We start from the raw sequence: 188,925 nt of genomic DNA on the forward strand, positions 1-188,925 counted from the left end.
CCGCGCCAGCCGGCGGCCACGGCCGCCCCCGTCGCCGCCCCGCCCGCCGCCAGCACGGTGAGCCTGGACTGGCCGGTGCGCGGCGACATCCTGCGCCGGTTCGGGCCGGTCGGCCTGGGCGAGCGTAACAACGGCGTCAACATCGGCGCTCCGGCGGGGGCCGAGGTGCGCGCCGCCGCCGCCGGCCGCGTCGGCTATGTCGGCGACGACCTGGCCGGGCAGGGGCTGACCGTGCTGATCGTGCACCGCGACGGCTGGCGCTCGGTCTATGGCCACCTCGGTTCGGCCGTGGTGCGCGACGGCGACGACATCCGCGCCGGCCAGCAGATCGGCACGGTCGGAAACACCGCCGGGGACGGCCGGCCCTCGATCCATTTCGAGACCTGGCGCATGCGCGGCGACGAGCCGACGGCCGTCGATCCGCTGACCGTGTTGCCGCGATAACGCAAATCGGCGCCGCCGCGACGGCTCGCGTTGCAAAGCGCGGCGGCGCGCCCTAGTTTCCGCGCCTCATTTTCAAGGGCCGCGTCGCGCGGCTCCAGACGTTCGCGGAGACCATCGTGCAGGAACTTATGGCGGGGCCGTTCGGCACCCTGATCTTCTTCGTCCCCGTGATCATCCTGTTCTATTTCATGATGATCCGTCCGCAGCAGAAGGCGATGAAGGCCCACCAGGCGCTGGTCTCCGGCCTGAAGCGCGGCGACACCGTGGTGCTGTCGAACGGCATGATCGGCAAGGTCACCCGCGTCGAGAACGACGAGGCCATGGTCGAGATCGCCCAGGGCGTGAACGTCCGGGTGGTCAAGCAGATGATCACCCAGGTCCGCGACCGCACCGCCGTGGCCGCGAACGACGCCAAGTCGATCGCCAAGTCCTGACGCCGTTCTGAAAGGTCGGGGACGCCCGCATGGTTCATCTGTCGCGCTGGAAGGTCGTCCTTCTCGCCCTGTCGCTCGTCCTCGGGCTGCTGTTCTCCTACGGCAACGCCCTGTCCCCGGCGCAGCGCGAGGCCCTGCCGGCCTGGCTGCCCAAACCGACCCTGAACCTGGGCCTTGACCTTCAGGGCGGGTCCTACCTGCTGCTGCAGGTCGACGTCGACGCCATGCGCGAGAAGCGGGTCGCCAACCTCAGCGAGGACGCGCGCCAGACCCTGTCGGAGGCGCGCATCGCCGTCAGCGGCATCGCGCGCGACGGAAACGGCGTGCTGGTGACCCTGAGCAATCCGGCCCAGATGGATCCCGCCGTCACGGCCCTGCGCAATCTGCTGGGCGCCGGCGGCGTCGGGTTGGCCTCGGATCGCACGGTCGCCCGCCAGGGCGCCGTCGGCATCCGCTACGCCTTCACCGACGCGGCCATCACGGCCATGGGGCCGACCGCGGTCGACCAGTCGATCGAGGTGGTGCGCCGCCGTATCGACAGCCTGGGCACCCGCGAACCCTCGATCACCCGCCAGGGCGCCGAACGGATCGTGGTCCAGGCCCCCGGCGAGAGCGATCCCACCCAGCTGGAGCGGGTCATCGGCCAGACGGCCCAGCTGACCTTCCAGATGGTGGACGTCGAGAATTCGATCCAGGAGGCCCTCGCCGGCGCCGTCCCGCCCGACGCCGAGGTGCTGCTGGGCCAGGACGGCACCCCCTACCTCGTGAAGCGCCGGATCATCGTCTCGGGCGAGAATCTGGTCGACGCCAACGTCACCACCGACCAGAGCAACCGCCCGGCCATCGGCTTCCGCTTCGACGGACAGGGCGCGCGCCGCTTCGGCGACACCACGGCGGCCAACATCGGCAAGCCCTTCGCCATCATCCTCGACGGCAAGGTGATCTCGGCCCCGACGATCAACAGCGCCATCACCGGCGGCAGCGGCATCATCGAGGGCAGTTTCACCATCGCCTCGGCCTCGGAGCTGGTGAACCTGCTGAACGGCGGCTCGCTGCCGGCGCCGCTGACGGTCGAGGAACGCCGCAGCGTGACGGCCTCGCTGGGCGCCGACGCGGTGCGGGCGGGCCAGCTGGCCACCCTGATCGCCTTCGCCGGCGTGCTGGTCTTCATGGTCCTGTCGTACGGGTTCCTGTTCGGCGGCATCTCGGTCGTGGCCCTGCTGATGAACGGCATCCTGATCATCGCCGCCATGTCGATGACAGGGGCCACCCTGACCCTGCCGGGCATCGCCGGCCTGATCCTGACCCTGGCCATGGCCGTGGACGCCAACGTCCTGATCTATGAGCGGATGCGCGACGAGGCCAACGCCGGGCGCTCGCCCATCGCGGCCATGGACGCCGGCTTCAACCGGGCCATGGTGACCATCGTCGACGCCAACCTGACCACCATTCTCGCCGCCCTGATCATGTTCTGGTTCGGGGCCGGGCCGGTGCGCGGCTTCGCCTGGACCCTGTCGATCGGGGTGGTGACCTCGGTCTTCACCGCCGTGCTGGTCACCCAGGTGCTGCTCGCCTTCTGGCTCCGCCTGCGGCGGCCCAAAAAACTGCCGATCGCGTCGTGAGGTCGCCCATGTCCAAATTCTGGCCCCTCATCAAACTCCTGCCGATCAAGACGAACCTGCAATTCGTCAAATACGCCAAGCTGTTCGGCTCGCTGTCGATTCTGCTGGTGCTCGGGTCGATCTTCTTCACCGTCTGGCCGGCCGACAACAAATGCGGCGGCCTGACCTGCGGCGTGGACTTCCTCGGCGGCAATCTGATCGAGATGTCGACCCGGCCCGATCCCGTTGACCTCGCCGAGATCCGCGCGAGCCTGAACGGGCTGGGTGTGCCCGACGCCCAGGTGCAGAGCTATTCCGTGCCCGGCTCGGACCCGACCGGGCGCTATCACGCCATGGCCAAATTCGGCAACATCGAGGGCGCCACGGCCACCGAGACGATCAACCGGGTCAAGGCGGGCCTGAGCCAGGACCTCGGTCCCCAGGTCGAGTTCACGCGCACCGAGGCCGTCGGCGCGGCGGTCTCCGGCGAGCTGCTGACCAACGGCGTCATGGCCCTGATCGTCGCGATCCTGCTGATGATGGTCTACATCTGGTTCCGCTTCGAATGGCAGTTCGGCCTCGGGGCGGTGATCGGCCTGTTCCACGATGTGATCCTGACCTTCGGCCTGTTCGCGATCACCGGCATGGAGTTCAGCCTGACCGCGGTGGCCTCCGTGCTGACGGTGATCGGCTATTCGATGAACGACACCGTCGTGGTCTATGACCGGATCCGCGAGAACCTGCGCAAGTACAAGAAGATGCCGCTGGGCGAGCTGATCGACCTGTCGATCAACGAGACCCTGTCCCGCACCATCATGACCGGCGTCACCGCCCTGTTCGCCCTCGGCGTGCTGGCGGTGCTGGGCGGCGGGCCGCTGCAGCCCTTCGCCATCGCCCTGATCTTCGGCATCGTGGTCGGCACCTATTCCTCGGTCTATGTCGCCGCCCCCGTCCTCCTGCTCTGGGGCGTCAAGCGCGGCGCCAAGGACGAGGAGGCCAAGCCGATCAAGCTGGGCATGGCCAGCCGGCCGTAGGGACGGCGAAAGACCCCACAGTCTTTCGGTTTTTGTCGCAGGCCGGCGGCGCTATGGTGCCGGTTCAATGAGTCGCGCCGCCCCGCCGGGCGCGCGGCGTTCCTGAAGCGCCCGGGGAGGGGCGGACCATGGGCAAGCTGCTGTCGAACTTCCGCACCACCATCCTGCTGAGCCTCGTGCTCGCCGGCGTGATGATCCTCTCGTTCGGGCGGATCGCGCCCGGCGGTTTCGACCAGGGCTTCTGGCAGGCGACGCTGCGCTGGGCGCACGTCGTGGCCGGCATCCTGTGGATCGGCCTGCTGTACTATTTCAACTTCGTCCAGATCCGGGTGATGCCCAACATCCCCGCCGAGCTGAAGCCGGCCATCGGCAAGCATATCGCGCCCGAGGCCCTGTTCTGGTTCCGCTGGTCGGCGCTGGCGACGGTGCTGGCGGGGCTCGGCGTCATGCTGATGCGCGGCCACGCCTACGCCGCCGAGGTCCTGAGCTTCGGCTTCGCCGGCGGCCTGGTCGAGGGCGACCAGCAGTATGCGCTGATGGGAATCGGCGTCTGGCTGGCCATCGTCATGTTCCTCAATGTCTGGGGGATCATCTGGCCGAACCAGAAGCGGGCCCTGGGCATCGTCCCGGCCGAGGACGACGTGAAGGCGAAGTCCGCGCGGATCGCTATGCTGGCCAGCCGCACCAATCTGCTGCTGTCGCTGCCGATGCTGACCTCGATGGCGATGTATCAGACCCTGTTTGGCTGATCCGGCGGATACCCTCGACGCCCAGGTCCGCGCCGCCGACATCGACCGGTGGCTGTCCAGCCGGTTCGTGGCCGAAGAACGGCCGCGCGCGGACCTGATCGTCCTCTACGCTTTTGAGGCAGAGCTGATGGCGATCCCGACGCGGGTCACCCAGCCGCTGCTGGCCGAGATGCGCTACGTCTGGTGGCGCGAGCAGATGGACGGGGTCTTCGCGGCCGCGCCGCGCAAGGGTCATCCGGTGCTGGAGGCCCTGGCCGGGGTGGTCGCGCGTTACGGGCTGGAGCGGGCGCCGTTCGACGCCCTGATCGAGGCCCACATCGGCCGGGCGCACGGCGAGCCGCACGATCTGGACGCCTTCTACGTCGGGCCGATGCAGACGGCGGTTCAGGTGCTGGCCGGGCCGGGGTTCGCGGCGGCCGTCGTCGAGGCCGGTCGGGTGCGGGGGCTGGCGCAGACGGGTCAACGGGATCGGGCGGAGGCCCTGAAGGCCGCCGCCAACCGGGCGCTCTCCGACCTGCCGGTGCAGGCCTTTCCGGCCGTGGCCGCCGCTGCGCTGACGCGACCGGAGGCGCCCGAATTCGTCAAGCGGCTGGCGCTGGTCGTCGCCTCGCTGCGTGGCCGCATCTGACGCCGCAAGGTCATCGACCTGCGCCGGGAAACCGTGCAGGCTCCACGGATCGTTGATCGGCCAAGCCGGGGGTTCCATGACCGTTCGCACTATCCTGATCGCGGCCCTGACGGCCGTCGGCGCCCTGGGTATTCCGATGGCCGCCGCGGCGCAGGAGCCCGACGCCACGACGACCGCCGATCTCGCGGGCGACGCGGCCAACATGGCCGTGCTTGACCGGTTTTATCGCGCCTTGAGTGCGAACGACGGCGCTGCTGTCGCCGAGCTGCTGAACGGCGCCCGGATCTGGGGCGGGGGAAGCGACGGCGCGCTGTTCGTCGACGGCGGTCCCTATGACACCGACGCCGCGCTGCTCGCGGGCGTCTTCGGCCGCATCGACCCGCGGTTCGAGTTCCTTTCGGGGTATGCGGGCTCCTATCTGCCCAGCGGCGACCGGGTCGTGGCGCTTGGCAGCTTTCTGTGGGCCGACCGGTCGACCGGGCGGGCGGTCGAGATTCCGTTCGCCCATGTCTTCACCTTCCGGGACGGCGAGATCACCCGTCTGGAGCATTACACTGACACCAGCGGGGCGCTGGATGTGGCGACGCCCGGCTGATCGACCTCAGTCGCGCGGCCACACGGTCACATCCGCCGGCCAGACTTCGTGGTTGGGCGAGCCCTCGTAGGCCCAGCCCAGGGCGCCGGCCAGGGCGCGGGCCCCGGCCCGGACGGCAGGCTTCGGCGGGGTTCTCAGGCCCTGCATCGCCCGGGCCCAGTCCGGCAGCAGATCGACCCCCGCCTGCATGATCACGGCCGAGGCAGCGTCTGTGAGCGCCGCGCCGACCGACTGGTTCAGCACCAGCTGCGCCACCTCGCGCGTGCGGGCGTCAGCCCGCAGGGCCGGGCGCATCGACCGGATGAGGGTTTCGGCCGAGGCGCGGTCGCGGGGAACGGGGTCGGCGCCGAGCCGCCCGGCGACCACGGCCATCTCGGCGAAATAGCGGTCCTGGTCGGCCATCGACATGCCGGGCTCGGCGTAGCGGATCCAGGCGGTCAGGAAGCTGATCGCCTCGGTGACGTGCACCCAAGCCAGCAGGGCGGGATCGCTGACCCGATAGGGCGTTCCATCCGGCAGGACGCCTCCGATCCGGTCGTGGATGCCGCGCACCCGGTCGATGGCGGCGAGGCCATGCTCCGCATGGTCGTAGGTGGTGACGGCGATGAATTTGGCCGTGCGCCGCAGCCGGCCGTGCATGTCGGAGCGGAAGTCGGAATGGTCCCAGACCCCGGCCAGCACCGCCGGATGCAGCATCTGCAGCAACAGGCCCGAGACGCCGCCGATCATCATGGTGACGATGTCGCCATTGACCCGCCAGGCCACGGAGTCCGTCGCAAACAGGGCGTCGGCCCGCCGCAGGATGGGGCGTTCGCCCCTCGAGGCGTCGTTGAACAACTCGGTGATGCGCCGGCGGATGGCGGCCCTGGCGGGTTCGAGGGAGGCGGGCATTCGGGTCCGGGCGTGCGGTCGCGGGAGACCGGGCGATACCATGAACGAACCCGCGGCGGCATCGCCCCGGTGCATCCGGAAGACGGTTTGCGCTGGATCAACGATCTTCACCGGGCGACCGCGCAGCCTGATCCGGATTTGAGGAGTCGGACCATGAGTCTCGCCGAACCCAAGCTTTCGTCTCCGGCCTACAGCCGCCTGTCGGTCGCCCTGCACTGGCTGACGCTGCTGCTGCTGGCGGCGGTCTATGCGACGATCCTGCTGCGCGAGGGGTATCCGCGCGGCAGCGAAATCCGCGCGGCCTTGAAGGCGTGGCATTTCAGCCTGGGGCTGACGGTGTTCGCCCTGGTCTGGGTGCGGTTGATCGCCCGCCGGCTCGGCGGAATCCGACACCGGCCGGGCGGCGCCGCGGCCTGGGCCGCCGCCCTGATGCATCTGGCGCTGTACGGCTTCATGATCGCCATGCCCCTGCTGGGCTGGCTCACCCTCAGCGCCGAGGGCGATCCGGTGCAGCTGTTCGGCCTCGGCCTGCCGCCGCTGACCGGACCGAACGAGGCGCTGGCCGAACAGGCCGAGGAGATTCACGAGACGCTGGGTACGATCGGTTACTGGCTGGTCGGCCTGCACGCGGCGGCGGCCCTGTTCCACCATTATGTGCTCAGGGACGGGACTCTGCGGCGGATGACCGCCTGGTGATCAGGCCGCGTCATCGCGCCAGGCTTTCAGGGCCTCCAGCGCCCGGACGCTCATCAGCCGTTTCTTCGCCCGGCCGCGCTCCTTGAGCGGAATCCTGACGCCGGCTTCGTCGACCTTCGGCGCCTCGAGCGGCGGCAGAAGGCCGTAGTTGATGTTCATCGGCTGGAATTTGGAGATGCCGCCGGGGCCGTCGAGGTGGCCGCCGGTGATGTGTTCGACCAGGGCGCCGATGGCGGTGTGGACCGGCGGCGCCTCAAGCGGCTTGCCCAGCCGTTCGGCGGCGGCGAGGCGGCCCGTCAGAAGGCCCATGGCGGCGCTCTCGACATAGCCCTCGACGCCCGTGACCTGACCGGCGAAGCGCAGGCGCGGCATGGCCTTGAGGCGGAGCTGGCGGTCCAGCAGCTTGGGCGAGTTGAGAAAGGTGTTGCGGTGCAGGCCGCCGAGGCGGGCGAACTGCGCCTCGTGCAGGCCGGGGATCATGCGGAAGACCTCGGCCTGGGCGCCGTGCTTCAGCTTGGTCTGGAAGCCGACCATGTTGAACAGGGTGCCGAGCGCATTGTCCTGGCGCAGCTGGACGATGGCGTATGCTTTCACTTGCGGGTCGCGCGGGTTGGTCAGGCCGACGGGCTTCATCGGGCCGTGGCGCAGGGTTTCGCGGCCGCGCTCGGCCATGACCTCGATGGGCAGGCAGCCGTCGAAATAGGGGACGTTCTCCCACTCCTTGAACTCCGCCTTGGGGCCGGCCAGCAGGGCGTCGATGAAGGCCTCGTACTGTTCCTTGTTCATGGGGCAGTTGACGTAGGCCGCGGCGTCGCCGCCCGGGCCTTCCTTGTCGTAGCGCGACTGGCGCCAGGCGATGTCGAAGTCGATCGAGTCCGCGTGGACGATGGGGGCGATGGCGTCGAAGAAGCTGAGCGCGTCCTCGCCGGTCAGGTCAAGGATGGCGGCGGCCAGGGCCGGGGAGGTCAGCGGGCCGGTGGCGACGATGACATTGTCCCAGTCCGCGGGCGGCAGGCCGGCGATCTCCTCGCGGACGATGGTCACCAGCGGGTGGGCCTCGAGCTTCGCGGTGACGGCCCCGGAGAAGCCGTCGCGGTCGACGGCGAGGGCGCCGCCGGCCGGGACCTGATGGGCGTCGCCGCAGGCCATGATAATCGAGTCGAGCGCCCGCATCTCGGCGTGCAGCAGGCCGACGGCGTTGTGCTCCCAGTCGTCCGAGCGGAAGGAGTTGGAGCAGACCAGCTCCGCCAGGCCGTCGGTGTGGTGGGCGTCGGTCCGGACGCCGGGCACGCCGCGCATCTCGTGCAGGACCACGGGGACACCCGCGTTGGCGATCTGCCAGGCGGCTTCCGAGCCGGCGAGGCCGCCGCCGACGACGTGGATGGGCTGGATGGTTTCCGTCATGCGCGGCTTCTAGCGGCGGCGATCCCGCTGGGATAGGCTCGCCAGACTTCAGGGGGAGGATTCCATGGCGTTTTCAGCGACGGACGCGGCGTTCGAAGGGTTCAGGGTGGTGCGACGACACCCCATGGCCCTGGTGTTCTGGTCCCTGTTCTACGGGATCGTCATGGCCGCGGCCTTCGCCGTGATGGGCCCCAGCCTGATCGAATTCGTTACCGCGTCGGAACAGCTCGAGCAGTCCGGCGCGACGCCGACGCTGGAGGATTTCGCGCCCCTCTTCCAGATGATGGGCGTCATCTTCGCCATCCTGTTGCCGCTCAGCCTGATCGCGAGCGCCATGATCTACGCCGCGGTGTCGCGCTCCGTGCTGCGACCCGCCGAGAGCAGTTTCGGCTATCTGCGGCTGGGCATGGACGAGGTCCGGGTGCTGGTCGTCTCCGTCGTGCTGTTCATCGTCTTCACGCTCCTGATGGGCCTCGTCTTCGGGATCGTCGGCGCGGTCGGCGGCATGGCCGTCGCGGGCGAGGCGCCGGCGCTGTGGCTGGTGGTGGTCCTGCTGGTCTGCGCCGCCATCGCCCTGTTCGTCTGGCTGGCCGTGCGGCTCAGCCTCGCCATCCCGATCACCATGGCGGAGCGGCGGATCGCCATCTTCGACTCCTTCGGCGTCACCAAGGGCCGGTTCTGGCCGCTGCTGGGCATGGCCCTGCTGGCCGGGGTGATGAGTCTCGTGGTCAGCTTCCTGGGATCCCTGGTGTCGCTGCCGTTGCGGCTGGCGACGGGCGGCCTGGAAGATCTGGGCGCGCTGGATGGCGAAAGCCTGCCCGCCATCCTCCAGGCCGCCTGGCCGGCCATCGCCGCCTGGGTGGTGATCAACGCCATCCTGTCCGCGCTGCAGGTGGCGGTCGTCTATGCGCCGTTCTCGGCCGCCTATCGCGACATCAAGGGCGCCCAGCCCAACGCGGCGGTGTTCGACTAGGTCGCCGCGCGGGCAATCCGCTGGCCGGCGCATCCATTCCGCGGCGCCGCGGCCTCATGCCAGGACGGATCACTGTCACGGGGAGCGCCGCATGGCCGGCATCGAACTTTACGCCGGGCGCAAGCGGAGGCATCGCCGGACATGGACGATCGCCGCGGTCGTTCTGGGCGCGGTCTTCATGGTCGGCGGCGAAGTGGGGGCGCTTCTGCCGGCGATAAGGGCGGGTTTCGTCACCCCCGGAGGCGGCTCCGACGGCTGGCCGCAACTGGCCTATGAACTCGGCGCGGCCTTCGGTCTGGCCACCCTCCTGGTGCTGCTCTGGGCCCGGCTGTTCGAACGGCGCGGCCCGGCCGCCCTCGGCCTGAACGCCCGGGGGCCGATCCGCTTCCTGCGCGGCTACGGGCTGGGCCTGGCCTTCCTGTCCGCCGTGGTCGGGGTGATCTGGATATCCGGCGGCTATGGGGTCGAGGGAGCGGGGGCGTTCGGCTCCGCCGCCGTCGGCGCCGCCCTGCTGCCCATCGGCGTCCTGATGCTGGGTTTCATGATCCAGGGCTCGGCGGAAGAGATCCTGTTCCGCGGCTGGCTGATGCAGCTGATCGCCTCGCGGCACGGGCTGTGGATCGCCGTCATCGCCAATTCGGTCCTGTTCGCCCTGGCTCATGCCGGCAACATCCAGCCATCGAGTGAGCTGGCTGTCGGCCTGGCCAACATCGTCCTGTTCGGCCTGTTCATCAGCCTCTACGCCGCGCGCGAGGGCTCGCTATGGGGGGCGTGCGGCTGGCACGCGGCGTGGAACTGGCTGTTGGGCCTCGGCTTCGGCCTCGAGGTGTCGGGGATGAAGATCGAGACCCTGCCGCTGATCACAGACCTGACGGCCGCGCCGGGCGCGGCCTGGTGGCTGACCGGCGGGGCCTTCGGACCGGAGGCCAGCCTGGTCGCCACGGCGGTGCTGCTGACCGGCACGGTCGTGCTGGCGCTGCGCGGCCCGACGCGGGACCACGGCGTGGAGGCGGCGCCCGCCGCGGCCTGAGCCGTCAGGCGCTCTTTCTGAGCGCCGCGACCCGGGCCTTGCGGCGGGTTTCGTGGCGGTCGAGGATCTCCTTGAGGTATTTGCCGGTCCAGCTCTTCGGATTGGCGGCGACCTGTTCGGGGGTGCCGACCGCGACGATCTCGCCGCCGCCGTCGCCGCCCTCGGGGCCGAAGTCTAGCAGCCAGTCGGCGACCTTGATGACGTCGAGATTGTGCTCGATCACCACGATGGTGTTGCCGTTCTCGACCAGCTCCTGGAGCACCTCCAGCAGTTTGCGCGTATCCTCGAAATGCAGGCCCGTGGTGGGCTCATCGAGGATGTAGAGGGTCTTGCCGGTGGCCCGCTTTGACAACTCCTTCGATAGCTTGACCCGCTGGGCCTCGCCGCCCGAGAGGGTGGTGGCGGACTGACCGACCTTGACGTAGCCGAGGCCGACGCGGTTCAGGGTCAGCATCTTGTCGCGGATCGAGGGCACGGCCTTGAAGAAGCTGGCGGCCTCTTCAACCGTCATGTCCAGAACGTCGGATATGCTCTTGCCCTTGAAGACGATTTCCAGCGTTTCGCGATTGTAGCGCCTGCCCTTGCAGACGTCGCAGGTGACGTAGACGTCGGGCAGGAAATGCATCTCGATCTTGATCAGGCCGTCGCCCTGACAGGCCTCGCAGCGGCCGCCCTTGACGTTGAAGCTGAAGCGGCCCGGCCCGTAACCACGGGCCTTGGACTCCGGCAGGCCGGCGTACCAGTCGCGGATCGGACCGAAGGCGCCGGTATATGTGGCCGGGTTCGAACGCGGGGTGCGGCCGATGGGCGACTGGTCGATGTCGATGACCTTGTCGAACATCTCCAGCCCCTCGATGCGGTCGAAGGGGGCCGGGGCGTCCGAGGCGTTGTGCAGCCGGCGGGCGGCGGCCTTGTAGAGGGTCTCGATGGTGAAGGTCGACTTGCCGCCCCCGGACACGCCGGTGACGCAGGTGAACAGGCCGGCGGGGATCTCGCCGGTGACGCTCTTGAGGTTGTTGCCGGTGGCGCCGCTGATCCTGAGCATCTTCTTGCGGTCGATCGGGCGACGGCCGTCGGCCGGCAGTTCGATCTCGCGCTCTCCGGTCAGGTATTTGGCGGTCAGGGAATTGGAATTGGCCATGACCTCGGCCGGCGTGCCCTGGGCGCAGACCTCGCCGCCGTGGACGCCGGCGGCGGGGCCCATGTCGATGACGTAGTCGGCGGTCAGGATCGCTTCCTCGTCGTGCTCGACGACGAGGACGGAGTTGCCGAGGTCGCGGAGACCCCGAAGGGACTCCAGCAGTCGACTGTTGTCGCGCTGGTGCAGGCCGATGGACGGCTCGTCGAGGACGTAGAGCACGCCGGTCAGGCCCGAGCCGATCTGGGAGGCGAGGCGGATGCGCTGGCTCTCGCCGCCGGACAGGGTGCCCGAGGCGCGCGACAGGCTCAGGTAGTCGAGGCCGACGTTGTTCAGGAAGCGCAGCCGGTCGGTGATCTCCTTCAGGACGCGGCGGCCGATCTCCATCTGCTTGTCGGTCAGCTTGTCGTTCAGGGCCGTGAACCACTCGTGGGCGTGTTTGATCGACAGCCACGACACCTCGGCGATGTCCGTGGCCGCGACCTTGACCGCCAGGGCCTCGGGCTTGAGGCGTTTGCCGAGACAGACCTCGCACGGGGTCTCGGACTGGAACCGGCCCAGCTCCTCGCGCACCCATGAGGAATCGGTCTCGCGCCAGCGACGTTCGAGGTTGGGCAGCACGCCCTCGAAGGCCTTGGAGACCTCGTATTTGCGGGCGTTGTCGTCGTAGGTGAATTTGATCTTGTCGCCGCCCGAGCCGCGCAGGATGACGTCCTGGGCCTGCTGAGGCAGGTCGCGCCACGCCACATCCATCGAGAAGCCGTAGTGGCGGCTCAGCGACTGCAGCGTCTGGGTGTAGAGGGGCGAGGGGCCGCGCGACCACGGCGCGACGGCGCCCTTGTGCAGGGTCTTGTCGCGGTCGGGGATGACCAGGTCGGCGTCGAAGGCCAGTTTGACGCCGAGGCCGTCGCAGGCCGGGCAGGCGCCGAAGGGGTTGTTGAACGAGAACAGCCGCGGCTCGATCTCGGAGATGGTGAAGCCGGAGACGGGGCAGGCGAATTTCTCGGAGAAGGTCAGGCGGCGCGGCGCGGTCTCGCCCTCGGCGACATTGGCCCACTCGGCCACGGCGATGCCGTCGGCCAGACCCAGGGCGGTCTGCAGGCTGTCGGCGTAGCGGCTCTCAAGCCCCTGTTTGGTGACGATGCGGTCCACGACGATGTCGATGTCGTGCTTGAACTTCTTGTCGAGCGTCGGGGCGTCCTCGATGGCGTAGTACTCGCCGTCGATCTTGACGCGCTGGAAGCCCGCGCGCTGCCACTCGGCCATTTCCTTGCGGTATTCGCCCTTGCGGCCGCGGACGACCGGGGCCAGCAGCATCAGCCGCTCGCCCTCGGGCAGGGCGGTCAGCTTGTCGACCATCATCGAGATGGTCTGGCTCTCGATCGGCAGGCCGGTCGCGGGAGAGTAGGGCACGCCGACACGCGCCCACAGCAGGCGCATGTAGTCGTGGATCTCGGTCACCGTGCCGACGGTCGAGCGGGGGTTCTTCGAGGTGGTCTTCTGCTCGATGGAGATGGCCGGCGACAGGCCCTCGATCAGGTCGACGTCGGGCTTGCCCATCAGCTCCAGGAACTGGCGGGCGTAGGCGCTCAGGCTCTCGACATAGCGGCGCTGGCCCTCGGCGTAGATGGTGTCGAAGGCGAGCGAGCTTTTGCCCGATCCCGACAGGCCGGTCATGACCACGAGCTGCTCGCGCGGGATGTCGAGATCGACGCCCTTGAGATTGTGCTCGCGGGCGCCGCGCACGCGGATGAAGTTGTGCTTTTCGGTCATGAGGCCTGAAGGCTTGGGAATCCGGGAACGCGGCGGGGCCGCGGAGGGTCCGGCGCGACGCCGCTATATGGGGACCAATTCGCGGATTTCAGCAAGAACAATGTGAGAACATTGCGGCGAACGCAGCGCCTGCTGACAGCATATGGCAGCAGGCCCGGGCCGGGCGGGGCGCCCGAGGCATTGCCGTTCCATTGACCGCCGACTAGCGTCGGATTGCAGGGGAGAAGATCATGCAACGCAGACGGGTCCTGGGGTTGATGGCGGCGTGCGGCCTCGCGGCGTGTTCCATGCCGAGCCTGGAGGCGGACCCGCAGCGGGCGGCGGAAGCCCATGCATTGTACGGCGATCTGGTCGAGGGGCGGGACGACGCCCTGCTGGCGCGCATGTCGTCCGGCAACGACCCGGCGACGGTGCGGGCCCAACTGCCGATGATCCGCACCTTCGCGCCCGCCGGACCGGCGCCCGAGCCGAAGCCGCTCGGCTGGAACGCCAACGCCAGCACCAATGGCCAGCGCTATTCCGTGGCCCAGGAATACGAATACCCGGACCGGATCGTCCGGGCCGACACCACCTTCCTCAAGGAGGGAGAGGCGTGGAAGGTCGAGAGCTTCAACGTCAACGCCCGTATGAAGCCGGGCCTCGCTGCTCCGGCGGCCGAGCCCGCCCCGCCCGCCTAGGTCCCCGGCGGCGACCACGCCTGGGTGGGCCGCAGATACCGTTCGCCCTTGCGCAGCAGGACGCCTCCGGCCCCGGCGATTCCCAGCTCGAGGCTCTCTGCGATGCGGCGGGCGCGTTCGGTGAAATGGGCGGCGGCGACGGGCGGACAGACCTCGGCGGCGGTGGCCTCGAACAGCTCAAGCCAGCGGTCGAAATGGCGGGCGTCGACGGGCAGGGGCAGATGTTTGGGCATCGGCCGGCCGTGATAGACGCCGCTCATCAGCGCCACCGAGGACCAGAACAGCCGCATCTGTTCCAGATGGGGCCCCCAGTCCGCGATCCGTTCGGCGAAGACCGGACCGAGCAGCGGGTCGGCGCGCGCGCGATCGTAAAAGGCGTCGACGAGGCGGGCGATCATGGGTTCGTCGATGCCGGTCTCGGCCCGGATCTGTTCGACGATCCCCTCGCGACGGCTCGCGGGGGACCCGGTTTCGGACGGCGGCTGCATCACGCGAACCTAGGCGTTCGGACCGGCCTTCGCCATTCCGGACGATCCCGTAGCTGTGCCGGGCGTCTCCGCGGCGGAAAAACGCTTGCGCCGCCGCCGCTTCGCCCCCATCCTTGGATTTCGAGCGAGTATCACTGGAGTTCGACGATGATGATCAGCGCCCTGGAAATCGGTTTCGCCCTTTCCGCTCCGCTGCTCGTGCTCGCCTATGTCGTCTTCCAGCCCCGCCCCAGGCCCGTCCCCATCCGCATTCGTGACGCCCGGTCGCGTCGCGGCCCGCACGCCTGACGGCCACACCCTCTTTTCCGACCTGAGCCTCGCCTTCGGGCGTGAGCGCATCGGCGTCGTCGGCCGGACGCCCGGTCGCGCCTGGTCGCCAGGGCGTTGACGCCCACGACAGCGCCGTATCGACCTCAGGCCTGGCGGTTGAAGGCCACGGCGCGGCCGTCGCCGGCGTTGGCCTTGCCCGAGGCGCCATAGGCCGACGGGCTGCCGCGCTGACCGGCGACCTCGGCGGCGATGGTGCGGACAAGGCCTTCGGAGATGACGCGCGCCGCCTCGACGGCCCGGGCGTGGCGAGAGAGCACGGCCTCGAAGGCCTCGGTGGCGCGGATCAGCGCCTTGCGGTCGGCGACCGGAGCCGCGGCGACCGAGGCGGGGTTGGCCTTCAGCTGGGCCGACTCCCGGCGATAGAGATTGGCCAGATCCTGAGTTTCGGCCAGGGCGGCGGCGGCGTCGTGCGGCCGGTGGGCCTCGAAGGCCCTGGACTCCTGGTCGAGGCGCGCGGTCAGCCGGGTGGTCAGGTCGGTCAGCTGGCGGACCCGGGCGGTGGCGTTGATGACGGCGGTCCCGGTCATGCGGCGGGCTCCTGGGCTTCCTGCATCTTCAGCATCTGGGCGACGACCTGATCGGCCAGGCCGATGCCGCCGGCGCGAACGGTCTGTTTGGCCATGGCCTCGACGAGGAAGCCGCGCCAGGTGCCCTCGGCCTCGCCGCCGCCGAACGGGGCCTCGGTCGACAGGCCCTCGAACATGGGCTTCAGCATCTGGGCCAGGAAGGAGGCCTCGAAGGCCTCGGCGGTCTCGCGCATGCGGGCGGTTGGGGCGGCCGGCGCCGCGGGGACCAGGGCGGCCGGGGAGACGATCGGATCGCTCATGCTCACATCACCTCGATGTCGGCCTGGAGGGCGCCGGCGGCCTTGATGGCCTGCAGGATGCTGATCATGTCGCGCGGGCTGACGCCGAGGGCGTTGAGGCCGTTGACCAGGGTGGACAGGGAGGTTCCGCCGCCGACGATGCGCATCTGGCGGCCCAGTTCCTCCTCGACGGCCACGTCGGACTGGGGGACAACGACGGTTTCACCGCCGCGGCTGAAGGGTTCGGGCTGGCTGACCCGGGGGCTCTCCTGCACCGATATGGTCAGATTGCCCTGGGCGATGGCGACGGTGGAGACGCGAACCGCGTCGCCCATGACGATGACGCCGTTGACCTCGTCGATGATGACCCGGGCCGGGGAATCGACCTGGACCTCGAGGTTCTCGACCCGGCTGATGAAGCCGGCCATGCCCATCTGGCCCGGCGCGCGCAGGGCGACGACCGTGCCGTTCTCGGCCAGGGCGGTGTTGGGATAGACCTGGTTGATGGCGGCGGCCATGCGCTGGGCCGTGGTGAAGTCCGGATTGCGCAGGGTCAGCCGGACCTCGCTCATATTGGCCAGATGGAAGCCGGTCTCGCGCTCGACCGTGGCGCCCGAGGCGATGCGTCCGGCGGTGGGCACGCCGCGCGTGACCGAGGAACCGGAGGCGCCGCCGCCCGAGACCGCGCCGGTCTGCACCGACCCCTGGGCCACCGCATAGACCTCGCCGTCGGCGCCCTGCAGGCTGGTGACCAGCAGGGTGCCGCCCAGCAGGCTCTTGGCGTCGCACATCGAGGCGACGTTGACGTCGATCCGGGCGCCGGGGGTAGAGAAGGGCGGCAGTTCGGCCGTCACCATGATGGCGGCCATGTTCTTGGAGTTGGCGTTGGCGCCGCGAATGTTGACGCCGAGCCGCTCGGTCATGCCCTCGAGCGACTGGCGGGTGAACGGGCAGTTGCGCAGGGAGTCGCCCGTGCCGTTCAGGCCGACCACCAGGCCGTAGCCGACCAGCTGGTTGGAGCGGACGCCCTCGACCGCGGCGATGTCCTTGATCCGCGACTGGGCTTCCGCCCCCGAAGCGAATCCGGCCACGGCGGCGGCGGTCAGGAAGGCGGCGAGCAGTTTCTGCATAGGCGGGGCGTCCACGAACTGTTGCCCGCCGCCTCATGCGAGGGATGTGCCAGATGGAAAATGTAATGAAAACAGCGCAAGGCGATCCTGCGGGGCGGGGCTGAGCGGCAGAAACTGCCGGGCCGTTAACCAAACGGTGACGGGGCGCCCGCGATGGTCGGCCATGTGCTGGAGTCGCTTTCCATGAAGGTCACAGGCCCGTCCGGTCCATCCCCGGCCCAGGGGCCGCGCGCGGCCCGCCCCGGCGGCGGGTTTTCGGTGCCGTCAGCCGGCGCCGGCGCCGCGACCGGCGCGGCGGCGTCGGCCTCGGCCGTGTCGGGGGTGAACACGGTCTCGGCCCTGATGGCCCTGCAGGGGGTCGAGGACGCCACGGAGCGGCGCCGGCGCGCGATCCGCCGCGGCGGCGGCCTGCTGGACCGGCTGGAGGAGTTGAAACTGGCCCTGCTGCAGGGCGAGGCGGGGGAAGGGGCCGTCGAGCAACTGTCCCGGACCCTGCGCGAGGAGCGTCCGAGCGACGCCGACGAGGGTCTGAACGGCCTTCTGGACCAGATCGACCTGCGGGCCGCGGTGGAACTGGCCAAGGCCGAACTTCGCCGCAGTGCAGCATAAGTCTTGGAAAACCCTTGTAAAACATAGCCGGCGCGCGGCGGGTGATGAAGAAATGTCACGCTCGCAGGCGGACTGTCAGCTTCACCGGTCACGCTCGCGCGAGCGTTGTTGCCGCGACTCTTCGTCGTCCCTATAGGCAGGGCTGCGCCACAGGGGGGCGCTGTTTACGAGCGTGAGTGCGACCATGAACGCATTGGCCTCTGAGATCGTCCTGCCGGCCGCGTACAGGCCGTCCGACGACGAGCCGTTCATGAACGAACGGCAGCTGGCCTACTTCAAGGGCAAGCTGATGGACTGGAAGGACGACATCCTTCGCGAGTCCAAGGGGACCGTCGTCAACCTGAAGGCCGAGACGGAGAATCATCCGGATCTGGTCGACCGGGCGTCGTCGGAGTCCGACCGGGCGCTGGAGCTGCGCACCCGCGACCGCCAGCGCAAGCTGATCTCCAAGATCGACGAGGCGCTGCGCCGCATCGAGGACGGCTCCTACGGCTATTGCGAGGAGACCGGCGAGCCGATCAGCCTCGGACGGCTGGAAGCCCGCCCGACGGCCACGCTGTCGGTGGAGGCCCAGGAGCGGCACGAGCGCCGCGAGCGGGTGCACCGGGACGACTGATCGCCCGCGAGCCTTGACTTGAAGGGTGCGGAGCGCGACCTACGCGCCTCGCGTTTCAAGGTCTCCTCATGTCCGTCAAGGTCCGTTTCGCCCCGTCGCCGACGGGTAAGCTGCACGTCGGCAACGTCCGCACCGCCCTGGTGAACTGGATGTTCGCGAAAGGGCAGGGCGGGTCGTTCGTGCTGCGCATCGACGATACCGACCTGGCGCGGTCCACCCCCGAGTTCGAACAGGGCATCGAGGACGACCTGGCCTGGCTGGGCCTGGTCTGGGACGAACGCTACAACCAGTCGAAGCGGTTCGACCGCTACGAGGAGGCCGCGGCCCGGCTGAAGGCTGCGGGCCGGCTGTACGCCTGCTACGACACCGCCGAGGAGCTGGACCGCCGCCGCAAGGTGCAGCTGTCGCGCGGCCTGCCGCCAGTCTACGACCGCGCCGGCCTCAACCTGACCGAGGCCGAAAAGGCCGCCTATGAGGCCGAGGGCCGCCGTCCGCACTGGCGCTTCCGGCTGGACGGCCGCCGGGTGGCCTGGGAGGATCTGGCGCGCGGCCACGCCGAGGTCGACACGACCTCGATGTCGGACCCGGTGCTGATCCGCGAGGACGGGCTGTTCCTCTACACCCTGCCGTCGGTCGTCGACGACATCGACATGGCCATCACCCATGTGATCCGCGGCGAGGACCACGTCACCAACACCGGGGCGCAGATCGAGATCTTCGAGGCGCTCGGGGGACCGACGCCGGCCTTCGCCCACATGCCGCTGCTGGTCGGCGCCGACGGCCAGGCCCTGTCCAAGCGGCTGGGCTCGCTGTCGATCGCCGAGATGCGCGACCAGGGTTATGAGCCGATCGCCATCACCAGCCATCTGGGCCGTATCGGGACGTCGGACCCGCTGGAGGTCGGCGCCTCGGTCGAGGCCTTGGGCGCCAGCTTCGCCTTCGCCAAGATGGGCCGGTCCCCGGCCCGCTATGACACGGCTGATCTGGACCGGCTGAACGCCCAGGCGCTGCACGTCATGGACTACGCCACGGCCCGGCCGCGTCTGGCCGATCTGGACGCGGATCTGGGCGAGGCTTTCTGGAACGGGGTGCGCGGCAACCTTCAGAAATTCGCCGATGTCGTTGAAATGGCGACGATCGTTCGGGGCCCTGTCACGCCGATGATCGAGGATGCGGCCTTCGCGGCGGCGGCTTTGGCAGCTCTGCCGGAGGTGATCGACGAGACCCTGTGGCCGACGTGGACGGCGGCGGTCAAGGAAGCCACGGGGGCCAAGGGCAAGGCCCTGTTCATGCCGCTGCGGCTGATGATCACCGGTCAGGCGCATGGTCCGGACATGGCGACGCTCGCGCCGATGATCGGTCGCGAGCGGATCGTCAAGCGGCTGAGCGGCGAGACGGCCTGAGGGCGGCCTGGGCCGACCTCAGGCTCATCTTGTTGGGGCCGCGGTCAGAAGGCTCCGCCTTCTCGACCCGACGCGGCCTAGGCGTTGCAGGCCGCGAGCTGTTCGGCCGTCAGGGCGACGCCCTTGTAGCTGAACGACGACACCGCGCCGAAGCGGGCCACGACGCGGCGGCAGGCGCGGGTCGCCGGCTGGTTGGCGCCGCCGTTGGCAGTGCAGGACGCCCCGTCGCAGTTCCATGACGCGCCATCGATGATGGTGCGGGCGGCGGGGGCGCGGGCGGCGTCGGCGAGGACGGCGCTGGTGGCGGCGGCCGTGTTGGGGGCCTGGGCGAAGGCGGGGGCGGCGGCGAACAGGGCCGCGGCGATGAGCAGAGCACGCATGGGGGAGGTCTCCGGAATGGCGAGGCGGCGATCCGCCCCGGGACGCCACTGTCCGTTTTCATACGAAACTGTCAAGGCGCGTCCTTAAAGGAAACGCACGAACGGTGGCTAACTGACCAGTGATTACTTATCGGCGATCATGTTGCAAGCGCGGCATGTCGTCCGCCTCCTGCATGGCCGCGATCGCTCCTTCGACCGTGTCCCGGACGACCCAGGCCTGACGGAAGCTGGCCGGGGTCATGCCCTCGGCGATGCTGTGCTCCATCACGGCCAGCAACGGCTCCCAGAAGCCGTTCAGATTCAGGAAGATGACCGGTTTGGAATGCAGGTCCAGCCGCTTCCACGACAGCACCTCTATGGCTTCTTCCAGGGTGCCGACGCCGCCCGGAGCGACCACGAAGGCGTCCGACTGGTCGTACATGATGGTCTTGCGCTCGTGCATCGAGGGCACGATCAGGGTCTCGACGTCGTCGAACAGCCGTTCGCGGCTGCGCAGGAAGCCGGGCATGACCCCCAGCACCCGTCCGCCCGCGGCGTGGGCTGCGCGCGCCGAGGCGCCCATCAGGCCGACGCCGCCGCCGCCGTAGACCAGCCGCCAGCCGGCGGCGGCCGTCTGTTCGCCGAACGCCCGCGCGGCGGCGGTGTAGGCGGGATCGGAAAGGTCAGACGATCCGCAGAACAGGCAGACGGACTTGCCGTCGAAGGGCTGGATGGCGACAGGCGAAGACATGGGGCCTCGGCAACGGATGGGAGACAGCGGCCGTCCCGGCGCGCTATCTGGGGAGATACTCCTAGCGGTCGGATGGACGCGATGAAACGGGCCATGTTGGGCAAGACGGCGATGGCGATTCCGGCGTGCCTCGCGCTGGCGGCCTGCTCCCCGTCCGCCACGCCGCAAACGGACCGGGTCCAGACCGAGGCCCCCGCCGGATGGACTCGGCCGCCGGCGATCGCGGCGGTGCAAGGAACCCGGGGGAGCCTGGTCTTCACGGGCCAGGCCGAGCCGGGCGCCCGGGTCGTGCTGCGCGCCGATTCGGGCGCGGCCTATGCGGCGGCGGCCGACGACGGGGGCCGGTTCGAGATCCGCATGGCGGCGCCGGCCGGCGACCTGCTGTTGCGCCCCGAGACCCAGGTCGGCCAGGACGCCGCGCACTCGCCGGACCGGTTGCTGATCGTGGCGGGCGGTCGCGGCCCGATCGTCATTCTTCGCCCGGGCGGCCCGACGCGACGGCTGGACCGGGCCCCGGCGCTCGGAGCGATCGACAGCGACGGCCGGATGCGCCTGGCTTCGGGAACCAGCTCCTCCGCGGTCGAATTGCAGGCCGGCGGCGAGTCCGGACGCGTGGCTCCCGATTCGTCGGGACGCTGGAGCCTGGCGCTGGGGCCATCGGCCGGACCCGACGAGATTCGCGTGGGCGCCCGGACCTTCGCCTGGCCGGGAGAGGGCGCGCCCGGGACGGCCCTGCGGGTCGAGCGGGCGGGCGAAGGCTGGCGCGTCGTCTGGACCGGTCCGGCCGGCGCGCGGCAATCGACCTGGCTGCCGGACGCCGCCTGACAGGGTTTACGCGCAGTTAACCAATTCGCGCCATCCCAAGGATGTCTTCCTTCTTCGAGGACACCCACCATCACCGAACTTTTTCAGCCCGGCGCGCGCGTCGGGCTTTTTTTCGATCGGCGATGAGGGGGGAAAGAGTGGCTCCGCGGGTAGGATTCGAACCTACGACCAGCCGATTAACAGTCGGCTGCTCTACCACTGAGCTACCGCGGAACACTTCCTCTCGGGAAGGCGGGCGCTATAGCAGCGCGAGTCAGACCGACGCAACGGGAAATATCCGATCTTGGCCGTGATCCGCATCGACCAGCCCGACGATCCGCGCATCGCCGGCTTCCGCGACATCCGCGAGCGGGACCTGACAGGCAGGCAGGGCCTGTTCGTGGCCGAGGGGGAGGTAGTGCTGAACGTACTGACGTCGGACCGGTCCCTGTGCCGTCCGGTCGCGCTTTTGCTGGACCGCAAGCGGGTCGGGGGGCTGGCCGGGCTTATCGCGCGGGTGGCGGACGACACGCCGGTCTATGTCGCCGACCAGCCGGTTCTGGATGCGATCGCGGGTTTTCACCTGCACCGGGGGATACTGGCGCTGGGCGAAAAGCCGCCGGCCCGGACCCTGGAGACCTGTCTGGCCGCGGCCGGGGCGGACGCCGTGGCGGTCGCGGCCTGCGGGATCGGCAATCACGACAACATGGGCGGCCTGTTCCGCAACGCCGCGGCCTTCGGCGCCGCGGCCGTGCTGCTGGACACGCACTGCTGCGACCCCTTCTACCGCAAGGCCGTCCGGGTTTCGGTCGGGGCCGTGCTGCGGACGCCGATGGCGGCCGGCCTGGAGGCGGCGGCCATGATCGACGGCCTCGAGGCGGCGGGCTTCGAGGCCCTGGCGTTGACCCCCGGGGCGGCCGAGCCGCTGGACCGGGTGGCGCGCGGCGGGCGGATCGCCGTCGTCCTGGGACCGGAGGGGCCCGGCCTGTCGCCGGCGATCCTTCGGCGGTGCCGGCCGGTCGGAATTCCGATGTCCGGCGGCTTCGATTCGCTGAACGTGGCGGTCGCCAGTGGAATCGCCCTGCATCATTTCACCCGGGAGGCGTGAAACGATCACCAAATCGCGATTAACGCTTTGTACACCTTGATGAACCGGCGAAGCTGTGCCGGAGTAGGGCGTCCGGGGGAGTTCAGTCATGTTCGGTGGGGTTTTCGTCTTCATTCATCGCAATGCGCGCATCGCGCTGGCGGTCGGCATCGTCGCCGCTGGCGTCGGCGCGGCCAGCGTCATCGGCTGGATCACCGCGCCGATCGGTTGACCTGTCAGGAGGCGGACGTCGCGCTGCGTTTGCGCCAGAGGACGCCCGCGAGAAGGGCCAGCATGACCGCGTCGCCCCAGACGTAATAGGCTGACACATAGGCCCACTGCTCCAGTTCGCGGAAGCGGACGAAGGTCAGATGGTTCGCCATCAGCAGGAACTGGAAGGCCGCCGCCCATATGGTCCACCGACGTCCGGAGAACAGGGCCAGGTAAAACAGGAACAGCATCGTGCCGCCGTCGAGCCCGATGGCGATCCATGGCGGCTCAATATGGTCAAAAGGCGCGAGAGCCGTCCCGATCCAGTTCAGGATCAGCACGGCCGCCGTCGCGCGCTCCCACCACCCTCCGCGCCAGAGAGCGAGAAGGGCGACGGCGGCGAGAAGCGCCAGGGAGACCGCGTAGATGGGCGACATTCCCTGGCATCGCGAAATCAGGAAACCAGCGCAAGCCCCGTGGGGCGGGGCGCCGTATCGCCCAACTTCTCCAGGCCGCCCATTTCCACACCCCGATAGGAGGTGTTCCGCTTCACTTCGGCCAGGGCCTCGTGAAGCGCGACCATCGCCCGCTGGGCGCCGACCTGGGCCGAAACCGCATCGGCCAGGGCGTCGAAGGCCGCCTGGCCCACCGTGGACGAAAGGCCGGCCTCGCGGCGGCTTCGGGTCAGGGACTGGGCCAGCCGGCCGAGCTGGCTGACGGCTTCGTCCTGGCTGGCCTCGGCCTGGAGCAGGTCCGTCGCCAGGCGCGCGACAACGGTCGCCGCATGTTCGCTGCGTTTCATTGGCTTACCTATTTTCAAGAAACGGCGCGGATCAGCCGCCGTACCGGATGCCTTGCAGGAGGAAGGCGAACCGTTCCGCGCCCATGACGCTCGTCAGGACCAGGGCGACTATTGCCGCGATGGCGAAGACGAACAGGATGCGGCCGAGGTGCTCATGTCCGACTCCGCCGGCTGAAAGCCCGAGTCCAGCAAGGCCGCTCCGATGTGGAGAATCTCCTTGAACGTGGCTTCGGGCGAAAGGAACGCCGCCTGTTTGCGCGTTCCCTCGACCAGGTGCTGAACCATCATCCGCTTCATCGGCGTATCCGCCAGGGCGAGAAGCACCGTCTGCAGTTGCGGCCAGCTGATGTCTGGCACCCGTCCTTCGGTATCGGTCATGGATCACCTCTTTCGCGCCGTCAGGAAAGGCGGACGGGGCGTTGAAGGCGATTGGGGGCGGTTCGGATACCGAGTCATTCGGAACAGGCTGGTCGGCGACCAGGAGCAGGGCCGCGTCCACCCGGCCGGCGGCGTTCAGCTTGCGGGCGGCGTTCTCGCAATGCCGGTCGACGGTCGACGGCTTGATGCCGAGGCGGCGCGCGATCTGCTTGGAGTTCAGGTGCGCGTGAACCAGGCGGAGACACTCGCGCTCCCGGTCTGTCAGTCGATCAGTTCGGCTCGGCATCGGCGGCCCCCCGGCTCTCTCCCCACCTTAACCACGTGAAGGGAATCACCGAAACGGGGAATTCGTCGACCGCGCAATCAGCGCTTGTCAGCGCCGGCGCGGATGATGACCGAAATCGCGATGGAGGCCTGACCGAGAATCGAACTCGGGTGCAAGGATTTGCAGTCCTCTGCGTAACCACTCCGCCATCAGGCCCTGGGCCGCCCGGGAAACGACCCCGTGGACGACCTCGCCATCGCGAGGGGCGTTCGCTATCAGATCGGATTGTCGCCCGCAACGCACAGACCTATAAGCGCGCCAGATTTCCGGCGCTTCGCCGGTCCCCAGCCGCAGGAACGTGTCTCCATGGATTTCGCCGCCGCCCGCAAGGTCATGGTCGACAGCCAGGTCCGCGTCAACGACGTCACCGACCGCGCCCTGCAGGCCGCCCTGCTGGCCGTGGAGCGCGAACGCTTCCTGCCGCAGGAGCGGGCCTGGGCCGCCTATGCGGAGATCGAGCCGGAGATCGCCGGCGAGCGCCGGCTGATGATGGCCAGGGACCTGTCGAAACTGCTGATGGCGCTGGACGCCCGCCCGGGCGAGACGGCCCTGGCGATGGCGGGGCCCTACGCCGCGGCGGTTCTGGCGCGGCTGGGCCTGACGGTCACGGCCCAGGAGGGCGACGCCGCCGTCTTCGACGTGGTCGGCCCCGTGCTGGCCGACGAGGGCGTGCGGCCGGTCGTCGCGCCGCTGAGCGCGCCCGAGGGTCAGGGCTACGACGTCATCGTCTCGGAAGCGGCGGTTCCGGCGCGGCCCGGAGCCTGGCTGAACGCGCTCAAGGTCGGGGGACGACTCGCGGTCGTCGAACGGTCGGGGCCGGTCGGCAAGGCGGTGCTGTATGTCCGGGGCGAGCAAGGCGTCTCGCGCCGCGAATTGTTCAACGCGGCGCCGCCCGTCCTGACCGAACTTTCGCCGGAACCGGCCTTCGCCCTGTAGGATGCGGAGGCCGACGGACAGCCGGCCCGGTCGCGTGAAAAAAACTTAACTGGCGCGAGCGCAAAGCGTCCCGCATCAGGCCTATGGGATACGAAGGGCGCGCTCTCCCGCGCCAGGCAGGAACAGACATGCTGAAACGTTCGCGCGCGCTCGCCTCGGTCGCCGTCATCGCCGTGCTCACCGGCATGGGCGGGCCCGCCTGGGCCGAGACGCTGCAGGAAGCGCTGGCCCTGGCCTACCGGACCAATCCGTCGCTGCTGGCCCAGCGGGCCAGCCAGCGGGCGCTGGACGAGTCGATCGTCCAGGCCCGGGCCGGCCTGCGGCCGCAGCTGGATGTGACGGTGAGCGCCAATTACAGCCGCTCGGACGACCCCGTGCTGGGCGTGACCGAGAACGACAGCGGCGGGGCCAGCATCGGCCTGTCGCAGACCCTGTGGTCCGGCGGCCGCATCGGTCACGGCATCAGCGCGGCCGAGGCCGAGATCCTGGCCGGACGCGAGAACCTGCGCGACATCGAACAGACGGTGCTGGCGTCCGTCATCCAGGCCTATGCCGACGTCATCCGGGACATCGACATCCTGCGCATCCGCCAGTCCAACCTCGGGGTGCTGCAACGCCAGCTCGAGGAGGCCTCGGCCCGGTTCGAGGTCGGCGAGATCACCCGCACCGACGTGGCCCAGTCCGAAGCCCGCCTGGCCCAGTCCGAGGCCGATCTGGCCAACGCCCAGGCCCAGCTGTCGGTCTCCCGCGCGGCCTATGCCGCCGTGGTCGGCCAGGCCCCGGGCGATCTGGCGCCCATGCCGGTGTTGCCGGGCCTGCCGACCGATTTCGACAGCGCGCTTGACGTGGCCCTGCTCGACAACCCGGGAATCCGGGCGGCCGGCTACAGCCTGCGCGCGGCCGAGGCCAATGTCGCGGCGGCCCGGGCGGAATACATGCCTTCGGCGCGGCTGACGGCGTCGTACGGCGGTTCGACCAACGACCTGGGCCGCCCGGGCGACATCGCCGACAACACCGCCTTCCTGGCCGGTGCGACCGTCTCTGTGCCGCTGTTCACCGGCGGGCTGAACAGCTCGCGCGTGGCCCAGGCGCTGGAGCGCGCCAACGTCGCCCAGATCAATGTCGAGGGCGAGCGCCGCGCCACCCTGCAGACGGTCAGCTCGGCCTACGCCCAGTCGCTGTCGGCCCGGTCGACGCTCCAGGCCGGCGAGGAGGCCGTCCGCGCCGCCACCGTCGCCGCCGAGGGCGTGCGGCAGGAGGCCCAGGTGGGCCTGCGCACCACCCTGGACGTGCTGAACCAGGAACTGGAGCTGCGCAACGCCGAGGTCACCCTGGCCAGCGCCCGCCGCAACGAATACGTCGCCCAGGCCAATCTGCTGGCCGCCATGGGCCGGCTGGAAGGCCAGGATCTCGACGCGGCCATGACCGTCTACGATCCCGCCGCAAACTACAATCGCGTCCGCAACCGCGGCGGCCTGCCGTGGGACGGGGTGATCGAGGCGATCGACCGCATCGCCGCCCCGCCGGTGACCCCGGCCAACGACGCCGCCGACGCGCCGATCGATACGCAGCTCAAGTCCGAGATCGTGCAGACGGCGCCCCGCGACTGACGTCCGGCGGGTCGCCCGCCGCGCGACTCCCGGCGACGTCCGTTAACCTGTGACGCGAAAAACGCCCGTTGATTCCAGCGGGCTGAGATGCGACGACAAGGCGTGGGAGGGGGCTCCTCTCCCCAACCGCCAATCGACTTTATCGGCGCTCCGCGCGCGCCCGGGGTTTCGCCATGACCGACCAGACCGCCCAGGAACCGACGATGGAGGAAATCCTGGCGTCGATCCGCCGGATCATCTCCGAAGACGATGCGCCGGCCGAGACCGCCCCGGCCGCCGCCGCGCCCGCGCCCGAACCCGCGCCGGAACCCGAACCCGAGCCCGTCGTGTCCGCCGCCCTGATGGACGAGACGCCCTCGGTGCAGGAGCCGGAGCCGGAGGCGGCCGAGGAGGACGTGCTGGAGCTTACCGAGGCCTGGGAGGCCCCGGCGGCGGAGAGCATCGGCGACCTGGACGTCAGCCCGGCCGAAGCCGAGCCCTTCCCGGCCAGCGAATCGGTCTTCACCGAGGAGCCGATCGAGGTCCACACGCCCGAACATCCGTCCGTGCCGACCGCACCCTACGACAGCCTGGTCGGCGACAGCGCCGCGGCCAGCGCCGCCTCGGCCTTCGCCGGATTCGCCTCCACGCTCAGGAAGCCCGAACCCATGGAACCCACGACCGGCTCCGGCCCGACCGTCGACGAACTGGCCCGCGCCCTGCTGCGGCCGATGCTGAAGGAATGGCTGGACGCCAATCTGCCGGCCATCGTCGAGGCCCAGGTACGCAAGGAAGTCGAACGCATCGCCCGCACGGCCGGCTGACTTCACCCGCGACCCGATCAAGGCTAGATCATTCCGGGGCGGCTCCAGTCGGGGCCGCCCTTTCTCTTTTTGCCGCAAGACATCCCTCAAGCAGCGACGCACCACGTGCGGCGCGATAGGGAACAAAGATGACCATGCTCGACAAGACCTTCGACCCGACCGCCGCCGAACCGCGCCTCTATGCGATGTGGGAGGACAGCGGCCTGTTCGCCCCGAAGACCGACGGCGCGGCCGAGGCCTATTCGATCGTCATTCCGCCGCCGAACGTCACCGGCTCGCTGCACATCGGCCATGCGCTGAACAACACCCTGCAGGACATCCTGGCCCGCTATCACCGGATGCGCGGCAAGGCGGTGCTGTGGCTGCCGGGCACGGACCACGCCGGCATCGCCACCCAGATGGTGGTCGAGCGCCAGCTGGCGGCCGCGGGCAACATCGGACGCCGCGACATGGGCCGCGACGCCTTCGTCTCGAAGGTCTGGGAATGGAAGGCCGAGAGCGGCGGGACCATCGTCCAGCAGCTGCGCCGGCTGGGCGCGTCGTGCGACTGGAGCCGCGAGCGCTTCACCCTCGATGAGGGGCTGAACGCGGCCGTGCGCAAGGTTTTCGTCCGGCTGCACAAGGACGGGCTGATCTATCGCGACAAGCGGCTGGTGAACTGGGATCCGCATTTCCAGACGGCGATCTCGGACCTCGAGGTCGAGCAGCGCGAGATGGACGGATCCTACTGGCATTTCGCCTATCCGCTGGCGGACGGCGTGACCTATGAGCATCCGGTCGCATACGATGGCGACGGTCAGCCGACCGAATACGAGACGCGCGACTACATCGTCGTCGCGACGACCCGGCCGGAGACCATGCTGGGCGACACTGGGGTGGCCGTGCATCCGGACGACGCGCGCTATGCGGGGCTGGTCGGGAAATTCGTGACCCTGCCCATCGTCGGCCGCCGCATCCCGATCGTCGCCGACGACTACGCCGATCCGACCAAGGGCTCCGGGGCGGTGAAGATCACGCCCGCGCATGACTTCAACGACTTCCAGGTCGGCAAGCGGGCCGGGCTGGCGGCCCTGAACGTCATGGACGCCTTCGGCCGCATCACCGCCGCCGACACGCCGGACGTGCCCGCCGAATACGAGGGCATGGATCGCTTCGCCGCGCGCAAGGCCATCGTCGCCCGCGCGGAGGAAGAGGGCTGGCTCAAGGCGATCGAGAAGACACGCCACGTCATCCCGCACGGCGACCGCTCGGGCGTGGTCATCGAGCCGTGGCTGACGGACCAGTGGTACGTCGACGCCCACACCCTGGCCCAGCCGGCCATCAAGGCGGTGGAGCGGGGCGACACGGTGTTCGAGCCGAAGTCCTACGAGAAGATCTATTTCGAATGGCTGCGCAACATCGAGCCGTGGTGCATTTCGCGCCAGCTGTGGTGGGGCCATCGCATTCCGGCCTGGTACGGGCCGGACGGGACCATCTTCGTCGAGGAGAACGAGGACGACGCCCGCGCCGCCGCGCGCCATCACTACGGCGCGGAGACGCCGCTGACCCAGGACGAGGACGTGCTGGACACCTGGTTCAGCTCGGCCCTGTGGCCGTTCTCCACCATGGGCTGGCCTGAAGACACCGAGGACCTGCGGCGCTTCTATCCGACCTCGGATCTGGTGACGGCCGCGGACATCATCTTCTTCTGGGTCGCCCGGATGATGATGATGGGACTTCACTTCATGGACGAGGTTCCGTTCAGGCGGGTCATCATCAACGGCCTAGTCCGCGACGAGAAGGGCCAGAAGATGAGCAAGTCGAAGGGGAACGTCATCGACCCCCTCGGCATCATCGACGAACTGGGCGCCGACCCCCTGCGCTTCACCATGGCCATCCTGTCCGGCACGCGCGACATCAAGTTGTCGCGCCAACGCATTGAAGGTTATCGCAACTTCGGCACCAAGCTGTGGAACGCCGCGCGCTTCGCCCAGATGAACGAGGCGCGCCGGGTCGAGGGGTTCGATCCGGCGGCCGTCGACCAGACCATCAACCGCTGGATTCGCGGCGAGCTGACGAAGGCCGGGCGCGCGGTCGGCGAGGCCATCGAGGGCGGCCGTTTCGACGACGCGGCCTCGGCCCTCTACCGCTTCGTCTGGAACGTGTTCTGCGACTGGTATCTGGAGCTGGCCAAGCCGGTGTTCATGGGTTCAGACGAAGCCGCCCGGGCCGAGACCCGGGCCATGACCGCCTGGACGCTGGACCAGACCCTGAAGCTGATGCACCCGGTCATGCCCTTCATCACCGAGGAGCTGTGGGACAAGCTGGCCGGGGAGGGCGCGGCGCGGAGCGAGGCGACCCTGATCGGGGCGGCCTGGCCGGCGCTGCCGGACGCCTTCATTGACGCGGACGCCGAGGCCGAGATCGGCTGGCTGGTCGACCTGGTCACCGAAATCCGCCAGCTGAAGGCCGAGATGAACGTGCCCCAGGGCGCCAAACCCGGCCTGTCCTTCATCGCGCCGGACGCTGCGACGGCGGACCGGATCGCGCGCCATCGCGACCTGATCCTGACCCTCGGGCGGGTGTCGGCCCTGTCGACCGTGGAGGCGGCGGCTTCGGGGGCCGTGACCTTCGTCTCGGGCGGCGCCACGGCGGCCCTGTCTCTGGCGGGCATCATCGATGTCTCGGCTGAGCGCGCGCGGCTGACGAAGGAGATCGCCGTCTTCGACAGCGACATCGGCCATGTGAACAAGAAGCTGGCCAATCCCAATTTCGTGGATCGCGCGGCGCCCGAAATCGTCGACGAACAGCGTCAGAAACTGGCCGAGGCCGAGGCCGGCAAGGCCAAGCTGCAGGCGGCGCTGGCGCGGCTGGACGCGGTGGGGTGAAAGCCCGGCTCGACCAGCTGCTGGTCGCGCGCGGTCTGGCGGAGAGCCGGTCGCGGGCGAAGGCGGCGATCGAGGCGGGCGGGGTGACCGTAGACGGCGAACCCGCGAAGGCCGCGTCGCAGACCGTGGCCGAAGACGTCGTGGTCACCTACGCCGACGTCCACCGCTGGGTCGGACGCGGGGCGCTCAAGCTGGATCACGCCCTGACCCTGTGGCCGGTGGAGGTCGAGGGACGGACGGTGCTGGACGTCGGCGCCTCGACCGGCGGCTTCACGGAGGTCTGCCTGTCGCGCGGCGCGGCGCGGGTGTTCGCGGTCGACGTCGGCTCGGGCCAGATGCATGTGCGGGTCGCGGCCGACCCCCGGGTGGTCAATCTCGAGCGGATGGACGCACGCGACCTGACGACCGACCTGATCCCCGAGCCGCCGTCGCTGATCGTCTGCGACGCCAGCTTCATCGGCCTGGCCAAGGTGCTGCCGGCGGCTCTCGATCTGGCCGCGCCCGGCGCGGATCTGGTCACCCTGGTCAAGCCGCAGTTCGAGGCGTCCGGGCCCGGCGGCGCGAAGAAGGGCGTGGTCAGGGATCCGGCGGCGCGCCAGGCGGCGCTGGCGTCGGTTTCGGCCTGGCTGGAGGCCCAGGGCTGGCCGGTCCTGGCGACCGCCGAAAGCCCGATCACCGGCGGCGACGGCAATGTGGAGTTTCTGCTCTGGGCGAGGCGGCGGTAGCGCTGCTTCGCTTCTTTTGGTTGGCCGCGGTCACAAGGCTCCGCCTTGTCGACCCGACGCGGCCCGGCGCTTCGCGCATGCCCTGCGCTCAGGCAGCGAGCCGCCGCGCGGCGAGCGATAGCGCACCACCCCTGGCGCAATGGAAAAACCCCCGGTGGATTGCTCCACCGGGGGTCTCCGTCACGTCGCCGATCGACAGGGGGGCTGAAAAATAATCGGCGACGCAATTCCGTGATCAGTACCGGTCCGGGCAGGACTGCTCGTAGCGGGTGACGGTGCGGCCGTAGTGGTCGCGGGTGCGGACGGCGACGCTCCGGCAGCCATAGGATTCGGAGCCTTGATACTGGCGGTAGCGGTCGTCGTAACGGTCGTCATAGCGATCGTCGTACCGGTCCCGATCGTCATAGCGGTCGTAGCCGCTGCTCCGGTCGTCGTAGCCGTTCGAGGAATAGCCATAGCCGCCCTGGTCGTAGCGGTAGCCGTAACCGTTGGAGCCGCAATCGCGAGTCGAATAGCCGTCCCGGGTGGACGAGCCGCTGACCCCGGCGCCGATCACCGCGCCGAGCACGCCGCCGAGGATGCTGCCCTCGGTGCGCCGGCCGCGGGCCGCCACCTGCGAACCGGCCACGGCGCCGAGAGTGGCGCCGATGGCGGCGCCGGCGGCCTGGCGGCCGCCCCGGTCGGTGCGGCAGCGGTTGTCGGCGTAGCCGCGATCCCGATAGTCGTAGCGCGACTGGTCGTTGTAGCGGTCGTCGTAGGACTGGCCGTAGCCGTAGGGTTGGGGCTGGCTGTAGCCATAGGCCTGGGCGGAAGCCGAGGCGGGCGCCAGCAGCATGCCGGCGGCGGCGAGGGCGGCGCCGGCGGCGGCGGTCTTCATGGAAAGACGGGCGAACATTGCGGTGATCCTGTCCCGGTTGCTGAGATGGGAGCCGAACATTCGGCGCCCCTGCCTGTTGCCTCGAGACATAGGCCCGCGAAACTGAACGGCCTTTGAGCGGGCCGTTCATCTTCGTTCAGGTTTCGCCGGGCGGCGCGAGCCTCTAGAAGCGGCCGATGATGGAGACGCTGACCATAGGCCGCGTGGGCGGGCAGGGCGACGGGATCGCCGAGACCCCCGCCGGGCCGGTGTTCGCCCCCCTGACCCTGCCGGGCGAGACGGTGCGCGGCGAGGTGCGCGACGGCCGCCTGGAGGCGGTCGAGATCCTCGTCGCCAGCCCCGACCGCATCGCGCCCGTTTCGCCCCACTATGGCGACTGCGGCGGCTGTTCGCTGCAGCACTGGGCGGCCGGCCCGTATCTGGACTGGAAGCGCGGACAGGTGCGACTGGCCCTGGCGCGCGAGGGGATCGAGACGGAGATCGAGGCCACGGTCGCCGTGCCGCCCGGGACGCGGCGGCGGCTGGCCCTGCACGCGCGGCGCGGCGGGGACGGGCGGGTCGCGCTGGGGTTCAAGGCGCGCAGGAGCTGGCGGCTGGTCGAGGTGACCGCCTGCCCGGTGGCCGACCCGCAGCTGGTGGCGGCCTTTCCGGCCCTGGCGCGGGTGGCCTGGGCCTTTCTGGAGCATCCGAAATCGGCCCCCACCCTCCATGTCACGGCGACCCTGACGGGCCTGGATGTCGATGTGACGGGGGTCGAACGCCGCTCTGGCGGTCTGTCGGGGGATGCCCGGATGCGGGCCGTCGAGGCCGCCGCCGCCGCCGGGCTGGCCCGGCTGAGCCTGGCCGGCGAGACCCTGGTGATGGAGCGCCAGCCGAGAGTGGCCTTCGGCCCCGCGACCGTGCCCTTGCCGCCCGGCGGCTTCCTGCAGGCCGTGCCGGAGGCCGAGTTCGCCATGGTCGGGCGGGCGGTCGAGGCGGTGAAGGGGGCGAGGAAGATCGCCGACCTGTTCTGCGGCGCGGGAACCTTCACCTTTCCGCTGGCGACGGTCGCGCCGGTGCTGGCCGCGGACGCCTCGGCGGCGGGGATCGCGGCGCTGAAGGCCGGCATTGGGACCGGGCCCGGCATGAAACCGGTCACGGCCGAGGTCCGCGACCTGTTCCGCCGCCCGATGGCCCCGTACGACCTGCGCGGCTGCGACGCCGTGGTGCTGGACCCGCCGCGCGCCGGGGCGCTGGAGCAGACGCGGCAGATCGCGGGGTCGAAGGCGGCCGTCGCCGTCTATGTCTCGTGCAACCCGGTGACCTTCGCCCGCGACGCCCGGGTGCTGATCGACGCCGGCTTCCGGCTGGAACGGGTCACCCCGGTGGACCAGTTCCTGTGGTCGGCGCATGTCGAGCTGGTCGGGGTGTTCCGGCGATGACGATGAACGACAACCTGCCCGACGAGGACGGGAACGATGAGGGTGGGGGCGGCTTCGACGCCGAGGACTGGACCCGGCTGACGCCCTTCGCCGGGGCGGTGGCGACGCTGGACGACGTCCAGGCGCGCCGGGCGGTGTTCGCCCTCGGCGACACCGACGACCCGCGCCCGATCGCCATGGACCTGCCGCAGCCGGTGATCTGGTGGGACGACGACGGCGAGCAGGCGGCGGTGGCGGTGCAGGCCGAGAGCCACCTCGGGCCCGACGGCGAGGAGATGGAGGTCCTGGGCCTGATCCTGCCCGACGGCGGCGGCGCGGTCGCCCTGATGGAGGATGTCGATCTGGTCGACGCCACCGATCCGACCTGGCGGGAGCTGGTCACCAACGCCATCGATCCGTCCGCGGCGGACGACTAGAAACCGATCCCTTCCCCCGAAACGGGGGAAGGAAGATCAAAGAGATCGCCCTGGAGTTTGGCGTCCGCCGGCACGCGGAACCGCGTCTCGTCCAGCGGTCGGCGCGGGGCGTCCAGCCCGTAGCGCTTCACCGCCGCCCTGAAGCGCGTGGCGATCAGCTCGGCCACCGGGCCGGTTCCCTTCATCCGCTGGGACCAGTCGGGGTCGTAGTCGCGGCCGCCGCGGGTCTGGCGGATCAGGGACATGACGCGGGCGGCGCGATCCGGGCGGGCGTCGGCCAGCCATTCGGCGAAGAGGGATTTGATCTCGAGCGGCAGACGCAGGGTCACATACATGGCCGAGGTCGCGCCCGCCTTCGACGCCGCCTCGAGCACCGATTCCAGCTCGTGATCGTTGAGGCCGGGGATCACGGGGGCGAAGCCGACGCCGACCGGACAGCCCGCGTCGGCCAGACGGCGGATCGCCTCCAGCCTTTTGGCCGGCGTCGAGGCGCGCGGCTCCATCGCCCGGGCGAGGCCCCGGTCCAGGGTGGTGATGGAGACCATGGCCGAGGCCAGACCGGCCCGGCCCATCGGCCCGAGGATATCGGCGTCGCGGGCGATCAGCACCGACTTGGTGATGATGCTGAACGGGTGTCTGAATCTCTGCATGACCTCGAGGATCGAGCGCGTCGAGTTCAGCTCGCGTTCGACCGGCTGATAGGGGTCGGTGTTGCCGCCTATGTGGATGCGCTTGCAGACGTAGCGGGGCCTTGCGAGCGCCTGCTCCAGCAGACGCGCGGCCTCGGGCTTGAAGAAGAGGCGGCTCTCGAAATCCAGGCCCGGGGATAGGCCCATGAAGGCATGGGACGGACGGGCGTAGCAGTAGATGCAGCCATGTTCGCAGCCCTTGTAGGGGTTGATGGACCGGTCGAAACCGATGTCCGGACTGGTGTTCTTCGCGATGATGGTCCGGGCGTGCTCGGGCGTCAGGGTCGTGCGCAGGGGCGCGGCCTCGGCGTCGTCGGTCGTCCAGCCGTCGTCGAAGGCCTCCACGGTTTCCGGCTCGAACCGGCCCGTCGCATTCGACCGGGCCCCTCGTCCTTTCGCCGCTTCAGCCATAAGGGGAGGATAGCAAGCAAACGGAACAAATCAAGAACATTATCGACAATGAAAAGGCCCGCTTCTCGGGGCGGGCCGTTCCTGGCCTCATGCCGCGAGCGACCGCGTCGCGAGCATAGGCCCAACAGGATGGTGCGGATGAGAGGACTCGAACCTCCACGCCTCGCGGCGCTGGAACCTAAATCCAGTGCGTCTACCAGTTCCGCCACATCCGCAAAGGTTCCGCCCAAGCCTCTAGGGGAGGGCGGCCCAAAGGAAAAGGCCCGGGATCGCTCCCGGGCCTTCTGTCTTTCGATCTGATCCCGGGATCAGTCGTCCCGCTTGGGATCCACGCCGCGGACGAAGGCGTCCGTCGCGGTTTCCAGCTTGGTGTCCTCGGTGATGTCGATCCCCTTGGCCAGCTTGGAGTGCCAGAAGCCGTAGAGGATGTAGATCACCGCGCCGACGGCGGCGTAGCCGCCGAGGATGGTCAGCGGCAGCGGATTGCCGTCCATGGCGTGCTGGATCATCGGCCAGAAGTTGAAGCCGGCCAGCGCCAGGCAGGACAGGATGCCCAGCACGGCGGTGACGATGCCGCCCGGCACCTTGAACGGACGCTCCATCTCCGGATGCTTGATGCGCAGGAAGATCACGCTCAGGCACACGATCGAGAAGGCCACGGCCGTACCCAGGGACACCAGGTCGCCGAGGATCGAGATGGGCAGGAAGGACGCCGCGACGGCGATCAGTATGCCCAGCAGGATGGTGCCGATCCACGGGGTGCGGAACTTCGGATGGATGACGGCGAAGGCGCGCGGCAGCAGGCCGTCGCGGGCCATGGTGTAGAAGATCCGCGTCTGGCCGTAGCACAGCACCAGCATGACCGAGGACAGGCCGGTGATGGCGCCGACCTTGATCAGGAAGCTGATCAGGTTCAGCGGAGTGCCGTCCGGCGTGATGAACGGCGTGTCGGCCCATTCCAGACCCATGCGGTCGATGGCGACGGCCACCGGCGCCGGGCTGGCCAGTTCGAGGTAGGGCACCACGCCCGTCATGACCGCCGCGACGGCCATGTAGATCAGGGTGCAGACGATCAGGGCGCCGAGGATGCCGACCGGGACGTCCTTGGACGGGTTCTTGGCCTCGGCCGCCGCGGTCGAGACCGCCTCGAAGCCGACGTAGGCGAAGAAGATGATCGAGGCGCCGCGCAGGATGCCCGTGGCCCCGTACTCGCCGAACTTGCCGGTCGTGTTCTCGGGGATGAAGGGCGTCCAGTTGGCGGGGTTGATGTACTGCACCCCCACCGCGATGAAGGTCAGCAGGACGACGATCTTGATCATCACGATGATGTTGTTGATCGAGGCCGACTCGCTGACGCCGAGGACCAGCAGGCTGCAGACCGCGGCGATGCCGATGGCGGCCACCAGGTTGAAGGTGCCGGTCAGCGGGAAGCTGGCGACGCCGCCGTCGGAGGTGACGGCCTGGATCAGCGGCGTGGCCCAGGAGGGCCCTTCGCCGCCGGCGTACTGGATCATCGGGAACAGACCGTCCGCGACGCCGAAATCACGCAGGATCGAGACGACATAGCCCGACCAGCCGACCGCGACGGTCGAGGCGGCGACGCCGTACTCAAGAACCAGAAGCCAGCCCATGATCCAGGCGAAAATCTCGCCCAGGGTGCCATAGGCATAGGTGTAGGCCGAGCCGGACACCGGCATGGTCGAGGCCAGTTCGGCGTAGCACAGGCCCGCCAGGCCGCAGGCGATGCCGGCGACGATGAAGCTGAGCATGATCGCCGGACCCGCATGGGCGGCGGCGACCTGACCGGTCAGAACGAAGATGCCGGCGCCGATGATGGCGCCGATGCCCAGGCTCATCAGATTGATGGGGCCCAGCGAGCGCTTCAGTTCGCTCCTGGCCGCTTCCTTCTGGATCTGGGCTACGGATTTCTTGAGGAACAGGCGGTTCCCCTTGGGCCTAAGGCCTTCTGCGGACATCGAGTCTCGCCCCCTGATACACGGCTGACCCTCCCCGGGCCGCCTTCAATGGCGCGGACGCTAGCGGCGCAAGCCCGCGCTGGCAACGCGGTTTCCGAAGGGTGAAGGGCGGACGACGCTTTCGTGACGGGCGGCGTTGCGGCTAGACCCCACTCCATGTTGCCCATCCACGCAGTTCTCGAGCCGCTGAAGGCCGCGCTGGTCGCGGGCCATGCCGCCGTGCTGGTCGCCCCGCCGGGAGCGGGCAAGACCACGGTCGTGCCGCTGGCGCTGCTGGAGGAACCCTGGCTGGAAGGGGGCAAGGTCCTGGTGCTGGAGCCGCGCAGGCTTGCGGCCCGGGCGGCGGCGGAGCGGATGGCCGCCTCGCTGGGCGAACAGGCCGGCGACACGGTCGGCTACCGCACCCGCCTGCAGAGCCGGATCGGGCCGCGCACCCGGATCGAGGTGATCACCGAGGGCGTGTTCACACGGATGATTCTCGACGATCCCGGTCTGGAAGGCGTCGGCGCAGTGCTGTTCGACGAATTCCACGAGCGGTCCCTGGACGCGGACCTGGGACTGGCGCTGGCACGGGAGAGCCAGGGGCTGCTGCGCGAGGACCTGAGGCTGCTGGTCATGTCGGCGACGCTGGACATCGCCGGCGTGTCGCGACTGCTCGACGGGGCTCCCGTGATCGAGGCCGACGGACGGATGTTCCCGGTCGAGACCCGCTACCTCGGGCGCAACCCGGTCGAGCGGATCGAGGACGCCGCGGCGCGGGCGATCCTGCAGGCCCTGGGCGAGGAGGGCGGCTCGGTGCTGGTCTTCCTTCCGGGGCAGGGCGAGATCCATCGCGTCGCCCGGCGCCTGGGCGAGCGGCTGCGCGATCCGGCCGTGGACGTGGTTCCGTTGTACGGGGCGCTGGATCGCGAAACCCAGGACCGGGCCATCCAGCCGGCCGCGCCCGGGCGGCGCAAGGTGGTGCTGGCGACCTCGGTGGCCGAGACCAGCCTGACCATCGAGGGCGTGCGGGTGGTGATCGACGGCGGTCTGTCGCGCGTGCCCCGGTTCGAGCCGGCCAGCGGCCTGACCCGGCTGGCGACGGTGCGGGTCAGCCGCTCGTCGGCCGAGCAGCGGCGCGGCCGGGCAGGTCGCACGGAGCCGGGCGTCTGCTACCGGCTCTGGGACGAGGCGGCGACGCGCGGACTGGTCGCGCACCAGCGACCCGAGATTCTGGAGGCGGACCTGACCGGCTTCGCCCTCGACCTGGCGCGCTGGGGCGCGCGGACGACCGAAGGGCTGGCCCTGCTGGACCAGCCACCGGCGGGCGCCTTCGCCGAGGCGCGCAAGGTGCTGGAGCGGCTGGGCGCGCTGGACGCCGCCGGCGCCCTGACGGCGCACGGGCGGCGGCTGACGCGCATTCCCCTGCCGCCGCGGCTGGCGCACATGGCGGCTACCGCCAGCGACGCCGGCGACGCGTTGCTGGGCGCGCGCATGGCGGCGGTGCTGAGCGAGCCCGGGCTGGGAGGCTCGGGCGTCGATCTGCGCGACCGGCTGCGCGACCTGGACCGCGACCGGTCGCCGAGGGGCCGGGATGCGGTGAAGCTGGCCGACCGCTGGGCGCGCGCCGCCGGCGGCGGGCAGGGCGGCGAGGCCGATCCCGGCGCCCTGCTGGCCGAGGCCTTTCCGGAGCGGGTGGCCAAAGCCCGCGGCAAGGCGGGCGAGGTGCTGCTGGCCTCGGGGCGGGGCGCCTTCCTGGACCCGACCGACGCCCTGGCGCGCGAATCGTGGCTGGCCGTGGCTGAGCTGGGCGGCGGCCCAATAAACGAGAGTGGCGCGCGCGATCGCATCCGGCTGGCCGCGCCGATCGACACGGCGGCGCTGGAAGGGCGGATCGAGGTCGAGGACCGGCTGGGCCGCGAGCCTTCGGGGCGGATGAGTCTGCGCCGCATCCGTCGCATCGGCGCGATCGTGGTGGACGAAAGGATCGTCGGCGCGCCGGATCGGGCGGCGGTCGCCGCGGCGCTGCGGGGCGAGGTGGAGCGTTCGGGACTGGCGGGTCTGCGTTGGGGCGAGCGGGCCTCGGGGCTGAGGGCGCGCCTGGCCTTCCTCGGCGGGCTGGAGGCCGGCTGGCCGGACGTGTCCGACGACGGGCTTCTGGCCGCGCGCGAAACCTGGCTGTGGCCGTTGCTGGAGACGGTGCAGGGACTGGGAGCGATCGAGGACGGGGCGCTGGAGGCAGGTCTGAGGACGCTGGTCCCGTGGGACCGGCAGAGGGCGCTGGACGAACTGGCCCCGGCGCGGCTGGCGACGCCGCTGGGGTCGGCGGCCATCGACTATGCGGCCGGGGGCGGACCCCGCGTCGACATCCGGGTGCAGGAATTGTTCGGCGTGACGACCCATCCAACCATCGGCGGCGGACGGGTCGCGCTGACCCTGGCCCTGCTGTCGCCGGCGCGGCGCCCGGTGCAGGTGACGAAGGATCTGCCCGGCTTCTGGGCCGGCAGCTGGGCCGCCGTCCGCGCCGAGATGCGCGGCCGCTATCCCCGCCATCCCTGGCCCGAGGACCCGACGAAGGCGGAGGCGACCACCCGCGCCAAGCCGCGCGGAACCTGACCCGTCAGGCCGCCCCGTTCAGGAGGCGGTCGTAGCTGTCCACCAGGCTGGCGTAGGTCGGGACGAAATTGACGCTGGCCGGGCTCCCGCCGATCGAGACCGGCGCCTTGATCTCGAAATGCAGGTGGATGGTGGTGGCGTTGCCGCCGAAGTCGGCCGAGACCTTGCCGATGTGCTGGCTCCGCTCGACGTTGCGCGAGGCCATCGTCGGGAACAGGGCGTTCACCCCGGCCATGTCCATGTGCAGATAGCGGTAGATGCGGCCGGAATCGCCCAGCAGGGTGACGGTGTAGCTGCCGATCGAGGTGATGCGGCCGCTCTCCGCCGCGACGATCCAGTGGACCTTCTTCTCGCAGGTGGCCGGCCGGATGTCCTGACCCTGGTGGCCGCGGCCGGCCGGGCACATGCCGTTGGTCCAGGAGCGGGTTTCGCAGAAATTGTCGCGCCACGGATAGCTGTAGTTGCGGGGATCGCACTGGCCCGTTCCCGGACCCGGCGGGGCGTAGCCGCCGTAGCCGTAGACCTGGGAGTTGGCGTAGGCGGGCCCGGCCTCCATCGGGAAGCGCATGCCGGCGGCCCAGACGGTGGCGTCGGTCGCCCCGCTGCCGGAGCCGGGATACAGATCGCCGCCGTCGGCATGTGGCCAGCCGGCCGGCTCGGGCGCGGGCGGAGCCTCCGGCTCGGCCGGCGGGACGACGGGCGCGGGATCCTCGCCCGGTTCCGCGACGGGCGGGGCCGGATCCCCGGGCGCGGGAGCCGGAGCATCGGCCTTGCCCGCCGGCGGTACGGCATCCTGGCAGCCGGCCGGCGAGCAGGCGGTGAGCAGCAGCAGGGCGGCGAGGGGCAGACGCTTCACGACGCGCCTCCGCCGATCAGTTGCAGGGTCGAGGCGAAGGCGATGGCCTCGGGCTCCGTGCAGCCGGCCGCGCCCGGCCCCTCGCAGATGAAGCTGACGTTATAGGCGGCGCCGAACCGGCTGAAGGTGACGTCGACCCCGTATTCGGTCCGCTCCGTCCGGACATTGGTCAGGCCGCGCGTCTGCGCCTGGGCGGCGGCCCGGGCGGCGCTGGCCGGCAGGCGCGCGGCGAGGATGCGCGGTCCGCCCGCGGCCGTCGCGCGCGGGGTCGCCGTCGCGGGCGCGCCGGTTCCGGCCGTCGGCCCCGTCGTCGGGGGGCGTGTCGGAGGCTGTTGCGGCGCCGGCTGGGCGAGGGGCGACCGGAAGGCCTTGGTCGCGCCGTAGATCTCGATGATCTGGTCGCCGCGCTGAACCACCAGCATATAGTGGCGGTCGCCGGTGAAGATGCGGGCGGTCCGGAGCAGATCGGGATCGGCGGGCGCCAGCACCGGCACGGGCGAGGCGTCGGCGACGGCGAGGACGCGGGCCGAGGCGGGGTCCTGGCCGAGGACGCCGCGCAGCCGGGCGGCGAGCGGATCCTGTCGCGCCTGGCCCAGGGCGGCGCTGTCGGTCCGGGATCGGGGCAGGTCCACCTGGGTGGCCGCGACGGGGGAGGGCGGCGCCTGCTGCGAGGTGGCGACGCCCGCGAGCGCGGCGGCCAGAATGACGCTGCCAACAAGGACTCCGGTCCGGATGTTCATGTGATCGACCCTCCCGGAAATCGATCATAGCGCCGTTATGCGACGCTTGCGAGCCCGCGCCCCGACGCGAGCCGGCGCCCCCGCGTCGACCTTTGCCGGACTCCTGCCCCGTGGTAGCGTGCCGCCGATGCGCAGGCCCCCGCGAAAGCCGCACCGCCGATTCCGACCATGGAGTGACCTTTGGCCGTCGTAATCATTGGCGGCGGCGGGCACGCGAGCGACGTCCTGTCCGTATTCGAGGCGGCCTCGGTCCCGGTCGCGGGATTCCAGGACGACGGCGAGCCGGACATGCGCCGGTTCGAGGGCCGGGCCGTCCATCTGGGTCGGATCGGCTCCGACTGTCCGGCCAGCGGCTTCGCCTGGGGAATCGGCTGGCCCCAGGGCCGCCGCACCGTCCTGCCGCTCCTGGGTCTCCCGCCGATCTCGATCGTCCATCCCGGCGCAACCGTTCATCCGAACGCCCGGATCGGCCGGGGGACCGTGATCATGGCTGGAGCCGTCGTCTCGGCGGGGGCCGTGATCGGCGATCACGTCCTGATCCACCACAACGCCGTGATCGGCCATGATTGCCGCATGGGCGATTTCGTCTCCGTGATGCCGGGCGCGGCGGTCTCCGGCGACACCCGGCTCGAGGAAGGCTGCCTGATCGGCGCCAACGCCACGGTGATCCAGGGGGTCGCGGTCGGCGCCTGGTCCCGGCTGGGAGCCGGGTCGGTGGCGACGAGGAATATCCCGCCCGGCGTGACCGCGGTAGGCGCGCCCGCCGTCGAGCTGGAAAAGCGGCCCGCCGGGATCCGGTAGCGTCCCGGCCGCGGCGCTTGCCTTTTGCGCCCATCCCGCCTAGAAGCCGCCCGCACTTCGCACGCGGGCGTGGCGCGGTCAGGGGAGACATCCCTTTCCGCTCCGTTCCGAGGGACCGCCGGTCCTTTTACTCGTCCGCGCAACGTCTATCGGAAAAAGGACACGTCCCCTCATGGCTCTGCCTGAATTCTCCATGCGTTCGCTGCTCGAAGCCGGCGCGCACTTCGGCCACCAGACGCACCGGTGGAACCCGAAGATGGAGCGCTACATCTTCGGCTCGCGCTCGAACATCCACATCATCGACCTGTCGCAGTCGATCCCGCTGCTGCACCAGGCCCTGGTCGCTGTGCGCGACGTCGCCGCCAAGGGCGGCCGCGTCCTGTTCGTCGGCACCAAGCGCCAGGCCGCCGATCCGGTGGCCGAGGCCGCCCAGCGCTGCGCCCAGTACTATATGAACAACCGCTGGCTCGGCGGCACCCTGACCAACTGGCGCACCGTGTCGGGCTCGATCGCCCGCCTGCGCGAGCTGGAAGGCCTGCTGGAGTCGGGCGGCGAGGGCCGGGTCAAGAAGGAGCTGCTGAACCTGCAGCGCGAGCGCGACAAGCTCGAGCTCAGCCTGGGCGGCATCAAGAACATGGGCGGCGTGCCCGACATCATGTTCGTGATCGACACCAACAAGGAGGCCATCGCCATCCTTGAGGCCCGCAAGCTGAACATCCCGATCATCGCCATCCTCGACACCAACTCGGACCCGGACGGCATCACCTATCCGATCCCGGGCAACGACGACGCCGCCCGCGCCATCCAGACCTACTGCGACCTGATCGCCGACGCGGTCCTGGACGGTCTGGCCGCCGGCCAGTCGGCCGCGGGCGTGGACCTGGGCGCCGCGGTCAACCCGGACGAGCCGATGCTGCGCGAAGCCAAGGCTCCGAAGGCCGCCAAGGCTGTTGAAGCCGAAGTCGCCCCGGCCGAGGCGGAAGCCGTCGCCGAGGAAATGATCGCCGCCGCCGAACCGGCCGCCGAAGAGCCGGCCGTGGCCGACGAAGCCGCCCAGGCCGCGACCTCGGAAGCCAACGACGCCGTCGAAAGCGAGCCGGCCCAGGTCTGACCGACCTGGTTCCGCTCATCCCGGCGAAAGCCGGGACCCAGTCCTTTCCAGCTTGACGCTGGCGCTCCGGGACTGGTGATCGAGGGTGGACCGGATGCACCGGTCGCCCAAAGCACTAGGTTCCGGCTTTCGCCGGAATGAGCGGAGCGAACCTGATATGCGGCCGGACCCGGAACAGGGTCCGGCCGTTCCCGCATACGCATACCCAAGGAGACTACCCATGGCCGAGATCACCGCCGCCCTCGTGATGGAACTGCGCGCCAAGTCCGGCGTCGGCATGATGGACTGCAAGAAGGCGCTCCAGGAGACCGGCGGCGACATCAACGCCGCGATCGACTGGCTGCGCGCCAAGGGCCTGTCCAAGGCCGCCAAGAAGGCTGACCGCGTCGCCGCCGAAGGCCTGGTCGCCGTGGCCTCGAAGGAAGTCGGAGCCGGCGAAGTCGGCGCCGCCATCGAGTTCAACGCCGAGACCGACTTCGTCGCCCGCAACGACCTGTTCCAGAACGCCGCCAAGTCGTTCGCCCAGCTGGGTCTCGAGCACGCCACGCTCGAGGGCCTGCACGGCGCCGAACTGGAAACCGGCAAGACGGTCCAGGACGAGGTCACCCAGCTGATCGCCACCGTCGGCGAGAACATGCAGCTGCGCCGCGCCGCCCGCCTTTCGGTCGACGAGGGCGTCGTCGCCTCCTACGTCCACAACGCCGTCTCGCCGGGCCTCGGCCGCATCGGCGTGCTGGTCGCCCTGCACGGTGGCGGCGACAAGACCGCCCTGCGCGAACTGGGCCGCAAGATCGCCATGCACGTGGCCGCGACCGCCCCGCTGTCGCTGAACACCGACGATCTGGACCCGGCCGCGATCGAGAAGGAGCGTCAGGTCCTGACCGAGAAGGCCAAGGAAGAAGGCAAGCCGGAAGCCATGATCGACAAGATCGTCGCCGGCCAGATCGCCAAATTCCAGAAGGACGTGGTGCTGACCAAGCAGCCGTTCGTGATGAACCCGGACGTGACCATCGAACAGCTGGTCGCCGACACGGGCAAGGAACTGGGCCACCCCGGCCTGCACCTCGCCGGCTTCGTCCGCCTCGCCCTCGGCGAAGGCGTCGAAAAGGTCGAGGGCCCGGACTTCGCGACGGAAGTCGCGCAGATGACGGGCGGCCAGTAAAAGCGGTCTTCCCCTTCAGGGGCAATCGGATGGAGGGGCTGGCGGCCATGGGTCGCCAGCCCTTTTTTCTGTCCGACGCCTCCGGGGAAGTCCGGATTTGACGCCCCCGGGGCGGGAGCGTCTGATGCCGGTCGCAGGCGCCGCCTGGGAGGTCTAGCGTGGGCGAGCGGACGGGACGCGATCACGGCAGCCTGATCAGACAGGCGCTGGACGACGGGGCCGGACCGGCGCGCTCGGCGCTGGCGGCGTCGTGGCGGCGGTCGATGGCGCTGCATGGGCTGGACCCCGAAGATCGCGGTCGGGCCGAGACCTTGACGGAGTCGCAACTGCGCGAGGCGCGCGAGGCGGCGGAACCGATGGTGCGAGCAGCCGGGGCCGTGCTGGATCGACTGTTCCTCGCGGTCGGGGACACCGGATGCTGCATCCTCCTGACCAATGCGGACGGCGTGCTGATCGAGCGCCGCGGGGCGGCCCCGGACGACGAAACCTTTCGTCGCTGGGGGCTGTGGCCGGGCGCCCTGTGGTCGGAGGCGGTGGAGGGCACCAACGGGATCGGCACCGCCCTGGCGGAGCATCGGCCGCTGACCATCCACCGCGATCAGCATTTTCACACCAGGAACACGGCGCTGAGTTGCACCAGCCATCCCGTTCACGATCATCTGGGCCGGCTCGTGGGCTTGCTGGACGTGTCGTCGTGCCGGGCCGACGCGACGGCGGGCGTGCTGGGGCTGATCGCGGCGGCGGTTGAGGACGCGGCGCGGGCGATCGAGGCCCAGACCTTCCGCCAGGCCTTCGCCGGCGCGCGGATTGTGCTGGCGGGCGAGGCGGCCGAACGGAACGCCGCGGCCCTTCTGGCCGTGGATCGCGACGATCTGGTGATCGGAGCGACCCGGGCCGCGCGGCTGGCGCTGTCCATCACCGACGAGCGCATGGCGGGCCAGCTGGCGGCCTCGGAGGTACTCGGCGCCGGATCGGCGGAAGCCGGCCTGACGGAGGCCGAACGTGGGGCGGTGCGCCGCGCCCTCGCCCTGAACGGCGGCAATGTCTCCGCCTCGGCGCGCGCGCTTGGGGTCAGTCGCGCGACCTTGCACCGCAAGCTGCGTCGCCTCGGGGTCGGCGGCGAACTGCCCTGAGCGCACCTGTCGCAATCCTGCGACAGGTTTGCGACGCACCATGAAGCCGCCTGATGGCGCCAGGGCCCTTCCGGGCCGAGCCTGCCGTCCAACGACGTCGACAACCGACGCCCGAGGAAACCAGGAGGCTTTCATGACCAGGCCGCAATTCGTTCGCGCCGCCATGCCGAAATTCAAGGCGCGCTATGACAACTTCATCGGCGGGCGGTGGGTCCCGCCGGTCAACGGCTGCTATTTCGAGAACACCTCGCCGGTGAACGGGCGGGTGCTCTGCGAGGTGGCCCGGTCCGACGCCGCCGACGTGGAGCTGGCGCTCGACGCCGCCCATGCCGCCCGGGACGCCTGGGGCCGCACCAGCGTCGCCGAGCGCGCCGTCATCCTGAACCGGATCGCCGACCGCATCGAAGCCAATCTCCAGGCCGTGGCCGAGGCCGAAACCTGGGACAACGGCAAGCCGGTGCGCGAGACCCTGGCGGCGGACATCCCGCTGGCCATCGACCATTTCCGCTATTTCGCCGGCTGCATCCGCGCCCAGGAGGGCGGGATTTCCCAGCTCGACAACGACACGGTCGCCTATCATTTCCACGAGCCGCTGGGGGTGGTCGGGCAGATCATCCCGTGGAATTTCCCGATCCTGATGGCGGCCTGGAAGATCGCGCCGGCCCTGGCCGCCGGCAACTGCATCGTGCTCAAGCCGGCCGAGCAGACGCCGGCCTCGATCCTGGTGGTGATGGAGCTGATCCAGGACCTGCTCCCCGCCGGCGTCCTGAACATCGTGTCGGGCACGGGCGCCGCGGTCGGCGAGCCGCTGGCCACCAGTCCCCGCATCGCCAAGATCGCCTTCACCGGCTCGACCGTCGTCGGTCGGAAGATCATGGAATATGCGACGCAGAACATCATCCCGGTGACCCTGGAACTGGGCGGCAAGTCGCCCAACATCTTCTTCAGGGACGTGATGGACGCCGACGACGCCTTTCTCGACAAGGCGCTGGAAGGGTTCGCCATGTTCGCCCTGAACCAGGGCGAGGTCTGCACCTGCCCCAGCCGCGCCCTGATCCATGAGGACATCTACGACGCCTTCATCGCCCGGGCGATCCAGCGCGTCGAAGCCATCGTCCAGGGCGACCCCCTGGATCCGGCGACCCAGATCGGGGCCCAGGCGTCCGCCCAGCAGCTGAGGAAGATCCTCGGCTATCTTAAGCTCGGCAAGGAAGAGGGGGCTGAGGTCCTGACGGGGGGCGACGAGGCCGTGCTGCACGACGATCTGGCGGGCGGCTACTACGTCAGGCCGACGATCTTCAGGGGCACGAACGACATGCGGATCTTCCAGGAGGAGATCTTCGGCCCGGTCCTGGCCGTGACCACCTTCAGGACGTTCGACGAGGCCATCGCGATCGCCAATGACACGGACTACGGCCTCGGCGCCGGTGTCTGGACCCGCGACATGAACACCGCCTACCGGGCCGGGCGCGCGATCCAGGCCGGGCGGGTCTGGACCAACTGCTACCACCAGTATCCGGCGCACGCAGCCTTCGGCGGCTACAAGAAGTCCGGCATCGGCCGTGAAAACCACCTGATGATGCTGGATCACTACCAGCAGACCAAGAATCTGCTGGTCAGCTACAGCCCCGACAAGCTGGGCTTCTTCTGATCTGGATCAAGGCGGGGCGATCAGAGACCGCCTTTCCTGCACCGGCTCCCGGCCGTTCGGGAGCAAGCCGAGGGCGCGGGGTGCTGACCTGCTGGCATCCCGCGCCTTTTCGTCCCGCGCCCGGGACGGCATCGGCACTGCTGTAGCCGGGGTTCGCTTCTCCCTCGCAGGCCTCGGCCTCAGCCGGCGCGCGGCGGGAGAGGCGGCATCGGCTGGCAACCGGTGCGGACCGGGAACGGCGACCCCTCGCCGGGATAGACGACATCGATCCGGCCCTCGAAATCCTGCTCCACCCGCCACTGTCCGCCGGCTCCGGGCTCCGCGCTTGTGACCCTTATCCGGTAGCCCAGCGACGGCCCGGTCTCGCGGGACGGCTCGCCGGGGGCGGTGAAGACGAAGCCGGCCGCCTCGCCGTCGGCGGCCGCCCCGATCCCGGCGACCACGCCGCCATCGGCGTCGATCACCTGCATCAGCGGCGCGAATTCCCGGGAACTCACGTTCAGGCCGACGCTCTGGCCGGGCCGCAGGGACAAGGCATGGTCGTTGAACCACCGGCCGTCCTCGTCGCGCCTGTCATCGCAGGCGGAGCCCAGCACCCCGCCGAAGGCGAAACCGCTCGCTATCGGCGGCGGACGGCCGGGCATGACCGGATAGGGCGGCGGCGGTTCCTGCAGTCCGAGCAATCCGGCCAGGCTCAGCGCGGCGACCAGCATGGGTTCCTCCCGACCTGTGACGCCCTCTCGCGCCGTCCCGACCCTTGGTAGCCGACGGCGGGCCGCCTGGCGACCGGGCGGAACCTGACGTCGCATGGACCAAGACCCGCCTTCTCCACGGGCGCGACACCGGCTAAGGCATCCGCATGATCGGAAGACTGAACCACGTCGGCGTCGCCACCCCCTCGATCGAGGCCAGCGTGGGGATGTATCGCGACCTGCTCGGCGCCACGAAGGCCCGCGAACCCTTCGACCTGCCGGCCCAGGGCGTGCGCGTCTGTTTCATCGACCTGCCCAACGCCCAGATCGAGCTGATCGAGCCGTTGGGCGACGACAGCCCGATCCACGGCTTCCTCGCGAAGAATCCGAAGGGCGGCCAGCACCACGTCTGTTTCGAGGTCGAGGATATTCTGGTGGCGCGTGACGCGCTCCGGGCGAAGGGCGCGACCATCCTCGGCACGGGCGAGCCCCGCATCGGCGCCCATGGCACGCCGATCATCTTCGTCCATCCGAAGGACATGGGCGGGGTGCTGGTGGAACTGATGGAAACGCCGAAAGCCGGAGATCACTGAATGCCCATCGGACCGTTCACCATCATCGCCATCTACATCGTCTGCTGGTGGGTCGTCCTGTTCGCCGTACTGCCGCTGGGGACGTCGAAGGAGCGGCACGATCCGCCGACCGACGGGGCCCAATGGGGGGCGCCGGACACGCCCGATCTGAAGCGAAAATTCATCACCACCACCTGGGTCGCGGCCCTGCTGTGGCTGCTGGTGATGGGGCTGGTCTGGATCGGCTGGATGCCGCTTCCCGACCTGGCCCCGCCGACCGCGTGACGCCATGACCGACCGGCTGCTGCTGCTCAATCCCGGCTGGACCGACGACGAGGGCGGGCCCTGGTACTGCCCCGCCGGGGCGGTCATCGAGGGCGTTCTGGCCTTCCATCCGGCGCTGCGGGACCAGCTGGAGATCCGTTATCTCGACCATCCGCGCCCGCGCCCGGCGGTGATCGACCTGGTCGGCGAGGACCACCAGGGCTGCCCGATCCTGGTGCTGGACGGGACCTTCGACTGGCCCGACGCCCGGACCTCGGAGACGACCGGCCGCCGCTTCCTCCAGGACGAGGCCATCATCCCCTATCTGGCGGCCCGATACGGCATCGCGCGGCCGCATCCCTGAACCCTTTCCGCGCGTTTGTGACGACCGCCTAGCTTTCGCCCCGTCCGAGCGGCTAAAGCGGGGCTTCACCTCTGTCCCCGGATTCCGCCCATGCGCCTGTCGCGCTATTTCCTGCCCACGCTCAAAGAAGCGCCTTCGGACGCCCAGATCGTTTCGCACCAGCTGATGCTGCGCGCCGGCCTGATCAAACAGGAGGCCGCCGGCATCTACGCCTGGCTGCCGCTGGGCCTGCGGGTGCTGAACCGGATCGAGCAGATCGTGCGCGAGGAGCAGGAGCGGGCAGGGGCCGTCGAGCTGCTGATGCCCACCCTCCAGCTCGCCGACCTGTGGCGCGAGAGCGGCCGCTACGACGCCTACGGCCCCGAGATGCTGCGTATCACCGACCGGCACGAGCGCGAACTGCTCTACGGACCCACCAACGAGGAGATGATCACCGACATCTTCCGCGGCTTCGTGAAGAGCTACAAGGCGCTGCCCCTGAACCTCTTCCACATCCAGTGGAAATTCCGCGACGAGCGCCGCCCGCGCTTCGGCGTCATGCGCGGACGCGAATTCCTGATGAAGGACGCCTATTCCTTCGACATCGACGAGGCCTCGGCCCGCAAGGCCTACAACCGCATGTTCGTGGCCTACCTCAACACCTTCGCCCGTATGGGGCTGAAGGCCGTGCCGATGCGCGCCGACACTGGCCCGATCGGCGGCGACCTGAGCCACGAGTTCATCGTCCTGGCCGACACCGGCGAAAGCCAGGTGTTCTGCGACCGCAAGCTGGTCGAGATGCCGGCGCCCGGCGCCGGCGTCGACTGGGACGACCTGCAGGCCCTCGTCGACGAGCGCACCGGCCTGTACGCCGCCACCGAGGAAATGCACGACGCGGCCCGCTTCGAAAGCGAGACGGCCGAGGCCGACCGACTGACCGCGCGCGGCATCGAGGTCGGGCACATCTTCTATTTCGGCACCAAATATTCGGCCCCGATGAAGGCCCATGTCGCCGGGCCCGACGGCAAGGACACGCCCGTGCACATGGGCAGCTACGGCGTCGGCGTGTCGCGCCTGCTGGGCGCCATCATCGAGGCCAGCCACGACGCGAACGGCATCATCTGGCCGGACGCCGTGGCCCCGTTCGACGTGGTGGTCATCAACCTGCGCGCCAACGACGAGGCGGTCTGCGCCGCTTGCGAGGAGGCCGTCGCCAGGCTCGAAGCCCTCGGCAAGACGGTGCTCTACGACGACACCGACGAACGGCCGGGCGGGAAATTCGCCACCGCCGACCTGATCGGCATCCCGTGGCAGTTGACCATCGGACCCAAGGGCGTGGCCGAGGGCGTGGTCGAGCTGAAGCGCCGGGCGACCGGCGACAAGGTCTCCGTCCCGCTGGACGAGGCGCTGGCGAAGGTGGGCGGATGACGGACGTCGCGGCGGTTCCGAAGCCGGCCAAACCCGCCGGCCCCTTCTCGGCCTGGGAGTTCGAGCTGGCGCTGCGCTATCTGCGCGCCCGGCGGAAGGAGGGCGGCATCGCCCTGATCGCCATTATCTCCTATGTCGCCATCGCCCTGGCGGTGATGGCCCTGATCGTGGTGATGAGCATCATGGCCGGGTTCCGCAGCGAATTGCTGGACCGGATGCTGTCCTTCAACGGCCATATGTACGTCCAGGGGCAGGTGCTGGTCAGTCCCGACCGCGAGGCGGCCGTGACGCGCATCGCCGCCGTGCCGGGGGTGGCCAGCGTCTCTCCCCTGACCGAGAACCAGAGCCTGGTGCGCGCGGCCGGCCAGACCACCGGCGCGATCGTGCGCGGCATCCGCCCGCAGGACCTGGACTCGATGTCCTATGTCTATGACAGCCTGACGCCCGAGGCCCGCCGCGGCTTCGGCCGGGGCGCGTACGGCGGGGACGACATCATCATCGGCAAGGCCCTGGCCGACGGGCTGGGCCTGCGGGTCGGCGACCCGGTCACCCTCTATTCCCCCACCGGCGCCGACAGCGCCTTCGGCAATCTGGGCGGGCTGGAGAAGACCTATCGCGTCGGCGGGGTGTTCACCTCGGGCGCCGCCGATTTCGACCGCGCCTATATGTTCATGCCGCTCGAACAGGCCCAGCTGTTCTTCGGCAAGGAGGGCGTCTGGGACGTCATCGAGCTCAAGGTCGACGCGCCCGACCGGGTCGCCGAGCTGATCCAGCCGGTGCGCGAGGCCGCGGGCCCCAGCGCCCTGGTCAGCGACTGGCGCGACAAGCTGGCTGCCTTCTGGGGCGCGCTGAAGGTCGAGCGGGTGGCGATGAGCATCATCCTCGGCCTGGTCGTGGCCATCGCCGCCCTCAACATCATCTCCGGCATCGTCATGCTGGTGAAGAACAAGACCCGCGACATCGCCATCCTCAGGACCGTCGGGGCCAGCCAGTCGTCGATGCTGCGCATCTTCTTCATCGCCGGCGCGGCCATCGGCGTGGCCGGCACCATCACCGGCCTGGTGGTGGGGCTGGTGTTCTGCCTCAACATCGCGGCCATCCAGCATTTCCTTGAGGCCCTGCTGGGCGTCCAGCTGTTCAACGCCGACGTCTACATGCTGGACTCCATCCCGGCCGAGGTCGACGCCATGGACGTGATCTGGGTCACCCTGTGGTCCGTCTTCATGTCGTGCGTGGCCTCGCTGCTGCCGTCCTGGCGGGCGGCGAAAATGGATCCGGTCGAGGCCCTGCGCTATGAGTAAGCCCGTCCTCTCCATGCGCCCCGTCCTTTCCGTAAGGAATGTGACCCGCACCTATGACTCCGCAGCCGGTCCCCTGACCGTGCTCAAGGGCGTCGATCTCGACGTCATGCCGGGCGAGGTGGTCGGCCTGATCGGGCCGTCCGGCTCGGGCAAGTCCAGCCTGCTGCACGCCGCCGGCCTGCTGGAGCGGCCGACCTCGGGCGAGATCCGTATCGACGGCCAGGACGTCGGCGGCCTCGACGAGCGGGCGCGGACCCATATCCGCCTCGCCAGCATCGGCTTCGTCTACCAGTTCCACCACCTGCTGGCCGAGTTCGACGCGCGCGACAACGTCGCCCTGCCGCTGCGCATCGCCGGCGTCGGTCAGGCCCAGGCCCGCGAGCGGGCCTCGGAGGTGCTGACCGCCCTGGGCCTCGGCGAGCGCCTGACCCACCAGCCGGCCCAGATGTCGGGCGGCGAACAGCAGCGCGTCGCCGTGGCCCGCGCCCTGGCCAATCGCCCGCGCCTGCTGCTGGCCGACGAGCCGACCGGCAACCTCGACCCCGCCACCAGCCAGACGGTGTTCGAGGCCCTGCACAGCCTGGTGAAGAAGACCGGCGTCGCCGCCCTGATCGCGACCCACAACATGGAGCTGGCCGGCCATATGGACCGCGTCTTCGCCCTCAAGGACGGCCATCTCGAAGAGCGTCCCGCCGAGAGCCACGCCTACTGACGTCGTCGTGCTAGGGTCGCCCATGACCGACGCCATCCAGGCCCATCTGACGGCGGCGCGCGAAGCCCTGGCCGAAGGCCGCGCGGTCGACGCCCGCAACAGCTACGCCCGCGCCGCCGCCCTCAGCCGCGAGAGCGGCGCGCCCCTGCTGCAGGCCCACGCCCTGCGCCATCTGTCCGACATCGACCGCGAGGCGGATCACCTCGAACAGGCGCTGGCCCACGCCGAACAGGCGGCGGCCCTGTATCGCGCCAACGGGCAGGGCGCCTCGCTCGACATGGCCAACGCCCTGCGGCTGAAGGCGCTGGCGCTCGACGGTCTGCGCCGCCCCGGTCCGGCGACAGCGGTCTGGCGCGAGGCCCGGGACCTGTACGCCGCCGCGGAGGTCGCGGCCGGGGTCGCCGAATGCGAACGCCGACTCAAGGGGGCCGTCGAGGACTAAGCCCCTTTCGCCAACGGCGGTTACATATTGGCGTCCCCCCGCCGCCGGGGTTAGGCTCATCCCTTCCCGAACGGAGTCCGCGCCATGTCCCGTCGTCTCGCATTCCTCGCTGTTGCCACCGGTGTCATCGCTCTCGCGGCCTGCGATCCGGCCCAGCCCCCCGAACCCGCCGACGCCCCGCCGGAAGCGCCCGCCACCGCCATCACCCCGACCGCCGCCGCCGACATCCCCGAGGCGGTCCGGGCCGTCGTCCTGGCCGCGCGCCCGGGCATGGTCATCGCCGAGGGCGAGCTGAAGGAGCGGGAAGGGCGGCGCTACTACGACGTCGAGGGAACCTTGGACGGCGCCGAGCTCGAGCTGGACCTGCTGGAGACCCCCGCGGGCTGGCAGGTGGTGGAGATCCAGCGCGACCTGCCGTGGACGGCGGTTCCGGCGCCCGTCCGCGCCGCCGCCGGCGCCGCGCGCGCCGGCTTCGTCCCGGTGCGGATCATCGAGAGCGTCCAGACCGGGGACGGCGCGGTCATCTACGAACTGTTCGCCGACGGCCAGCCCGCGACCCCGGCGCTGGAGGTGCGTTCGGCCGGGGGACGGGTCGAGGTGCTGACCGAGACCTGGCCGCACTGATGGCCGGGCGGCGCGCGACCGTCATCCTCGGGCTTGACCCGAGGATGACGGCGAAGGAGGAGGGTCGGGTCCCGGCTTTCGCCGGGATGAGCGGTATCTGTGGGCCTACTTCTTCCCGGGCGGCGTCGTGAACGGCGAGCTGCTCCCGACCGACACGGACGGCTTGGGCTTCTCGGCCTTGGGTTTGCGGACTTCCTTGTTGCTCTTCACTTGACCCTTGGCCATGGCCGTTCTCCTGCGACGCCGCCGCCGGGAGGGCGGATGGTGGCGTTCGCCCTATCCTACAGACGCGGGCGTGTCGTGTTCACCTGAAATGCTCTTGGGCAATAGTATACTTGACAAAGCAACGTTGAATCCGTAGGGTTTTCCTACTGGAGCCCGACGATGAACCTGACCGATCCGATCTTCACCGACGCCGACAAAGCCCGCGCCCATCTGGAGCAAACCCGCTGGCCCCATGGCCCGGTCTGCCCTCACTGTGGCGTGGTCAACGAAGCGACCGCGATCAAGGGCCGTAGCGCCCGCGCTGGCCTCTACCAGTGCAACGCCTGCCGCGACCAGTTCACCATCACGGTCGGGACCGTCTTCGAGCGCTCTAAGGTGCCGCTGAACAAGTGGCTGCTGGCCACCTACCTGATGGCCTCCAGCAAGAAGGGCATCAGCGCCCACCAGATCGGCCGCACCCTTGGCGTGACCTACAAGACCGCGTGGTTCATGTGCCACCGCATCCGCGAAGCCATGACCGAACAGAACCCCGGCCCCATGGGCGGCCCTGACAAGACCATTGAAGTCGATGAAACTTACGTCGGCGGCAAAGAGGCCAACAAGCACGTCAGCAAGCGCAAGTATCACTGCGGGTCGGGAGCCAAACAGGCCGTCGTCACCCTCGTTGAGCGCGACGGTCGCGCCCGCTCGTTCCATGTCGCCAACGTCAACGCCAAGACGCTGCGCCCGCTGATCGTCACTCAGGTTCACCGCTCCAGCTACCTGATGACGGACGGCGCGACCTTCTACCGCAAGACCGGTAAGGAGTACGCCAGCCACGGCGCGGTGGATCACAATCGCGGTGAGTACGTCCGCGAGGGCAAGACCCACTCCAACACCGCCGAAAACTTCTTCTCCATCCTCAAGCGCGGCATCATCGGGACGTTCCACCACGTCTCCGAAGCCCACCTGAAGCGCTATCTGGCGGAGTTCGATTTCCGCTACTCCAACCGCGTTGGCCTTGGCGTCAACGACACCATGCGCACCGACGAAGCCCTCCGTGGCATCGGCGGCAAGCGCCTGATGTATCGGCGGGCTGGTGAAGCCGCGTACGCTTAAGCAGAAGGTTAGGCGTATCCTCAAGCTTCGCGCTAACCTTCGCCGAACGGAGGAACGCGATGCCTGATCCGATTACCGTGATGACCGGCCTGGGCGCGATAAGGACCGCGCTCGACATAACCAAGACGCTGTCGGATGCGCGCGATTCCACCAAGCTGCTGGCGGTGAAGCTCGAACTGCAAGGCCTCCTGCTGGAGGCCCAAGAGGCGCAGTCGGCGTTGGCCAGCCAGAAACGCGAGCTTGAAGAACGCATCCGACAGTTTGAAACATGGGAAGGCGAGAAGGAGCGCTACCAGCTTCAACAGATCGGGCGCGGAACCTTCGCCTACACGCTGAAGGCGGAGGCCCAAGGCTCCGAACCTCCGCATATGATTTGTCCAACCTGCTACGAGCATGGGCGAAAATCCATTCTTCAGGCGGGGGAGATTTTCTCGGGCCAGCGCTCTCACGGGTGCCCGGTATGCCAGACTGTAGTGGCAGGGACTATTCAGCCGCTGGAGCCGCTACCGGCCCGAGATATCCCCGGCATCGTCTGACGGCTTCTTCCTCTCATGCGGCTTGTGCGGCGTGTTCACGAGGTTCCGCAGAACCCGCTCAAACTCGGCATCGTCTTCTGGCGATTCAGGCTTAGGGTCGCTTTTTTCCGGAACAGGGGCCGTCATGTCCGATGATTTTCCATACAAAAGTGCGGACGATCTCAACAAACGTATTAGCGAATCTGTTTCTGCCTTGGAGATGCCGGGCACTGGCGAGTTCGCTAAGCAGATAGGGGTGATTATCGGCTGGTTTGCCTTGATTGAACCCCTCTTACCAAAAGCACTCGCTCACGTTGGAACAATGAGGCCCGAAGTCGCCGAACGCATGATGACCCACTTGCGGGCGCCATCATTGCGGATTGGTCTGCTCGAAGCTGCCATCAAGGGAGTACCCGCGGGGATCGAAAAAGAAGTTGCCTCTTATATCAAAGGACATATCAAACCGCGCCAACGACACTCGCAATCTGTACGCGCACGCAAAATATGTCTTTTTAGGCGAGTTTATTATAGTGCCGTTCCACAAAATTGAGGATCAACGACCGGTTCTTCTGTCTGCGATCAAGGCTCATGCGCAGGAAATGAAGACCATATACTACGAGCTTCTATCAATACTGGACGATGGCCTCCTGCCGCCAAAACTGCACAAGCGATTGTCTCGACAATTCGGCTAGCGGTCGCGTCTCCCAACCCACAATACGCATCGACCCCCGCCTCGATCATAGCGGGGGTCACTTCGATAGCACCGGCCTGTCCCGAGGAATCATCGTGGCTGGCGGGCTGCTTTGTCAAGTATATCATTACCTGCTCTTGACGAGAACGCAACGGGAACATAGAACATAGCCGGAACACGCAATCTGGGGACAAGGTCATGGCGCGTTGGATGAGGGATATGCTGTCGCTTGCGTCGTGCGGCGGTTTCGTCTGGATGTGCTGGCAGGTCGCGCTCGCGGTGCCGGCCGCCTGACGGCGGGCCTTTCGGGCGAAGTGTCCGAAAGTGTCCCACGAATTTTCGCGGACCCGGACACTTTGAGCCGCTCGCGAGTCGGGGTCTGATCGAACCATGAGCGGAGGCGTCGGACGGTGAGCGGGGCAGGGGATCAGGGCTTCATCCACCTGCGCGTCCGTTCGGCCTATTCGCTGCTGGAAGGCGCGATCAAGGCGGGCAAGGTTCCGACCCTGGCGGCCGACGCGGGCATGCCGGCCGTGGGCGTCGCCGACCGGGCCAATCTGTTCGGGGCCCTGGAGTTCAGCGAGGCGGCGAAGGGGGCGGGGGTCCAGCCGATCGTGGCCTGCGCGCTCCCGGTCACCGGCATCGGCGGCAGGATCGCCGAACGCTGGGCGAAGGTCCCTACCGTGGTCCTTCTGGTTCAGAACGAGGCCGGCTGGCTGAACCTGTGCGCCCTGTCGTCCTCGGCCTACCTCGACGCCGGAGCGATGGACGAGCCCAGCGTGCCCTGGACCATGGTGGCGGAACGCTCCGAAGGCCTGATCCTGCTGTCGGGCGGTCCTGACGGCCCCGTCGACCCCCTGTTCGTCCAGGGCAAGGCCGCCGAGGCTGATGGGGCCCTCGCCGAAATGGCCCGCGTCTTCGGCGACCGCTTCTATGTCGAACTGCAGCGCCACGGCCTCGCCAGCGAGGGCCAGGCCGAGCGCGGCCTGGTCGAATGGGCTTACGCCCACGACGCGCCGCTCGTCGCCACCAACGACGTTCACTATGCGAAGGCGGCCCAGGCGCGCTCCCACGACGCCCTGCTGTGCATCGCCGACGGCGCCTTCACCGGCCAGGAAGACCGCCGCCGCATCACCGGCGAGCACTGGTTCAAGACGGCGGCGGCCATGCGCCAGCTGTTCGCCGACCTGCCCGAGGCCTGCGACAGCACCGTAGAGATCGCCCGACGCTGCGCCTTTCTGGCCCCGACGCGCGCACCCATCCTGCCGCGCTTCGACGCCGGCGCCGGCCGCTCCGAGCCCGACGAACTGATGCACCAGGCCCGCGAGGGACTGAAGGCGCGGCTGCAGGCCGTGACCCCGGTGGCGCCCGAGGCCGACTACTGGGCCCGCCTCGAATGGGAGGTCGGCATCATCCAGCAGATGGGCTTCCCCGGCTATTTCCTGATCGTGTCGGACTTCATCAAATGGGCCAAGAACCACGGCATCCCCGTGGGTCCGGGCCGGGGTTCGGGCGCCGGCTCCCTGGTCGCCTGGGCCCTGACCATCACCGATCTGGACCCGCTGCGGTTCGGCCTGCTGTTCGAGCGCTTCCTGAACCCCGAACGCGTCTCCATGCCCGACTTCGACATCGACTTCTGCCAGGAGCGGCGGGAAGAGGTGATCGACTACGTCCAGGCCCGCTACGGCAAGGACCGGGTGGCCCAGATCATCACCTTCGGCACCCTGCAGGCGCGGGCCGTGCTGCGCGACGTCGGCCGGGTGCTGCAGATGCCGCTCGGCCAGGTCGACCGGCTGGCCAAGATGGTGCCGGCCAACCCTGCCAACCCGGTGACCCTGGCCCAGGCCATCGAGATCGAGCCGCGCCTGCGCGAGGCCCGCGACAGCGACAGGGCCGTGGCGACCCTGCTGGAGACGGCGCTGGAGCTGGAGGGGCTGTACCGCAACGCCTCGACCCACGCCGCCGGCATCGTCATCGGCGACCGCCCCCTGATCGAGCTGGCGCCCCTCTACCAGGACCCGCGCTCCACCATCCCGGCCAGCCAGTTCAACATGAAATGGGTCGAGGCCGCCGGTCTGGTGAAGTTCGACTTCCTCGGCCTCAAGACCCTGACCGTTCTGGACCGCGCCCGCCAGTATCTGGAACGGCGCGGCGCCGCCCCCGACTGGAACGGCCTGCCGCTGGACGATCCGAAGACCTATGAGCTGATGGCCTCGGGCCAGACCGTCGGGGTGTTCCAGCTGGAATCCCAGGGCATGCGCGACACCCTGCGCAAGATGCGCTGCGGCTCCATTGAGGAGATCACCGCCCTGATCTCCCTCTACCGGCCCGGGCCGATGGAGATGATCGACACCTATATCGACCGTAAATTCGGCCGGCAGCAGGTGGACTATCTGCACCCCTCCCTGACCGAGGTCCTGACCGAGACCTATGGCGTCATCATCTACCAGGAGCAGGTGATGAAGATCGCCCAGATCCTGGCGGGATACTCCCTCGGCGAGGCCGACCTTCTGCGCCGCGCCATGGGCAAGAAGAAGAAGGAGGAGATGGATTTCCAGCGCGCGCGCTTCATCGCGGGCGCGTCGGAAAAGGGCGTTCCGGAGGAACAGTCAGGCGGCATCTTCGATCTGGTGGCCAAGTTCGCCGGCTACGGCTTCAACAAGTCCCACGCCGCCGCCTACGCCCTGATCAGTTTCCAGACCGGCTGGCTGAAGGCGACCCACCCGGTCGAATTCATGGCCGCGTCCATGTCGCTCGATCTCAGCAATACCGACAAACTGGCTGTCTTCTATCAGGATTGCCGCCGCTTCGAGGTGCCGGTGAGGTCACCGGACGTGAACCGCTCCTCGGCCGATTTCGACGTGGCCTGGGACGACGGTGTCGGGGCGGTGCTCTACGCCCTGGGCGCCATCCGCAACGTCGGCCTGGAGGCGATGAAGCATCTGGTCGAGGTGCGCGAGACCGGCGGCCGGTTCACCGACATCTTCGACTTCCTGGAACGGGTCGATCCGCGCTGCGTCAACAAGCGGGCGCTGGAGAACCTCGCCCGCGCCGGCGCCTTCGACAGCTTCCACCCGAACCGCCGCCAGCTGTTCGAACAGGCCGACACCCTGATGGCCTATTGCCAGAGCGTGGCCGCCGAACGCGCCTCGTCCCAGGTCTCCCTGTTCGGCGGCGACCAGGCCGGCGCCGCCCGCCCGCGCCTGAAGCCGGTCGAACCCTGGGTCGGGCCCGAGAAGCTGGATCAGGAACTGGCCGCGGTCGGCTTCTACCTGTCCGGCCACCCGCTGGAGGACATGGCGCCGGCGCTGAAGCGCAAGCGCGTCACCTTCGTCGCCGAAGCCACGGCCCTGGCCGAAAGCGGCCACGAGGCCTTCCTGATGGCCGGCGTCGTGCGCCGCCGTCAGGAGCGGGCCAGCGCCAAGTCCGGCGAGAAATTCGCCTTCGTCACCTTCTCCGACCCGACCGGAGAGTTCGAATGCCTGTTCCCGCCGGAACAGCTGCGCAAATGCCGCGAGGTGCTGGAGGTCGGGGCATCCATCATGGTGCGGGTGCGGGCCAAGTCGGCCGACGGCGAGGTGCGCTTCTTCGGCGACGACGCCTCGCGGCTGGACGCCCTGCTGGACGACGGCGCCATGGGCCTGCGCATTCACGTCTCGGCCAGATCCGCCGACGCCGAGGCCCTGCGGACGCGGCTCGAGAAGGCGAAATCGCCGGGCAAGGGCGGCGAGGTGTCCCTGATCGCCTCCCTGGACGGCCGTCGCGAGGTCGAGCTGAAACTGCCGGGCCGCTACCGGCTGGACGGCGCCCTGCGGGGCGCGCTCAAATCGGCGCCCGGGGTGGTGCTGCTGGAGGATGCGTGATGGCTGAGATGCAGACCCACACCGGTTCCTGCGCCTGCGGGGCCGTGGCCTATGAGGTCGACACCGATCTCGAGGGACTGATGGAGTGCAACTGCTCGCACTGCTACCGCAAGGGCTTCGTCCTGGCCTTCGTCTCGCCCGACGCCTTCCGGGTGACGCAGGAAGGGCCGCAGACCGAATACACCTTCAACACCCACAAGATCCGCCACCGGTTCTGCGACACCTGCGGCGTCCAGTCCTTCGCCCGCGGCGAGAAACGGGACGGCTCGCCCATGGTCGCCGTCAACATCCGCACCCTGACCGACATCGAACCCTTCAGCTGGACGGCGCAGAGGGTGGATGGAAGGAGCTTCTGAGGGACGCCGCCTACATGCAGGCGTTCAGATAGTCGCCGCTGATCTCGGTGACCCTCCCGGACTCGGCCGACCATGTGGCGGTGAGCGTATAGACGCAGGGAAATCCGCTGCCCCACTCATACCGGGCGGAGCGGTTCGTCGGTGCGATTTCAAAACCTTCCTCCCGAAGGCGCGCCGTCACGGTCGCCTCCGGCGTGCCGACTGGAAATGTCTCCGCCAAATGACGGCTCCAGTTCTCATTGCGAACGCCGAAATCGTGCAGGGCGCCGTCCGCTAGCTGAGGCGGCGCACCTTCGGCCTGCTCGAACCAGAGCCCCAAGGCGACGAAACTGGCCCCCGGCAACAGGACGAGGCCCAGGATCAGGGCGAGCGCGGTCTTGAGGATTGGACGACGGCTAAGGGTCGAGGTCATCGGGACATGAGCCATACGGACCCAAGCAAGTCTACGGATGAATGGCTTCGCGGGCGCCTCAAACCGCGTCGATCGCCGCATAGACCATGATCCCCGTCGCCACGGCCAGGTTCAGGCTGTCCGCCCGGCCGCGCATGGGGATCTTGACGTTGACGTCGCAGGCGGCGGCAAGGGCGTCGGTCAGGCCGGCCTGTTCGTTGCCCATCAGGATCAGGGCCGGATGCTGGATCGCCGCGTCGCGATAGCCATGGACCGCGTCCAGCCGGGTGCCGATGACGCTGCCCGGCCATGTCTGCCGCCAGGCCAGGAACTCGGCGGGGGTGGCCCGGGCGATGGCGACGGCAAAGACCGAGCCCATGGTCGCCCGCACCGCCTCGACCGAATAGGGATCGACGCAGTCGCCGATCAGGATCACCCCGCCGCAGCCGGCGGAATCCGCCGTCCGGATGATGGTGCCCAGATTGCCCGGGTCCCGCACCTGCTCCAGCGCCACCCAGGCCGGCGCCGAGGCCGGCTGGATCGCCGACAGGGGCGTATAGACCTGGTCGAACACGCCCAGCACGGTCTGCGGATTGTCCCGGCGGCTGATCTTTTCGAGGATGGCGTGGGTCACCGCCACCACCTCGCCGCCGCCCGCCCGCGTCGCCTCGCGGGCGCGGTCCAGGATCGGATGCGGCCGGGCGTCCTCGCCGACCAGCAGCAGGCGGGGGGCGCGGCTCTGGTCCAGCGCCTCGCCGATGAATTTCAGCCCCTCGGCCAGGAACCGCCCCGTCGCCTCGCGCTCCTTGCGCATGTGCAGGGCGCGCACGGCCTTGACCGTATCGTTGGTCAGGGAGGTGATCAGGCGATCCGTCACGCCGACCACCGCGCGAAGAAGCTGAGGCCGATGGCCCGACCGTCCGGTCCATCCTCGGCCAGGGCCAGCTCGCCCCAGTCGATGACGCCGCCCCGGTTCGCGGTCGCCTCGGCCATCAGATGCGACAGCGACAGGCCGGAAATGCGCGCGGCGTAGGCGTTCAGCAGCAGGAAGGAGGCGTCGTCCGACAACAGGGCGGCGCAGTCCCTGAGCAGGCCCGGCAGGTCCTCGAACAGCCGCCACACCTCGCCGGTCGGCCCCCGCCCGTATTTGGGCGGGTCGAGGATGATCCCGTCGTATTTCGACCCGCGGCGCACCTCGCGGGCGGCGTATTTGCGGGCGTCCTCGACGATCCAGCGGATCGGCCTGTCGGCCATGCCGGACAGCTCGGCGTTCTCGCGCGCCCAGGCCACCGACTTCTTCGAGGCGTCGACGTGGGTGACCTCGGCCCCGGCGGCGGCGCAGGCCAGGCTGGCCACCCCGGTGTAGCCGAACAGGTTGAGGACCTTCGGCGCATTCTTGTTTGCGCTACCGCCCTTCGCGCTACTTGAGCGCAGTCGCCGGATGCGCCCGTCCAGCCACTCCCAGTTGGCGGCCTGCTCCGGAAAGAAGGCCAGGTGGCGGAACGGCGTGAACCGGCTGGTGAAACGCACGTCGCGCCAGGCCAGGGGAAAGGTGTCGACCGGATTTCCCGCGAACCGCCAGCGGCCGGACTCGTCCTCGTCGGTCGGATCGAACACGGCGTCGGCGGCGTCGAAGGCGGCCGGGTCGCGCGGCGACCAGAAGCACTGGGGCTCCGGCCGGACCACGGTGTGGCGGCCATAGCGCTCCAGCTTGCGGCCGTCGCCGCTGTCCAGCAGGGCGTAGTCGACCCAGGCGCGGGTGACGAGGGTTTCAGGCGACGGGTTCAGACGCGGCGGCATGGCCCGCTGATAGGCGGAGAGGCGCGGTCGCGTCCAGCGCGTCGTATGTTTCGGCCCCGGTCGAGGCTGGCTGGACCGCCTCCGGCCCCGCGTCGCGACGGTGGGGCGTCTTGTCCCATGCGAAGGGGTCGCGAACCAGTCGCCAGGCGGCGTGGGCGAAGGCCAGGCTGAGCAGGGACCAGTAGGCCGGGGCCGCGATCATGTCGGCGGGGCCGTAGGGAACGCCGGCGCGGCGGGCTCCGATGGCCGAGGACAGCCATGCCGAGGCGGCCCCGAGGATCATGACGCTCAGCGCCAGCGCGGGCGTTTCCGGCGGCAGGCCCGCCATGGCCGCGACCAGGACGGCGGCCGCGACCCAGGCCAGGGTGAGGCCGTGGATGGCCGCCGAAACGAGACCGGCGCCGACGGTCATGACCAGGGCGAGGAGGCCGCGCCAGCCCAGTCGCCACGGCTGACGGGTGTGGACGCCCCAGGTCTGGAGGTACCCTTTGAGCCAGCGTGTTCTCTGTGGCAGCCAGTGGTCGAGGCTGTGAGGCGGCGTCTCCCAGGTCGGGCGGGTGATCACGCCCAGCCTCCAGCCGTTCGCCCACAACCGGAACCCCAGATCGGCGTCCTCGGTGACGTTCCAGGCGTCCCAGCCGCCCACGGCGCGGAGAACATCGACGCGGAAGTGATTGCTGGTGCCGCCCAGGGGGAAGGGCAGGCCGACGCGGGTCATGCCGGGCAGGGCCACGTCGAACAGCCCGGCGTATTCGGCGGCGAACTGGCGCTGGAGGAACCCCGCTCCCGCGCGAATGCGCAGCGGAGCCTGGAGACAGGCGAGACGGCCCGAGGGATCGGCGGCGAACCGGGCGGCGGCCTCGCGCAACTGGAGGGGATGGGGTGCGTCCTCCGCGTCATAGACGGTCAGGAGCTCGCCGGTCGCATGGGTCAGGGCGTGGTTCAGGGCCCGGGGCTTGGTCCCGGGACGGCCCGGCGGCGCGACGAGGATTCCGAGCCAGTCCGGGCGCGGGGCGGCCCGGGCCGCCGCGATCGTCTCGTGATCGTGCGCCTCCAGCACCAGCAGCCCTTGCAGGCGATCCGACGGATAGTCGAGGCGCGACAGGCGCTCGATCAACTGACCCACGATCTCCGCCTCGTCATGGAGGGCGGCCAGCACCGTGTAGCGGGGCCAGCGGGGCGGGGCGACCGGCTGCGGCGCCGGGCGGGCTCCCAGAAGGATCAGGCTGGTGCGCCAGATCGCCAGCGCCAGGAAGGCGACGGCCGCGGCGAGGACGAGCCCCTCGCCCGCCCGTCCGGGACCAAGCCATATCAGAAGCGCGCCGAGGCCCGCGAGCGCGGCGGCGAAAACAATCTGGGCGGGCGCGAAACCTCGCATGGCCGCGCTCTGCCCGAGCGGAGGGCCGTATCGCGCGGCGTCGCGCCGGCGATCTTCCAGATCGCTGTTCCCAACCCACTCCACCACCAAGGGTTACCTCGCTGATTCGCGCATCGCAACCGGTTGGCGCGGGGAGGGGAATGCCGCTATTCAGGGCCCGGACGTCCGGAGTTACCGCGTGACACTCGCCCCGCTCAACCTGCGTTCACAACGCAAGCCCAAGGGCGAAGGCCATGCCCGTCGCGCGGAGATCCTGGCCGCCGCCGAACGCATCTTCGTCGAACACGGCTACGAAGGCGCGACGATCCGCAAGATCGCCGACGAGGTCGGCCTGTCCTCGACCGCGCTCTACATGCATTTCGCCGAGAAGGGCGAAATCCTTCAGGAAATCTGCCGGCAGGCCTTCGCGGCCCTGCTGGAGATGAACGAGGCCATCGTAGCCGAGCCCGGCGGGCCGGAGGAACGGCTGCGGCGGATGCTGCGGGCCTATATCGACTTCGGCTTCGCCAATCCGAACGCCTATCGGCTGATCTACATGACCCGACCGGTCGAGCTTCAGCACGGTGCTCTCTCGGCGGCGCAGGAACTGGGCGGGGGCCTCTACCGATCGTTCGAGGTGGTGGTCGAGGACGCCGAGGCGGCCGGACTGCTGCGTGGCGACGCACGGACGACGGCCCAGGCGCTGTGGGCCGGATGCCATGGCGTGGTGTCGCTGGTGATCACCAAACCGTATTTCGACTGGGTCGAACGTGAGACGCTGGTGACGACTCTGGTGGAGGGGTTGTTCGCGGGCCTGCTGAAACCGTGAGGCGGCTGGCGTGGGCGCTGGCCGCCGGGTCGGCGCTCGGCGCTGGCGGAGCGGAAGCCCGGCCCTTGCGGGTCATGGCCCTGGACCAGTGCGCCGACCAGTATGTCCTGGCCCTCGCGCCCGACGCCGACCTGGCCCTGTCGCCGCGCGCCGACGATCCGGACGCCTGGATGCGGGAAGCCGCCGCGGGGCGCCGACGAGTGCGGCCGACGCTTGAGGCCGCCATCGCCTTCCGGCCCGACGTGGTGGTGCGCTACTGGGGCGGGGAGCCCCGGCTGCTGGCTCGGCTCGAGGCGTCCGGCGTTCGTGTTGTCACGATCGAAGACGCGACGGATTTCGACGGGGTGCGGGCGGACATTCGCGCCGTGGCGGAGGGTCTGGGCGTCCCGGGGCGAGGCGAGGCCCTGACGGCGCGGATGAACGGGACCCTGCGCAGGGCCGCGCCCCGCGCCCGCGCGCCGGAGCGGTCGGCCCTGTATCTGACGGCCGGCGGATTCACGGCCGGCAAGGGTACGCTGGTGGACGCCATCCTGAGGGCGGCCGGTTTCAGCAATGCGGCGGAGGAGCCGTTCTTCGCCCCGATCAGCGTCGAACGGATCGCCCTGTTTCCGCCGGCGCGGTTCGTGCTGGGCTTCTTCGACCAGGCGCGCGGCGACTGGCGCGGGCCGGGCCGGCACCCCGTCGTGCAGCGAACGGCCCGGGGCAGGGTGGCGGCGCGACTGCCGGCGGCCGTCCTGACCTGCCCGGCGTGGTTCGCGGCCGACGCGGCGGCGATGCTGAAGGCCGGAGCATGAAGGCCGGTCCTTCGCGGCTGACGCTCGTGCTGGCGGGACTGATCGCGGCAGCGGCGGTCCTGGGAATCCTGCTGGGCGAGACCGTTTTCAACATGGCGCAGATGACGCAGGCCTTCGCCGATTCCGCCTCGGGACCGGCGGAGGTGCTGTGGCAGGTTCGCGCGCCGCGCGTGGCGACGGCCCTGATGGTCGGGGCGGCCCTGGGCCTGTCCGGGGCCGTGATGCAGGGTCTGTTGCGCAATCCGCTGGCCGATCCGGGCGTGCTGGGCGTGTCGTCGTCGGCGGCGCTGGCGGCGGCGACGGCCATCGTGCTGGGCGGGGCGGCCATGCCGGGGGCGGTGGAGACGTCGGCCTTGGCGGGCGCCGGCCTGGCCGGAGGCTTGCTGATCCTGTTCGCGGCGCGGGTGCGCTCCCCCGAGGCCCTGATCCTGTTCGGGGTGGCGCTATCGAGTTTTGCGGGAGCGGCCACGGCCCTGATCTTCAACCTGTCGCCGTCTCCCATCGCCTCGGCCGAGGTGATGAGCTGGCTGTTGGGGTCGGTGCAGAACCGCAGCTGGATTGACGTGGCCTGGGTCACGCCGGCGGTGCTGGTCGCGGCGGCCCTGGCGGTGCTCGCGGCGCCGGGTCTGCGGATGCTGGGCCTCGGCGAGGAGACGGCGCGGACTTCGGGCCTGCCCATGGCGCGTCTGCGGCTGCTGGCCCTGCTGGCCACGGCCCTGGCGGCCGGGGCGGCGGTGGCGGTGGCCGGCGTGATCGGCTTCGTCGGCCTGGCGGCGCCGCATCTGGTGCGTGGCGCGGTGCGGGGCGATCCCGGGCGTCTGCTGCTGCCCTCGGCGCTGGCGGGCGGGCTGATGCTGGTGGTCGCCGACCTGCTGGCGCGGATGACGCCGACCGATCAGGAGCTGAAGCTGGGCGTGTTCACGGCCCTGGTCGGGGCGCCCCTGTTCGCCCTGATCGCCTGGCGGGCGGCGCGGGAGTGGCGGCTGTGAGCGCGCTGGAACTGCGGGGAGCCACGGCCGTCCTGGGCGGACGGACGGTTCTGGATCGGGTCGGCCTGTCGGTGGCGGCGGGCGAACTGGTCGCCGTGGTGGGCCCGAACGGAGCGGGCAAGTCGAGCGCGATCCGGGCCCTGGCGGGGCTGCTGCCTTTGAACGGCGGGCAGGCGATGCTGGGCGGCGGCGACGTGACGGGCCTGTCGGCACGGGCGCGGGCGGAACGCGCCGCCTATCTGCCGCAGGAGCGGCGCATCGCCTGGAACCTGCCGGCGGTCGAGGTGGCGGCGCTGGGCGCGCCCTTTCTGACGACGGCCGATGCGCTGGCCCGGGCGCGGTCGGCGCTGGACGAGGTCGAGGCCGGGCATCTGGCCGACCGGGGCGTGGCCGAGATGTCGGGCGGCGAGCGGGCCCGGGTGCTGCTGGCGCGGGCGTTGGCGACGGGCGCGGCGGCCCTGCTGGTCGACGAGCCGATCGCCGGGCTGGATCCGGAGGCGCAGCTGATGGTGCTGGAACGGCTGAAGGCGCGGGCGGCGGCGGGGCAGGCGGTGCTGGTCAGCCTGCACGACCTGGCCCTGGCGGCGCGGTTCGCGGACCGGGTGGTGGTGCTGGACGGGGGCCGGGTCGGCGCCGACGCCCCGCCGATGGCGGCTCTGACGCCGGAGACCATGGCGAGGACATTCGGCCTGGCGGCGCGCTGGGTCGAGGGGCCGGACGGGCCGCTTCTGTCCAGCGGGCGCTATTCCGAAGCTTCGGGCTCCGGCGCGCGCAGGGCTTCCTCCCCGGCGTAGGCGGCATAGGGCCGGGACCCCGCGGGGGCGCCGCGTCTCAGATCCGCCGACAGGGTCAGCGGCGCCGAACCGCCGTTCAGGCGCGCGCGATAAACCTGCATGTTTTCCATGACTCGCATCATGTAGTTACGAGTCTCGGTGAAGGGCGCACACTCGATGAAGTCGACCGGATCGACCGCGCCGCCGCGCGGATCGCCGCAGCGCGCCACCCATTGCGGGGGCCGGGCGGGCCCCGCGTTGTAGCCGATGGTGGTCAGCAGCATGGAGCCGCCGAAATCGTTGGTCAGGTCGCCGAGGTGATAGCTGCCCAGCGTCATGTTGAAGTCGCCGTCGTACAGCCGCTCGTCGGAATAGGGCAGGCCCAGCTGGCGGGCGACGCTGCGGCCCGTGGCGGGCAGGAATTGCATCATGCCGCGGGCGTTGGCGTGCGATCGGGCGCGGGGATCGAAGCTCGATTCCTGCCGGGTGATGGCGAGGGTGAACTCCAGCGGCGCGGCGCCCGGCACGGCCGGGGGGATGCGGATGGGGTACTGGCGCTCGGGCATCAGATAGCCGCGCTGGCTGGCGGCGCGGCCGACCATCATGGCGGTGAAGCCTTCGCCATAGTTGCGCGACAGGTCCATGAGCAGGGCCAGTTGGGCGGAGTCTGGCAGGTCGTCGTCCAGCTGGTAGGCGAAGACGCGGAACAGGCTGGTCTCGCCGGTCTCGCCGAGGATGCGCAGGGCGCGAACCACCTCATTGGCCTCGAACGCGGCGACGTCGGCCGCGGTCGGAACCGGATCGGCGGGCAGGGTGATCGTGGTCAGGCCGGCCTTCTCGGCGGCCAACTGGCCGTAGAAGGTCTGGATGTGGCGCGACCCGGCCTGGTAGAACTGGATCGCGGCCGGGGTATTGCCCTGGGCCTCGGCGGCGCGGCCCAGCCAGTAGAGGGCCCGGCCCTGGGTGATCGGCGTCGAGGACGACTGGCGCAGGGTCTCGAAATGGCGGGCCGCCCGGGCCGGATCGTTCAGCTTCACCAGCGCCGTCCAGCCAGCGAAGAATTCGGCGTCGACCTTGCGCTCGCCGGACGGGAAGCCGTGGCCGGCCATGGCGTCATAGGCGGCCTGGCCGTTGCGGCGCTCCAGGGCGTCGAGGAAATAGTTGCGGCGTTCGCTCCACAGGGTGTTCTGACCCTCGGTGTGTGACGGGGCGGCGGGCAGGGCAGCCAGCAGGGCGAAGCCCTCGGACTGTCGGTTCTGCGAGCGCAGGATGCGGACCCGCTCCAGCACCACGGCGGGGTCCATCGCCTGCGCGGGGCTGAGACCGGCGACCACGGCGTCAGGGCTGTAGGCGGTGCGCAGGGCCATGGCCGCCTCGGCCACGGCGCGGCGTTCCGGGGAGACCATCTGCACCATGCTCCGCGTGGCCGGTCCGTGGGGCCCGGGCAGCAGCATGTTCAGCCGCGCCTCGTGGTCGGCCTGGGTCAGGCTGGAGCCCCAGCGGGCGAGAATGCGGCCCTGCGTCGCCTCGTCGAACGAGCGGGTCCGCCACCAGTCGCCGATCAGCCGCCGCGCCTCATCCGACCTCCCGCCCTGCTCCAGGGCCTCGGCCAGGGCGATGGCCCCCTCGACGGTCGTCGGCTCATTCCGGGCGAACAGCGCCAGGGCGGCGGCGGCGCCGGCGTAGGAGCGATCGAGAACCCGTTCGGCTGCGATGCGGCGGCTCTCGGCGCGTGGCCAGCCTGCGAAACGGGTCTGGGCGTCGGCGAGATCGCTGTACGGCAGCTGTTCGGCCGCGGTGTCCAGCAGGGCCCATTCGACCAGTTTCCGCGCGGTCGGGTCGCCGATCTGCGACGCGGCGTTGCGGGCGCCCGTCACATCGCGGGCCCGCGCGGCCGCCAGGCCCTGGCGGAAGAGCGCCGTGTCCTGATCGTTCAGCAGGCGCGGCTGGTTGCTGACCGGGCCGGAGGCCACGGCGCTGTAGGGCGTTTCCTGGGGGATCAGGGTCTCGGGCGCGGGGGCGAGAAGGGCCAGGGCGGCCGCGAGGCTGGCAGCGATCATTGCGTGTCCGATCTCCATGCGTCGCGGTTGCGGTCAGTCCACCGGCAACCTACCCTCCAGCGCTTCTCCCGGCGAACGCCGCCTCTTTCCACGCAGGACCATCTGTCTCAATGACCGCCCCCTTGTTCAAGGGCGTGATCACCGCCCTGATCACACCACTTCGTGACGGAAAGGTGGACGAAGCCGCCTTCACCCGGTTGCTGGAACGCCAGATCGCCGCCGGGATCCACGGCGTCGTGCCGATGGGCACGACGGGCGAGAGCGCGTCCCTGCACCTGGACGAGCACAAGCGCGTGGTCGAACTGTGCGTGCAGGTCGCGGCCGGCCGCGTGCGGGTGATCGCCGGCGCCGGATCGTCGGCGACGGACAAGGCGACCGAACTGGTGCGCTTCGCCAAGACCGTCGGTGCGGACGGCGCCCTGGTCGTCACCCCCTATTACAACCGTCCCTCGCAGGAGGGTCTGGCCCGCCATTTCGAGGCCATCGCCGAGGCGGTCCAGCTGCCGGTGCTGCTGTACAACGTGCCCGGCCGGACCGGCGTGGACCTGTCGAACGACACCGTTGCCCGGCTGGCGGCGCATCCGAACATCGTCGGCATCAAGGACGCGACCGGCGACCTGTCGCGGGTCAGCTGGATGCGGGCCCATATCGGCAGCCAGTTCGATCTGATCTCGGGGGACGACCCCAGCTACCTCGGCTACCATGCCCACGGCGGGGTCGGGGTAATCTCGGTGACGTCCAATGTCGCGCCCGAGGCCATGGTCGCCCTGCACGAGGCGGCGGCCGCCGGCGACTACGCGGCGGCGCGCAACTGGCAGGACCGGCTGATCGGCCTGCACAAGGCGCTGTTTCTCGACAACTCCCCGTCGCCGACGAAATACGCCCTGTCGCGGCTGCAACTGTGCGGCGAGGAAGTCCGTCTGCCCCTGTCCCTGACCTCCGATGCGGTGAAGCCCGCCATCGAGGGGGCGATGGCCGCCGCCGGGATTTAACCCGGCCAAAACGAAAATCGCCGTCCAATGCGTCCGATGAGTCCGCCCGGTGCGCTTCCGGACGGGATTTAACCCGGGAAAAAAGACCCCTGCCGTCCGATGCGTCCGAAGCGTGCGTTCGGTTCGCTTCTGAAGCGGGATGTTTCGGCTGTGGCGGACGCTTCGCGACATGGCCGGAGCATTGCATGCGGATACGTCCGAATCGGACGTAGGGCCGAAGAGCGCCTTCGCGTCAGCGAACGGAAGGTGTAGGAGCCGGGCATGGCCTCCACCGCTCCCAAGATGAAGATCATCGCCGAGAACCGGCGGGCGAAATTCGACTATTTCCTCGAGGACTATATCGAGGCCGGGATCATGCTGCTCGGCACCGAGATCAAGGCCCTGCGCGACGGCCGGGCCAATATCGCCGAGAGCTATGCGGCGGTGGAGGGGCGAGAGATCGTGCTCGTGAACGCCGACATCCCGCCCTACAAACAGGCCAACCGCTTCAACCACGAGCCGCGCCGGCACCGGAAGCTGCTGCTGCACCGCAAGCAGATCGACAAGCTGATCGGCGCCGTCCAGCGCGACGGCCAGACCATCATTCCGGTCAAGCTGTACCTGAACGAGGCGGGCAAGGCGAAGATCGAGATCGCCCTGGCCAAGGGCAAGAAGCTGCACGACAAGCGCGAGGCCACGGCCCAGCGCGACTGGCAGCGCGACAAGGCCCGGCTGATGAAGGAACGGGGCTGACGGGGCTGAGGCGCCGGCGCGTTCAGGCGATCGGTCGGGCGTCCAGCACGCCGGGCGCGTCGGCGGTCATATAGGCCTCGATCCCGCCGGGCCCCACCGACGGCTGGCTCCATTGCTGGATCACCATTCCCATGGCGGCGATCAGCCCCGCCATCAGCAGCGCCCACAGCGCCGTCTTTCTCTCGCGGGGCGAGAAGACCCCCTTCGACCTACGCATCGCAGCCTCCAAAGCTGTTCGATCAACGCAAGCTACGCGGCACTGTTCCTGAGGGTTGAGGCTACACCCGACGCTGGCTGATTCGCGTGGCGCGGGAGCCACACTCGCCGGCCAGGCGAGCCGCGTCGGGTCAGCCTTCGATGATCTCGCGGGCGCGCCGGAAGACCGCTTCGAACATGGCGGGGGTCAGTCGGCCGGTGTTCGTGTTGAGGCGGGAGCAGTGATAGCTGTTCAGGATCACATAGCCGCCCAGCGCCGCCTCGACGCCGTGGCCCGGCGGCGCCGCAGTTCCCTTCAGACCCAGCGCCTTCAGCACGTTCCGGCGCGACACGTCGCCGAGGGTGACGATGACCCTGAGCCGGGGCAGGGCGGCTATGCGGGCGGTCAGGAACGGCCGGCAGGTCGCCTCCTCGGCCGGCAGGGGCTTGTTGCCGGGCGGGGCGCAGCGGACGGCGTTGGTGATCATGCAGTCGACCAGCCGAAGCGTGTCGTCGGGCCGGGCCTCGTAGACGCCGGTGGCGAAGCCGGTCCGGATCAGGGTCTCGTAGAGAATCCAGCCGGCGCCGTCGCCCGTGAAGGGCCGGCCGGTGCGGTTGGCCCCGGTGCGCCCCGGGGCCAGTCCGGCGACCAGCAGCCGCGCGTCCGGATCGCCGAAGGAGGGGGCCGGGCCGTTGAACCAGTCGGGATTCTGGCGCTGGTTGTCGCGCCGGTATCCGACCAGCCGGGGGCAGAGCGGGCAGTCGCGGGGCGGTTCGGGAGCCAGGCTCATTCGCGATGATCCGTCTCGAATACCCGGCTGGTCGGCTGCGGCGTCGCGGCCCGCGGTCGCCCGATGTCGGGCAGCAGGTCGGCCAGTTCGACGAAGGCGTCCGCCTGACGGCGCAGTTCGTCGGCGATCTGGGGCGGCTGGGTTTTCGTGGTCGAGACGACGGTGACCCGCACGCCCTTCGCCTGCACCGCCTGGACCAGCCGGCGGAAATCGCCGTCGCCGGAAAACAGGATCGCGTGGTCGATGTGGGGGGCGAACTCCAGCATGTCGACGGCGATCTCGATATCCATATTGCCCTTGGTGCGGGTATGGCCCTGGGCGTCGGTGAAGCGTTTGACCGGCCTGGTCACCACGGTGAAGCCGTTGTAGTCGAGCCAGTCCACCAGCGGCTTGATCGGCGAGAACTCTTCGCCCTCGATCACCGCCGTGTAATAGTAGGCCCGCACCAGAACGGCCTGGGCGCGGTACATCTCGACCAGTTTCTTGAAGTCGAGATCGGCGTTCAGGGCCTTGGCGGCGGAATAGAGATTGGCCCCGTCGATGAACAGGGCGATGCGCTCGGTCGGATAAGGCGTCATGGAAAAGGACTCCGGGGAAATAGACGTCCGCGCCTCCGTCGAAATAGACGGCGCGCCCGATCTGGACTCGGCTGTCATCGTCGCGCTGGGCTGCAATGACAAGGGGGCCTGGGCCGACTGCCGCGAGGCGCTGGAGGCGGCGCTGGCCCGGTTCCGGGCCGAAGGGATCGATGTGGTGGCGCGCTCGTCGTGGTGGCGTTCGGCGGCCTGGCCCGACCCGACCGATCCGCCCTTCCTCAACGGGGTGGTGATCGTGCGCACCGAACACCCGCCCCATGCGCTGATGGCGGCGCTGGGCCGGATCGAGGAGGCGTTCGGCCGGCGGCGCGGCGTGGCCAACGCGCCCCGGACCCTGGACCTCGACCTGATCGCCTATGGCCGGACGGCGGGCGACCTCGACGGCCTGATCCTGCCCCACCCGCGCGCGGCGGACCGGCGGTTCGTGATGGGGCCGTTGGCGGAGATCGCGCCGGCGTGGCGGCATCCGGCCGGCGGGACGGCGGCAACCCTCGCCGCGCGGGCCCCGGTCGGGGTCGATGCAACACCGTCGCCCTGACGCCTCATTCCCGCCCATGCGGCGTTGCACAATTCAGTCCGACACTCTATTTTGTGCGGTTCTCCCCCGCGCCCGAGGAAATTCATGGCCCGCGTCACTGTCGAAGACTGCATCGAGAAGGTGCCGAACCGGTTCGGCCTGGTTCTGCTGGCGGGCAACCGCGCCCGCGCCATCGCCAACGGCGCGCCGCTGACCCTCGATCGGGACAACGACAAGAACCCCGTCGTGGCCCTGCGCGAACTGGCCGACTCGACCGTCGCGCCGGAAGAGCTGCGCGAAACCGTCATCGTGGCGCTGCAACGCGTCGACGAGCGCACCGAAGCCGAGGACGAGGCCGAGGTCGTCGCCCTGCTGGCCGAGCCCCAGCACATGAACATGGCCGAGGCCGAGCTGATCCGCGCGCTGCAGAGCGACCGCGACGGCGGGCAGGAGGAGCGGTACTGACGGCGGAACCCGCCAACGGTATCACCATCCTGCCGGCGCGGCAGCCCGCGCCGACGCCCGAACCCGCCAATATCAACGACCCCGGCGGTCCGCGTCCCCACGCGGATCCGGACGACCATCCGCGCTCCAGGGTCCTGCGCCAGTTCGAACTGGTCGAGGCGGTGCGCGCCTATGACCCGACCGCGGACGAGGCGCTGCTGAACCGCGCCTATGTCTATGCGATGAAGATGCACGGCTCGCAGTTGCGGGCCTCGGGCGATCCCTATTTCGCCCATCCGATCCAGGTCGCCGGCATCCTGACCGACTACCGGCTGGATACCGCGACCATCGTCACCGCCCTGCTGCACGACGTGGTCGAGGACACCTCGGCCACCCGCGACGACATCGCCGGCATGTTCGGCGAGGAGATCGCCGGCCTGGTCGAGGGAGTCACCAAGCTGTCGCGTCTGGAGCTCCAGGCCGAGCACACGCGCCAGGCCGAGAACCTGCGCAAATTCATCCTCGCCATCTCCAGGGATGTCCGCGTCCTTCTGGTGAAGCTGGCCGACCGTCTGCACAACATGCGGACGCTGAAACACGTCAAGCCCGAGAAGCGCGAGCGCATCAGCCGGGAAACGCTGGAAGTCTACGCTCCGCTGGGCCGGTCGATCGGCATCCATTCGATCGCGTCGGAACTGGAAGAGCTGGCGTTCGAACACCTGAACCCGACCGCCCGCACCGCCATCGAGCGCCGGCTGGAGGCGCTGAAGCTGGAGCACGGCCGCGCCATCGACGGCGTCTCGCGCGAGGTCGAGCGGGTGCTGTCCGAAGCGGGGGTCAGGGCCAAGGTCTTCGGGCGTCAGAAGACGCCCTATTCGATCTGGCGCAAGCTGCAGCGCAAGTCGGTGGGTTTCTCGTCGCTGTCGGACATCTACGGCTTCCGCGTCATCGTCGAGGCCGAGGACGACTGCTACCGCGCCCTGGGGGTGATCCACCGCGCCTGGCCGGTGGTGCCCGAGCGGTTCAAGGATTTCATCTCCACGCCCAAGTCGAACAACTACCGTTCGCTGCACACCACGGTCGTGGGCCCGTCCGGCCTGCGCATCGAGATGCAGATCCGCACCGAGGCCATGGACCGCGTGGCCGAGGACGGGGTGGCGGCGCACTGGGCCTACAAGAACAAGTCCTATGGCTTCGACAAGGAGGCCATGGAGAAGGACGGCGGCCGCGATCCGCTGCAGAACCTGCGCCATCTGGTGCAGGTGATCGAGCACGGCGAGGGCGGCGAGGACTGGGTCGAACACGCCAAGCTGGAGATGTATCTCGAGCAGGTCTTCGTGTTCACGCCGAAGGGCTCGCTGATCACCCTGCCGCGCGGCGGCATGCCGCTGGACTTCGCCTACGCCGTCCACACCGAGGTCGGCGACACGGCGGTGGGGGTCAAGATCAACGGCGAGCTCAAGCCGATGCGGACCCAGCTCCAGAACGGCGACGTGGTCGAGATCGTGCGCGGCTCCAAGCGCGAAATCCCGGTCGACTGGCGCTCCCTGACCGTCACCGGCCGCGCCCGTTCGGCCATCCGCCGGCACATCCGCACCTCCGAGCGGGGGGAATTCCAGAAACTGGGCCGGGCGACGCTGGAGCAGACCCTGTCCCGGGCCGGCAAGACCCTGGCCGAGGTGTCGCTGAAGGCCATGCTGGAGACCCTGGCCTTCGCCTCGGAGGATGACCTGTACGAGGCCATCGGCCGTGGCCGCCTGTCGGCCGCCAAGGTCGGCGAGACCCTGTTCCCGGCGCTGAAGGGCCGGCTGAAGGCGGGCCCAGACCGCCGGCGGATCGGCGACGAGCAGGCGCGCCTGTTCGTGCGGGGCGGCGGGCTGACGCCGGGAATCAGCGTCCATTTCGGCCATTGCTGCTCGCCCGTGCCCGGCGACCGCATCGTCGGCATCCTCGAGCCCGAGGCCGGGCTGACGGTGCACACCATCGACTGCCAGAGGCTGGCCGACTTCACCGACGACGATTCGGTCTGGCAGGACCTGCAATGGACGCCCCAGGCGGAACAGGGCGCGGTCGCCGCCGCCCGCATCCGCGCCACCATCAAGAACGCGCCCGGGGTGCTGGGCCAGGTCGCCACCATCATCGGCGAGGCGGGCGGCAACATCCTGAACCTGGTCATGAGCCACCGGCAGCAGGACTTCTTCGACGTCGACATCGACCTGGAGGTCGAGGACGCCAAACACGCCACCGCCATCATGGCGGCGCTGCGCACCAACCCCTCGGTCGACACGGTCGAGCGGGCGCGGGGGTGAGCGAGACCCCGATCCGGCCCGCGAACGCCGCCCAGACGGCGTCGGCCTCCTACCGGCTCGCGGCCCTGGACCAGGACTTCCTGCTGAGCGACGCCATGCGCGGCGTGCGCTTCCTGATGGAGTACGCGAAGGCGGAACAGGCCCTGCGGGCCTGGGGGGTGCGCTCGACCATCGTGGTCTTCGGCAGCGCCCGGATCGGGGAGAACGGCGATGGCGAACACGCCCGCTGGTACGCCGAGGCGCGCGCCTTCGGTCGGCTGGCGTCCGAACGGGGCGGGGCGCTGCACGGCGCCGACGGCCAGCCGCGCGACAATGTCATCGCCACCGGGGGCGGGCCGGGCGTCATGGGCGCTGCGAACCGCGGCGCGGCCGAGGTCGGCGCGCCGTCGATCGGCTTCAACATCACCCTGCCGCACGAGCAGGAACCCAACGAATGGTCCACGCCGGAGCTGACGTTCCGCTTCCACTATTTCGCCATGCGCAAGATGCACCTGGCGATGCGGGCCAATGCGCTGGTGGTTTTTCCGGGCGGGTTCGGCACCTTCGACGAGTTGTTCGAGATCCTGACCCTGCGCCAGACGGAAAAGGCGCCGCCGATCCCGATCGTCCTGTTCGACGAGGCCTACTGGCGCTCGGTGATCAAGTTCGACGTCCTGATCGAGCACGGCATGGTCGCCGCGGCGGACCTGGGCCTGTTCCGGTTCGCCGAGGACGCCGAGGCGATCTGGCGCACCCTGCTGGCCTCGGGCCTCGAGCCCGGCCAAAGCATAGAATGACGCGGCCGGGTGGCTTCTGTTGCGCCCGCGGCTGAGCTAGAGACCGGCCATGACCTCAGACGACGTACTCGACGAATTCCGCGGCGCCGGCGCCCTGCGCGAGGGCCATTTCGTGCTGTCCTCGGGCCTGCACAGTCCCGTCTTTCTGCAGAAGAACCTGGTGTTCATGGACGCGGCGCGCTGCGCCCGGCTGTGCAAGGCCCTGGCGGAGAAGATCACGGCGGCGGTCGGGCCGGTCGACGTCGCCATTTCGCCGGCCGTCGGCGGCATCATCCCCGGCTATGAGACCGCCCGCTGGCTGGGCGTGCCCTCCATGTACGTCGAGCGCGAGGGCGGCGAATTCAGGCTGCGCCGCGGCTTCCATGTCGAGCCGGGCTGGAAGGTCGTCATGGTCGAGGACATCGTCACCACGGGCCTGAGCTCGCGCGAATGCATCGCGGCGATCCAGGCGGCGGGCGGCGAGGTCGTCGCGGCGGCCTGTATCGTCGACCGCTCGGGCGGACGGGCCGACGTCGGCGTGCCCCTGGTGGCTCTGGCGACGCTGGACGTCCCGGCCTGGCCGGCCGACGCCCTGCCGCCCGAACTGGCGGCCCTGCCGGTCGAGGACCCCGGCAGCCGCCGGCTGGCGAAGTAGGCGGCGATGGTTTCTCCGGTCCGGCTCGGCGTCAATATCGACCACGTCGCCACGGTGCGGAACGCGCGCGGCGGCGTACACCCCGATCCGGCGCGCGCGGCGCGCGAGGCGCTGGCGGCGGGCGCTGACGGGATCACCGCCCACCTGCGCGAGGACCGGCGCCATATCACCGACGCCGATATCGACGCCCTCAGCGCCCTGTGCGCCGAGGCCGGCCGGCCGCTGAACCTGGAGATGGCGGTCACCGACGAAATGCTGGCCATCGCCCTGCGCCATCGGCCGCGCGCCGCCTGCCTGGTGCCGGAGCGGCGCGAGGAGGTGACGACCGAGGGCGGGCTGGCCGTGGCGGGCCACGAGGCGCGGATCGCGCCGGTGGCGAAGGCGCTCGCTGACGCCGGCGTCCGGGTCTCGCTGTTCATCGAGCCGGCCCCGGAGCAGGTCGACGCCGCCCATGCGGTCGGCGCCCAGGTGGTCGAGTTCCACACCGGCCGCTACTGCCATCTCTCCGGGGACGACCGGGCGATCGAGTTCGAACGGCTGCAGGCGGCGGCCACGCGGGCCTTCGATCGGGGGCTGGAGGTTCACGCCGGGCACGGGTTGGACTACCTCACCGCCGCCGACATGATGGCCATCCCGGAGATACGCGAGCTGAACATCGGCCATTTCCTGGTCGGGGAAGCCGTGTTCGTGGGCCTGACCGCGGCCATCCACCGGATGCGCGCGGCCATGGACGCGGCGTCGTGATCGTCGGGGTCGGGGCCGACCTGACCGACATCCGGCGCATCCAGAAATCGCTGGACCGCTTCGGCGACCGCTTCCGGACGCGCTGTTTCACCGAGCTGGAGCGGACCCGTGCGGAGCGAAAGCCCGACCCGGCCTGGAGCTACGCCAAGCGGTTCGCGGCCAAGGAGGCCTGCGCCAAGGCCCTCGGCACCGGCATGCGGGCCGACGTCTACTGGCGCGACATGGGGGTGGTGAACCTGCGCTCGGGCCAGCCGACCCTGGCCCTGACCGGGCATGCCGCGGAACACCTGTCCAGGCTGACACCGCCCGGTCACGAAGCCCGGATACATCTGACCCTCAGCGACGAGCACCCGTATGCACTCGCCTTCGTGGTGATCGAAGCCTTGCCGATGGCTTAATCACGTTATACCGATTTCGCCGCAAAGACCGCGGACAGCGGCTGGGGGACAGAGCCACGATGAGCGACGAGCACAAGCCGCAGGACGACCACGGCCACGCCGCGGGTCACGCACACGACGACGGGCACGCCGCGCCCGCCGCGCACGACCACGACGATCACGCCGCCCACCCGCCCGCGGAGGCTCACGGCCACGACGACCACGGACACGCCGACCATGGGCACGGCGACGATCATGCCGCCCCGCCCGTCGCTGACGCGCACGGCCATGATGACCATGCGACAGCCGCGCATGCGCATGACGACCATGCCGCTCCGGCCGATCACGGCCATGACGACCATGCCGCCCACAGCCATGACGACCATGCCGCACCCGCCGCGCACGGCCACGACAGCCACGGCCACGACGATCACGGCCATGATACGGGCCACGGCCACGAGGATCATGGCCACGCCGAGGCGGCCGCCCACAGTCATGACGACCACGCCCACGGCCACGACGATCACGCGGCGCCTGTCGCGGCCGCCGCTGTCGCCGGCGCCGCCGCGGCGGCCGCTTCGAAGCCGCCGGTGTGGAGCGACTCCGGCGACGCCCCGTTCGAGGACGTCGACACCACCCCGGTTTACGCCCGCGGCAAGGGCGGCAAGAAGCGCAAGTCCAGGGGCGGTTCGAGCAACGAGGGCATGGAGATCGTCAAGACGATCTTCTTCGCCCTGCTGATCGCCTTCGTCCTGCGCGTGGTCCTGTTCCAGCCCTTCACCATCCCGTCGGCCTCGATGGAGCCGAACCTGTACGAGGGCGACTACATCGTCGTGTCCAAGTGGAGCTACGGCTATTCGAAACACTCGATCCCGTTCAGCCCGCCGATCTTCAACGGCCGCATCCTGGCCCAGGCGCCGCAACGCGGCGACATCGTGGTGTTCAAGCTGCCGCGCGACAACCGGACCGACTACATCAAGCGGCTGATCGGCCTTCCGGGCGACCGCATCCAGATGATCGGCAACGTCCTGCACATCAACGGCGCGCCGGTGCGCGACGTCGTGGTCTCGGGCCAGGACGTGACCAACATGTACGGCCTGCCCATCATCCAGGCGGACGAGACCCTGCCCGGCGGCAAGGTCATCCGCATCCAGGACTTCGGGCCGGGCAACGACCTGGACGACACCCCGGTGTTCGAGGTCCCGGCCGGCCATTACTTCATGATGGGCGACAACCGCGACAACTCCATCGACAGCCGGGTCGAGCAGTCGCAGGGCGTGGGCCTGGTGCCGGCGGAAAACCTGATCGGTAAGGCCGAGATCATCCTGTTCTCGTGGACGCCGGGCGCCTCGCTGTGGAATCCGGTCAGCTGGTTCTCGAAGGTCCGCCCGAGCCGGTTCTTCACCGTCCTCGACTGATGGCCGACAGACGGGCCGAGGCTGTCCGGGCGCTGGTGCGCCGCCTCGGCCACGACTTCGGGGATCCGGCCCTGCTGGAGCTCGCCCTGACCCACGCCAGCGTGGGGGAGGGGGCCGAACGCGACGCGCGCGGCCGCCTGTTCGCCGACAACCAGCGGCTCGAGTTCCTCGGCGACCGGGTGCTGGGCCTGCTGGTCGCCGACCGGCTGGTGCGCGACTTCCCCGACGCCGACGAGGGCGAGATGTCCTCGCGCCTGCACGCCCTGGTCGACAAGGCCGCCTGCGCCCGCGCGGCCGAGGCCCTGGGGGTCGGCGAGGCCATGCGGCTGTCGCCCGGCGAGGCGAAACAGGGCGGCCGACGGCGCGAGGGCGTGCTCGGCGACGCCATGGAGGCCCTGCTGGCGGCGGTCTGGCTGGACGGCGGCTTCGACGCCGCCCGGGCGGCCTTCGACCAGGCGTGGAAGGACGAACTGTCCGCCCCGCCGCAAAAATCCCTGACCAATCCGAAATCGGCCCTGCAGGAATGGGCCCTGGGGCAGGGCAAGCCCCTGCCGGCCTACAGGATCGTCGACCGCAAGGGCTCGGATCACGCCCCGACTTTCACCGTCGAAGCCAGCGTGGCCGGATATCCGCCCTTGACCGCGCAAGGCCGTTCGCGTCAGGACGCGGAGAAGGCGGCCGCGATCGGCCTACTGCAGCGTGAAGGCGTGATTTGACCGATACAGAAACCCAGCGAGCCGGCTTCGCCGCCATCATCGGCGCGCCCAACGCCGGCAAGTCCACGCTGGTCAACCGGCTGACCGGAACCAAGGTCTCGATCGTCACCCAGAAGGTCCAGACCACGCGCTTTCCCGTGCGCGGCATCGCCATCGAGGGCGACGCCCAGATCGTGCTGGTCGACACGCCCGGCATCTTCACCCCGCGGCGCCGCCTGGACCGGGCCATGGTCGCCTCGGCCTGGGGCGGCGCCGACGACGCCGACGTGGTGGTCCACCTGATCGACGCGGCCTCGCACATCGCCGCCGAAGGCAAGGAAGGCCAGGCCGCCGACCGCCGCTCGGCCGAGGACACCGAGACCATCATCGCCGCCCTCAAGGCGGCGGGGAAGCAGGTCATCCTGGCCCTGAACAAGATCGACGGCATGCGCCGCGACACCCTGCTGGCCTTGTCGCACAGGCTGTTCGAGACCGGCGTCTATTCCGAGGTCTATATGATCTCGGCCCTGAGCGGCGACGGCGTCGACGACCTCAAGCAGCGCCTCGCCCGGGCCATGCCGCCGGGACACTGGCTCTACCCCGCCGACCAGTCGGCCGACGTGCCGATGCGGGTCCTGGCGGCCGAGATCACCCGCGAGAAGGTCTATCTGCGGGTCCATGAGGAACTGCCCTATTCGGCGGCGGTGGAGACCACGGCCTTTGAGGACCGGCCTGACGGCTCGGCACGGATCGAACAGACCATCTATGTCGAACGCGAGAGCCAGCGCCCCATCGTCCTGGGCAAGGGCGGCCAGACCCTGAAATGGATCGGCCAGAAGTCGCGCGAGGAGCTGACCGAACTGCTGGATCGCCCGGTCCACCTGTTCATCACGGTCAAGGTCGACCCGAAGTGGCAGGATTCCAGAGCCCTCTACGCCCAGTTCGGGCTGGACTACGACGTCTAGACCCTTGTTCCACGTTCCCAGACAATCCGGGGGCCATCCCCGGCTGGCGATGGCCGTCATCGCCGCCCTGTTCGTCCTCGCCGCCGGCCTGGTCGCCTGGGCGACCGTGCGGCCCATGCCGACGGCGCCCGAGCCGGAACCCTTGCCGCCCCGCCCCCCTCTGGTGGTGGTCGAGACCCTGCCGCAACTCACGGCCCAGTTGAACCGCTGGGGCGGCTCGGGCCAGTTCACGGGCGGGGTTCTGGTCGCCCGGGGCGACGAGGTGCTGTTCCGGCAGGTGCACGGCTATGCCGACCGCAGTCTGATGAAGCCGCTGGCGTTGAACTCCCGGTTCCGCCTCGCCTCGATCAGCAAGCAGTTCACCGCCGCCGCCATCCTGAGGCTGCAGGACGAGGGCGTGTTGTCGACGCATGATCCGCTGTGCAAATGGATCCAGCCCTGCCCGCCGGCGTGGGAGCCGATCCGCCTGTATCACCTGCTCGGGCATTCCTCCGGCGTGCCGGACCTGATGGCCCGACCGGGCTGGGGCGTGCGACGGGTGACGCCGGCCACGGTTGAGGAATTGACCGCGCAATCCGCGCTCTATCGTCTCCAGTTCACTCCAGGAACGAAAGTCCGCTACAACAACGCCGGTTACAATCTGCTGGGCGCCGTGGTCGAGAAGGCCAGCGGGAGGCCGCTGCACGACTTTCTGCGGGACGCCTTCTTCGAACCGCTGGGCATGGCCGACACCGGCTATGACGACGGGGCCTCGGACGTGGTCATGGGCTACGCCAATCTGGCCGGCGGGCCGACCGAACAGCCCGACGCCAATGTCAGCATCATCTTCGCCGCCGGCGCCCTGTATTCCACCCTGGACGATCTGCTGGTCTGGGAGCGGGCCCTGCATCGCGGTCAGCTGCTGACCCCGCGCAGCTATGCGATGATGATCGCCGACCACGCCCCGGAGTCGACGCCCGACGAACGGGGCCGGCCGCGCCGGGACTGGGGCTTCGGGCTGTTCACGAACAGCCTCGGCCGCCGGGTCAGCCCGGACTTCCTCGACCGCCAGATCTATCACACCGGCAGCTGGTCGGGGTTCCGCAACCTGATGACCTACCAGCCCGACGCGGACGTGACGGTGATCGTCCTGTCCAACAACTACCACTCGCGCGATGCGGTCTTCCTGCTGTCGCAACAGGGCATGGCCGAGGCGCTGGGCCGGCCGTTCCCGACCGCGATGGCGCGCTGAATCAGCCCTCGCGGGCCCAGCGTTCGCGGCGGGCCAGCTCGGCCTCGCCGGGGGTCTGCGGCCCGAACGCGCCGGTGGGCGGCGGCTGATCCGTCCGCTCGAAGGTATGGGCCAGCACGCCGGTCGCGGTCTGCCGGGTCCGGGTCAGCCGCCACGCGTGAGGTCGCGCGGCCTGGTCGAACAGCCGCTTGCCCGAACCGAGGATGACCGGACAGGTCAGCAGGGTCAGCTGGTCGATCAGGTCGTGGGCCAGCAGGGTGTGGATCACCTCGCTCGACCCCTGGATCAGCAGGTCGCGGCCCTCCGTCGCCTTCAGCGCCCGCACGGCATCGGGCAGATCGCCTTCCAGCCGGTGGCTGTGGGCCCAGGTCAGGGGCGTTTCGGGGCCGGCGACGACGTATTTGTTGATGGCGTTGAAGGTGCGGCCGATCCCGTCGTCCATCCCCGGCCAGTACGCGGCGAAAATCTCGTAGGTCCGACGGCCCAGAAGCAGGTCGTAGTCCTCGCCCATGGCCTCGCCCATCAGCCCGCCGGAGGCCTCGTCGAACCAGGGCCATATCCAGCCTCCGAACCTGAAGCCGCCCGTCGTGTCCTCCTCGGGACCCCCGGGGGCCTGCATGACGCCGTCCATGGAAACGAAGGTCGCGGTTCTGATCGTGCGCATGGCGGGCCTCACTCTCCCGGGACGTCTTCGAAGAGACCCGGCGGCCGCGGACGGGTTTGGTCGTCCAGGAACGGCAGGATCATCGCCGCCAGCAGGGCCGGATCCCCGAAGACGTCGATGTGCGAGGCGCCCGGCAGGATGGCCAGCCGGGCCGGCGGGGCCTCGGTCAGGAAGGGCTGGGACGCGCGCGCCGTGTCGCCGCCGCCGCGCAGCCGGTACAGCTCCACCGCGTGTTCGGGCCGCACGATGTCGTGGTCGCCGACGATGATGAAGGTCGGCGAGGTCAGGGCGCGGATCTGTTCGGCGGGCCAGTCCTGGCCCTGATCCATGACCTTGATCTTCTCAACCACGGAGGCGAAGGCGTCAGGGTCGGGGGCCAGCCGTTTGAACTCCGCCTCCATCGGCGTCCCGGCGAAGATCCCGGGCGTGATGCCGTCCATCATCGCGGTGAATCCGGGCAGGTTGCCCGCCTCGTTGAAGCTGACCGAGGCGATGACCAGATGGTCGACCCGTTCAGGATGGCGCAAGGCCAGTTGCAGGGCCGCGCCGGCCCCCATCGAATAGCCGACCACATCGGCCTTCGCGACGCCCGCATCGGCCAGCACCGCGGCGGCGTCGTCGGCGAGGTTCTCGTACGTGATCGGACCGGGCAGATCGCCGGTGCGGGCGTGGCCGCGCTGGTCGACGACGATCATGGGCCGGTCGGTGATCAGATCGGTCAACGGCTTCATCGTATCCGACGACATGAAGGCGCCGTGCAGCACCAGCAGCGGCGTCTTGCCGGACGCCAGGTCGCCGTGGACGAAATAGCGCACCTCGCCGCCCTCGACGGTGGCGGAGTGCTCGGCCGCCGGGGCCGTGGCGCTCGCTGCAACGGGTTCCGGGGTCTGCGCCAGAGCGGGCGAACCCGCCGCCGCGGCCAGTACAGATGCTGCGGCCAGTACAGCGAAGCGGTTGAGAAGCAATCGGGTCATCGGGTCTTCTCCTTTTTCAAGGCCTTGGTGGGGTCGCCGAGTTCGGCGTTCAGCGCGACGGCGGCGCGGGTCAGGGCAGTGACAGTTTCGGGGTCGACCGCCTCGCCGGAAGCCAGACTCAGGGTGGCCATCTCGTACTGGCCGCCGGGTTTCAACCGGGGCTCGATCCCGCCCAGCCGCTGGCCGCGCCAGAAACCCAGCAGCACCCGCTGGCCCTCCGCCCGGATCAGCAGGGCGGGGCCGTTCGTCAGATAGACGAGATGACCCCATTTGATCACCTCCGTCAGACCGTCGACGGTCCGGATGGCGGCGCGCAGGGCTTCGACCCGGTCGCGCCGCCATCCGTCGAGACCGGCCACCCAGGCGTCGGGGTTCGCCGCGACCGGTCCCTTTTCCATCTCAGCCTCCCGCGGCTGTCACGGCGCGGAGGTGCGCAGCCAGCTTGTCGAGGGTCTGGCTCCAGCCCATCTCCATGCCGCTGAGCGGGCCGATGGCGTCCTCGCGGGCCTGCACGACCACGGCCTCGAACCGCATGACGGTGCGGCCGTCGACCTCCTCGAAGCGGGCGGTCTGCTCGACCTCGAACCAGACGCCGCCGTCCGGCAGGTTGATCCAGGTTCGCATGACCAGCCGCTCCGGCTCATCGAGTTCGATGAAGCGGCCGTCGAAGGGATGGTCGGTTCCGTCCGGCCCCCGCATCACCATGTGGATGGCGCCGCCGGGCCGCACATCCATCCGGACCACGGGCGTGGTGAAATGCTCGGGGGCGAACCACACGCCGACATGGGCCGGATCGGTCCACATCTTCCAGACCAGGGCGCGCGGAGCGTCGAAGGTGCGGACGATGTCGAGTCGCCTCAGCCGTTCGGGGATGGCGGCGGCGACGGTCACGAGACCGTCTCCGCGATCCGGAAGGCGGCGGGCGTCTTCACTTCGGCATTTCCGGATTGGTGTTGACCATCCACGGCACGCCGAACCTGTCGATCAGGGAGCCAAAGCCGGGCGACCAGAAGGTCGCCTCGAACGGCATCGCCACCTTGCCGCCCTCGGCCAGGGCGTCGAACCAGCGGCGCGCCTCGGCCGCGTCGTCGGTGTGCAGGGTCACGTCGAAGCCGTTCCTGGGCTTGTCGACGTTCGGGGCCCAGTCGACATCCATGTCCGCGCCCATGATCGCCTGGTCGCCGACCTGCAGCCAGCAGTGCATCAGCCAGTCCTTGTACTTCGGATCGCTGATCGGCATGTCGGGCGGGGCGTCGCCATAGGGCATGGCGGCGGTGATCTCCCCGCCCAGCACCCTGGCGTAGAATTCGAAGGCTTCACGGCACTGGCCGCGGAAGCTGAGGCTGGTCACGATCTTCATGGTCGTCGCTCCTTGATCGGGTTGAACCAAACGCTCGACGCCAGGGGCGCCGTTACTGAGCCGGGTTTCCGGCGAGGAAGGCTTCCAGCCGCTCGAAGGTGCTGGTCCATCCGTGTCTGTGGCCCGTCAGGCTGGCCTCGGACTTCAGCCCCTCGTGGGTGAAGTCCATCAGGGTGCCGCCGCCCGGCGCGTCGCCGAGCTGAACTGTGACGAGCGTTTCGACCGGAGGACCGTCCTCGTGCGACTCGTCCCATTTGAAGGTGAAGACCAGCCGCTCGTCGGGGACGATCTCGCGGTAGACTCCGCCCTGCCACAGGTCCTGGCCGGTGTCGGGCGAGCGCAGGCAGGCCCGCCATTCGCCCCCGACCCTCAGGTCCTGGGTGGCGCTGACCGCCGGCCATTCGACCGGACCCAGCCACAGCACCATGACCTCGGGGTTGGTCCACGCCCGCCACACCAGCGGCCGCGGCGCATCGAAGAAGCGCTGCATCTGCAGGACGGGACGGGTCGCGACGGTTTCGACGAAGGTCATCGGGCAGGCTCTTCAGCGGGTCCGGTCGAAGGCCGGGGAGGTCAGTGGGTCTTCAGCAGTTCGGCCAGCTGGTCGGCGCATGTCCCCCAGCCTTCATGGAAGCCCATGGCCTCGTGCTGCTTCATCGTCTCGGCGTTCCAGTGGCGCGCCGTGGCGACGTATTCGGTCTTGCCGTCCTCCCTGGGGGTCAGTTCGACGGTGGCGACCATGAACGGCTGGCCGGCTGGCTGCCAGTCCGGAGTGAAGGCGTCGGTCGTGATCCACCGGCGGTTCGGGATCGCCTCGAGGAAAACCCCGCTGTTGGGAAAACGTTCGCCGTCCGGCCCGTGCATGACGAAGTTGAACACGCCGCCGGGGCGGGGGTCGATCTTCACGTCCGACACCGTCCACGGCCGCGGGGCGAACCACTGCTGCAGCAGTTCCGGCGTCATCCAGGCCTTCCAGATCTGCTCTGGCGTGGCGTCGAGGACGCGGCGCAGGACCAGGGCGTGCTGATGCGCGACGCCGTCAGTGATGCAGGGATTGTTCTCAGTTTCTTGGGCCACTGGGGTCTCCTTTCTGGATTTTCTTGAGGTAGGCGTCGAGGCGGTCGAAGCTGGCGTCCCAGTACCGGCGGTAGTGTTCCAGCCAGTCGGCGATGCCCTTCATCCCCATCGGTTCCAGCCGGGCCGGCCGCCACTGGGCCTCGCGGCCCCGGCTGATCAGCCCGGCCTTCTCCAGCACCTTCAGGTGTTTCGACACGGCCGGCAGGCTCATGTCGAAGGGCTCGGCCAGGTCGTTGACGCTGGCTTCGCCCTCGCACAGCCGCGCCAGGATGGCCCGGCGGGTCGGGTCGGCGAGGGCGGCGAATTTGGCGCTGAGCGGATCGGTCTGCATGGGCCTGCTTCGTATCTAACTGTCAGGTTAAATGCGCCGGTCACGACTCGTTGTCAACCGCACGGTTAAATAAAATCCGGCAACGTGGAGCCGACGGTTCCCCAAAGCGTCGGGGTCGCCTAGCGTGGACCCCGGATGATCCGGAGGGTTCCATGTCGCTGTTCCTCGCCGCCCTGGCGGTCCTGTCGTTGCAGTCCGCCCCGGAAGAGCAGGCCGCCGCCGCCCTGGACCGGATGCACGCCGCCGCGGCCCGCGCCGACTCCGCCGCCTGGGCCGACAGCCTGGCCCCCGACCTGGTCTGGGTCGGCAACGAGACCTCCGAGCGCTGGAACCGCGAGGCCCTCCTGGCCTTCGCCGCCCCGGTGTTCGCCCGCGGCGAGGGCTGGACCTATGCGGCCCGCGAGCGCCACGTGACCCTGGCCCCCGACCCCTGCGCCTGCGTGGCCTGGTTCGACGAGGTGCTGGACAGCGCCACCTACGGCACGGCGCGGGGCGAGGGGATGCTGGTCCGCTCCGGCGACGACTGGCGCGTGCTGCGCTACGCGCTCAGCTATCCGATCCCGAACGACCTCGCCAACGGCATGACGGACGAGATCAAGGCCTTCGAGGCCGCGACACCCGTCGTCGACGCCCCCGGCGAGGCCGCCGACACGCCCGAGGAGACCGCCGCCGCCGCGACGCTGGACGCCCTGCACCGGGCGGCCTCGACGGCGGACGGCGCGACCTATTTCGACCTGTTAACGCCCGACGCGACCTACATCGGCACCGATGTGACCGAGCGCTGGTCCATCGCCGAATTCCGGTCCTACGCCGAGCCGTATTTCGCCCGGGGCAAGGGCTGGACCTATACGCCGCGGTCCCGCGCCCTGACCCTCGCGCCGCTGGACTGCCGCTGCGTGGTCTGGTTCGACGAGGCCCTCGACAGCCAGTCCTACGGCACAAGCCGGGGCACGGGCGTCGTCGTGCGCGGCGAGGACGGCCGCTGGCGGATCGCCCTCTACGCCCTGACCTTCCCCATTCCCAACGCCCTTGCCCGGGACATGACGGCGCGGATCCGGGCGGCGCAGCAGTAGGCGAAAAGCGGAACATATAGCCAACTCCGGCCCTGACCGCTAACACCGCCGCATGGATTTCACCGACGACGCCTTTGTCCTGTCCGCCCGCGCCCACGGCGACACGGGCGTGGTGGTGGAACTGCTGACCCAGGAACACGGCCGTCGCGCTGCCTATGTCGCGGGCGGGGCCTCGCGCCGGATGAAGCCCTTCCTGCAGGCGGGGGCCCGGGTCACGGCGGACTACCGCGCCCGCACCTCGGACCACCTCGGCTCGGCCCGGCTGGAGCCGGTGGGGGAGGGGCCCAGCGCCCTGTTCGACGACCCCCTGGCCCTCACCGGCCTGGCCGCCGCCGCCGCCGTGGCGCAGGGGTCGCTGCCCGACCGCGAGCCGCATCCCGGCGCCTTCCTCGCCTTCGAGGCGCTGATGTCCGCCTTCGCCCTGCCGGACGTCTGGCCGGCCGTCTTCGTGCGTTTCGAGGCGGGGCTGCTGGAGGACCTCGGCTTCGGCCTCGACCTGTCGCGCTGCGCCGTCACCGGGACCATGGACGACCTGGTCTGGGTCAGCCCGCGCACCGGCCGCGCTGTCGGCCGCGAGGCCGGCGAACCCTATGCCGACAAGCTGCTGACCCTGCCGCCCTTCATGCTCGGCGCCCAGGCGGGACTGGGGCAGGGCGATGTGGCGGCCGGCCTCGCCCTGACGGGCCACTTCCTCGAACAGTTCGTTTTCCACCCCCAGAACCGGCCGATCCCGCCCGCGCGGGTGTGGATGGTGGACAGGCTGCGCGAGCAGGGGCGGCTTTGAGCCCGACCTCCGGATCGCTAGAACGGTGTCGCCAACGGACGCCCCGGAGCCCGCGATGATCTCGATATCCAGACGCGGCCTGGTCGCCGGAACCGTGGTCGCGGGCGTCGCCGGCGCGGCGGCCGCCCGCGCGGATCCGCACCCTCACGCCGATCTCGCCCTGACCCGCATCGCCTTCGGCTCGTGCGCCGACTCCGAAAAGCCCCAGCCGATCTGGGATGCGGTGCTGGCGGCCCGGCCGGACCTGTTCATCCTGCTCGGCGACAACGTCTATCTCGACACCCGCGACCCCGAGGTCATGCGCCGCAAATACGCGGCCCTGGCCGCCCAGCCCGGCTTCCGGCGGCTGAAGGCGACCACCCCCATCCTCGCCATCTGGGACGACCACGACTACGGCGAGAACGACGCCGGAGCCGACTATCCGATGAAGGAGGAGTCGCGCCGCCAGTTCCTGGATTTCTTCGGCGAGCCCGCCGACAGCCCGCGCCGGACCCGCGACGGCATCTACACCTCCCGCGTCTTCGGCCCGCCCGGCCGCCGGGTGCAGGTCATCCTGCCCGACCTGCGCTGGAACCGCACCCCGCTGCTGCCGCTGGAGCTGGGCGATCAGGATTATGGCGCCTGGGTCGAGCATCGCGCCGCCGAAGGCCTGTCCACCCCCGGCCCCTACGCCCGCAATCCGGAAGGCGCCGCCACCCAGCTGGGCGAGACCCAGTGGCGCTGGCTGGAGGAACAGCTGTCGGTCCCGGCCGATCTTCGCCTGTTCGGCTCCAGCCTGCAGGTGGTGGCCGACTTCCCCGGCTGGGAAGCCTGGACCAATTTCGCCCAGGACCATCAGCGTCTGATCGCCGCCATCCGCGAGCGCCGGGCCGACCGCCTAGTCTGCCTGTCGGGCGACACCCACTACGCCGAGATCTCGCGGCTGGACACCCCCTATCCGCTGTGGGACGTCACCTCGTCCGGCCTGACCGAGGTCTGGCCCGTCCTGCCGCCCAATGCGCGCCGGGTGGGCGAGGCCTTCCGCGACCGGAATTTCGGCCTGCTGACGATCGCCTGGGACGCCGCCCGGCCGACCCTCCTGGCCGAAATCCGCGACGTCTCCGGCGCGGTGCGGCTGGAACAGGCGATCCGGCTCGACGATCTGGTCGTGCGCGGTTGAGCGACGGGAGCGCCGGCAACGGCCGAAGCGCCCCCTCAACCTAGCAGTCTTTCCGAAATTGAATTCCGCTAAATCAGTGACTTGACTGATTTTCACTTCATTTTACCTGGCGCCCTTCCGGGGCGCCCGATAATGGCGGGATGACACAGACAGCCTCTCCCCATAGCCGCCGCCCGACCCAGGTCTGGGCCGCCGCCCGCGCTGACTACGAAGCCGGCGCCTCCCTCCGCATCGTGGCCGAGCGCCATGGCCTCAACATCCGCACCGTCTCGCGCCACGCCCGGGCCGAGCGCTGGAAGCCCCCCCGCGTCGAGGCGTCCGAGGTCTTCAACGAATACCGCGCCAGGCGCGACTTCTCCCCGGAGGCCTTCCGGCAGATGGTTGCGGTCACCCATGTGGCGGATGCCGACGAGGAAGCCCTTCTTCTGCGCCCGGACAGCGTCGGCCTGTGCCGTTTCGCCTTCCGCCGCGCGGCTGAATGCGCCAGCGCCAGCGGTCCCACCGAAGCGATGGCCTGGATCCGGCTGGCGGAGGCCACCTCCCGGCTGCGCCGGAACGTCGATGTCGACGTTCGACCCATGAGCGAGGCCGACTATCGCCGCATGGCCGCCCTCGGTCGGGAAGAACTGGACGACCATATGAACGCCGTGGAGGCGGCGCCGCCCGACGTCCCGGAGGTGGAAGTGTCCGAAGTGTCCGAAAGTGTCCCATGAATTTTCCCGGGACTCGGACACATCACTAGACTTCCCCTCCCGGACCAACGATTCGAAGCCCCATGACCGTTCATACCCCGCCGCCGGAAGGCGGACGCATCGTCGACGAGCCGATGAGCGAGGCGCTGTCGCGCCGTTATCTCGCCTACGCCCTGTCGACCATCACCAACCGCGCCCTGCCGGACGTGCGCGACGGCTTCAAGCCGGTGCACCGGCGCATCATGTACGCCATGCACCAGATGCGGCTGAACCCGCAGGCGGCGGCGCGGAAGTGCGCCAAGGTCGTCGGCGAGGTCATGGGCGGCTATCACCCGCACGGCGACGCCTCGATCTATGACGCCCTGGTGCGGTTGGCGCAGGACTTCTCGCAGCGCTATCCGCTGGTCGACGGTCAGGGCAATTTCGGCAATATCGACGGCGATAACGCCGCGGCCATGCGCTACACTGAGTGCAAGCTGACGCCCGCCGCCGTCCTCCTGATGGAGGGCATCGACCAGGACTCGGTCGATTTCAAAGCGACCTATGACGATCAGGACGAGGAGCCGATCGTCCTGCCCGCCGGCTTCCCCAATCTGTTGGCCAACGGTTCGTCGGGCATCGCCGTCGGCATGGCCACCTCGATCCCGCCGCACAATGTCGGCGAACTGATCGACGCCTGTCACCTGCTGCTTGAACGCCCCGACGCCACGACGGAAGAACTGGCCGGCATCGTGCCGGGCCCCGACTTCCCGACCGGCGGCGTCGCCGTGGAGGGCCACGCCTCCATCCTCGACGCCTATGAGACCGGCCGGGGCGGGGTGCGGCTGCGCGCCCGCTGGGAGACCGAGGATCTGGGCCGCGGCGTCTGGCGCATCGTCGTCACCGAGATGCCCTATCAGGTGCAGAAGTCGAAGCTGATCGCCGACCTCGCCGACCTGATCGAGCACAAGAAGGCCCCGCTGCTGGGCGACGTCCGCGACGAGTCGGCCGAGGACATCCGGCTGGTCATCGAGCCCAAGAGCCGCACCGTCGAGCCCGAGGTCCTGATGGAGAGCCTGTTCAAGCTCTCCGACCTGGAAATCCGTTTCCCGATAAACATGAACGTGCTGGACGCTACGGGCACGCCGCGCGTCATGGGGCTGAAGGCCTGTCTGCAGGCCTTCCTCGATCACCGCCGCGAGGTGCTGGTCCGCCGCGCCGGCTGGCGCATCGACCGGGTCGAGAAGCGGCTGCACCTGCTGGAAGGCCTGCGGATCGTCTTCCTCAACCTCGACGAGGTCATCCGCATCGTCCGCGAGGAGGAACAGCCCAAGGCCGTCCTGATCGCCCGGTTCGGCCTCTCGGAGCTCCAGGCCGACTTCATCCTCGACACCCGGCTGCGCCAGCTGGCGCGGATCGAGGAAATGACGATCGAGAACGAATACAAGACTTTGTCCGACGAACTTGCGGCGCTGCAGTCGCTGTCGTCCTCGCCGGCCAAGCAATGGAAGCAGGTCGGCAAGGACCTGGAGGCCGTGCGCAAGGCGCTGGTCTCGCCACGCCGCACCACCATCGCCGAGGCGATCGACAGCGCCGCCTTCGCCTCGGTCGAGGCCTTCATTCCGCGCGAGGCCATCACCGTCATCCTGTCCGAACGCGGCTGGATCCGCGCCGCGAAAGGCAAGGTCGAGGACCCGTCCGAGCTGAAGTTCAAGGAGGGCGACAGCCTGGCCTTCCTCGTCCCCGGCTATACGACCGACAAGCTGCTGGTGGCGGCCACCGACGGCCGCATCTTCACCGTCGGCGCCGACAAGCTGGCGTCGGGCCGCGGCCACGGCGAGCCGCTGCGGCTGATGATCGACCTCGACGAAAAGGCCGGGATCGTGAACCTGCTGATGCACCAGCCGGGCGGAAGGCTGCTGATCGCCTCGAAGGCCGGCTACGGCTTTATCGCCCCCGAGGACGAACTGCTGGCCCAGAAGCGGGGCGGCAAACAGGTGCTGAACGGCGAGATGCAGGCGGCCCTGCGCGTCGCCGGCGACCATGTCGCGACCATCGGCGACAACATCAAGACCCTGATCTTCCCGATCGCCGAACTGCCCGAGATGGGCCGCGGCAAGGGGGTGAAGCTGCAGAACTACAAACAGGGCGGTCTCGCCGACGTCGCCGTCTTCGACGGCGCCCACGGCCCCGAATGGGTCGACGGCGGCGGCCGCCGCCGCAACTGGCCCGACTGGAAGGACTGGCTGGGCAAACGCGCCGGGGCAGGGCGGCAGGGGCCGCGGGGGCTGAGGAAGTTCAGGTGACGCCGATTTCACTATCAGGCGGCGTCCCGGCGCCCGATAATCGCTGAACGGTCGATCATCGACCGACGCTGGAGACCGCAATGTTCGTCACCCTGATCGTCATCGCCGTCATCGTCGCCGTGGTGCTGTTCGTCATCGTCGGCGCCTACAACAAGCTGGTCGCCCTGGACCAGCGCGCCGACCAGTCGTTCGCCGACATCGACGTGCAGCTGAAGCAGCGCCAGGACCTGATCCCCAATCTGGTCGAGACGGTGAAGGGCTACGCCTCCCATGAGCGCGCCACCCTCGACGCCGTCACCGCCGCCCGCGCCGCCGCCGCGGGCGCGACCTCGGTCAACGACAAGGTCCAGGCCGAGAACATGCTGACCGGCGCCCTGGGCCGGCTGTTCGCCGTCGCCGAGGCCTATCCGGACCTCAAGGCCAACACCAACTTCCTCGAGCTGCAGCGCGAGCTGTCGGACATCGAGAACAAGCTGGCCGCCGCCCGCCGCTTCTTCAACAACGCCGTCAGCGAGTTCAACGCCGTGCGCCGCCAGTTCCCGACCGTCCTGTTCGCCGCCATGGTCGGCTTCGGCTCCGACAAGCCCTTCTTCGACGTGGGCGAGACGGATCGCGCCGCCATGACCGCCGCGCCTCCGACCGTGAGCTTCCAGGCCTAGGACCCAGCCCATGGCCGCCGTCGGGCTCCAGACCCATATCTGGGCGAACAACACCCGCTCGGTCCTGCTGCTGGCCGCCTTTCCCGTCCTGATGATCTTCATCATCTACGGACTGCAGCTGGTCCTGATGGGCTTCGGCTTCCTGCCCGGCACGGGACGCGGACTGGGTGACGACATGGCCCTGGCCGCCTCCTGGCTGGGCGGCACCATCCCCCTGGCCTTCGTCGTCGCCGGCATCTGGTTCGCCATCTCCTACTTCGGCAGCCAGACCATGATCGACATGATGACGGGAGCCCGGAAGGTTGAGAGAAGGTCTGAACCTGACCTGTATAACCTTCTGGAAAATCTCGCGATATCTCGCGGCTTGCGCACCCCGACCCTGCGGATCATCGAGAGCGACGGCCTGAACGCCTTCGCCACGGGCCTGCACGAGGGCCAGTACAGCATCACCGTCACCCGCGGCCTGGTGAACACCCTGACCCGCGACGAACTGGAGGCGGTGCTGGCCCACGAGCTCACCCACGTCATCAACAGGGACGTGCGGACCATGGTGATCGCCTCGATCTTCGCGGGCATCATCAGCGTGATCGCCGAACTGGTCTTCCGGGGCCTGATCTATTCCCGCGGCGGCGGCCGGCGCGACAACAAGAACGCCCTGCCGCTGATCCTGATCGGCCTGGCCTTCGCCGCCGTCGGCTTCGCCCTGGCCATCGTCATCCGCATGCTGCTGTCGCGGACCCGGGAGTATGTCGCCGACGCCGGCGCGGTCGAGCTGACCAAGAACCCCGACGCCATGATCTCGGCCCTGCGCAAGGTCGAGGGCCGGTCGTCGCTCAAGGGGCCGGACGAACTGCAGCAGCTGTTCCTCGACAACCAGCCGGACGGCGTCGGCCTCGAAGGCCTCTTCGCCAGCCATCCGCCGATCCAGAAGCGTGTGGACGCCCTGGTGAAGTTCGGGGGAGGGGTCGACCCCGGCCCGTGGAGCGGCGACGCCTTCGCGCCCGGCCCGCCGGCCTATGCGACGTCGGTGCCCGCCGCGGGCTGATCGACCAGCCGCTCCCAGCCCAGCCGGGTCAGCTGCTCCATCGGCCGGAAGTCGGCCTTGTAGTCCATCTTCTTCGACCCCCGGACCCAGTAGCCGAGATAGACGAAGGGTAGATTGACCGCCGCGGCCTGCCGCACATGGTCCAGGATGGCGAAGCGGCCGAGGCTGCGGGCCTCCATCGTCGGCTCGAAGAAGCTGTAGACCATCGACAGGCCGTCCCCGAGCAGGTCGGTCAGGCAGACGCCGACCAGATCGCCGGGCCCGCCGTCCGGGGAGGGCAGGCGGTATTCGATCAGATGGGTGCGGACGGCCGTATCCTCGACCATGGCGACATAGTCGAGCCATCCCATTGCGCTCATGCCGCCGCCGGGGTGGCGGCCGTGAAGGTAGCGGCGCAACAGGTCGAACTGTTCGGTCGTGGCTTCCGCCTCGACCAGATCCCGCGACAGATCGGCGTTTCGCTTCAGGGTCTTGCGTCGGGACCTTGAGAAGGAGAACTCGCCCACCGGCAGGCGCACCGATACGCAGGCGTCGCAGGCTTCGCAGGCCGGGCGGTAGGCGATGTTCTGGCTGCGCCGGAAACCGGCCTGGGTCAGCTCGTCGTTGACGTGGGCCCCCTCGCTGAACGGCAGGTTGGCGAACACCTTGCGCTCGGTCTGGCCCGGCAGATAGGGGCAGGGGGCCACCGAGGTCATGTAGAAGCGAAGCTGGCGCTGGGGAACGAAGGTCACGGCGCTACATCCGCATCCGATTTCGCCGACAGTGGGGCAGCCGTTTCGTCATGGGACGATTTGCGCCCGCGCCGCCTCCCGGGGCAAGCCCGTTCACCCCACACGGATGTGCGGGGCGGGCGGTCACAGGCTGGTGTCCGTGGGCAGGACCGGGGCCTCGCGCAGCAGGACGATGGCGATGCGCCGGTTCCCCGCCAGGGTCGGGTCGTCCGGATACAGCGGATCCGAGCCCGCCTTGCCCGAGACCTGGTAGACCCGGTCGGGATCGACCCCCGCGGCCTGGAGGATCAGGCGGGAGGCGTTGGCCCGCGCCGACGACAGGGTCCAGTCGTTGGGCCCCGTGGCGCGGTTCGCCCCGGGTGCGGCCGAGGTGTGGCCGGTCACGGAGATGCGATTGGGCAGCTGGGTGATGACCCGCGAGATGGTCCGCAGCAGCAGCTGGGCGCGCGGGTTCGGGCGGGCGGAGTTCTGCTCGAACATCGAGCGCCCCTCCTGGTCGACCAGCTGGATGCGCAGGCCTTCGGGGGTCTGGTCGATGATCAGTTGTTTCGACAACTCGGCCAGTTCGGGCATCGACTGCATGGCCTGGCGCAGCGATTCGGCGGCCGAGGCGAATTCGGCGGCCTCGCGGCGCGCGATCTCCTCGCGCAGGGCCTCCTCGCTGGCGGCGGCGAGATTCTGGCTCTGGCCGGCCTCGGGCGGGGCGTCGGCCGGGGCCTCGGGGGCGAGCTGGTTGATCACCGACATGGCGCCGGAGCCCTTGGCCCCGTCGTCGCCCAGCGAGGTGCCGCCCAGGATGCCGCCCGAGCCGGAGGTGGTCTGGGACACGCTGGCCGGGGCGAAATACTCGGCGATGCCGCGCTTCTGCTCCGGGTCGGTCGTGTTGATCAGCCACATCAGCAGGAAGAAGGCCATCATGGCGGTGACGAAGTCGGCATAGGCCACCTTCCACGCGCCGCCGTGGTGGCCGCCGCCGACGACCTTCTTGACCTTCTTGATGAGGATCGGACGATCGCTCAGTGACATGGCGGCGCGGCCTCGACGGTGAACTGGTCCCGACGATGGACGGCGCAAGGTTAAGGCGGCGTTTCCCATACCGCCCGGCCTTGCCGCGAGGCGGAGCCTCGCCTAGTCGTCAGGGGTGAGCCAGCCGCCCGATCCCGCCCTCGACATCGCCGCCTACCGTCGGGCGCTGGGCGGCTTCGCGACCGGCGTCTGCGTGGTGACCGCGCACACGGACGAGGGGCCCTTCGGAATCACGGTCAACTCCTTCACCTCGGTGTCGCTGACGCCGCCGCTGATTCTCTGGTGCCTGGACCGGGCGTCGTGGCGCCACGACGCCTTCGCCGCGGCCGACCGGTTCGCCGTCCACATGCTGCCGGTCGAGGACCGCGAAATGTCGGACCGGTTCGCCTGGGGCGTCTGCCGCCTCTCGTCGGACGAGTTCGACAGCTCCAGCCCTGAGCCGCCCCGGCTGAAGAACGCCTTGACCCGGCTGGACTGCGTCGCCACGGACCGCATCGTCATGGGCGACCATCTGACCATCGTCGGGTCGGTGCGGGCGTTCGAGACCCGGCCCGGCGCGGCCCTGACCTATTATCGCGGCCGCTACGGCGTCCTTGGAGAGGGCGACGCATGAAGATCGGTTTTGCGGGACTGGGCGTCATGGGCGCGGCGATGGCCCGGCATCTGGTTCAGGCGGGTCACGAGGTGACGGGCTTCAATCGCTCGCCGGACAAGGCGCGCGCCTGGGCCGAAGCGACCGGCGGACGGTTCGGCGCCACGATCGCGGAGGCCGCCGCGGCGGCCGACCTGTTCGTGCTCTGCGTCGGCAACGACGAGGACGTGCGCCAGGTCGTGACCGAGGCTCTGCCGCACCTGGCAGAAGGGGCCGTGGTCGTCGACCACACCACCACTTCGGCCAGGATCGCGCGCGAAATGGCGGCGTTGGCGACGGGCCAGGGCCGCGCCTTCATCGATGCGCCGGTGTCGGGCGGGCAGGCGGGAGCGGAGAACGGCCAGCTCAGCGTCATGGCCGGCGGCGGCGCCACGGCCCTTGAGCGGATTCAGCCCGTGCTGGCGGCCTATTCGAAGGCGGTCAAACACATGGGACCGTCGGGCTCGGGCCAGCTGACCAAGATGGTCAACCAGATCGCCATCGCCGGCGTCGTCCAGGGACTGGCGGAGGCGGTGCATTTCGCGCAGGTCGCCGGCCTCGACACCGACGCGGTCTATGAGGCCGTGTCCAAAGGCGCCGCGCAGTCGTGGCAGATGGACAACCGCTGGAAGACCATGGCGCGAGGCGAGTTCGAATTCGGCTTCGCCGTGGACTGGATGCGCAAGGATCTTGGGCTTGTGCTGGAGGAAGGCCGGGCCAACGGGGCGCATCTGGCGCTGACGGCGCTGGTGGATCAATTCTATTCGGAGGTTCAGGCGATGGGCGGATCGCGCTGGGATACGTCCAGCCTGGCCGCCCGGTTGCAGGACCCGGGCGCAAAGCGCTGATACGCCTGAACCCACGCCTGTCATTTCGCATAATATCTCTTATGCGCAAACAATAGCCCCGGGGATTGTTCCACCTACGGCCCCTCTTCCCCGGCGTCCGCGGCGTCCAGCAGGGCTATCGCCTCCCGCACGTAGCCGGCGTGGGCCACCAGGCCGATGCCCAGCGGCTCGTCCGCCGGCCGGACCTCCGATGTCAGGACGCCGGCGATGAACGGATGATCCGGCTGGGCCGTGCCTGGCAGTTTCCGGGCCGCCGGCGTCCAGAAGACCGGACCGCCGGAGTTTCCAGGAAACACAGGGAAATCAAGTAGGAAAACAGGAAAGTTCTCGACCGGCGTCAGCGGCCAGGACGCGATCCGCCCCGCCCGCAGGATCGGAAATCCCGCCGTATTGGACGAGTAGCCCCTTGGAAAACCCAGGGTCAGAAGTTCGTCGCCCGGCCCCACCTGCCAGCTGTCGAGATCCTCGCCGCTGGCCAGCCACCCCAGCGGAATGGCGGCGCGGGCGAAGACCGGCGGAGCCGAAACCTCCATGACGGCGATGTCCCGTTCCGGATGCCGGGTCCAGACCGGTGCGCCGGCCTCGTCGCGGATGCGCAGGGGTTCCGGCGCGAAACGCCAGCCGCCGCCGGGCGCCTCGATCCGCCATCCGACCCGCGCCTCGGGCAAGGCCATGCCATCGAGCACGTGATGGGCGGTGACCAGCACGGTGCGCGGCGATCCGTCGGGCCTCGGCGCGGCGATCAGGAAGGCCGTGCCGACCCTTCGCGTCGAATCGCCATTGTTCTGGTCGATCTGCACCGTGGCGCCGATCAGGCCGACGGTCAGGTCCCAGACCGGCGCGGCGAGGCCCGCGATCGGCGGTTCCTGCGAGATCTCGGGGGGCGTCTGAAGGTCGAACATCGTCCCCTATCCGGCCAGCGGCGTTTGTTCATTTGACGGCGAGCTGTCCGGGCGCACAAGGTCCGCCGTCATTTCGGGGACCGTCTGATGAATCGCCGCGATCTTCTCGCCACCACGGCCGCCGCCCTGGCGGCGTCCGCCCTTCCCGTTCACGCCCGCACAGCCGGAGTTTCGATGCCGCAAGCCACGCCCGTCCCTCCGGTCGCGAAGAAGATCCCGGTGACCATCGAACAGCTGGGCCGGACCCGCACCGACGACTATCAGTGGATGAAGGACGACAACTGGCAGGCGGTGCTGCGCGACCCGACCCTGATCAAGGCCGACGTCAAGGAGCACCTCGAGGCCGAGAACGCCTATCGCGAAGCCATGATGGCCTCGACCCTGCCCCTTCAGACGGCGATGTTCGGGGAGATGAAGGGGCGGATCAAGGAGGCGGACAGCTCGGTCCCCTCCCCGGACGGCGCCTGGGAGTATTTCGTCGAATACCGGACCGGCGAGCAGCACCCGCGCTATATGCGGAAGCCCCGCGGAGCCGCCGGCGAGGCGCAACTGCTCCTCGACGCCAACGCCCTGGCCGAGGGCAAGGCCTATTCGGAAGTCTCGAACGCCGACCACAGTCCCGATCACGGCCTGTTCGCCTATGCCGAGGACGCCCAGGGCTCCGAGGTGCACCAGATTTTCGTCAAGGATCTGACGACCGGCGAGGTTCTGCCCGATCCGATCGGCTCGGCCATCGGCGACTTCACCTTCTCGCCCGACAGCCAGTGGATCTTCTGGACCAACCGCGACGACAACGGCCGGCCGGACAAGATCTTCCGACGGCCGGCCCGCGGCGGCGAGACGACCCTGGTCTACGAAGAGGCCGACGACGGCATGTTCCTCAGCGTCGGCCGAACCGCCGACGACGCCTTCGTCGTCATCTCGATCGCCAACCAGGAAACCTCGGAGGCCAGGATCATCCCCGCCGCCGCGCCGACGGCGACGCCGGTCGTGCTGGAGCCGAGGCATGTCGGGCGGCTGTACGAGGCTGACCACTGGGGCGACCGCTGGGTGATCCGCACCAACGCCGACGATTCGATCGACTTCAAGATCGTCGAGGCCGCGACCGAGACCCCCGGCAAGGACAAGTGGCGCGACCTCGTCCCGCACACGCCGGGCCGCTACATCGAGGGCATGGCCTTGGTGAAGGATTATATCGGCCGCCAGGAACGGGCCGACGCCAATACGAAGATCGTCATCCGCGACCGCTCGGGCGCCGAGCACGAGATCGCAGTGGATGAACCCGCCTATTCCCTGTCGCTGGGCGGGGCGTCGGAGTTCGACACGACCGTCATGCGCTACGGCTACAACTCGCCATCCACGCCGACCTCGACCTATGACTACGACCTGGCGACGCGCGAACGGACCCTGCGCAAGGTTCAGGAGGTGCCGTCCGGTCACGATCCGGCCGACTATGTGGTCGAGCGGCTGAACGCTCCGGCCGCTGACGGCGAACTGGTGCCGGTGACCGTGCTGCGCCGCAAGTCGACGCCGGTCGACGGTTCCGCGCCTGTACTCCTGTACGGCTACGGCTCCTATGGAAGCCCGATCCCGGCCAGCTTCTCGACCAACCGGCTGTCGCTGGTGGACCGGGGCTGGATCTACGCCATCGCGCATGTCCGGGGCGGATCCGACAAGGGTTGGAACTGGTTCCTGACGGCCAGGCGAATGACCAAGAAGAATACCTTCACCGACTTCATCGCCGCGGCGGAGCACCTGATCTCGCGCGACTACGCCAGGGCCGGCCACATCGTCGCCGAGGGCCGCTCCGCCGGCGGCATGCTGATGGGCGCGATCAACAACATGCGGCCCGACCTGTGGGCCGGCGTCATCGGCGGCGTGCCCTTCGTCGACGTGATCAACACCATGAGCGACACCAGCCTGCCGCTGACGCCGCCGGAATGGCCGGAATGGGGCAATCCCATCGAGGACCCCGAGGCCTACGACTATATGATGAGCTACAGCCCCTACGACCAGGTCCGGCCGATGGCCTATCCGGCGGTTCTGGCGACCGGCGGCCTGTCGGACCCCCGCGTGACCTATTGGGAGCCCGAGAAATGGGTGGCGAAGCTGCGTCCCGCCACGACGTCGGGCCGGCCGATCCTGCTGAAGATCAATATGGAGGCCGGCCACGCCGGATCGTCCGGGCGGTTCGACTATCTGAAGGAGGTCGCCCACGACTACGCCTTCGCGGTCTGGGCGATCGAGAAGGGCTGGGAGCGGGCCTGACCCGTTATTCTAGGGGTCGAGATTCCAGGTGTAGGGGCCGGCTTCCTCGGCGTGCATGACCACGAAATTGCGGGTCTCGTAGCCGGCCGGACAGGTGTCGCCGCCGTCGGACCAGAAGGCGTAGGGACCGGGGTACTGGACGCACAGGGGGTGGTTGCCCGACCACGTCAGGCCCGAACCGTCCAGGGTGTCGCCATACAGGTAGAAGTTGGCGTTGTCGGTCGCGACCAGATCGGTGCAGACGCCATTGGCCACCTCGTACCAGCCCCGGTTGATGAACCGGCCGGCGCCGACCTCGACATAGGATATGGCCACGCTGCCGTTTCGACCGCTTCGGTTGCAGACCTTGATGTCGACGGTCGCGGCGGCCGGCGCCGCGGCCATGCCCGGCTTGCTTTGCGAGGCAGCCAGGCCGGGCGCGCCCGTGACCAGCGACGCGGCGATGGCCGCGACGACGAGACGTGTTTTCATGATCCCCTCTCCCGGATTTCCGAACCACGCTATCAAACCGCCGGCCCGCCGCCACTGACGGTTGCTGACGGCCCGGTCATATGGAGACTGACGTGATGAGCCTGACGCTGCGCGACGCAACGGAAAGCGACCTGCCCGCCATCGCCGCCCTGTACGCCCGCGAGGTCCTGGGCGGGACGGCGACCTTCGAGACGACGCCGCCGACGCTGGAGGAGATGGCGTTGCGGTTCGCGGCGGTGAGGCGCCACGGCCTGCCCTGGCTGGTGGCCACGGTCGACGGCCGGTTCGCCGGCTACGCCTATGCCTCGCCTTTCCGACCCCGGCCCGCCTATCGCTACGGCGTCGAGGCGTCGATCTATGTGGAGGAGGACGCGCGCGGCCGCGGCGTGGGGCGGGCCCTGCTCGAGACATTGATCGAGCGGACGCGAACCCTGGGACTGCGCCACGTCATCGGCGCGATCAGCGATAGCGACACCAGCGCCGCGTCGGTCGGCCTGCACAGGGCGATGGGGTTCCGGGAGGCGGGGGTCTATCGCCAGGTCGGCTGGAAATTCGAACGCTGGCTGGATGTCACCCTGATGCAGCTGGACCTCGATCCCGAGGGCAGGCCGCCCACCTCGCCGGGGCTCGATCTGGCGGGCGGGCTGGCCTGAGACGGGGAGCGCCCTTCAGTGCGGCGCGATGTCGGATGGCGGCGTGGTCAGCCAGGGCGCGAGCCGGAACCTGCGGGGCGTGTCGCCCAGGGTGCGGTGCAGGATGAACTGCCGTGCGAAGGCGATGACGGCGCGGATCGTCGCCTCGTCGAACGGCTTGGACACCGCGCCCAGGGCGCCGGCGAAGCCGTCCGGAATCTGTTCGGGATTTGCGGTCAGGAAGATCACGGCGCTGCCGTATTCGCCGACCAGACGCCGGGCGATCCCCGGCCCGGTCATGCCGTCCAGCAGGTTGACGTCAACCAGGGCCAGGTCGGGCCGCTCGCGCTCGGCGACGGCGAAGGCGCTGGTCTGGTCCATGGCGCAGCCGACGACCTCGCAGCCGGATTCGCCCAGCACCAGTTCCAGCTCCATGGCGAGGAGGGCCTGATCCTCGACGATCATGACCCGAAGGTCGGGCGGCTCGGTCACGAACACTCCCCCCGCGCTAACCAGACGCCTTAACACTGATGTGTCGGTTAACGGACAGACCAACGCCCGATTGGCCATCCGGTTCGATTTGAGGTAAGAAAAGCCCGCACTTTCAAGTGTCGGGGGAATAATGGGCACGGCGTCCGGCGATCGAATCGTCGAGCTTCAAGGGCAGACGCCGGGCGGGTATCGGCTGCTGCAGATCCTTGTCGGAATCCGGTTGCGCAGCGTCGCCGACCCCGAGAGCGTGCGGCATCTGACGTGGCTGAGCGACATCGCCGCGGCCATGGAATTGATCAGCCGGCGGATGACCGGGGACGGTCCGGTCGACTTCGTCGGCTATCTTGAGGACGTGGCGGCCTTCTGGAGCCGCGTTTGCGAGGGTCGGGCCATCCGGCTGGACGTGAGGGGCCAGGCGGCCCTCCTGCCCGACAGCCACCTGCTGCCGCTCGCCATCATCACCCATGAGCTGATTTCCAACGCCTGCCGCCACGCCTTCCCGGACGGCCGGCGCGGCTCCATCGCGGTGGCTTTCTCCCGCGCCGTGGGCGGGGTCAGCCTGGTGGTGCGCGATTCGGGCGTCGGGGCGGAGCCGCTGACCCCGGGCGAGGGCCTGGCCGTGGTGCAGGGCCTGGTCGAACACCTGGGAGGGTCGATGAACATCGAGACCGCCCCGAACGCCGGCGTCGGCGTGCGCATCCGCCTGCCTCTGGAAGGCGCCTCGACGCATTAGCGCGACCGTTCCTCGCGTCCTGAAGCCTGTCGGGAACCTGATCCGGTCAGCGGGCGGGGATGGCTGGGGAACTAGGACTCGAACCTAGAATGACGGTACCAAAAACCGGAGTGTTACCATTACACCATTCCCCAGCAGGTCCGGCGCGTCCGGAGCCGAAGCGCCGGAAGGCGGTCGAGATACGCGAAGGCCGCAGGCGATGCAACACCCGCCGAATTGACTATTTTCAATCGCCTCGTTTCCTCGCTTGCGGCCTCCAAACCCCGTCGTTATAAGCCGCGTCCTCAAGTCGGAGTGTGGCTCAGTCTGGTAGAGCACTGCGTTCGGGACGCAGGGGTCGTAGGTTCGAATCCTATCACTCCGACCAATATCCTTCCGGCGCTGTCGCGCGCCGCGCGGCGACCCGCTTTGCGGGCGCCGAAAGAGGTTTCCCGGCCTCGTTTCCTTTCCCTCAGTCCGCCGCCTTCGCCGCCACCCTGTTGAGGTGCGCGCCCACCACCTCGATCCTGCGCCCGGCCAAAGCCTTGCGGCGGGCCAGCAGGTCCGGCGAGCCGGCGTCATGGTCGGCCATCAGCCGTTTCACGAACGAGCCGTCGCGGACCTCGGCCAGGACCGTGTCCATGGCCGCACGCGACGGCTCGCCGATGATCCGGGTGCCGGTCAGATAGGCGCCGTATTCCGCCGTGTTGGAGATGCGGGTGAAGGCCCCGGCGACGCCGCGTTCGAACATCAGGTCCGTGACCAGCTTGAGCTCATAGAAGCACTCGAACCAGGCCACCTCTGGCGGATAGCCGGCGTCGACCAGCTTCATGAAGGCGGCGTCGACCAGCTCGGCCGCCCCGCCGCACAGCACCACCTGCTCGCCGAACAGGTCGCTCTCGCACTCGGCGGCGAAGGTGGTCTCGAGAATGCCCTTGCGCCCGCAGCCCAGGGCCGCCGCGTAGGACAGGCCGAGGGCGTGGGCGCCGCCGCTGGCGTCCTGATGCACGCCGAACAGGGCGAAGACCCCCTGCCCTTCCACATAGAGATCGCGGATGCGCGGGCCGATGCCCTTGGGCGAGGCGAGGATGACGTCGAGGTCGGGCCGGGGCTCGACCAGGCCGAAGCGGACCGACAGGCCGTGGGCGAAGACCAGGGCGGTCCCGGGCTTCATCGCCGACGCCAGTTCGTCGCGCCACAGGTCGCGATGGGCCTCGTCCGAGACCATGACGGCGACCACGTCGGCGGTCGCGGCGGCCTCGCCGGCGGTCAGGACGGGAAAGCCGTCGGCGAGGGCTTTGGCCCGGGTGGCGGAGGCGGCCTTGAGGCCGACGACGATGTCGGCCACGCCGGAGTCGCGCAGGTTCAGGGCGTGGGTCCGCCCCTGGCTGCCGTATCCGATCACGGCGACGCGCTTGCCGCGAATGATCGACAGATCGCAATCGCGGTCATGGAAGACCGGCAGCGGCGTGCTTAGGTGTTCAGTCATGAGCACAGACATAACGCCTTCCGCCGTCGTCGCCTTCTGGAAAGAGGCGGGGCCGAAAATGTGGTTCGCCAAGGACGACGCCTTCGACGCCCTGTTCCGCGCCCGGTGCGAAGCGGCGCACTTCATGGCCGCCCGGCGCGAACTGGATCACTGGGCGGAGACTCCCGAGGGGACGCTGGCGCTGCTGATCCTGCTGGACCAGTTCCCCCGCAATTGCTTCCGCGGCACCGGCCATGCCTTCGCGACCGATCCCCTGGCGCGGCATTTCGCCGTCATGGCGCTGGACGGCGCACAGGATGCCCTGGTCGAGAACGACCTCCGCCGGTTCTTCTACCTGCCGCTCCAGCATCACGAGGACATGGCCAGCCAGGACCGCCAGCTGGCCCTGTTCCAGACCATGGACCGCCCCGCCGACGACCGCTGGGCCGAGCATCATCACAAGGTCATCGCGACCTTCGGCCGGTTCCCGCACCGCAACCAGGCGCTGGGGCGGGAGACCACGCCGGAGGAGCAGGCGTTCCTGGACGCCGACGGATTCAGGGGGTGACCGGCGGCCGCCGGGGCCCGTCGCCGCGCCACTCCGGACCGGCCCAGACGCCGGCGTAGCCGAGGCGGGCCGTCTCTTCGTCGGCGTCATAGCGTCCGGCAGTTTCCTCGCGCCGCTGGGTCGCCGCGCCGGCGGCGATCATCTCCAGACCGAGGTCGCGCCAGTCCTGCTCGCAGGTCGTGTGGACGCACTGCGTCCACTGCACCTCACACCGGGCGACGGGGCGCTGTCCGGAGACGTCGACCGGCGTGCAGCGCACAGGACGGTCGCCGACCAGGTCTTTCAGAACATAGAAGGACTCCTCGCCGCAGTCGTACTGGACGCCGTCCCGGGAGCAGATCTGGCCGGGCACGGGGGCGTCGATGCCCCACAGGACCACCTGTTCCGACCCGAAGCCGAGGATTTCCGGGGAAATCACGGCGGGCCGACCCGAGATTTCGGGGCCGCTCTGCCCGAGGAGCAGGATCGCGAGGGCGAGGCGGGGGAACATGGCGGTCTCCGGAGCGCGGCCGGACTATGGAACGGCCCCGCGGACCGGACAACTGACGGAAGCGGACGATGATCCGCCCGGCGCCGGGGGCGATCGGCGACCCGTTTCTGTGGGCAAGCGAATCAGAAGGCTGCCCGCCTCCACGAATCAGCGGCATTCTTTCCCCCATGAACGCCGTCGCCACCCTCGCCGAGCTGCAGGCCCGCACCGGGGCGGTCGCGGCCGACCATCCGGAGTGGCAGTACCTCAACCTGCTGCGTGACATCCTCGACAACGGGGCCCGGCGCGACGACCGGACCGGCACCGGGACCCTGGGCGTGTTCGGGCGGCAGATGCGGTTCGACCTGGCCAGGGGGTTTCCGGTCCTGACCACCAAGAAGCTGCACCTGCGGTCGATCATCGTCGAACTGCTGTGGTTCCTGCGCGGCGAGACCAATATCGGCTGGCTGAAGGACAACGGGGTCAGCATCTGGAACGAATGGGCCGATGCCGAGGGCGAGCTGGGGCCGGTCTACGGCAAGCAGTGGCGCTCATGGGCCGCGCCGGACGGGCGGGTGATCGACCAGATCACCAAACTGGTCGAGGGGCTGAAGACCAATCCCAACAGCCGGCGGCACATCGTCTCGGCTTGGAACCCGGCCGATGTCGACGACATGGCCCTGCCGCCCTGCCACTGCCTGTTCCAGTTCTTCGTCGCCGACGGCAGGCTGAGCTGCCAGCTGTACCAGCGGTCGGCCGACGTCTTCCTCGGCGTGCCGTTCAACATCGCCAGCTATGCGCTGCTGACCATGATGGTGGCCCAGGTGTGCGGGCTGAAGCCGGGCGAGTTCGTCCACACCTTCGGCGACGCGCATTTGTACCTGAACCACATCGAACAGGCCGAGCTGCAGCTGAGCCGCGATCCCCGGCCCGCGCCGACCATGACGATCACGCCGCGCGACGACCTGTTCGCCTACCGGCTGGAGGACTTCGTGCTCGAGGGCTATGAGCCCTGGCCGCATATCAAGGCGCCGGTCGCGGTCTGATGGCCCTCGACCTGAAGGCCCTGCAGGCCGACGTCCTGCGCATTTCCGACATCTACGCCGCCGAGCACGGCATCGAGCGGTCCGGCGACTGGGCCCTGCTGAAGGTGCAGGAGGAACTGGGCGAGCTGACCGCCGAGCATCTGCGCATGAGCGGCCGCGCGCGGGGCGCGGCGGACGCCGGCAAGCTGGGCGACGAGGCCGCGGATGTGCTGGGGATGCTGCTGATCTATTGCGACCGGGCGGGGATCGACATCGAGGCGGCGATGCAGCGGAAATGGCTGCACTGGCTTGATGGCCGGCCGGGGCAGGCCTAGAATCGACGACATGATCACGTCCGGACGACATGTCATATCGGGCCTCCGCGGCGGCTGGCGCGTCCGGATGACCGGCGCACACAAGGCGACGCGGGTGTTTCCCACGCGCGAGGAGGCCATCGCCTTCGCCCGCGCCGAAACCCGACGCGAAGGCGGCGACCTGTTCATCCACAACGACGACGGCACCGTGGACGACGTCCGGACCTATGAGCGACGTGTCGGCTGACGATGGCCGACGAAGACATCGCCGGCGACTATGACCAGAACGTCTTCGTCAACTGTCCCTTCGATCTCCCGTACAAGCCAATCCTGAACGCGATCGTCTTCTGCATCGTCCATCTCGGGTTCAATCCACGCCTTGCGTCCGAACGCGTCGATTCCGGCGAGCCGCGCATCGAGAAGATCATGGACCTGATCGAGGCGTCGCGTTTCGGGGTTCATGACCTGTCGCGCAGCCAGTCCAGCAAGGCCGGCGAACTGGCGCGACACAACATGCCGCTGGAGCTGGGGCTGGACCTGGGCTGCCGGCGCTACGGTCCGGATCATCACCGACGCAAGATGCATCTCGTGCTGGAGGAAAAGGCCTTCCGGCACCAGGCGTCGATCTCCGATCTCTCGAACTCGGACCCGGTGATCCACCGGGGGAAGCCAAAGCTCGCCCTGGCCGCCATCCGGGACTTTCTCGAACCGCACAGCGCCGGGGACGTCCCCGGGCCGACCGAGATATGGGACGCGTTCGGCGATTTCCAGGCGCAGATGTATGTGGAGCTCGCGGCGCGTGGATTCTCGAAGGCGGATATGAAGAGGCTCAGAATGTCGGAGTACATCGGCAACATCCGACGCTGGGCGGCCAGCCGGTGACGCCCGGTCTCGCTCTCGTCGTCGCCCGGGCCCGCAACGGGGTGATCGGACGCGACGGCGACCTGCCCTGGCGGCTGCGCAGCGACCTGCAGCGGTTCAAGGCGATCACCGTCGGCAAGCCCTGCATCATGGGCCGCAGGACGTGGGAGAGCCTGCCGCTCAAACCCCTGCCCGGCCGGCTGAACCTGGTGCTGTCGCGCGACGAATCGTTCACGGCCCGCGGGGCCGTGGTCTGCACCACCCTGGACGAGGCCATCGAGATCGCGCGCGAGACGGCCGAAGAGGACGGTGTCGACGAGATCTGCGTCATCGGCGGCGTGGCCCTGTTCGAAAAGGCGCTGCCGCGGGCGAAGCGCCTGTACCTGACCGAGGTCGAGGCCGAGCCCGAGGGGGACGCGGTGTTTCCGGCGTTCGACGAGACGGTCTTTGCGGAGGTATCGTCCGAGGCGCACCCGGCGGGAGAGAAGGACGATCACCCGTTCCGCTTCCGGGTGCTGGAAAGGAAATGACCATGCTGATCGTGACCACCAACGACGCGCCCGGCTATCGGGTGGTGAAGACCCTGGGCGTGGTGCGCGGCATCACCGTGCGCTCGCGCAACGCCATCAGCGACATGGTTGGCGGGGTGCAGTCCCTGCTGGGCGGCCGCGTCGGGGCGTATGTGAAACTGGCCGAAACGTCGCGGCAGGAGGCCTATGACGAGCTGATCCAGCACGCGCAACAGATGGGCGCCAACGGCATCCTGGCCATGCGCTACGACGCCAACGAGATCATGCCGGGGATCACCGAGGTGCTGGCCTATGGCACGGCGGTGGTGGTCGAGCCGGCCTGAATGCGCGGGCGAAAGCTCATTCACAGCCCGGACAGCGCATGGGACGCTTTCTTCGGCGGCTTCTCGAAGGTCGCTTTCGGCGCCGGTATCCCGCTGACAATCGCCATCCTCGTTCAGGTCAGATCCTGGACGGATCTCGGTGTGATGACCGCGATCGTGCTGGCCTTCGCCGGCGGGGCGGGCGTTCTGGTGGGCGTTGCATGCGCGGCGCCCGTGCTCCTGCAGAACTGGGCATGGCGCAAGATCGCCAAAGACACCCCCGTCGCTGAACACGACGAGGGTCTCGGCTCGTGATCCCGTCTAGCTGAGCGTCGCCATCGCGCTGCGCTCGAAATCCTTCAGTTCGTCCAGCCGGCCGTCGCGGATTTTTTCGACCCAGTGCGGGTCGGCCAGCAGGGCGCGGCCGACGGCGACGAGGTCGAACTCGTCGCACTCCAGCCGTTCGATCAGGCCGTCGAGCGAGGCGGGTTTCGACCCGGCGCCGCCGAAGGCCGCGATGAATTCGCCGTCCAGCCCGACCGAGCCGACGGTGATGGTCGGCAGGCCGGTGACCGTCTTCGTCCAGCCCGCGAAATTGAGGTCCGAACCCTCGAACTCCGACTCCCAGAAGCGGCGTTGCGAGCAGTGAAAGACGTCGACGCCGGCCTCGGCCAGCGGGCTCAGCCAGGCCTCGAGCTCGGCGGGATCGTGGGCGTTCTTCGCCCCGAAGTCGTGCGACTTCCACTGCGACAGGCGCAGGATCAGGGCCATGTCCGGACCGACGCCCTCGCGCACGGCCCTGACCACCTCGGCCCCGAAGCGGGCGCGGTCGGCGATGGTTCCGCCGCCCCAGCGGTCGGCGCGGTCGTTGAGGCCCGACCAGAAGAACTGGTCGATCAGATAGCCGTGGGCGCCGTGAATCTCGACGGCGTCGAAGCCCAGCTCGCGGGTGGCGCGGGCCGAGCGGCCGAAGGCGGCGATGGTGTCGGCGATGTCCTCTTCGGTCATCGGCTCCAGTTTGCGGTTGCCGGGAGTGGTGAAGCCCGAGGGGCTGTCGACCCTGCCCAGCGGGGCCCAGTCGGCCCCCTGCCCGCGCGCCGAACCGACGTGCCAGAGCTGGGGCGCGATCAGGCCGCCGGCGGCGTGAACTTCCTCGACCACCTTCTTCCATTCCGGCAGGGCCTCGCCGTGGAAGACCGGCACCTTGGGGTCGTTTCGGGCGGCGGGGCGTTCGACGACCGTGCCCTCGGTGACGATCAGTCCGACCCCGCCCTCGGCCCGGCGGCGGTAGTAGCCGGCCACGTCGCTGGTCGGGATTCCGCCCGGCGAGAAGGAGCGCGTCATCGGGGCCATGACGATGCGGTTGGGCATCTTCAGGGACTTGACCTGGAACGGGCGGAACAGGGCGTCGACGGACATGGGCGGCTCGCAGGTGACTGGAACCGACAAGGTGGCGGTTAGGGTTGCGTTTGAAAACCCTGCAGGTCGAGTTTTTTCGCCAGGGCCTCCGCGAGGCGCGCGAACCGGGCGGCGATGTCGCCCCCGGGATCGCCGACCATCACCGGCACGCCGGCGTCGCCGCCCTGGCGCAGGGTCGCGTCGAGCGGCAGGTCGCCGAGGTAGGCCACGCCCAGCCGCGCCGCCTCCGCCTCCCCGCCCCCGCGGCCGAAGACGTCGCCGGTCATGTTCTCGATCAGACCGAGGCTGGGAACGCCGACCTTCTCGAACAGTTTGTGGGCGCGGCGGGCGTCGGCGAGAGCCACTTCCTGCGGGGTCGAGACGATCACGGCGCCGTCCAGCGGGGTCTTCTGGATCAGGGTCAGCTGGACGTCGCCAGTGCCGGGCGGCAGGTCGACGACGAGGATGTCGAGCGGTCGGGCTTCCGTGCCCCAGCGGGTCTGGGTCAGCATCTGGGTCAGGGCCTGGGAGGCCATGGGGCCGCGCCAGATCATGGCGTCGGAGGCCTGGGTCAGCAGGCCGACTGACATGGCCTTCAGGCCGTGGGCGACATGGGGCTCCATCATGCCGTCGCGGTATTCCGGCTTGCCGGAGACGCCGAGCATGGTGGGCAGGGAGGGGCCGTAGACGTCGGCGTCGAGCAGGCCGACCGACAGGCCGCGCGCGGCGAAGGCGGCGGCGAGGTTGACGGCGACGGTCGACTTGCCGACTCCGCCCTTGCCGCTGGCCACGGCGAGGACGCGGCGGACATGGGCGGGGCGGTCGGTGGGGACCGGGGCCTTCGGACGCGTCTGGTCCACCGCCTGCGGCGACAGGGAGGCGGTGCGGGCGGGCCGCACCGCCGGCGCTGCCTCGGCGGTCAGGACGACGGAGACGCGGGCCATGCCCGGCAGGGCCTTGAGCGCGGCCTCGGCGGCGTCGCGGACCGGGGCGTAAAGGGCCGTGTCTCCCGGCGCGACCTCCAGCACGAAGCCGGCGCGGTCCTCCGCCACGGTCAGGCCCTGGACCAGGCCGGCGGCGACCAGCCCCTGCCCGCTCCGGGGGTCGCGGACGGCGTCGAGGGCGGCGATGACGGCGGCTCTGTCGGGCAAGGCGACGGTCCTGCGGGTTGCGGCTGCGGGGCCTGCGTTCTATCGCCGAACACCCCCGCCCCGCGAGCCCGCAATTGACCGCACCCCCGATCAGCAAGCCCGTGACGCTCCTCGCCGGCCCCACCGCCTCGGGCAAGTCGCGGCTGGCGCTGGAGATGGCGGAGCGCGCGGGCGCCGTCATCGTCAACGCCGACAGCCAGCAGCTGTACGCCGACCTGCGGGTGCTGAGCGCCCGGCCGTCGGCGGACGACGAGGCGCGCGCCGAACACCGGCTGTACGGCGTGGCCCACGCCGGCGACGCCTGGTCGGTCGGACGCTGGAGCCGGACCGTGCTGCCGGTGCTTGCGGCCCTTCGGGACGCAGGCCGACCGGCCCTGCTTGTGGGCGGCACGGGATTGTATTTCTCGGCCCTGACCAAAGGGTTGGCGAATATTCCGGATGTCCCCACGGAGGTTCGGGACGCGGCCTGCGCCGCGTTCGACGCCGGGGGGGAGGCCCGGTTCCGACGTCGGCTGGCCGAGGTCGACGCCGCGGCCGAGGCGCGGATTGAGGCCGGGGACCGCCAGCGGCTGACCCGGGCCTGGGCTGTGGCGGACCATACCGGTCGCGCCCTGAGCGACTGGACCGCCGACACGACGCCCCTGCTCGAGCCCGGATCGTGGACCGGACTCGTGATCGAGCCCGACCGCGAGACCCTGTACGCGGCCTGCGACGCACGGGTGGCCCGGATGGTCGAGGCTGGGGCGCTGGAGGAAGTCCGGGCGCTGGTCGCGCGAGGGCTGGCCCCGACCCTGCCGGCGATGAAGGCCGTCGGCGTGCGCGAGTTCGCGGCCCATCTGACGGGCGAGACCACGCTCGCGACCGCCGTCGAGGCGACGCGGCAGGCGACCCGCAACTACGCCAAGCGGCAGCTGACCTGGTTCCGGAACCAGACCGCGGACTGGGGCCGGGCCAGTTTCTGAACGGGTTCCCGGGCAGAGGGCGGCTCGCGAGCGCTCCCGGCAAGGGGTTGGCGACCCGACGTGATCGTCCTAGGGTTGCTTCATCATTCCGGAGTTCCCGATGCATTCCCTTCTGTTCGCCCTAGCCCTGTCCGTGCTTCTGACGCCTCAGACGCCGCCCGTCTCCACCGCGCCCGACGCCGCCGCTCCGGCGGCCGCCGCTCCGGCGACGGACCCCGGCGACCGCGTCGTGTGCCGACGCGAACACGTGCTGGGATCGAACCGGCGCGAGCGGATCTGCATGACCGTTCGGCAGCGGGCCCAGCTGGAGGACCAGTCCCGACAGCAGCTCGACAGGGCCGGGCGGGGCAGCGACCGGAACGACCTGCCGGGCGACCGCAACACCGGTCTCTGATCCCGGCCCTTTTCCCGCTCCCCAAACGTCCCTATATTCGTCCTGTCCGGGTTCGCCCGGACTATGGCGATAAACGCGCTTGTAATAAGCGGACCGGACCCGGGTGCGATTCCCGGCGGCTCCACCATTTCTTCCCCGCGTTATCGGCGGAGCGAGCATGGGGCCGACTAGCATCGACGGACGTGTAAAGAAGACTGCTTTCGCCCGTCCTGGCCCACCGTATCGGGCCATTTTCTAACTGCGAACGATAACTTCGCTGGAGAAGTCGCTCTCGCCGCGTAAGCGGTTCGGGTGATTTCGAACACTTAAGTCCTCGGGGATCAGTTCCCGGGGCGGGGCCGCCAGGGGGCCTGCCAACAGAACCCCTGGCACTTTCACTATCTTGGCATCTTCCGCCCGCGCCCGCGCGCCGCTATCAGTCGCGCGAACAGCCGAGGCGCCCATGGCCGAAGAGACCCCGCCCGTCGACGAGATGCATTACGAGCAGCTGGCGCAGGACGCCCTGCGCGGCGTCATCCGTTCGGCGCTGGAACGGGCGGCCCTGCCCGACGGCATCCCCGGTGCGCACCATTTCTACGTGACCTTCAAGACCCGGGCGCCCGGCGTCAGCGTGCCGCCCGACATCCTCGCGAAATATCCGGATGAGATGACCGTGGTGCTGCAGCACCAGTACTGGGACCTGAAGGTCGAACCGACGAAATTCTCGGTGATGCTGAAATTCGGCGGCATGCCCAAGGTGCTGGCCATGCCCTACACCGCCGTGACGCGCTTCTACGATCCGTCGGTGCAGTTCCTGCTGCAGTTCGAGGCTCCGGCGACGATCGAGGAGATCGCCGCCGAGGTGGCCGCGAGCGAACCCGCCGGAACGCCTCCGGAGAACGGCGCCGACGACGGTCCCAAGGTCGTCTCGCTGGACCAGTTCCGGAAGAAGTAGGCCTTCCCCTCTCCGCCTGGTCCGCTAATCTTGCGTCGGCTTGATCGGCGGAGGCGCGCATGGGTCGGGGGTTCATCGTCGCACTTGCGGCCTGGCTGGCCCTCTCCGGGGCGGCTCACGCCCAGGCGGTCGCGACGACCGGCCGGTTTCTGGGCTGGACCTCGGCCATCGTGGCGGCGGACTGGCGCGACGGCGCCGACCGGCCGATCCAGGCCTTCGACAACGCCCGCCGCGATCTGGTGAAGGGGTTCCTGGACGCCGGCTTTCCGCGCGCGACCATGATCGACTACAGTCTGAGACCGGATGTGCCTCAACCCACGACGGCGTCGCAGGTGGTGGACGGGCTGAACCAGACCGCCCGGCGCGGGACGGCGGGGTGTCTGCTGTATTTCACCTCGCACGGCGTGCCGACGGCCATGGTGTTCGGCGAGGCGCCCCGGATGACGCCCGACATGATGGCCAATATGGTCCGGGGAGCCTGCGGGACGCGGCCGACCGTCGTGATCGTCTCCGCCTGCTATTCGGGGATCTTCGTCAACGCCCTGGCGGCGCCCAACCGGATGGTGCTGACCGCCGCCAGCCGCGAGCGGCCCTCGTTCGGCTGCGGCGCCGACGAGACCTATCCGTGGTTCGACGGCTGCGTCCTGGAAGCCCTGCCGACGGCGACGGACTTCCTCGCCCTGGCGGCGGGAACCCGGGCCTGCGTCGCGCGCAAGGAGGCGGAGCGCGGGGTGACCCATCCGTCGGAGCCGCAGTTGTTCGTGGGAGCGGACATGCAGCTGAGGCTGCCGACGCTGCGGTTTAACCGGCCGCCGGCATGACCCTGATCGTGGACGACAACGGCTGGTCCCCCGCCGCCTGCCACTGCGGGACCGTGCGCTTCCGGGTGCGGCTGAGCGAGGGTCTGGACAGCGCCCGGCGCTGCGACTGTTCGCTGTGCCGGATGCGGGGCGCCGTGGCGGTGACGGCCGGGCTGGGCGGAGTCGAGATGCTGGAGGGGGCGGAGGCCCTGACGGAATACCGGTTCAACACGGGCGTGGCGCGGCATTTCTTCTGTTCCAACTGCGGCGTCTACACCCACCACCGGCGGCGTTCGAACCCCGATGAGTACGGGGTCAATGCGGCCTGTCTGGAGGGGTTGAGCCCGTTCGACTTCGCCGAGGTGCTGGTCAACGACGGCGTGAACCATCCGAGCGACGGCGGCGGCGGGGTGGTTGGGGTGCTGAGGTTCCAGCGGTTCGCGGACTAGCCTCTCGGAAACACTCGCAAGGTGATCCGTTCCCGCTCGCCGGCGTGGCGCTCCACCAGCAGGCGGGCGACCTGGGCGTCGTCGTGGAACAGATAGCCCTTGATGGCGTCGAGCAGCGCCTTGGCGAGATTGTCCAGATCGATATGCGGCGGATCGCCGACATGCTCCATGCGGATCTCGACGACGAAGTCGCCCCAGGACGGACGCGACGCCCACTCCTTGCGCATGAATTCATAGACCAGCGGCTTGTAGTATTTGGCCTGGGTGGTCAGGCCGTCGATGGCGATCTCGACGACGTCGCCGGTTTCGCGGAGACGGACCTTGCCTGTGCCGATCCAGCCTGGAGTCATTCAGCCGTCCTCGCCTGAGCGCCTTGTTCGCGCGCGGCCTCGTGCTACACCGCCGCGCAATCCTCCGCCACGCCTGAAAGCCCGCCCACCATGACCACGACCCGCACCGAAACCGACACCTTCGGCCCCATCGAGGTCGCCTCAGACCGGTACTGGGGCGCCCAGGCGCAGCGGTCGCTGGGCAATTTCAAAATCGGCTGGGAGAAGCAGCCCCTGCCGATCGTGCGGGCGCTGGGCATCGTCAAGCGGGCCGCGGCCGAGACCAACATGGCGCTGGGCAAGTTGGACCCGAAGCTGGGCGAGACCATCGTCGCGGCGGCCAATGAGGTGATCGAAGGCAGGCTGAACGACCATTTCCCGCTGGTGGTCTGGCAGACCGGCTCGGGCACCCAGTCGAACATGAACGCCAACGAGGTGGTCTCGAACCGCGCCATCGAGATGCTGGGCGGCGAGATGGGCTCCAAGAAGCCGGTCCATCCCAACGACCACGTCAACATGAGCCAGTCGTCGAACGACACCTATCCGACGGCCATGCACGTGGCCTGCGCCGAACAGGTGGTCAACGACCTGATTCCGGCGCTGAAGCATCTGCACGCGGCGCTGGACGCCAAGGCGAAAGCCTGGGCCCACATCATCAAGATCGGCCGGACTCACACCCAGGACGCCACCCCGCTGACGCTGGGCCAGGAGTTCGGCGGCTACGCCCAGCAAGTGGCCAACGGCATCGAGCGGATCGAACTGACCCTGCCGAAACTGATGGAGCTGGCCCAGGGCGGCACCGCCGTCGGCACCGGTCTGAACGCCCCCGTCGGCTTCGCCGAACAGGTGGCCGGGCGCATCGCCGCCATCACCGGCCTGCCCTTCGTCACCGCGCCGAACAAGTTCGAGGCCCTGGCCGCGCATGACGCCATGGTCTTCAGCCACGGGGCCATCAACACGGTCGCCGCCTCGCTGTTCAAGATCGCCAACGACATCCGCTTCCTCGGCTCGGGCCCGCGTTCGGGTCTGGGCGAGCTGGCCCTGCCCGAGAACGAGCCCGGCTCGTCGATCATGCCGGGCAAGGTCAATCCGACCCAGTGCGAGGCCCTGACCCAGGTCTGCGTGCAGGTGTTCGGCAACCACGCCGCCGTCACCTTCGCCGGGTCGCAGGGGCATTTCGAGCTGAACGTCTTCAACCCGGTGATGGCCTACAACTTCCTGCAGTCGGTGCGGCTGATGGCCGACGCCGCGATCAGCTTCACCGACAACTGCGTGGTCGGCATCGAGCCGCGCGAGGACAATATCAAACGCGGCCTCGACAACTCGCTGATGCTGGTCACCGCCCTGAACGGCAAGCTGGGCTATGACGCCTGCGCGAAGATCGCCAAGACGGCCCACAGGAACGGGACGACGCTGCGCGAGGAAGCGGTCGGCGGCGGCTATCTGACCGACGCCGAATTCGACGAGGCGGTGCGGCCCGGGAAGATGATCTCGCCGGGGTGATGGACCGGATCCGGTGAAATCGACGCCGACCTTCGCAGGAAGGCCGGCGTTTTCGATTCAGGGCTTGTCGCGGATCGTCCGGCCGATCGGGGCCAGGGCCAGCTTGGCCAGTTCGAGATCCTTCAGAGCGAACGGGATGCCGATGATGGTGATGAACTCCGCCACCGCGATCAGCAGGTGCGACAGGGCGATGTACCAGCCGGCGAAGACGAACCAGATGACGTTGAGTCCGACGCCGAGGCAGCCAGTGCCGATGTCCTCGCGGCCGGTGAATTCGTCCCGCCAGACCACCTCGCGGCCGAACGGCCAGAAGGAGTAGCTGGCGATCCGCCAGGCGGCGAAGCTCCACGGCAGGCCGACGACGGTCAGGGCAAGGACGGCGCCGCCGAGCAGCCACAACAGGCCCGAGAGCCAGCCTCCGAACGCGAACCACAGCAGGTTGAGGATCAGACGGATCACTGGCGGCGCTCCCGGCGGCGCGGCAACCCCGCGCGTCTCCTCACATAAGCAGGGATGCCGCCGGATATCAGCGGGGTCTTCGTGAAATCGCGGTAAGGCGCGCCGTGACGCCGGTTCCGGTCCGCGGTTGATTCGCGAGCGTCAGCGACCTCTGTTATTATCGGCGGACAACGGAGGTTCGCATGTCCCTTGCCGTATCCGTCCTCGCCCTCGCCCTGCTCGCGGAGCCCGCGGCCGGCGACAATCCGGCCGCCGCGGCCGTTCAGGCCCGCGCCTTCGCGGACTATCCGACCTATGAGCAGGCCGGCCTGCGCTGGGTACGGGCGCCGTCGGTGCGGGACCTGGCCCGCCATCACCGGGTGACCTCGCGACATTTCCCCTATCGCGGCGTGGCGGAGGTGGCGTGCACGCCCGACTCGCGCGGCCGGCTGACTTGCGAGGTCATCAGCGAGTCGCCCGAGGGCGAGGATTTCGGGCGCGCGGCGCAGTGGGTGATGCGGCCGGTGCGCGTGGCCGCGACGGACGGCTATTCGCCGGAGGGCCGGACCTTCGCCTTCCGGCTCAGGTTCGGCAATTGGCCCGAGCGTCTGCTGCCCGACTCCTTTCATCCGGTCGACCAGAACCTTCGCTGGGTGAAGCGGCCGGAGCTGGTCGACTGGAGCCTTTCGGGCCTCGGTTCGCAACAGGAGGCCCGCGCGTCGTTCGACTGCGTCGCCCGGGGCGACGGTTCGCTGCAATGCCGTTCCGTGGACGCCGCGGCGCCGCCCGGATTCGTCCAGGCGGCGAGCCGGAGCCTCGAGGACGCGCGCGTCGAACGCACCGACAATCAGCCGCTGGAAGGCAGCCCGCTGCGGTGGACCTTCCGCCTCCTGAACCAGAGCAACTGCGGCTCGGGCGGCACCGGCAACGGCAGCCCCGACGCCGGCCGCGGCGCGGTCGCTGGAGAAGGGTCGGCGCAGCCCGGCTTCGATCCCAACAGCGCCTTCAGCAGCGGAGGGTCCGCCGCCGCGAGCCGGGGGCGCGGAAGCTGCATGGGCGCCATCGTCCAGATGCATTGACCCGCGCAGCGTCTCCCGCGCCGGGGTCAGGGGTCAGTGCGGCTTCTCGGTCCAGCGCGCCCGGGCGTCGTCCCGGGTCAGGCTCAGATGGACGTGATCGTCGACGTGATCGACCCAGCTAACCGGGATCATGTGGTGTTTGAGCCCGCCGGCCAGGTCCAGCTTGGCCAATTCGATCTGATCGCCGACGACGTGATCGACGCGGCCGATGTGTTCGCCGTCGGAGCCGACGACTTCGAGGTGTTCGCGGATTTGAGTCGGGTCTACCATGGGGCGCTCCTGCCGGTTGTTCCGGTCAGGGAAACCGCTCGGCCGCGGGACGGGTTGCATAACGGAGGTCCGCATGGGCGAGGTCGTCAACCTGAACCGGGCGCGCAAGGACCGGGCGAAGGCCGCGGCCGGGGCCGCCGCGGCCGCCAACCGGGTCGCCCATGGCCGGACGAAGGACGAGCGGACGCGGGCCGAGGCGGAGCGCGAGCGGGCCGCGCGTCTGCTCGACGGCGCGAAGCGGGAGGATTGAGATGGGAGATATGCCTCACAACCGGCACGGACTGATCCCGATGCTGGTCGCGATCCGGGTCGCCGCCGAACGCAAGCGGCGCGCCGCCGCGGCGGAAGCGGCCGCAAAGGACGCGCCCGCGGACAAGCCGAAGAAGAAGCGCGGCTGGTTCGGCTAGAGGGCGGAAACCTTCGGGGCGCGGATCAGCAGGGCCTGACCCGACAGGACCAGAACCAGCCCGGCGAGGGCCGGCCAGCCGAAGCGGGCCCCTTCGAACAGCACCGAGACCAGCATGGCGATCGGCGGCGTCAGGGCCGAGATGTAGCTGGCCATGGCGTAGCCGATGGTGCGGGCGATGGTGAAATAGAGGCCGAAGGCGATCACCGATCCGAACAGGGACAGATAGAGCAGCGATCCGACGTAGGTGAAGGTGGGATCGATGCGGAACTCGACGCCCGTGGCCAGGCCGAAGATCGCCAGCAAACCCGTTCCATAGGCCATGGCCCAGGCGGTCGAGGGGATGGCGGCCGAGCCGTGGCTCTGGCCTTTCCAGGCGAAGAAATTGCCGAAGGCCGAGGCCGTGGTGGCGATCAGGGCCAGGCCGACGCCGAGCGCCGCCCGGCCGTCGAAGCCCGCCTTGAGCACCTCTCCGCCCGACAGCACCGCCACGCCGACCAGGCCCAGGATCGCCCCGCCCCATGAGGCGGCGGCGGCCTTCTGACCTGCGGCGAGGCGGAACAGGACGAGGTTGAGGAAGGTCAGGGAGGCGAAGGTGACCGCGACGATCGCCGAGGCGACGAGGCCCTCGGAGGCGTAGGTGAAGCTGTAGCTGACGGAAAAGGCGAAGGCCCCCTGCCCCAGCGCCGCCAGATGCTGGGCGCGGGTCAGCCGCAGGTTCTGGCGGAAGACCAGGCAGCCGAGGAACAGGACGGCCGACGCCATCCCGAAGCGCCAGACGATGGAGGCCAGCGGGGCCACGGTCCCGAGCTGCAGGGTGATGGCGTACCAGGTCGTGCCCCAGATCGCGGCGCAGATCAGCACCCCGCCCACCCCCAGAAGGGTGGTTCGCGACAGGCGCGGACGGGCGACGGGAAGGGTTTCGCTGGGGGAGGTCACCCACGCCAAGTGGAGGATGCCGTCCCGCGGGGCAAGCCGGGTTTTCGGCCGGGCGGCACAAGGAGGGCTTATGCGGCCCGCAAGGCGCCTTCAGCCCCGGAGCTTGAGCCCGGCGCGAACCTCGACCGGCACGGCGTGATAGACCGACGCGGGACGGATGTTGAGGCGCGCGCGGGCGGTCTCAAGCGGCTCCTCGAACAGAGCCTCATAGTTCAGGCCGGGCAGCCAGCGGGCGGCCTTGCCGTTGCGGTACGCCTGCCAGACGGCGCGACGGGCGGGCACCGAGCGGACCTCGCGCTGAACCTCCCGGGCCGCGCCCCAGCCGATGAAGGCGAAGCCGAGATTGCGGGTCTGGCCGTACGAGAAGGAAACCACGCAGGCCTCGCCCAGGGCGTCGGTCCCGTAGCCGGTCAGGACATGCCAGATGTCGTGGACGTCGCGGAGGCGGCGCGAATACCAGACGACGGGATGCTGGGCGTCGATGAAGGGCACCACCTCGCGCTCGGCCTCGGCGAGACCGTCGGCGGTGAAGCCGCGCGCCTCGCGGAAGGCGCGATAGGTCGCGCCGACGGTGCCCGGCCCGAATCGCGCCAGCCAGATGGGGTCGTCCAGCTTGTGGGCCAGCTCCTCGCGCAGGAAGGCCTGACGCCCGCCCTCGATCGTCGACAGCATCCGTTGGTAGCCGCGCGAGACGGACCGGCCGCTGAGCGCCTGCATGATGCGGAACACCTGGGCGGTGTCCTCCTTGTTCCGGATCAGCCGGCGAAAGGCCGTCAGGGCCGCGAGCGGACGCAGCCGCTCGGAGCGGACCTTGCGAAAATCGTCGGCGTCGGCGGAGATCAGGGTCATAGCGGCGTCCGGGAGGATGGGCCACTGTAGCGAAAGATCCATCCGTCTGGAACGGCCCTGCGTAGCTTAGGTTAACAGCGATAATCCCCTTGAAAGCCGCGCCCGTCATGCCGTCTGCCCACCGCCCGGAGCCGGTCCCGCGCCTGGAGTCCCTGGCCCTCGCCTGGCCGCCGCATGTGCTGCGCCAGGAGGATGTGGCGGCCAACGGCGCCGAGATGTTCGCCACCACCCACGGCGGCTTCGAGCGGCTGGCGCCGATCTATCGCAACGCCCTGATCGAGACGCGGCATTCCTGCGTGCCGATCGAATGGTATCTGAAACCGCACAGCTTCTCCGAACGCAACGACCTGTTCCTCGAGAACGCGGTCAAGGTGCTGGCCGAGGCCGCGGGCAAGGCGCTGGACCAGGCCGGGCTGGAGCCGCGCGATATCGGCGCCATCGTCGTGGTCAGCACGACCGGCATCGCCACGCCGGCGCTCGACGCCCGGCTGATGCAGGTGATGCCGTTCCGGCCTGATGTGCGGCGGCTGCCGATCTTCGGGCTGGGCTGCGCCGGAGGGGTCGTGGGTCTGGCGCGGGCGGCGGATCTGGCCCGGTCGCGGCCCGACGAGCGGGTCCTGCTGCTGGTGGTCGAACTGTGCGCCCTCACCTTCCGGGCGCAGGACCGGTCCAAGAGCAATCTGGTCGCCACCGCCCTGTTCGGCGACGGGGCGGCGGCGGCGGTGATCAGCAGCCGCGACGACGCGATCGGACCCGCCCTCGGCGCCAGCCGCGAACACACCTGGCCCGACAGCCTGGACGTCATGGGATGGGATGTGGCCGACGACGGCCTGAAGGTGGTGTTCAGCCGCGACATCCCCACCCTCGTCCAGAATGACTTCCGCCCCGTGGCGCTCGATTTCCTGGCCGGCGAGGGCCTGACGCCGGCCGGGGTTGGCGGGTTCGTCTGCCACCCGGGCGGGGCGAAGGTGATCGACGCGCTGGAGGCCTGTTTCGGCCTGTCGCAGGGCGCGCTGACCCACACCCGCGCCATCCTGCGGGATCACGGCAACATGAGCGCGGCCACGGTGCTGTTCGTGCTCAAGGCCATGCTGGACGACGGGGTCGAGGGGCCGTTGCTGCTGACCACCCTGGGGCCCGGCTTCACCGCCGCCCTGATGCTGGTCGAGGCATGATGTGGCTCTGGCTCGTGCTGGCCGCGGTCGCGGCCCAGCGACTGTGGGAGCTGGGGCTGGCTGACCGCAACACAAAGCGACTGCTGGCCGAAGGCGCGGTCGAGGTCGGGGCCGGCCACTATCCGCTGTTCGTCCTGCTGCACGTCAGCTGGCTGGCGGCCATCGCCATCGTCACGCCATGGACGATGGTTCCGAACCTGTGGTGGCTGGGCCTCTACGCCGCGCTCCAGTTCGGCCGGCTGTGGGTAATCTCGACCCTCGGCCGGTTCTGGACCACGCGGATCATCACCCTGCCCTCCGCCCCCCTGGTCCGGCGCGGCCCCTACCGGTTCGTGCGGCATCCGAACTATGTGGTGGCCTCGCTGGAGATCGCCGTCCTGCCGCTGGCCTTCGGCCAGGTCTGGATCGCGCTGGTCTGGAGCGTCGCCAATGCGCTACTGGTCGGCTGGCGGATCCGGGTCGAGGACCGGGCGCTGAACGAGCGGCGATGATGTTGAAGAAGCGCTCCGTCTCCCTGTCGGGCCACGCCACCTCGGTGGCGCTGGAGGCCGAATTCTGGGCGGTGCTTGACGCGGTGGCGGCGGCCGCCGGCCTGTCGCAGGCCGGGCTGATGAAGCGGATCGACGAGCGCCGGGGCCGCACGCCCCTGGCCTCGGCCTGTCGGCTTCTGGCCCTGTCGTGGACGGGCGGGGACCGATCTTTCATCGAACGGGATTCCCCCGATTGACAGGCGTCAGGGTTGGCGCATGGTCTGGTTTCCAGAAGGAACGCCGCCGTGCTCGACAAGATCGACAAGTCCCTGATACCGCCGGCCCTGTTCGGGGGTCTGATCGCCATCGGACTGATCGGCGCGGGCGCCTTCATCGGCTCCGGGGTGGTCAACGCCCAGGTCGGCAACCGGCAGGTCACGGTGCGCGGCGTGGCCGAACGCAATGTGGTCGCGGACCTGGCCGTCCTGACCCTCAGCTTCAAGGCCGCGAACGACGACCTGCCCACGGCCCAGGCCAAGATCGACGGCGATCTCGCTCTGGTGCGCGCCTTCCTGACGCGCCAGGGCTATCCGGCGGAGGCGGTCACGATCGGCCGGCTGCAGGTGACCGACTCCAGGGCCCGCGAATACGGTTCGACCGAGAACGTCGTCCGCTACATCCTGTCCCAGGGCGTGACGGTGCGCACGACCGACGTCCAGCGCGTGGCGCAGACGGAGCGGGCGCTGAACGACCTCGTGCGCGAGGGGGTCCAGCTCGACTTCGCCGCCCCGACCTATGTCTTCACCAAGCTGAACGAGGTGCGGCCGTCGATGATCGCCGAGGCCACCGCCTCGGCCCGGTCCGGCGCCGAACAGTTCGCCAAGGATTCCGGTGCGCCGCTGGGGCCGATCCGTCAGGCGACGCAGGGCTCGTTCGAGATCCTCGCCCGCGAGGACATCGACAGCGAGTCCACCTCGCTGGACAAGCGCGTGCGCGTCGTCGCCACGGTCAGCTACCAGCTGCGCTGAACCTGGTCGCGTCAGGTCGCCGGCGCGGGCTCCGGCTGGGGCACGGTCGGCGGCTCGACCGGAGGCACGTCCGGCAGATCGGGCATCTTTGGCGCGTCCGGCAATTCCGGACGCGGAAGGTCGATATCGACATCCACGTCCGTCCCCTCGGGGGTCGGGACGCCGCCGCCGTTCGAGAACAGCACCACGGCGATGATCGCCACCACGACGATCAGGCCGCCGACCAGGAAGGCGATCCAGCCGCCCCCGCCACGTCGTTCCGGCGGGTTGTTGATGGTGGTGTGATGGACCACCTCGGGCCGCTCGGGGGGCGGAACGTTGGGATCGGTCATCGATCAGGTCCCCGTGGGAACGCGGGGGCGGAAACCTCCGGCACATTGACGTCGACGTTGATGTCCTTGGTTTCGGGAGCGCCGCCGCGCATGAAGACGAACCAGGCCACGATGGCCACCACCACGACGACCGCGCCTACCACGAAGGCCAGGCCCGTGTTGCCGCCGCCGCTGCCGGTATTGTTGATGTTGTCGGCCATGGAAGACCCCTTCCCTGATTGCTGATGGAGCCGGAACGACGGTCACGGTTCACGGTTCCTTGAGGCGCCGCGCACGCCGCCGCTGACATATGGTTCCGTGCCCCTTATGTTCCGCCGATGAGTCTGCCTGACGCCCCCGCCCCGCGCATCTCCGACCTGGCCCGCTCGCGCGGCCCCGGCGGGGTGGAGCCCGCCGCCGCCGACTATCTGGCGGGGCTGAACCCCGAGCAGCGCGAGGCGGTCGAGACCGTCGACGGCCCGGTGCTGGTCCTGGCCGGCGCGGGCACGGGCAAGACGCGGGTGCTGACCACCCGGCTGGCGCACATCCTCGCCACCGGACAGGCGCGCCCGTGGGAGCTGTTGGCAGTCACCTTCACCAACAAGGCCGCGCGCGAGATGCGCGAGCGGATCACCCAGCTGATCGGCCCCTCGGCCGAGGGCCTGCGCTGGCTCGGCACCTTCCACAGCGTCGCCGCCCAGATACTGCGGCGGCACGCCGAACTGGTCGGGCTGAAGTCCACCTTCACCATTCTCGACACCGACGATCAGGAGCGGGTCTGCAAACAGCTCATTGAAGCCGCCAACCTTGATGCCAAGCGGTGGACGCCGCGTTCGCTGAGCGGCCTGATCGACCACTGGAAGAACCGCGGCTGGACGCCGGACAAACTGCCTCCGTCCGAGGATTTCGCCAACGGCAGGGGCCATGCCCTGTACGCCGCCTATCAGGCCCGGCTGGTCAGCCTGAACGCCTGCGACTTCGGTGATCTGTTGCTGCACAATCTGACGATCCTGTCGCAGCATGCGGATATCGCAGAGGAATATCGCCGACGCTTCCGCTACATCCTGGTCGACGAATACCAGGACACCAACGTCGCCCAGTACCTCTGGCTAAGGCTGCTGACCTCATCGACGGGGAATGTCTGCTGCGTCGGCGACGACGACCAGTCGATCTATGGCTGGCGCGGGGCCGAGGTGGACAACATCCTGCGCTTCGAACGCGACTTCCCCGGAGCCAAGGTCATAAGACTGGAGCGCAACTATCGGTCCACGCAGCATATTCTTGGTGCGGCGTCCGGCCTGATCGCGGCCAACCGCGACCGTCTGGGCAAGACCCTGTGGACCGAGGATCTGAGCGGCGACAAGGTGCGGGTGCGCGGCGTCTGGGACGGCGAGGCCGAGGCCCGGCTGATCGCCGACGAGATCGAGACGGCGCGGCGGGCGGGCACCCCCTACAAGGACATGGCGGTGCTGGTCCGCGCCTCGTTCCAGATGCGGGCGTTCGAGGAGCGGTTCGTCCTGCTGGCCGTGCCCTATGTCGTCATCGGCGGGCCGCGCTTCTTCGAACGGGCCGAGATCCGCGACGCCCACGCCTATCTGCGCCTGATCCTGTCCGAGGACGACGACCTGGCCTTCGAGCGGATCGTCAATGTCCCCAAGCGCGGCATCGGCGACACCAGCGTGCAGAAGGTGCTGCAGATCGCGCGACTGTCGGGCGTCCCGGCCATGAGCGCGGTGCGCGACCTGATCGTCTCGGACGAGCTTCAGGCGCGGACGCGGACGGCGCTGAGCAACTTCGTGCGCGACATCGACCGCTGGCGGGCCCTGGCCCAGACCACGACCCACTGGGAGCTGACCGAGGCGGTGCTGGAGGAGAGCGGCTACACCGACATGCAGAAGGCGGACCGCGCCACCGGCCAGACGCGGCTCGACAACCTCAAGGAGCTGACGCAGTCGATGCAGGCGTTCGAGACCCTGCCCGCCTATCTGGAGCACGTCTCGCTGGTCATGGACCTGGACCGCGGCGGCGCGGACGACGCGGTGCAGATCATGACCCTGCACGGGGCCAAGGGGCTTGAGTTCCCGCTGGTCTTCCTGCCCGGCTGGGAGGAAGGCGTCTTCCCCAGCCAGCGCAGCATCGACGAAAAGGGCGAAAAGGGCCTCGAGGAGGAACGCCGCCTGGCCTATGTCGGCGTCACCCGGGCCAAGTCGGACGCGCGGATTTCGTTCGCGGCCAACCGGCTGGTCTACGGCCGCTGGACCTCGCAACTGCCCAGCCGCTTCGTCGACGAACTGCCCATGGCCCACGTCGAGGCCGAAAGCGATACCGGCTACTACGGCGTCACCCCGGGCATGAAGGACGCCAAGAGCCGCTGGGACGACATGCCGACCTTCGGCTCGGGCTATTCATCCCCCGGCTGGAAACGCGCCCAGTCCTTCACGGCCGACCGGTCACCGGCTGCGCGCCCGGCGCGCCACGCGCTCATCGAGGGCGATGGCCGTCTGGTGGCCACGGCGGACCCGAAGGCGGGCGGCGGCTGGTCGAAGGGCGAGCGCGTGTTTCACCAGAAGTTCGGCTATGGCCTGATCACCGGCATCGAGGGCAACAAGCTGCTGGTGGCGTTCGACAAGGCGGGCGAGAAGAAGGTGATCGACACCTTCGTGGAGAAGACGTGATGCGGATGCTGGCTGTCGGGGCCGCCGTCGCCCTGTCCGGGTGCGCCTCCGCCTCCTGGAGCGGCGATGCGGTGACCCGGTTCGTCGATCGCGCCGACATGTGCGCCCACTGGTCCGGCGAGGAGCCCTACGACGAGGCTCGGCGAGCCGGGATCGACCAGGCCCTGAGCGACATGCGGTGCGCGACCCTGTTGCGCGACGGCGCGGCCCTCAGGCTCAGCCGGAAGGACCGGCCGGACGACGTGCGCCGGATCGACATGGCGCTGTCGGCCTTTTGAACCCTCGGGAGGAGTCACCATGATCACGCGCCGCGCCGCCCTCGCCGCTTCGGCCGCGACCCTCGCCATCGGAGGACCGGCCATGGCCCGGCCGACGGCGCCGCCGACGCCCGGCTTCGTCCGCCGCGAAGGAATGGCGCTGACGCTCGACGGACGGCCCTACCGGTTCGTCGGCGCCAACCTGTGGTACGCTGGCTGGATCGCCGACCAGCCCCGGCTGGGGCGGGAGCTGGACGCGCTGGCGGGGCTGGGCGTCACCAACCTGCGCATCGCCGCCTCGGCCGAGCTGTCGCCGCTGAAGAATTCGGTGCGGCCCGCGTTCCGGGACGAGACCGGCGCCTATGACGAGCGGCTGCTGACCGGCCTCGATCACGCGATGGCGGAGATCGGCCGACGGGGCCTCAAGGCGGTGCTCTATCTGACCAATTTCTGGGAGTGGTCGGGCGGCATGGCGACGTACCTGCTGTGGACCAACGGCGGGCGCTATATCGACATGAACGACCCGGCCCATCCATGGCCGGCCTTTCCGGATTTCGTCTCCGGCTTCTACCGCAGCCCCGAGGCGGTCGCCCTGTACCACGATCATGTCCGGCGCATCGTCGGCCGGGTGAACAGCGTGACCGGCGTGGCCTATGCGGACGATCCGGCCATCATGGCCTGGCAGCTGGCCAACGAGCCGAGGCCGGGCGGAAGCGACGCCGTGGCCGACCAGACCGTTGAGGACTTCCACGACTGGATCGGCGCGACGGCGCGGTTGATCAAATCGATCGATCCGAACCATCTGGTCTCGACCGGCGGCGAGGGGCTGAAGGGGTCGATTGAGCGCGAGGACCTCGTGCTGTCGTCGCAGGCCCTCGACGGCGTCGACTACATGACCGCGCACCTGTGGCCCGGCAACTGGAGCTGGCTGGATCGCACGGACATGGCCGCGACCCACGCCGGGGCGATGGAGCGGTCGGCGGACTACATCGCCCGCCACGTGGCGCTGGCGCGGCGGCTGGGCAAGCCGCTGGTGCTGGAGGAGTTCGGCTATCCCCGCGACGGCGATCGCTATTCGCCCGACGTGCCGACCACCATGCGGGACGACTTCTACGGCATGATCCACGACGCGGTCCTGGCCAGCGCCCGCGAAGAGGGCCCGCTTGTGGGATCGAACTTCTGGGCCTGGAACGGCGAGGGCCGGGCGGCGCACGCCGACGCCCGGTTCCGCACCGGCGACGACGCCTTCCTCGGCGACCCGCCCCACGAGCCGCAGGGCTGGTACGGCGTGTTCGACGGCGACGCCTCGACGCTCGAACGCATCCGGACGCACGCCGCGGCGCTGGCGGCGGCGGGTCAGGCGGCGGGTCAGGCGGCGGGCGGCTGAATCCCGGCGAGAAGGTCCGGCGTTCGGTCGAGGTACTTCAGGGCTTGCCGCCTCAAATGCTCGATTTCGGGCTTGAGGTGGCGCCCCATATCGCCGTCGTCGCCCCGCAGACGACCGAATACGGCCAGGGCGAAGGCCCAGCTTCGGGGTGACAGATAGCCGGAGCTTCGGCTGCTCCACCCCTGGCTGAAGGCGTCTCCGTGCTGCTGGAAGCTGAAGGCCGCATTGGCTCCGAACACCCCGAGACCGGCGTAGGCCACAGCCAGATCGGTCATCAACTCGTGGGTTTCGTCCTCGACGAGATCGGCTTCCGAGGCGAGCAGGTAGTGGGCCATCTCATGAGAGAGAGTGGCGACCAGGACGCCGGGGTCGTCCAGCAGATCAGGCGCATACGAAATCACCACCTCCCCATCCGGCTGGATCCGGAAAGTTCCATTGGGATCCTGGTCGCCGGCGATCGTGACGAACTCGGCGACCCGTTCCCCGGTGACCCGGCGAGGCTGCGGCTCCAGCCGGCATGGCCAGTCCGCCTCCGGCATCTGCATGATGGCCCGTATGCAACCGAAGATGTGGAGGGCCTTGTCGTGGCCGGAAGCGTCGGTGGGCGGAAAGAACTCGCGGGTCGGAAGGGCCACGGGCGTGTCCCGGACGGCCACTTCGGCTCCGAAGCGTTCGACGAGGATACGCCAGGTGTCGAGGTGCCAGTCCTCCACATCAGGATCGAGGAAGCGCCGCGTCCCGAAAAGTCCACCCAGCATGGCTCTACTTCACGTCCATTGGCGTGGTCCGCCCGGCCAGCGTCTCCCACGCACCCACCCCGACCAGCACCGCCGTCGCCGCCATCGCCAGCCCAAGCGGCGTCGACCACGGCGCGACGAAGGCCAGCGCGGCCAGGGCGGCGATCCCCGTCAGCCGCGACGGCGACCAGATCCCGAAGGCGGCGAGCTTGAACATCTGCGCCCCGATCATGAACAGCATCGGGCCGCCGATCAGGACGGCGCCGGTGGCGAAACCGACGGGACCGTCCGGATGACTGAGCGACATCTCGTCGCCGACGGCGGTGACGACGATGCCGGCGACGACCAGTATTGGAGCGTAGGTGTAGGCGCGGCGGGCCACGCGCCCGGTGTCGCTGGAGTGGGCGATCATGTCGGAGGCGGCGTCGTGGGCCCTGCTGAACCATATCCACCACATGGCCAGGGTGCTGACGAAGGCGGTGGCGAAGGCCGCTACGACGGGCGGCGTCCACACGAGCCCGGCGAAGGTCGCGCCGGTGACGAGAACGGACTCGCCCAGGCAGATGATGATGAACAGGCCGACCCGCTCGGCCATGTGGCCGCCCTCGACCGCCCAGTCCGAGGTGTGCGAGCGGCCAAGGCCGGGCACCCAGAAATAGAGCGCGGGCGCGGCGAATTCGGCGACCACGGCGATCAGCCACAGGATCAGACGCGTCTGGCCCTCCATGACGCCGCCCGCGATCCACAGAACGGCGCCGGCGACGGCCCAGGTGCAGATGCGCTGGAAGTTCCGGCGCAGGGTCTCGTCGCGGCGCACGGCCCACAGGGTGAACAGGCCGCGGCCGACCTGGATGGAGACGAAGGCGCAGGCGAAGACCAGACCCTTGTCGCCGAAGGCCTCCGGCAAGGAGGTCGACATGACCAGCCCGGCGCCCATCAGCAGGAACAGCATGAGGCGGACCAGCGGTCGCTCGGGATCCAGCCAGTTGGTGATCCAGCTGGTGTCGATCCAGGCCCACCACAGTGCGCCGAGCAGGATGGTCGCCTGCAACACGCCCGACCAGGTCAGGTGCTCCAGCAGGGTGTGCGAGAGCTGGGTGATGGCGAAGACGAAGACGAGGTCGAAGAACAGTTCGACGAAGCCGACGCGGGCGTGGCCGCCATCCCTGTTTCTCAGCAGGTCGCGCGCCATCCGATTCCAACCCTTCGTTAAGCCGATGGGCCGACCCTGCATGCGTGCGCGAGTCCCGTCCAGCCGAGGTCCTGACCGAGCCTGTTCCCGGCCTGTGGGAGCGGGTGGCCTGCGGCGTGCTCATCGCCATGCTGACGGGCGCCCTGATCGGGCCGGTGTTCGCGCCGCTGCAGGAAGAGACGCCGGTGCTGCGGCTGGTCTGGCTGCCGGCCTATGCGGCGATCTTCGGCCTGCTGCTGTTCCGGATCGACCGGCTGTGGCGGGCCTGGCCGGCCATGCTGGCCATGGCGGCGCTCGTCGGCCTGGCCTTCGCCTCGCGCTACTGGTCGATCGACTTCGCCACCACCATGCGCCGGGTCATCGCCCTGGGCATCAGCTGCGGCTTCGCCCTGTATCTCGGCGCCGTGTTCCGGGGGCCGCACCTGCCGCGGCTGCTGATGCATACCGCCCTGCTGATGGCGGTCGGCAGCCTGGTCATGGTCTTCGCCTTCCCGTCGATCGGCGTGCACCAGTACGAGAACGCCGGCCTGTGGCGCGGTCTCTGGTACGAGAAGAACCAGATGGGGGCGGTGATGGTGATCGGGGCGACGGCCGCCGCCGCCTGTCTGGCCTCGCCCGACCCGCGCCGCCTTCTGCCGGCGATCTGCCTGGTCCTGTCCAGCGGCCTGGTGCTGGCGACCCAGTCCAAGACCTCCCTGCTGTGCCTGGCGGTCGCCCTCGCCTTCGTGGGCGGCTTCTGGGCCCTGAGGCGCGGCGGCCCGATCTTCGCCGTGGCCGCGATCTGGGGCGCCGTGGTGCTGGCCGGAGTCGGCCTGTGGGTCTGGGACAGCCACTCGGTGGCGGTGCTGGAGGCGCTGGGCAAGGACCCATCGCTGACCGGCCGGACCGACATCTGGGAGAGTCTGATGCGCAAGGTCGCGGACCGGCCGTGGACCGGTTACGGCTATGGCGCCTTCTGGGGCCGGATCGGGGAATCGGTCCCGGCCGACTGGGTGCGCAAGGAGACCGGCTGGACCGTGCCCTCGGCCCACAACGGCTGGATCGACCTGCTGGTGCAGCTGGGCTGGCCCGGCACGATCCTGGTCGGAGCCCTGATGGCCGCGACGGCTCTGATCGCCGTGCTCCGCTCGGCCGGGTCCGGCGTGCGCGAGGGATGGTGGGCGCTCGGCTTCCTGGCCGCCTTCTTCGTGCTCAGCCTGTCCGAGAGCATCCTGATGGCGCACCAGGGGCTGCCCTGGGTGTTGTTTCTCGCCGCCCTGACCCGGGCTGTCCTGCCCTCGCCCGCCGCTGGCCCGGTTCCCGACGCCGTCCCGCTTGTGGAGAAGCGCCGCCGGGCCTACCAGACCGGTCCCCGAATCGCCGCACAGTATCCGCATGGGCCAGTCCGATCCCGCTCCGTCGCTTATCGATGACCTCTTCGCGAGTCTGCCCGCCGGCGCGCCCGATCCCGCGCCCGCCAACGATCCCGCGTTGACGCCCCAGGCCGTCGCGCCAAAGGCCGAACCGAAGCCGGTCGAACCGCCTCCCTCGCCCGTCCGCGACGCCGCCCCGTCCGCGCCGCCCCTGCCCGGCAGCTACTCCGCCTCGTCGATCGAGGTGCTGGAAGGGCTGGAGCCGGTGCGCAAACGCCCGGGCATGTATATCGGCGGCACCGACGAGCGGGCCCTGCACCATCTGTTCGCCGAAGTCCTCGACAACGCCATGGACGAGGCCGTCGCCCGCCACGCCCGGCTGATCACCGTCGATCTCGACGCCGAGGGCTGGCTGTCCGTGCGCGACGACGGCCGCGGCATTCCCGTCGATCCGCACCCGAAACATCCGGGCAAGTCGGCGCTGGAAGTCGTCATGACCGTCCTGCACTCGGGCGGCAAGTTCTCCGGCAAAGCCTATGAAACCTCAGGCGGTTTGCACGGTGTGGGCGTCAGCGTCGTCAACGCACTGAGCGAACAGCTGGACGTCACCGTCTGGCGCGACGGTTATGAGTGGAAACAGTCGTTCAGCCGCGGCCTGCCGCTGGGCTCCATCGTCCAGGGCCAGCCGTCGAGGAAGAAGGGCACCCTGATCCGGTTCAGGCCGGACGAGGAGATCTTCGGCGTCGGCGCGGCCTTCAAGCCCGCCCGCCTGTTCCGCATGGCGCGGTCCAAGGCCTATCTGTTCCGCGGCGTCGAAATCCGCTGGACCTGCGCCGCCGAGCGCATCACCGACCACACCCCGACCGAGGCGGTGTTCCACTTCCCCAACGGCCTGGCCGACGCCCTGGCCGAGCGGATCGGCGATCTGGAGACGGTCACCCCGGCCTTCTCGGGCCGCGTCGAGCGCAAGGGCGAGGCCGGGGCCGTAGAATGGGCCGTGACCTGGTCCCCGATCGGCTTCGGCGAGGCCGACGGCTTCGTCTCCTCCTACTGCAACACGGTCTCTACCCCCGACGGCGGCACGCACGAGGCCGGCTTCCGCGCCGCCCTGGTCAAGGGCCTGAAGGCCTATGGCGAGCTGACCAACGAGAAGCGCGCCGGGCTGATCACGGCCGAGGACGTGATCGCCAACGCCGGGGCGATGATCTCGGTCTTCATCCGCAACCCCGAGTTCCAGGGCCAGACCAAGGACCGCCTGTCGTCGCCGGACGCCCAGCGGCTGGTCGAACAGCTGCTGCGCGACCCTCTGGACCACTGGCTGACCGAAAGTCCCAAACAGGCCAACACCCTGCTGGGCTTCGTCATCGAACGGGCCGAAGACCGGCTGAAGCGGCGCAAGGACAAGGAGGTCCAGCGGGCCCAGGCGACGCGCAAGCTGCGCCTGCCCGGCAAGCTGTCCGACTGCTCGCGCCAGTCGGCCAACGGCACCGAACTGTTCATCGTCGAGGGTGATTCGGCCGGCGGCTCGGCCAAACAGGCGCGCGACCGGACGACCCAGGCGATCCTGCCCCTGCGCGGCAAGATCCTGAACGTCGCCTCGGCCACGGCCGACAAGCTGCGCGCCAACATCGAACTGTCCGATCTGGCCTTGGCCTTGGGGGTGCAGCCCGGCAGCCGATTCAACATCGACGACCTGCGCTACGAGCGGATCGTCATCATGACCGACGCCGACGTGGACGGCGCCCATATCGCGGCCCTGCTGATCACCTTCTTCTACCGCTCCATGCCCGAGACGATCCGGCAGGGCCGGCTGTTCATGGCCCTGCCCCCGCTCTACCGGATCAGCGCCGGGCCCCTGTCGGAATACGCCCGCGACGACGCCCACCGCGACGAGCTGCTGGCCACGGTGTTCAAGGGCAAGAAGGTCGAGATCGGCCGGTTCAAGGGCCTCGGCGAGATGATGGCCTCCCAGCTCAAGGAGACCACCATGGACCCGAAGAAGCGCACCCTCGCGCGGGTCACGGTGCCGTCCTCCGAGGACGAGATCGAGGATCTGGTCGAACGGCTGATGGGCAAGAAGGCGGACGCCCGGTTCCAGTTCATCCAGGAGAACGCCCGGTTCGCGGCAGCCGATCTGGACGTGTGATCAGCCGACCGCCGCGGGTCGCGGCGCGGGCGGGACCAGACCGGCCAGCTTCAGCCGCAGTTGCCGCTGGAGGAAGAACAGCGAGACCAGGCACTGCAGCAGGCCCGCGCTCGCCGACAGCCACCAGAAATGCTCCAGCCGAGTCCATGGCTGGGCCGACAGCCAGAAGGCTCCCCCCGCGAAGACCAGCAGGCGCAGCGCGCTGCCGACCAGGGCCGGCCGGGTGTCGCCCAGCGCCTGGAAGGTCCCCGAGGCGATGAAGATCAGCCCGGTGGCGATGAAGTTCAGCGACACGATGCGCAGATAGGTGGAGGCGACCTCGGCCACGGCCGCATCGGGCGTGAAGGGCGCGACCAGCCAGCCGGCCTCCCACTGGCAGATGAGGGTCAGGACCAGCATCAGGCCGCAGCTGATGATCGCCGCGTCGCGCACGGTGCGGCGGACACGGTCGGGCAGACCCGCGCCGAAATTCTGTCCGGCCACCGGGGCCACGGCGAAGGACACCGCCATGGCCGGCAGGAAGACCGACTGCATGACCCGCGAGCCGACGCCGAACCCGGCCTGGGCCTCGGACCCGAAATCGCGGATCACGGCGTAGACGACCCCCATGGTGAAGAACATCAGCACGAACTCGGCCGCCGACGGCAGGCCGATGCCGACGATGCGTGACAGCACCGCGCGGTCGGGCCGGGCGAGGCGCAGGGGTTCGCCCATCAGCGTCTGCGCGCGTCCGAACACCCAGACCGAGCCGACGAAGCCTGCCAGCGCCGCCAGCGAACTGGCCAGCCCCGCCCCGAAAGTTCCGAGCGGCAGGCCGGAGCCCCAGCCCGCGATCAGCACCGGCGCGAGGACGGCGTTGAGCAGGACGGTGCCCGACTGGATCAGCATGGTGGGCCGCACCACGCCTGCGGCCCGCAACGCCGCCCCTATGGCTCCGGTCGGAAACATCAACGCCAGCGCCGGCAGGAAGCCGTACAGATAGGCCGTCCCCTGCCGCGCCGTCTCCGGGTCCGCGGCGAAGGCGCCGACAGCCATGCCGCCGAAGCCGTAGCCTCCGATCAGCGTCAGGGCCGACAGCCCCAGGGAAATCAGCATCGACTGGCGATAGACGCCGTCGACCTGGGTGAAGTCCTTCGCCCCGATTCCGCGGGCGATCAGCGACAGGGAGCCGACGGCCACCATCTGGGCCGCCGCCATCACCAGAAAGAATACCACCCCCGCCAGACCGACGCCGGCGATCGCATCCGGCCCGACGCCGGCGACGAAATAGAGATCGATCAGGAAATAGAGGGTCTGGAACAGCAGGCCCAGGCCGATGAAGGCCGCCATGCCGATCAGCCGCTTGCTGATGGAGCCCTGGGTGAGGTCGTGCTGCATCTGGATCGTCCCGGCGACGCATGGCTCGCCCATGCCGAAGGCGGCGATTTACCCGGACAAAATTACCGCGTCAATATTACCCGGATATATTCTATTCGCAGGTCGCCGGCGCTCCGTAGCGGCTGACCTGGCCGTGGGCCGTATCTCCTGTCAGGTGCAGCAGGGTCATCCGGTCATATTCGCACTCCGGCATGCCGGCGGCCTCGGCGTAGCCCAGCGCGCGGGCGATCAGGGGCACCGTGTTGCTGTGGCCGACGATCAGCACGACCGCGTCGTCCGGTAGAGCGTGGACCCGCTCGGCGATCGCGGCGACATGGGCCGCGCCGCCGCCATCGAGGCTGATCGGCTCCACCGACACCGAATGAAATTCCGCCGTCGGCGCCGCCGTCAGACGGGTGCGCTGCAGGGGGCTGGTGAAGATGTGGCCGGGGTGGACGTCGGCCAGGATCGCCGCGAGCGCGGCGGCGCGGGCCTGCCCCGCCTCCGACAGCGCCGGATCGGCGCTGGCGTCGGCCTTTTCCCCGTGGCGGACGAGATAGACGGTCTGGGCCATGGCGGAGGTGGCGGTCAGCAGCGACAGCGCGGCCGCGAGCAGAAGACGTTTCATCGAGGGTTCCCCGTTCCGGCCCAGACTGGCGTGCGGGGCGACCGCTGTCGAGCCGTCAGTGCACCTTCCATTCGCCCGGCTGGGCGAAGGCCGGCTGACCGCTGACCTCGGCGTAGACCGAGCTAAGGTCCTCGAACACCCGGTTCCAGGCGAAGCGTTCGACGGTGCGGATCCGGGCGGCGGCCCCGAGGGCCTCGATATCGCGGGCGAACAGGGCCTCGACGGCGGCGGCGTAGTGGCGCGGGTCGGCGCTCTTCGCCAGCTGGCCGACCGTGTCGTCGACCGTCTCCTTGACCCCGCCGGCGTTGACCCCGACGACGGGACGGCCGCAGGCCATGGCCTCGAGCACGATCAGGCCGAACGGCTCCTTGTCGTTGGCGTGGACGAAGGCGTCGCAGCTGGCGATGATACGGGCCACCGCCTTGGGATTGGCTTCGTACGGCAAGGAAATGACCCGCTCCTCGGCCGGCATGCCCGCCCCGGCGCCGACGAGGATCAGGTGATAGGGATCGCCGAGCGCCTGCACGGCCTGGATCAGGACGTCGATGTTCTTCTCGCGCGCCGGACGGCCGGCGAAGCACAGCAGGCGCGCCGAAGCCGGCAGGCCCAGCTTCTTCAACAGCCAGTCCCGGTCGCCGCGGTCGGGGCGGAAGGTGTCGATCTCGACCCCGAGCGGGCGGATGACGATGTCGCCGACCCCCGCTTCTTCCAGCCGGCGGGCGATGTAGCGGCTGGGCGAGACGACACGGTCGAACTGGCCGAACAGCCGGGCCCAGCGCTTCTCGACCGGCTTCTTGGCCCATTCGCCGAAATGCAGGGCGGCGAGGCCCGCGGGGTCGGAATGGCAGAAGCCGACAACCGGGCAACTCGCGCGCTGGCCGGCCTCCAGGGCCCCTTGCCCCGGCGTATAGGGATCGCCCGCCTCGATGATCGCCGGATTCAACGACGCGACCCAGGCGCCCCAGCGGCGCACCGAGGTGGGCCAGCGATAGCCGTCGCCGAAGGGCAGCTTTGTCGCATGAAGCTGGACGATGCCGTCGTCACCGGCCTTGTGGTGGGCGCCGGGCACGACCAGCGAATGGCTGACGCCGGGGCGGTTCGCCTCCAGCCAGGCCTTCTTGGACAGGAGATAGCGTTTCACCCCACCTGAGCGGGGCGCATATAGCATGGTGGTGTCGACCAGCCGCGGCCGTCCGTCGTCGCCGGCGGCCTTGGTCGCCGCCAGGGTCTCGGAGACCTCCTCGTCCCAGCCCGGGATGAGGCGCAACTCGCCTTCCTGCACCTCGAGGCCCGCCAGACTCATCAGTTCTCTTTCCGCGGCGGTGACGTTGGCTCTTCCAACGCGCTTGACCCGCTTCTGGATGCGGCGGGCCTTGCGGACCTTCGACATATGCGACTTGACCATGAGCCGCCCGTAACGCCGCCGAAGGCTAAGCTCAAGCGTCGTCGGTCGGGGGAGCGTCGTCGGACGGCGATATGCCGCGCCGGGCCATGGCCTCGCGGAGCAGGATCTCGACCTGGGCGTTGACCGAGCGCAGTTCGGCGGCGGCCAATTTCTCGACCGCCGCCATCACGCCCGGAGACGCGCGCATCAGGAAGGGCTTCCTCGGCCGCGCCATGTCAGCCGTACAGGGTGCCGGTGTTGACAACCGGCTGGGCCTCGCGATCCGCGCACAGGACGACCAGCAGGTTGGACACCATGGCCGCCTTGCGGTCTTCGTCGAGGTCGACGACGCCGCGTTCGTTCAGGTCTGCCAGGGCGTTTTCGACCATGCCGACGGCGCCCCGCACGATGAGGCGACGCGCGGAGAGGATAGCCTCGGCCTGCTGGCGGCGCAGCATGGCCCCCGCGATCTCGGGCGCATAGGCCAGGTGGGCCAGCCGCGCCTCGTCCACGGCGACGCCCGCGACGCTGACCCGCCCGACGAGTTCGTCCCGCAGGCGGCCCGCCACGTCCTCTGCGTCGGCGCGCAGGGTCATCTCGGAGTCCGCCCCCTCCTCGCCGTGGTCGTAGGCGTAGTGCGAGGCGATGTCGCGCAGGGCGGTGTCGACCTGGATGTTCACGAAGGCCTGGTAGTCGTCGACGTCGAACAGGGCCTGGGCCGAGTCCTGCACGCGCCAGACGACGTTGGCGGCGATCTCGATGGGGCTGCCGCGCTTGTCGTTCACCTTCAGCTTGTCGCTGGTCAGATTTCGGACACGCAAGGAAATCTTCTTGCGGCTGTACCAGGGCAGGACCCAGCGCAATCCGGTCTTGCGGTCGGTGCCGCGATAGTCGCCGAACAGCATGATGGCCATCGCCTCGTTGGGCTGGAGCGAATAAAGGCCGCAGATCAGCAGCAGGCCGACGACGGCGGCGGCGATCCCGGCGACGACGCGCAGGGCGCTGTCGGGGTCCTGGGCGATGCTGACCGGTCCGGCGACGAGCAGCAGCAGGCCGAGAAGCAGCATCAGAATGCCGTTGGCGGTCGAGGCCGGGCGTTCGGCGGATCGGGAATGGGTGGTGGTCATCGGGGCCCTCCTTGTCGATATAAAAGTGATATCACCATGATTGCGTTTCTGGCAATGGCCGCGCTTGCGACCGGGCCCGTGGGCGCGCGTTCGGCCTTGCATTCGCCTCAAATTCGAGAAACTTGAGGCAGGTCGGCATGGTCCCTGTTAGAGGATCGCCGGCGTCTCTGCGCGTCTCGTCCACAGGGGTTTCTTCCGAATGCGTATTCTACTTGCGACCGCGGTGGCGATCGCTCCCCTGATGGCGGCGACCGGCGCGCTGGCCGAGGTCGTGATCTCGACCGCGCGCACGACGCCGATCACCACGTCGAACGCCACCGGCTCCGGGGCCGACAGCGTCCGCATCGCATCCGGCGGCGCGATCAACGTGAGCAGCGGCGTCGCCCTGACCCTGGATTCCAGTCACAGCGTCGATATCGATTCGGGCGGCACGATCACCATGGCAGCGGCCGCGAACGGAGCCACCGCCGTGCTGGCCAACGGCGGCAACACCGGCAATGTCCTGATCGGCGGCACCATCACGGTCGAGGACGACATCACCTCCACCACCGACGTGGACACCGACAACGACGGCGACGCCGACGGCGCCTTCGCGAACGGCACGGGCCGCTACGGGGTTCGGGTGGTCGGCGCGTCCGCGCTTACGGGAAATGTCGTGCTCGAGACGGGCGGCTCGATCCGCGTGGAGGGCAACGATTCCTTTGGCATATCGCTGGAAGCGCCGCTGACCGGCAACCTCGATGTCCTGGGCTCCGTCAGCGTTCTCGGAAACAATAGTTATGGCGTGCGCGCCACGGGCGCCGTGGGCGGCGATGTGCGACTGGTAGGTTCGATCAACGCCCAGGGCGGGGGCGCCGTGGGCGCCTCGGTCGAAGGCGATGTCGGCGGATCGCTGCTCGTGGAGTCGAGCATCAGCGTGACCGGCTATCGCTATACGACCCGCCCCCAGGTGCGGCCTGACACCTACGTCGAGACGACCGCAAACGACGCGGACTACATCTTCCTCGACGAACTGGACCCCGACGATCTTCTGCAAGGCGGGCCGGCGCTGCGGATCGCGTCGAACATCGCCGGGGGCGTCCTGTTCGACCGTCCGCCGACCTACGGCGGTTCGGGCATCGAGGCCGACGACGACGACGACGGCGTCAAGAATGGCGACGAGGACGACGACGGCGACGGCACCATCAATCGCACCGACACTGACCGCGACGGAAACGGCGTGATCGACACCGCCGAGTCGACCGCCAACGTGACCAGCTATGGCGCCGCGCCGGCCGTCCTGGTGGGATCCGGGACCCGGTCGATCACCCTCGGGGCCGTGGGCACCGGCGATGAAGCCTACGGCTTCATCAACCGCGGCGGCATCTCGGGCCACGGCGTCTATGATGGCGTCCAGGGCAATGCGCTGGTGTTCGGAGGCGGCGCCGGGCAGACCGTGACCATCGACGGCGGCATCCGCAACGACGGCTCGGTCGTCGCCCTGGCCTTCGATGCCAGTTCGACCGCCCTCCGCATCGGCGACGGCGTCTCGACGCCCGTGCTCAACAACGCCGGCGTCATCTCCGCCGGCGTCAACAGCGACGTCGCCGCCACGGGCACGGCGATCCGGATCGACGCCGGGGCCACGCTCCCGACGTTCAGCAACACGGGCAATATTCTGGCGTCGGCCGGCGGGGGCGTCGCGAACACCTTCGCGCTCCAGGACCTGAGCGGGACCCTGACCTCGATCACCAACACGGGATCGATCCAGGCCCTGGTCGGCGCCAACGCGGACGGCGATCCGATCACCGGAACCGGCACGGCCTTCGACGTGAGCGCCAACACGACCGGCGTGACCCTGCTCCAGAGGGGCGTCACGGCCACGCCGACCACCTCGAACCCGGATACCGACGGCGATGGCGTGCCGGACGGCAACGAACCCATCATCGTGGGCGCGATCCGGCTGGGCTCGGGCGGCGACACGGTCGATATCCGCAACGGCCTGGTTCTCGGGGACATCGATTTCGGCGCCGGCGCGGACAGTCTGTCGATCACCGGCGGAGGCGTCGTGCGCGGGGCCCTGTCCGACAGCGGCGGCGACCTCTCGATCAACGTCGCCAACGGCGTCCTGGACGCCCGGCAAACCACCATGCTCAACGTGTCGGACCTGAACGTCGGGGCGAACGGCGACCTGATCATCACCGTCGACCCGGCCAACAGCGGCTCGGGCGGCTTCAACGTCGCCGGAACCGCCACTCTCGCCGACGGCGCCGGCCTGGGCGTCCGCTTCACCTCGTTGCTGGCGGGACCGGAACGCTTCACCCTGATCGACGCGGCGACGCTGAACTACGGCGCCATCGACGTGGACTCGGTCGAGGAAAACTCGCCCTATCTCTATGTGGTCGACGTCGGGTCCGACGTGCCGGCCGGCGAGGTCTTCGTCGATGTCCGGCAGCGGACCGCCGAGGAAGCCGACCTGATCGCGGTCGAGGCCTCGATGTACGACTCCTTCTATGCGGCGCTGGGAGACGCCGACGCCAGCGACATCCGCAACGCCTTCCTCGCCCAGACAGGGCGCGAGGATTTCATCAACCTGTACGAACAGCTGCTGCCCGACCATTCCGGCGGCCCGCTGCTGTCGCTGGCCTCGGGCGTCGACGCGGTGACGCGGGCGCTGACCGGCCGCAACGCCTCGGCCGCGCCGGGCGAGACCAGCGCCTGGGTGCAGGAGATCAATTTCTACGCCGACAAGGACAAGACCGACACCTACGGCTTCCGCTCGGAGGGCTTCGGGGTCGCCGGCGGCGTTGAACGCGGCACCGGCCTGGGCGCCGTGGGCCTGACGGCGGCCTTCACCTCGTCCGACCTTGAGGATCCCGAGTCCGAGGCCGAGGAGGTCCTGTCCGCCAATCTGCTGGAGCTGGGCCTCTACTGGCGCGCCCAGGGCCAGTACTGGACCACCTGGGCGCGGGCGGCCGCGGGCTACGCCACCTTCAACTCCGAGCGCCGCTTCGTCGGCGGCGGCCTGAACCTGTCCAATGAATCCGACTGGAGCGGCTTCACCCTCGCCGCGGCCGGCGGCGCCTCGTATGAGCGCAATTTCGGCCGCTTCAGCATCCGGCCCGAGGCCTATGCCGAATTCTTCTCGCTGAGCGAGGACGGCCACGTCGAGACCGGCGGCGGCGACGGTTTCGACCTCGAGATCGACGACCGCGAAGGCCACCTGTTCACGGCCACCGCGGCGGTCAACATCGGCATGGCCATGGGTGAGAACAGCTGGCTCCGGCCCGAGCTGCGGGTCGGCTGGCGCCAGAACATCTCGGTCGATCCGGGCGAGACCATCGCCCGCTTCCGCTCGGGCGGTCCGGACTTCACCCTGGACGGCGGCACGATCGAGGGCGGCGGACCGATCGTCGGCCTGCGGGTCAACATCGGCAACGAACTGGGCATGCTGTCGATCAGCGCCGACGCCGAGATGATCGAGGACTACATCCGGTACATGCTGTTCCTGCGGGCCAGCTTCCGGTTCTAGGGCGCGGAGTTTCCACGGTTTCGTGGACGGGCGGCTAGCTCAGCTGGTCAGAGCACCTCGTTTACACCGAGGGGGTCGGGGGTTCGAACCCCTCGCCGCCCACCAGCCGCGCGCGGCCTGATCCGCGCCTCCATTCGGCCTGATCGGCCGCTCAGAATACGTTCACCATTTGCCGGTTAACCCTGAACCGTCGGGAGTAGGCGCGAGCATGACCAGAATCATCAGAACGGGCGGAACCCTGCTCGCCGTCACGGCCGCGGGCCTGATGCTGCAGGGGTGCCTCGTCGGCGCCGTGGTCGGCACGGCAGGCGCGGTGGTCGGCGGAACGGTCAAGGCCACGGGCGCCGTGGTCGGGGCCGGCGTGGACGCCGTCACCACCTCCGACGAGGAAACCCGGGCCCGGCGGGAACGCGAACAGCGCGACTGGGAACGTGAGCAGCGTCGTTGCGAGCAGCGCCAGCGCCAGGGCCGCGACTGCTGACCTAGAGGGTCAGGACGCAGCGCTCGTGAATGGTCGGCCGCGCCACCTGGATGCGGCACAATCCCGGCCATTCGGGCTTGAGACGACGGGCGAACCAGAGGCAGAGATTCTCCAGGCTGGGAAGCTCCAGCCCCGGCTTTTCGTTCAGCATGCCGTGATCCAGCTCTTCGGCCGCGGCCTTGAGGGCGCGGTCCAGCGCGCCGAGGTCGGCGACCCAGCCATGGTCGGCGTCCAGAACCTCGGAGCGGATCGTCGCCTCGACCGTGAAGGAGTGGCCGTGGATGCGGCGGTAGATGCTGCCCTCCGGCTCGCTCGGAAAATGGTGGGCCGCGTCGAAGGTGGCGGCCTTGGTGATCTCGAAAACGCTCATCTCACGCCGATGTATTTGTGGGTCTGGACGCTGAGCCGCCATCTGGGGTGGGTCAGGCAATAGTCGATGGCCGCGACCGTATTGGCCGCCCGGTCGGGGCCGTCCATGGGCTGCAGCCAGAAGCGTTCGAAGGCCAGATGTTCGAACCGGTCCGGCATGGCGGCGGTCTGCGGGAAGACCAGTTTCAGTTCCTGGCCGGAGGTCTGGACCACGGGCGCGTCGGCCTTGGGGCTGACGCAGATCCAGTCGATCCCGGCCGGAGCCGGAAGCGTGCCGTTCGACTCGATCGCGATCTCGAAGCCCCGTCCGTGCAGGGCGTCGATCAGCGGCGCGTCCAGTTGCAGCAGGGGCTCGCCGCCGGTGCAGACGACCAGCTTCGGATCCCCCGCCCTGCCCCGCCACATCAAGGCGACATGGTCGGCAAGGGCGTCGGCGGTGGCGAACTTGCCGCCCCCGTCCCCGTCGGTTCCGACGAAATCGGTGTCGCAGAAGGTGCAGACGGCGGTCGCGCGGTCGCGCTCCAGTCCGTTCCACAGGTTGCAGCCGGCGAAACGCAGGAAGACGGCCGGCCGCCCCGCCTGTCCGCCCTCGCCCTGCACCGTCAGGAACACTTCCTTGGCCGAATAGGTCATGCGGCCGCCCACTCCGCATGGCCCGCGGCCCGCAGCTCGCAGGCCGGGCAATCGCCGCAGCCGTACCCCCAGCCGTGGCGGTGTTCGCGGTCGCCGCGATAGCAGGTGTGCGAGGCCTCGACGATCAGCTCAACCAGCGACGCCCCGCCGATCCTGTCGGCCAGGTTCCAGGTTTCCGCCTTGGTCAGGGCCATCAGCGGCGTCTCGATGACCACGGGCCTGTCCAGCCCGAGGCTGAGCGCCGTCGCCATGGCGTCGATCGTGTCGCGGCGGCAGTCGGGATAGCCGGAAAAGTCCGTCTCGCACATGCCCCCGACCAGAACGTCCAGCCCCCGCCGGTCCGCCAGGGCGGCGGCGCAGGTCAGAAAGACCAGGTTGCGACCCGGGACAAAGGTGGTCGGCAGGCCGCGGGCGTCCATTTCGATGACCCGGTCCGCGGTCAGGGCGCTGTCGGCGATCCGGCCGTAGCCGGTCAGGTCGACGACGTGGTCTGGTCCCAGCCGTCCGGCCCATCGGGGCAGAACCGTCTGCATGCCGTCGCGCACCGTCAGCCGCGCCTCCATCTCGACGGCATGACGCTGGCCATAGTCGAAACCCACGGTCTCGACCCGCTCATATCGCTCCAGCGCCCAGGCCAGACAGGTGGCGCTGTCCTGCCCGCCCGAGAACAGGACGAGGGCGGATTTTTCACTGACAGGGCCGGAATCGCTCATGACAAACCTGCGGTCGGCCGGTCGGCCGCGCGCATAAACAAGGAGATGGGCCGCAAATGGGGGCGGGCGGGCCTTCTACACCAGCCCCGCGGGCAGAGCAAAAACGGCAGGAAGATGGTCAAGCCCGGCCCTTAACCCTTCCGCAAACGGTTTCGACACAATGTCCACCGGTCGCAGTGGAGTACCGGCCCGTCATGCCGACCATCGAAGTCCTGACCGAGCGCGCCGAGGCGGTGTCGTCTCAGACGCTCGGAAGCGACGTGTTCGCTCGTTTCGAGCGCGAGCCCGACACGCTGGTGATCCCGGTCGTCGATGGGGACCGTCCCGTCGGCCTGGTCGAGCGCAACACCTTCCTGCTGAAGATCGCCGGCGCCTACGGGCACGCCCTGTACGCCAATCGCCCCGTCCTTCACATCATGGATCCGGAACCGGCGGTCGTCGAAGCCGGGGTCAGCATCGATTCCTTCTGCGACGTCCTGCTGAAGAGCGGTCCCGGGGCGCTGATGCGCGGCTTCATCGTCACGCGCGAAGGTCGCTATCAGGGCGTCGGCACGGCGGTGTCCCTGCTTCAGGCCGTCAATGACCAGCAGCGGCGACAGAACGCCGAACTGGCCGAGCAGACGCGCGAACTGTCCGACACCCGGACCCAGGCCCTGGCCGCGGCCCGCGCCAAGAGCCAGTTCCTGGCCATCATGAGCCACGAGTTGCGCACGCCGATGAACGGCGTGCTGGCCGTGGCCGAATTGTTGCGCCGCCAGCCGCTGAACGCCCAGGCCCAGGCCCACGTCACCACCATCGTGGAATCCTCCGAAACCCTGCTGCGCATCCTCCAGGACGCCCTCGACCTGTCGCGGGCCGAGGCGGGCGAGCTGGAGCTGCAGCCCGAAATCACGCCCCTGCGGGCCCTGATGGACGATGTCCAGGCGATGTGGGCGCCGCGCGCGTCCGAAGACAACGTCACCCTGATGGTCAGCTATGAAGGCGACACCGAGCTGGCCGCGGTGATCGACGGCGTCCGGGTCAAGCAGGTGTTCAACAACCTGATCGGCAACGCGCTCAAATTCGCCCGCAACGGCGTGGTCGAGGCCGGTTTGAAGGCCGTGGCGGCCGGCGACCGCATCCGGCTGGAAGCCCGGGTTCGCGACGACGGTCCGGGGATCGACGCCGACCGGGTCGATGCGATCTTCGAGCCCTTTGTGCACGGATCGGGTCCGGACGGCGCGGGGCTCGGCCTGGCCATCTGCCGCCAGATCGTGGACCGCATGGACGGCCGCATCTGGGCCGAGAACAATCCGGGCCGCGGGGCGACCTTCGCCTTCGATCTGAACGCCGAGCGCACCCAGGCCTCGGCGCCCGCAAGGTCCAATGTCGAGACTCTTGGCGGCGACGATGGCGTGGCCAGTCGTCCTCACATCCTGATCGTCGACGACAACGCCACCAACCGGGTCGTGGCCCAGGCGTTGTGCGAGATGTTCGGCTGCACCTCCGAGACCGCCGAGGACGGCGTCGAGGCGCTGGAGGCGGTGCAGGAGCGGCGCTTCGACCTGGTGCTGATGGATATCAAGATGCCGCGCATGGACGGCGTCCAGGCGACCCAGGCCATCCGCGCCCTGGACGGCCCGGCGCGTCACCTTCCCGTCGTCGCCCTGACCGCCAACGCCGATCCGGACGACGCGAAGAAATACATCGCCATCGGCATGGCTGCTGTGGTCGAGAAGCCGATCAAGCCGGAACGCCTCCGCTTGGCGATGAACACCGCCCTGGAACAGGCCGGGGCGGCCGAGGAAGCCCGCGACGGGACCGGCGGCAAGGGCAAGGCCCGTTCGGCGGCCTAGATGACCGCGATCGCCGCCTCACCGTCGTCCTCGTCCTCATAGCCGACCAGCCGCAGCGCCCTCGCCTTCTGCCCGTTCAATTCGCACCAGCGCAGCAGCCCCTCCTCGCGCCCGTGCGTGATCCAGACCTCCTCGGGCTTCAGCCCGGCGAAGGTGGCGACCAGTTCGGGCCAGTCGGCGTGGTCGGACAGGACCAGCGGCAGTTCGACCCCCTTTTGCCGCGCCCGGGCCCGCACGCCCATCCAGCCCGAGGCGAAGGCCAGCACCGGATCGGCGAACCGGCGGGCCCAGCGATCCTGGGTCGCCGACGGCGGGGCGATGATCACCTCGCCGCCCAGGGCGTTCGGCGGCAGACCCGTGGCCGGGGCCAGCGGACCCAGATCTATCCCCTCCCGCTCATACAGCCGGTTCAGTCGCTCCAGCGCGCCATGCACATGGATGGGCCGGTCCCAGCCGGCCTCCCGCAGCAGCCGGATGACGCGCTGCGCCTTGCCCAGCGCATAGGCGCCGACCAGATGGGCCCGCTCGGGAAATTGGCGCAGGGACTGGACCAGCCGCCCGATCTCGTCGGCGTCCGGGGGGTGGACGAAGACGGGCAGGCCGAAGGTGGCCTCTGAAATGAAGACATGGCAGGGCGCGGGCTCGAAGGGCGCGCAGGTGGGATCGCGGCGGCGCTTGTAGTCGCCGGCCGCCACCATGGTCAGGCCCTTCCAGCGGATCACCGCCTGCGCGGAGCCAAGGACATGGCCGGCGGGGACCAGGGTCACCTCCACCCCCTTGTGGGCGGCCGTCTCGCCATAGGCCACGGCCTGGCGCCGCTCCGCGAAGTCCACGCCGTAGCGTTCGGCCATGATCGCCAGGGTTTGCGGCGTCGCCAGCACCGCGCCGTGGCCGGCGCGGGCGTGGTCGGCGTGGCCGTGGGTGATCACCGCCCGGTCCACCGGCTGCACGGGATCGACGTAGAAATCGCCCGGCGGACAATACAGGCCGGCAGGGGTCGGGCGAAGCAGGTCCTCGAAACGGATCATGGAGCGGATATGGCGGTCATGGCGGGGCAGACAACGCGCCGAACGCCCTTGCGCTCATTTCCGGCCCGACCGAGAAGCGGACCATGACGTCTCCCATCCTCGATCTTCTGCCCCAGCTGGCCGCCGGCGCGGCCCACACCCATGCCCTGGGCTTCACCTACGACAGCCTTGACGGCGATCGGGTCCGCATCCGCGCGCCGTGGCGCGAGGACCTGGTCGGCGACCCCGACACCGACGTGCTGTCCGGCGGCCTCGTCACCACCCTGCTTGACCATGTCGGCGGGCTGGCGGTGTGGATCGCCCTGGGCCGGTTCGAACCGATCGCCACCCTGGATCTGCGCGTCGACTACATGCGGGCCGCCGAGGCGCGGCGCGGCCTGATCGCCGAGGCGCGCTGCTATCGCCTGACCCGGTCCATCGCCTTCGTGCGCGCCTGGGCTTTCGAAGACGGCCCCGACGATCCCGTCGCCGCGGCCCAGAGCGCCTATATGCTCGATTCCAGCGGGGATCGCCGCCCCGGCGCCAATCTCGGGCGGCCCCCGGAGGACCGTCGATGAGCGATCTGCTGGACCGCCTGCCCTACGCCCGCTTCCTCGGCCTGACGACCGCCGCCGAGGGGCAGGTTCTGACCGTCACCATGCCGTTCGCGCCGAAGCTGATCGGCAATCCGATCCTGCCGGCGCTGCACGGCGGATCGACCGCCGCCCTGCTGGAGCTGACCGCCGTGGCCCAGGTCGCGGCCCTGTACCCGCGGCTGCGCCTGCCCCGGCCGATCAACGTCACCGTGGCCTATCTCCGCTCGGGCCGGCCGGTCGATGTCCACGCCCGCGCCCGGATCAGCAAGGCCGGGCGGCGCGTCGCCCATGTGCTGGCCGAAGCCTGGCAGGACGACGAGAGCCAGCCCATCGCCGCCCTGACCGCCCATTTCCTGATGGCCGATGACGACCAATAGTTGCATCTGACGACAAGTTATGATTGCATTTCCCAGCGACACGCGCATCGGGGAGCATTCATCATGTCCAGACTTTCTGTCGGCGAAGCCCTCGCCGCCCGCCTGTACGCGGCGGAATCCGCCATCGACCAGGCCCTGATCGAGACGGCGACCCTGGCGGCCGCCCTGCCCGCCGCGCGCGCCGAGGCCTGGTTGCCGGCCGTGACGGGCCAGCGCGCCTTTGAGGGGACCGCGGCGGCCGTCAACGCCCTGGCGCAGGCGCGGGCCCACATGATCCAGACCCACAACACCCTGACGGCCGTGGCGCGCAAGCTGGGCCTGGAGGCCCTGGCCGTCGGTCCCGTCGACAAGCCCGGCGACGGGGCGCCCATCGGGGGCGGTGGAGGTGACGGCGACGGGATCGCGCCGGACATGGTCAACAAAACCCTACCAAGCAAAGCCGAGACGTGTTAACAGGTTATTCATCTGTTTTTGAGTGGAGGCTTACCGTGAACAAGGCTGAATGCATCGCCAGCGTCGCCAGCGACCTGAATTCCGCGGAACAGGCGCTTGACGCCGCGATCACCCAGGCGACCACCCTGGTCCAGTCGATGATCGGCGCCCGCACGGTGCTCAACCTGTCGCCGGTCTCCGGCGCCGGCTCGCAAGCCCGGGCCATGGAAGCCATCGCCGCCATGGCGACCGCCCGCGAGGCGCTGGTCGCCTGCCACGGCGAGTTGGCCAAGGATCACCGTCGCCTCGGCTACGGCGTCTATGCGGTCGGCCCCGTCAACAAGCCCGCCGAAGACACCATTCCGCCGGCCACGGGTGAACTGGCCCGCGCGAGCCGTCTCCGCGCGGTTTAATTCGGCGTAATGTACGGCTCCGGTCATTCCGGAGCGGACAGACTCGATGCAATATCGTCCTCATGCCGTTCGGCATGGGGGCGATTTCATGTTTGACACCCTGCCCACACAAATCGGCGTCGGCGTGATGGTGCTCGTCGTCGCCTTCGCCTTCCTGAAGGGCGACGAGCCGGAGCGGATCGCCGGCGGCGCCTATGTCCTCGGCTGGTTCGCCACCCTGCTGATCCAGGGCGAAGGCGCCGTACGCGGCACCCAATGGGGCATGATGGGGCTCGACACGGTGGCGCTGGCGGTTTTTATCGCCCTGGCTTGGAAAAGCGGGCGGGCGTGGCCGGTCTGGGCTTCGGGCCTGCAGTCGCTCATCGTGATGAGCCATCTTCTAACCCTGGTCGATATCCGTCCGCCGCTCATGGCCTTCTATGCGGTGATCAATCTGGCCAGCTACGGCATACTGCTGGTCATCGCCATTGGCACCTTCTGGGCCTGGCAGGAGCGCCGCGCGGCCGGACTGGAATGATCCTCCGGGTTGAGCGGGCGGGCATTTATTCCTAGACTTCCGCCGAATCGGCCGATCGGGCCGCGGCGGACGCCATGCCCCTCTCCCACGCCCAGCTCTGGAAGGCGATCGACGGCCTGGCCCGGCGAGAGGGCATCAGCGCCTCGGCCTTGGCCAAACGGGCCGGACTGGACGCGACCAGTTTCAACCCCTCCAAGCGGTTCGGGCCCGGCCAGCCGCCGCGGCCTCGCTGGCCCTCCACCGAAAGCCTGACGCGCATCCTGACGGCGACGGGGCTGTCGCTGGGCGAATTCGCGACCCTCGCCCGGGACGCGCCCGAGCGGCCGGCGACCGTGCCGATGCTGGGCATGGCCCAGGCCGGACAGGACGGCTTCTTCGACGACGCGGGCCTGCCGGTCGGCGACGGCTGGGAGCAGACCGAACTGCCTCGGCCCAGGGACAGCCTGCTGAGCCTGCGCATCGCCGGCGATTCCATGGCCCCATTGTATCGCGAGGGCGACCGGGTCATCGTCGACCGCGAGGCCTCGGACGTGCGCAAGGGCGACCGGGTGGTGGTGCGGACCGCGGGCGGCGAGACCCTGGCCAAGGAGGTGGCGGCGCTGACGTCCCGGGTCGTGACCCTGGCCTCGATCAACCCGGCCTACGGCCCGCGCTCCGTGCCCCGGCGGGACATCGTCTGGATGGGCCGGATTCTCTGGGTCAGCCAATAGGATTGAATTCGCGCCCGGGCACCGGGCAATCGCGTTGCGAGCGATAACGCAAAAAAAAGGCCGCCCCTCGCGGAGCGGCCCTTTCGTAGCGCCGGAGTTGCGGGACCTAGTTGGCGGTCACGTAGTTGGCGTTGACCCAGCCGCCCCCGGCGATCTGGACCCATTCGCCCTGCGAGCCGACGGCGCTGAAGGGCTGGCCGGCCGACAGGCTGCCGACCTGGCGATAGCTGGTGCCGGGGCCGGACCGGATGCGCAGGTTGGACGTCGCGCGATAGGCGCCGCCCGCCGACGCGCTGGCGGCGCGGGCGCGCTGCTGGTTGCAGCCGATGTAGGAGCCGGCCGCGGCCCCGGCCGCGCCGCCGGCGACGGCGCCGAGGGCGCGTTCGTTGTCCGAGACCTGGCTGCCGGCCAGGGCGCCGAGCACGCCGCCGATCAGGGCGCCGGTGCGCTGACGCCCGCCCGGGGCGTCGCAGTTGGTGATGCCGTTGGCCTGCTGCGCCATGGCGACGGTCGGCAGGGCGGCGGGGGCCAGCAGGCCCAGCATGGCGGCCGAGGCCAGAGCGACGGTGATCTTGTTCTTCGACATGGCTCATCTCCTGTCATCGAGTTGGTCGATGCAGGGAACAATGCGCCAGCCAAGGTGAAGGCTCCCCGTGGCGGGGCGTTATGTTCAGTTCATGTACGTTACCGCACGAACGCCGGTCGGCGGATCAGATCGTCAGGACGCCAGTTCGCCGTTAGCGCCCGCCTCGATCAGGGCGATCGTCTGAGGCAGGCCGTAGATCGCCGCGAACGAACCGAACCGCGGCCCCTGCGACGCGCCCAGCAGCACCTCGTACAGCGCCCCGAACCAGCCGCGCAGCGGTTCGAACGCATGGTCCTTGCCCACGGCGTAGACCTCGCCCTGGATCAGCTCGCCGTCGGTCGTGTCGGCCGGCAGGGCCTTCAGCCGCCCCGCCAGATCGAGCAGCGCCGCCTTCTCCCGGTCGTCCGGCAGGCGGTACGACTTCGTCGGCTTCACGAAGTCCTCGTAGTAGTTCAGCGCCCGCTCCATCAGCTGGTCCAGCAGCGGCTCGGTCCGCGGCGTCGCCTCAGGCAGGTATTTGGCGAAATAGGCCCACAGCTGGTCCTTGTTGGACGCATTGGCCACCCCCACCAGGTTCAGCAGCAGAGCGAACGAGACGGGCGAGGTGTGGGTCGGCGGCGCGCCCGAATGGATCGACCAGACGGCGTTGTCGATCCGCTTGGCCGGCTCCTGGGTCCTGTAGGCCTCGATGGCCGCCATCCAGTCGTCGATGGCGCGCGGGATCACATTGAAATGCAGGCTCTTGGCCGATTTCGGCGACTGGTGCATGTACCAGCTCAGCGACTCCGGCGTGCCGTAACGCAGCCATTCGTCCATGGTCAGGCCGTTGCCCCTGGACTTGGAAATCTTCTTGCCCTCGATGTCGAGGAAGAGCTCGAAGTTGAACCCTTCAGGCGGAACCCCGCCCAGGGCGCGGCAGATCTTGCCGCTCTCGCGCACGCTCTCGATCAGGTCCTTGCCCGACATCTCGTAATCGACGTCCAGCGCGGTCCAGCGCATGGCCCAGTCGGGCTTCCACTGCAGCTTCACATGGCCGCCGGTGACCGGCAGCTCCGTTCGGCCGGCCACGGGGTCGTCGAAGGTGATGGTCCCCTTCTCCACGTTCCGCTCCAGCGTCGGAACCTGCAGCACATGGCCGGTGGCCGGGCTGACCGGCAGGAAGGGCGAATAGGTCGCGCGCCGCTCCTCGCCCAGCGTCGGCAGCATGATCGCCTGAACCGCGTCGAACCGCTCCAGCAGGGTCAGCAGCGTCGCGTCGAACCGGCCCGACCTGTACTGCTCGGTCGACGACAGGAATTCGTACTCGAAGCCGAAGCCGTCGAGGAAGGCGCGCAGGCGGGCGTTGTTATGGGCCCCGAAGCTGTCGTGCGTCCCGAACGGATCGCGCACCACGGTCAGCGGCTTGTGCAGATCCTCGGCCAGCATCGCCGGGTTGGGAATGCCCTCCGGCACCTTGCGCAGCCCGTCCATATCGTCGCTGAAGGCGATCAGCCGCGTCGCCCAATGGTCGCCGGTCAGGGCCCGGAAGGCGTTGCGCACCATGGTCGTGCGCGCCACCTCGCCGAAGGTGCCCATGTGCGGCAGGCCCGACGGGCCGTATCCGGTCTCGAAGACCACCGGGCTCTGCAGCGCCTCGAACGTCGCCAGCGCCTCGTCCGCCTTGCCTGCGTCGATCAGCAGCTTCGCCGCGTTCCGGTCGGCGTCGCTGAGCCGCTTCTTCAGCACATGGGCCAGAAGATTGCGGGCCTGTTCGAACGGCCAGGATCTGGCGTCGCGCGCGAGGGTTTCGAGGTTGTGCAGCATGGGCGGGGTTTGCAGCGGATGGCGCGGCGGGTCAACGGCGACCGGCGCCGCTTCTCCCGAGAGACTGGCCCGACGGCGGTGTCGACCTCGCGTCCGTGATTCGCCTGGCGGGCGGAAGCTGACCTGCCGGCGCCAGCGGCTTGACTTTGACGCCTCGCCGTCCTTCGTGACGTCCCACGCCGACCGCCCGGGATCTCTCATGACCGACAGCGCCGTTCCCATGCTGGTCAGCCTCGATCTGCTGCGCACCTGGAAATTCTACCGCTACTTCCAATTCGAGCTGGTTGAGCCCGCGGAGGACGCTCTGGCCGACGACGAAACCTATCACCTGATCCTGCGGCGCGGCGACATTCAACTGTACTTCGACCGGACCGACACTGACTTCACCAGCGCCGAGCACCTGATCAACAGCCGCTCCTGCTACATTGAGGTGGACGACTTCGACGACTGGAGAAACGCCTTCGCCCGCTCCCGCATGGGCTGGAAGATGTTCTATCCCCGGCTTGGCGAGGTCGCCGACCATCCTTGGGGCCGCCCGGCTTTCTGCGTCGTGGATCGCGACGCCAACCTGATCTGGATCGTTCAGCGCGACGCGGCTCCCACGGCGTGAGTCGCTTGACCCCAGGGGTGGGCCATGGCCTTTGCGCCGCCTGATGAAGACCGCCGATTTCGACTTCGATTTACCGGACGACCACATCGCGCTCCGCCCCGCCGAGCCGCGCGATTCCGCGCGCCTGCTGGTTGTCCGCGATGGCGCCCTCGAAGACCGCATCATCCGCGACTTGCCCGACTACCTACGCCCCGGCGACGCCCTGGTGTTCAACGACACCCGGGTCATCCCCGCCCGCCTGTCCGGCGTCCGCCAGCGCACCGGACCCGAGGGCGAGACCCTGACGGTCGACGTCGAGGCCACCCTGCATCACCGCGACGCGCCCGATGTCTGGTCCGCCTTCATGAGGCCGGGCAAGCGGATCAAGGCCGGCGACCGCGTCCGCTTCGGCGCCGCGGCGGACGGCGCCTGCCTGCTGGGCAGCCTCGACGCGACCGTCGTCGACAAGGGCGAGGACGGCCTTGTGACCCTGCGCTTCGACCTGTCGGGACCGATGCTGGACGAGGCCATCCGCGATCTCGGGGTCATGCCCCTGCCGCCCTACATCGCCGCCAAGCGCGCCGAGGACGACCGCGACCGGTCGGACTACCAGACCCTGTTCGCGAAATGGGACGGATCGGTCGCCGCCCCGACGGCGGGCCTGCATTTCACGCCGGCGCTGATGAAGGCGATTGAGGCGAAGGGCGTCTCGACCCATGCGGTGACCCTGCACGTCGGCGCCGGCACCTTCCTGCCGGTGAAGGCCGACGACACCGCCGACCACAAGATGCACAGCGAATGGGGCGAGGTCTCCGCCGAAACCGCCGCCGCCCTCAACGGCGTGCGGGCCGCCGGCGGGCGGATCGTCTGCGTCGGCACCACCTCCCTGCGGCTGCTGGAGAGCGCGACGACGCCCGAGGGCGAGGTCCGGCCCTTCCACGGCGACACGGCCATCTTCATCACCCCCGGCTACCGCTTCCGCGCCGCCGATGTGCTGATGACCAATTTCCACCTGCCAAAATCGACCCTGTTCATGCTCGTCTCGGCCTTCGCCGGGCTGGAGACGATGAAGGCGGCCTATGCCCATGCGGTGAAGGACGGCTACCGCTTCTATTCCTACGGGGATGGCAGCCTGCTATTCCGCGCCGCCTGATGCCCTTCCCGTTCGACATCTCCGCCACCGAAGGCCGCGCCCGCACCGGCTTGCTGAAAACCCCGCGCGGCGACATCCGCACCCCCGCCTTCATGCCCGTGGGCACCGCCGCCACGGTCAAGGCCATGACTGTGGACCAGGTCGCCCAGACCGGGGCCGACATCCTGCTGGGCAACACCTATCACCTGATGCTGCGCCCCGGCCCCGAGCGGATGGAACGGCTGGGCGGCCTGCACAAATTCATGGGCTGGAACAAACCCATCCTCACCGACAGCGGCGGCTTCCAGGTCATGTCCCTGGCCGGCATCTCGAAGGTGAAGGAGGACGCCGTCACCTTCGCCAGCCACCTCGACGGCTCGAAACACGTCCTCAGCCCCGAACGGTCGATCGAGATCCAGGCCGACCGCATCGGCGCCGACATCTCCATGCAGCTGGACCAATGCGTGTCCTGGCCGGCCGAGGAGCCCGCCGCCCGCGCCGCCATGGAGCTGTCGGCCCGCTGGGGCGCGCGCTCGAAGGCCGCCTTCGGCCTGCGCGAGACCCAGGCCCTGTTCGGCATCCAGCAGGGCTCGACCTTCGAAAACCTCCGGCGCGAATCCTCGGATCGGCTGCAGGAGACCGGCTTCGACGGCTACGCCATCGGCGGCCTCGCCGTCGGCGAGGGCCATCAGGCCATGTGCGAAGTGCTGGACTACGCTCCCGACATGCTGCCCGTCGATCGCCCCCGCTATCTGATGGGCGTCGGAAAGCCGGTGGATCTGGTCGAGGCGGTCTACCGGGGCGTCGACATGTTCGATTGCGTCCTGCCCACCCGCGCCGGCCGCCACGGCCAGGCCTGGACCTGGGACGGGCCGGTCAACCTCAAGAACGCCCGCTTCGCCGAGGACCAGGACCCGCTCGACGTCACGCTCACGTGCCCCGCTTCGTCAGAATATTCAAAAGCTTACCTTCATCATCTGATTCGCGCTGATGAGATCCTCGGCAAGGTGCTGCTGAGCTGGCACAACATCGCCTTCTTCCAGGCCCTGACGGCGGCCATGCGCGAGGCCATCGCCGCGGGCCGGTTCGAGGCCTTCCGCCGCGACTTCCACGGGCGGCACACCTCCAACAATCAGGGCTAGCGCTGGCTGCGGCCTCTGGGCCGGAACCACCCGGGAGCGGCGGGCGGGGCGCAGTTGCGCTGCATCCCCACCCCTTTCAGGAAGGCGCGCCGCATCCGGCCCGCCTGGATCGCCGACTGGACATGCTGGCTGTGCTGTTCGGCTCCCGACAGGCGGCGGATCCAGCTTCGGCCCGGGATGAAGTCCGTGGTCGTATCCCGGATCGCGTCCAGCGCCGCCGCCGAGGCCGCGTCCGCCGCCCGCTCGCTGAGATAGGATCCGTCCGCGGCGGGCTCGTCCGTATCGGGCCCGAGCGCCTCGTTCAGCCGCGCGATCTCGGCCCCGATGGTGGCGCACCGGTCCAGGTTGCGCAGGTCGTAGGGATTGGCCTCGGCCTGCAGCAGGACGGTCGGGATCTGCTGGCGGCGCAGGTTCAGATCGTCCAGCGGCGCCGTGGCCGCCGCGCCGAAACCCGCCCCGAACTGGCGCGCGCCGTCCATCGCCGAGCCGCCGGCGTTGCAGGCCGACAACGGAATGAGCAGGGCCAGGACCAGAAAAGCGCGCATACGCCTTTCAACCACGCCCGGCCGCTCGCCGGAAGCGTGCCCGTTCGACTTCGAGCCACACCAGGTTCGGTCGGCCGCCCGTTTCGGAAAAGGTGGTACGCCCTCTCGGGCTCGAACCGAGGACCCTCTGATTAAAAGTCAGATGCTCTAACCAACTGAGCTAAGGGCGCATACCGCGCCGGTCGCGTTCGCGGACCGGCGACGGGCCTTCTGTTGCAAAGCGCGGCCGGGGTCAAGGGCCGCCTCGACGCGCCGCGGCCGCGAGGCTAGGCAGGGACCATGAAACCCTTGGCCGGCCTGCGCATCCTCGAGTTCGACGGACTCGGTCCGGTGACCTTCGCCGGCATGGTGCTGGCCGACCTCGGCGCCGAGGTTCTGCGCCTGACCCGGGACGGAGACGCGGGCGCGCCCGTGTTCGCCGATGTCGGAGGCGCGGTGCTGCACCGGGGCCGGACGGCGGTGGGGGTCGATCTGAAGGACGCGGCCGACCAGGCCCGGGTTCTGGCGCTGGTCGACTCCGCGGATGTCGTGATCGAAGGCTTTCGGCCCGGAGTGATGGAACGGCTCGGCCTGGGGCCGGAGGTCTGCGCCGGGCGCAATCCCCGTCTGGTCTACGGCCGGGTGACGGGCTGGGGCCAGACCGGGCCCCTGGCGCATCAGGTCGGCCACGACATCAACTACATCGCCCTGAGCGGCGCGCTCCACGCCTTGGGCGAGCCAGACCGGCCGCCGCGGCCGCCGCTGAACCTGATCGGCGACTACGGCGGCGGGGCCATGATGCTGGTCGCCGGTGTGCTGGCCGCCGTGGTGGAGGCGAAGACCACGGGCAGGGGCCGGATCGTGGACGCCGCCATGACCGACGGCTCCGCCCTGCTGACCAGCCTGTTCCACGCCCTCGCCGCGCGGGGACTGTGGAGCCAGGATCGCGGCGCCAACCTGCTGGATGGCGGCGCGCCCTTCTATCGCTGCTACGCTTGCAAGGACGGGCGATTCGTCGCCGTGGGCGCGCTGGAGCCGCGGTTTCACGCCGCCCTGATGGCCGGCCTTGGACTGGCTCCGGACGAGATGCCGCAATACGACATTGCGAACTGGCCCGCCCATCACGCGCGGCTGGAAGGAATCTTCGCCACGCGCGATCGCGACGATTGGGCCGCCCGTTTCGAAGCCGCCGAGGCCTGCGTCACCCCGGTGCTGTCGATGATCGAGGCGCCCCTCCATCCGCACAATGCGGCGCGACGGACCTTTGTCGGCCACGGTCCGGCCCAGCCGGCGACGGCGCCGCGGTTCGACGGAACGGCGGCCGATCCCGCGGCCGAATCGGAAGCGATCTCCCTGGACGACGCCCTCGCCCGCTGGACCTGACGCCGGGACCGCCCGGACGCGGGAAACGCCGAAAATTCTGAAGGGATTGGCGACCTCGCGTGGTGACCCAGGGCGCGATCGCGGCTATGGAACAGGGAAACCGGCCGCGCGTTGGAAGGCCGATCCGGGGGAGACTTCGACCATGAAACGCCTGATTGCCCTTCTGGCCCTGTCCAGCGCCCTGGGCGTCGCCGCCTGCGACGATCCGCGGTCGTCCGACGAGCCGGAGTTCGCCGATACGCCGATCGAGGCGCCGGTCGCCCCCGCCGCGGAGGACGCCGGCGAGCCCGTCGCGGCCCCCGGCGCCGTCGATACGCCGCCCGCCGATTCGACCAACCTGCCCCCCGAGAAGCGGACCTCCGAGGAATCGGTCAAACCCGAGAGCGAGACCCTTTTCTACTGACCTCGGCCGCCGCCCCATCGGCGCCACAGACGGATGCGACGGCGGCGACCTCTCCGCCCTGACGAAGGTTCCAGTTTGACGCCACGGCCCGCCCTGTTTCTCATCGGCACGGCGGGTTTCGCCTTACTGGCCTCCGCCGCGACGGCGGATCCGAGAGCGCGGATTCGCGGCGAGATGGACGACGAGTTGCGCGCCCAGCTGGTTCGCGCCGTCGGCGAGGTCGACGCCCCTCCTTCCAACCGCTTCGAGGCCCGTCGGCGCGCGCGCGGCGCCATGGAGGCCGCCGAGGCCCTGCTGCGGTCCGAAGGCTACTATCAGCCTGTCCTGGAGGATGTCGTCGAGGGCGAGGAGACGCCGGTCGCCATCGTCGACGTCACGCCCGGCCGCCGCTTCGTGCTGGACGAGGCGCAGATCCTCTGGACAGCCCCGGCCCCGGATCCCGCGACCGAGACGGCCGTCCGCGACGAAATCGGCCTGACCCCCGGCCAGCCCGGCCGCGCGGGCGATGTCATTTCCGCCGAGGGCCGGATCGTCGCCGGACTGACCCGCCGGGGCTACGCCGACGCGATGGCCGAACCGCGCCGGGTGGTGGTCGACCATGCGCTTTTCACGGTCCAGCCCAACTATCGCATCGCCTCGGGTCCGCTGGTCCGGCTGGACGGGATCCGGCTCGAAACCCGCGGCCCGACCCATCCCGACTGGGTGGCGGGCCTGGCGCCCTGGTCGGAGGGCGAGGTCTACGATCCCGAGGACGTGGCCGAACTGGAGCGGCGGCTGCTGGAGACCGGGGTCTATGACGGCGTCGGCGTGGCGCTCGCCCCGACGGCCCAGACCAACGCCCGGGGCCACCGGCCGATCATCGTCACCCTGACCGACCGACCACGCCGCATCCTGGAGGCCGGGGCCACCTTCTCGACCGCCGAGGGCTCGGGCGTGGACCTGATCTGGACATGGCACAACCACTTCGGCCGCGCCGACACCCTGGTCTGGCAGGCCCGCGCGGCGGATGTCGACAGCCGGCTGGGCGTGGCCCTGAGCCTGCCGCACTGGCGGCGGCCGGGCCAGACGCTGCGATTGTCGACCGCCCTGCTGAACGAGGACACGGACGCCTATCGCCGCACGGCCGTGGCCCTCGCCGCCGATCTGCAACAGCGCATCGGCAAGACCTCCTGGGTCGGCTACGGCGTCGGCCTGGACGCCGGCCAGTACGACGAGAACCGGTTCGATCCCGTCACCCAGCTGCCGATCAATTTCGACCGCGACCTGGTGATCCTGACCGGCCGGGGCAGCGCCTATCTGGACCGGTCTAATGATCCGCTGGATCCGACCACGGGGTGGCGCCTGACCCTTTCGGCCCAGCCCACCGCGGTGGCCGGCGAGGACACGGTGGTCTTCCTGCGCACTGAATCCCAGGCCACCGCCTATCTGCCCCTGCAGGACGGGGCGAAGACGGTTCTGGCGGGACGGGTCCGGATCGGTTCGATTGTCGGCGGCGAGGAGCTGACGGTGCCGTCGGACCGGCTGTTCTATTCGGGGGGCGGGGGCTCGGTGCGCGGCTTCGAATACCAGGGCGTGGGCCCCCGCCTTCCCGACAACACCCCGCGCGGCGGCCTGAGCCTGTTCGAGACCTCGATCGAGGTGCGCCGCGACGTGTGGCGGAATTTCCAGGCCGTGGCCTTCGTCGACGCCGGCGCCATCGGCTTCCAGGCGACGCCGAACTTCAACAACCTGCGCTATGGAGCCGGCGTCGGCGTGCGCTACAAACTGCCCTTCGGACCGATCCGGGCCGACATCGCCTTCCCGCTGGACCGGCGCGAGGGCGACGCGGACTTCCAGATCTATGTCAGCATCGGGCAGGCGTTTTGACCGACGCCCCTCCCCCCGCCGAAGCGCCTGACACGCCGGCCGAAACGGCGAAGAAGCAGCGCACGCGGCTGCAGGCCCTGGCCTTCTTCGGGGGCATGGCCGCGGCCGTTCTGGCCGCCCTGCTGATCGTGGTGGCGGTCGGCGGGCGGATGTACCTGTTGTCGGACTCCGGCCGGGGACTGGTAACCAGCTTCGTGGCCGGCAAGAAGATCGGCCGCTACGGGCGCATCAATGTCGAGGGCGTGCGCGGCGACCTGTTCGACGACTTCACCATCGACCGCGTCACCGTGACCGACGCCAGCGGCGTGTGGCTGGAAGCGCGCAAGGTGCGGGTCGACTGGGACTGGTGGCCGCTGGTCGCGCGCCGGTTCCACGCCACCCGGGTCGAGGCCGAGGTCGTCCGCCTGATCCGTCGTCCCGAGGTCGAGCCCACGACCGAGCCGCCGGGGCCCCAACCCCTGTCGATCGACATCGACCGCTTCGCCGCCGACGTGGAATTGCTGGAGGGCTTCAGCCGGGAATACGGGCGCTGGCGGTTGTCGGGCGAGGCGAACGTGCCGCGCAAGGGGGCGAAGACGGCGGTCGTCAACGCGACCAGCAACAGCCGGCCGGGCGATTACCTGCGACTCAGCGCGACGGTCGGGGACGACATCGGCGATCTGCGTTTGAATCTGCGGGCGAACGAGGCCCGGGGCGGACCGTTGGCCGGCGCCCTGGGGTATTCCCCGGACCAGCCCTTCTTCGCCACCGCCGTGGTCAACGGGGAGGTCGTCGACGCCGTGGTCCGCACCGGCGACTTCGTGCCCCTGGTCGTCAAGGGCCGCTATGGCGCGACTCGGACGCGCATCTCGGGCTTCCTTGACTTCTCGGGCTCCGACCTGCTGGCGCCCTTCGCCGAACGGATCGGGCGCACCGCGCGGTTCGGCTTCGCCACCTCGACCGACAGCGACGACGACGGCCGGATCGGCGTCGGCTGGCGGCTGATGGCCGAGAACCTCGACTCGAGCGCCAGCGGCGAGATCCGGCTCGACGACCGGAGCAGCCCGGACGGGATCGTCCTGGACGTCTCGACCCGGTCCCTGACCCGTCTGGTCGGCCGCAGCGCGGCGGGCCCGGCGGCCTACAAGGGGGTGTTCCGCGGCGACGCCTCGGCCTGGACCCTGGACGGGTCTATCGACCTGATCGGAGCCGACGTCTCCAGTTATCGGGCGCAGCGCATCCGCGGACCGCTGAACCTCCAGGTGCGCCGCGGTCGAATGGACCTCGACGGCGATATCCGCGCCGCCGGCGGGTCCAGCGCGGGCATCGTGGGCGGTCTGCTGGGGACGACCCCCCGCCTGTCCTTCGAAGCGGCGCGTCAGGCGGACGGAGCCCTGCTGCTGGAACGGATCGACCTGACCGGTCAGGCGGTGACGGTGACCGGATCGGGCGGGCGCAACCTGCTCGGCGCCCTGGGGTTCCGCGGCCGGGCCGAGATCACCGACGCCTCGCGGCTGCGCAAGGGCGCGCACGGGGCGTTCGGCGGACCGATCACGGCCTCGATGACCGGCGCCGAAGCGCCATGGCGGTTGACCTTCGACGCGCGCGGTCGGCGGCTGGCTGTCGGTATGGACGAGCTGGACCGGCTGCTGGGGCCGACGCCGCGGCTGCAACTGACCGGAGCGCTGAACCGGGGGCGCATCGAGGTCGAACGGGCCCAGCTGACGGGGGCCCAGGGTTCCGCCGGAGCGCGCGGCCTGATCGAGGGCGACGGACGGCTGCGGCTGGCCCTGAACTGGGACGCGCGCGGTCCCTTCGGGATCGGTCCCGTGGCCATCGACGGCGCCATGACGGGAGAAGGCGCGCTGACCGGCACCCTGGCCGAACCGCGCGCGGACCTGACCGCGGCCTTCGGCAAGGTCAGCGCCGGCCCCCTGACCCTGACCGACGCCGGCATGGTCCTCAGCTTCCGGCGAGGGGCGGACGCCTCCGACGGGCGGATCGCGGTGACGGCGGGCTCGAACTACGGCCCGGCGCGGGCCAGCGGCAATTTCTTCCTCGGCGGCGACCGCATCCGGCTGACCGACGTGGACCTGGACGCCGGAGGGGTGGCGGCGCAGGGCGCCATCGCCCTGTCGAACCGGTTCCCGTCCAGCGCCGATCTGACCTTCACCGCCCGGCCCGGCGCCTTTCTGGCCAGCGGGACCGCCGACGGCCGGATCCGCCTGACCGAGGGCGCGGGCGCGGAGACGGCGATCCTCGACGTCACGGGTCGTGACGTCCGCCTGGCGGGCTCGACCTGGGTTATCCGGAGCCTCGATCTGAACGGGCGCGGCACGCTGGAGCGCCTGCCCTTCACCCTGAAGGCCGACGTGAGCGGGGCGACCCCGGTGGAGTTCGACGGAACGGGCGTCTATTCCCGCGACGGCCCGTCCCAGTCGGTCGTGCTGGAAGGCGCGGGACGGGTGCGCGAGATCGCCTTCGCCACCCGCAATCCCGCCGTCATAGCCCTGTCCGGCGACGGCCACGTGGCCCGGGTCGATCTCGGGATCGGCGGCGGCGTCCTGCTGGGAGAATTGCGCCAGGACTCCCGCGCCGCCATCATCGAGGCCAATCTGACCAGCGTCGACCTTGGCACCCTGATCCAGGACATGCGGGGGCGGATCACCGGCCGTCTGTCGCTGCGCGGAGCGGGTGACGATCTGTCCGGCTCGGCCAACGTCACCCTCGACGACATCCGCAGCATCGACGCTCCCCGGGGACTCGCGGTCGACGGGGCGGTGAACGCCCTGCTGGTCAACAACACCCTCCGCATCCAGGCCAACGCCGCCGACGGCGACGCCGTCCGGGCCGTCGCCGACATCACCCTGCCCGTCGAGGCCTCGGCGGCGCCGCTGCGCCTGGCCATCGTCAGGACCCGGGACATGTCCGGCGAGGTCTCGATCCAGGGTCAGATCCAGCCGATCTGGGACCTGCTGGCCGGCGGCGAACGCTCCCTGTCCGGCCAGGTCGACGCCCGCGCCACCGTGGCCGGGTCGTTGGCCGCGCCACGTCTGAACGGCCGGCTCGACCTTCAGGACGGAACCTTCCGCGACAGCGCCACCGGCGTGCGTCTGGAGGACGTGACCCTCGCCAGCCGCTTCGACGACACCATCGGCGTGGTCGAGACCTTCCGGGCCGTCGATGGCGCCGGCGGCTCGGTCACCGGCAACGGCCGGATCGGCCTGAAGCAGGGCTCGGGGTCCAGCTTCCAGCTGTTGCTCAACCGGTTCCGGATCATCGACAACGACATCGCCGAGGCCAAGGCCTCGGGCCCCCTGACCGTCACCCGCGGCGAGGACGGCAACATCACCCTGAGCGGCCGGATGGACATTGACGAGGCCCGCATCGAGGCCAATCCTCCCGGCTCGACCGGAATCGTCCGCATGGACGTGGTCGAGACCAACAAGCCCGGCGGCGACGTCCCCGAGGCGGAGCAGAACCGGCAACGAGGGCTTCAGTTCGGCCTCGACATCGCCCTGAGTTCTCCGGGCGGCGATGTCCGGGTGGTGGGGCGCGGCCTCAATGTCGAGATGAACGTCGACGCCCGGGTCACGGGCACCATCAGCCGGCCGGTCCTGAGCGGGACGGCCCGGGTGGTGCGCGGCGACTACGACTTCGCCGGCAAGCGGTTCGTCTTCGACGAACGGGGCACTGTGAGCCTGTCGACCAATCCGGAGCAGATCCGGCTGAACCTGACCGCCACGCGCGAGGACCCGGCCCTGACCGCCACCATCCGCGTCACCGGCACGGCTGCGCGGCCCGAGATCGTTCTGACCTCGACGCCGGCCCTGCCCCAGGACGAGATCCTGTCCCAGGTGCTGTTCGGACGCTCGGCGTCACAGCTGTCGGCCTTCGAGGCGGCCCAGCTGGCGGCGGGCGTGGCGGCGCTGGCGGGGGGCGGCGGCTTCGACGTGATCGGCAACCTGCGCGAACTGGCGGGGCTGGATCGGCTGTCGTTCGGCGGCGAGGCCTCGGGCCTGACCGTGGCCGGCGGCCGCTACATCAGCGACGACGTCTATCTGGAGATTATCGGCGGCGGCGAGAACGGCGCCGCGGTCAATGTCGAATGGCAGGTGCGCCGCAACCTGACCGTCAGTTCGAAATTCGGCGGCCAGGGCGAGGCCAGCCTGTCGATCCGCTGGCGTCGCCAGTCCCGGCAGCCGGGCGGCGGTCGCGAGGACCGCCGCCCGAACCGCTAGACGGGAACTACCGGTTCGCCGCCTCGAAGCGCAGCTGGTCGAGCTGGCGCGCGCCGCGGATGCCGGCGATGTGCAGAACCAGCTGGATCACCAGAACGATGATCCCGACCGCGATCTGCCACACCGGGGTCTGGGCTGCTTGCGGCACGTCGACCTGCCCCTGCATCGCGAGGCCGAACAGGCCGGAGACCAGGCCGAACGCCACCAGGATCACGAAGATGATCGGAATCACGATGTTGGGCTTGGCCCATTGAACGAGGCCCAGGACGGCCTGGATCACGATCATGCCGACCGCCGTCCAAATGGCCATCTGGGTGAGCATTTCTCCCATGCCGGCCATCTCCGGCGCATCGGCGGCCGCGTCCGCCAGGGCTGCGTCCATGGCGGCCGAGCCGCTGGTGAGCAGGATGGCGAGGCCGACGAGGCCCCAGGCCACGCCCAGGAAAATCGCGAGGGCGCTCGCCCGTGCCGCGGCGATCGCCTCGGCCTCGTTGGTGATCGGCGCCGTCGGATTCGACGCCCGGACCCAGTCAGTCATTGGTTTGGCCTCCCTCATTGAGGACGGAAGCCTAGCGCGCTCGCCCCCCGGTGGAAACCGGCAACCGCTCGCCTTCACCTTTGCGGTCCGGGCCGCTAGGGTCCGCCGGCATGCGGATTCTGCCCCCCGACCAGATCGTGCTCGACCATGTCGCGGCGCGCGAAGCCGCCATCGTCGGGCGCGCGATCGACTGGGCCAATGTGAATTCGGGCAGCCGGAACGCCGGCGGCCTGGCCCAGGTGCTTGCCCTGCTGGAGGCCGAGGCGCGGCGCCTGCCGGCCGAGGTGTCGCGAGTCCCCACCGGCGGCTCCACGACGGTCGGCGATGACGGCGCGGTGCGAGCCGAGGCCCACGCCGACGCCCTGAAGGTCACCGCCCGGCCCGACGCCCCGATCCAGGTCGTGCTGACCGGCCACTACGACACGGTCTTCCCGATCGACAGCGCCTTCCGGACTGTGACCACGCGGGCTGACGGCGCCCTCAACGGTCCCGGCATCGCCGACATGAAGGGCGGGATCAGCGTCATGCTGGCCGCGCTGGAGGCGTTCGAGACCCACCCTGATCGCGAGCGCGTCGGCTGGACCGTGCTGCTGTCGCCGGACGAGGAGATCGGCTCCCCCGCCTCCGCCCCCCTGCTGGCCGAACTCGGCGCGCGCGGCCATGTCGGCCTGACCTATGAGCCCGCGCTTTCGGACGGGACGCTCGCCGGGGCGCGCAAGGGCAGCGGCAACTACCATCTGATCGTCACCGGCAAGGCGGCCCATGCCGGCCGCGCCTTCCACGAGGGGGCCAACGCCGTCGCCGGCGCGGCCATCATCGCCGCCCGCCTGCACGCCCTGAACGGCCAGCGCGAGGGCGTGACTGTCAATGTGGCCAAGATCAGCGGCGGCGGCGCCCTGAACGTCGTCGCGGACAACGCCGTGGTCCGGTTCAATGTCCGCGTTCCCGACGCACAGGCCTCGGCGTGGATCGCGGAGACGGTGCGCGGCATCGCCGCCGAGCCCCCCTTCCCCGGCCTGACCCTGGGCCTGCACGGCGGCATGACCCGCGCGCCCAAGCCGATGGACGCGTCGCAGACCGCTCTGTTCGAGGCCGTGCGAGAGACCGGCGCCCTGCTGGGCCAGAGCATCGCCTGGAAGCCGTCGGGCGGGGTCTGCGAGGGCAACAACCTGCACGCCGCCGGCCTGCCCAACATCGACACCCTCGGCGTGCTGGGCGGCGACATCCATTCGGACCAGGAGTTCGCCTGGCCCGCCAGCTTCGTCGAGCGGGCGCAGCTCAGCGCCCTGATCCTGTGCAAGATCGCCTCGGGCGAGATCGACGCGCTGAAACTCAAAGCCCTGCGTCTGGAGACGATCTGATCCCATGCTCGTCGTCCGACCCGCCGGCCCCGCCGATCTCGACTTCCTGCTGGAGCTGGCCATCCTGTCCGGCCCCGGCTTCACCAGCCTGCCCGAGGACCCCGACCAGCTGGCCGAGCGGCTCGATCTGAGCCGCGACAGCTTCGCCGGCCGGCTGGAGCCGCAGCAGCGCTGGTACACCCTGATGCTCGAGGAGACCGAGACCGGCGACGTCGACGGCATCGGCTCGGTCAAGGCGGCGGTCGGGCTGAACCGGCCCTTCTTCTCCTTCCGCGTGGTGACCAACACCCAGTCGTCGCCGTCGCTCGGCATCAGGCTGGAACAGAAGACCCTGGTGCTGGTCAATGAATGCACCGGCTGGACCGAGGTCGGCTCCCTGTTCCTCAAGGCCGACCGGCGCAAGGGCGGCGCGGGCCGTCTGCTCAGCCAGTCGCGCTACATGCTGATCGGGGCCGGGCCGGAACTGTTCAACGAGAACGTCCTGGCCGAGCTGCGCGGCGTCTTCACCCCGGACGGCGCCTGCCCGTTCTGGGACCATGTGGCGCACAAATTCTTCCCGATGGAGTTCGACGAGGCCGACCGGATGACCGGTTCGACCGACAAGCAGTTCATCGTCGACCTGGCCCCCCGCCATCCGATCTACATCGACCTGCTGCCCGAGCCGGCCCGCGCGGTGATCGGCAAGGTGCATCCGCAGGGCGTGCCCGCCATGGCCCTGCTGGAGAGCGAGGGATTCCGTCCCAACGATCTGGTCGACATCTTCGACGGCGGCCCGACCGTATCGTGCGGCCGCGACAACATCCGCACGGTGCGCGACGCCCGGCGGCTGACTGTCGCCGTGGCCCCGGAGGTCGAGGCCGAACTGCCCGCCCTGATCTCGACCGACACGATCGCCGGCTTCCGCTCGGTGCGCCAGCGCGCGGCCATCGAAGGCGACACGGTCACCCTGACCCGCGAGACGGCCGAGACCTTGCGGGTGCGGACCGGCGATACGGTCCGGGTGAAGACATGAGTTCCAGCATGACCAGCTTCCAGTCCATCGACCCCGCCACCGGCGAAACCGTCTGGGACGGCGTCGCCGCCTCCCCCGCCGAGGTCCAGGCCGCGACCGACCGCGCCCGCGCCGCCTTCCCTGACTGGGCCGACCGCCCGCGTCAGGACCGGATCGACGCGGTCAAACGCTATCAGGCCGTGCTGAAAGAGCGCGCGCCCCGCATGGCGGAAGCCATCAGCCGCGAGACCGGCAAGGCCCTGTGGGAGACGACCGCCGAACTGGGCGCCATGGCGGGCAAGGTCGACATCTCCATCCGCGCCTATGACGAGCGCACCGGCGAGCGCACGGCGGACACCGCCTTCGGCCAAGCGACGCTGCGCCATCGCCCGCATGGCGTCGCCGCGGTGCTCGGCCCGTTCAACTTCCCCGGCCACCTGCCCAACGGCCACATCGTTCCGGCCCTGCTGGCGGGCGACACCGTGGTGTTCAAGCCATCGGAAGAGACGCCCCTGATCGGTCAGCTGATGGCCGAAGCCTTCGCCGAGGCGGACCTGCCCGACGGCGTGGTCAACGTCGTCCAGGGCGGGCGCGACACGGGCGCCGCCCTGCTGGACGCCGGCATCGACGCCCTGATGTTCACCGGTTCCGGCGCGGCCGGGACCCATTTCCGGCGAAAATTCGCCGAGGATCCGCATGTGATCCTGGCCCTCGAGCTGGGCGGCAACAATCCGCTGGTCGTCTGGGACGTCGCCGACGCCGAGGCCGTGGCCGGGATCGTGGTCCAGTCGGCCTTCGTGACGACGGGCCAGCGGTGTTCCTGCGCCCGCCGCCTGATCGTGCCGGAGGGGCCGCAGGGCGACGCCATCGTCGCCGCCGTCGACGCGATGGTCGACCGCCTGATCCTTGCCCCGTGGAACTCCGCCCCCGAGCCCTACGCCGGGCCGCTGATCTCCGTGAAGGCCGCCGAGGCGGCGCTGAAGGCGCTGCAGGACCGCATCGACATGGGGGCCAGGGTCATCCGCGCTTCCGGTCCCGTCGGCAACCTGCCCGCCGCCTTCGTCAGCCCGGCCATCATCGACGTCACCGGCGTCGACGTCCCCGACGAGGAGATGTTCGCCCCCTTCCTGTCGGTCACCCGCGTCGCCAGCTTCGACGCCGCCATCGCCGAGGCCAACGCCACCCGCTACGGCCTGTCCGCCGGCCTGGTCAGCGACGACCCGGCCAACTGGGACCGCTTCGTCCGCCGCATCCGCGCCGGCGTGGTCAATTTCAACCGCCCGACCACCGGCGCCGCCGGCGACATGCCCTTCGGCGGCCTGGGCGCCAGCGGCAATCACCGGCCCAGCGCGTACTACGCCGCCGACTACTGCGCCTATCCGGTGGCCAGTTTCGAGGCCGGTGCGGTGAAGAACATCGAAAGCGAGATCAAGGGCTTGAGGCCGTGACCTCGGCCATTGAGGCCAACGCAGACGGCCTGATCGGCCCGACCCACTCCTATGCGGGCCTGTCGCCGGGCAACCTCGCCTCCAGCCTGAACAAGGGCGAAGCCTCCAACCCGCGCGCGGCGGTCTTGCAGGGCCTCGACAAGATGAAGCGGCTGGCCGACCTCGGCCTGCCCCAGTACGTCCTGCCGCCGCACGAGCGGCCGAACATCCCCTTCCTGCGCAGCCTCGGCTTCACCGGCCCGGACGCCCGGGTGCTCGAACAGGCGTGGAAGGACGCGCCGTCCTTCGCCGCCGCCGCCTGCTCGGCCTCGCCGATGTGGGCCGCCAACGCCGCGACGGTGACGCCCAGCGCCGACAGCGCCGACGGCCGGGTGCATTTCACCCCCGCCAACCTCGTCACCAACCTGCACCGCTCGCTGGAGCACCGGCAGACGAAGCAGGCGCTGGACTCCCTCTTCCCCGACGCGGCCCGGTTCGCGGTCCACGAGGCCCTGCCCTCCGTGGCCCACCTCGCCGACGAGGGCGCGGCCAACCACGTGCGCCTGTGCGCCGATCACGGCGAGCCCGGGGTCAATCTGCTGGTCTGGGGCCGCGAGGCCTTCGAACCCTGGGCCGACGCCTTCCCCGCCCGCCAGACGCGCGAGGCGTCCGAGGCCGTCGCCCGTCGACACGGCGCATCCGGCGCGGTGCTGGCCCGCCAGTCGAAGACCGCCATCGCCGGCGGGACCTTCCACAACGACGTGGTCTGCGTCGGGGCGCTGGACACCCTGTTCTTCCACGACCTCGCCTTCGAGGATGCGGCCGGGACGAAGGCCGCCATCCGCGCCGCCGCGCAGGGCTTCGAACCGGTCTTCGTCGAGGTCTCCTCCGCCGACCTGCCGCTGGCCGACGCCATCTCCAGCTATCTGTTCAACTCCATGCTGGTGCGGATCCCCGGCGAGGATCGCCTGACCCTGATCTGCCCGACCGAGACCCGCGACAACCCGCGCAGCCACGCCGTCGCCCAGCGGCTGGCCGCCTCGAACGGCCCGATCGGCCGGATCGAATACGTCGACGTGCGCCAGTCGATGCGCAACGGCGGCGGCCCCGCCTGCCTGCGCCTGCGCGTGGTCCTGACCGGGGCCGAACAGGCCGCGGCCAACCCCGCCATGCGGCTGACCGACGCCCTGCACGCGCGGTTGTCGACGTGGGGCGCGGCCCGTTACCGCGACCGGTTGACCCCGGCCGACCTCGCGGATCCGGCCCTGCTGGACGAAAGCCGCGAAGCCCTGGACGAACTGACCCGTATTCTGGGACTGGGCGGCGACTTCTATCCGTTCCAGAGGGGCTGACGCGGTCAAGGCGTTCGCGGCGCCTTGCGCGCGCCGACCGGAACGCTAGAGGTCATGTCCGCAGTCATCGAGCCGGCCATGCATCCCCTGTCGCTTTCCCTTCTTCTGCTCGCGATTTCGCAGCAGTCCTCTCCCTCGCCGGCCACCCTGACCGACGTGGTCGTGGAGGGTCACCGACTCGATCCCCTGGTCGCGGTGGCGGTCGTCGGCGAGGTTCCGGCCGAGATTCTGGTGCGCAGCGATCCGGTCGGGATCCGGTGCGGCGCGACCGCCTGGCGCTACTCTCCTTACGCCGCCCCCCGGCTGTGCTGGATTCGCCGGCCGCCGGGCGAGCCTGTGCGGCTGACCGCCGAGGGCCCCAACCTGTCGGGCGGCTGGACCATCGAATGGCAGGGCTGCCAGCCCCTGCCCGACGGCCTTCACTGCGATCTGTCCGTTCCGGGCGACGGCGTGACGGTTCACGCGCGCTTCCGGCGCCGCTGAGCGCGGGAGCGGGCGACGTGACCACCGGCTTCACCCACCGCATCGCGACCGAGGCCGATATCCCCGCCCTCGTCGTCCTTATGGATCGGTCGATTTCCGGGCCGCTGGCCGACTTCCTGACGCCCGACCAGATCGCCGCCAGCCGCAGGCTGATGGGGCTGGACAGCCAGATCATCGCCGACCGGACCTATCTGATCGTCGAGGCGGACGGCGCCATGGCCGGCTGCGGCGGCTGGAGCCGTCGCATCACCGAATACGGCGGCGATCACACGCCCGGCCGGGTTCCGGCCCCCCTGACCCCGGGCCTCGACGCCGCCCGCATCCGCGCCATGTACACCGCGCCCGAATTCGTCCGGCGCGGCGTCGGCCGGCTGATCCTCGGCCTGTGCGAAACCGCCGCCCGGGCCGCCGGCTACGGCCGCGCCGAACTGGTCGCCACCCTGGGCGGGGAACCCTTGTATCTGGCCGCCGGCTATCGCGAGATCGAACGGTTCGAGGACGACCGCGGCGGCGCGCCCGTGCCGCTGGTCCGGATGGGCAAGCGACTGGACAGCGGGTTTGGTCCTGCGGGCGAACCCGGCTAGCGTCGGGCCAACGGCGTCGGGGACCACGGCTTGATCAGACATATCGCCTTCGGCTGCGCGGTCCTCAGCCTGCTGGTCCTGGCCGGCGCGACGATCGCGGGCGGCCTGGCCTCGCCCGGCTACGACCACCTGACCCGGTATATCAGCGAGCTCGGCGCGACCGGCGCGCCGACCAGCCGGAGCGTCAGCCTGGCCTTCATGGTGTCCGGCGGCCTGCTGGCCCTCTTCTGGCTGCTGTGCGCGGGCCTGTTTCCCCGCAGCCTCCTGTCGATCCCGGGCTTCGGCCTCAGCGCCCTGAACGGCGTCGGCCTGCTGCTGGGCGGGGTGTTCCGCTGTGATTTCGAATGTTCCGTCGTCGACCCCAGTCTCGACGCCATCCTGCACGAGGTGTTCGGCGGCGTCGGCTACATGTGCGGCATCGTAGGCGTCTTCCTCGTCGGCGCCGCCGCGCGGAACTGGCCCCAGGGGCGCGGTCTGTTCCGGCTCAGTCTGATCTGCGGGATTCCCGCGGCCCTGGCCATCTGGCTGATCCACCCCGCCTTCGAATGGCTCGGCGCGGCCCAGCGGGTGGTCGAGATCGCCCTGGCGGTCTGGGCGCTGGCCGTGGCGATGCGGCTGCGCGCGCCGGTCCGGCTGCAGACAGGAGCGACGGCATGACGCCCGCCCGGAACCCCGCCCTTGTCATCGGCGGCCTGCTGAGCCTCGCCGCCTCGCTGCTGCATATCGGATGCATCCTCGGCGGCCCCGCCTGGTATCGCTTCTTCGGGGCGGGCGAAGGCATGGCGACCCTGGCGGAGCAGGGCTCGATGACCCCCACTCTGGTCACCCTTGGGATCGCCGCCATCCTCGCGATCTGGGCCGCCTACGCCTTCTCGGGCGCCGGCCTCCTGCCCCGGCTGCCGCTGCTGCGGACCGGACTGGTCGTGATCAGCGCCGTCTATCTGCTGCGCGGCCTGGCCCTGATCCCCGCGCTGCTGATCAACGGCGGCGTCGTCATGCCGTTCGTGCTGTGGAGTTCGCTGATCGTCCTCGTCTATGGCGTGGCTCATGCGGTCGGGACCTGGACCGCCTGGCCCACCCTGGGTCCCCGCCCGTGAGCGCCGCCATGACCCCCGCCCGCCGCCTGCGCAACATCATCGGCGGCTCGGCCGGCAATCTGGTCGAATGGTTCGACTGGTTCGCCTACGCCGCCTTCACCGTCTATTTCGCCCCGGTCTTCTTCCCCAAGGGGGACAGCACGGCCCAGTTGCTCAGCGCGGCGGCGGTCTTCGCCGTGGGCTTCCTGATGCGGCCGGTCGGGGCCTGGGTCATGGGGGTCTATTCGGACCGCAAGGGCCGCAAGGCGGGCCTGACCCTGTCGGTCACCCTGATGTGCACCGGCAGCCTGGTCATCGCCTGCACGCCCGGCCATGCGACGATCGGCCTCGCCGCGCCGGCCCTGCTGCTGTTCGCCCGCATGCTGCAGGGCCTCAGCGTCGGCGGGGAATACGGCTCCTCGGCCACCTATCTGTCGGAGATGGCCACGGCGAAGCACCGCGGCTTCTGGTCCAGCTTCCAGTACGTCACCCTGATCTCGGGCCAGTTGCTGGCCCTGATGCTGCTGATCCTCCTGCAGAGGACCATGGCCGAAGCCGATCTGGCGGCCTGGGGCTGGCGCATCCCCTTCTTCGTCGGGGCGGCCCTGGCCGTGGTCGTCTTCTGGCTGCGGCGCCGGCTGGACGAGACCTCGGCCTTCATCGCCGCGGACGCCAGCGAGGCGCCCAGATCCAGCGCCCTGCTGCTGATCCTCAAACACCCGAAGGAGGCGCTGATGGTGCTCGGCCTCACCGCCGGCGGGACCGTCGCCTTCTATACCTACACCACCTATCTGCAGAAATTCCTCGTCAACACGACCGGCTTCTCGAAGTCGACCGCGACCGAGATCAGCGCCGCGGCCCTGTTCGTCTTCATGCTGCTGCAGCCCGCCGTCGGGGCCCTGTCGGACCGGATCGGGCGGCGGCCGGTAATGATCGCATTCGGGGTCGCCGGAGTCCTGTTCACTGTGCCGATCATGACGGCCCTTTCCGGGGTCGAGAGCCCCTTCATCGCCTTCCTGCTGGCCATGACGGCCCTGATCATCGTCAGCGGCTACACCTCGATCAACGCCGTGGTGAAGGCCGAGCTGTTCCCGGCCCATATCCGCGCCCTGGGCGTCGCCCTGCCCTATGCGGTCGCCAACGCCCTGTTCGGCGGCACGGCGGAATATGTGGCGTTGTGGTTCAAGGCCGAAGGCGTGGAGAGCGCCTTCTTCTGGTACGTCACCGCCCTGATCGGCGTGTCGCTGCTGACCTACATCCGGATGCGGGACACCGGCCGCAACAGCCTGATCACGCACGACTAACCCTTCAGACGCGCCAAGGCTTCCGGAAAGCGGCGAGACAGCGGAGCTCGCACCGTCCCCAGTTCGACGGTCCAGTCGCCCGAGCCGTCCGGGACCAGACCCGTGACCCGCGCGCCATTGACCAGCCATGACCGGTGCGCCCGGACAAAGCCGTAGGCTTCCAGCTCGACCTCGATGGCGGCCAGGGTGGCGCGCATCAGCGGCCGACGCCCGTCGGCCAGCCAGAATTCGACGTAGTTCCCCGCCGAGGACACGGCCAATATCTCGCCGACCGGCGCACGGATGATCCGGGCCCCGTCGCGGATGTCGAAGCTCACCGGCCGCAGCGTCGGCCGTTCCGGCCGTCGCAGGCGACGCAGAATCCAGAACAGGCCGACGAAGGCGGCATAGCTGAGCAGATCCTTGCGGAATTCGTAGAGATAGACCTCGCCGGCCGGCCCGGGTTCGTACGGCCCCGCGCCGGCCCAGCCGTACACGGCCAGTCTCAGGCTCATCATTCCAACGACGTGCAGGGCGCTCCAGATGGCGGCGGCCGCCAGATGGACGCCGGCGAAGACGGCGCGTGCGCGCCAGCCGTCCCGCACCATGTCGGGCGGCGCGCCGGCTGTGCTGAGCCACGGCAGCCAGGCCAGCAGCATCACCACGAAGGCGCTGGTCCCCTCCCAGACCCAGGGCTCCCATGCGTCGACCTCGGGGTTGTCGACCTGGACGGTCAGGGCGTTGACCACGGTGACCGCAGCGGCTCCCGCGGCGATGACCAGGACGCCGACCATCAGGTCGCGTCCGTCGAGCCCGCGCAGCCGTTCCAGCCCGCCCTCGAACAGGCCGCCCGTCCCGCGGGACGCGCCGCCCGTCCCTGACCGCCCGCGCCCGTCCCTCGCCGGCGGCCGCCCGCCCCCCGGTCCTTGCACCCATGGGTCCGGCGCCGACGATCCCGAAGCGTCGCCGTCGCTCATGGAGTTCCCGCCCTTGTCCGCCTCATCCCTCGCCCCCTCGTCGGACCGCCGCCACGATCTGGACTGGATCCGGGTCGGAGCCTTCTTCCTGCTGATTCTGTATCACGTCGGCATGTTCTACGTGCCGTGGGACTGGCATGTGAAGTCCAGCCACGAGGTCGAGGCGCTCGAGCCGGTCATGCAGCTGACCAATCCATGGCGGCTGACCCTGCTGTTCCTCGTGTCCGGCGCCGCCACCCGCTTCCTCGCCGACAGCCCGGCCCGGGACGGCCGCGTGGGGGCGGGGCGGCTGGCCGGTTCGCGGACCCTGCGGCTGCTGCCGCCGCTGCTGTTCGCCATGTTCGTGATCGTGCCGCCCCAGAGTTATTACGAGATCGTCGAGGCCCTCGGCCGGGTCGCGCCGCAGGCCGACGCCTATCACAACGCCTTCACCGCCGACTTCTGGGTCCGCTACGCCACGGCCTCGGGCAACTGGTGCGACGCCGACGGTTGCCTGGTCACGCCGACCTGGAACCACATGTGGTTCGTGGCCTATCTGCTGGTCTACAGCCTGCTCCTGGCCGGGCTGCTGGCCCTGTCGTCCGGTCGTCTGCGCGCCCTCGGCGGCCTGCTGGAGCGCGGCCTGAAGGGCTGGGGCCTGTTGCTCTGGCCGATCGTCTTCCTGGCCGCGATCCGCTGGGGCCTGGCCTCCCGGTTCGAGATCAGCCACGACCTGGTCAACGACTGGTACAATCACGCCCTGTCGTTCAGCGCCTTCCTGTTCGGCTTCCTCACGGCCCGGTCCGAAACCCTCCGCGCGGGCTTCATCCGCCTGCGCTGGCCGGCGCTGATCCTCGCCCTCGCCGCCTGGGCGGCCTGGGCCGGCTACGCCTGGGAATACCGCGCCGAGGACGCCATGCCGGCCCTCGCCCTGCGTCGGCTCATGCGGGTGGTCTATGCGGCGGACCAATGGGCCTTCATCGCCGCCATCCTCGGTTTCGGGGCCCGGCATCTGAACCGCGGCGGTCCCGTGCTGCGCTATCTGACCGTCGGCGTCTTCCCGTTCTACATCGTCCACCAGACCGTCATCGTGGTGGCGGGTCACCATCTGGCGCCGCTGCGCCTGCCGCTGGCGGCCGAGGCCGGCCTGTTGATCGGCGCCACCTTCGCCGCCTGCTTCCTGGCCTACGAAGTCGCGCGGCGGCTGGGCTGGCCCGGTCTGCTGCTGGGGGTCAGGCCTGAACGTCAGGCGGCGAACCGGCCGCCCCGGGCCGCATAGGCCTGGGTGCCGCGGGTGAAGACCCGGTCGGTCGGCAGGATGGCGTCGATGGCGATGTCGCCGGCGCCCTTCAGCCGCCCGTAGATCGGGCCGAAATCCTGCAGGGTGTCGCGCTTCAGCTGCTCGATGGAGTCGATGACGAAATAGACCTGCTGGAAGTCGTCGATCCGGTAGAGGGTCCGCATCACCCGTTCGAGGTCGAAGCCGAGGCGATTCGGCGACGGGTCCTCCAGCGAGAAGACGCTCTCGGTCGCCGAGGAGACGATGCCCGCGCCGTAGATGCGAAGCCCGTCCGTGTCCTGCATCAGACCGAACTCGACGGTGTACCAGTACAGCCGGGCCAGGTTCTGCAGCACGCCCAGCGAGGCCGCCCGCTGCCCGCCCTTGCCATAGGCCTCCATATAGGCGGCGAAATCGGGGTCGGAGAGCATCGGCACATGGCCGAACACATCGTGAAAGATGTCCGGTTCCTGCAGATAGTCCAGCTGGTCCGGCTTGCGGATGAACTGGCCCGAGGGGAAGCGGCGGTTGGCCAGGTGGTCGAAGAAGACGTCGTCGGGCACCAGTCCGGGCACGCAGACCACGGTCCAGCCCGTCAGGGCCTGGAGCTTGGGGTTCATGACGGCGAAGTCGGGAATGCCGCCGGTGTTGAGATCCAGCGCCGTCAGCCCCTTGAGAAAGACATCGGCGGCGCGGCCGGGCAGGATCTTCATCTGCCGGGCGTACAGCGTGTCCCAGGTGCGGTGCTCGATGTCGGTGTAGGACGCCCAGTCCTGCGGGATGGTCCAGTCGTCGGCGGCGCCTTCCGGCGGCGCGTCGAACACGTGCTCGAAGTCGGACATGGACGCGCTCCTGCAACCTTCGGGCTCTGAGGGACCCTTGCGGTCAATCTAGGCCCGCCGCGCGGCCCGCGCCAGCGCCGCTCAGTGAATCGCGCAGGGCTTGGGCGCGTGGCGGCCCCTGGCGTCGATGGTGAACCAGCGGCGCTCCGCCTCGAGGGTCAGGGCCGAGAGCTCGGGATCGTGCTCCAGCGCGGCCTCGGCCGCATAGGCGACGAAGCCGCCGTCCGGCCCGATGGCGAGGACCTGGTAGAAGGGCTGATCCGGCGCGATCTCTCCGGTCTCGCCCGGCCGGCCGGCGTAACAGGCGTCGATGTCGATCACCACGCCGCGAAAGGCGGCGTCGCGGTGACGGACGATCTGGCCGAGGCCGAATTTCGCGATGGTTTGCCGGGTCATGGCGGGACAATGCCGGACCCGACCTGAGCCTTATCCGCGTCACGCCGTTCATTTTCGTGACAGACACGCTTGGCGCGGAGGTTTCCACGGCTCTAGAGTGGCGGGGACGGGCGCCGTTTCGGACCGCCCACCTTGAAAGTTCGGCCGATGCCGGAGACCGACGACGCGCCGCGGCGCGGCGACCGGTCCCAGTCCCGACGGTCCGACGGACAGCGCGCCCGCGGCGGCGCCTTCGGCGGACCAGGGGCGTCGGGTCGCGAGGCGCCCCTCTATGGCGCCCTCGACCTGGGGACAAACAATTGCCGGCTGCTGATCGCCAGGCCGTCGCGCGACGGCTTTCGCGTGGTCGATTCCTTCAGCCGCATCGTTCGCCTGGGCGAGGGCCTGTCCCGCACCGGGCGGCTCGACGATGCGGCGATGGAGCGGGCCTATGAGGCCTTGGTGCTGTGCGGGGAGCGGGTCGCTAAAAAGGGCGTGGACTCCTCGCGCCTGATGGCCGTCGCGACCCAGGCCTGCCGGCAGGCGGATAACGGCGCGGCCTTCATCGAACGGGTGCGCGTCGGCACCGGGCTGAAACTGCGCGTCATCGATCCCGTGGAGGAGGCCCGGCTGGCCGTCGAGGGCTGTCTCAACCTGTTCGACCAGTCGGCGGAGGCGGTGCTGGTCGTCGACGTCGGCGGCGGCTCGACCGAACTGAGCTGGTTGAGGAAACGCGACGGCGGGTTCGCGCTGGCCGGCTGGATGTCCGCCCCCATGGGCGTCGTCACCCTCGCCGAACGACATCCGGAGCCGGCGGGCGCGCTGGACGACTGGTACGAAGCCATGGTGACCGACATGGGCGCCGCCATCGCCTCGGCCCCGGTCGATCCGGCCCTGCGCGAGGTGTTCACGGGCGGGCGGGCGCATCTGGTCGGGACCTCGGGCGCGATCACCAGTCTGGCGGGGATTCACCTCGGGCTGCGACGCTATCAGCGCAACCTCGTCGACGGCCTGTGGATGACGCGGGGCGACTGCGAGAAGGCGGCGGACACCCTGAAGCGTCTGGGGCCTGCCGGTCGCGCGGCCGAATCGTGCATCGGCCCCGACCGCGCCGACCTGGTGCTGGCGGGCGCCGCCATCATGGAGGCGATCCAGCGGGCCTGGCCCTCGGAACGGGTCCGGGTCGCGGATCGCGGCCTGCGCGAGGGCCTGCTGCTGCAACAGATGCGCGAGGATCGAAAGCCGAAACGCCGCCCGCGCCGCCGGAGCCGCGGGGCCTCCCCGCCCCGCGCGGACGGGGCGCCCGGCTAGTTGGTCACCTGCACCGGCAAGGTCAGGTCGCAGACCGAAAAGTCGGCCCCCCGCGATGTCCGGACCTCGTCCGCCATGGCCCGGAAGCGCGGCGAGTCCGTCGCCAGCACCTGGACCGCCGGCCGTTCCGCCCCGGCGATGTCGGCGGCGATGCGGACCCGGGTCATGCGGTCGGGTTCGGCCGTGACCATGCCGTTGTCGCCGTCGCCGACGCGCAGGCTGCGCACCACGTCGAGGCCGGACACCGTCATGCCCCAGATGGTGTAGCGCTTGTCGAGGGCCGGATAGGCCTGGCGCATCAGGAAGAACTGGCTGTTGGCCGTGTCATTGCCCTCGTCCCGCGCCATGCCGGCCACGCCGGGGCAGTACAGGCCCCAGCCGTGAACCTTGCCGTCTCCGGTCAGGGCGAAGGCCGCGTCGGGCTGGGTCTGGACCGGCAGGGAGTGGAAGAAGCCGACCCGCGCCCCGGCCGGCTCGGCCACGGCCGCGAAGGGCATGGACGGGTCGCGCCGGAAGGTGAATTCGGCCTTGAGGTCGGGATAGGGGCTCTGGCCGTCGCCCGTGCCCAGCGGATCGCCGGTCTGGGCCATGAACCAGTCGATCACCCGGTGCCATGGCACGCCGTCGTAGAAGCCGCGCCGCGCCAGCAGCTTGATCCGCTCGACGTGCAGCGGCGCGACCTCGGGCGTCAGCTCCACCAGAATCCGGCCGCGCGTGGTGTCGATGACCAGCAGGTTCTCCGCCGGAACGGTCCGCCATTCCGCGGCGGGGACCGTGGTCTCCGGCGTCGGGGCCGCCGGCGGAGGCGGGGGCCCGCCGACTTCCTGGGCCGCGGCCGGCGCCGCGATCACGGCCAGCGAGGCCGCGAGGCCGGGCATCGTCTTCATCCATCCCTCCCCTGACGCCCTCATCCGCCGGTCACCTCTGCCGGCGGCTGGACGTCGCAAACCGTGAACGCCGCGCCCCGCTCGGTCCGGACCCGGTCGACCAGGGCGGCGAAGGCCGGGCTGGACGGGGTCATGACGCGGACGGCCGGGCGCTGGCTTTCGGGAAGGCTGGCGGCGGTGCGGACCCGCGTCATCACGTCGGGATCGTCGACCCGACCGTTGGCGGTCTCGTCGCCGGGCTTCAGCGCCTTGACCACGTCCATTCCCGCCACCACCCGCCCGAAGGGCGCATAGAGGCCGTTCAGATTTTCGTTGCTTCCGGTCATCAGGAAGAACTGGCTGTTGGCGCTGTCCGGATCCTGGCTGCGCGCCATGCCCGCGACGCCGGGACAGAACAGGGCCTGGGCCGCCGCCTTGAAATCGGACGTGACCATCATCTGGGCGTCGGGCTGGGTCAGCACGGGCACGGAGCCGGCGACGCCCAGCTGCCCCCCCGGACCCGTCGCGACAGTGGCGAAGCCCATGTCGCGCCCCCGTCGGAACTGGAACTCGCCGGGAATGTCCGGCAGGTCGCTGCCGCCCGCGCCCGTGCCCAGCGGATCTCCGGTCTGGGCCATGAAACCTTCGACCACCCGGTGGAATTTCAGGCCGTCGTAAAAGCCGCTGTCGGCCAGGGTCCTGACGCGCTCGACCGACAGGGGCGCGATGCGCGGCTCCAGTTCGACCAGGATGCGGCCCTTGGCGGTGTCGATGACCAGCAGGTTCTCGGCGGCGACCGCGCGCCACTCGGCGGCGGCCGGCGCCTGGGCCGAAACGGGCGCGGCCCCGGCGAGTAGCGCCGCCGAAAGCGCGGCGGCCGTTGCGATCTTGAAGTTCATTCTATTCCTTGACCTTGGCCCGGACCATTTCGGCGATGGCGGGGCTGACGAAACTGTCGATCGCGCCGTCCAGGCGGGCGATCTCCTTGACCAGCCGCGAGGCGATGGCCTGGTGCCGCGGATCGGCCATCAGGAAGACCGTCTCGATGTCGGCATTGAGGCGCTGGTTCATCGCCGTCATCTGGAATTCGTATTCGAAGTCGGAGACGGCGCGCAGCCCCCGCACGATGATGCCCGCGCCGAGCTGCTCGGCGAAATGCATCAGCAGGCTGTCGAAGGGCTGGACTTCGACCCTGGGGCCCAGATGGGCGACCTCGGCGCGAACCATCACCACCCGTTCGTCGGTGGTGAACAGCGGGCCCTTGTCGTCATTGCGCGCCACGCCGATGACCAGCCGGTCGACCAGCTTCACGGCGCGCCCGATGATGTCCATATGCCCGTTGGTGACGGGGTCGAATGTGCCCGGATACAGGCCGATGCGCATGGCGATCCTCCCCGCCTTTCCGGTCGTTTAGCAGGCGCCGCTCCGACAGCCTAGATCGGTTGGACGGGGTTGGACCCCCAGGCGGCCCGAAGGCGGTCGATCATCGCGGGCGACGTGGCGAACCCATGGTCTCCAACCGCGACGACGGCGCAGGCCGGCGTTGCGCTGTTGCAGATGAAGGCGCCGTCGAAGTCCCGCAGATCGTCCACGTGAACCGGGGCGGTCCTGCCCGTCAGGCCCGAAGGACCGAGGCCGCGTTGCACCAGCGACTGGGCCACTCCCGCCAGCATGGGAGCCTGCGGCCAGACCACTTCGCTTCCAGAAAGAAAACCAATATTCCAGAGACTTCCTTCGGAAACCTGTCCTGCTGAATCGACAAAGATGGCGTCGTCGAAGCCGGCGGCGCGCGCCGCCCGCCGGGCGCGGATCAGGCCGAAGGTCGCGACATGCTTCAGATGCGGCGCCTCGCGGGCGTAGGCCCGAATTTCCAGCCGCACGCTGTCGGCCAGGGGCGGCGGCGGCGGCGAGGCGGCGATCATGACCTTGGGAGAACCGGTCCAGTCGGGCGTGCGCGGCCCGACCCCGGGGGAAAACAGGCTGACCCGGAGCCAGCAATCGCCGCGTCCGGCCACGGCCGTCCGCATCAGCGCTCGCAGACGGGGCTCGCCGACCGGCTCCCCGAACAGCTCGACCGCCTCGGCATCGAGTCGCGCCAGATGCAGGTCCAGCCCGCGTACGCCCCCATCCTCGACCCGGAATGAGGTGTAGGCGCCGTAGTTGATCAGGGCGACATGGGTCAGGTCGTCCAGGGTGGCCGGCGCGCCGTCGACGCTCAGTTCAACGGCGTCCGCCATGGATCAGCCTTCGCCGCCCTCGCCGTCCGCCTCGTCCCCGACCGCGCCGTCCTCGCCGCCGCCGCTGTCGGGCAGGCGTTCGACCGAGACGACCCGTTCCCCCTCCGCCGTGCGGAAGATGGTCACGCCTTGGCTGGAGCGGCCGACGACGCGGACCTGATCGACCGGCGTGCGGATCATCTGCCCGCCCGAGGTGACCAGCAGCAGTTCGTCGCTGTCCTCGATCGGGAAGGAGGCGGCCAGACGGTCGCCGGCGCGGCCGCCCAGGCCATGGGCCGTCAGCCCCTGCCCGCCCCGGCCGGTGCGCCGGTATTCATAGGCCGACGAACGCTTGCCGAAACCGGTCTCGGTGACCGTCAGGATGAACTGCTCGGCCGCGCCCAGTTCGGCGATGCGGTCGACCGACAGGGCGGCCTCGCCGACGGCCTCGTCGTCCGCCTCGGCCGGGGTCTCGTCCTCATCGCCCGCCGCGCGCCGCATGGCGTTGGCGTGTTTGACGTAGGCGGCGCGTTCTTCGGGCGTGGCGTCCACCCGGCCCAGGACGGCCATGGAGATGACCTCGTCGCCCTCTTGCAGGCGCACGCCGCGCACGCCGGTCGAATCGCGGCCCTTGAACACGCGCACGTCGTCGGCCTTGAAGCGGATGGCGCGGCCAAGGGCGGTCGTCAGCATGACGTCGTCCTCCGCGGTGCACAGGGCCACCCCGACCATCCGGTCGCCGTCCTCCAGCTTCATGGCGATCTTGCCGGCCCGGTTGACGGTGGCGAAGTCGCTCAGCTTGTTTCGGCGCACGTCGCCCGACCGGGTGGCGAACATGATGTCGTAGTTCGCCCAGTCCGCCTCGTCCTCGGGCAGCGGCAGGACGTTCATGATCGAATCGCCGGGCTCGATCGGCAGCAGGTTGACGAAGGCCTTGCCGCGCGACTGCGGATTGCCCAGCGGCAGACGCCAGGTCTTCAGCTTATAGGCCTTGCCGTTGGTGGCGAAGAACAGCACCGGCGTATGGGTCGAGGCCGAGAACACGCCGACGACGGCGTCGTCCTCCTTCATCGCCACGCCGGAACGGCCCTTGCCGCCGCGATGCTGGGTCCGGTAGGCGTTCAGCGCCACGCGCTTGACGTAGCCGCCGTGGGTGACGGTGACGACCATGTCCTCGCGCGGGATCAGGTCCTCGTCCTCCAGCTCGAAATCGCCCTCGCCGATGAGGGTCCGGCGGGGAACGGCGAACTCCTGCCTCACGTCCAGCAGATCCGCCCGGATCACGGCCAGGATGTTGGCGCGGTCGCTCAGCAGGGTCAGGTGGCCCTGGATGGTGTCGGCCAGGCCGCGCGCCTCGCCGAAGATGTCGTCGCGGCCCAGGCCGGTCAGGCGGCTCAGGGTCAGGCCCAGGATGGCGCGGGCCTGTTCGTCGGTCAGGTTCAGCTTGTCGCCGTCGACCAGCATGGAGCGGGGGTCGGCGATCAGCTCGATCAGGGCGATCATGTCGCCCACCGGCCAGCTCTTGGCCTGCAGACGCTCGCGCGCCTCGGCCGGATCGGCCGAGCTGCGGATGATGTGGATGACCTCGTCGATATTGGCCACGGCCACGGCCAGGCCGACCAGCACGTGGCCGCGATCGCGGGCCTTGGCCAGTTCGAATTTGATGCGACGGACGACCACCTCTTCCCGGAACTCCAGGAAGGCCTCCAGCAGCTGGCGCAGTCCCATCTGCACCGGGCGGCCGTGGTTCAGGGCCAGCATGTTGACGCCGAACGAGCTCTGCATCGCCGTGAAGCGCCACAGCTGGTTCAGCACCACATCGGCCGAGGCGTCACGCTTCAGCTCGATCACCATCCGCATGCCGTCGCGGTCGGATTCGTCGCGGACGTCGGAAATGCCCTCGATCCGCTTCTCGCGGACCATTTCGACGATGCGCTCGATCAGGGTCTGTTTGTTGACCTGATAGGGCAGCTGGGTAACGACGATGGCCTCGCGATCCTTGCGGATCGTCTCGATCGTCGCCTGGCCGCGCACCACCACCGAGCCGCGCCCGTCGCGCAGGGCGTTGCGGGGCGCCGTCCGGCCCATGATCTCGCCGCCGGTCGGGAAGTCGGGTCCGGGCACGATGTCCAGCAGGGCGTCGTCCGAGATGTTCGAATCGTCCAGCAGGGCCACGCAGGCGTCGATGATTTCGCCCAGGTTATGCGGCGGGATGTTGGTGGCCATGCCGACGGCGATGCCGCCCGCGCCGTTGACCAGCAGGTTGGGGATCCGCGCCGGCAGGACGACGGGCTCCAGTTCCTTCTCGTCGTAGTTCGGCTGGAAATCGACCGTGTCCTTGTCGATGTCGGTCAGCAGGGCCGAGGCCGCCGGGGCCATCCGGGCCTCGGTGTAACGCATCGAGGCCGGCATATCGCCGTCGACCGAGCCGAAATTGCCCTGGCCGTCGACCAGCATCAGCCCCATCGAGAACGGCTGGGCCATGCGCACCAGCGCCATATAGACCGAGGCGTCGCCGTGCGGGTGGAACCGCCCCAGCACGTCGCCGACCACCCGGGCGCACTTCGAATACGGCCGGTCCGGCGTCATCTTCAGGTCGTGCATCGAATACAGGATGCGGCGGTGCACGGGCTTCAGCCCGTCGCGCGCGTCCGGCAGGGCGCGGGACACGATCACGCTCATGGCGTAGTCGAGATACGAGCGCCTCAGCTCGTCTTCGATGGTGATGGTGGAGATGTCGCCGCCGCCGCCGCCCGAGACCGGGGGAAGCGCGTCGTTGTAGCTGTCGTCAGTCAAGGAAATCAGGCTTTAAATGGCCGGAATCGGAACGTGATCCGCGAACGGGTTTTCTAGCATCCGGGGACCCCGGAGGCAAAGCGAAGCCGGCCGGAAACGCTCCGTCCTGACAAGGAGTCCAGACCATGCGCCCCGCCCGCCTCGCCGCCCTCGCCGCCCTGCCCCTGCTGACCGCCCTGGGGGCCTGCGTCAGCGTGACGGCCGTGGGCCATTCCGACCGACCCGACCGCGCCTCCATCGGCGATTTCGGCGAGGCGACGCTGATGAATTCCACCGGCGCGCGGGTCGGCCGGGCCATCCTGACGCAAGGGTCGACCGGCCTGCTGATCCGCATCGAGGCCGAGGGCCTGACCCCCGGCTGGCACGGCGTCCATATCCACGCCACAGGCCAGTGCGCCGCGCCCTTCACCTCGGCGGGCGGCCATATCAACCACGGCGAGCCGAAGGCGCCGCACGGCCTGCTCAACCCCGGCGGCCCCGACGACGGCGACCTGCCCAACATCTTCGCCGACGCGGGAGGCCGCGCCAACGCCGAGGTCTTCACCACCCGCGCCCGCATCGCCCGCGACGGCCCAGGCCAGTGGCTGTGGGACGCCGACGGATCGGCCCTGGTCATCCACGCCAGCATGGACGACCAGATCAGCCAGCCCATCGGCGGCGCCGGCGACCGCGTGGTCTGCGGCGTGATGGCGGCCGGCTAGGCCCTATTCAACGACCGGCCGGGTCAGGTCGAACTCGACCCGGAAGTGGCGATTGGGGCGACGCAGCTCATAGGCGAAGATCCGCCCGGGCTCGACCTCGACGGCCCAGACATTGGTGTTCGACACCGTCGCGTTGCGGCGCGTGAACAGGTCTTTCGAGAACTGGTCGACGGGAAATTCCTGACGCGTCGCCGTGCCGGCGTCCGTGGTGTCGCCGCCGTACTGGCTGAGCTCGTCCTCGGTCCCGTCCTCGTGCCGGTGATCGTGCTTGAGGCGCAGGCCCGAGGCCGTCCGGGTGATCACCCAGGTGCGGGACCGGTTCTCCCCGACCCGGAAGGGAATCCGGACCTCATTGGCCGAACAGTCCCGCACGTGCATCAGCAGCCGGGATCGGGCGAAGTCTGCGTCCGCCGCGTCCGTGGTCACCACCCGCCCCTCGAACCTCTGGCCGCACAGGGCCGTCAGCCTGGCGAAGAAGGCGTCCTGCGGCGAAACCGGCGCGGGCGCCGTGGCGCAGGCGGACAGGGCGATGGCGGCGGCGAGAACGGAGATCTGTTTCATGGGGTCAGGTTGGCACGGCCCGCCCGTCTCGCCTAACCTGCCGCCATGGCCGACACCGTGACGCTTCGCCTCACCATCGACGATCCGGTCCCCGGGGTGCGCTACAGCCTCCAGAAGGACGACATGCCGTTCGGGCCCCTCACCGCCGGCGATGGCCCGATCTCGTTCGAGCTTCCGATCACCCTGCAGCCAGACGGCCGCATGACCGGCCCCTTCGTGCGCCGCGAGGGCCCGACGCGCCGCTTCGTCTATATCCGAATCGGCATCTCCGCCGGCGACCACGCCAGCCCGTGGAGCCGCCGCGCCAAGATCGACATCCACGACATCCCGCCGGCCTTGCTGGCCCCCGGCGCCGTTCTGGTGGTCCATCTGCCCGGCCGCGGCAAGGACGGCTCCCCCGCCTGCGCCACGGTCCGGCGGCTCGGCGACTGGACCGCCGCAGACCGGCGTTGACTTCCGGTCGCGCCTGAGTATGTTCCGCGCCTCTTATTTTAGCGGCTTTCGCCGTCGCAGAGGTAATTCCCGATGGCCAAACCGGCTTCCATCAAGATCCGCCTGAACTCCTCGGCCGACACCGGCTTCTTCTACGTCACCAAGAAGAACGCCCGGACCATGACCGAGAAAATGGTCGTCAAGAAATACGATCCCGTCGTGCGCAAGCACGTCGAGTTCAAGGAAGGCAAGATCAAGTAAGGGCTGCGCCCTGCTGGATTTGAAGACGCCCGGTGGAAACGCCGGGCGTTTTTCTTTGGCGTGCTAGACTGCCGGGATGAGTGATCCGACCGACGAACCACAGGTCCCTTCAACGCCTTCCGAGAGCCCCGTCCAGCGGGCATTGCGGTTGAAGCAGGCGACGATCGCCGCGCGGGCCGGGCCGCCCCGGGGCGGCCGATTCCAGCGCGAGCAGGCGGCGCGGATAGCCGCCGGCAAGTCCAGGCCCTGGATGAGCCGGTAACGGCCCTAGGCCGCCCTTGCGATCACCTGGTTCCGTCCACGCGACTTGGCCTCGTACACCCCCTCGTCGGCCCGCTTGAGCAGGGCCTCCGGCGTGTCGCCGTCGCCCGTGCAGGCCGCCACGCCCACCGAGACGGTGATGGTCAGGCCCTCGGCCCCGTTCATGATCGGGAAGGGCTGGGCCGCCACGTCGCGGCGGATGCGGTCGGCGACGCGCGTGGCCGCCTCCAGGCTGGCGCCCGGCATCACCACCACGAACTCCTCGCCGCCGAAGCGACACGGCAGGTCGATGGCGCGGACATTGGTGGCCAGACGCACCGCGAATTCGCGCAGCACCTCGTCCCCGGCGTCGTGGCCGAAGCCGTCGTTGACCAGCTTGAAATGGTCGATGTCCATGACCAGCACGGCCACGGTCTCGCCGCCCTGCCCGGCCCGGCTGACCAGGGCCTGCAGCTGGCCGGCCATGTAGCGGCGGTTGTGCAGGCCGGTCAGGGCGTCGGTGACGGCCATCTCGAGGCTGTAGTCCAGCTTCTGCTTGAGGAAGTCGGCGTAGCGCTTGCGCTTGATCTGGGTGCGGGTGCGCGCCTCCAGCTCCTCCGGATCGACCGGGCGCGGCAGGATGTCGTTGACCCCCAGCTCCAGCGCCTTGAGCAGGCGCGGTCGGTCGGCCTGGTCGACCACCGCCAGGATCGGCATCCGTCGCGAGGCCTCGGTCGAGCGAATCTGGGCGACGAAGCGCAGCCCGTCGAACTCGGCGCTCGAGACGTTGACGATCATCAGATCGACGGGTCCGCGCGCGGCGATCAGGGCCGCGGCCGGGTCGCTCTCGATCGTCGCGCGATGCTCTCCGCCCAGATGCTCGACCATCTTCTGGGCCTGGCGGGCATTGTCGTCGACGATCAGCACCCGCCCGCCCGACCCGCGCAACCGCCCGGCGCCGTCGGTGTCGACGCCCAGCCGGCGGCCGCTCTCCTCGCGTTCGCGCAGTTCGTCCATCACCGACTTGAGCCGCAGCAGGGAGCGGACGCGGGCGAACAGGATGACGTCGTCGATCGGCTTGGTGACGAAATCGTCGGCCCCGGCGTCCAGGCCCTTGATCTTGTCCTCGCGCCCGTCCAGCGCGGTCACCAGAACGACCGGGATATGCCGCGTCACCGGATCGGCCTTCAGTCTTCGGCAGGTCTCGAACCCGTCCATGCCGGGCATCATCACGTCCAGCAGGATGATGTCGGGCCGCTCGTCGGAGGCGATCTGCAGCGCCGTCAGCCCGTCGCAGGCGGTCAGCACCTCATAGTATTCGAGCGTCAGCTTGGCCTCGAGCAGGCGGACGTTCGGTTCGACGTCGTCAACGACAAGGATACGCGCCGTCATCGCTTGCTACCCCAGATGTTTCCGGACCACGTCGAGGAAATGCATCACCGAGATCGGCTTGGAGATATAGGCCTCGCACCCGCCCTGGCGGATGCGCTCCTCGTCCCCCTTCATGGCGAAGGCGGTGACCGCGACGACGGGAATGTGGCTCAGCTCCTCGTCGTCCTTCAGCCATTTGGTGACTTCCAGCCCGCTGATCTCGGGCAGCTGGATGTCCATCAGGATCAGGTCGGGCTTGTGCAGGCGCGCCAGGGCCAGCGCCTGAAGACCCTCGCGGGTCTGCAGGGTCTCATAGCCCTGGGAATCGAGCAGATCATGAAAGAGCTTCATGTTCAGTTCGTTATCCTCGACGATGAGGACTTTCTTGGACATCATCACCTGGCCTGTCGCCTCGCGAAGTGCGGCTGCACGGAGGCTTTTCGCCTTCTTCGTGCACTGTGACCCCGGGGGTCTTAAGTTGGGGTGAAGCGCGGCCATGCCGGAGAGGACGCTCGAAAGTCGGGCGTCGCGTCTCGTTTGGGTGGCGCTGGTTCGTCACGAAGGACACGAAGGACCCACAAAGGAACACGACGGGATCGAGCGCGAGGCGCCGCAGGCATTCCAACATTCGGGAAAACAGGGAGCTGCGCGCGGCCACGAGACGCCGGCCCCTTCGTGGCCTTCGTGGCTTTTCTCTTCTTCGTGTCCTTTGTGATGAACCTCGGGTCTCGCCATCCGCGCCCAAGGATGGCGATGGCGAGCCGCGATCGCCTCAGGCACAATCCGCCCGCATGAAAGCCATCTGCCGCGACTGCCTCTGGACCGGCGACCGCAAGGTCGAACGGTGCCCCGCCTGCGGTTCCCGCCGCATGGTTCAGCACGACGATCTGGACCGGTTGTCCATCGCCCACCTCGACTGCGACGCCTTCTACGCCTCGGTGGAGAAGCGCGATCGGCCCGAGCTGCGCGACAAGCCGGTCATCGTCGGCGGCGGCAGGCGCGGCGTGGTCTCCACCTGCTGCTACGTCGCCCGCCAGTACGGCGTTCATTCGGCCATGCCGATGTTCAAGGCGCTGAAGGCCTGCCCCGAGGCCGTCGTCATCAAGCCGGACTTCCGCAAATACGTCGCCGCCAGCGCGGCCATCTTCGGCGCGGTGCGCGAACTGACCCCGCTGGTCCAGACCCTGTCGCTCGACGAGGCCTGGATCGACCTGTCCGGCACCGAGCGGCTGAACGGCGGCCCTCCCGCCTTCCAGCTGATCCGCCTGCAACAGCGGATCGAGACCGAGACCGGCCTGACCGTCTCCATCGGCCTGGCGCCCAACCGCTTCCTCGCCAAGGTGGCGTCCGAACTGGACAAGCCGCGCGGCTTCTCGGTCCTGGGATCGGAGGCCGCCGCGGTTCTGGCGCCGAAATCGATCCGCATCCTCCCGGGGGTCGGGCCGGTGTTCGCGAAAACCCTGAACAGCGACGGCTACGCCACCGTCGGCGACCTTGCCGCCGCCGATCTGCGCGACCTGGTCAAACGCTATGGCGAGACCGGCCTGCGGCTGCACGACCTGGCCCACGGTCGCGACGCCCGCGCGGTCAGTCCCGGCCACGAGCGCAAGGGCATGAGCGCCGAGACCACCTTCAACGAGGACCTGACCTCCGCCGAAGACCTCGAAGCCGAACTCTGGCCCCTGTGCGAGAAGCTGGCGTCCAAGGCGCGACGCGACGGCGTGGCCAGCCGGGTGCTGGTGCTGAAGCTGCGCCGCACCGACTTCAGGATCGTCACCCGCCGCATCTCCCTGCCCGAGCCGGTGCAGACGGCCCGGGCCCTGTTCGCCGCCGGACGGGAGCTGATGGCGCCGGAGCTGGGTCGTCCCTATCGCCTGATCGGCATCGGCATGGCCGAAGTCGTCGACGCAGTGGACTCCCACGCCCTTTTCGAAACCGCCGAGACGCGAGCCCTGAAGACCGAGACCGCCATCGACCGGCTCAGGGCGAGATTCGGCGCGAAGGCCGTGGTGGCCGGTCGGGCGCTGAAGGACTGATCCTGGTGGAATGACCTTGCGGGGAGTGCGAGGTAAAAATCTACAGACACAGCAATTTCTGCGACCCGCCCATTGTTTTTCCACGGAAATAAAGAATTGCAGCGTCATTTGCGCGCCGCATGTGGGGCCCGTGCGAGACTCTGCGGGTCCCGTCGCAAGGGAGGCTCGCTCGGCCGGCGATCCGAAGCGGCGGCGGGAGCGGAGGGAGCGGGGTGGGGGCTGTCAAAGCCTTCAGCCAGGGTCGAGGGGGATACTCGGACCGTTCCAGGACTGTTCCGCCGGGACAGCCTGCCCGCCGGAGGCGCTGCGGTAAGGCGATAAGACCGCCACCGGACGCAAGCTTCCGGAAAACCCGCCGCGCGGAGCGTTCGTCTTTCGCCGAAACGG

General features: G+C 69.6%; 209 protein-coding genes, 7 tRNA genes, 1 other RNA gene and 1 pseudogene. 134 read left to right on the forward strand and 84 right to left on the reverse strand.

Annotation, left to right across the window (positions count from 1 at the left end):
* The 7 genes from Q8Q71_RS01475 to Q8Q71_RS01505 all read left to right on the forward strand — a co-directional run.
* A partial coding sequence (locus Q8Q71_RS01475) for a murein hydrolase activator EnvC (protein WP_305757874.1) occupies positions 1–444 on the forward strand: 444 nt, incomplete at its 5' end.
* Between the two features lie 128 nt (positions 445–572).
* The gene (gene yajC / locus Q8Q71_RS01480; RefSeq protein WP_305758067.1) at positions 573–878 is read left to right on the forward strand and encodes a preprotein translocase subunit YajC; all 306 of its coding nucleotides are present in this window, start codon (positions 573–575) and stop codon (positions 876–878) included.
* A gap of 29 nt (positions 879–907) precedes the next feature.
* Complete coding sequence (gene secD / locus Q8Q71_RS01485; RefSeq protein ID WP_305757875.1) at positions 908–2,500, forward strand: protein translocase subunit SecD; 1,593 nt, start codon at positions 908–910, stop codon at positions 2,498–2,500.
* A gap of 8 nt (positions 2,501–2,508) precedes the next feature.
* Entirely contained in the window at positions 2,509–3,513 is a 1,005-nt protein-coding gene (secF, locus tag Q8Q71_RS01490; protein ID WP_305757876.1) for a protein translocase subunit SecF, read from the forward strand.
* Between the two features lie 128 nt (positions 3,514–3,641).
* A complete protein-coding gene (locus Q8Q71_RS01495) occupies positions 3,642–4,262 on the forward strand; it encodes a hypothetical protein (protein ID WP_305757877.1) in 621 nt (206 codons plus the stop codon).
* Positions 4,255–4,890: a squalene/phytoene synthase family protein gene (locus Q8Q71_RS01500; protein WP_305757878.1), complete on the forward strand. Its 636-nt coding sequence runs from the start codon at positions 4,255–4,257 to the stop codon at positions 4,888–4,890. The genes Q8Q71_RS01495 and Q8Q71_RS01500 overlap by 8 nt, the downstream gene beginning before the upstream one ends.
* Positions 4,891–4,966: 76 nt before the next feature.
* Positions 4,967–5,485 carry a nuclear transport factor 2 family protein gene (locus Q8Q71_RS01505; RefSeq protein WP_305757879.1) on the forward strand — a complete coding sequence of 173 codons (519 nt, stop codon included), beginning with the start codon at positions 4,967–4,969 and terminating at the stop codon, positions 5,483–5,485.
* A 6-nt stretch (positions 5,486–5,491) separates the two neighbouring features.
* Here the strand turns inward: Q8Q71_RS01505 and Q8Q71_RS01510 are convergent, their stop codons facing one another.
* Positions 5,492–6,376 carry an oxygenase MpaB family protein gene (locus Q8Q71_RS01510; protein WP_305757880.1) on the reverse strand — a complete coding sequence of 295 codons (885 nt, stop codon included), beginning with the start codon at positions 6,374–6,376 and terminating at the stop codon, positions 5,492–5,494.
* Between the two features lie 153 nt (positions 6,377–6,529).
* Here Q8Q71_RS01510 and Q8Q71_RS01515 point away from each other — a divergent pair, with 153 nt between their 5' ends.
* Positions 6,530–7,072, forward strand: coding sequence for a cytochrome b (locus Q8Q71_RS01515; RefSeq protein ID WP_305757881.1), 543 nt, complete (start codon positions 6,530–6,532; stop codon positions 7,070–7,072).
* On the opposite strand, the gene trmFO is transcribed toward Q8Q71_RS01515, so the two are convergent.
* Complete coding sequence (gene trmFO, locus Q8Q71_RS01520) at positions 7,073–8,476, reverse strand: methylenetetrahydrofolate--tRNA-(uracil(54)-C(5))-methyltransferase (FADH(2)-oxidizing) TrmFO (protein ID WP_305757882.1); 1,404 nt, start codon at positions 8,474–8,476, stop codon at positions 7,073–7,075.
* Positions 8,477–8,540: 64 nt separating this feature from the next.
* Between trmFO and Q8Q71_RS01525 the strand changes: the two genes are divergently transcribed.
* Together Q8Q71_RS01525 and Q8Q71_RS01530 are read left to right on the forward strand one after the other, a co-directional pair.
* Positions 8,541–9,449, forward strand: coding sequence for a hypothetical protein (locus tag Q8Q71_RS01525; RefSeq protein ID WP_305757883.1), 909 nt, complete (start codon positions 8,541–8,543; stop codon positions 9,447–9,449).
* A 91-nt stretch (positions 9,450–9,540) separates the two neighbouring features.
* Entirely contained in the window at positions 9,541–10,479 is a 939-nt protein-coding gene (locus Q8Q71_RS01530) for a CPBP family intramembrane glutamic endopeptidase (protein WP_305757884.1), read from the forward strand.
* A gap of 4 nt (positions 10,480–10,483) precedes the next feature.
* Here Q8Q71_RS01530 and uvrA read toward each other — a convergent pair whose 3' ends face one another.
* Positions 10,484–13,390: an excinuclease ABC subunit UvrA gene (gene uvrA, locus Q8Q71_RS01535; RefSeq protein WP_305757885.1), complete on the reverse strand. Its 2,907-nt coding sequence runs from the start codon at positions 13,388–13,390 to the stop codon at positions 10,484–10,486.
* 230 nt (positions 13,391–13,620) lie between these two features.
* Here uvrA and Q8Q71_RS01540 point away from each other — a divergent pair, with 230 nt between their 5' ends.
* Positions 13,621–14,067 carry a hypothetical protein gene (locus Q8Q71_RS01540; RefSeq protein ID WP_305757886.1) on the forward strand — a complete coding sequence of 149 codons (447 nt, stop codon included), beginning with the start codon at positions 13,621–13,623 and terminating at the stop codon, positions 14,065–14,067.
* Here Q8Q71_RS01540 and Q8Q71_RS01545 read toward each other — a convergent pair.
* Complete coding sequence (locus Q8Q71_RS01545) at positions 14,064–14,555, reverse strand: group III truncated hemoglobin (protein ID WP_305757887.1); 492 nt, start codon at positions 14,553–14,555, stop codon at positions 14,064–14,066. The genes Q8Q71_RS01540 and Q8Q71_RS01545 overlap by 4 nt on opposite strands.
* Positions 14,556–14,702: 147 nt before the next feature.
* On the opposite strand from Q8Q71_RS01545, the gene Q8Q71_RS01550 reads away from it, so the two are divergent.
* Positions 14,703–14,843 carry a hypothetical protein gene (locus Q8Q71_RS01550; RefSeq protein ID WP_305757888.1) on the forward strand — a complete coding sequence of 47 codons (141 nt, stop codon included), beginning with the start codon at positions 14,703–14,705 and terminating at the stop codon, positions 14,841–14,843.
* Positions 14,844–14,968: 125 nt separating this feature from the next.
* On the opposite strand, the gene Q8Q71_RS01555 is transcribed toward Q8Q71_RS01550, so the two are convergent.
* The 3 genes from Q8Q71_RS01555 to Q8Q71_RS01565 are packed head-to-tail and all read right to left on the reverse strand — an operon-like array spanning position 14,969 to position 16,820.
* Positions 14,969–15,412 carry a flagellar basal-body protein FlbY gene (locus tag Q8Q71_RS01555; protein ID WP_305757889.1) on the reverse strand — a complete coding sequence of 148 codons (444 nt, stop codon included), beginning with the start codon at positions 15,410–15,412 and terminating at the stop codon, positions 14,969–14,971.
* Entirely contained in the window at positions 15,409–15,711 is a 303-nt protein-coding gene (locus Q8Q71_RS01560; protein WP_305757890.1) for a rod-binding protein, read from the reverse strand. The genes Q8Q71_RS01555 and Q8Q71_RS01560 overlap by 4 nt, the downstream gene beginning before the upstream one ends.
* Before the next feature lie 2 nt (positions 15,712–15,713).
* Positions 15,714–16,820 carry a flagellar basal body P-ring protein FlgI gene (locus Q8Q71_RS01565; RefSeq protein ID WP_305757891.1) on the reverse strand — a complete coding sequence of 369 codons (1,107 nt, stop codon included), beginning with the start codon at positions 16,818–16,820 and terminating at the stop codon, positions 15,714–15,716.
* 183 nt (positions 16,821–17,003) lie between these two features.
* Between Q8Q71_RS01565 and Q8Q71_RS01570 the strand changes: the two genes are divergently transcribed.
* The 3 genes from Q8Q71_RS01570 to gltX all read left to right on the forward strand — a co-directional run bounded on the left by Q8Q71_RS01570 (position 17,004) and on the right by gltX (position 19,448).
* Positions 17,004–17,429, forward strand: a complete 426-nt coding sequence (locus Q8Q71_RS01570) for a flagellar assembly protein FliX (protein WP_305757892.1) — start codon at positions 17,004–17,006, stop codon at positions 17,427–17,429.
* A gap of 184 nt (positions 17,430–17,613) precedes the next feature.
* A complete protein-coding gene (dksA, locus tag Q8Q71_RS01575) occupies positions 17,614–18,045 on the forward strand; it encodes an RNA polymerase-binding protein DksA (protein WP_305757893.1) in 432 nt (143 codons plus the stop codon).
* A gap of 68 nt (positions 18,046–18,113) precedes the next feature.
* A complete protein-coding gene (gltX, locus tag Q8Q71_RS01580) occupies positions 18,114–19,448 on the forward strand; it encodes a glutamate--tRNA ligase (RefSeq protein WP_305757894.1) in 1,335 nt (444 codons plus the stop codon).
* A gap of 77 nt (positions 19,449–19,525) precedes the next feature.
* Here gltX and Q8Q71_RS01585 read toward each other — a convergent pair whose 3' ends face one another.
* Positions 19,526–19,828 (reverse strand): hypothetical protein, encoded by a 303-nt coding sequence (locus Q8Q71_RS01585; RefSeq protein ID WP_305757895.1) that lies wholly within the window; start codon positions 19,826–19,828, stop codon positions 19,526–19,528.
* Positions 19,829–19,955: 127 nt separating this feature from the next.
* On the reverse strand, positions 19,956–20,558 hold the full coding sequence (locus Q8Q71_RS01590; protein ID WP_305757896.1) for a TIGR00730 family Rossman fold protein: 603 nt from the start codon (positions 20,556–20,558) through the stop codon (positions 19,956–19,958).
* A 72-nt stretch (positions 20,559–20,630) separates the two neighbouring features.
* Here Q8Q71_RS01590 and Q8Q71_RS01595 point away from each other — a divergent pair, with 72 nt between their 5' ends.
* Positions 20,631–21,383, forward strand: a complete 753-nt coding sequence (locus Q8Q71_RS01595) for a hypothetical protein (protein WP_305757897.1) — start codon at positions 20,631–20,633, stop codon at positions 21,381–21,383.
* 138 nt (positions 21,384–21,521) lie between these two features.
* Here Q8Q71_RS01595 and Q8Q71_RS01600 read toward each other — a convergent pair.
* Positions 21,522–21,596 (reverse strand) — tRNA-Asn (locus tag Q8Q71_RS01600).
* Positions 21,597–21,666: 70 nt separating this feature from the next.
* Here Q8Q71_RS01600 and Q8Q71_RS01605 point away from each other — a divergent pair.
* Positions 21,667–22,470 carry an RNA methyltransferase gene (locus Q8Q71_RS01605; protein WP_305757898.1) on the forward strand — a complete coding sequence of 268 codons (804 nt, stop codon included), beginning with the start codon at positions 21,667–21,669 and terminating at the stop codon, positions 22,468–22,470.
* Positions 22,471–22,558: 88 nt separating this feature from the next.
* Positions 22,559–22,681, forward strand: a complete 123-nt coding sequence (locus Q8Q71_RS01610) for a hypothetical protein (protein WP_305757899.1) — start codon at positions 22,559–22,561, stop codon at positions 22,679–22,681.
* A 4-nt stretch (positions 22,682–22,685) separates the two neighbouring features.
* On the opposite strand, the gene Q8Q71_RS01615 is transcribed toward Q8Q71_RS01610, so the two are convergent.
* The 5 genes and pseudogenes from Q8Q71_RS01615 to Q8Q71_RS01635 all read right to left on the reverse strand — a co-directional run bounded on the left by Q8Q71_RS01615 (position 22,686) and on the right by Q8Q71_RS01635 (position 24,320).
* Positions 22,686–23,096 carry a hypothetical protein gene (locus Q8Q71_RS01615; RefSeq protein WP_305757900.1) on the reverse strand — a complete coding sequence of 137 codons (411 nt, stop codon included), beginning with the start codon at positions 23,094–23,096 and terminating at the stop codon, positions 22,686–22,688.
* 17 nt (positions 23,097–23,113) lie between these two features.
* The gene (locus tag Q8Q71_RS01620) at positions 23,114–23,461 is read right to left on the reverse strand and encodes a hypothetical protein (protein WP_305757901.1); all 348 of its coding nucleotides are present in this window, start codon (positions 23,459–23,461) and stop codon (positions 23,114–23,116) included.
* A gap of 108 nt (positions 23,462–23,569) precedes the next feature.
* Positions 23,570–23,839: a hypothetical protein gene (locus Q8Q71_RS01625; protein ID WP_305758077.1), complete on the reverse strand. Its 270-nt coding sequence runs from the start codon at positions 23,837–23,839 to the stop codon at positions 23,570–23,572.
* A 115-nt stretch (positions 23,840–23,954) separates the two neighbouring features.
* Positions 23,955–24,125, reverse strand: a pseudogene (locus tag Q8Q71_RS01630) (LuxR C-terminal-related transcriptional regulator); the annotation flags it as partial.
* Positions 24,126–24,246: 121 nt separating this feature from the next.
* Positions 24,247–24,320: transfer RNA gene (locus Q8Q71_RS01635), tRNA-Cys, on the reverse strand.
* A gap of 150 nt (positions 24,321–24,470) precedes the next feature.
* On the opposite strand from Q8Q71_RS01635, the gene Q8Q71_RS01640 reads away from it, so the two are divergent.
* From Q8Q71_RS01640 to Q8Q71_RS01660, 5 genes are all read left to right on the forward strand, one after another.
* Positions 24,471–25,100 carry a protein-L-isoaspartate O-methyltransferase gene (locus Q8Q71_RS01640; protein WP_305757902.1) on the forward strand — a complete coding sequence of 210 codons (630 nt, stop codon included), beginning with the start codon at positions 24,471–24,473 and terminating at the stop codon, positions 25,098–25,100.
* A 128-nt stretch (positions 25,101–25,228) separates the two neighbouring features.
* Complete coding sequence (locus Q8Q71_RS01645; RefSeq protein ID WP_305757903.1) at positions 25,229–26,710, forward strand: TolC family outer membrane protein; 1,482 nt, start codon at positions 25,229–25,231, stop codon at positions 26,708–26,710.
* 173 nt (positions 26,711–26,883) lie between these two features.
* A complete protein-coding gene (locus Q8Q71_RS01650; RefSeq protein ID WP_305757904.1) occupies positions 26,884–27,513 on the forward strand; it encodes a DUF2497 domain-containing protein in 630 nt (209 codons plus the stop codon).
* 134 nt (positions 27,514–27,647) lie between these two features.
* A complete protein-coding gene (locus tag Q8Q71_RS01655; protein WP_305757905.1) occupies positions 27,648–30,380 on the forward strand; it encodes a valine--tRNA ligase in 2,733 nt (910 codons plus the stop codon).
* Complete coding sequence (locus tag Q8Q71_RS01660) at positions 30,377–31,105, forward strand: TlyA family RNA methyltransferase (RefSeq protein WP_305757906.1); 729 nt, start codon at positions 30,377–30,379, stop codon at positions 31,103–31,105. Before Q8Q71_RS01655 ends, Q8Q71_RS01660 begins: the two co-directional genes overlap by 4 nt.
* A gap of 235 nt (positions 31,106–31,340) precedes the next feature.
* On the opposite strand, the gene Q8Q71_RS01665 is transcribed toward Q8Q71_RS01660, so the two are convergent.
* Positions 31,341–32,000, reverse strand: a complete 660-nt coding sequence (locus tag Q8Q71_RS01665) for a glycine zipper 2TM domain-containing protein (protein WP_305757907.1) — start codon at positions 31,998–32,000, stop codon at positions 31,341–31,343.
* 161 nt (positions 32,001–32,161) lie between these two features.
* On the opposite strand from Q8Q71_RS01665, the gene Q8Q71_RS01670 reads away from it, so the two are divergent.
* Positions 32,162–33,403, forward strand: coding sequence for a class I SAM-dependent RNA methyltransferase (locus Q8Q71_RS01670; protein WP_305758068.1), 1,242 nt, complete (start codon positions 32,162–32,164; stop codon positions 33,401–33,403).
* Positions 33,404–33,405: 2 nt separating this feature from the next.
* Positions 33,406–33,819: a hypothetical protein gene (locus Q8Q71_RS01675; protein ID WP_305757908.1), complete on the forward strand. Its 414-nt coding sequence runs from the start codon at positions 33,406–33,408 to the stop codon at positions 33,817–33,819.
* Here the strand turns inward: Q8Q71_RS01675 and Q8Q71_RS01680 are convergent.
* The 3 genes from Q8Q71_RS01680 to Q8Q71_RS01690 form a co-directional block, all read right to left on the reverse strand.
* Positions 33,816–34,919, reverse strand: a complete 1,104-nt coding sequence (locus Q8Q71_RS01680) for a PA0069 family radical SAM protein (protein WP_305757909.1) — start codon at positions 34,917–34,919, stop codon at positions 33,816–33,818. The genes Q8Q71_RS01675 and Q8Q71_RS01680 overlap by 4 nt on opposite strands.
* Positions 34,920–35,049: 130 nt before the next feature.
* A tRNA-Leu gene (locus tag Q8Q71_RS01685) sits at positions 35,050–35,134 on the reverse strand.
* A 93-nt stretch (positions 35,135–35,227) separates the two neighbouring features.
* Positions 35,228–36,895, reverse strand: coding sequence for an amino acid permease (locus Q8Q71_RS01690; protein ID WP_305757910.1), 1,668 nt, complete (start codon positions 36,893–36,895; stop codon positions 35,228–35,230).
* Between the two features lie 156 nt (positions 36,896–37,051).
* Between Q8Q71_RS01690 and hrpB the strand changes: the two genes are divergently transcribed.
* Positions 37,052–39,490 carry an ATP-dependent helicase HrpB gene (gene hrpB / locus Q8Q71_RS01695; protein WP_305757911.1) on the forward strand — a complete coding sequence of 813 codons (2,439 nt, stop codon included), beginning with the start codon at positions 37,052–37,054 and terminating at the stop codon, positions 39,488–39,490.
* Positions 39,491–39,494: 4 nt separating this feature from the next.
* Here hrpB and Q8Q71_RS01700 read toward each other — a convergent pair whose 3' ends face one another.
* Both Q8Q71_RS01700 and Q8Q71_RS01705 read right to left on the reverse strand, forming a co-directional pair.
* Positions 39,495–40,346, reverse strand: a complete 852-nt coding sequence (locus Q8Q71_RS01700) for a M23 family metallopeptidase (RefSeq protein ID WP_305757912.1) — start codon at positions 40,344–40,346, stop codon at positions 39,495–39,497.
* A complete protein-coding gene (locus tag Q8Q71_RS01705; protein WP_305757913.1) occupies positions 40,343–41,086 on the reverse strand; it encodes a hypothetical protein in 744 nt (247 codons plus the stop codon). Before Q8Q71_RS01705 ends, Q8Q71_RS01700 begins: the two co-directional genes overlap by 4 nt.
* Before the next feature lie 180 nt (positions 41,087–41,266).
* Here Q8Q71_RS01705 and Q8Q71_RS01710 point away from each other — a divergent pair, with 180 nt between their 5' ends.
* From Q8Q71_RS01710 to Q8Q71_RS01730, 5 genes are all read left to right on the forward strand, one after another.
* A complete protein-coding gene (locus Q8Q71_RS01710) occupies positions 41,267–41,887 on the forward strand; it encodes a NeuD/PglB/VioB family sugar acetyltransferase (RefSeq protein ID WP_305757914.1) in 621 nt (206 codons plus the stop codon).
* 172 nt (positions 41,888–42,059) lie between these two features.
* The gene (gene rpsB / locus Q8Q71_RS01715) at positions 42,060–42,998 is read left to right on the forward strand and encodes a 30S ribosomal protein S2 (RefSeq protein WP_305757915.1); all 939 of its coding nucleotides are present in this window, start codon (positions 42,060–42,062) and stop codon (positions 42,996–42,998) included.
* 220 nt (positions 42,999–43,218) lie between these two features.
* A complete protein-coding gene (tsf, locus tag Q8Q71_RS01720; RefSeq protein WP_305757916.1) occupies positions 43,219–44,160 on the forward strand; it encodes a translation elongation factor Ts in 942 nt (313 codons plus the stop codon).
* 158 nt (positions 44,161–44,318) lie between these two features.
* Positions 44,319–45,293, forward strand: a complete 975-nt coding sequence (locus Q8Q71_RS01725; RefSeq protein WP_305757917.1) for a GAF domain-containing protein — start codon at positions 44,319–44,321, stop codon at positions 45,291–45,293.
* A 133-nt stretch (positions 45,294–45,426) separates the two neighbouring features.
* Positions 45,427–46,944 carry an aldehyde dehydrogenase family protein gene (locus Q8Q71_RS01730; RefSeq protein WP_305757918.1) on the forward strand — a complete coding sequence of 506 codons (1,518 nt, stop codon included), beginning with the start codon at positions 45,427–45,429 and terminating at the stop codon, positions 46,942–46,944.
* Positions 46,945–47,123: 179 nt separating this feature from the next.
* Here Q8Q71_RS01730 and Q8Q71_RS01735 read toward each other — a convergent pair whose 3' ends face one another.
* Positions 47,124–47,657 (reverse strand): hypothetical protein, encoded by a 534-nt coding sequence (locus tag Q8Q71_RS01735; RefSeq protein ID WP_305757919.1) that lies wholly within the window; start codon positions 47,655–47,657, stop codon positions 47,124–47,126.
* 146 nt (positions 47,658–47,803) lie between these two features.
* On the opposite strand from Q8Q71_RS01735, the gene mce reads away from it, so the two are divergent.
* From mce to Q8Q71_RS01775, 8 genes are all read left to right on the forward strand, one after another.
* Positions 47,804–48,229, forward strand: coding sequence for a methylmalonyl-CoA epimerase (gene mce / locus Q8Q71_RS01740; RefSeq protein ID WP_305757920.1), 426 nt, complete (start codon positions 47,804–47,806; stop codon positions 48,227–48,229).
* Positions 48,230–48,493 carry a DUF1467 family protein gene (locus Q8Q71_RS01745; protein WP_305757921.1) on the forward strand — a complete coding sequence of 88 codons (264 nt, stop codon included), beginning with the start codon at positions 48,230–48,232 and terminating at the stop codon, positions 48,491–48,493.
* Between the two features lie 4 nt (positions 48,494–48,497).
* Complete coding sequence (locus Q8Q71_RS01750; protein ID WP_305757922.1) at positions 48,498–48,836, forward strand: DUF3088 family protein; 339 nt, start codon at positions 48,498–48,500, stop codon at positions 48,834–48,836.
* 90 nt (positions 48,837–48,926) lie between these two features.
* Positions 48,927–50,243: a proline--tRNA ligase gene (proS, locus tag Q8Q71_RS01755; RefSeq protein WP_305757923.1), complete on the forward strand. Its 1,317-nt coding sequence runs from the start codon at positions 48,927–48,929 to the stop codon at positions 50,241–50,243.
* Positions 50,240–51,544, forward strand: coding sequence for a lipoprotein-releasing ABC transporter permease subunit (locus tag Q8Q71_RS01760; RefSeq protein WP_305757924.1), 1,305 nt, complete (start codon positions 50,240–50,242; stop codon positions 51,542–51,544). The genes proS and Q8Q71_RS01760 overlap by 4 nt, the downstream gene beginning before the upstream one ends.
* A 13-nt stretch (positions 51,545–51,557) precedes the next feature.
* Positions 51,558–52,256, forward strand: coding sequence for an ABC transporter ATP-binding protein (locus Q8Q71_RS01765; protein WP_305757925.1), 699 nt, complete (start codon positions 51,558–51,560; stop codon positions 52,254–52,256).
* Positions 52,257–52,278: 22 nt separating this feature from the next.
* Positions 52,279–52,698: a hypothetical protein gene (locus tag Q8Q71_RS01770; protein ID WP_305757926.1), complete on the forward strand. Its 420-nt coding sequence runs from the start codon at positions 52,279–52,281 to the stop codon at positions 52,696–52,698.
* A gap of 84 nt (positions 52,699–52,782) precedes the next feature.
* Positions 52,783–53,322, forward strand: a complete 540-nt coding sequence (locus Q8Q71_RS01775; protein ID WP_305757927.1) for a hypothetical protein — start codon at positions 52,783–52,785, stop codon at positions 53,320–53,322.
* A 105-nt stretch (positions 53,323–53,427) separates the two neighbouring features.
* Here Q8Q71_RS01775 and Q8Q71_RS01780 read toward each other — a convergent pair whose 3' ends face one another.
* On the reverse strand, positions 53,428–53,547 hold the full coding sequence (locus tag Q8Q71_RS01780) for a hypothetical protein (protein WP_292027890.1): 120 nt from the start codon (positions 53,545–53,547) through the stop codon (positions 53,428–53,430).
* 159 nt (positions 53,548–53,706) lie between these two features.
* On the opposite strand from Q8Q71_RS01780, the gene Q8Q71_RS01785 reads away from it, so the two are divergent.
* The 5 genes from Q8Q71_RS01785 (at position 53,707) to Q8Q71_RS01805 (ending at position 60,070) form a co-directional block, all read left to right on the forward strand.
* The gene (locus tag Q8Q71_RS01785) at positions 53,707–54,645 is read left to right on the forward strand and encodes an IS1595 family transposase (RefSeq protein WP_305757928.1); all 939 of its coding nucleotides are present in this window, start codon (positions 53,707–53,709) and stop codon (positions 54,643–54,645) included.
* A 59-nt stretch (positions 54,646–54,704) separates the two neighbouring features.
* A complete protein-coding gene (locus Q8Q71_RS01790) occupies positions 54,705–55,181 on the forward strand; it encodes a hypothetical protein (protein ID WP_305757929.1) in 477 nt (158 codons plus the stop codon).
* Between the two features lie 124 nt (positions 55,182–55,305).
* Positions 55,306–55,710 carry a hypothetical protein gene (locus tag Q8Q71_RS01795; protein WP_305757930.1) on the forward strand — a complete coding sequence of 135 codons (405 nt, stop codon included), beginning with the start codon at positions 55,306–55,308 and terminating at the stop codon, positions 55,708–55,710.
* A 551-nt stretch (positions 55,711–56,261) separates the two neighbouring features.
* On the forward strand, positions 56,262–59,714 hold the full coding sequence (gene dnaE, locus Q8Q71_RS01800) for a DNA polymerase III subunit alpha (RefSeq protein WP_305757931.1): 3,453 nt from the start codon (positions 56,262–56,264) through the stop codon (positions 59,712–59,714).
* Complete coding sequence (locus Q8Q71_RS01805) at positions 59,714–60,070, forward strand: GFA family protein (protein WP_305757932.1); 357 nt, start codon at positions 59,714–59,716, stop codon at positions 60,068–60,070. Before dnaE ends, Q8Q71_RS01805 begins: the two co-directional genes overlap by 1 nt.
* A gap of 10 nt (positions 60,071–60,080) precedes the next feature.
* Here the strand turns inward: Q8Q71_RS01805 and Q8Q71_RS01810 are convergent, their stop codons facing one another.
* From Q8Q71_RS01810 to Q8Q71_RS01825, 4 genes are read right to left on the reverse strand one after another with little or no spacing between them, the layout of a single operon-like run.
* Positions 60,081–60,482 (reverse strand): hypothetical protein, encoded by a 402-nt coding sequence (locus tag Q8Q71_RS01810; protein ID WP_305757933.1) that lies wholly within the window; start codon positions 60,480–60,482, stop codon positions 60,081–60,083.
* A 58-nt stretch (positions 60,483–60,540) separates the two neighbouring features.
* Positions 60,541–61,338 (reverse strand): RNA methyltransferase, encoded by a 798-nt coding sequence (locus Q8Q71_RS01815; RefSeq protein WP_305757934.1) that lies wholly within the window; start codon positions 61,336–61,338, stop codon positions 60,541–60,543.
* The gene (locus tag Q8Q71_RS01820; protein ID WP_305757935.1) at positions 61,335–62,261 is read right to left on the reverse strand and encodes a class I SAM-dependent methyltransferase; all 927 of its coding nucleotides are present in this window, start codon (positions 62,259–62,261) and stop codon (positions 61,335–61,337) included. The genes Q8Q71_RS01815 and Q8Q71_RS01820 overlap by 4 nt, the downstream gene beginning before the upstream one ends.
* Complete coding sequence (locus Q8Q71_RS01825; RefSeq protein ID WP_305757936.1) at positions 62,233–63,639, reverse strand: glycosyltransferase family 2 protein; 1,407 nt, start codon at positions 63,637–63,639, stop codon at positions 62,233–62,235. The genes Q8Q71_RS01820 and Q8Q71_RS01825 overlap by 29 nt, the downstream gene beginning before the upstream one ends.
* A gap of 178 nt (positions 63,640–63,817) precedes the next feature.
* On the opposite strand from Q8Q71_RS01825, the gene Q8Q71_RS01830 reads away from it, so the two are divergent.
* Genes Q8Q71_RS01830 through Q8Q71_RS01845 form a run of 4 tightly spaced genes read left to right on the forward strand, consistent with a single transcriptional unit; the run spans position 63,818 to position 67,024 of the window.
* A complete protein-coding gene (locus tag Q8Q71_RS01830) occupies positions 63,818–64,447 on the forward strand; it encodes a TetR/AcrR family transcriptional regulator (RefSeq protein ID WP_305757937.1) in 630 nt (209 codons plus the stop codon).
* Positions 64,444–65,241, forward strand: a complete 798-nt coding sequence (locus Q8Q71_RS01835; RefSeq protein WP_371315917.1) for an ABC transporter substrate-binding protein — start codon at positions 64,444–64,446, stop codon at positions 65,239–65,241. The genes Q8Q71_RS01830 and Q8Q71_RS01835 overlap by 4 nt, the downstream gene beginning before the upstream one ends.
* Positions 65,238–66,230, forward strand: a complete 993-nt coding sequence (locus Q8Q71_RS01840; RefSeq protein WP_305757938.1) for an iron ABC transporter permease — start codon at positions 65,238–65,240, stop codon at positions 66,228–66,230. Before Q8Q71_RS01835 ends, Q8Q71_RS01840 begins: the two co-directional genes overlap by 4 nt.
* Positions 66,227–67,024, forward strand: coding sequence for an ABC transporter ATP-binding protein (locus tag Q8Q71_RS01845; RefSeq protein ID WP_305757939.1), 798 nt, complete (start codon positions 66,227–66,229; stop codon positions 67,022–67,024). Before Q8Q71_RS01840 ends, Q8Q71_RS01845 begins: the two co-directional genes overlap by 4 nt.
* On the opposite strand, the gene Q8Q71_RS01850 is transcribed toward Q8Q71_RS01845, so the two are convergent.
* A complete protein-coding gene (locus Q8Q71_RS01850) occupies positions 66,973–69,063 on the reverse strand; it encodes a transglycosylase SLT domain-containing protein (RefSeq protein ID WP_305757940.1) in 2,091 nt (696 codons plus the stop codon). The two genes, Q8Q71_RS01845 and Q8Q71_RS01850, sit on opposite strands and share 52 nt — an antisense overlap.
* A 110-nt stretch (positions 69,064–69,173) precedes the next feature.
* Here Q8Q71_RS01850 and dapA point away from each other — a divergent pair, with 110 nt between their 5' ends.
* The gene (dapA, locus tag Q8Q71_RS01855) at positions 69,174–70,055 is read left to right on the forward strand and encodes a 4-hydroxy-tetrahydrodipicolinate synthase (protein WP_305757941.1); all 882 of its coding nucleotides are present in this window, start codon (positions 69,174–69,176) and stop codon (positions 70,053–70,055) included.
* Positions 70,056–70,337: 282 nt separating this feature from the next.
* Positions 70,338–70,787 (forward strand): SsrA-binding protein SmpB, encoded by a 450-nt coding sequence (gene smpB / locus Q8Q71_RS01860; RefSeq protein ID WP_200947906.1) that lies wholly within the window; start codon positions 70,338–70,340, stop codon positions 70,785–70,787.
* Positions 70,788–70,809: 22 nt separating this feature from the next.
* On the opposite strand, the gene Q8Q71_RS01865 is transcribed toward smpB, so the two are convergent.
* From Q8Q71_RS01865 to Q8Q71_RS01875, 3 genes are all read right to left on the reverse strand, one after another.
* The gene (locus Q8Q71_RS01865; RefSeq protein WP_305757942.1) at positions 70,810–71,004 is read right to left on the reverse strand and encodes a hypothetical protein; all 195 of its coding nucleotides are present in this window, start codon (positions 71,002–71,004) and stop codon (positions 70,810–70,812) included.
* A gap of 130 nt (positions 71,005–71,134) precedes the next feature.
* The gene (locus tag Q8Q71_RS01870; protein WP_305757943.1) at positions 71,135–71,773 is read right to left on the reverse strand and encodes a uracil-DNA glycosylase; all 639 of its coding nucleotides are present in this window, start codon (positions 71,771–71,773) and stop codon (positions 71,135–71,137) included.
* Positions 71,770–72,351 (reverse strand): NYN domain-containing protein, encoded by a 582-nt coding sequence (locus tag Q8Q71_RS01875; RefSeq protein ID WP_305757944.1) that lies wholly within the window; start codon positions 72,349–72,351, stop codon positions 71,770–71,772. Before Q8Q71_RS01875 ends, Q8Q71_RS01870 begins: the two co-directional genes overlap by 4 nt.
* Between Q8Q71_RS01875 and folK the strand changes: the two genes are divergently transcribed.
* The 7 genes from folK to acpS all read left to right on the forward strand — a co-directional run bounded on the left by folK (position 72,350) and on the right by acpS (position 78,191).
* Positions 72,350–72,907, forward strand: coding sequence for a 2-amino-4-hydroxy-6-hydroxymethyldihydropteridine diphosphokinase (gene folK, locus Q8Q71_RS01880; protein ID WP_305757945.1), 558 nt, complete (start codon positions 72,350–72,352; stop codon positions 72,905–72,907). The genes Q8Q71_RS01875 and folK overlap by 2 nt on opposite strands.
* Positions 72,908–72,991: 84 nt before the next feature.
* Positions 72,992–73,351 carry a DNA-directed RNA polymerase subunit omega gene (gene rpoZ, locus Q8Q71_RS01885; RefSeq protein ID WP_305757946.1) on the forward strand — a complete coding sequence of 120 codons (360 nt, stop codon included), beginning with the start codon at positions 72,992–72,994 and terminating at the stop codon, positions 73,349–73,351.
* 161 nt (positions 73,352–73,512) lie between these two features.
* Positions 73,513–75,639, forward strand: coding sequence for a bifunctional (p)ppGpp synthetase/guanosine-3',5'-bis(diphosphate) 3'-pyrophosphohydrolase (locus Q8Q71_RS01890; RefSeq protein WP_305757947.1), 2,127 nt, complete (start codon positions 73,513–73,515; stop codon positions 75,637–75,639).
* Positions 75,640–75,650: 11 nt separating this feature from the next.
* Positions 75,651–76,415: a TIGR00730 family Rossman fold protein gene (locus tag Q8Q71_RS01895; RefSeq protein ID WP_305758070.1), complete on the forward strand. Its 765-nt coding sequence runs from the start codon at positions 75,651–75,653 to the stop codon at positions 76,413–76,415.
* 49 nt (positions 76,416–76,464) lie between these two features.
* Positions 76,465–77,049, forward strand: coding sequence for an orotate phosphoribosyltransferase (pyrE, locus tag Q8Q71_RS01900; RefSeq protein WP_305757948.1), 585 nt, complete (start codon positions 76,465–76,467; stop codon positions 77,047–77,049).
* A gap of 6 nt (positions 77,050–77,055) precedes the next feature.
* The gene (locus tag Q8Q71_RS01905) at positions 77,056–77,793 is read left to right on the forward strand and encodes a pyridoxine 5'-phosphate synthase (protein ID WP_305757949.1); all 738 of its coding nucleotides are present in this window, start codon (positions 77,056–77,058) and stop codon (positions 77,791–77,793) included.
* Positions 77,790–78,191, forward strand: coding sequence for a holo-ACP synthase (gene acpS, locus Q8Q71_RS01910; protein ID WP_305757950.1), 402 nt, complete (start codon positions 77,790–77,792; stop codon positions 78,189–78,191). Before Q8Q71_RS01905 ends, acpS begins: the two co-directional genes overlap by 4 nt.
* A gap of 5 nt (positions 78,192–78,196) precedes the next feature.
* On the opposite strand, the gene Q8Q71_RS01915 is transcribed toward acpS, so the two are convergent.
* Positions 78,197–78,697, reverse strand: coding sequence for a hypothetical protein (locus tag Q8Q71_RS01915; protein WP_305757951.1), 501 nt, complete (start codon positions 78,695–78,697; stop codon positions 78,197–78,199).
* Positions 78,698–78,874: 177 nt separating this feature from the next.
* On the opposite strand from Q8Q71_RS01915, the gene lepB reads away from it, so the two are divergent.
* Genes lepB through Q8Q71_RS01935 form a run of 4 tightly spaced genes read left to right on the forward strand, consistent with a single transcriptional unit; the run spans position 78,875 to position 82,479 of the window.
* The gene (lepB, locus tag Q8Q71_RS01920) at positions 78,875–79,588 is read left to right on the forward strand and encodes a signal peptidase I (protein WP_305758071.1); all 714 of its coding nucleotides are present in this window, start codon (positions 78,875–78,877) and stop codon (positions 79,586–79,588) included.
* Complete coding sequence (gene rnc / locus Q8Q71_RS01925) at positions 79,588–80,304, forward strand: ribonuclease III (RefSeq protein ID WP_305757952.1); 717 nt, start codon at positions 79,588–79,590, stop codon at positions 80,302–80,304. Before lepB ends, rnc begins: the two co-directional genes overlap by 1 nt.
* The gene (gene era / locus Q8Q71_RS01930) at positions 80,301–81,248 is read left to right on the forward strand and encodes a GTPase Era (RefSeq protein WP_305757953.1); all 948 of its coding nucleotides are present in this window, start codon (positions 80,301–80,303) and stop codon (positions 81,246–81,248) included. The genes rnc and era overlap by 4 nt, the downstream gene beginning before the upstream one ends.
* Before the next feature lie 4 nt (positions 81,249–81,252).
* Positions 81,253–82,479 (forward strand): serine hydrolase, encoded by a 1,227-nt coding sequence (locus tag Q8Q71_RS01935; RefSeq protein ID WP_305757954.1) that lies wholly within the window; start codon positions 81,253–81,255, stop codon positions 82,477–82,479.
* A gap of 1 nt (position 82,480) precedes the next feature.
* On the opposite strand, the gene Q8Q71_RS01940 is transcribed toward Q8Q71_RS01935, so the two are convergent.
* From Q8Q71_RS01940 to Q8Q71_RS01975, 8 genes are read right to left on the reverse strand one after another with little or no spacing between them, the layout of a single operon-like run.
* Complete coding sequence (locus Q8Q71_RS01940) at positions 82,481–83,143, reverse strand: dihydrofolate reductase family protein (protein WP_305757955.1); 663 nt, start codon at positions 83,141–83,143, stop codon at positions 82,481–82,483.
* A gap of 8 nt (positions 83,144–83,151) precedes the next feature.
* Positions 83,152–84,117, reverse strand: a complete 966-nt coding sequence (locus Q8Q71_RS01945) for an alpha/beta fold hydrolase (RefSeq protein WP_305757956.1) — start codon at positions 84,115–84,117, stop codon at positions 83,152–83,154.
* Positions 84,114–84,515 carry a DUF1801 domain-containing protein gene (locus tag Q8Q71_RS01950; protein WP_305757957.1) on the reverse strand — a complete coding sequence of 134 codons (402 nt, stop codon included), beginning with the start codon at positions 84,513–84,515 and terminating at the stop codon, positions 84,114–84,116. Before Q8Q71_RS01950 ends, Q8Q71_RS01945 begins: the two co-directional genes overlap by 4 nt.
* A gap of 1 nt (position 84,516) precedes the next feature.
* A complete protein-coding gene (locus Q8Q71_RS01955) occupies positions 84,517–85,008 on the reverse strand; it encodes an SRPBCC domain-containing protein (protein WP_305757958.1) in 492 nt (163 codons plus the stop codon).
* Between the two features lie 37 nt (positions 85,009–85,045).
* The gene (locus tag Q8Q71_RS01960; protein ID WP_305757959.1) at positions 85,046–85,477 is read right to left on the reverse strand and encodes a VOC family protein; all 432 of its coding nucleotides are present in this window, start codon (positions 85,475–85,477) and stop codon (positions 85,046–85,048) included.
* A 52-nt stretch (positions 85,478–85,529) separates the two neighbouring features.
* Positions 85,530–86,009, reverse strand: coding sequence for an SRPBCC domain-containing protein (locus Q8Q71_RS01965; RefSeq protein ID WP_305757960.1), 480 nt, complete (start codon positions 86,007–86,009; stop codon positions 85,530–85,532).
* Positions 86,010–86,050: 41 nt separating this feature from the next.
* A complete protein-coding gene (locus Q8Q71_RS01970; protein ID WP_305757961.1) occupies positions 86,051–86,554 on the reverse strand; it encodes an SRPBCC family protein in 504 nt (167 codons plus the stop codon).
* Positions 86,538–86,885 carry a helix-turn-helix transcriptional regulator gene (locus Q8Q71_RS01975; RefSeq protein ID WP_305757962.1) on the reverse strand — a complete coding sequence of 116 codons (348 nt, stop codon included), beginning with the start codon at positions 86,883–86,885 and terminating at the stop codon, positions 86,538–86,540. Before Q8Q71_RS01975 ends, Q8Q71_RS01970 begins: the two co-directional genes overlap by 17 nt.
* A 152-nt stretch (positions 86,886–87,037) precedes the next feature.
* On the opposite strand from Q8Q71_RS01975, the gene Q8Q71_RS01980 reads away from it, so the two are divergent.
* The 7 genes from Q8Q71_RS01980 to Q8Q71_RS02010 all read left to right on the forward strand — a co-directional run bounded on the left by Q8Q71_RS01980 (position 87,038) and on the right by Q8Q71_RS02010 (position 94,582).
* The gene (locus tag Q8Q71_RS01980; RefSeq protein WP_305757963.1) at positions 87,038–87,958 is read left to right on the forward strand and encodes a nuclear transport factor 2 family protein; all 921 of its coding nucleotides are present in this window, start codon (positions 87,038–87,040) and stop codon (positions 87,956–87,958) included.
* A gap of 52 nt (positions 87,959–88,010) precedes the next feature.
* On the forward strand, positions 88,011–88,742 hold the full coding sequence (recO, locus tag Q8Q71_RS01985; RefSeq protein ID WP_305757964.1) for a DNA repair protein RecO: 732 nt from the start codon (positions 88,011–88,013) through the stop codon (positions 88,740–88,742).
* Between the two features lie 55 nt (positions 88,743–88,797).
* The gene (locus Q8Q71_RS01990) at positions 88,798–89,901 is read left to right on the forward strand and encodes an alkaline phosphatase D family protein (RefSeq protein WP_305757965.1); all 1,104 of its coding nucleotides are present in this window, start codon (positions 88,798–88,800) and stop codon (positions 89,899–89,901) included.
* A 140-nt stretch (positions 89,902–90,041) separates the two neighbouring features.
* A complete protein-coding gene (locus Q8Q71_RS01995; protein WP_305757966.1) occupies positions 90,042–90,614 on the forward strand; it encodes a hypothetical protein in 573 nt (190 codons plus the stop codon).
* Between the two features lie 62 nt (positions 90,615–90,676).
* On the forward strand, positions 90,677–92,878 hold the full coding sequence (parC, locus tag Q8Q71_RS02000; RefSeq protein WP_305757967.1) for a DNA topoisomerase IV subunit A: 2,202 nt from the start codon (positions 90,677–90,679) through the stop codon (positions 92,876–92,878).
* A gap of 80 nt (positions 92,879–92,958) precedes the next feature.
* A complete protein-coding gene (locus Q8Q71_RS02005; RefSeq protein WP_305757968.1) occupies positions 92,959–93,537 on the forward strand; it encodes a LemA family protein in 579 nt (192 codons plus the stop codon).
* A gap of 10 nt (positions 93,538–93,547) precedes the next feature.
* A complete protein-coding gene (locus Q8Q71_RS02010; RefSeq protein ID WP_305757969.1) occupies positions 93,548–94,582 on the forward strand; it encodes a M48 family metallopeptidase in 1,035 nt (344 codons plus the stop codon).
* Here Q8Q71_RS02010 and Q8Q71_RS02015 read toward each other — a convergent pair.
* Together Q8Q71_RS02015 and Q8Q71_RS02020 are read right to left on the reverse strand one after the other, a co-directional pair.
* Positions 94,552–95,313: an arginyltransferase gene (locus tag Q8Q71_RS02015; protein WP_305757970.1), complete on the reverse strand. Its 762-nt coding sequence runs from the start codon at positions 95,311–95,313 to the stop codon at positions 94,552–94,554. The two genes, Q8Q71_RS02010 and Q8Q71_RS02015, sit on opposite strands and share 31 nt — an antisense overlap.
* 123 nt (positions 95,314–95,436) lie before the next feature.
* Positions 95,437–96,339, reverse strand: coding sequence for a flagellar motor protein MotB (locus tag Q8Q71_RS02020; protein WP_305757971.1), 903 nt, complete (start codon positions 96,337–96,339; stop codon positions 95,437–95,439).
* A 115-nt stretch (positions 96,340–96,454) separates the two neighbouring features.
* Between Q8Q71_RS02020 and Q8Q71_RS02025 the strand changes: the two genes are divergently transcribed.
* Together Q8Q71_RS02025 and Q8Q71_RS02030 are read left to right on the forward strand one after the other, a co-directional pair.
* Positions 96,455–96,952: a flavin reductase family protein gene (locus tag Q8Q71_RS02025; protein WP_305757972.1), complete on the forward strand. Its 498-nt coding sequence runs from the start codon at positions 96,455–96,457 to the stop codon at positions 96,950–96,952.
* Positions 96,949–97,818 carry an NAD(P)-dependent oxidoreductase gene (locus Q8Q71_RS02030; protein ID WP_305757973.1) on the forward strand — a complete coding sequence of 290 codons (870 nt, stop codon included), beginning with the start codon at positions 96,949–96,951 and terminating at the stop codon, positions 97,816–97,818. Before Q8Q71_RS02025 ends, Q8Q71_RS02030 begins: the two co-directional genes overlap by 4 nt.
* Before the next feature lie 74 nt (positions 97,819–97,892).
* Here the strand turns inward: Q8Q71_RS02030 and Q8Q71_RS02035 are convergent, their stop codons facing one another.
* Positions 97,893–98,720: a serine protease gene (locus tag Q8Q71_RS02035; RefSeq protein ID WP_305757974.1), complete on the reverse strand. Its 828-nt coding sequence runs from the start codon at positions 98,718–98,720 to the stop codon at positions 97,893–97,895.
* 87 nt (positions 98,721–98,807) lie between these two features.
* Between Q8Q71_RS02035 and Q8Q71_RS02040 the strand changes: the two genes are divergently transcribed.
* Positions 98,808–100,988 (forward strand): S9 family peptidase, encoded by a 2,181-nt coding sequence (locus Q8Q71_RS02040; protein WP_305757975.1) that lies wholly within the window; start codon positions 98,808–98,810, stop codon positions 100,986–100,988.
* A 9-nt stretch (positions 100,989–100,997) separates the two neighbouring features.
* Here the strand turns inward: Q8Q71_RS02040 and Q8Q71_RS02045 are convergent, their stop codons facing one another.
* Positions 100,998–101,459, reverse strand: coding sequence for a DUF1036 domain-containing protein (locus tag Q8Q71_RS02045; protein WP_305757976.1), 462 nt, complete (start codon positions 101,457–101,459; stop codon positions 100,998–101,000).
* Positions 101,460–101,554: 95 nt separating this feature from the next.
* Here Q8Q71_RS02045 and Q8Q71_RS02050 point away from each other — a divergent pair, with 95 nt between their 5' ends.
* Complete coding sequence (locus Q8Q71_RS02050) at positions 101,555–102,112, forward strand: GNAT family N-acetyltransferase (RefSeq protein ID WP_305757977.1); 558 nt, start codon at positions 101,555–101,557, stop codon at positions 102,110–102,112.
* A 15-nt stretch (positions 102,113–102,127) separates the two neighbouring features.
* Here Q8Q71_RS02050 and Q8Q71_RS02055 read toward each other — a convergent pair whose 3' ends face one another.
* Positions 102,128–102,583, reverse strand: a complete 456-nt coding sequence (locus Q8Q71_RS02055; RefSeq protein WP_305757978.1) for a response regulator — start codon at positions 102,581–102,583, stop codon at positions 102,128–102,130.
* Positions 102,584–102,713: 130 nt separating this feature from the next.
* Here Q8Q71_RS02055 and Q8Q71_RS02060 point away from each other — a divergent pair, with 130 nt between their 5' ends.
* Positions 102,714–103,316, forward strand: coding sequence for a sensor histidine kinase (locus Q8Q71_RS02060; RefSeq protein WP_305757979.1), 603 nt, complete (start codon positions 102,714–102,716; stop codon positions 103,314–103,316).
* Between the two features lie 60 nt (positions 103,317–103,376).
* Here the strand turns inward: Q8Q71_RS02060 and Q8Q71_RS02065 are convergent.
* Positions 103,377–103,450, reverse strand: a tRNA-Gln gene (locus Q8Q71_RS02065).
* A gap of 156 nt (positions 103,451–103,606) precedes the next feature.
* On the opposite strand from Q8Q71_RS02065, the gene Q8Q71_RS02070 reads away from it, so the two are divergent.
* Positions 103,607–103,683: transfer RNA gene (locus Q8Q71_RS02070), tRNA-Pro, on the forward strand.
* A gap of 84 nt (positions 103,684–103,767) precedes the next feature.
* On the opposite strand, the gene ilvC is transcribed toward Q8Q71_RS02070, so the two are convergent.
* Positions 103,768–104,784, reverse strand: a complete 1,017-nt coding sequence (gene ilvC / locus Q8Q71_RS02075) for a ketol-acid reductoisomerase (RefSeq protein WP_305757980.1) — start codon at positions 104,782–104,784, stop codon at positions 103,768–103,770.
* Here ilvC and Q8Q71_RS02080 point away from each other — a divergent pair.
* Complete coding sequence (locus tag Q8Q71_RS02080; protein WP_305757981.1) at positions 104,783–105,331, forward strand: DUF924 family protein; 549 nt, start codon at positions 104,783–104,785, stop codon at positions 105,329–105,331. The genes ilvC and Q8Q71_RS02080 overlap by 2 nt on opposite strands.
* Here the strand turns inward: Q8Q71_RS02080 and Q8Q71_RS02085 are convergent.
* A complete protein-coding gene (locus tag Q8Q71_RS02085) occupies positions 105,321–105,821 on the reverse strand; it encodes a thermonuclease family protein (protein ID WP_305757982.1) in 501 nt (166 codons plus the stop codon). The two genes, Q8Q71_RS02080 and Q8Q71_RS02085, sit on opposite strands and share 11 nt — an antisense overlap.
* A gap of 167 nt (positions 105,822–105,988) precedes the next feature.
* Here Q8Q71_RS02085 and Q8Q71_RS02090 point away from each other — a divergent pair, with 167 nt between their 5' ends.
* Genes Q8Q71_RS02090 through Q8Q71_RS02120 form a run of 7 tightly spaced genes read left to right on the forward strand, consistent with a single transcriptional unit; the run spans position 105,989 to position 109,147 of the window.
* Positions 105,989–106,846: a thymidylate synthase gene (locus Q8Q71_RS02090; protein WP_305757983.1), complete on the forward strand. Its 858-nt coding sequence runs from the start codon at positions 105,989–105,991 to the stop codon at positions 106,844–106,846.
* The gene (locus tag Q8Q71_RS02095) at positions 106,846–107,160 is read left to right on the forward strand and encodes a phosphoribosyl-ATP pyrophosphohydrolase (protein ID WP_305757984.1); all 315 of its coding nucleotides are present in this window, start codon (positions 106,846–106,848) and stop codon (positions 107,158–107,160) included. Before Q8Q71_RS02090 ends, Q8Q71_RS02095 begins: the two co-directional genes overlap by 1 nt.
* A 10-nt stretch (positions 107,161–107,170) precedes the next feature.
* Positions 107,171–107,386 (forward strand): DUF2188 domain-containing protein, encoded by a 216-nt coding sequence (locus Q8Q71_RS02100; protein ID WP_305757985.1) that lies wholly within the window; start codon positions 107,171–107,173, stop codon positions 107,384–107,386.
* Positions 107,387–107,388: 2 nt separating this feature from the next.
* Positions 107,389–108,021: a hypothetical protein gene (locus Q8Q71_RS02105; protein WP_305757986.1), complete on the forward strand. Its 633-nt coding sequence runs from the start codon at positions 107,389–107,391 to the stop codon at positions 108,019–108,021.
* Positions 108,018–108,530: a dihydrofolate reductase gene (locus Q8Q71_RS02110; RefSeq protein WP_305757987.1), complete on the forward strand. Its 513-nt coding sequence runs from the start codon at positions 108,018–108,020 to the stop codon at positions 108,528–108,530. Before Q8Q71_RS02105 ends, Q8Q71_RS02110 begins: the two co-directional genes overlap by 4 nt.
* Positions 108,531–108,532: 2 nt before the next feature.
* Entirely contained in the window at positions 108,533–108,853 is a 321-nt protein-coding gene (locus Q8Q71_RS02115; protein WP_305757988.1) for a YbjQ family protein, read from the forward strand.
* Positions 108,854–109,147, forward strand: a complete 294-nt coding sequence (locus tag Q8Q71_RS02120) for a hypothetical protein (RefSeq protein ID WP_305757989.1) — start codon at positions 108,854–108,856, stop codon at positions 109,145–109,147. It abuts the gene before it with no gap.
* Positions 109,148–109,153: 6 nt separating this feature from the next.
* Here the strand turns inward: Q8Q71_RS02120 and Q8Q71_RS02125 are convergent, their stop codons facing one another.
* Positions 109,154–110,251, reverse strand: coding sequence for an NADH:flavin oxidoreductase (locus tag Q8Q71_RS02125; protein WP_305757990.1), 1,098 nt, complete (start codon positions 110,249–110,251; stop codon positions 109,154–109,156).
* Positions 110,252–110,289: 38 nt separating this feature from the next.
* Positions 110,290–111,381, reverse strand: a complete 1,092-nt coding sequence (locus tag Q8Q71_RS02130) for an Mrp/NBP35 family ATP-binding protein (protein WP_305757991.1) — start codon at positions 111,379–111,381, stop codon at positions 110,290–110,292.
* Between the two features lie 74 nt (positions 111,382–111,455).
* Between Q8Q71_RS02130 and miaA the strand changes: the two genes are divergently transcribed.
* From miaA to Q8Q71_RS02160, 6 genes are all read left to right on the forward strand, one after another.
* A complete protein-coding gene (gene miaA, locus Q8Q71_RS02135; protein ID WP_305757992.1) occupies positions 111,456–112,343 on the forward strand; it encodes a tRNA (adenosine(37)-N6)-dimethylallyltransferase MiaA in 888 nt (295 codons plus the stop codon).
* 100 nt (positions 112,344–112,443) lie between these two features.
* A complete protein-coding gene (locus tag Q8Q71_RS02140) occupies positions 112,444–112,737 on the forward strand; it encodes a hypothetical protein (protein WP_305757993.1) in 294 nt (97 codons plus the stop codon).
* A 5-nt stretch (positions 112,738–112,742) separates the two neighbouring features.
* Positions 112,743–113,110: a transfer-messenger RNA gene (ssrA, locus tag Q8Q71_RS02145) on the forward strand.
* 69 nt (positions 113,111–113,179) lie between these two features.
* Positions 113,180–113,671, forward strand: a complete 492-nt coding sequence (locus Q8Q71_RS02150) for an SspB family protein (RefSeq protein ID WP_305757994.1) — start codon at positions 113,180–113,182, stop codon at positions 113,669–113,671.
* Positions 113,672–113,730: 59 nt separating this feature from the next.
* Positions 113,731–114,492 carry a C13 family peptidase gene (locus Q8Q71_RS02155; RefSeq protein WP_305757995.1) on the forward strand — a complete coding sequence of 254 codons (762 nt, stop codon included), beginning with the start codon at positions 113,731–113,733 and terminating at the stop codon, positions 114,490–114,492.
* Positions 114,489–114,920 carry a GFA family protein gene (locus Q8Q71_RS02160; protein WP_305757996.1) on the forward strand — a complete coding sequence of 144 codons (432 nt, stop codon included), beginning with the start codon at positions 114,489–114,491 and terminating at the stop codon, positions 114,918–114,920. Before Q8Q71_RS02155 ends, Q8Q71_RS02160 begins: the two co-directional genes overlap by 4 nt.
* Here Q8Q71_RS02160 and Q8Q71_RS02165 read toward each other — a convergent pair.
* Complete coding sequence (locus tag Q8Q71_RS02165; RefSeq protein ID WP_305757997.1) at positions 114,917–115,270, reverse strand: RusA family crossover junction endodeoxyribonuclease; 354 nt, start codon at positions 115,268–115,270, stop codon at positions 114,917–114,919. The genes Q8Q71_RS02160 and Q8Q71_RS02165 overlap by 4 nt on opposite strands.
* Before the next feature lie 90 nt (positions 115,271–115,360).
* On the opposite strand from Q8Q71_RS02165, the gene fumC reads away from it, so the two are divergent.
* On the forward strand, positions 115,361–116,752 hold the full coding sequence (fumC, locus tag Q8Q71_RS02170; protein WP_305757998.1) for a class II fumarate hydratase: 1,392 nt from the start codon (positions 115,361–115,363) through the stop codon (positions 116,750–116,752).
* Between the two features lie 57 nt (positions 116,753–116,809).
* On the opposite strand, the gene Q8Q71_RS02175 is transcribed toward fumC, so the two are convergent.
* Positions 116,810–117,211 carry a YccF domain-containing protein gene (locus Q8Q71_RS02175; RefSeq protein WP_305757999.1) on the reverse strand — a complete coding sequence of 134 codons (402 nt, stop codon included), beginning with the start codon at positions 117,209–117,211 and terminating at the stop codon, positions 116,810–116,812.
* Between the two features lie 182 nt (positions 117,212–117,393).
* Here Q8Q71_RS02175 and Q8Q71_RS02180 point away from each other — a divergent pair, with 182 nt between their 5' ends.
* Positions 117,394–118,269 (forward strand): hypothetical protein, encoded by an 876-nt coding sequence (locus Q8Q71_RS02180; protein ID WP_305758000.1) that lies wholly within the window; start codon positions 117,394–117,396, stop codon positions 118,267–118,269.
* 33 nt (positions 118,270–118,302) lie between these two features.
* Here the strand turns inward: Q8Q71_RS02180 and Q8Q71_RS02185 are convergent, their stop codons facing one another.
* On the reverse strand, positions 118,303–118,539 hold the full coding sequence (locus tag Q8Q71_RS02185) for a DUF2171 domain-containing protein (protein ID WP_305758001.1): 237 nt from the start codon (positions 118,537–118,539) through the stop codon (positions 118,303–118,305).
* Positions 118,540–118,612: 73 nt separating this feature from the next.
* On the opposite strand from Q8Q71_RS02185, the gene Q8Q71_RS02190 reads away from it, so the two are divergent.
* Positions 118,613–118,789, forward strand: a complete 177-nt coding sequence (locus tag Q8Q71_RS02190) for a DUF4169 family protein (RefSeq protein WP_305758002.1) — start codon at positions 118,613–118,615, stop codon at positions 118,787–118,789.
* A gap of 1 nt (position 118,790) precedes the next feature.
* Entirely contained in the window at positions 118,791–118,946 is a 156-nt protein-coding gene (locus tag Q8Q71_RS02195) for a hypothetical protein (protein ID WP_305758003.1), read from the forward strand.
* On the opposite strand, the gene Q8Q71_RS02200 is transcribed toward Q8Q71_RS02195, so the two are convergent.
* Together Q8Q71_RS02200 and Q8Q71_RS02205 are read right to left on the reverse strand one after the other, a co-directional pair.
* Positions 118,943–119,884 carry a DMT family transporter gene (locus tag Q8Q71_RS02200; RefSeq protein ID WP_305758004.1) on the reverse strand — a complete coding sequence of 314 codons (942 nt, stop codon included), beginning with the start codon at positions 119,882–119,884 and terminating at the stop codon, positions 118,943–118,945. The genes Q8Q71_RS02195 and Q8Q71_RS02200 overlap by 4 nt on opposite strands.
* Positions 119,885–119,974: 90 nt before the next feature.
* Positions 119,975–120,733 (reverse strand): Coq4 family protein, encoded by a 759-nt coding sequence (locus Q8Q71_RS02205; RefSeq protein WP_305758005.1) that lies wholly within the window; start codon positions 120,731–120,733, stop codon positions 119,975–119,977.
* 107 nt (positions 120,734–120,840) lie between these two features.
* On the opposite strand from Q8Q71_RS02205, the gene Q8Q71_RS02210 reads away from it, so the two are divergent.
* Genes Q8Q71_RS02210 through Q8Q71_RS02225 form a run of 4 tightly spaced genes read left to right on the forward strand, consistent with a single transcriptional unit; the run spans position 120,841 to position 123,406 of the window.
* The gene (locus Q8Q71_RS02210) at positions 120,841–121,908 is read left to right on the forward strand and encodes a type III polyketide synthase (protein WP_305758006.1); all 1,068 of its coding nucleotides are present in this window, start codon (positions 120,841–120,843) and stop codon (positions 121,906–121,908) included.
* Positions 121,905–122,399 carry an isoprenylcysteine carboxyl methyltransferase family protein gene (locus Q8Q71_RS02215; RefSeq protein ID WP_305758007.1) on the forward strand — a complete coding sequence of 165 codons (495 nt, stop codon included), beginning with the start codon at positions 121,905–121,907 and terminating at the stop codon, positions 122,397–122,399. Before Q8Q71_RS02210 ends, Q8Q71_RS02215 begins: the two co-directional genes overlap by 4 nt.
* Positions 122,396–122,635: a ribbon-helix-helix domain-containing protein gene (locus tag Q8Q71_RS02220; protein ID WP_371315918.1), complete on the forward strand. Its 240-nt coding sequence runs from the start codon at positions 122,396–122,398 to the stop codon at positions 122,633–122,635. Before Q8Q71_RS02215 ends, Q8Q71_RS02220 begins: the two co-directional genes overlap by 4 nt.
* Positions 122,636–122,683: 48 nt before the next feature.
* A complete protein-coding gene (locus Q8Q71_RS02225; protein ID WP_305758008.1) occupies positions 122,684–123,406 on the forward strand; it encodes an SIMPL domain-containing protein in 723 nt (240 codons plus the stop codon).
* Positions 123,407–123,417: 11 nt separating this feature from the next.
* On the opposite strand, the gene Q8Q71_RS02230 is transcribed toward Q8Q71_RS02225, so the two are convergent.
* Together Q8Q71_RS02230 and Q8Q71_RS02235 are read right to left on the reverse strand one after the other, a co-directional pair.
* Positions 123,418–123,738 carry a hypothetical protein gene (locus Q8Q71_RS02230; RefSeq protein ID WP_305758009.1) on the reverse strand — a complete coding sequence of 107 codons (321 nt, stop codon included), beginning with the start codon at positions 123,736–123,738 and terminating at the stop codon, positions 123,418–123,420.
* Complete coding sequence (locus tag Q8Q71_RS02235; protein ID WP_305758010.1) at positions 123,735–123,938, reverse strand: hypothetical protein; 204 nt, start codon at positions 123,936–123,938, stop codon at positions 123,735–123,737. The genes Q8Q71_RS02230 and Q8Q71_RS02235 overlap by 4 nt, the downstream gene beginning before the upstream one ends.
* Positions 123,939–124,055: 117 nt before the next feature.
* Between Q8Q71_RS02235 and Q8Q71_RS02240 the strand changes: the two genes are divergently transcribed.
* Genes Q8Q71_RS02240 through Q8Q71_RS02250 form a run of 3 tightly spaced genes read left to right on the forward strand, consistent with a single transcriptional unit; the run spans position 124,056 to position 128,036 of the window.
* Positions 124,056–126,392 carry an ATP-dependent helicase gene (locus Q8Q71_RS02240; RefSeq protein WP_305758011.1) on the forward strand — a complete coding sequence of 779 codons (2,337 nt, stop codon included), beginning with the start codon at positions 124,056–124,058 and terminating at the stop codon, positions 126,390–126,392.
* Positions 126,392–126,670 carry a hypothetical protein gene (locus Q8Q71_RS02245; protein WP_305758012.1) on the forward strand — a complete coding sequence of 93 codons (279 nt, stop codon included), beginning with the start codon at positions 126,392–126,394 and terminating at the stop codon, positions 126,668–126,670. The genes Q8Q71_RS02240 and Q8Q71_RS02245 overlap by 1 nt, the downstream gene beginning before the upstream one ends.
* 19 nt (positions 126,671–126,689) lie before the next feature.
* Entirely contained in the window at positions 126,690–128,036 is a 1,347-nt protein-coding gene (locus Q8Q71_RS02250; protein ID WP_305758013.1) for a cellulase family glycosylhydrolase, read from the forward strand.
* Here the strand turns inward: Q8Q71_RS02250 and Q8Q71_RS02255 are convergent.
* Together Q8Q71_RS02255 and Q8Q71_RS02260 are read right to left on the reverse strand one after the other, a co-directional pair.
* Positions 128,018–128,794: a hypothetical protein gene (locus tag Q8Q71_RS02255; RefSeq protein WP_305758014.1), complete on the reverse strand. Its 777-nt coding sequence runs from the start codon at positions 128,792–128,794 to the stop codon at positions 128,018–128,020. The genes Q8Q71_RS02250 and Q8Q71_RS02255 overlap by 19 nt on opposite strands.
* A gap of 4 nt (positions 128,795–128,798) precedes the next feature.
* Positions 128,799–129,965: a low temperature requirement protein A gene (locus tag Q8Q71_RS02260; protein ID WP_305758015.1), complete on the reverse strand. Its 1,167-nt coding sequence runs from the start codon at positions 129,963–129,965 to the stop codon at positions 128,799–128,801.
* A 44-nt stretch (positions 129,966–130,009) separates the two neighbouring features.
* Here Q8Q71_RS02260 and Q8Q71_RS02265 point away from each other — a divergent pair, with 44 nt between their 5' ends.
* Together Q8Q71_RS02265 and parE are read left to right on the forward strand one after the other, a co-directional pair.
* Positions 130,010–131,377 carry an O-antigen ligase gene (locus tag Q8Q71_RS02265; RefSeq protein WP_305758016.1) on the forward strand — a complete coding sequence of 456 codons (1,368 nt, stop codon included), beginning with the start codon at positions 130,010–130,012 and terminating at the stop codon, positions 131,375–131,377.
* Positions 131,340–133,463, forward strand: a complete 2,124-nt coding sequence (gene parE / locus Q8Q71_RS02270; RefSeq protein WP_305758017.1) for a DNA topoisomerase IV subunit B — start codon at positions 131,340–131,342, stop codon at positions 133,461–133,463. The genes Q8Q71_RS02265 and parE overlap by 38 nt, the downstream gene beginning before the upstream one ends.
* On the opposite strand, the gene Q8Q71_RS02275 is transcribed toward parE, so the two are convergent.
* From Q8Q71_RS02275 to Q8Q71_RS02295, 5 genes are all read right to left on the reverse strand, one after another.
* Positions 133,464–134,873: an MATE family efflux transporter gene (locus Q8Q71_RS02275; RefSeq protein WP_305758018.1), complete on the reverse strand. Its 1,410-nt coding sequence runs from the start codon at positions 134,871–134,873 to the stop codon at positions 133,464–133,466. It lies immediately after the preceding gene.
* A gap of 58 nt (positions 134,874–134,931) precedes the next feature.
* The gene (locus tag Q8Q71_RS02280) at positions 134,932–135,447 is read right to left on the reverse strand and encodes a histidine phosphatase family protein (protein WP_305758019.1); all 516 of its coding nucleotides are present in this window, start codon (positions 135,445–135,447) and stop codon (positions 134,932–134,934) included.
* A gap of 55 nt (positions 135,448–135,502) precedes the next feature.
* A complete protein-coding gene (locus Q8Q71_RS02285) occupies positions 135,503–136,750 on the reverse strand; it encodes a glycosyltransferase (protein WP_305758073.1) in 1,248 nt (415 codons plus the stop codon).
* A gap of 133 nt (positions 136,751–136,883) precedes the next feature.
* A complete protein-coding gene (locus Q8Q71_RS02290; protein WP_305758020.1) occupies positions 136,884–137,066 on the reverse strand; it encodes a hypothetical protein in 183 nt (60 codons plus the stop codon).
* Between the two features lies 1 nt (position 137,067).
* Positions 137,068–137,958 (reverse strand): SPFH domain-containing protein, encoded by an 891-nt coding sequence (locus Q8Q71_RS02295; protein WP_305758021.1) that lies wholly within the window; start codon positions 137,956–137,958, stop codon positions 137,068–137,070.
* 199 nt (positions 137,959–138,157) lie between these two features.
* On the opposite strand from Q8Q71_RS02295, the gene Q8Q71_RS02300 reads away from it, so the two are divergent.
* From Q8Q71_RS02300 to Q8Q71_RS02310, 3 genes are all read left to right on the forward strand, one after another.
* Entirely contained in the window at positions 138,158–141,469 is a 3,312-nt protein-coding gene (locus Q8Q71_RS02300; protein WP_305758022.1) for an autotransporter outer membrane beta-barrel domain-containing protein, read from the forward strand.
* 28 nt (positions 141,470–141,497) lie between these two features.
* Positions 141,498–141,574 (forward strand) — tRNA-Val (locus tag Q8Q71_RS02305).
* A gap of 103 nt (positions 141,575–141,677) precedes the next feature.
* Positions 141,678–141,950, forward strand: a complete 273-nt coding sequence (locus tag Q8Q71_RS02310; RefSeq protein WP_305758023.1) for a hypothetical protein — start codon at positions 141,678–141,680, stop codon at positions 141,948–141,950.
* 1 nt (position 141,951) lies between these two features.
* On the opposite strand, the gene Q8Q71_RS02315 is transcribed toward Q8Q71_RS02310, so the two are convergent.
* Genes Q8Q71_RS02315 through queC form a run of 3 tightly spaced genes read right to left on the reverse strand, consistent with a single transcriptional unit; the run spans position 141,952 to position 143,665 of the window.
* A complete protein-coding gene (locus Q8Q71_RS02315) occupies positions 141,952–142,320 on the reverse strand; it encodes a 6-carboxytetrahydropterin synthase (RefSeq protein WP_300469106.1) in 369 nt (122 codons plus the stop codon).
* Positions 142,317–142,952 carry a 7-carboxy-7-deazaguanine synthase gene (gene queE, locus Q8Q71_RS02320; RefSeq protein ID WP_305758024.1) on the reverse strand — a complete coding sequence of 212 codons (636 nt, stop codon included), beginning with the start codon at positions 142,950–142,952 and terminating at the stop codon, positions 142,317–142,319. The genes Q8Q71_RS02315 and queE overlap by 4 nt, the downstream gene beginning before the upstream one ends.
* Positions 142,949–143,665: a 7-cyano-7-deazaguanine synthase QueC gene (gene queC / locus Q8Q71_RS02325; protein WP_305758025.1), complete on the reverse strand. Its 717-nt coding sequence runs from the start codon at positions 143,663–143,665 to the stop codon at positions 142,949–142,951. The genes queE and queC overlap by 4 nt, the downstream gene beginning before the upstream one ends.
* A 194-nt stretch (positions 143,666–143,859) precedes the next feature.
* Between queC and Q8Q71_RS02330 the strand changes: the two genes are divergently transcribed.
* A complete protein-coding gene (locus Q8Q71_RS02330; protein ID WP_305758026.1) occupies positions 143,860–145,500 on the forward strand; it encodes a response regulator in 1,641 nt (546 codons plus the stop codon).
* Here the strand turns inward: Q8Q71_RS02330 and Q8Q71_RS02335 are convergent.
* Positions 145,497–146,528 carry a ligase-associated DNA damage response exonuclease gene (locus tag Q8Q71_RS02335; protein WP_305758027.1) on the reverse strand — a complete coding sequence of 344 codons (1,032 nt, stop codon included), beginning with the start codon at positions 146,526–146,528 and terminating at the stop codon, positions 145,497–145,499. The two genes, Q8Q71_RS02330 and Q8Q71_RS02335, sit on opposite strands and share 4 nt — an antisense overlap.
* An 83-nt stretch (positions 146,529–146,611) precedes the next feature.
* On the opposite strand from Q8Q71_RS02335, the gene Q8Q71_RS02340 reads away from it, so the two are divergent.
* The 6 genes from Q8Q71_RS02340 to Q8Q71_RS02365 all read left to right on the forward strand — a co-directional run bounded on the left by Q8Q71_RS02340 (position 146,612) and on the right by Q8Q71_RS02365 (position 149,552).
* Positions 146,612–147,085, forward strand: a complete 474-nt coding sequence (locus Q8Q71_RS02340; protein WP_305758028.1) for a PaaI family thioesterase — start codon at positions 146,612–146,614, stop codon at positions 147,083–147,085.
* A complete protein-coding gene (locus Q8Q71_RS02345; RefSeq protein WP_305758029.1) occupies positions 147,082–147,480 on the forward strand; it encodes a PaaI family thioesterase in 399 nt (132 codons plus the stop codon). The genes Q8Q71_RS02340 and Q8Q71_RS02345 overlap by 4 nt, the downstream gene beginning before the upstream one ends.
* A 63-nt stretch (positions 147,481–147,543) precedes the next feature.
* Complete coding sequence (locus tag Q8Q71_RS02350; RefSeq protein WP_305758030.1) at positions 147,544–147,933, forward strand: hypothetical protein; 390 nt, start codon at positions 147,544–147,546, stop codon at positions 147,931–147,933.
* Between the two features lie 35 nt (positions 147,934–147,968).
* The gene (locus tag Q8Q71_RS02355; RefSeq protein ID WP_305758031.1) at positions 147,969–148,325 is read left to right on the forward strand and encodes a hypothetical protein; all 357 of its coding nucleotides are present in this window, start codon (positions 147,969–147,971) and stop codon (positions 148,323–148,325) included.
* Positions 148,326–148,413: 88 nt separating this feature from the next.
* Positions 148,414–148,842, forward strand: a complete 429-nt coding sequence (locus Q8Q71_RS02360; RefSeq protein WP_305758032.1) for a hypothetical protein — start codon at positions 148,414–148,416, stop codon at positions 148,840–148,842.
* Positions 148,843–148,916: 74 nt separating this feature from the next.
* Positions 148,917–149,552: a helix-turn-helix transcriptional regulator gene (locus tag Q8Q71_RS02365; protein ID WP_305758033.1), complete on the forward strand. Its 636-nt coding sequence runs from the start codon at positions 148,917–148,919 to the stop codon at positions 149,550–149,552.
* Between the two features lie 106 nt (positions 149,553–149,658).
* Here Q8Q71_RS02365 and Q8Q71_RS02370 read toward each other — a convergent pair whose 3' ends face one another.
* Complete coding sequence (locus tag Q8Q71_RS02370; RefSeq protein ID WP_305758034.1) at positions 149,659–150,138, reverse strand: SH3 domain-containing protein; 480 nt, start codon at positions 150,136–150,138, stop codon at positions 149,659–149,661.
* A gap of 132 nt (positions 150,139–150,270) precedes the next feature.
* Complete coding sequence (locus tag Q8Q71_RS02375; protein WP_305758035.1) at positions 150,271–151,941, reverse strand: lysine--tRNA ligase; 1,671 nt, start codon at positions 151,939–151,941, stop codon at positions 150,271–150,273.
* A gap of 199 nt (positions 151,942–152,140) precedes the next feature.
* On the opposite strand from Q8Q71_RS02375, the gene Q8Q71_RS02380 reads away from it, so the two are divergent.
* From Q8Q71_RS02380 to tgt, 3 genes are read left to right on the forward strand one after another with little or no spacing between them, the layout of a single operon-like run.
* Positions 152,141–152,551 (forward strand): hypothetical protein, encoded by a 411-nt coding sequence (locus Q8Q71_RS02380; protein ID WP_305758036.1) that lies wholly within the window; start codon positions 152,141–152,143, stop codon positions 152,549–152,551.
* A gap of 43 nt (positions 152,552–152,594) precedes the next feature.
* Entirely contained in the window at positions 152,595–153,683 is a 1,089-nt protein-coding gene (gene queA, locus Q8Q71_RS02385; RefSeq protein WP_305758037.1) for a tRNA preQ1(34) S-adenosylmethionine ribosyltransferase-isomerase QueA, read from the forward strand.
* Positions 153,680–154,804, forward strand: a complete 1,125-nt coding sequence (gene tgt / locus Q8Q71_RS02390) for a tRNA guanosine(34) transglycosylase Tgt (protein ID WP_305758074.1) — start codon at positions 153,680–153,682, stop codon at positions 154,802–154,804. The genes queA and tgt overlap by 4 nt, the downstream gene beginning before the upstream one ends.
* On the opposite strand, the gene Q8Q71_RS02395 is transcribed toward tgt, so the two are convergent.
* A complete protein-coding gene (locus Q8Q71_RS02395) occupies positions 154,801–155,349 on the reverse strand; it encodes a hypothetical protein (RefSeq protein WP_305758038.1) in 549 nt (182 codons plus the stop codon). The two genes, tgt and Q8Q71_RS02395, sit on opposite strands and share 4 nt — an antisense overlap.
* 93 nt (positions 155,350–155,442) lie before the next feature.
* Positions 155,443–155,519: transfer RNA gene (locus tag Q8Q71_RS02400), tRNA-Lys, on the reverse strand.
* 109 nt (positions 155,520–155,628) lie between these two features.
* Here Q8Q71_RS02400 and Q8Q71_RS02405 point away from each other — a divergent pair.
* The 4 genes from Q8Q71_RS02405 to Q8Q71_RS02420 all read left to right on the forward strand — a co-directional run bounded on the left by Q8Q71_RS02405 (position 155,629) and on the right by Q8Q71_RS02420 (position 163,200).
* Positions 155,629–156,711 (forward strand): CaiB/BaiF CoA-transferase family protein, encoded by a 1,083-nt coding sequence (locus tag Q8Q71_RS02405; RefSeq protein ID WP_305758039.1) that lies wholly within the window; start codon positions 155,629–155,631, stop codon positions 156,709–156,711.
* A 142-nt stretch (positions 156,712–156,853) separates the two neighbouring features.
* The gene (locus tag Q8Q71_RS02410) at positions 156,854–157,114 is read left to right on the forward strand and encodes a hypothetical protein (protein WP_305758040.1); all 261 of its coding nucleotides are present in this window, start codon (positions 156,854–156,856) and stop codon (positions 157,112–157,114) included.
* A 75-nt stretch (positions 157,115–157,189) separates the two neighbouring features.
* The gene (locus Q8Q71_RS02415; RefSeq protein ID WP_305758041.1) at positions 157,190–158,980 is read left to right on the forward strand and encodes an autotransporter assembly complex family protein; all 1,791 of its coding nucleotides are present in this window, start codon (positions 157,190–157,192) and stop codon (positions 158,978–158,980) included.
* Positions 158,977–163,200, forward strand: a complete 4,224-nt coding sequence (locus Q8Q71_RS02420) for a translocation/assembly module TamB domain-containing protein (protein WP_305758042.1) — start codon at positions 158,977–158,979, stop codon at positions 163,198–163,200. Before Q8Q71_RS02415 ends, Q8Q71_RS02420 begins: the two co-directional genes overlap by 4 nt.
* A gap of 7 nt (positions 163,201–163,207) precedes the next feature.
* Here Q8Q71_RS02420 and Q8Q71_RS02425 read toward each other — a convergent pair whose 3' ends face one another.
* On the reverse strand, positions 163,208–163,738 hold the full coding sequence (locus Q8Q71_RS02425) for a hypothetical protein (protein WP_305758043.1): 531 nt from the start codon (positions 163,736–163,738) through the stop codon (positions 163,208–163,210).
* Between the two features lie 110 nt (positions 163,739–163,848).
* Between Q8Q71_RS02425 and Q8Q71_RS02430 the strand changes: the two genes are divergently transcribed.
* From Q8Q71_RS02430 to Q8Q71_RS02470, 9 genes are read left to right on the forward strand one after another with little or no spacing between them, the layout of a single operon-like run.
* The gene (locus Q8Q71_RS02430) at positions 163,849–165,099 is read left to right on the forward strand and encodes a hydrolase (protein WP_305758044.1); all 1,251 of its coding nucleotides are present in this window, start codon (positions 163,849–163,851) and stop codon (positions 165,097–165,099) included.
* A 4-nt stretch (positions 165,100–165,103) separates the two neighbouring features.
* Positions 165,104–166,111 (forward strand): arginine N-succinyltransferase, encoded by a 1,008-nt coding sequence (locus Q8Q71_RS02435; RefSeq protein ID WP_305758045.1) that lies wholly within the window; start codon positions 165,104–165,106, stop codon positions 166,109–166,111.
* 8 nt (positions 166,112–166,119) lie between these two features.
* Positions 166,120–167,538, forward strand: a complete 1,419-nt coding sequence (gene astD, locus Q8Q71_RS02440; protein WP_305758075.1) for a succinylglutamate-semialdehyde dehydrogenase — start codon at positions 166,120–166,122, stop codon at positions 167,536–167,538.
* Positions 167,535–168,869 (forward strand): N-succinylarginine dihydrolase, encoded by a 1,335-nt coding sequence (astB, locus tag Q8Q71_RS02445; protein ID WP_305758046.1) that lies wholly within the window; start codon positions 167,535–167,537, stop codon positions 168,867–168,869. The genes astD and astB overlap by 4 nt, the downstream gene beginning before the upstream one ends.
* Positions 168,870–168,923: 54 nt before the next feature.
* Positions 168,924–169,352, forward strand: coding sequence for a hypothetical protein (locus tag Q8Q71_RS02450; protein ID WP_305758047.1), 429 nt, complete (start codon positions 168,924–168,926; stop codon positions 169,350–169,352).
* 17 nt (positions 169,353–169,369) lie between these two features.
* Positions 169,370–169,936 (forward strand): GNAT family N-acetyltransferase, encoded by a 567-nt coding sequence (locus Q8Q71_RS02455; RefSeq protein ID WP_371315919.1) that lies wholly within the window; start codon positions 169,370–169,372, stop codon positions 169,934–169,936.
* A gap of 30 nt (positions 169,937–169,966) precedes the next feature.
* Positions 169,967–170,593: a DUF998 domain-containing protein gene (locus tag Q8Q71_RS02460; RefSeq protein WP_305758048.1), complete on the forward strand. Its 627-nt coding sequence runs from the start codon at positions 169,967–169,969 to the stop codon at positions 170,591–170,593.
* On the forward strand, positions 170,590–171,033 hold the full coding sequence (locus Q8Q71_RS02465) for a hypothetical protein (protein ID WP_305758049.1): 444 nt from the start codon (positions 170,590–170,592) through the stop codon (positions 171,031–171,033). Before Q8Q71_RS02460 ends, Q8Q71_RS02465 begins: the two co-directional genes overlap by 4 nt.
* An 8-nt stretch (positions 171,034–171,041) precedes the next feature.
* A complete protein-coding gene (locus Q8Q71_RS02470) occupies positions 171,042–172,316 on the forward strand; it encodes an MFS transporter (protein ID WP_305758050.1) in 1,275 nt (424 codons plus the stop codon).
* On the opposite strand, the gene Q8Q71_RS02475 is transcribed toward Q8Q71_RS02470, so the two are convergent.
* The gene (locus Q8Q71_RS02475) at positions 172,313–173,272 is read right to left on the reverse strand and encodes a LytTR family DNA-binding domain-containing protein (RefSeq protein WP_305758051.1); all 960 of its coding nucleotides are present in this window, start codon (positions 173,270–173,272) and stop codon (positions 172,313–172,315) included. The two genes, Q8Q71_RS02470 and Q8Q71_RS02475, sit on opposite strands and share 4 nt — an antisense overlap.
* Positions 173,273–173,285: 13 nt before the next feature.
* Here Q8Q71_RS02475 and Q8Q71_RS02480 point away from each other — a divergent pair, with 13 nt between their 5' ends.
* The gene (locus Q8Q71_RS02480; protein ID WP_305758052.1) at positions 173,286–174,530 is read left to right on the forward strand and encodes an acyltransferase family protein; all 1,245 of its coding nucleotides are present in this window, start codon (positions 173,286–173,288) and stop codon (positions 174,528–174,530) included.
* On the opposite strand, the gene phhA is transcribed toward Q8Q71_RS02480, so the two are convergent.
* Both phhA and hspQ read right to left on the reverse strand, forming a co-directional pair.
* Positions 174,497–175,372, reverse strand: coding sequence for a phenylalanine 4-monooxygenase (gene phhA / locus Q8Q71_RS02485; protein ID WP_305758053.1), 876 nt, complete (start codon positions 175,370–175,372; stop codon positions 174,497–174,499). The genes Q8Q71_RS02480 and phhA overlap by 34 nt on opposite strands.
* An 81-nt stretch (positions 175,373–175,453) precedes the next feature.
* On the reverse strand, positions 175,454–175,768 hold the full coding sequence (hspQ, locus tag Q8Q71_RS02490) for a heat shock protein HspQ (RefSeq protein WP_305758054.1): 315 nt from the start codon (positions 175,766–175,768) through the stop codon (positions 175,454–175,456).
* A gap of 147 nt (positions 175,769–175,915) precedes the next feature.
* Between hspQ and Q8Q71_RS02495 the strand changes: the two genes are divergently transcribed.
* Positions 175,916–177,058, forward strand: a complete 1,143-nt coding sequence (locus tag Q8Q71_RS02495; protein WP_305758055.1) for a Ppx/GppA phosphatase family protein — start codon at positions 175,916–175,918, stop codon at positions 177,056–177,058.
* Here Q8Q71_RS02495 and Q8Q71_RS02500 read toward each other — a convergent pair.
* From Q8Q71_RS02500 to gyrA, 5 genes are read right to left on the reverse strand one after another with little or no spacing between them, the layout of a single operon-like run.
* Entirely contained in the window at positions 177,055–177,945 is an 891-nt protein-coding gene (locus tag Q8Q71_RS02500) for a peptidylprolyl isomerase (protein ID WP_305758056.1), read from the reverse strand. The two genes, Q8Q71_RS02495 and Q8Q71_RS02500, sit on opposite strands and share 4 nt — an antisense overlap.
* A 20-nt stretch (positions 177,946–177,965) precedes the next feature.
* Entirely contained in the window at positions 177,966–178,823 is an 858-nt protein-coding gene (locus Q8Q71_RS02505) for a peptidylprolyl isomerase (protein WP_305758057.1), read from the reverse strand.
* A 1-nt stretch (position 178,824) separates the two neighbouring features.
* Complete coding sequence (gene coaD, locus Q8Q71_RS02510; protein ID WP_305758058.1) at positions 178,825–179,307, reverse strand: pantetheine-phosphate adenylyltransferase; 483 nt, start codon at positions 179,305–179,307, stop codon at positions 178,825–178,827.
* Positions 179,308–179,357: 50 nt separating this feature from the next.
* A complete protein-coding gene (locus tag Q8Q71_RS02515; RefSeq protein ID WP_305758059.1) occupies positions 179,358–180,161 on the reverse strand; it encodes an aminotransferase class IV in 804 nt (267 codons plus the stop codon).
* A 3-nt stretch (positions 180,162–180,164) separates the two neighbouring features.
* Positions 180,165–182,936 carry a DNA gyrase subunit A gene (gyrA, locus tag Q8Q71_RS02520; protein WP_305758060.1) on the reverse strand — a complete coding sequence of 924 codons (2,772 nt, stop codon included), beginning with the start codon at positions 182,934–182,936 and terminating at the stop codon, positions 180,165–180,167.
* A 125-nt stretch (positions 182,937–183,061) separates the two neighbouring features.
* Between gyrA and Q8Q71_RS02525 the strand changes: the two genes are divergently transcribed.
* Positions 183,062–183,637, forward strand: coding sequence for a superoxide dismutase family protein (locus Q8Q71_RS02525; RefSeq protein WP_305758061.1), 576 nt, complete (start codon positions 183,062–183,064; stop codon positions 183,635–183,637).
* Between the two features lie 3 nt (positions 183,638–183,640).
* Here Q8Q71_RS02525 and Q8Q71_RS02530 read toward each other — a convergent pair whose 3' ends face one another.
* Complete coding sequence (locus tag Q8Q71_RS02530) at positions 183,641–184,198, reverse strand: hypothetical protein (RefSeq protein WP_305758062.1); 558 nt, start codon at positions 184,196–184,198, stop codon at positions 183,641–183,643.
* Positions 184,199–184,243: 45 nt separating this feature from the next.
* Here Q8Q71_RS02530 and Q8Q71_RS02535 point away from each other — a divergent pair, with 45 nt between their 5' ends.
* From Q8Q71_RS02535 to Q8Q71_RS02545, 3 genes are all read left to right on the forward strand, one after another.
* On the forward strand, positions 184,244–184,651 hold the full coding sequence (locus tag Q8Q71_RS02535; protein ID WP_305758063.1) for a DUF5990 family protein: 408 nt from the start codon (positions 184,244–184,246) through the stop codon (positions 184,649–184,651).
* 72 nt (positions 184,652–184,723) lie between these two features.
* Positions 184,724–184,891 carry a 50S ribosomal protein L33 gene (gene rpmG / locus Q8Q71_RS02540; protein ID WP_055830646.1) on the forward strand — a complete coding sequence of 56 codons (168 nt, stop codon included), beginning with the start codon at positions 184,724–184,726 and terminating at the stop codon, positions 184,889–184,891.
* Between the two features lie 76 nt (positions 184,892–184,967).
* Positions 184,968–185,153, forward strand: a complete 186-nt coding sequence (locus Q8Q71_RS02545; protein ID WP_305758064.1) for a hypothetical protein — start codon at positions 184,968–184,970, stop codon at positions 185,151–185,153.
* A 5-nt stretch (positions 185,154–185,158) separates the two neighbouring features.
* On the opposite strand, the gene Q8Q71_RS02550 is transcribed toward Q8Q71_RS02545, so the two are convergent.
* Together Q8Q71_RS02550 and Q8Q71_RS02555 are read right to left on the reverse strand one after the other, a co-directional pair.
* Complete coding sequence (locus Q8Q71_RS02550) at positions 185,159–186,523, reverse strand: PleD family two-component system response regulator (RefSeq protein ID WP_305758065.1); 1,365 nt, start codon at positions 186,521–186,523, stop codon at positions 185,159–185,161.
* 6 nt (positions 186,524–186,529) lie between these two features.
* Positions 186,530–186,895, reverse strand: coding sequence for a response regulator (locus tag Q8Q71_RS02555; RefSeq protein ID WP_055830736.1), 366 nt, complete (start codon positions 186,893–186,895; stop codon positions 186,530–186,532).
* 398 nt (positions 186,896–187,293) lie between these two features.
* Here Q8Q71_RS02555 and Q8Q71_RS02560 point away from each other — a divergent pair, with 398 nt between their 5' ends.
* A complete protein-coding gene (locus Q8Q71_RS02560) occupies positions 187,294–188,538 on the forward strand; it encodes a DNA polymerase IV (protein WP_305758066.1) in 1,245 nt (414 codons plus the stop codon).
* Positions 188,539–188,925 lie beyond the last annotated feature (387 nt).

Origin of the sequence: Brevundimonas sp. (assembly GCF_030704825.1) — a bacterium.
Lineage (GTDB): Bacteria > Pseudomonadota > Alphaproteobacteria > Caulobacterales > Caulobacteraceae > Brevundimonas.

Bases quoted from the DNA above. Each gene is read 5' to 3' on its own strand.
- yajC (WP_305758067.1), top strand. From the start codon at position 573: ATGGCGGGGCCGTTCGGCACCCTGATCTTCTTCGTCCCCGTGATCATC.
- secD (WP_305757875.1), top strand. From the start codon at position 908: ATGGTTCATCTGTCGCGCTGGAAGGTCGTCCTTCTCGCCCTGTCGCTC.
- secF (WP_305757876.1), top strand. From the start codon at position 2,509: ATGTCCAAATTCTGGCCCCTCATCAAACTCCTGCCGATCAAGACGAAC.
- Q8Q71_RS01495 (WP_305757877.1), top strand. From the start codon at position 3,642: ATGGGCAAGCTGCTGTCGAACTTCCGCACCACCATCCTGCTGAGCCTC.
- Q8Q71_RS01505 (WP_305757879.1), top strand. From the start codon at position 4,967: ATGACCGTTCGCACTATCCTGATCGCGGCCCTGACGGCCGTCGGCGCC.
- Q8Q71_RS01510 (WP_305757880.1), bottom strand. From the start codon at position 6,376: ATGCCCGCCTCCCTCGAACCCGCCAGGGCCGCCATCCGCCGGCGCATC.
- Q8Q71_RS01515 (WP_305757881.1), top strand. From the start codon at position 6,530: ATGAGTCTCGCCGAACCCAAGCTTTCGTCTCCGGCCTACAGCCGCCTG.
- trmFO (WP_305757882.1), bottom strand. From the start codon at position 8,476: ATGACGGAAACCATCCAGCCCATCCACGTCGTCGGCGGCGGCCTCGCC.
- Q8Q71_RS01525 (WP_305757883.1), top strand. From the start codon at position 8,541: ATGGCGTTTTCAGCGACGGACGCGGCGTTCGAAGGGTTCAGGGTGGTG.
- Q8Q71_RS01530 (WP_305757884.1), top strand. From the start codon at position 9,541: ATGGCCGGCATCGAACTTTACGCCGGGCGCAAGCGGAGGCATCGCCGG.
- uvrA (WP_305757885.1), bottom strand. From the start codon at position 13,390: ATGACCGAAAAGCACAACTTCATCCGCGTGCGCGGCGCCCGCGAGCAC.
- Q8Q71_RS01540 (WP_305757886.1), top strand. From the start codon at position 13,621: ATGCAACGCAGACGGGTCCTGGGGTTGATGGCGGCGTGCGGCCTCGCG.
- Q8Q71_RS01545 (WP_305757887.1), bottom strand. From the start codon at position 14,555: ATGCAGCCGCCGTCCGAAACCGGGTCCCCCGCGAGCCGTCGCGAGGGG.
- Q8Q71_RS01550 (WP_305757888.1), top strand. From the start codon at position 14,703: ATGATGATCAGCGCCCTGGAAATCGGTTTCGCCCTTTCCGCTCCGCTG.
- Q8Q71_RS01555 (WP_305757889.1), bottom strand. From the start codon at position 15,412: ATGACCGGGACCGCCGTCATCAACGCCACCGCCCGGGTCCGCCAGCTG.
- Q8Q71_RS01560 (WP_305757890.1), bottom strand. From the start codon at position 15,711: ATGAGCGATCCGATCGTCTCCCCGGCCGCCCTGGTCCCCGCGGCGCCG.
- Q8Q71_RS01565 (WP_305757891.1), bottom strand. From the start codon at position 16,820: ATGCAGAAACTGCTCGCCGCCTTCCTGACCGCCGCCGCCGTGGCCGGA.
- Q8Q71_RS01570 (WP_305757892.1), top strand. From the start codon at position 17,004: ATGAAGGTCACAGGCCCGTCCGGTCCATCCCCGGCCCAGGGGCCGCGC.
- dksA (WP_305757893.1), top strand. From the start codon at position 17,614: ATGAACGCATTGGCCTCTGAGATCGTCCTGCCGGCCGCGTACAGGCCG.
- gltX (WP_305757894.1), top strand. From the start codon at position 18,114: ATGTCCGTCAAGGTCCGTTTCGCCCCGTCGCCGACGGGTAAGCTGCAC.
- Q8Q71_RS01585 (WP_305757895.1), bottom strand. From the start codon at position 19,828: ATGCGTGCTCTGCTCATCGCCGCGGCCCTGTTCGCCGCCGCCCCCGCC.
- Q8Q71_RS01590 (WP_305757896.1), bottom strand. From the start codon at position 20,558: ATGTCTTCGCCTGTCGCCATCCAGCCCTTCGACGGCAAGTCCGTCTGC.
- Q8Q71_RS01595 (WP_305757897.1), top strand. From the start codon at position 20,631: ATGGACGCGATGAAACGGGCCATGTTGGGCAAGACGGCGATGGCGATT.
- Q8Q71_RS01610 (WP_305757899.1), top strand. From the start codon at position 22,559: ATGTTCGGTGGGGTTTTCGTCTTCATTCATCGCAATGCGCGCATCGCG.
- Q8Q71_RS01615 (WP_305757900.1), bottom strand. From the start codon at position 23,096: ATGTCGCCCATCTACGCGGTCTCCCTGGCGCTTCTCGCCGCCGTCGCC.
- Q8Q71_RS01620 (WP_305757901.1), bottom strand. From the start codon at position 23,461: ATGAAACGCAGCGAACATGCGGCGACCGTTGTCGCGCGCCTGGCGACG.
- Q8Q71_RS01625 (WP_305758077.1), bottom strand. From the start codon at position 23,839: ATGACCGATACCGAAGGACGGGTGCCAGACATCAGCTGGCCGCAACTG.
- Q8Q71_RS01640 (WP_305757902.1), top strand. From the start codon at position 24,471: ATGGATTTCGCCGCCGCCCGCAAGGTCATGGTCGACAGCCAGGTCCGC.
- Q8Q71_RS01645 (WP_305757903.1), top strand. From the start codon at position 25,229: ATGCTGAAACGTTCGCGCGCGCTCGCCTCGGTCGCCGTCATCGCCGTG.
- Q8Q71_RS01650 (WP_305757904.1), top strand. From the start codon at position 26,884: ATGACCGACCAGACCGCCCAGGAACCGACGATGGAGGAAATCCTGGCG.
- Q8Q71_RS01655 (WP_305757905.1), top strand. From the start codon at position 27,648: ATGCTCGACAAGACCTTCGACCCGACCGCCGCCGAACCGCGCCTCTAT.
- Q8Q71_RS01665 (WP_305757907.1), bottom strand. From the start codon at position 32,000: ATGTTCGCCCGTCTTTCCATGAAGACCGCCGCCGCCGGCGCCGCCCTC.
- Q8Q71_RS01670 (WP_305758068.1), top strand. From the start codon at position 32,162: ATGGAGACGCTGACCATAGGCCGCGTGGGCGGGCAGGGCGACGGGATC.
- Q8Q71_RS01675 (WP_305757908.1), top strand. From the start codon at position 33,406: ATGAACGACAACCTGCCCGACGAGGACGGGAACGATGAGGGTGGGGGC.
- Q8Q71_RS01680 (WP_305757909.1), bottom strand. From the start codon at position 34,919: ATGGCTGAAGCGGCGAAAGGACGAGGGGCCCGGTCGAATGCGACGGGC.
- Q8Q71_RS01690 (WP_305757910.1), bottom strand. From the start codon at position 36,895: ATGTCCGCAGAAGGCCTTAGGCCCAAGGGGAACCGCCTGTTCCTCAAG.
- hrpB (WP_305757911.1), top strand. From the start codon at position 37,052: ATGTTGCCCATCCACGCAGTTCTCGAGCCGCTGAAGGCCGCGCTGGTC.
- Q8Q71_RS01705 (WP_305757913.1), bottom strand. From the start codon at position 41,086: ATGAACATCCGGACCGGAGTCCTTGTTGGCAGCGTCATTCTGGCCGCC.
- rpsB (WP_305757915.1), top strand. From the start codon at position 42,060: ATGGCTCTGCCTGAATTCTCCATGCGTTCGCTGCTCGAAGCCGGCGCG.
- tsf (WP_305757916.1), top strand. From the start codon at position 43,219: ATGGCCGAGATCACCGCCGCCCTCGTGATGGAACTGCGCGCCAAGTCC.
- Q8Q71_RS01730 (WP_305757918.1), top strand. From the start codon at position 45,427: ATGACCAGGCCGCAATTCGTTCGCGCCGCCATGCCGAAATTCAAGGCG.
- Q8Q71_RS01735 (WP_305757919.1), bottom strand. From the start codon at position 47,657: ATGCTGGTCGCCGCGCTGAGCCTGGCCGGATTGCTCGGACTGCAGGAA.
- mce (WP_305757920.1), top strand. From the start codon at position 47,804: ATGATCGGAAGACTGAACCACGTCGGCGTCGCCACCCCCTCGATCGAG.
- Q8Q71_RS01745 (WP_305757921.1), top strand. From the start codon at position 48,230: ATGCCCATCGGACCGTTCACCATCATCGCCATCTACATCGTCTGCTGG.
- Q8Q71_RS01750 (WP_305757922.1), top strand. From the start codon at position 48,498: ATGACCGACCGGCTGCTGCTGCTCAATCCCGGCTGGACCGACGACGAG.
- proS (WP_305757923.1), top strand. From the start codon at position 48,927: ATGCGCCTGTCGCGCTATTTCCTGCCCACGCTCAAAGAAGCGCCTTCG.
- Q8Q71_RS01760 (WP_305757924.1), top strand. From the start codon at position 50,240: ATGACGGACGTCGCGGCGGTTCCGAAGCCGGCCAAACCCGCCGGCCCC.
- Q8Q71_RS01765 (WP_305757925.1), top strand. From the start codon at position 51,558: ATGCGCCCCGTCCTTTCCGTAAGGAATGTGACCCGCACCTATGACTCC.
- Q8Q71_RS01770 (WP_305757926.1), top strand. From the start codon at position 52,279: ATGACCGACGCCATCCAGGCCCATCTGACGGCGGCGCGCGAAGCCCTG.
- Q8Q71_RS01775 (WP_305757927.1), top strand. From the start codon at position 52,783: ATGTCCCGTCGTCTCGCATTCCTCGCTGTTGCCACCGGTGTCATCGCT.
- Q8Q71_RS01780 (WP_292027890.1), bottom strand. From the start codon at position 53,547: ATGGCCAAGGGTCAAGTGAAGAGCAACAAGGAAGTCCGCAAACCCAAG.
- Q8Q71_RS01785 (WP_305757928.1), top strand. From the start codon at position 53,707: ATGAACCTGACCGATCCGATCTTCACCGACGCCGACAAAGCCCGCGCC.
- Q8Q71_RS01790 (WP_305757929.1), top strand. From the start codon at position 54,705: ATGCCTGATCCGATTACCGTGATGACCGGCCTGGGCGCGATAAGGACC.
- Q8Q71_RS01795 (WP_305757930.1), top strand. From the start codon at position 55,306: ATGTCCGATGATTTTCCATACAAAAGTGCGGACGATCTCAACAAACGT.
- Q8Q71_RS01805 (WP_305757932.1), top strand. From the start codon at position 59,714: ATGGCTGAGATGCAGACCCACACCGGTTCCTGCGCCTGCGGGGCCGTG.
- Q8Q71_RS01810 (WP_305757933.1), bottom strand. From the start codon at position 60,482: ATGACCTCGACCCTTAGCCGTCGTCCAATCCTCAAGACCGCGCTCGCC.
- Q8Q71_RS01820 (WP_305757935.1), bottom strand. From the start codon at position 62,261: ATGCCGCCGCGTCTGAACCCGTCGCCTGAAACCCTCGTCACCCGCGCC.
- Q8Q71_RS01825 (WP_305757936.1), bottom strand. From the start codon at position 63,639: ATGCGAGGTTTCGCGCCCGCCCAGATTGTTTTCGCCGCCGCGCTCGCG.
- Q8Q71_RS01840 (WP_305757938.1), top strand. From the start codon at position 65,238: ATGAAGGCCGGTCCTTCGCGGCTGACGCTCGTGCTGGCGGGACTGATC.
- Q8Q71_RS01850 (WP_305757940.1), bottom strand. From the start codon at position 69,063: ATGATCGCTGCCAGCCTCGCGGCCGCCCTGGCCCTTCTCGCCCCCGCG.
- dapA (WP_305757941.1), top strand. From the start codon at position 69,174: ATGACCGCCCCCTTGTTCAAGGGCGTGATCACCGCCCTGATCACACCA.
- smpB (WP_200947906.1), top strand. From the start codon at position 70,338: ATGAAGATCATCGCCGAGAACCGGCGGGCGAAATTCGACTATTTCCTC.
- Q8Q71_RS01865 (WP_305757942.1), bottom strand. From the start codon at position 71,004: ATGCGTAGGTCGAAGGGGGTCTTCTCGCCCCGCGAGAGAAAGACGGCG.
- Q8Q71_RS01870 (WP_305757943.1), bottom strand. From the start codon at position 71,773: ATGAGCCTGGCTCCCGAACCGCCCCGCGACTGCCCGCTCTGCCCCCGG.
- folK (WP_305757945.1), top strand. From the start codon at position 72,350: ATGGAAAAGGACTCCGGGGAAATAGACGTCCGCGCCTCCGTCGAAATA.
- Q8Q71_RS01875 (WP_305757944.1), bottom strand. From the start codon at position 72,351: ATGACGCCTTATCCGACCGAGCGCATCGCCCTGTTCATCGACGGGGCC.
- rpoZ (WP_305757946.1), top strand. From the start codon at position 72,992: ATGGCCCGCGTCACTGTCGAAGACTGCATCGAGAAGGTGCCGAACCGG.
- pyrE (WP_305757948.1), top strand. From the start codon at position 76,465: ATGACCTCAGACGACGTACTCGACGAATTCCGCGGCGCCGGCGCCCTG.
- Q8Q71_RS01905 (WP_305757949.1), top strand. From the start codon at position 77,056: ATGGTTTCTCCGGTCCGGCTCGGCGTCAATATCGACCACGTCGCCACG.
- lepB (WP_305758071.1), top strand. From the start codon at position 78,875: ATGGAGATCGTCAAGACGATCTTCTTCGCCCTGCTGATCGCCTTCGTC.
- rnc (WP_305757952.1), top strand. From the start codon at position 79,588: ATGGCCGACAGACGGGCCGAGGCTGTCCGGGCGCTGGTGCGCCGCCTC.
- Q8Q71_RS01940 (WP_305757955.1), bottom strand. From the start codon at position 83,143: ATGCGCACGATCAGAACCGCGACCTTCGTTTCCATGGACGGCGTCATG.
- Q8Q71_RS01945 (WP_305757956.1), bottom strand. From the start codon at position 84,117: ATGACCCGATTGCTTCTCAACCGCTTCGCTGTACTGGCCGCAGCATCT.
- Q8Q71_RS01950 (WP_305757957.1), bottom strand. From the start codon at position 84,515: ATGGAAAAGGGACCGGTCGCGGCGAACCCCGACGCCTGGGTGGCCGGT.
- Q8Q71_RS01960 (WP_305757959.1), bottom strand. From the start codon at position 85,477: ATGAAGATCGTGACCAGCCTCAGCTTCCGCGGCCAGTGCCGTGAAGCC.
- Q8Q71_RS01965 (WP_305757960.1), bottom strand. From the start codon at position 86,009: ATGACCTTCGTCGAAACCGTCGCGACCCGTCCCGTCCTGCAGATGCAG.
- Q8Q71_RS01975 (WP_305757962.1), bottom strand. From the start codon at position 86,885: ATGCAGACCGATCCGCTCAGCGCCAAATTCGCCGCCCTCGCCGACCCG.
- Q8Q71_RS01980 (WP_305757963.1), top strand. From the start codon at position 87,038: ATGTCGCTGTTCCTCGCCGCCCTGGCGGTCCTGTCGTTGCAGTCCGCC.
- recO (WP_305757964.1), top strand. From the start codon at position 88,011: ATGGATTTCACCGACGACGCCTTTGTCCTGTCCGCCCGCGCCCACGGC.
- Q8Q71_RS01990 (WP_305757965.1), top strand. From the start codon at position 88,798: ATGATCTCGATATCCAGACGCGGCCTGGTCGCCGGAACCGTGGTCGCG.
- Q8Q71_RS01995 (WP_305757966.1), top strand. From the start codon at position 90,042: ATGACACAGACAGCCTCTCCCCATAGCCGCCGCCCGACCCAGGTCTGG.
- parC (WP_305757967.1), top strand. From the start codon at position 90,677: ATGACCGTTCATACCCCGCCGCCGGAAGGCGGACGCATCGTCGACGAG.
- Q8Q71_RS02005 (WP_305757968.1), top strand. From the start codon at position 92,959: ATGTTCGTCACCCTGATCGTCATCGCCGTCATCGTCGCCGTGGTGCTG.
- Q8Q71_RS02010 (WP_305757969.1), top strand. From the start codon at position 93,548: ATGGCCGCCGTCGGGCTCCAGACCCATATCTGGGCGAACAACACCCGC.
- Q8Q71_RS02020 (WP_305757971.1), bottom strand. From the start codon at position 96,339: ATGTCACTGAGCGATCGTCCGATCCTCATCAAGAAGGTCAAGAAGGTC.
- Q8Q71_RS02030 (WP_305757973.1), top strand. From the start codon at position 96,949: ATGAAGATCGGTTTTGCGGGACTGGGCGTCATGGGCGCGGCGATGGCC.
- Q8Q71_RS02035 (WP_305757974.1), bottom strand. From the start codon at position 98,720: ATGTTCGACCTTCAGACGCCCCCCGAGATCTCGCAGGAACCGCCGATC.
- Q8Q71_RS02040 (WP_305757975.1), top strand. From the start codon at position 98,808: ATGAATCGCCGCGATCTTCTCGCCACCACGGCCGCCGCCCTGGCGGCG.
- Q8Q71_RS02045 (WP_305757976.1), bottom strand. From the start codon at position 101,459: ATGAAAACACGTCTCGTCGTCGCGGCCATCGCCGCGTCGCTGGTCACG.
- Q8Q71_RS02050 (WP_305757977.1), top strand. From the start codon at position 101,555: ATGAGCCTGACGCTGCGCGACGCAACGGAAAGCGACCTGCCCGCCATC.
- Q8Q71_RS02060 (WP_305757979.1), top strand. From the start codon at position 102,714: ATGGGCACGGCGTCCGGCGATCGAATCGTCGAGCTTCAAGGGCAGACG.
- Q8Q71_RS02080 (WP_305757981.1), top strand. From the start codon at position 104,783: ATGAGCACAGACATAACGCCTTCCGCCGTCGTCGCCTTCTGGAAAGAG.
- ilvC (WP_305757980.1), bottom strand. From the start codon at position 104,784: ATGACTGAACACCTAAGCACGCCGCTGCCGGTCTTCCATGACCGCGAT.
- Q8Q71_RS02085 (WP_305757982.1), bottom strand. From the start codon at position 105,821: ATGTTCCCCCGCCTCGCCCTCGCGATCCTGCTCCTCGGGCAGAGCGGC.
- Q8Q71_RS02090 (WP_305757983.1), top strand. From the start codon at position 105,989: ATGAACGCCGTCGCCACCCTCGCCGAGCTGCAGGCCCGCACCGGGGCG.
- Q8Q71_RS02095 (WP_305757984.1), top strand. From the start codon at position 106,846: ATGGCCCTCGACCTGAAGGCCCTGCAGGCCGACGTCCTGCGCATTTCC.
- Q8Q71_RS02100 (WP_305757985.1), top strand. From the start codon at position 107,171: ATGATCACGTCCGGACGACATGTCATATCGGGCCTCCGCGGCGGCTGG.
- Q8Q71_RS02105 (WP_305757986.1), top strand. From the start codon at position 107,389: ATGGCCGACGAAGACATCGCCGGCGACTATGACCAGAACGTCTTCGTC.
- Q8Q71_RS02115 (WP_305757988.1), top strand. From the start codon at position 108,533: ATGCTGATCGTGACCACCAACGACGCGCCCGGCTATCGGGTGGTGAAG.
- Q8Q71_RS02120 (WP_305757989.1), top strand. From the start codon at position 108,854: ATGCGCGGGCGAAAGCTCATTCACAGCCCGGACAGCGCATGGGACGCT.
- Q8Q71_RS02125 (WP_305757990.1), bottom strand. From the start codon at position 110,251: ATGTCCGTCGACGCCCTGTTCCGCCCGTTCCAGGTCAAGTCCCTGAAG.
- Q8Q71_RS02140 (WP_305757993.1), top strand. From the start codon at position 112,444: ATGCATTCCCTTCTGTTCGCCCTAGCCCTGTCCGTGCTTCTGACGCCT.
- Q8Q71_RS02150 (WP_305757994.1), top strand. From the start codon at position 113,180: ATGGCCGAAGAGACCCCGCCCGTCGACGAGATGCATTACGAGCAGCTG.
- Q8Q71_RS02155 (WP_305757995.1), top strand. From the start codon at position 113,731: ATGGGTCGGGGGTTCATCGTCGCACTTGCGGCCTGGCTGGCCCTCTCC.
- Q8Q71_RS02160 (WP_305757996.1), top strand. From the start codon at position 114,489: ATGACCCTGATCGTGGACGACAACGGCTGGTCCCCCGCCGCCTGCCAC.
- Q8Q71_RS02165 (WP_305757997.1), bottom strand. From the start codon at position 115,270: ATGACTCCAGGCTGGATCGGCACAGGCAAGGTCCGTCTCCGCGAAACC.
- fumC (WP_305757998.1), top strand. From the start codon at position 115,361: ATGACCACGACCCGCACCGAAACCGACACCTTCGGCCCCATCGAGGTC.
- Q8Q71_RS02180 (WP_305758000.1), top strand. From the start codon at position 117,394: ATGTCCCTTGCCGTATCCGTCCTCGCCCTCGCCCTGCTCGCGGAGCCC.
- Q8Q71_RS02185 (WP_305758001.1), bottom strand. From the start codon at position 118,539: ATGGTAGACCCGACTCAAATCCGCGAACACCTCGAAGTCGTCGGCTCC.
- Q8Q71_RS02190 (WP_305758002.1), top strand. From the start codon at position 118,613: ATGGGCGAGGTCGTCAACCTGAACCGGGCGCGCAAGGACCGGGCGAAG.
- Q8Q71_RS02195 (WP_305758003.1), top strand. From the start codon at position 118,791: ATGGGAGATATGCCTCACAACCGGCACGGACTGATCCCGATGCTGGTC.
- Q8Q71_RS02205 (WP_305758005.1), bottom strand. From the start codon at position 120,733: ATGACCCTGATCTCCGCCGACGCCGACGATTTTCGCAAGGTCCGCTCC.
- Q8Q71_RS02210 (WP_305758006.1), top strand. From the start codon at position 120,841: ATGCCGTCTGCCCACCGCCCGGAGCCGGTCCCGCGCCTGGAGTCCCTG.
- Q8Q71_RS02215 (WP_305758007.1), top strand. From the start codon at position 121,905: ATGATGTGGCTCTGGCTCGTGCTGGCCGCGGTCGCGGCCCAGCGACTG.
- Q8Q71_RS02220 (WP_371315918.1), top strand. From the start codon at position 122,396: ATGATGTTGAAGAAGCGCTCCGTCTCCCTGTCGGGCCACGCCACCTCG.
- Q8Q71_RS02230 (WP_305758009.1), bottom strand. From the start codon at position 123,738: ATGACCGATCCCAACGTTCCGCCCCCCGAGCGGCCCGAGGTGGTCCAT.
- Q8Q71_RS02235 (WP_305758010.1), bottom strand. From the start codon at position 123,938: ATGGCCGACAACATCAACAATACCGGCAGCGGCGGCGGCAACACGGGC.
- Q8Q71_RS02240 (WP_305758011.1), top strand. From the start codon at position 124,056: ATGAGTCTGCCTGACGCCCCCGCCCCGCGCATCTCCGACCTGGCCCGC.
- Q8Q71_RS02245 (WP_305758012.1), top strand. From the start codon at position 126,392: ATGCGGATGCTGGCTGTCGGGGCCGCCGTCGCCCTGTCCGGGTGCGCC.
- Q8Q71_RS02250 (WP_305758013.1), top strand. From the start codon at position 126,690: ATGATCACGCGCCGCGCCGCCCTCGCCGCTTCGGCCGCGACCCTCGCC.
- Q8Q71_RS02255 (WP_305758014.1), bottom strand. From the start codon at position 128,794: ATGCTGGGTGGACTTTTCGGGACGCGGCGCTTCCTCGATCCTGATGTG.
- Q8Q71_RS02260 (WP_305758015.1), bottom strand. From the start codon at position 129,965: ATGGCGCGCGACCTGCTGAGAAACAGGGATGGCGGCCACGCCCGCGTC.
- parE (WP_305758017.1), top strand. From the start codon at position 131,340: ATGGGCCAGTCCGATCCCGCTCCGTCGCTTATCGATGACCTCTTCGCG.
- Q8Q71_RS02275 (WP_305758018.1), bottom strand. From the start codon at position 134,873: ATGGGCGAGCCATGCGTCGCCGGGACGATCCAGATGCAGCACGACCTC.
- Q8Q71_RS02280 (WP_305758019.1), bottom strand. From the start codon at position 135,447: ATGAAACGTCTTCTGCTCGCGGCCGCGCTGTCGCTGCTGACCGCCACC.
- Q8Q71_RS02285 (WP_305758073.1), bottom strand. From the start codon at position 136,750: ATGAGTCTGGCGGGCCTCGAGGTGCAGGAAGGCGAGTTGCGCCTCATC.
- Q8Q71_RS02290 (WP_305758020.1), bottom strand. From the start codon at position 137,066: ATGGCGCGGCCGAGGAAGCCCTTCCTGATGCGCGCGTCTCCGGGCGTG.
- Q8Q71_RS02295 (WP_305758021.1), bottom strand. From the start codon at position 137,958: ATGACCACCACCCATTCCCGATCCGCCGAACGCCCGGCCTCGACCGCC.
- Q8Q71_RS02300 (WP_305758022.1), top strand. From the start codon at position 138,158: ATGCGTATTCTACTTGCGACCGCGGTGGCGATCGCTCCCCTGATGGCG.
- Q8Q71_RS02310 (WP_305758023.1), top strand. From the start codon at position 141,678: ATGACCAGAATCATCAGAACGGGCGGAACCCTGCTCGCCGTCACGGCC.
- Q8Q71_RS02315 (WP_300469106.1), bottom strand. From the start codon at position 142,320: ATGAGCGTTTTCGAGATCACCAAGGCCGCCACCTTCGACGCGGCCCAC.
- queE (WP_305758024.1), bottom strand. From the start codon at position 142,952: ATGACCTATTCGGCCAAGGAAGTGTTCCTGACGGTGCAGGGCGAGGGC.
- queC (WP_305758025.1), bottom strand. From the start codon at position 143,665: ATGAGCGATTCCGGCCCTGTCAGTGAAAAATCCGCCCTCGTCCTGTTC.
- Q8Q71_RS02330 (WP_305758026.1), top strand. From the start codon at position 143,860: ATGCCGACCATCGAAGTCCTGACCGAGCGCGCCGAGGCGGTGTCGTCT.
- Q8Q71_RS02335 (WP_305758027.1), bottom strand. From the start codon at position 146,528: ATGATCCGTTTCGAGGACCTGCTTCGCCCGACCCCTGCCGGCCTGTAT.
- Q8Q71_RS02340 (WP_305758028.1), top strand. From the start codon at position 146,612: ATGACGTCTCCCATCCTCGATCTTCTGCCCCAGCTGGCCGCCGGCGCG.
- Q8Q71_RS02345 (WP_305758029.1), top strand. From the start codon at position 147,082: ATGAGCGATCTGCTGGACCGCCTGCCCTACGCCCGCTTCCTCGGCCTG.
- Q8Q71_RS02350 (WP_305758030.1), top strand. From the start codon at position 147,544: ATGTCCAGACTTTCTGTCGGCGAAGCCCTCGCCGCCCGCCTGTACGCG.
- Q8Q71_RS02360 (WP_305758032.1), top strand. From the start codon at position 148,414: ATGTTTGACACCCTGCCCACACAAATCGGCGTCGGCGTGATGGTGCTC.
- Q8Q71_RS02365 (WP_305758033.1), top strand. From the start codon at position 148,917: ATGCCCCTCTCCCACGCCCAGCTCTGGAAGGCGATCGACGGCCTGGCC.
- Q8Q71_RS02370 (WP_305758034.1), bottom strand. From the start codon at position 150,138: ATGTCGAAGAACAAGATCACCGTCGCTCTGGCCTCGGCCGCCATGCTG.
- Q8Q71_RS02375 (WP_305758035.1), bottom strand. From the start codon at position 151,941: ATGCTGCACAACCTCGAAACCCTCGCGCGCGACGCCAGATCCTGGCCG.
- Q8Q71_RS02380 (WP_305758036.1), top strand. From the start codon at position 152,141: ATGACCGACAGCGCCGTTCCCATGCTGGTCAGCCTCGATCTGCTGCGC.
- queA (WP_305758037.1), top strand. From the start codon at position 152,595: ATGAAGACCGCCGATTTCGACTTCGATTTACCGGACGACCACATCGCG.
- Q8Q71_RS02395 (WP_305758038.1), bottom strand. From the start codon at position 155,349: ATGCGCGCTTTTCTGGTCCTGGCCCTGCTCATTCCGTTGTCGGCCTGC.
- Q8Q71_RS02405 (WP_305758039.1), top strand. From the start codon at position 155,629: ATGAAACCCTTGGCCGGCCTGCGCATCCTCGAGTTCGACGGACTCGGT.
- Q8Q71_RS02410 (WP_305758040.1), top strand. From the start codon at position 156,854: ATGAAACGCCTGATTGCCCTTCTGGCCCTGTCCAGCGCCCTGGGCGTC.
- Q8Q71_RS02425 (WP_305758043.1), bottom strand. From the start codon at position 163,738: ATGACTGACTGGGTCCGGGCGTCGAATCCGACGGCGCCGATCACCAAC.
- Q8Q71_RS02430 (WP_305758044.1), top strand. From the start codon at position 163,849: ATGCGGATTCTGCCCCCCGACCAGATCGTGCTCGACCATGTCGCGGCG.
- Q8Q71_RS02435 (WP_305758045.1), top strand. From the start codon at position 165,104: ATGCTCGTCGTCCGACCCGCCGGCCCCGCCGATCTCGACTTCCTGCTG.
- astD (WP_305758075.1), top strand. From the start codon at position 166,120: ATGACCAGCTTCCAGTCCATCGACCCCGCCACCGGCGAAACCGTCTGG.
- Q8Q71_RS02450 (WP_305758047.1), top strand. From the start codon at position 168,924: ATGTCCGCAGTCATCGAGCCGGCCATGCATCCCCTGTCGCTTTCCCTT.
- Q8Q71_RS02465 (WP_305758049.1), top strand. From the start codon at position 170,590: ATGACGCCCGCCCGGAACCCCGCCCTTGTCATCGGCGGCCTGCTGAGC.
- Q8Q71_RS02470 (WP_305758050.1), top strand. From the start codon at position 171,042: ATGACCCCCGCCCGCCGCCTGCGCAACATCATCGGCGGCTCGGCCGGC.
- Q8Q71_RS02475 (WP_305758051.1), bottom strand. From the start codon at position 173,272: ATGAGCGACGGCGACGCTTCGGGATCGTCGGCGCCGGACCCATGGGTG.
- phhA (WP_305758053.1), bottom strand. From the start codon at position 175,372: ATGTCCGACTTCGAGCACGTGTTCGACGCGCCGCCGGAAGGCGCCGCC.
- hspQ (WP_305758054.1), bottom strand. From the start codon at position 175,768: ATGACCCGGCAAACCATCGCGAAATTCGGCCTCGGCCAGATCGTCCGT.
- Q8Q71_RS02495 (WP_305758055.1), top strand. From the start codon at position 175,916: ATGCCGGAGACCGACGACGCGCCGCGGCGCGGCGACCGGTCCCAGTCC.
- Q8Q71_RS02500 (WP_305758056.1), bottom strand. From the start codon at position 177,945: ATGAAGACGATGCCCGGCCTCGCGGCCTCGCTGGCCGTGATCGCGGCG.
- Q8Q71_RS02505 (WP_305758057.1), bottom strand. From the start codon at position 178,823: ATGAACTTCAAGATCGCAACGGCCGCCGCGCTTTCGGCGGCGCTACTC.
- coaD (WP_305758058.1), bottom strand. From the start codon at position 179,307: ATGCGCATCGGCCTGTATCCGGGCACATTCGACCCCGTCACCAACGGG.
- Q8Q71_RS02515 (WP_305758059.1), bottom strand. From the start codon at position 180,161: ATGGCGGACGCCGTTGAACTGAGCGTCGACGGCGCGCCGGCCACCCTG.
- Q8Q71_RS02525 (WP_305758061.1), top strand. From the start codon at position 183,062: ATGCGCCCCGCCCGCCTCGCCGCCCTCGCCGCCCTGCCCCTGCTGACC.
- Q8Q71_RS02530 (WP_305758062.1), bottom strand. From the start codon at position 184,198: ATGAAACAGATCTCCGTTCTCGCCGCCGCCATCGCCCTGTCCGCCTGC.
- Q8Q71_RS02535 (WP_305758063.1), top strand. From the start codon at position 184,244: ATGGCCGACACCGTGACGCTTCGCCTCACCATCGACGATCCGGTCCCC.
- rpmG (WP_055830646.1), top strand. From the start codon at position 184,724: ATGGCCAAACCGGCTTCCATCAAGATCCGCCTGAACTCCTCGGCCGAC.
- Q8Q71_RS02545 (WP_305758064.1), top strand. From the start codon at position 184,968: ATGAGTGATCCGACCGACGAACCACAGGTCCCTTCAACGCCTTCCGAG.
- Q8Q71_RS02550 (WP_305758065.1), bottom strand. From the start codon at position 186,523: ATGACGGCGCGTATCCTTGTCGTTGACGACGTCGAACCGAACGTCCGC.
- Q8Q71_RS02555 (WP_055830736.1), bottom strand. From the start codon at position 186,895: ATGTCCAAGAAAGTCCTCATCGTCGAGGATAACGAACTGAACATGAAG.
- Q8Q71_RS02560 (WP_305758066.1), top strand. From the start codon at position 187,294: ATGAAAGCCATCTGCCGCGACTGCCTCTGGACCGGCGACCGCAAGGTC.